198 protein-coding genes, 1 tRNA gene, 1 pseudogene and 1 riboswitch are annotated in these 229,430 nt (G+C 64.9%); of the genes and pseudogenes, 91 read left to right on the forward strand and 109 right to left on the reverse strand.

Annotated elements, in window-relative coordinates; genetic code table 11:
• Window positions 1–222 precede the first annotated feature (222 nt).
• Window positions 223–978, forward strand: a complete 756-nt coding sequence (locus XH96_RS37530; protein WP_194390278.1) for a DUF2865 domain-containing protein — start codon at window positions 223–225, stop codon at window positions 976–978.
• 131 nt (window positions 979–1,109) lie between these two features.
• Here the strand turns inward: XH96_RS37530 and XH96_RS37535 are convergent, their stop codons facing one another.
• The 7 genes from XH96_RS37535 to XH96_RS37565 all read right to left on the reverse strand — a co-directional run bounded on the left by XH96_RS37535 (window position 1,110) and on the right by XH96_RS37565 (window position 8,934).
• The gene (locus XH96_RS37535) at window positions 1,110–1,541 is read right to left on the reverse strand and encodes a hypothetical protein (RefSeq protein ID WP_194390279.1); all 432 of its coding nucleotides are present in this window, start codon (window positions 1,539–1,541) and stop codon (window positions 1,110–1,112) included.
• A 116-nt stretch (window positions 1,542–1,657) separates the two neighbouring features.
• Window positions 1,658–2,356: a ligase-associated DNA damage response endonuclease PdeM gene (pdeM, locus tag XH96_RS37540; RefSeq protein WP_194390280.1), complete on the reverse strand. Its 699-nt coding sequence runs from the start codon at window positions 2,354–2,356 to the stop codon at window positions 1,658–1,660.
• 158 nt (window positions 2,357–2,514) lie between these two features.
• Window positions 2,515–5,103, reverse strand: coding sequence for a ligase-associated DNA damage response DEXH box helicase (locus tag XH96_RS37545; protein WP_194394407.1), 2,589 nt, complete (start codon window positions 5,101–5,103; stop codon window positions 2,515–2,517).
• A 256-nt stretch (window positions 5,104–5,359) separates the two neighbouring features.
• Complete coding sequence (locus XH96_RS37550) at window positions 5,360–5,725, reverse strand: nuclear transport factor 2 family protein (protein ID WP_194390281.1); 366 nt, start codon at window positions 5,723–5,725, stop codon at window positions 5,360–5,362.
• A gap of 154 nt (window positions 5,726–5,879) precedes the next feature.
• Window positions 5,880–6,230, reverse strand: a complete 351-nt coding sequence (locus tag XH96_RS37555) for a RidA family protein (RefSeq protein ID WP_027575148.1) — start codon at window positions 6,228–6,230, stop codon at window positions 5,880–5,882.
• Window positions 6,231–6,354: 124 nt separating this feature from the next.
• Entirely contained in the window at window positions 6,355–7,272 is a 918-nt protein-coding gene (locus XH96_RS37560; protein WP_194390282.1) for a PHB depolymerase family esterase, read from the reverse strand.
• A gap of 3 nt (window positions 7,273–7,275) precedes the next feature.
• Window positions 7,276–8,934: an FAD-binding dehydrogenase gene (locus tag XH96_RS37565; protein WP_194390283.1), complete on the reverse strand. Its 1,659-nt coding sequence runs from the start codon at window positions 8,932–8,934 to the stop codon at window positions 7,276–7,278.
• 266 nt (window positions 8,935–9,200) lie between these two features.
• Here XH96_RS37565 and XH96_RS37570 point away from each other — a divergent pair, with 266 nt between their 5' ends.
• The 5 genes from XH96_RS37570 (at window position 9,201) to XH96_RS37590 (ending at window position 13,657) form a co-directional block, all read left to right on the forward strand.
• A complete protein-coding gene (locus tag XH96_RS37570) occupies window positions 9,201–9,722 on the forward strand; it encodes a hypothetical protein (protein WP_194390284.1) in 522 nt (173 codons plus the stop codon).
• 109 nt (window positions 9,723–9,831) lie between these two features.
• Window positions 9,832–10,026 (forward strand): hypothetical protein, encoded by a 195-nt coding sequence (locus tag XH96_RS37575; protein ID WP_131871839.1) that lies wholly within the window; start codon window positions 9,832–9,834, stop codon window positions 10,024–10,026.
• Window positions 10,027–10,050: 24 nt separating this feature from the next.
• The gene (locus tag XH96_RS37580; RefSeq protein ID WP_194390285.1) at window positions 10,051–10,641 is read left to right on the forward strand and encodes an SCO family protein; all 591 of its coding nucleotides are present in this window, start codon (window positions 10,051–10,053) and stop codon (window positions 10,639–10,641) included.
• A gap of 219 nt (window positions 10,642–10,860) precedes the next feature.
• Window positions 10,861–11,796 (forward strand): transporter substrate-binding domain-containing protein, encoded by a 936-nt coding sequence (locus tag XH96_RS37585; protein ID WP_194390286.1) that lies wholly within the window; start codon window positions 10,861–10,863, stop codon window positions 11,794–11,796.
• Between the two features lie 220 nt (window positions 11,797–12,016).
• Entirely contained in the window at window positions 12,017–13,657 is a 1,641-nt protein-coding gene (locus tag XH96_RS37590; RefSeq protein ID WP_194390287.1) for a lysine--tRNA ligase, read from the forward strand.
• 63 nt (window positions 13,658–13,720) lie between these two features.
• Here the strand turns inward: XH96_RS37590 and XH96_RS37595 are convergent, their stop codons facing one another.
• Together XH96_RS37595 and XH96_RS37600 are read right to left on the reverse strand one after the other, a co-directional pair.
• Window positions 13,721–14,473 (reverse strand): carbonic anhydrase, encoded by a 753-nt coding sequence (locus XH96_RS37595; RefSeq protein ID WP_194390288.1) that lies wholly within the window; start codon window positions 14,471–14,473, stop codon window positions 13,721–13,723.
• Between the two features lie 139 nt (window positions 14,474–14,612).
• Window positions 14,613–15,269 carry a helix-turn-helix transcriptional regulator gene (locus tag XH96_RS37600; protein ID WP_194390289.1) on the reverse strand — a complete coding sequence of 219 codons (657 nt, stop codon included), beginning with the start codon at window positions 15,267–15,269 and terminating at the stop codon, window positions 14,613–14,615.
• 273 nt (window positions 15,270–15,542) lie between these two features.
• Between XH96_RS37600 and XH96_RS37605 the strand changes: the two genes are divergently transcribed.
• Together XH96_RS37605 and XH96_RS37610 are read left to right on the forward strand one after the other, a co-directional pair.
• Window positions 15,543–15,887, forward strand: coding sequence for a DUF952 domain-containing protein (locus XH96_RS37605; RefSeq protein WP_061879635.1), 345 nt, complete (start codon window positions 15,543–15,545; stop codon window positions 15,885–15,887).
• Entirely contained in the window at window positions 15,884–16,981 is a 1,098-nt protein-coding gene (locus XH96_RS37610) for a quinone-dependent dihydroorotate dehydrogenase (protein WP_028181548.1), read from the forward strand. The genes XH96_RS37605 and XH96_RS37610 overlap by 4 nt, the downstream gene beginning before the upstream one ends.
• Window positions 16,982–17,121: 140 nt before the next feature.
• On the opposite strand, the gene XH96_RS37615 is transcribed toward XH96_RS37610, so the two are convergent.
• From XH96_RS37615 to XH96_RS37640, 6 genes are all read right to left on the reverse strand, one after another.
• Window positions 17,122–18,447 carry an MATE family efflux transporter gene (locus tag XH96_RS37615; protein WP_194390290.1) on the reverse strand — a complete coding sequence of 442 codons (1,326 nt, stop codon included), beginning with the start codon at window positions 18,445–18,447 and terminating at the stop codon, window positions 17,122–17,124.
• Between the two features lies 1 nt (window position 18,448).
• Window positions 18,449–19,183 carry an MBL fold metallo-hydrolase gene (locus XH96_RS37620; protein ID WP_194390291.1) on the reverse strand — a complete coding sequence of 245 codons (735 nt, stop codon included), beginning with the start codon at window positions 19,181–19,183 and terminating at the stop codon, window positions 18,449–18,451.
• Window positions 19,184–19,204: 21 nt separating this feature from the next.
• On the reverse strand, window positions 19,205–19,510 hold the full coding sequence (locus tag XH96_RS37625; RefSeq protein ID WP_028181545.1) for a DUF6460 domain-containing protein: 306 nt from the start codon (window positions 19,508–19,510) through the stop codon (window positions 19,205–19,207).
• A gap of 264 nt (window positions 19,511–19,774) precedes the next feature.
• On the reverse strand, window positions 19,775–20,788 hold the full coding sequence (locus XH96_RS37630) for an IS5 family transposase (RefSeq protein WP_194389004.1): 1,014 nt from the start codon (window positions 20,786–20,788) through the stop codon (window positions 19,775–19,777).
• Window positions 20,789–20,999: 211 nt separating this feature from the next.
• Window positions 21,000–22,661, reverse strand: a complete 1,662-nt coding sequence (locus tag XH96_RS37635; RefSeq protein WP_194390292.1) for an ATP-dependent DNA ligase — start codon at window positions 22,659–22,661, stop codon at window positions 21,000–21,002.
• Window positions 22,658–23,695 (reverse strand): ligase-associated DNA damage response exonuclease, encoded by a 1,038-nt coding sequence (locus XH96_RS37640; RefSeq protein WP_194394408.1) that lies wholly within the window; start codon window positions 23,693–23,695, stop codon window positions 22,658–22,660. The genes XH96_RS37635 and XH96_RS37640 overlap by 4 nt, the downstream gene beginning before the upstream one ends.
• A 63-nt stretch (window positions 23,696–23,758) precedes the next feature.
• On the opposite strand from XH96_RS37640, the gene XH96_RS37645 reads away from it, so the two are divergent.
• A complete protein-coding gene (locus tag XH96_RS37645) occupies window positions 23,759–24,685 on the forward strand; it encodes a class I SAM-dependent methyltransferase (RefSeq protein WP_194390293.1) in 927 nt (308 codons plus the stop codon).
• 115 nt (window positions 24,686–24,800) lie between these two features.
• The gene (locus XH96_RS37650) at window positions 24,801–26,030 is read left to right on the forward strand and encodes an ABC transporter substrate-binding protein (protein ID WP_194390294.1); all 1,230 of its coding nucleotides are present in this window, start codon (window positions 24,801–24,803) and stop codon (window positions 26,028–26,030) included.
• Between the two features lie 294 nt (window positions 26,031–26,324).
• Here XH96_RS37650 and XH96_RS37655 read toward each other — a convergent pair whose 3' ends face one another.
• From XH96_RS37655 to XH96_RS37705, 11 genes are all read right to left on the reverse strand, one after another.
• The gene (locus XH96_RS37655) at window positions 26,325–27,338 is read right to left on the reverse strand and encodes an IS5 family transposase (RefSeq protein WP_194389004.1); all 1,014 of its coding nucleotides are present in this window, start codon (window positions 27,336–27,338) and stop codon (window positions 26,325–26,327) included.
• Between the two features lie 118 nt (window positions 27,339–27,456).
• Entirely contained in the window at window positions 27,457–28,314 is an 858-nt protein-coding gene (locus XH96_RS37660) for an amidohydrolase (protein WP_194390295.1), read from the reverse strand.
• Between the two features lie 3 nt (window positions 28,315–28,317).
• Entirely contained in the window at window positions 28,318–29,295 is a 978-nt protein-coding gene (locus XH96_RS37665; protein WP_194394409.1) for an aldo/keto reductase, read from the reverse strand.
• Window positions 29,296–29,401: 106 nt separating this feature from the next.
• Window positions 29,402–30,334, reverse strand: coding sequence for a sugar-binding protein (locus XH96_RS37670; protein WP_194390296.1), 933 nt, complete (start codon window positions 30,332–30,334; stop codon window positions 29,402–29,404).
• 96 nt (window positions 30,335–30,430) lie between these two features.
• Window positions 30,431–31,513: an ABC transporter permease gene (locus tag XH96_RS37675; protein ID WP_194390297.1), complete on the reverse strand. Its 1,083-nt coding sequence runs from the start codon at window positions 31,511–31,513 to the stop codon at window positions 30,431–30,433.
• A complete protein-coding gene (locus tag XH96_RS37680) occupies window positions 31,513–32,271 on the reverse strand; it encodes an ATP-binding cassette domain-containing protein (RefSeq protein ID WP_131871857.1) in 759 nt (252 codons plus the stop codon). The genes XH96_RS37675 and XH96_RS37680 overlap by 1 nt, the downstream gene beginning before the upstream one ends.
• Before the next feature lie 12 nt (window positions 32,272–32,283).
• Entirely contained in the window at window positions 32,284–33,606 is a 1,323-nt protein-coding gene (gene xylA, locus XH96_RS37685) for a xylose isomerase (protein ID WP_194390298.1), read from the reverse strand.
• Window positions 33,603–35,060 (reverse strand): xylulokinase, encoded by a 1,458-nt coding sequence (gene xylB / locus XH96_RS37690; protein WP_194390299.1) that lies wholly within the window; start codon window positions 35,058–35,060, stop codon window positions 33,603–33,605. The genes xylA and xylB overlap by 4 nt, the downstream gene beginning before the upstream one ends.
• An 81-nt stretch (window positions 35,061–35,141) precedes the next feature.
• A complete protein-coding gene (locus tag XH96_RS37695) occupies window positions 35,142–36,185 on the reverse strand; it encodes a LacI family DNA-binding transcriptional regulator (protein WP_194390300.1) in 1,044 nt (347 codons plus the stop codon).
• A gap of 93 nt (window positions 36,186–36,278) precedes the next feature.
• Entirely contained in the window at window positions 36,279–36,752 is a 474-nt protein-coding gene (locus XH96_RS37700) for a GNAT family N-acetyltransferase (RefSeq protein ID WP_194390301.1), read from the reverse strand.
• 24 nt (window positions 36,753–36,776) lie between these two features.
• Window positions 36,777–37,358: a helix-turn-helix domain-containing protein gene (locus XH96_RS37705; protein WP_194390302.1), complete on the reverse strand. Its 582-nt coding sequence runs from the start codon at window positions 37,356–37,358 to the stop codon at window positions 36,777–36,779.
• A 178-nt stretch (window positions 37,359–37,536) separates the two neighbouring features.
• Between XH96_RS37705 and XH96_RS37710 the strand changes: the two genes are divergently transcribed.
• The gene (locus tag XH96_RS37710; protein WP_194390303.1) at window positions 37,537–38,529 is read left to right on the forward strand and encodes an alpha/beta fold hydrolase; all 993 of its coding nucleotides are present in this window, start codon (window positions 37,537–37,539) and stop codon (window positions 38,527–38,529) included.
• 5 nt (window positions 38,530–38,534) lie between these two features.
• Here XH96_RS37710 and XH96_RS37715 read toward each other — a convergent pair.
• Window positions 38,535–38,608 (reverse strand) — tRNA-Gly (locus XH96_RS37715).
• Between the two features lie 172 nt (window positions 38,609–38,780).
• On the opposite strand from XH96_RS37715, the gene XH96_RS37720 reads away from it, so the two are divergent.
• The 4 genes from XH96_RS37720 to XH96_RS37735 all read left to right on the forward strand — a co-directional run bounded on the left by XH96_RS37720 (window position 38,781) and on the right by XH96_RS37735 (window position 41,135).
• Window positions 38,781–39,359 carry a methylated-DNA--[protein]-cysteine S-methyltransferase gene (locus XH96_RS37720; RefSeq protein ID WP_194390304.1) on the forward strand — a complete coding sequence of 193 codons (579 nt, stop codon included), beginning with the start codon at window positions 38,781–38,783 and terminating at the stop codon, window positions 39,357–39,359.
• Window positions 39,360–39,368: 9 nt separating this feature from the next.
• Window positions 39,369–40,208 carry a helix-turn-helix transcriptional regulator gene (locus tag XH96_RS37725; protein WP_194390305.1) on the forward strand — a complete coding sequence of 280 codons (840 nt, stop codon included), beginning with the start codon at window positions 39,369–39,371 and terminating at the stop codon, window positions 40,206–40,208.
• Between the two features lie 54 nt (window positions 40,209–40,262).
• Window positions 40,263–40,622: a VOC family protein gene (locus XH96_RS37730; protein ID WP_194390306.1), complete on the forward strand. Its 360-nt coding sequence runs from the start codon at window positions 40,263–40,265 to the stop codon at window positions 40,620–40,622.
• A gap of 111 nt (window positions 40,623–40,733) precedes the next feature.
• The gene (locus XH96_RS37735) at window positions 40,734–41,135 is read left to right on the forward strand and encodes an SRPBCC family protein (protein WP_194390307.1); all 402 of its coding nucleotides are present in this window, start codon (window positions 40,734–40,736) and stop codon (window positions 41,133–41,135) included.
• A 186-nt stretch (window positions 41,136–41,321) separates the two neighbouring features.
• Here XH96_RS37735 and XH96_RS37740 read toward each other — a convergent pair whose 3' ends face one another.
• A complete protein-coding gene (locus tag XH96_RS37740; RefSeq protein ID WP_194390308.1) occupies window positions 41,322–42,764 on the reverse strand; it encodes an MATE family efflux transporter in 1,443 nt (480 codons plus the stop codon).
• 164 nt (window positions 42,765–42,928) lie between these two features.
• Entirely contained in the window at window positions 42,929–43,981 is a 1,053-nt protein-coding gene (locus XH96_RS37745) for a hypothetical protein (protein ID WP_194390309.1), read from the reverse strand.
• A gap of 281 nt (window positions 43,982–44,262) precedes the next feature.
• Between XH96_RS37745 and XH96_RS37750 the strand changes: the two genes are divergently transcribed.
• A complete protein-coding gene (locus XH96_RS37750) occupies window positions 44,263–45,567 on the forward strand; it encodes a cytochrome-c peroxidase (RefSeq protein WP_194390310.1) in 1,305 nt (434 codons plus the stop codon).
• Window positions 45,568–45,598: 31 nt separating this feature from the next.
• On the opposite strand, the gene XH96_RS37755 is transcribed toward XH96_RS37750, so the two are convergent.
• Complete coding sequence (locus XH96_RS37755; RefSeq protein ID WP_371739925.1) at window positions 45,599–46,735, reverse strand: 2'-deoxycytidine 5'-triphosphate deaminase; 1,137 nt, start codon at window positions 46,733–46,735, stop codon at window positions 45,599–45,601.
• Window positions 46,736–46,814: 79 nt separating this feature from the next.
• A riboswitch (SAM riboswitch) is annotated at window positions 46,815–46,894 on the forward strand.
• 75 nt (window positions 46,895–46,969) lie between these two features.
• Between XH96_RS37755 and XH96_RS37760 the strand changes: the two genes are divergently transcribed.
• Window positions 46,970–48,157 (forward strand): O-succinylhomoserine sulfhydrylase, encoded by a 1,188-nt coding sequence (locus XH96_RS37760; RefSeq protein WP_194390312.1) that lies wholly within the window; start codon window positions 46,970–46,972, stop codon window positions 48,155–48,157.
• 216 nt (window positions 48,158–48,373) lie between these two features.
• Here the strand turns inward: XH96_RS37760 and XH96_RS37765 are convergent, their stop codons facing one another.
• Genes XH96_RS37765 through XH96_RS37775 form a run of 3 tightly spaced genes read right to left on the reverse strand, consistent with a single transcriptional unit; the run spans window position 48,374 to window position 51,408 of the window.
• Window positions 48,374–49,366, reverse strand: a complete 993-nt coding sequence (locus tag XH96_RS37765; protein WP_194390313.1) for an SGNH/GDSL hydrolase family protein — start codon at window positions 49,364–49,366, stop codon at window positions 48,374–48,376.
• Between the two features lie 12 nt (window positions 49,367–49,378).
• Complete coding sequence (locus XH96_RS37770; protein ID WP_194390314.1) at window positions 49,379–50,152, reverse strand: SGNH/GDSL hydrolase family protein; 774 nt, start codon at window positions 50,150–50,152, stop codon at window positions 49,379–49,381.
• Window positions 50,152–51,408: an OpgC domain-containing protein gene (locus XH96_RS37775; RefSeq protein ID WP_028179013.1), complete on the reverse strand. Its 1,257-nt coding sequence runs from the start codon at window positions 51,406–51,408 to the stop codon at window positions 50,152–50,154. The genes XH96_RS37770 and XH96_RS37775 overlap by 1 nt, the downstream gene beginning before the upstream one ends.
• Window positions 51,409–51,605: 197 nt before the next feature.
• Here XH96_RS37775 and apaG point away from each other — a divergent pair, with 197 nt between their 5' ends.
• Window positions 51,606–51,998, forward strand: coding sequence for a Co2+/Mg2+ efflux protein ApaG (apaG, locus tag XH96_RS37780; RefSeq protein ID WP_024337101.1), 393 nt, complete (start codon window positions 51,606–51,608; stop codon window positions 51,996–51,998).
• Between the two features lie 820 nt (window positions 51,999–52,818).
• On the opposite strand, the gene XH96_RS37785 is transcribed toward apaG, so the two are convergent.
• The 4 genes from XH96_RS37785 to XH96_RS37800 form a co-directional block, all read right to left on the reverse strand.
• Window positions 52,819–54,501, reverse strand: a complete 1,683-nt coding sequence (locus XH96_RS37785) for a hypothetical protein (protein WP_194390315.1) — start codon at window positions 54,499–54,501, stop codon at window positions 52,819–52,821.
• Window positions 54,502–54,738: 237 nt separating this feature from the next.
• Complete coding sequence (locus XH96_RS37790) at window positions 54,739–55,740, reverse strand: Hsp33 family molecular chaperone (RefSeq protein WP_246789890.1); 1,002 nt, start codon at window positions 55,738–55,740, stop codon at window positions 54,739–54,741.
• Window positions 55,741–55,912: 172 nt separating this feature from the next.
• Window positions 55,913–56,848, reverse strand: coding sequence for an ornithine carbamoyltransferase (gene argF / locus XH96_RS37795; RefSeq protein WP_194390316.1), 936 nt, complete (start codon window positions 56,846–56,848; stop codon window positions 55,913–55,915).
• The gene (locus XH96_RS37800) at window positions 56,848–58,056 is read right to left on the reverse strand and encodes an aspartate aminotransferase family protein (protein ID WP_194390317.1); all 1,209 of its coding nucleotides are present in this window, start codon (window positions 58,054–58,056) and stop codon (window positions 56,848–56,850) included. Before XH96_RS37800 ends, argF begins: the two co-directional genes overlap by 1 nt.
• A gap of 458 nt (window positions 58,057–58,514) precedes the next feature.
• On the opposite strand from XH96_RS37800, the gene XH96_RS37805 reads away from it, so the two are divergent.
• The gene (locus tag XH96_RS37805; RefSeq protein ID WP_194390318.1) at window positions 58,515–59,027 is read left to right on the forward strand and encodes a GcrA family cell cycle regulator; all 513 of its coding nucleotides are present in this window, start codon (window positions 58,515–58,517) and stop codon (window positions 59,025–59,027) included.
• Window positions 59,028–59,270: 243 nt separating this feature from the next.
• On the opposite strand, the gene phoB is transcribed toward XH96_RS37805, so the two are convergent.
• The 10 genes from phoB to XH96_RS37855 all read right to left on the reverse strand — a co-directional run bounded on the left by phoB (window position 59,271) and on the right by XH96_RS37855 (window position 69,313).
• Window positions 59,271–59,978 carry a phosphate regulon transcriptional regulator PhoB gene (phoB, locus tag XH96_RS37810; protein WP_008143479.1) on the reverse strand — a complete coding sequence of 236 codons (708 nt, stop codon included), beginning with the start codon at window positions 59,976–59,978 and terminating at the stop codon, window positions 59,271–59,273.
• A 32-nt stretch (window positions 59,979–60,010) separates the two neighbouring features.
• Window positions 60,011–60,727, reverse strand: coding sequence for a phosphate signaling complex protein PhoU (phoU, locus tag XH96_RS37815; protein ID WP_194390319.1), 717 nt, complete (start codon window positions 60,725–60,727; stop codon window positions 60,011–60,013).
• 11 nt (window positions 60,728–60,738) lie between these two features.
• The gene (pstB, locus tag XH96_RS37820; protein ID WP_194390320.1) at window positions 60,739–61,560 is read right to left on the reverse strand and encodes a phosphate ABC transporter ATP-binding protein PstB; all 822 of its coding nucleotides are present in this window, start codon (window positions 61,558–61,560) and stop codon (window positions 60,739–60,741) included.
• A complete protein-coding gene (gene pstA, locus XH96_RS37825) occupies window positions 61,557–62,402 on the reverse strand; it encodes a phosphate ABC transporter permease PstA (protein ID WP_194390321.1) in 846 nt (281 codons plus the stop codon). The genes pstB and pstA overlap by 4 nt, the downstream gene beginning before the upstream one ends.
• 4 nt (window positions 62,403–62,406) lie before the next feature.
• On the reverse strand, window positions 62,407–63,396 hold the full coding sequence (gene pstC / locus XH96_RS37830) for a phosphate ABC transporter permease subunit PstC (RefSeq protein ID WP_194394411.1): 990 nt from the start codon (window positions 63,394–63,396) through the stop codon (window positions 62,407–62,409).
• Between the two features lie 178 nt (window positions 63,397–63,574).
• Window positions 63,575–64,588: a phosphate ABC transporter substrate-binding protein PstS gene (gene pstS / locus XH96_RS37835; protein WP_194390322.1), complete on the reverse strand. Its 1,014-nt coding sequence runs from the start codon at window positions 64,586–64,588 to the stop codon at window positions 63,575–63,577.
• A gap of 144 nt (window positions 64,589–64,732) precedes the next feature.
• Window positions 64,733–66,031, reverse strand: coding sequence for an ATP-binding protein (locus XH96_RS37840; RefSeq protein ID WP_194390323.1), 1,299 nt, complete (start codon window positions 66,029–66,031; stop codon window positions 64,733–64,735).
• A 75-nt stretch (window positions 66,032–66,106) separates the two neighbouring features.
• Window positions 66,107–67,162, reverse strand: coding sequence for a lysylphosphatidylglycerol synthase domain-containing protein (locus XH96_RS37845; RefSeq protein WP_028179025.1), 1,056 nt, complete (start codon window positions 67,160–67,162; stop codon window positions 66,107–66,109).
• A gap of 451 nt (window positions 67,163–67,613) precedes the next feature.
• On the reverse strand, window positions 67,614–67,916 hold the full coding sequence (locus XH96_RS37850; protein ID WP_194390324.1) for a hypothetical protein: 303 nt from the start codon (window positions 67,914–67,916) through the stop codon (window positions 67,614–67,616).
• A 2-nt stretch (window positions 67,917–67,918) separates the two neighbouring features.
• A complete protein-coding gene (locus tag XH96_RS37855; protein WP_194390325.1) occupies window positions 67,919–69,313 on the reverse strand; it encodes an OmpA family protein in 1,395 nt (464 codons plus the stop codon).
• Between the two features lie 165 nt (window positions 69,314–69,478).
• On the opposite strand from XH96_RS37855, the gene XH96_RS37860 reads away from it, so the two are divergent.
• Window positions 69,479–70,537: a polysaccharide deacetylase family protein gene (locus XH96_RS37860; RefSeq protein ID WP_194390326.1), complete on the forward strand. Its 1,059-nt coding sequence runs from the start codon at window positions 69,479–69,481 to the stop codon at window positions 70,535–70,537.
• A gap of 112 nt (window positions 70,538–70,649) precedes the next feature.
• On the forward strand, window positions 70,650–71,462 hold the full coding sequence (locus XH96_RS37865; RefSeq protein WP_194390327.1) for an SDR family oxidoreductase: 813 nt from the start codon (window positions 70,650–70,652) through the stop codon (window positions 71,460–71,462).
• Window positions 71,463–71,733: 271 nt separating this feature from the next.
• On the opposite strand, the gene boxB is transcribed toward XH96_RS37865, so the two are convergent.
• The 4 genes from boxB to XH96_RS37885 all read right to left on the reverse strand — a co-directional run bounded on the left by boxB (window position 71,734) and on the right by XH96_RS37885 (window position 77,752).
• A complete protein-coding gene (gene boxB, locus XH96_RS37870) occupies window positions 71,734–73,185 on the reverse strand; it encodes a benzoyl-CoA 2,3-epoxidase subunit BoxB (protein ID WP_194390328.1) in 1,452 nt (483 codons plus the stop codon).
• A gap of 149 nt (window positions 73,186–73,334) precedes the next feature.
• Window positions 73,335–75,023, reverse strand: a complete 1,689-nt coding sequence (gene boxC / locus XH96_RS37875) for a 2,3-epoxybenzoyl-CoA dihydrolase (protein WP_194390329.1) — start codon at window positions 75,021–75,023, stop codon at window positions 73,335–73,337.
• 133 nt (window positions 75,024–75,156) lie between these two features.
• Window positions 75,157–75,975 (reverse strand): alpha/beta fold hydrolase, encoded by an 819-nt coding sequence (locus tag XH96_RS37880; RefSeq protein WP_194390330.1) that lies wholly within the window; start codon window positions 75,973–75,975, stop codon window positions 75,157–75,159.
• Window positions 75,976–76,210: 235 nt separating this feature from the next.
• The gene (locus tag XH96_RS37885) at window positions 76,211–77,752 is read right to left on the reverse strand and encodes a benzoate-CoA ligase family protein (protein ID WP_194390331.1); all 1,542 of its coding nucleotides are present in this window, start codon (window positions 77,750–77,752) and stop codon (window positions 76,211–76,213) included.
• 121 nt (window positions 77,753–77,873) lie between these two features.
• On the opposite strand from XH96_RS37885, the gene XH96_RS37890 reads away from it, so the two are divergent.
• Entirely contained in the window at window positions 77,874–78,782 is a 909-nt protein-coding gene (locus XH96_RS37890; protein ID WP_194390332.1) for a helix-turn-helix transcriptional regulator, read from the forward strand.
• 101 nt (window positions 78,783–78,883) lie between these two features.
• Window positions 78,884–79,279 carry a group II truncated hemoglobin gene (locus tag XH96_RS37895; protein ID WP_194390333.1) on the forward strand — a complete coding sequence of 132 codons (396 nt, stop codon included), beginning with the start codon at window positions 78,884–78,886 and terminating at the stop codon, window positions 79,277–79,279.
• A 165-nt stretch (window positions 79,280–79,444) separates the two neighbouring features.
• Here the strand turns inward: XH96_RS37895 and XH96_RS37900 are convergent, their stop codons facing one another.
• Window positions 79,445–79,777, reverse strand: coding sequence for a PRC-barrel domain-containing protein (locus tag XH96_RS37900; RefSeq protein WP_194390334.1), 333 nt, complete (start codon window positions 79,775–79,777; stop codon window positions 79,445–79,447).
• 236 nt (window positions 79,778–80,013) lie between these two features.
• Here XH96_RS37900 and XH96_RS37905 point away from each other — a divergent pair, with 236 nt between their 5' ends.
• A complete protein-coding gene (locus XH96_RS37905) occupies window positions 80,014–80,847 on the forward strand; it encodes an AraC family transcriptional regulator (protein ID WP_194390335.1) in 834 nt (277 codons plus the stop codon).
• A gap of 142 nt (window positions 80,848–80,989) precedes the next feature.
• Window positions 80,990–81,355, forward strand: a complete 366-nt coding sequence (locus tag XH96_RS37910) for a VOC family protein (protein ID WP_246789891.1) — start codon at window positions 80,990–80,992, stop codon at window positions 81,353–81,355.
• 398 nt (window positions 81,356–81,753) lie between these two features.
• Here the strand turns inward: XH96_RS37910 and ybaL are convergent, their stop codons facing one another.
• Both ybaL and XH96_RS37920 read right to left on the reverse strand, forming a co-directional pair.
• A complete protein-coding gene (gene ybaL, locus XH96_RS37915) occupies window positions 81,754–83,490 on the reverse strand; it encodes a YbaL family putative K(+) efflux transporter (protein ID WP_194390337.1) in 1,737 nt (578 codons plus the stop codon).
• Window positions 83,491–83,552: 62 nt separating this feature from the next.
• A pseudogene (locus XH96_RS37920) lies at window positions 83,553–83,931 on the reverse strand (IclR family transcriptional regulator C-terminal domain-containing protein); the annotation flags it as partial.
• 52 nt (window positions 83,932–83,983) lie between these two features.
• Here XH96_RS37920 and XH96_RS37925 point away from each other — a divergent pair.
• Window positions 83,984–85,342, forward strand: a complete 1,359-nt coding sequence (locus tag XH96_RS37925) for an aromatic ring-hydroxylating dioxygenase subunit alpha (RefSeq protein ID WP_194390338.1) — start codon at window positions 83,984–83,986, stop codon at window positions 85,340–85,342.
• 193 nt (window positions 85,343–85,535) lie between these two features.
• The gene (locus XH96_RS37930; protein WP_194390339.1) at window positions 85,536–86,972 is read left to right on the forward strand and encodes a glutamine synthetase family protein; all 1,437 of its coding nucleotides are present in this window, start codon (window positions 85,536–85,538) and stop codon (window positions 86,970–86,972) included.
• A 443-nt stretch (window positions 86,973–87,415) separates the two neighbouring features.
• Here XH96_RS37930 and XH96_RS37935 read toward each other — a convergent pair whose 3' ends face one another.
• The 7 genes from XH96_RS37935 to XH96_RS37965 all read right to left on the reverse strand — a co-directional run bounded on the left by XH96_RS37935 (window position 87,416) and on the right by XH96_RS37965 (window position 92,743).
• A complete protein-coding gene (locus XH96_RS37935) occupies window positions 87,416–88,129 on the reverse strand; it encodes an ABC transporter ATP-binding protein (protein WP_194390340.1) in 714 nt (237 codons plus the stop codon).
• Window positions 88,122–88,889 (reverse strand): ABC transporter ATP-binding protein, encoded by a 768-nt coding sequence (locus tag XH96_RS37940; protein WP_194390341.1) that lies wholly within the window; start codon window positions 88,887–88,889, stop codon window positions 88,122–88,124. The genes XH96_RS37935 and XH96_RS37940 overlap by 8 nt, the downstream gene beginning before the upstream one ends.
• Window positions 88,882–89,826, reverse strand: a complete 945-nt coding sequence (locus XH96_RS37945) for a branched-chain amino acid ABC transporter permease (RefSeq protein WP_194390342.1) — start codon at window positions 89,824–89,826, stop codon at window positions 88,882–88,884. Before XH96_RS37945 ends, XH96_RS37940 begins: the two co-directional genes overlap by 8 nt.
• The gene (locus tag XH96_RS37950) at window positions 89,823–90,740 is read right to left on the reverse strand and encodes a branched-chain amino acid ABC transporter permease (RefSeq protein ID WP_194390343.1); all 918 of its coding nucleotides are present in this window, start codon (window positions 90,738–90,740) and stop codon (window positions 89,823–89,825) included. Before XH96_RS37950 ends, XH96_RS37945 begins: the two co-directional genes overlap by 4 nt.
• A 313-nt stretch (window positions 90,741–91,053) precedes the next feature.
• Complete coding sequence (locus XH96_RS37955) at window positions 91,054–91,272, reverse strand: hypothetical protein (RefSeq protein ID WP_131874632.1); 219 nt, start codon at window positions 91,270–91,272, stop codon at window positions 91,054–91,056.
• Between the two features lies 1 nt (window position 91,273).
• Entirely contained in the window at window positions 91,274–91,933 is a 660-nt protein-coding gene (locus tag XH96_RS37960) for an acyl-homoserine-lactone synthase (RefSeq protein ID WP_194390344.1), read from the reverse strand.
• A gap of 81 nt (window positions 91,934–92,014) precedes the next feature.
• The gene (locus XH96_RS37965) at window positions 92,015–92,743 is read right to left on the reverse strand and encodes a LuxR family transcriptional regulator (RefSeq protein ID WP_131874630.1); all 729 of its coding nucleotides are present in this window, start codon (window positions 92,741–92,743) and stop codon (window positions 92,015–92,017) included.
• A gap of 164 nt (window positions 92,744–92,907) precedes the next feature.
• Here XH96_RS37965 and XH96_RS37970 point away from each other — a divergent pair, with 164 nt between their 5' ends.
• From XH96_RS37970 to XH96_RS38010, 9 genes are all read left to right on the forward strand, one after another.
• A complete protein-coding gene (locus XH96_RS37970) occupies window positions 92,908–93,087 on the forward strand; it encodes a hypothetical protein (RefSeq protein ID WP_194394427.1) in 180 nt (59 codons plus the stop codon).
• Between the two features lie 701 nt (window positions 93,088–93,788).
• A complete protein-coding gene (locus XH96_RS37975) occupies window positions 93,789–94,727 on the forward strand; it encodes a LysR family transcriptional regulator (RefSeq protein ID WP_194390345.1) in 939 nt (312 codons plus the stop codon).
• Between the two features lie 132 nt (window positions 94,728–94,859).
• Complete coding sequence (locus XH96_RS37980; protein WP_194390346.1) at window positions 94,860–95,738, forward strand: shikimate dehydrogenase; 879 nt, start codon at window positions 94,860–94,862, stop codon at window positions 95,736–95,738.
• A 56-nt stretch (window positions 95,739–95,794) separates the two neighbouring features.
• Window positions 95,795–96,925 (forward strand): ABC transporter substrate-binding protein, encoded by a 1,131-nt coding sequence (locus tag XH96_RS37985; protein ID WP_194390347.1) that lies wholly within the window; start codon window positions 95,795–95,797, stop codon window positions 96,923–96,925.
• A gap of 49 nt (window positions 96,926–96,974) precedes the next feature.
• Entirely contained in the window at window positions 96,975–97,850 is an 876-nt protein-coding gene (locus XH96_RS37990) for a branched-chain amino acid ABC transporter permease (protein ID WP_194390348.1), read from the forward strand.
• On the forward strand, window positions 97,847–98,845 hold the full coding sequence (locus XH96_RS37995; RefSeq protein ID WP_194390349.1) for a branched-chain amino acid ABC transporter permease: 999 nt from the start codon (window positions 97,847–97,849) through the stop codon (window positions 98,843–98,845). Before XH96_RS37990 ends, XH96_RS37995 begins: the two co-directional genes overlap by 4 nt.
• The gene (locus tag XH96_RS38000; RefSeq protein WP_194390350.1) at window positions 98,842–99,585 is read left to right on the forward strand and encodes an ABC transporter ATP-binding protein; all 744 of its coding nucleotides are present in this window, start codon (window positions 98,842–98,844) and stop codon (window positions 99,583–99,585) included. The genes XH96_RS37995 and XH96_RS38000 overlap by 4 nt, the downstream gene beginning before the upstream one ends.
• 116 nt (window positions 99,586–99,701) lie before the next feature.
• Window positions 99,702–100,439: an ABC transporter ATP-binding protein gene (locus tag XH96_RS38005; RefSeq protein WP_194390351.1), complete on the forward strand. Its 738-nt coding sequence runs from the start codon at window positions 99,702–99,704 to the stop codon at window positions 100,437–100,439.
• Window positions 100,436–102,307, forward strand: a complete 1,872-nt coding sequence (locus tag XH96_RS38010) for a bifunctional sugar phosphate isomerase/epimerase/4-hydroxyphenylpyruvate dioxygenase family protein (RefSeq protein ID WP_194390352.1) — start codon at window positions 100,436–100,438, stop codon at window positions 102,305–102,307. Before XH96_RS38005 ends, XH96_RS38010 begins: the two co-directional genes overlap by 4 nt.
• Before the next feature lie 182 nt (window positions 102,308–102,489).
• On the opposite strand, the gene XH96_RS38015 is transcribed toward XH96_RS38010, so the two are convergent.
• Window positions 102,490–103,662, reverse strand: coding sequence for an ABC transporter substrate-binding protein (locus XH96_RS38015; RefSeq protein WP_194390353.1), 1,173 nt, complete (start codon window positions 103,660–103,662; stop codon window positions 102,490–102,492).
• Window positions 103,663–103,981: 319 nt separating this feature from the next.
• On the opposite strand from XH96_RS38015, the gene XH96_RS38020 reads away from it, so the two are divergent.
• Window positions 103,982–105,244 (forward strand): NAD(P)/FAD-dependent oxidoreductase, encoded by a 1,263-nt coding sequence (locus tag XH96_RS38020; RefSeq protein ID WP_194390354.1) that lies wholly within the window; start codon window positions 103,982–103,984, stop codon window positions 105,242–105,244.
• A 320-nt stretch (window positions 105,245–105,564) separates the two neighbouring features.
• Here the strand turns inward: XH96_RS38020 and XH96_RS38025 are convergent, their stop codons facing one another.
• The 3 genes from XH96_RS38025 to XH96_RS38035 all read right to left on the reverse strand — a co-directional run bounded on the left by XH96_RS38025 (window position 105,565) and on the right by XH96_RS38035 (window position 108,380).
• A complete protein-coding gene (locus XH96_RS38025) occupies window positions 105,565–106,776 on the reverse strand; it encodes an ABC transporter substrate-binding protein (protein ID WP_194390355.1) in 1,212 nt (403 codons plus the stop codon).
• Between the two features lie 61 nt (window positions 106,777–106,837).
• Entirely contained in the window at window positions 106,838–107,161 is a 324-nt protein-coding gene (locus XH96_RS38030) for a 2Fe-2S iron-sulfur cluster-binding protein (protein ID WP_194390356.1), read from the reverse strand.
• Window positions 107,162–107,171: 10 nt separating this feature from the next.
• Window positions 107,172–108,380: a cytochrome P450 gene (locus XH96_RS38035; RefSeq protein ID WP_194390357.1), complete on the reverse strand. Its 1,209-nt coding sequence runs from the start codon at window positions 108,378–108,380 to the stop codon at window positions 107,172–107,174.
• Window positions 108,381–108,463: 83 nt separating this feature from the next.
• On the opposite strand from XH96_RS38035, the gene XH96_RS38040 reads away from it, so the two are divergent.
• Complete coding sequence (locus tag XH96_RS38040; protein ID WP_194390358.1) at window positions 108,464–108,970, forward strand: MarR family winged helix-turn-helix transcriptional regulator; 507 nt, start codon at window positions 108,464–108,466, stop codon at window positions 108,968–108,970.
• Window positions 108,971–109,356: 386 nt separating this feature from the next.
• On the opposite strand, the gene XH96_RS38045 is transcribed toward XH96_RS38040, so the two are convergent.
• Window positions 109,357–111,207, reverse strand: coding sequence for a feruloyl-CoA synthase (locus XH96_RS38045; protein WP_194390359.1), 1,851 nt, complete (start codon window positions 111,205–111,207; stop codon window positions 109,357–109,359).
• 150 nt (window positions 111,208–111,357) lie between these two features.
• Between XH96_RS38045 and XH96_RS38050 the strand changes: the two genes are divergently transcribed.
• Window positions 111,358–111,864 (forward strand): MarR family winged helix-turn-helix transcriptional regulator, encoded by a 507-nt coding sequence (locus XH96_RS38050; protein ID WP_194390360.1) that lies wholly within the window; start codon window positions 111,358–111,360, stop codon window positions 111,862–111,864.
• A 195-nt stretch (window positions 111,865–112,059) separates the two neighbouring features.
• Complete coding sequence (gene atzF / locus XH96_RS38055) at window positions 112,060–113,868, forward strand: allophanate hydrolase (protein ID WP_194390361.1); 1,809 nt, start codon at window positions 112,060–112,062, stop codon at window positions 113,866–113,868.
• A gap of 143 nt (window positions 113,869–114,011) precedes the next feature.
• Here atzF and XH96_RS38060 read toward each other — a convergent pair whose 3' ends face one another.
• The 11 genes from XH96_RS38060 to ugpB all read right to left on the reverse strand — a co-directional run bounded on the left by XH96_RS38060 (window position 114,012) and on the right by ugpB (window position 126,400).
• The gene (locus XH96_RS38060; RefSeq protein ID WP_194390362.1) at window positions 114,012–114,734 is read right to left on the reverse strand and encodes a GntR family transcriptional regulator; all 723 of its coding nucleotides are present in this window, start codon (window positions 114,732–114,734) and stop codon (window positions 114,012–114,014) included.
• Window positions 114,731–115,126 carry an oxalurate catabolism protein HpxZ gene (gene hpxZ, locus XH96_RS38065; RefSeq protein WP_194390363.1) on the reverse strand — a complete coding sequence of 132 codons (396 nt, stop codon included), beginning with the start codon at window positions 115,124–115,126 and terminating at the stop codon, window positions 114,731–114,733. Before hpxZ ends, XH96_RS38060 begins: the two co-directional genes overlap by 4 nt.
• A 1-nt stretch (window position 115,127) precedes the next feature.
• Window positions 115,128–116,522: an AtzE family amidohydrolase gene (locus XH96_RS38070; RefSeq protein ID WP_194390364.1), complete on the reverse strand. Its 1,395-nt coding sequence runs from the start codon at window positions 116,520–116,522 to the stop codon at window positions 115,128–115,130.
• A 7-nt stretch (window positions 116,523–116,529) separates the two neighbouring features.
• Window positions 116,530–116,709 (reverse strand): DUF4089 domain-containing protein, encoded by a 180-nt coding sequence (locus XH96_RS38075; protein ID WP_194390365.1) that lies wholly within the window; start codon window positions 116,707–116,709, stop codon window positions 116,530–116,532.
• A 25-nt stretch (window positions 116,710–116,734) separates the two neighbouring features.
• Entirely contained in the window at window positions 116,735–118,480 is a 1,746-nt protein-coding gene (locus XH96_RS38080) for an ABC transporter ATP-binding protein (protein ID WP_194390366.1), read from the reverse strand.
• 94 nt (window positions 118,481–118,574) lie between these two features.
• Entirely contained in the window at window positions 118,575–119,474 is a 900-nt protein-coding gene (locus XH96_RS38085) for an ABC transporter permease (protein ID WP_194390367.1), read from the reverse strand.
• Window positions 119,475–119,483: 9 nt separating this feature from the next.
• Window positions 119,484–120,497 carry an ABC transporter permease gene (locus XH96_RS38090; RefSeq protein ID WP_194390368.1) on the reverse strand — a complete coding sequence of 338 codons (1,014 nt, stop codon included), beginning with the start codon at window positions 120,495–120,497 and terminating at the stop codon, window positions 119,484–119,486.
• A gap of 188 nt (window positions 120,498–120,685) precedes the next feature.
• Window positions 120,686–122,308, reverse strand: a complete 1,623-nt coding sequence (locus XH96_RS38095) for an ABC transporter substrate-binding protein (RefSeq protein WP_194390369.1) — start codon at window positions 122,306–122,308, stop codon at window positions 120,686–120,688.
• Between the two features lie 387 nt (window positions 122,309–122,695).
• Complete coding sequence (locus tag XH96_RS38100; protein ID WP_194390370.1) at window positions 122,696–123,655, reverse strand: phosphotransferase; 960 nt, start codon at window positions 123,653–123,655, stop codon at window positions 122,696–122,698.
• A gap of 197 nt (window positions 123,656–123,852) precedes the next feature.
• Window positions 123,853–124,866, reverse strand: coding sequence for an IS5 family transposase (locus XH96_RS38105; RefSeq protein ID WP_194389004.1), 1,014 nt, complete (start codon window positions 124,864–124,866; stop codon window positions 123,853–123,855).
• Window positions 124,867–125,077: 211 nt separating this feature from the next.
• Entirely contained in the window at window positions 125,078–126,400 is a 1,323-nt protein-coding gene (gene ugpB / locus XH96_RS38110) for a sn-glycerol-3-phosphate ABC transporter substrate-binding protein UgpB (RefSeq protein ID WP_194390371.1), read from the reverse strand.
• Between the two features lie 297 nt (window positions 126,401–126,697).
• On the opposite strand from ugpB, the gene XH96_RS38115 reads away from it, so the two are divergent.
• From XH96_RS38115 to XH96_RS38160, 10 genes are all read left to right on the forward strand, one after another.
• Window positions 126,698–127,693 carry a TRAP transporter substrate-binding protein gene (locus XH96_RS38115; RefSeq protein ID WP_194394412.1) on the forward strand — a complete coding sequence of 332 codons (996 nt, stop codon included), beginning with the start codon at window positions 126,698–126,700 and terminating at the stop codon, window positions 127,691–127,693.
• Window positions 127,694–127,699: 6 nt separating this feature from the next.
• Complete coding sequence (locus XH96_RS38120; protein WP_246789894.1) at window positions 127,700–129,778, forward strand: HAMP domain-containing sensor histidine kinase; 2,079 nt, start codon at window positions 127,700–127,702, stop codon at window positions 129,776–129,778.
• Entirely contained in the window at window positions 129,748–131,493 is a 1,746-nt protein-coding gene (locus XH96_RS38125) for a DUF3369 domain-containing protein (protein WP_194390372.1), read from the forward strand. The genes XH96_RS38120 and XH96_RS38125 overlap by 31 nt, the downstream gene beginning before the upstream one ends.
• A 10-nt stretch (window positions 131,494–131,503) precedes the next feature.
• Complete coding sequence (locus XH96_RS38130) at window positions 131,504–132,238, forward strand: response regulator (protein ID WP_194390373.1); 735 nt, start codon at window positions 131,504–131,506, stop codon at window positions 132,236–132,238.
• 327 nt (window positions 132,239–132,565) lie between these two features.
• Window positions 132,566–133,177 carry a sigma-70 family RNA polymerase sigma factor gene (locus tag XH96_RS38135; protein WP_035674686.1) on the forward strand — a complete coding sequence of 204 codons (612 nt, stop codon included), beginning with the start codon at window positions 132,566–132,568 and terminating at the stop codon, window positions 133,175–133,177.
• A 332-nt stretch (window positions 133,178–133,509) separates the two neighbouring features.
• On the forward strand, window positions 133,510–134,208 hold the full coding sequence (locus XH96_RS38140) for a cytochrome c biogenesis CcdA family protein (protein ID WP_194390374.1): 699 nt from the start codon (window positions 133,510–133,512) through the stop codon (window positions 134,206–134,208).
• Window positions 134,209–134,240: 32 nt separating this feature from the next.
• Window positions 134,241–134,804 carry a thioredoxin family protein gene (locus XH96_RS38145; RefSeq protein ID WP_194390375.1) on the forward strand — a complete coding sequence of 188 codons (564 nt, stop codon included), beginning with the start codon at window positions 134,241–134,243 and terminating at the stop codon, window positions 134,802–134,804.
• 101 nt (window positions 134,805–134,905) lie between these two features.
• Window positions 134,906–135,880: a hypothetical protein gene (locus tag XH96_RS38150; protein WP_194390376.1), complete on the forward strand. Its 975-nt coding sequence runs from the start codon at window positions 134,906–134,908 to the stop codon at window positions 135,878–135,880.
• Window positions 135,881–136,249: 369 nt separating this feature from the next.
• The gene (locus XH96_RS38155; protein ID WP_028181585.1) at window positions 136,250–136,843 is read left to right on the forward strand and encodes a L,D-transpeptidase; all 594 of its coding nucleotides are present in this window, start codon (window positions 136,250–136,252) and stop codon (window positions 136,841–136,843) included.
• Between the two features lie 130 nt (window positions 136,844–136,973).
• Window positions 136,974–138,011: an amino acid ABC transporter substrate-binding protein gene (locus tag XH96_RS38160; protein ID WP_194394414.1), complete on the forward strand. Its 1,038-nt coding sequence runs from the start codon at window positions 136,974–136,976 to the stop codon at window positions 138,009–138,011.
• Window positions 138,012–138,207: 196 nt separating this feature from the next.
• On the opposite strand, the gene XH96_RS38165 is transcribed toward XH96_RS38160, so the two are convergent.
• Both XH96_RS38165 and XH96_RS38170 read right to left on the reverse strand, forming a co-directional pair.
• Window positions 138,208–139,347, reverse strand: a complete 1,140-nt coding sequence (locus tag XH96_RS38165) for an acyl-CoA dehydrogenase family protein (protein WP_194390377.1) — start codon at window positions 139,345–139,347, stop codon at window positions 138,208–138,210.
• Between the two features lie 129 nt (window positions 139,348–139,476).
• Complete coding sequence (locus XH96_RS38170) at window positions 139,477–140,676, reverse strand: acyl-CoA dehydrogenase family protein (RefSeq protein WP_194390378.1); 1,200 nt, start codon at window positions 140,674–140,676, stop codon at window positions 139,477–139,479.
• Window positions 140,677–140,810: 134 nt separating this feature from the next.
• Between XH96_RS38170 and XH96_RS38175 the strand changes: the two genes are divergently transcribed.
• Together XH96_RS38175 and XH96_RS38180 are read left to right on the forward strand one after the other, a co-directional pair.
• Complete coding sequence (locus XH96_RS38175; RefSeq protein WP_194390379.1) at window positions 140,811–141,356, forward strand: carboxymuconolactone decarboxylase family protein; 546 nt, start codon at window positions 140,811–140,813, stop codon at window positions 141,354–141,356.
• A gap of 89 nt (window positions 141,357–141,445) precedes the next feature.
• Complete coding sequence (locus XH96_RS38180; RefSeq protein WP_194390380.1) at window positions 141,446–141,940, forward strand: VOC family protein; 495 nt, start codon at window positions 141,446–141,448, stop codon at window positions 141,938–141,940.
• A 75-nt stretch (window positions 141,941–142,015) separates the two neighbouring features.
• On the opposite strand, the gene XH96_RS38185 is transcribed toward XH96_RS38180, so the two are convergent.
• Together XH96_RS38185 and XH96_RS38190 are read right to left on the reverse strand one after the other, a co-directional pair.
• The gene (locus tag XH96_RS38185; RefSeq protein ID WP_194390381.1) at window positions 142,016–143,260 is read right to left on the reverse strand and encodes an MFS transporter; all 1,245 of its coding nucleotides are present in this window, start codon (window positions 143,258–143,260) and stop codon (window positions 142,016–142,018) included.
• A 207-nt stretch (window positions 143,261–143,467) separates the two neighbouring features.
• The gene (locus tag XH96_RS38190) at window positions 143,468–144,715 is read right to left on the reverse strand and encodes an MFS transporter (RefSeq protein WP_194390382.1); all 1,248 of its coding nucleotides are present in this window, start codon (window positions 144,713–144,715) and stop codon (window positions 143,468–143,470) included.
• Window positions 144,716–144,923: 208 nt separating this feature from the next.
• Between XH96_RS38190 and XH96_RS38195 the strand changes: the two genes are divergently transcribed.
• Window positions 144,924–146,990, forward strand: a complete 2,067-nt coding sequence (locus tag XH96_RS38195) for a prolyl oligopeptidase family protein (RefSeq protein ID WP_194390383.1) — start codon at window positions 144,924–144,926, stop codon at window positions 146,988–146,990.
• Between the two features lie 119 nt (window positions 146,991–147,109).
• Here the strand turns inward: XH96_RS38195 and XH96_RS38200 are convergent, their stop codons facing one another.
• Window positions 147,110–147,784: a DUF938 domain-containing protein gene (locus XH96_RS38200; RefSeq protein WP_194390384.1), complete on the reverse strand. Its 675-nt coding sequence runs from the start codon at window positions 147,782–147,784 to the stop codon at window positions 147,110–147,112.
• A 232-nt stretch (window positions 147,785–148,016) separates the two neighbouring features.
• Between XH96_RS38200 and soxX the strand changes: the two genes are divergently transcribed.
• From soxX to XH96_RS38255, 11 genes are all read left to right on the forward strand, one after another.
• Window positions 148,017–148,367 carry a sulfur oxidation c-type cytochrome SoxX gene (gene soxX / locus XH96_RS38205; RefSeq protein ID WP_194390385.1) on the forward strand — a complete coding sequence of 117 codons (351 nt, stop codon included), beginning with the start codon at window positions 148,017–148,019 and terminating at the stop codon, window positions 148,365–148,367.
• 25 nt (window positions 148,368–148,392) lie between these two features.
• Window positions 148,393–148,884, forward strand: a complete 492-nt coding sequence (gene soxY / locus XH96_RS38210; protein WP_194390386.1) for a thiosulfate oxidation carrier protein SoxY — start codon at window positions 148,393–148,395, stop codon at window positions 148,882–148,884.
• Between the two features lie 15 nt (window positions 148,885–148,899).
• Entirely contained in the window at window positions 148,900–149,211 is a 312-nt protein-coding gene (gene soxZ, locus XH96_RS38215) for a thiosulfate oxidation carrier complex protein SoxZ (protein ID WP_194390387.1), read from the forward strand.
• Complete coding sequence (gene soxA, locus XH96_RS38220) at window positions 149,211–150,074, forward strand: sulfur oxidation c-type cytochrome SoxA (RefSeq protein WP_194390388.1); 864 nt, start codon at window positions 149,211–149,213, stop codon at window positions 150,072–150,074. Before soxZ ends, soxA begins: the two co-directional genes overlap by 1 nt.
• Window positions 150,071–150,376: a hypothetical protein gene (locus XH96_RS38225; RefSeq protein ID WP_194390389.1), complete on the forward strand. Its 306-nt coding sequence runs from the start codon at window positions 150,071–150,073 to the stop codon at window positions 150,374–150,376. Before soxA ends, XH96_RS38225 begins: the two co-directional genes overlap by 4 nt.
• 54 nt (window positions 150,377–150,430) lie before the next feature.
• Window positions 150,431–152,182: a thiosulfohydrolase SoxB gene (gene soxB / locus XH96_RS38230; RefSeq protein ID WP_194390390.1), complete on the forward strand. Its 1,752-nt coding sequence runs from the start codon at window positions 150,431–150,433 to the stop codon at window positions 152,180–152,182.
• The gene (locus XH96_RS38235) at window positions 152,179–152,637 is read left to right on the forward strand and encodes a hypothetical protein (RefSeq protein WP_194390391.1); all 459 of its coding nucleotides are present in this window, start codon (window positions 152,179–152,181) and stop codon (window positions 152,635–152,637) included. The genes soxB and XH96_RS38235 overlap by 4 nt, the downstream gene beginning before the upstream one ends.
• Window positions 152,638–152,958: 321 nt before the next feature.
• Complete coding sequence (locus tag XH96_RS38240; RefSeq protein WP_194390392.1) at window positions 152,959–153,996, forward strand: MBL fold metallo-hydrolase; 1,038 nt, start codon at window positions 152,959–152,961, stop codon at window positions 153,994–153,996.
• A gap of 93 nt (window positions 153,997–154,089) precedes the next feature.
• Window positions 154,090–154,248 (forward strand): hypothetical protein, encoded by a 159-nt coding sequence (locus XH96_RS38245; protein WP_061879759.1) that lies wholly within the window; start codon window positions 154,090–154,092, stop codon window positions 154,246–154,248.
• A gap of 273 nt (window positions 154,249–154,521) precedes the next feature.
• Entirely contained in the window at window positions 154,522–155,733 is a 1,212-nt protein-coding gene (locus XH96_RS38250; protein ID WP_194390393.1) for an MFS transporter, read from the forward strand.
• A 217-nt stretch (window positions 155,734–155,950) separates the two neighbouring features.
• On the forward strand, window positions 155,951–157,666 hold the full coding sequence (locus tag XH96_RS38255; protein WP_194390394.1) for an amidohydrolase family protein: 1,716 nt from the start codon (window positions 155,951–155,953) through the stop codon (window positions 157,664–157,666).
• 235 nt (window positions 157,667–157,901) lie between these two features.
• On the opposite strand, the gene XH96_RS38260 is transcribed toward XH96_RS38255, so the two are convergent.
• Window positions 157,902–159,239, reverse strand: a complete 1,338-nt coding sequence (locus XH96_RS38260) for an MFS transporter (RefSeq protein WP_194390395.1) — start codon at window positions 159,237–159,239, stop codon at window positions 157,902–157,904.
• Window positions 159,240–159,383: 144 nt separating this feature from the next.
• On the opposite strand from XH96_RS38260, the gene XH96_RS38265 reads away from it, so the two are divergent.
• Genes XH96_RS38265 through XH96_RS38280 form a run of 4 tightly spaced genes read left to right on the forward strand, consistent with a single transcriptional unit; the run spans window position 159,384 to window position 163,982 of the window.
• A complete protein-coding gene (locus XH96_RS38265) occupies window positions 159,384–160,037 on the forward strand; it encodes an ABC transporter ATP-binding protein (RefSeq protein ID WP_194390396.1) in 654 nt (217 codons plus the stop codon).
• Window positions 160,034–162,496, forward strand: a complete 2,463-nt coding sequence (locus tag XH96_RS38270; RefSeq protein WP_194390397.1) for an FtsX-like permease family protein — start codon at window positions 160,034–160,036, stop codon at window positions 162,494–162,496. Before XH96_RS38265 ends, XH96_RS38270 begins: the two co-directional genes overlap by 4 nt.
• Window positions 162,486–163,568: a lipocalin-like domain-containing protein gene (locus XH96_RS38275; protein ID WP_194390398.1), complete on the forward strand. Its 1,083-nt coding sequence runs from the start codon at window positions 162,486–162,488 to the stop codon at window positions 163,566–163,568. The genes XH96_RS38270 and XH96_RS38275 overlap by 11 nt, the downstream gene beginning before the upstream one ends.
• Window positions 163,569–163,595: 27 nt before the next feature.
• Window positions 163,596–163,982: an MAPEG family protein gene (locus tag XH96_RS38280; RefSeq protein WP_194390399.1), complete on the forward strand. Its 387-nt coding sequence runs from the start codon at window positions 163,596–163,598 to the stop codon at window positions 163,980–163,982.
• 101 nt (window positions 163,983–164,083) lie between these two features.
• Here XH96_RS38280 and XH96_RS38285 read toward each other — a convergent pair whose 3' ends face one another.
• The 3 genes from XH96_RS38285 to XH96_RS38295 form a co-directional block, all read right to left on the reverse strand.
• On the reverse strand, window positions 164,084–165,274 hold the full coding sequence (locus XH96_RS38285; RefSeq protein WP_194390400.1) for an ABC transporter substrate-binding protein: 1,191 nt from the start codon (window positions 165,272–165,274) through the stop codon (window positions 164,084–164,086).
• A 294-nt stretch (window positions 165,275–165,568) separates the two neighbouring features.
• Window positions 165,569–168,733: an efflux RND transporter permease subunit gene (locus XH96_RS38290; protein WP_194390401.1), complete on the reverse strand. Its 3,165-nt coding sequence runs from the start codon at window positions 168,731–168,733 to the stop codon at window positions 165,569–165,571.
• Window positions 168,730–169,935 (reverse strand): efflux RND transporter periplasmic adaptor subunit, encoded by a 1,206-nt coding sequence (locus XH96_RS38295; protein WP_194390402.1) that lies wholly within the window; start codon window positions 169,933–169,935, stop codon window positions 168,730–168,732. The genes XH96_RS38290 and XH96_RS38295 overlap by 4 nt, the downstream gene beginning before the upstream one ends.
• A 481-nt stretch (window positions 169,936–170,416) precedes the next feature.
• Between XH96_RS38295 and XH96_RS38300 the strand changes: the two genes are divergently transcribed.
• The 7 genes from XH96_RS38300 (at window position 170,417) to XH96_RS38330 (ending at window position 178,806) form a co-directional block, all read left to right on the forward strand.
• The gene (locus tag XH96_RS38300; protein ID WP_194390403.1) at window positions 170,417–171,571 is read left to right on the forward strand and encodes an iron-containing alcohol dehydrogenase; all 1,155 of its coding nucleotides are present in this window, start codon (window positions 170,417–170,419) and stop codon (window positions 171,569–171,571) included.
• An 18-nt stretch (window positions 171,572–171,589) separates the two neighbouring features.
• Complete coding sequence (locus tag XH96_RS38305; protein WP_194390404.1) at window positions 171,590–173,140, forward strand: AMP-binding protein; 1,551 nt, start codon at window positions 171,590–171,592, stop codon at window positions 173,138–173,140.
• A gap of 184 nt (window positions 173,141–173,324) precedes the next feature.
• On the forward strand, window positions 173,325–174,923 hold the full coding sequence (locus tag XH96_RS38310; RefSeq protein ID WP_194390405.1) for an ABC transporter substrate-binding protein: 1,599 nt from the start codon (window positions 173,325–173,327) through the stop codon (window positions 174,921–174,923).
• Window positions 174,924–174,965: 42 nt separating this feature from the next.
• Window positions 174,966–175,913 (forward strand): ABC transporter permease, encoded by a 948-nt coding sequence (locus tag XH96_RS38315; RefSeq protein WP_194390406.1) that lies wholly within the window; start codon window positions 174,966–174,968, stop codon window positions 175,911–175,913.
• 9 nt (window positions 175,914–175,922) lie between these two features.
• The gene (locus XH96_RS38320; protein ID WP_035673039.1) at window positions 175,923–176,816 is read left to right on the forward strand and encodes an ABC transporter permease; all 894 of its coding nucleotides are present in this window, start codon (window positions 175,923–175,925) and stop codon (window positions 176,814–176,816) included.
• Entirely contained in the window at window positions 176,816–177,823 is a 1,008-nt protein-coding gene (locus XH96_RS38325) for an ABC transporter ATP-binding protein (RefSeq protein ID WP_194390407.1), read from the forward strand. Before XH96_RS38320 ends, XH96_RS38325 begins: the two co-directional genes overlap by 1 nt.
• Window positions 177,820–178,806 (forward strand): ABC transporter ATP-binding protein, encoded by a 987-nt coding sequence (locus tag XH96_RS38330; protein ID WP_194390408.1) that lies wholly within the window; start codon window positions 177,820–177,822, stop codon window positions 178,804–178,806. Before XH96_RS38325 ends, XH96_RS38330 begins: the two co-directional genes overlap by 4 nt.
• Here XH96_RS38330 and XH96_RS38335 read toward each other — a convergent pair.
• The 8 genes from XH96_RS38335 to XH96_RS38370 all read right to left on the reverse strand — a co-directional run bounded on the left by XH96_RS38335 (window position 178,778) and on the right by XH96_RS38370 (window position 188,622).
• On the reverse strand, window positions 178,778–179,590 hold the full coding sequence (locus XH96_RS38335) for a hypothetical protein (RefSeq protein ID WP_194390409.1): 813 nt from the start codon (window positions 179,588–179,590) through the stop codon (window positions 178,778–178,780). The genes XH96_RS38330 and XH96_RS38335 overlap by 29 nt on opposite strands.
• A 184-nt stretch (window positions 179,591–179,774) precedes the next feature.
• A complete protein-coding gene (locus XH96_RS38340) occupies window positions 179,775–181,751 on the reverse strand; it encodes an acetyl-CoA carboxylase biotin carboxylase subunit (protein ID WP_194390410.1) in 1,977 nt (658 codons plus the stop codon).
• Window positions 181,748–183,364 carry an acyl-CoA carboxylase subunit beta gene (locus XH96_RS38345; RefSeq protein WP_194390411.1) on the reverse strand — a complete coding sequence of 539 codons (1,617 nt, stop codon included), beginning with the start codon at window positions 183,362–183,364 and terminating at the stop codon, window positions 181,748–181,750. Before XH96_RS38345 ends, XH96_RS38340 begins: the two co-directional genes overlap by 4 nt.
• 100 nt (window positions 183,365–183,464) lie before the next feature.
• Window positions 183,465–184,331, reverse strand: coding sequence for a 3-keto-5-aminohexanoate cleavage protein (locus tag XH96_RS38350; protein WP_194390412.1), 867 nt, complete (start codon window positions 184,329–184,331; stop codon window positions 183,465–183,467).
• A gap of 209 nt (window positions 184,332–184,540) precedes the next feature.
• Window positions 184,541–185,341 (reverse strand): AraC family transcriptional regulator, encoded by an 801-nt coding sequence (locus tag XH96_RS38355; RefSeq protein WP_194390413.1) that lies wholly within the window; start codon window positions 185,339–185,341, stop codon window positions 184,541–184,543.
• Between the two features lie 212 nt (window positions 185,342–185,553).
• Window positions 185,554–186,210 carry a glutathione S-transferase family protein gene (locus XH96_RS38360; protein WP_194390414.1) on the reverse strand — a complete coding sequence of 219 codons (657 nt, stop codon included), beginning with the start codon at window positions 186,208–186,210 and terminating at the stop codon, window positions 185,554–185,556.
• A complete protein-coding gene (locus XH96_RS38365; RefSeq protein WP_194390415.1) occupies window positions 186,210–187,373 on the reverse strand; it encodes an acyl-CoA dehydrogenase family protein in 1,164 nt (387 codons plus the stop codon). The genes XH96_RS38360 and XH96_RS38365 overlap by 1 nt, the downstream gene beginning before the upstream one ends.
• 112 nt (window positions 187,374–187,485) lie before the next feature.
• Window positions 187,486–188,622 (reverse strand): acyl-CoA dehydrogenase family protein, encoded by a 1,137-nt coding sequence (locus XH96_RS38370; protein WP_194390416.1) that lies wholly within the window; start codon window positions 188,620–188,622, stop codon window positions 187,486–187,488.
• 257 nt (window positions 188,623–188,879) lie between these two features.
• Here XH96_RS38370 and XH96_RS38375 point away from each other — a divergent pair, with 257 nt between their 5' ends.
• Window positions 188,880–190,430 (forward strand): long-chain fatty acid--CoA ligase, encoded by a 1,551-nt coding sequence (locus XH96_RS38375; protein WP_194390417.1) that lies wholly within the window; start codon window positions 188,880–188,882, stop codon window positions 190,428–190,430.
• Window positions 190,431–190,505: 75 nt separating this feature from the next.
• Window positions 190,506–191,729 (forward strand): ABC transporter substrate-binding protein, encoded by a 1,224-nt coding sequence (locus XH96_RS38380; protein ID WP_194390418.1) that lies wholly within the window; start codon window positions 190,506–190,508, stop codon window positions 191,727–191,729.
• 380 nt (window positions 191,730–192,109) lie between these two features.
• Here XH96_RS38380 and XH96_RS38385 read toward each other — a convergent pair whose 3' ends face one another.
• Both XH96_RS38385 and XH96_RS38390 read right to left on the reverse strand, forming a co-directional pair.
• A complete protein-coding gene (locus tag XH96_RS38385; RefSeq protein ID WP_194389004.1) occupies window positions 192,110–193,123 on the reverse strand; it encodes an IS5 family transposase in 1,014 nt (337 codons plus the stop codon).
• Between the two features lie 195 nt (window positions 193,124–193,318).
• Window positions 193,319–194,080, reverse strand: a complete 762-nt coding sequence (locus XH96_RS38390) for a helix-turn-helix transcriptional regulator (protein WP_194394415.1) — start codon at window positions 194,078–194,080, stop codon at window positions 193,319–193,321.
• A 186-nt stretch (window positions 194,081–194,266) separates the two neighbouring features.
• On the opposite strand from XH96_RS38390, the gene XH96_RS38395 reads away from it, so the two are divergent.
• The 4 genes from XH96_RS38395 to XH96_RS38410 all read left to right on the forward strand — a co-directional run bounded on the left by XH96_RS38395 (window position 194,267) and on the right by XH96_RS38410 (window position 200,639).
• A complete protein-coding gene (locus tag XH96_RS38395; protein WP_194390419.1) occupies window positions 194,267–196,531 on the forward strand; it encodes a marine proteobacterial sortase target protein in 2,265 nt (754 codons plus the stop codon).
• Window positions 196,532–196,703: 172 nt separating this feature from the next.
• The gene (locus XH96_RS38400) at window positions 196,704–197,273 is read left to right on the forward strand and encodes a class GN sortase (RefSeq protein ID WP_194390420.1); all 570 of its coding nucleotides are present in this window, start codon (window positions 196,704–196,706) and stop codon (window positions 197,271–197,273) included.
• 140 nt (window positions 197,274–197,413) lie between these two features.
• Complete coding sequence (locus XH96_RS38405; RefSeq protein WP_194390421.1) at window positions 197,414–199,630, forward strand: acetate--CoA ligase family protein; 2,217 nt, start codon at window positions 197,414–197,416, stop codon at window positions 199,628–199,630.
• Window positions 199,631–199,820: 190 nt separating this feature from the next.
• A complete protein-coding gene (locus tag XH96_RS38410) occupies window positions 199,821–200,639 on the forward strand; it encodes an MlaD family protein (RefSeq protein ID WP_194390422.1) in 819 nt (272 codons plus the stop codon).
• 275 nt (window positions 200,640–200,914) lie between these two features.
• Here the strand turns inward: XH96_RS38410 and XH96_RS38415 are convergent, their stop codons facing one another.
• The 8 genes from XH96_RS38415 to urtA all read right to left on the reverse strand — a co-directional run bounded on the left by XH96_RS38415 (window position 200,915) and on the right by urtA (window position 208,953).
• A complete protein-coding gene (locus tag XH96_RS38415) occupies window positions 200,915–201,955 on the reverse strand; it encodes an aliphatic amidase (RefSeq protein WP_194390423.1) in 1,041 nt (346 codons plus the stop codon).
• 62 nt (window positions 201,956–202,017) lie between these two features.
• On the reverse strand, window positions 202,018–202,395 hold the full coding sequence (locus tag XH96_RS38420; RefSeq protein ID WP_194390424.1) for a zinc ribbon domain-containing protein: 378 nt from the start codon (window positions 202,393–202,395) through the stop codon (window positions 202,018–202,020).
• A 92-nt stretch (window positions 202,396–202,487) separates the two neighbouring features.
• Window positions 202,488–203,717 (reverse strand): formamidase, encoded by a 1,230-nt coding sequence (gene fmdA, locus XH96_RS38425; protein ID WP_131874441.1) that lies wholly within the window; start codon window positions 203,715–203,717, stop codon window positions 202,488–202,490.
• A gap of 28 nt (window positions 203,718–203,745) precedes the next feature.
• On the reverse strand, window positions 203,746–204,435 hold the full coding sequence (gene urtE / locus XH96_RS38430) for an urea ABC transporter ATP-binding subunit UrtE (protein ID WP_194390425.1): 690 nt from the start codon (window positions 204,433–204,435) through the stop codon (window positions 203,746–203,748).
• Between the two features lie 228 nt (window positions 204,436–204,663).
• Window positions 204,664–205,419, reverse strand: a complete 756-nt coding sequence (gene urtD / locus XH96_RS38435) for an urea ABC transporter ATP-binding protein UrtD (RefSeq protein ID WP_091964397.1) — start codon at window positions 205,417–205,419, stop codon at window positions 204,664–204,666.
• 64 nt (window positions 205,420–205,483) lie between these two features.
• Window positions 205,484–206,623 carry an urea ABC transporter permease subunit UrtC gene (gene urtC, locus XH96_RS38440; RefSeq protein ID WP_194390426.1) on the reverse strand — a complete coding sequence of 380 codons (1,140 nt, stop codon included), beginning with the start codon at window positions 206,621–206,623 and terminating at the stop codon, window positions 205,484–205,486.
• A 17-nt stretch (window positions 206,624–206,640) separates the two neighbouring features.
• Window positions 206,641–207,567 carry an urea ABC transporter permease subunit UrtB gene (gene urtB, locus XH96_RS38445; RefSeq protein ID WP_028180850.1) on the reverse strand — a complete coding sequence of 309 codons (927 nt, stop codon included), beginning with the start codon at window positions 207,565–207,567 and terminating at the stop codon, window positions 206,641–206,643.
• Window positions 207,568–207,693: 126 nt separating this feature from the next.
• A complete protein-coding gene (gene urtA / locus XH96_RS38450) occupies window positions 207,694–208,953 on the reverse strand; it encodes an urea ABC transporter substrate-binding protein (RefSeq protein ID WP_194390427.1) in 1,260 nt (419 codons plus the stop codon).
• Window positions 208,954–209,122: 169 nt separating this feature from the next.
• Here urtA and XH96_RS38455 point away from each other — a divergent pair, with 169 nt between their 5' ends.
• On the forward strand, window positions 209,123–212,494 hold the full coding sequence (locus tag XH96_RS38455; RefSeq protein ID WP_194390428.1) for an ATP-binding protein: 3,372 nt from the start codon (window positions 209,123–209,125) through the stop codon (window positions 212,492–212,494).
• Window positions 212,484–213,404, forward strand: a complete 921-nt coding sequence (locus tag XH96_RS38460; RefSeq protein WP_194390429.1) for a response regulator — start codon at window positions 212,484–212,486, stop codon at window positions 213,402–213,404. The genes XH96_RS38455 and XH96_RS38460 overlap by 11 nt, the downstream gene beginning before the upstream one ends.
• Before the next feature lie 234 nt (window positions 213,405–213,638).
• On the opposite strand, the gene XH96_RS38465 is transcribed toward XH96_RS38460, so the two are convergent.
• Together XH96_RS38465 and XH96_RS38470 are read right to left on the reverse strand one after the other, a co-directional pair.
• A complete protein-coding gene (locus tag XH96_RS38465) occupies window positions 213,639–215,141 on the reverse strand; it encodes an NAD(P)/FAD-dependent oxidoreductase (protein ID WP_194390430.1) in 1,503 nt (500 codons plus the stop codon).
• A gap of 125 nt (window positions 215,142–215,266) precedes the next feature.
• Window positions 215,267–216,025 (reverse strand): trypsin-like serine protease, encoded by a 759-nt coding sequence (locus XH96_RS38470; RefSeq protein ID WP_194390431.1) that lies wholly within the window; start codon window positions 216,023–216,025, stop codon window positions 215,267–215,269.
• 107 nt (window positions 216,026–216,132) lie between these two features.
• Between XH96_RS38470 and XH96_RS38475 the strand changes: the two genes are divergently transcribed.
• Window positions 216,133–216,768, forward strand: coding sequence for an HAD-IA family hydrolase (locus XH96_RS38475; protein WP_194390432.1), 636 nt, complete (start codon window positions 216,133–216,135; stop codon window positions 216,766–216,768).
• A 110-nt stretch (window positions 216,769–216,878) separates the two neighbouring features.
• Here the strand turns inward: XH96_RS38475 and mtnA are convergent, their stop codons facing one another.
• From mtnA to XH96_RS38490, 3 genes are all read right to left on the reverse strand, one after another.
• Complete coding sequence (gene mtnA / locus XH96_RS38480; protein ID WP_194390433.1) at window positions 216,879–217,985, reverse strand: S-methyl-5-thioribose-1-phosphate isomerase; 1,107 nt, start codon at window positions 217,983–217,985, stop codon at window positions 216,879–216,881.
• 18 nt (window positions 217,986–218,003) lie between these two features.
• Window positions 218,004–218,879, reverse strand: a complete 876-nt coding sequence (locus XH96_RS38485; RefSeq protein ID WP_194390434.1) for an S-methyl-5'-thioadenosine phosphorylase — start codon at window positions 218,877–218,879, stop codon at window positions 218,004–218,006.
• Between the two features lie 162 nt (window positions 218,880–219,041).
• Entirely contained in the window at window positions 219,042–219,314 is a 273-nt protein-coding gene (locus XH96_RS38490) for a phosphopantetheine-binding protein (protein WP_194390435.1), read from the reverse strand.
• Between the two features lie 356 nt (window positions 219,315–219,670).
• On the opposite strand from XH96_RS38490, the gene XH96_RS38495 reads away from it, so the two are divergent.
• From XH96_RS38495 to XH96_RS38525, 7 genes are all read left to right on the forward strand, one after another.
• On the forward strand, window positions 219,671–220,888 hold the full coding sequence (locus XH96_RS38495; protein WP_194390436.1) for an acyl-CoA dehydrogenase family protein: 1,218 nt from the start codon (window positions 219,671–219,673) through the stop codon (window positions 220,886–220,888).
• Window positions 220,889–220,944: 56 nt separating this feature from the next.
• Window positions 220,945–221,925, forward strand: coding sequence for an amino acid--[acyl-carrier-protein] ligase (locus tag XH96_RS38500; RefSeq protein WP_194390437.1), 981 nt, complete (start codon window positions 220,945–220,947; stop codon window positions 221,923–221,925).
• Between the two features lie 36 nt (window positions 221,926–221,961).
• A complete protein-coding gene (locus tag XH96_RS38505; protein ID WP_194390438.1) occupies window positions 221,962–222,837 on the forward strand; it encodes an acyl-CoA acyltransferase in 876 nt (291 codons plus the stop codon).
• 246 nt (window positions 222,838–223,083) lie between these two features.
• Window positions 223,084–225,951, forward strand: a complete 2,868-nt coding sequence (locus XH96_RS38510; RefSeq protein ID WP_194390439.1) for a PAS-domain containing protein — start codon at window positions 223,084–223,086, stop codon at window positions 225,949–225,951.
• A 203-nt stretch (window positions 225,952–226,154) separates the two neighbouring features.
• Window positions 226,155–227,132, forward strand: a complete 978-nt coding sequence (locus XH96_RS38515; protein WP_194390440.1) for a tripartite tricarboxylate transporter substrate binding protein — start codon at window positions 226,155–226,157, stop codon at window positions 227,130–227,132.
• Window positions 227,133–227,318: 186 nt separating this feature from the next.
• Window positions 227,319–227,804: a tripartite tricarboxylate transporter TctB family protein gene (locus XH96_RS38520; RefSeq protein ID WP_194390441.1), complete on the forward strand. Its 486-nt coding sequence runs from the start codon at window positions 227,319–227,321 to the stop codon at window positions 227,802–227,804.
• Window positions 227,805–227,808: 4 nt separating this feature from the next.
• Entirely contained in the window at window positions 227,809–229,317 is a 1,509-nt protein-coding gene (locus XH96_RS38525; RefSeq protein WP_194390442.1) for a tripartite tricarboxylate transporter permease, read from the forward strand.
• Window positions 229,318–229,430 lie beyond the last annotated feature (113 nt).

A 229,430-nucleotide genomic window follows, 5' to 3' on the forward strand; every position in this document is an offset into this window, starting at 1 on the left:
GCAGGCCCGAGCGTGCCCCGGGAGCAACGCCGTCCGTGAAAGCTGCGCGCGGCCATAAAGAGATCACCGCCTCGTCTTGAAACCGCCGCCACGCAACCGCTCATTTACCATCGCGCATTACGGTGAATCGTGTGCTGGAGACCTCGACGGTCCTGACCGGTTCCGTAGCGTCGGGTGGAGTGAGCTGTGCGTACAAAGTTGTCCCATACGCAGCGTCGCGCAATGCTCGCAGCCGTCATGGTTGCGGTTCCCATGCTTGCGGCCCCGGCCCCGGTTTCGGCCGAAGGCCTGTTCGACTTCCTGTTCGGCGGAATGCAGCGGCCGCAGCCACAGCAGCCGAACTCCTCCTCCGATCCCTTCACAGGCCAGCAGAATCCGCAATATGTGCCGCCGACACGTTCGGCCGCAGCCGGTGGCTCGGGCCCGGCTTTCTGCGTGCGCAGCTGCGATGGCAAGTATTTCCCGCTGATGCGAGGCATGGTCTCACCAGCGCAGATGTGTCAGGCCTTCTGCCCCGCCACCGCCACAAAGGTCTATTTTGGATCCAGCATCGACGGTGCCTATTCGCAGACCGGCGAGCGCTACGCCGACAGCGAGAACGCGTTCGCCTATCGCAAGGCGCTGCGCGCCGACTGCACCTGCAACGGCCGTGATCCGGTCGGCCTCGCCCCGGTCGATCTTGCGCTGGATTCGTCGCTGAAGGCCGGCGACGTGATTGCCACCACCGATGGTCTCGTCGCCTATACCGGCATCCGCGTCGGCAACGACCAGGCTGCGGACTTCACCCCGGTTGCCTCCTATCCCGGCCTCACCGCCCAGGTCCGCGCGCGCCTCGGCGAGATGAAAGTGGCGCCGGTGCGGGCGGAGACGGTGTCGACCGACGCCGCGCCCCCCGCCGAGATCGTGCGCGAGGTGCTCCCTGACGTGACGGTGCCGAAAACGGCCGCCAAGCCCGCGAAGCGCGCGGGGCTCGATTGATCTCGTGTCCCGGACTGCGGCGCAGCGCGAAAGCGACGCGACGCTGAGTCGGGACCCAGAATGCCGCGAGATGGGCCCCCGGCTCTGCAGCGCATCGCTTGGCGCGCTGCGCTTTGTCCGGGGCACGGCGATCACCTCCCGATAATCACCCCGATCACGTTCGGCGCTGCCAGATATTTCTCCTCGATCGCCGCGCGCGCGGCGGCGCGGTTTTCAGGCGTCAAGAGGCCGCGCTTCTCGGCCAAGATCATCCAGCAAAAGCCCCACCAATCGGTCAGCATGCCCGCTTCGTCGACAAGGTCGTAGCCCTGCTCGGCCGCGAAGATGCGCGCATGGGCCTCGTCCAGCGTGTCGAGAAACGAATGGTCCTCGGTCGAGAACAGATCGTCACTGACGTCGTCGATGGTGTAGCCCCAGATCGACTGGCACACCGCATTGAACTCGCGATCGAACTGGTCGTCATCGACGGCATAGCGCCGGGCCGCCTGGTGCAGCCGTGACAGCGAGCGCGCGAAATCGGCGATCCGGGTAAGGGCACATTGGTCGAAGGCAACGGTGGACATGTAGTCCTCGCAAAGTCGGACAGGCGCTAGATATTGTGTCGGCGATGCACCGAATCACAATGATATATCAGAGACTTGCTAAAGTGTTCTTAATTTGTTCCGAGGCGCAGCCGGTCTCAGTAACAACGCGACGCCGCGATCGCATGGACCCGACGGTCGCCGAGCAGATGGGCGACGAAGCCGTTCCTCGGAAAGATCCTGGCGAAGGCAGCGTCGCGGATGCTGAGGCCGCCGGCATAGGCGCCGAAGGCGGGCATCACGGCACGCAACCCGTCACTGGCGAAACAGCGGCGCTCCATCGAGCGACCGCGCGCGGAGACGCGCGCCTTCGGATGCAGATGGCCGGCGATCTCGCCGCTTGTGCCGGTCGGCTCGTGGCGGAAGGTGATCGGGCCGATCGTGACCTCGTCCGCGACGGTGCCGCCGAGATCGCGCGGCAGCATGGGATCGTGATTGCCTGAGATCCAGATCCAGTCGCGACCGCCCTGGAGCGCCGCGACGGCATTGCGATCGTCGGGCGACAGGCGCTCATGCGCGGTGCGGTCGTGAAAGCTGTCACCGAGCGCGACGACGATTCGCGGATCATGGCGGGCGATCACGGCGGCGAGCCGGCCGAGCGTCGCGAAGGTATCGTAAGGCGGCAGCAGCACGCCGCGCATAGCGAAGCTCGAACCCTTTTCCAGATGCAGGTCGGAGACGACGAGCAGGCGCTGCTCTTCCCAGAACAGCGCGCCGGAGAGATCGGCGAGGAACGACACGCCGGAAACGTCCACAGTCCGTGTCGATGCGATCGATAACGCAGCATTCTCCGTCATGGCCGGGCTTGTCCCGCCTGCGCGGCCGAAGCCACTTCGGCGCGGCGAAGGCCCGGCCATCCACGTTCCTGGCGCCGCAAGAAAGACGTGGATGCCCGGGTCACGCCCGGGCATGACGATGTGGATGGAGTTGCGCCCCGAAAATACATTCTCGCCGTCTACGACATCGCCTCTTTGACGAGTTCGTCGGCGGCTTCCGCCAGGAGCTCGTCTGCAGCTTCGCCATAGACTGACTCGCGGCCGATTTCCAGCATCACGGGAACGGCCAGCGGGGAGACGCGGTCGAGTTCCCGGTGCGTGATGCGGCCGTGGATTCGGGCCAGCATGTCGCCGAGACGGCGCAGGTCGAGCAGGCCGGTAGCGGCATCGGCACGCGCGGCGCGCAGCAGCACGTGGTCGGCCTGGTGCTTGCGCAGCACGTCGTAGACGAGGTCGGTCGAGAACAGCACCTGACGGCGGCTCTTCTCTTCGCCGGTGTGGCGGCGCGCGATCAGGCCGGAGATGATGGCGCAGTTGCGGAACGTGCGCTTCATCAGCGCGGATTCGGCGAGCCAGGCCTCGAGGTCGTCGCCGAGCATGTCGGGGTCGAACAGCGCGTCGAGGTCGATCCGGCCGTCCCGGATCATGAAGGAGAGATCGCCGAGCGCCCAGATCGCCACGGCATATTCGTTGGCGACGAAGCCGAGCGGCCGCGCGCGGGCGCGCTCGAGGCGCCTCGTCAGCAGCATGCCGAGGGTCTGGTGCGCGAGACGCCCCTCGAAGGGATAGCAGACCAGATAATGCTTGTTGGCGCGCGGAAAGCTCTCGACCAGGAGCTCGCGCACCGCCGGCACGCGCGAGACGTCCTTCTGCAGCGACAGCCAGTCGCGCACCTGCTCCGGCAAGCCGCCCCATGCGCGGCCGTCGTCGAGCAGCCGGCGCACGCGCTCGGCGAGATAGGTCGAGAGCGGAAACTTGCCGCCCATATAGGACGGCACCTTCGGGTCCTTGTCATGCGCGCGCGAGACATAGACTTGGTCCTCGACCAGCGCTTCGTAGCGCACCACCTCGCCTGAGAACACGAAGGTATCGCCGGGGCTGAGGCCCTCGATGAAGGCCTCCTCGATCTCGCCGAGCAGCCGGCCACCGCGCGCGATCACCCCGGTCGAGCCGCCTGCCTTTCCCTGGCCGCCGCCGCGCGAGCGCACCAGCCGCACCTTCAGCATGTCGTCCTCGACGATGGTGCCGACATTCATGCGGTAGCTCTGCCGCACCTTTGGATTGGCGACGCGCCAGCGGCCCTCCTTGTCCTGCTTGATGCGGGCGAAGCGCTCATAGGTCTTCAGCGCGTAGCCGCCGGAGGCGACGAAATCGACGACGTCGTCGAAATCCTGCCGCGATAGGTCGGCATAGGGCGCGGCGGTGCGGACCTCGCGGTAGAGATCATCGGAGACGAACGGCTCGCCGCAGGCGCAGCCAAGCACGTGCTGGGCGAGGACGTCGAGGGCGCCCGTGCGCAAGGGCGGCGTGTCCTGCGCGTTCTCGGCAATGGCGTCGATGGCGACGCGGCACTCCAGCACCTCGAAGCGGTTGGCCGGCACCAGCACCGCGCGCGAAGCCTCATCGAGGCGGTGATTGGCGCGGCCGATGCGCTGCATCAGGCGCGAGGAGCCCTTGGGCGCACCGATATTGACGACGAGATCGACATCGCCCCAGTCGACGCCGAGGTCGAGCGAGGAGGTGCAGACCACGCCGCGCAGTCTGCCGGCCGACATGGCATCCTCGACCTTGCGGCGCTGGGCGACGTCGAGCGAACCGTGATGCAGCGCGATGGCAAGGCCGTCGTCGTTCATGCTCCAGAGATTCTGGAACAGCATCTCGGCCTGGCTACGGGTGTTGACGAAGACCAACGTGGTCCTGTTGGCCTTGATCAGCTCGTAGATCTCGGGGAGCGCATGGCGCGCGCTGTGGCCGGCCCAGGGCAGCCGCTCGCGCGTATCGAGCATCTCGACCACGGGCGGTGCGGCACCGCCGGCGACGACGATGTCGGCACCGGCTTCCTTGCCGTCGGGCTGCGGCACCAGGAAGCGCGCGAGCTGATCCGGCTCGGCCACGGTCGCCGACAGGCCGATCGCGCGCATCTGCGGCGCGAGGCGCCAGAGCCGCGCCAGCCCGAGCGAGAGCAGATCGCCGCGCTTGGACGTCACCAGCGCATGCAGCTCGTCGAGCACGATGCGCTTCAGGGAGGAAAACAGGAACGGTGCGTCGTCGGAGGAGAGCAGCAGTGCGAGCTGCTCGGGCGTCGTCAGCAACACGTCCGGCGGATAGCGCCGCTGCCGCTGCCGCCGCGACACCGGCGTGTCGCCGGTGCGGGTCTCGACCTTGATCGGCAGCGCCATCTCCGCGATCGGCCGCTCCAGATTGCGCGCGATGTCGACGGCGAGCGCCTTGAGCGGCGAGATGTAGAGGGTGTGCAGGCCGCCGGCGCGTTGGACGCCGCGGCCGGTGGAGACGAGGTTCTTCTTCGCGCCAGCGTCCCGTTCGACCGACTGCGCCGACAGCTCCACCAGCGTCGGCAGAAACCCGGCGAGCGTCTTGCCGGCGCCGGTCGGAGCGATCAGGAGCGCCGAGCGGTCCTCGCGCGCCTTTTCCAGCAGCGCCAGCTGATGCGCGCGCGGCGACCAGCCGCGGGCTGCGAACCAAGCCTGGAAGCGATCCGGCAGCAGCGCGGCCGGCTCGGCCGATGTTTGGAGGATACGGGGCGGCACGGCATGACAGGTAAGCCGCAGGACCGGATTCGTCGAGGGGGTGGCCCTCCCCGCCTGCGGCAGGGCAATCGTGGATGCGCTGCCCATTTGGGGCACGATAGTCTCCACATCGTCATGGCCGGGCTTGTCCCGGCCATCCACGCCTTGCACACAGCACAAAGAACGTGGCTGCCCGGGACAAGCCCGGGCATGACGACCTCCTGTGAAAGTCCAAATACAATTCCCCATCCGCCTGCGGCGAGAAGGGCACGAGGTCTCACGCCCCGGTCGGCACTTGGTCCAGAAATCCGGTCACGCGGCTGATGCGGCCGTCCTTCAGCACGGCAAAATCGGTCCCTTTGATCGGGCTGTCGGCGCCATCGGGACCAAGTCCCCACGAAAAGCGGATGTGATCGCCATAGCCGTCGGGCTCGCCGATCAGCTTGAATCTGAAATCGGGAAAGCGCTGCTGCACGCCCGCGATCAGCGCCTCGATGCCGTCCCGGCCGTCGCCCTTCATCAAGGGATCGACATAGCTCGCATCCATCGTCCAGCTTTCGCTGAGCAGCTCGCGACGTCGGCCGGCCGTGCGCTCGTTCCAGAGCTCGATGTAGCGGTGGGCGATGGTGGTGGGGTCGGTCATGCTGCTCTCCTTCGATGGTGCCGTGTTCGGCCGACCGTCACTCTCGAAGGTTCACGCGCGCCGATCGATTACCTCGGAGATCATGCGCCCCAAAAAAAGTAGAAGCGCGATGATCTTCTCATCGCGCTTCCGCCGCATCCTGATGCCGCGAAGACTACTTCGCCGCCGTCACCATGATCTCGACGGTGTATTGCGGGGCAGCCAGCTTGGCTTCGACGGTGGCGCGCGCCGGGGTGTTGCCGGGCGACACCCAGGCGTCCCACACCGCGTTCATCTCGCCGAAGGTCTTCATGTCGGTGATGTAGATCGTTGCCGACAGCAGCTTCGACTTGTCGGTGCCGGCCTTGGCGAGGTGGCCGTCGATGGTCGCCAGGATGTCCTGGGTCTGCTTCGTCACGCTTTCGCCGGCCGCCTTGTTCGCGACGACGCCGGCGAGATAGACGGTGTTGCCGTGCACGACGACCTGGCTCATGCGCGGACCGGTTTCAAAACGCTGAATGCTCATTGGGGATCTCCTGGTGGAATGGCGGCCCTGTCTAGCCCAGCACCTCGCGCTCTGCCACCCCGGGCACGCATGCGTGGCCGGGCACGCATGCGGCGGATGCGTCGCCGCTTATGCAAGCGTCGCTTTACGGAAACCGGCTGAAGAACGTCCAGATCGTCTCGGCAGCGTCGATGTCAGCGTTCTGCGGCCCCAGCAGGCCGGCGGCGACCTTCGGGAAGCGGGCATCCGGGGAAAATCCGGGCACGCGATGGCCGCCATGGTTGACACGATAGAGCACGACGTCGTGCCCCCGGGGACAGCGTGAGGAGATCCGCGTGACGGTGGAATGGTCTGCGGGCGCCCTGTCCGGCAAATCAGTCGTCTCGGCGTCGTCGGTCTCGCAGCCATTGAGCCTGCGCCAGAACGCCAGCGTCTCGTCGGTCGACCAGAATCCGTCTGCGGCAAAATAGCTCGTTCCGTGTCCACCGCCGTAGGGGACCAGCAGGTCGGCGGTGCCGTTCATGAGCAGCATCGGGACCGGCCGCGACGGATGGCACGTGACGGCGGCCTCGTCCGTGAGATTCATGATCACACTCGCAGCTGCCGCAAACAAATCGGCACGCGCACAGGCCATGGTCATCGCCATGGCGCCGCCATTGGAGATGCCCGCGACGAAGATGCGCCTTTCATCCGCCGTGCCGTCGGCCACCAGTTTCTCGACGAGCTTTGCGATGAAGGCGACGTCATCGGTCCCCGCCGGCGGTCCACGCAGGGCAGGCCCGGCCTTCGTTCGCGCGTCCGCCCATGCATTGTTGAGCCCGTCCGGAAAGACCACGGCCAGGCCCTCGCGCTTTGCCACCTGCGGCCAGGCCGTCCGCGTGATCATGTCGGCACCGCGCTGGGTCTTGCCATGCAGCACGATCACGAGCGGTGCAGGCCTCTTGGTCGGCAGTTGCGCGGTGTAGGAGCGCTTCACACCGTCGACATCGATCGTAACGGCGGATGCAGATGAAGCTGCCGCCAATGAAGCGGCCAGCGCCGCGACGCGCATCCATCGCAGCATGATCTAATCCACCGCCTTGGCGGCGGCACGGCCCGCATTGCGGCCCGAGAACAGGCAGCCGCCAAGAAAGGTACCCTCCAGCGAGCGGTAGCCATGCATGCCGCCACCGCCGAAGCCGGCGGCCTCGCCGACGGCGTAGAGGCCGGGAATGACGCGACCCTCTTCCCCGAACACTCGGGAGTCGAGATCGGTTTCGAAGCCGCCCAGCGTCTTGCGGGTGAGGATGTTGAGCTTCACCGCGATCAGCGGCCCATGCGCGGGATCCAGGATGCGGTGCGGGGAGGCGGTGCGGATCAACTTGTCGCCGATGTAGCGGCGCGCATTGTGGATGTTCATGACCTGCGCGTCCTTGACGTAGGGATTGGCGATCTCGCGGTCGCGCGCCTCGATCTGCACCTTGATGTGCTCGAGCTTGAGGAGATCGCTGCCGGCGAGCTTGTTCATGGCCGCAACGAGTTCATCGAGCTTGTCGCGGACGATGAAGTCGATACCATGGCTCTTGAACGCCTCCACCGGCGCCGGCGCGCCCTTGTTGGTGGCACGGCGCAAGGTCATGCGCCAGCTCTTGCCGGTCAAGTCGGGGTTCTGCTCCGAGCCCGAGAGCGCAAACTCCTTCTTGATGATGCTCTGGGTCAGGATGAACCAGGAATAATCATATCCCGTGGACATGATGTATTTGAGCTGGCCGAGCGTGTCGGAGCCCGGGAACAGCGGCGCCGGCAGCCGCGTGCCCGTGGCATCGAACCACATTGAGGAGGGGCCGGGCAGGATGCGGATACCGTGGCGCGGCCAGATCGGATTCCAATTCTGGATGCCCTCGACATAGTGCCACATCCGGTCGCGATTGATCAGCCGCGCGCCGGTCGTTTCCGTGATGCCGATCATGCGGCCGTCGACATGCTCGGGCACGCCGGAAATCATGAATTTCGGCGGCTCACCCAACCGCTTCGGCCAGTTCTGCCGCACCAGCTCATGATTGCCGCCGATGCCGCCGGAGGCGACGATCACGGCCTGCGCCTTCAGCGCAAACTCGCCGACGACGTTGCGGGAGGAGCTCTTGCCGCGCTCGATCGTGTCGGGCGCCAGGACGGCGCCGCTGACGCCATCCACGGTGCCATTGGTGATCGAGAGCGCATCGACGCGATGGCGGAACCTGAAGCTCAGCCGGCCGTCCTTGGCAGCCTCGCGCGCACGGCGCTCGAACGGCTCGACGATGCCGGGGCCGGTGCCCCAGGTGACATGGAAGCGCGGCACCGAATTGCCGTGGCCCATCGCGTCATAGCCGCCGCGTTCGGCCCAGCCGACCACGGGGAAGATGCGATGGCCCATCGCGCGCAGCCAGCCCCGCTTCTCGCCGGCCGCGAACGCCACATAGGCCTCGGCCCATTTTCGCGGCCAGAAATCGTCGTCGCGGTCGAAGCCAGCGGTGCCGAGCCAGTCCTGCATGGCCAAGTCGAAGGAGTCCTTGATGCCGAGCCGGCGCTGCTCCGGCGAATCGACCAGGAACAATCCGCCGAACGACCAGAACGCCTGCCCGCCGAGCGATTGCTCGCCTTCCTGGTCCACGACGATCACGCGCTTGCCCGCGTCGGCGATCTCGGTGGCGGCAACGAGGCCCGACAGTCCCGCGCCGACGACGATGACGTCTGTTTCCTCAGCCATGCGTTTCCCCCTCCATGAGTTCCCCCCTGTAGTTGCCCGGGATTGAAGCCAGCGGTTGCAACTGAGATCAAGGGTGTGGCGCGTAAGACCTCATTAACTTGTTCCGCTTTGGGATAGAGACCCGGCCGAGTGCAGCGCGGACGCAACACTGGATTTGAATTTGTTTTGATCGAGCCGGGCTGCCTAGACAAAACCTTGGTTACGACCGACGCTAGCTGTGCATCACCACCTGACACGCAGATTCGAATTCGCTGGGGCGGGGGACAATGAAGTTTCTGACGGGATTGCTTGCGGTGGTTGTCCTGATCGCGGGCATGGGGGCTTCTCACGCGGTGGTTCGGATCGCGGATGACCGCGGCGGTCGGATTGGAACCTACGTCGACAAATACCAGGACCTCAGGCAATCGGGCGAGACGGTCATCATCGACGGCCTCTGCGCCTCCGCCTGCACCATCGTCCTCGGCGCAATCCCGCACGACCGGATCTGCGTGACCTCGCATGCGACGCTCGGCTTCCACGCCGCCTGGGATTTCGGCTCCAACGGCCGCGCCGTCACCAATCCCGAAGCAACCCAGATGCTCTATGCGATGTATCCCTCGCAGGTGAAGCGCTGGATCGGCCAGCGCGGCGGGCTTACCCCACGCATGCTCTTCCTGAGGGGCAAGCAGCTCGAGGCCATGTACAAGCCCTGCTACTTGGACGCGCAGGCCTCGACGGCCAGGCCGTCGCGCCGGTCGCTCCCAAAAACCGAGCAGCTCGAATCCGCTCGGGGTCAGCTCCTTCACTGATATTCGTAGCCTGGCGGGACCCTTTGCGCCGCCGGCGGCGTCTTGCCCGCAGGCGGCGTAAAGCCTATCTGAAAGCCTGGGAACCGGGACCGTCGTCCCGATCGTTGTCATGGCTCAACCACTGCATCCAGCGCATCGGCTATCGGACAATTCGCCCACTGCCGGCCGGATGCCATCCGTGCTGCTGTGGGCTGGCGCGGCAATCGGCAGTCTCGTCATGATCGGCGCACTGGCGCTCTGGTTCCACTATGGCAGCCAGGTGTTCTTCGAAATGATCAGGACCGGCTTTGCCGCCTGCTTCTGACCTGCGACAGGAAGTTTTCCGCCCATGAGTTCCGCTGCCCGTCCGCTGGTGATCGCGACCGCCTTCGCCGCAAGCCTCATTGTCGGGCTCCTGATCATGTTCTGGGCCATGGGCGGGCTGAGCAAGGTGGCGCAGCCGGCCGCGATCGGCGGGCCGTTCCAGCTGACCGACCAGAACGGCAAAGCCGTCACCGACAAGAGCCTCAAGGGCAAGCCGACCCTGATCTTCTTCGGCTACACCCATTGCCCCGACGTCTGCCCGACCTCCCTGTTCGAGATCTCGGAAGTGTTGCGCGTAATGGGCAAGGATGCCGACAAGATCAATGCCGTCTTCATCTCGGTCGATCCCGAGCGTGATACGCCGGCGACGATGAAGGACTATCTGTCGAGCTTCGATCCGCACCTCGAAGGCCTGTCCGGCGATCCCGCCGAGACCGCCAAGGTCATCAGCTCCTACCGCGTCTATGCCAAGAAGGTCCCGACCAAGGACGGCGACTACACCATGGACCACACCGCGCTGATCTATCTGATGGACCGCGATGGCCGCTTCGTCTCGCCGTTCAATTTGAAGCGGACGCCGGAAGAGGCGGCGGCGGATTTGAAGAAGTATCTCTGAGGTCTCGGCCGGGCGCGGCTGCTTCCACATCGTCATGGCCGGGCTTGTCCCGCCTGCGCGGCCGAAGCCGCTTCGGCGAGGCGAAGGCCCAGGCAGGCGGGACAAGCCCGGGCATGACGTCTGAGAGACCTTTACTCAGCCCGCATTCGGCGCTCGCGTTCCGGCCCGGATGGTCTATAAGGCCCTCCGATCCCAACGAAATTCGTTCATCTCCGGCCGATGGCTCCATCGCAACAGGCGAAATCGTCTAAATCTGCCCGTAGCTTGCTATCGGGGCTGGCCGTCGGCGCGTGCCTGCTCATCGGCCTCCCGGCCGCAAATGCCCAGGCGCCGGCCAAGCGGCCCCCGGCGGCCCCTCAGGCCACGCCGCAGGTTGTGCCTCAGGCCGCACCGCAGGCCGTGCCCGGCTTCTGGGATCCCCGGCGGCGCCCCGAACGGCCGGACCTGTCGCGCCTGACCGTGATCCGTTTCCTGACCGAGACCGACTATCCGCCGTTCAACTACACTGGCGCAGACGGCAACCCGGCCGGCTTCAACGTCGATTTCGCCCGTGCGCTGTGCGAGGAGATCAAGGTCACCTGCACCGTGCAAATGCGCCGCTTCGAGACGCTGGTCGACGCGCTCACCTCCAACCGAGGCGATGCCATCATCGCCTCGATGGCGGTGAGCCCGCAGCTGCGCGCCCGCGTCGACTTCACCGATCCCTATTACCGCGTGCCGGCGCGCTTCGTCTCGCGCAAGGACGCAGTGATGCCGGAGATCCGGCCCGAATATCTCGAGGGCAAGAAGGTCGGCGTCATCGCCGGCTCCGCGCATGAGGCGTATCTGAAGGCGATGTTCACCGACGCCGAACTGCATGCCTACCCCAATGACGATGCGATGCGCGCCGCTTTGCGCAGGGGCGAGGTCGATTTCATCTTCGGCGACGCCATCTCGCTGGCGTTCTGGATCAACGGCACGGATTCCGGCGATTGCTGCGCCTTTTCCGGCGGCCCCTTCGTCGAGAGCCGTTTCTTCGGCGAAGGCATCGGCATCGCCGTGCGCAAGGGCAACGACGTGCTGCGCCAGGCCCTGAACTGGGCGATGTTCCGCGTCTGGGAAAAAGGCCGCTATACCGATCTGTGGCTGCGGTATTTCTCCGTGAGCCCATTTTAGTTTCGCCGCTGCTCCCTCCGCCGTCATTGCGAGGCGCCCTTGCGACGAAGCAATCCAGACTGTTTCCGCAGAAAGATTCTGGATTGCTTCGCGGAGCCTGTCATCGAGCCGCGCTTTGCGCGGACCCCGGTGGCTCGCAATGACGGCGCGAGAGGCAACACCGCCCACAAAATTGCATTCTGCCCGGAAATCGCTATTTTCCGCGGCCCGGAGGCCCCTGATGTCCGTTATCAATCTTGCCGCGAACCCGAGCGACCTGCGTGCGCTCGCCGAACAATCCAACGCCTGGCCGTTCGAGCAGGCGAAGGCCATTGTCGCGCGGCTGAAGAAGAGCCCGAAGGACGAGGTGCTGTTCGAGACCGGCTACGGTCCCTCCGGACTGCCGCATATCGGCACGTTCGGCGAGGTCGCGCGCACCTCGATGGTGCGCCATGCCTTCCGCGTGCTGACCGAGGACAAGATCAAGACCCGCCTGCTCGCCTTCTCCGACGATATGGACGGCCTGCGCAAGGTGCCTGACAACGTGCAGAACAGAGCGCCGCTGGAAGCCAATCTCGGCAAGCCGCTGACGCGCGTTCCTGATCCTTTCGGCACGCATGACAGCTTCGGCGCGCACAACAATGCGCGGCTGCGCGCCTTTCTCGACCATTTCGGCTTCGACTACGAATTCGCGAGCTCGACCAACTACTACACGTCGGGCCGCTTCGACGCGACGCTGCTGAAGATGCTCGCCGCCTACGACAAGGTCATGGCGATCATCCTGCCGACGCTGGGTCCCGATCGCCGCGCGACCTATTCGCCGTTCCTTCCGATCAGCAGGACAACCGGTGTCGTGCTGCAGGTACCGATGATCCGCCGCGACGTCGCGGCCGGCACGGTGACCTATGTCGATCCTGATACGAACCAGGAGGTCGAAACGCCCGTCACCGGCGGCAACGTCAAGTGCCAGTGGAAGGCCGACTGGGCGATGCGCTGGGTCGCGCTCGGCGTCGACTACGAGATGGCCGGCAAGGATCTGATCGATTCGGTGAAGCTCTCCGGCGCGATCGCCAGGGCGCTCGGCGCCACGCCGCCCGAAGGCTTCAACTACGAGCTCTTCCTCGACGAGAAGGGCCAGAAGATCTCGAAGTCGAAGGGTAACGGCCTCACCATCGACGAATGGCTGCGCTATGCCTCGCCGGAATCGCTGTCGCTGTTCATGTATCGCGAGCCGAAGGCGGCCAAGCGGCTCTATTTCGACGTCATCCCGCGCAATGTCGACGACTACCAGCAGTTCCTCGACGGCTTTGCCAAGCAGGACGGCAAGCAGCAGCTCGGCAATCCGGTCTGGCACATCCACAACGGCAAGCCGCCGAAGGGTGACATGCCCGTCACCTTCCAGCTGCTCTTGACGCTGGTCTCGTCGTCGAACGCGGAGAATGCCGAGACGCTGTGGGGCTTCATCGGTCGCTATCGTCCCGGCGTGAGCCCGCAGACGCATCCGAAGCTCGACGCGATGGTGGGCTACGCCATCAACTACTATCGCGACTTCGTCGCGCCGACGAAGCAGTTCCGGGTGCCGACAGACAGCGAGCGCGCCGCGCTCCAGGATCTGCGCGATGCGCTGTCGCAGTTGGCGCCGGACGCTTCGGCCGAGGACATCCAGAACGTCGTCTACGAGGTCGGGCGCCGCGAGCCGTTCCTCGATCAGGTCAAGAAGGGCAAGGACGGCCGCCCCGGCGTCACGCTCGACTGGTTCAACATGCTCTACCAGGTTCTGCTCGGCCAAGAGAAAGGCCCGCGCTTCGGCTCCTTCGTCGCCGTGTACGGCGTGCAGAATGCCGTCAACATGATCGACGGCGCGCTGGCGCGGAGCGCGTAAGGCGCGTGCGGCCCGGATGGAGTGCACGCACCATCCGGGGCTACACGGCCCCGGCGTGATGCCTCAGGTCGACCTCAGCACGTAGCGCCGGTTGTCCTTCTGCACCGGGCGCGCGTTCATCGGATAGAGCTTTGCGAACGCCGCGACGTCGGCGCTGGCGACCTGGATCGGGTCGGTCAGCAGCAGCCATTCCACCACTTCCGAGCAGGGCGGTGTCGTCAGCGAGCCGGGATAGCGGAAATAGCCGAGCCGCTGCGGCAGCATGGCGTGAGGATCGATGGCGGCGTCGGCCTTCACGGCAGGCCCTTCCGCCGCCGGCATGGTCTTGACGATCTTGCCGAAGGCTGCGTTCGGCCTGCCCTCGGCCATCAGCACGCCGACCACGGCCAGCCCGCCGGCCTCGTTGCGGTGGACGAAATGCGCCTCCATCGGAAAATTCTTGCCGCCGATCATGTGCTCGCTCGGACGATGGAAGTGCACCTGAAGCAATTTGTACTTGACGTTGCCGAGCATCAAGCTGCTGCCTTCGGCGAAGTTGAGCTGGATCGTGTGCCCGTTGTTGACGATGGTGTCGGCGCTCTTGCCCCAGTTCAGTTTCAGAACGGGCAATTGCGACTTGATCGTCGCCTCGATGTCGATCGGCGACTGTTGCAGGCCGACCGCGCAGGCCTTGTTGGCCGCATCGAGATCGCCCCATTTGGCCGGACCGCCGACGCCCTCATAGCTCCAATGCGTGCCTTCGCCCGCGAAGGCTGGCTTGCAGAGCGGACATAGCGCAAGACCCGCCAGGGCCTTCAATGCGTGACGGCGATTCATCCTTATTCCCCCAAAGACAAACTGGATCGATAATATCGGCTGCAGCCTATGCAAGAGGCGCGGTGAGTCGCAAGGTCGCTCGCTGCGGGCCGCGGCGCGGTGGTGTCACCGCATCTGGCACCATGCCGACGGAAGGCAATCACTGGCTCGCCCACAGGATCCGCGCAATCCACGCCACATCGCTCGCCGCCAGCGCGCGTTCGGCCTGCGTCCCATCGAGCGGCTGAAGCTCCAGCGCCTTTGCAGTGCGGCGCTTCAGCGTCGCGACCGTCACCTCGCCCGCCTTGCTCCTCACCACCACGCGATCGCCTTTGCGGATCTGCGCGCCAGGCGAGACCAGGACGATGTCGCCGTCGCGATAGACGGGCGCAAGCGCATTGCCGGAAATCTCCAGCGCAAAGGTGTGGCCGTCCTCGGTGGCGGGAAGCGCGATCTCGGTCCAGCCCCTGCCGGATGGAAGGCCGGCCTCGTCGAAGGCGCCGCTCATCCCGGCCTGCGCGAAGCCGAGCAGCGGCACCGAGCGCCCGTCGCCCGCGCCGTCATGGTCAATCAATTTCGCAAAGCTGTCGATCGAGGCGCCGGCCGCGGCCAGCGCCTTTGCGATCGATTCGGTCGAAGGCCAGCGCTCGCGCCCGTCGGCGGTGACGCGCTTGGACCTGTTGAAGGTGGTGGGGTCGAGCCCGGCCCGCTTGGCAAGGCCGGACGGTGACAGTCCGGCGCGCGCCGCCAGCCGGTCCAGCGCGGCCCAGATCTGGTCGTGAGTCAGCATCCTCTGCGCTTTGGCCTGTCTGACCATGGAAGGTCCAGCCCGTCGCAACTCAGGAAAACTATCCTCAAATCAACCGGTTTTCCGCTTTTCGCGCAAGAGGTGGCGAAGTGGTACCGGTTCGCGTCACGAAAACGCGTCAAAACAAGAATCCAGAGCCCCGCTCCGATTTCATCGGACCGGAAAAGACTCTAGGTCTTGAGTTCGGAAGGGACGGCCTTTACGGTCGCGCCGGGGTTTTGCGGACCCGCGTGAGACGAAAAAACCCAAAGAACTCAAAGAACAAACAAGGCTGCGAAAGCGGTGGTCAAGATCTACAAAATCTGTCCGGCCTCGGCCTGGCGCGAGGCGGAACGGCAGGGTGTCTACCGGGGCAGCGCGGATGACGCGCGCGACGGATTCATCCATTTCTCGACCGCTGCCCAGGTTCCCGAGACCTTGCGCAAGCACTATTTCGGACAGCGTGCGCTGTTCCTGGTCGAGGTCGACGGCGACGTGCTCGGCAGCGAGCTGCGCTGGGAGCGCTCGCGCAACGACGAGCTGTTTCCACATCTCTATGGCGAGCTCGATGTCGGCGCGGTGATCGCGGTGATCAACCTCAACATACGCTCCGACGGCGGTCACGATGTTCCGGAGCTGCTGCCGTGATCCGCGCGTTCGACGCCTTTTCTCTGCCGGTGCTGCGCTGGCTCGATCCCGAGGATGCGCATCGCCTCGCGATCCAGGGCCTGCGCTTCCTGCCGCCGGCCAAGCCGCGTGCCGATGATCCCAAGCTCGCGGTGCGCGCCTTCGGGCTGAACTTTCCCAATCCGATCGGCATGGCCGCGGGCTTCGACAAGAGCGCCGAGGTTCCGGACGCGCTGCTGCGACTCGGCTTCGGCTTCGTCGAGATCGGCTCGGTGACGCCGAAGCCGCAGGAAGGCAATCCGCGGCCGCGGCTGTTCCGGCTCGAGCGCGACGAGGCGATCATCAACCGGATGGGCTTCAACAATGACGGTGCGGAGGTTGCGTTGCGCCGGCTTGCAGCGCGTGCGCAGCACGGCGGCATCGTCGGCGTCAATGTCGGCGCCAACAAGGATTCGCCGGACCGTGTCGCCGACTACGTCAAGCTGATCGAGACCTTTGCGCCGGTGGCGAGCTATTTCACCGTCAACGTCTCCTCGCCGAACACGCCCGGCCTGCGCAATCTGCAGGAAGGCGCGCTGCTCGACGATCTCCTCGCACACGTGATCGACGCCCGCGAGCGGGTGCGCCAGAAGGCGGGCGACACGCCGGTGCTGCTCAAGATCGCGCCGGATTTGAGCCTTGCCCAGCTCGACGACATCGTGCAGGTCGCGCGTTCGCGCCGGGTCGACGGCATGATCGTGTCGAACACCACGATCGCGCGGCCGAGCACGTTGCGCGAGCAGGTGCGGGCGAAGGAGCAAGGCGGCCTGTCCGGCCGGCCGCTGTTCCGTCTGTCGACGCGCATGGTCGCGGAAACCTATGTGCGCGTCGAGGGTGCGTTCCCGCTGATCGGCGTCGGCGGCGTGGACTCGGGCGGCGCCGCGCTGACGAAAATCCGCGCCGGCGCCAGCCTGATCCAGCTCTATTCGTCGCTGGTCTACAAGGGTCTCGGCCTCGTCGACGAGATCAAGCGCGACCTGACATCGACCCTGCTCCGCACGGGCCGGGATTCGCTCTCCGATATCGTCGGTGCTGATGCGGCGACGCTCACAGCGGAAGACTGGCCGGGGATGTGATGCCCTTCCCGTGCCCCGGACGCAGCGCAGCGCGCTGACTTCGGCGTGTGCGCTGCAGAGCCGGGGCCCATGTGGCGGCGCTCTGGGGCCCGGCTCTGCGCAGCAGCGTTTCACGCTGCAGCGCGTCCGGGACACGAGAGCTACAGCTTCGCGAACGTCGCCCGATACAGCACCGGATAGCGCGCACCCTGCAAGCCGCCGCGGGCGACATAGAACGCGATCAGCGCGCACCACAATCCGGCATTGCCGAACGATTGCAGCGCCAGCCAGACGCCGAAAAAGATCGCGAGCGAAGCCAGCATCAGATTGCGCATCTCGCGCGCCCAGGTCGCACCGACATAGATGCCGTCGAAGCCGAAGGCGAACACGCCGGGGATCGGCGCAAGCACGATGAACGGCAGGAAGTCGCGCGCGGCGCGGCGAACGTCCTCACTGGCCGTCATGACATTGATCAGGTTGGGGCCGAACAGCGCGAACAGCACGGCGACGACCAGCGCGAAGCCGAGGCCCCAGAGCAGCACCAGCCTGGTCGAATCCGCAAATCCCCTGGCGTCGCGCGCGCCAAAGCTGCGGCCGCAGAGCTGCTGGGCTGCGTTGGCGAGGCCGTCGAGGAAGAAGGCGCTGACCAGGAGGAAATTGTTGAGCACGGAGTTCGCCGCCAGCGTGACGTCGCCGGCGCGCGCGCCCTTGGCGGTGAAGAACAGGAACACGGCGATCAGCGCCGCCGTGCGGATCATGATGTCGGAGTTCACCGCCAGCAGACGCATCAGCTTTGCGCGATTGAACAGCGTTGCGCGGGGCACCCTGAAGCCATCGTCCGCATAGCGGCGGCAGACGACCACGCCGAGCGCGAAGCCGATCGTCTCCGAGAGCAGCGCGGCGATCGCCGCACCGGCAATGCCGGTGTCGTAGACGAGCACCAGCAGGATGGTCGCCACCATGTTGATGACGTTGATGACGACCTGGAGCGCGAGGGCGGGATTGGCGCGGGCCTGCCCGACCAGCCAGCCGAGCACGACGTAATTGGCGAAGGCGAATGGCGATGACCAGATCCGGATCATGAAATAGGTTTTCGCCGCACGCGTCACGCCTTCGCTGCCGCCCATCAGGTCGAACAGCACCGAGGTCAGCGGCAGCTGCAGCGCGATCAGGCCGGTGCCGATCAGGCCGGCGACGATGAAGCCGCGCACCAGGATCGCGGTCTGCTCGCGCGTCTCGCCGGCGCCCAGCGCCTGCGCGGTGAAGGCGAGCGTGCTCATGCGCAGGAAGCCGAACAGCCAGAACAGGCAGTCGAAGATGACGGAGGCCATCGCGACGCCGCCGAGCAGCGCGGCATCGTCGAGCCGTCCGATCGCGGTGGTCGAGACCACGCCGATCAGCGGCGTGGTCAGGTTCGCGACCATCGCCGGTCCCGCGATGGAGAACACCTGTCGGGAGCTGATCCTGGGATGAACTGGTGCGTGCATGTCAGAACACGAGCACCATGCCGTCCTCTGCAGCGAGATGCGGCACTTCGCCCAGACGCGACAGCATGTCCTCGCTCATATGGGTGAGGACGAGCCGCTTGGCGCCGATCGCGGGCAGGTGCTGTTCCAAGGTCTTCAGGCTGAGATGGTTCTTGACCACCTTCTCGTACATGTAGGCTTCCGCGATGAAAAGGTCCGCGCCATGCGCCAGCGGAATGAGCGTCTCCGTCCATTCGGTATCGGCGCTGTAGGCGAGCGTGCGGCCCTCGGCCTCGACGCGATAGGCCAGGAAAGGCCCGCCGGATTCGCCGTGCACGACCGGATAGGGTGTCACCGTCACCGCGCCGAAGCTTCGGCCTTGCTCGGGGGCGAGCTCGACCACGTTCAGCTCGAACCGCTGTTGGGTGCTTGAGGAATGCTCGAACAGCGCTTCCATCAACTGGGCAAGCCGCGCCGCGATGCCTTTCGGGCCCGCGATCGTCAACGGCCGCGTCCGCCCCGAGAATTGCGCGTCGAGCAGGACAAACGGTAGACCGCCAAAATGGTCGCCGTGGAAATGCGTGATCAGGATCAGATCGATCTCGTTGCAGTCGATCTCGAGCCGCTTCAGCGCCGGCAGTGCCGACGCGCCGCAATCGATCAGGAAGTTGGCCTCGCGCCCGGAGACGTGGAAGCAGGTGTTGAGCCTGCCGCCGGAGCCGAAAGCATCGCCGCTGCCGACAAAGCGCAATTGCATCGGCAGCGAGCCTTCAAAATCTCACCGGCCGCGCGGCGCGCCGAAGACGCGCGAGAGCAGCCAGATCGGGATGACGATGACGGCGCCGAGCAGGAAGTAGCGCCACAGCCAGTTCACGGCATCGAAGCCGAGATCCCAGAGACGCTGGAACAGGAGACGAATGCTGGTGATGATGTTCCAGGGGTCGAAGCCGATCGCGGCCAGCACGACGCCGACCAGGATCGAGAGCAGAACCAGGCGAAACGCGACCGCCAGCGGGGAGCCGCCGAGAAAGCGGTGCAGGCCGTCGCTGCGGCCGGCCGGCAAATCTCTGACGTCTTGGACCATCGCAAACTCCTCAGGGGATTCGACCTCATTATAGGACACGGCGGGGCACATGGGGAACCCGGAACGAGGCGCCAATCGGGTTACTGGAGTTTAATTCGGGGCAAGCGCGCGGCGCAGACTGGCTGCAACCTCTCCCGCAAGCGAGAGCTTTGCTTAATTGGACGCGGGGGAGTGATTGCCGCTGTTGGGCGTTTTTTGCGTAGCGTTGGACGTCGGCGGCATCGAAGGTTTGCGCTTTCGTGGTCGACTGATTGGGTTGGGCGGTCATGCGGCAACTCCCGCAGGAGACAACGCCACCCATCGTTTGAGATTCATTGCCAGGCAGATCAGGCGCAGATGCGTCTGGTTGCGCGCCCAGCCCAGATAGCGGGCGCGCGCCCAGCGGTAGCTGCCCTTGAGGCGCGCGAAGACCTGCTCGACCGGTGCGCGGCGCTTTCCCACGGCACCGTTGAAGCGCTTCTGCCGCGCGGTCAGCGGATGATGCTTGTTGGGCCGGAACATCAGCCGCGGCTTGATGCCTCGCGCGCGCAGGCCGCTACGGCGCTCGTGCTTGTCATAGGCCTGGTCGGCATAGACCGCCTTCTCATCACCACAGACCAACTCGTCGGCGGGCACCGTATCGTTGACCGCAGCATCGGTCAGCTTGCTGCGGCGGATGATTGCCGAGCCCTGGTCGATGCCAACATGGGCCTTGTAGCCGAAGTATCGTTTGCCGCCCTTCTTGGTCCATCGCGCATCCGGATCGCGCTTGCTGTTGACCAGTTTGCTCGGCGCCCGACCGTCCGGGCCGGGGGGCTGCGGCTCCTCTGGTGGCTTCGGCGGCTTCACCGCCGCCGGGATCAGGCTCGCGTCGATTAGTGTACCCCGCCGCACCACCAGCCCATGCGCATCGATCTGGCGCAGAATCTCACCGAACAGCCTCTCGTCCAGGCCGGCCCGCTGCAAACTGTCGCGGAAGCGCCAGATCGTGGCGTGATCGGGTGTCTCATCGCCGAGCACAAAGCCGCAGAAATCGCGGAATGAGGCGCGGTCATCAAGCGCCTCTTCAAGCTCCGGATCGGACAGCCCGTACCATTGCTGCAGCAACAGCGCCTTGAACATCACCAGCCGCGGATAGGCCGGCGCCCCACGCTCCGGTTCCGGCAGACCGCCTAGCACGCCCCCTACCGCTGCCCAATCGACCAAGTCCCCAATCCGTCTCAGCACCGGATTGCCTTTTCCCCGTCGCGACACCAGCGCGTCCGCAAAGCTCGGTTGTCCAACCTGTCGATAGGCCATTCCCGTCCTCCCTCAGCGGTCTAGGGAATCGCAGATTCGCGAATATGCAAAGCTCTCGCTTGCGGGAGAGGTCGGCGCGCAGCGCCGGGTGAGGGCTCTCGCCTCTGGGGGACTCCCGATGCGGAGACACCCTCTCCCCAACCCTCTCCCGCAAGCGGGAGAGGGGGCGCACTGCGTTCGCAGCGGCGATCGAACCTGACCTCAGAACGCCTCAAACATCAATCTCCGCCGCTTCCGCCTTCAGCATCTTCTCCAGCGTTTCCAGCCGGTCGGCCTCGCGCGGCGGCTTGTCCCAGCGCAAGCGGCTGATGCGGGGAAAGCGCATGGCGACGCCGGACTTGTGTCGCGGCGAACGTTGCAGACCCTCGAACGCGACCTCCAGCACGAGCCCCTTGTCGCCCTCGTGCACGACATGACGCACGGGGCCGAACTTCTCCGTGGTGTTGCGGCGGACGAAGCGGTCGATCTGGAGCAGCTCCTCATCGGTGAAGCCGAAATAGGCTTTGCCGACCGGCACCAGTTCGTCGCCGCCATCGCGCTCGGTCCAGACGCCAAAAGTGTAGTCGGAATAATAGGACGAACGCTTGCCGTGGCCGCGCTGGGCATACATCAGCACGGCATCGATGATGTGCGGGTCGCGCTTCCATTTCCACCATTGGCCCTTCGGCCGCCCGGGCAGATAAGGCGCATCGCGCCGCTTCAGCATCACGCCCTCGACGGCGTCCGCATCCTCGCCGGCACCTGCGCTCGCCGGATCGGCGCGCGCGGCGGTCAGCGCGTCCCAGCTTGTGAAAGGGACCGTGGGCGACAGGTCGATGCGGGGATCGTCGAGCTTCCCAACGAATCTCTCCAGCCGTTCGCGTCGCTCGGCAAAAGGCAGCTCGCGCAGATCGTTCTCGTCGTCGCCAAGCAGATCGTAGGCGCGAAGGTGGATCGGAAACTCCTTGATCAGCTTCGGCGAGACGACCTTGCGGTTGAGGCGCTGCTGCAGGACGTTGAAACTCTGCACGCGGCCCTCGCGCAGGATCAGGAGCTCGCCGTCGATGGCGCCGGGCAGGTGCAGCGACGGCACGAGGTCGGGAAAGCTCCCCGTGATGTCCTCGCCGGTGCGCGAATAGAGCCGCGCCGTGATGTGGCCGCGATCGTCCCGCCCCGCCACCGCCTGCACGCGGATGCCGTCCCACTTCCATTCGGCGATGTAGTCGGCGGGATCGAGCGCGGCGAAATCCGTGTCCTCGATCGCATGCGCCAGCATCACGGGCCGGAACGGCGCGGGATCGCGATTGACGGGCTTTTCGGCGCGTCCCTCCAGCCAGGCGAACAGGTCGAGATAGGGCGGCGAAAGGCCCGGCCAGATCAGCTCGACCTCATGCGGGTCCTTGTCGCCGAGTGCGGCGGCTGCGGTCTTGGCGAGGCGCGCGGAGATGCCGATCCGAAGCGCGCCGGTGACGAGCTTCAGCAGCGCCCAGCGGCCGGTCTCATCCAGCTCGTCAAGCCAGCGCTCGAGCTGCTTCGGCAACTCGGTCTTTCCGAGCGTGCGTAGCGTGGTGACGACTTCGGTGAGGGATGGCGGTGGCGGGTTGTTGTGGGCGGCCAGCGCGGCCTTCGGCCACATCAGCGCCACCGTCTCCGAGAGGTCGCCGACATAATCATAGGAGAGCCCGAACAGCACCGGGTCGGTGCGCGCCGCGATGAGATCGCGGATCAGCGCGGGCTTGGCATGCTTGAAGCTGAGCGCGCCGGTCAGCGCGGCCAGCGCATAGCCCCGGTCAGGATCGCCGACCTCGCGGAAATAGCCGGTGATCAGCCGCAGCTTGTTGTTGCGGCCGGGCTCGTAAGCGAGGCGGTCGAGCAGTTCGGCGAAGCGGTTCATGCTTCGGCCTCGTCCGGAATCGGCGTCTCGCTCTCCTCCTCGTCGCCGTAGCCGACGAGATCGAGCGGCCGCGCTTTCAGGCCTTTGCTCTGGCACCAATGCACCAGCGCATCTTCCTGGCCGTGAGTGACCCAGATCTCGCCCGCGCCGGTCGCGCCGATGGTAGAGGTAAGGCCGTCCCAATCGGCGTGGTCGGAGATCACCAGCGGCAATTCCACGCCGCGCTGCCGCGCCCGGGCGCGCACGCGCATCCACCCTGACGCGAAGGCGGTGACGGGATCGGGAAAACGCCGCGTCCAGAGATCGGAAGTCGCCGAGGGCGGCGCCAGCGTGATGGTGCCGGCAAGGGCCGACTTCTTCACGCCCTTCACCGGCCTCAGCTCGCCGAGCGCGATCCCGCGGCTCTGGTAGTAGTGGGTGATCGTCTCCATGGCGCCATGCAGGTAGACCGGCGCGTCATAGCCGGCCTGCCGCAGCAGCGCGATCACGCGCTGCGCCTTGCCGAGCGAATAGGCGCCGACCAGATGCGCGCGCTCCGGAAACAGCGCAACGGAGGCCAGCAGCTTCTTCACCTCGTCAGCGGCATCGCCATGCCGGAACACCGGCAAGCCAAAAGTAGCCTCGGTGATGAAGACGTCGCAGGGCACCAGCTCGAACCGGGCGCAGGTCGGATCGGCCGCGTCCTTGTAGTCGCCGGAGGCGACGATGCAGGTGTCCTGGCACGTCACCGCGACCTGCGCCGAGCCCAGCACATGGCCGGCCGGGTGAAATCTGACGCGGACGTCGCCGAGCCGGATCTCCTCGCCATAGCGGATGGCTTGCGTCGAGCCGGCAAAGTTCTCGCCGTAGCGCAGCCGCATCATGTCGAGCGTTTCCTGTGTCGCCAGCACCGCGCCATGGCCGGCACGGGCATGGTCGGAATGGCCGTGGGTGATCACGGCGCGCTCGACCGGCCGGACAGGATCGATATGAAAGCCGCCGGGCTTGCAGCACAGGCCGGCAGCAGTTGGCAGCAGGATGTCTTGCGGACGCATGCCTGCTATATAGGTCGCGTCACCACATCTTCGAGTCATCACCGCTTCGTTCCCGGTTCCTCAATGCCACTGCGCCTGTTCCAGTCCTCCGGCGATCTCATGGCCGACCGCCGTTTCGAGTTCGCGCGCGATCTCCAGCTCAAGGGTGATCTGCCCGCGGCCGCGGACCTGCTGGAGCAGTCGATCGAGCTTGCGCCGAACTTCGCCTCCGCCTGGTTCACGCTCGGCGAGATCCGTCGGCAGCTTGGCGATCGCGACAAGGCGATCGCGGCTTTTCGCAAGGCGCTCGACTCCGATCCCGAGGACCGGCACGGCGCCGGCCTGCACCTGATGCGGCTCGGCGACGCAGAGATGGCGGAGATGCCCAAGGCCTATGTACAAACGCTGTTCGATCAATACGCGCCGCGATTCGAGCACACGCTGATCAACGATCTCGGCTATCGCGCCCCGAGCCTGATCTTCAAGGCGGTGCTGGCCGCGCGCGGCGCCGCCAAGAAGCCTGCCTACTTCAAGCGCACGATCGATCTCGGCTGCGGCACCGGGCTTGCGGCCGCCGCCTTCGCCAAGCAGGTCGACCACTTCATCGGCGTCGACCTGTCACCGGGCATGATCAAGGAAGCCCGCGCGAGCAACCTCTATGCCGAGCTCGAGATCGCCGACATGATCGAAGGCTTGCGCACCAAGGCGGACGCGAGCGCAAATCTCGTCGTCGCCGCGGACGCCTTCGTGTATCTCTCCGATCTCGCACCGGTGCTCACCGAAGCCAGGCGCGTGCTCGCGTCGAGCGGCGTGCTTGCCTTCACGCTGGAGACTCATGACGGCGGCGGCATCGTGCTCGGCGAAGGCCTGCGCTATGCCCACTCCGCGGAATATGTCCGCGACGCGATTGCCAAGGCGGGCCTCGAGCTGCTGACACTGGAGCTGGCTTCGCCGCGCATCGAGAACAACGAGCCGGTGCGCGGCCTCGTCGTCGTCGCCGAGAAAACTTGAGTCTAGGCGCTAGCACCGCGCAATATGAGCGTCATTGCGTCGCAAAGTTGCGACTCCCCACTTGCGAGCTGCGCTGCGATGTCAGCACAATGCCCTCGCTAGGGAGAAACAAATAATGACGAAGAATCCATCGCGGCGCGATTTCAGCGCCGGCGCGCTCGCCACCATCGCTGCATCCACCTTGCCTGCGCCTTATGTCTGGGCCGCGGAGAAGAAATACGACGCGGGCGCCAGCGACACCGAGATCAAGATCGGGCAGACCGTGCCGCATTCCGGCCCCGGCTCGCTCTACGGCGTGCTCGGGCGCATCGGCGAAGCCTACTTCCAGATGCTGAACGAGAAGGGCGGCATCAACGGACGCAAGGTCAAGTTCCTCACCATGGACGATGCCTACAGCGCGCCGAAATGCGTCGAGGCGACGCGGCGCCTGGTCGAGCAGGAGGAAGTGCTGGCGCTGTATGGCTCGCTCGGCACCGCGCCGCAGACTGCCGTGCACAAATACCTGAACTCGAAGGGCGTGCCGCAGCTCCTGCTCAACACCGGCGCGTCGAAGTGGAACAACCCGAAAGAGTTCAAATGGACGATGGCGGGGCTGCCGCTCTATCCGACCGAGGCGCGCATCCTGGCCCGGCACGTCGTCAGCGTGAAGCCGAACGCGAAGATCGGCATCCTCTACCAGAACGACGATTTCGGTCGCGACTTCCTGGGTCCGTTCAAGAAGGTGCTGGCCGATGCCGGCGGTACCGCTCAGGTGATCATGGAGCAGACCTACGATCTCACCGAGCCGACCGTCGATTCCCAGCTCATCAACCTCTCGAAATCGGGCGCCGACGTCTTCTACAACATCTCGACCGGCAAGGCGTCGTCGCAGTCGATTCGTAAAGTGGCCGAGCTCGGCTGGAAGCCGCTGCAATTACTGTCGGCGGGGTCGACCGGCCGCTCCATCCTGAGCGCCGCGGGCCTCGAGAACGCCACCGGCATCGTCGCCATCCGCTACAACAAGGAGGTCGGTCTTCCCAAATGGGAGAAGGACCCCGACGTGATGGCGTTCGAGGAGCTGCGCAAGAAGTACACGCCGGCGATCGACCCCGACAACACCATCGCCTTTGCCGGCTACGGCCAGGCCGTGACCATGGGCGAGATCCTGCGCCGCTGCGGCGACGCGCTCACCCGCGCCAACGTGCTGAAGCAGGCATCGACGCTCGCGGGCTTCCACTCGCCCTACTTCCTCGACGGCGTCACCTACAGCTACACGCCCGAGGACTACACGCCGATGAAGACGCTGTTCATCTCCACCTTCACCGGCAAGGACTGGGACATCTCCGACAAGCCGATGTCGGAGTAGGCACGGCGCGGCTCGTTCACCTCTCCCGCTTGCGGGAGAGGCGTAGGCCGCCTCCGGCGGCCGTCGACGCCGAGGCAAAGCCTCGGCTATGGCGAAGCGCCGGGTGAGGGCTTCTCCTCTTGGGGATTGTCGCATTGCGGAAGCACCCTCTCCCCAACCCTCTCCCGCAAGCGAGAGCTTTGCTTAATTGGACGCGGGGGAGTGATTGCCGCTGTTGGGCGTTTTTTGCGTAGCGTTGGACGTCGGCGGCATCGAAGGTTTGCGCTTTCGTGGTCGACTGATTGGGTTGGGCGGTCATGCGGCAACTCCCGCAGGAGACAACGCCACCCATCGTTTGAGATTCATTGCCAGGCAGATCAGGCGCAGATGCGTCTGGTTGCGCGCCCAGCCCAGATAGCGGGCGCGCGCCCAGCGGTAGCTGCCCTTGAGGCGCGCGAAGACCTGCTCGACCGGTGCGCGGCGCTTTCCCACGGCACCGTTGAAGCGCTTCTGCCGCGCGGTCAGCGGATGATGCTTGTTGGGCCGGAACATCAGCCGCGGCTTGATGCCTCGCGCGCGCAGGCCGCTACGGCGCTCGTGCTTGTCATAGGCCTGGTCGGCATAGACCGCCTTCTCATCACCACAGACCAACTCGTCGGCGGGCACCGTATCGTTGACCGCAGCATCGGTCAGCTTGCTGCGGCGGATGATTGCCGAGCCCTGGTCGATGCCAACATGGGCCTTGTAGCCGAAGTATCGTTTGCCGCCCTTCTTGGTCCATCGCGCATCCGGATCGCGCTTGCTGTTGACCAGTTTGCTCGGCGCCCGACCGTCCGGGCCGGGGGGCTGCGGCTCCTCTGGTGGCTTCGGCGGCTTCACCGCCGCCGGGATCAGGCTCGCGTCGATTAGTGTACCCCGCCGCACCACCAGCCCATGCGCATCGATCTGGCGCAGGATCTCACCGAACAGCCTCTCGTCCAGGCCGGCCCGCTGCAAACTGTCGCGGAAGCGCCAGATCGTGGCGTGATCGGGTGTCTCATCGCCGAGCACAAAGCCGCAGAAATCGCGGAATGAGGCGCGGTCATCAAGCGCCTCTTCAAGCTCCGGATCGGACAGCCCGTACCATTGCTGCAGCAACAGCGCCTTGAACATCACCAGCCGCGGATAGGCCGGCGCCCCACGCTCCGGTTCCGGCAGACCGCCTAGCACGCCCCCTACCGCTGCCCAATCGACCAAGTCCCCAATCCGTCTCAGCACCGGATTGCCTTTTCCCCGTCGCGACACCAGCGCGTCCGCAAAGCTCGGTTGTCCAACCTGTCGATAGGCCATTCCCGTCCTCCCTCAGCGGTCTAGGGAATCGCAGATTCGCGAATATGCAAAGCTCTCGCAAGCGGGAGAGGGAGCGCACCTCCGTCTTTGCAGCGATCGAGCCTTCATTTCATCTCGCTCAGGCGCTGACGCGCGATACCAGCCGGTACGCCTGCGCTGCATTCACGCCAAACGCCTTGTCCCGCATACGCGGGCCGAGCCTCGCAAGGCAGACCTCCAGCGCAGTCTTGATCTCGCCGTAACTTCCCGCAAGCAGGCATACCGGCCAGTCCGAGCCGAAGATCAGCCTATCCTCGCCGAAACATTTTGCGGCGTGCTCGACAAACGGAAACAGCCGCTCCGCATCCCAGTCATTCCAGACCGCCTCGGTCGCCAGGCCTGAGATCTTGCACCAGACATTGCCGCAAGCCGCCAGCGCTGCGATGCCATCGGTCCATTCGGCGCTGCCGCCGTCGGCGATCGGCGGCTTGGCAGCGTGGTCCAGCACGAATCGTGCCTGCGGAAAGGCCTGCGCGGTCGCGATCGCGGCCGACAGCTCGCGGGTGCGAACCAGAAGATCGTAGGCGAGATCGCGGGCGAAAACAGCCGTGAGGCCGCGCTGGACATCCTCGCGGAGCAGCCAATCGGGGTCGGCCTCGTCGTGAACCTGGTGGCGAATGCCCACCAGCCTGCCGCCGCCAGACAAAGCGCGCAGGCGGTCGAGCGTTTCGTCAAGCGCACCATCGGTCAGATCGGCCCAGCCGACCACGCCGACGACGAACGGATTTTCGTGCGCGATGTGCAGGAACTCCTCGGTCTCCTCCGGCGCAGAGCGGCATTGCACCAGGATGCTTGCGTCGATGCCGTTGGCCTTCATGAGCGGCGCGAAATCGGCGGGACCGAAGGCGCGGCGGATCGGCGCGAGCTCGTCCGCCTCCATCCAGGGATACTCGGCGCGTGCCGGGTCCCAGAAATGCTGGTGGCCGTCGATGATCATGCCTTACACTCCGTCCGGCAGTGGCGCCCGGACGTCGACGAACTTACTCGCACGCAGCTCCTGCCAGAACTCGGCCGGCACCGCTTTCTCCGACATTGCGATGTTATCGGCCACTTCCGCGGCATTGCGCGCGCCCATCACGGCGACCGTCACCGCCGGATGCGCCATGCAGAACTGGAGCGCGGCGGCTTTCAGCTCGGTGCCGTGCCTGCGGCAGAGCGCGTCGAGCTCGAGCGCGCGCGCGACGAGCGCCGGATCGGCGTCCTGATAGTTGAATTTCGCGCTCGTGTGGGGATCGGCCAGGATGCCGCTGTTGTAGATGCCGCCGAGCAGGATGCCGATATGCTTCGCCTGACAGACCGGAAACAGCACATCCAGCGCGCCCTGATCGAGCAGCGTGTAACGCCCGGCGAGGAGGAAGCAGTCGACCGGCACGGCCTCGGCGAAGCGCGCCAGCATCTCCGACTGGTTCATGCCGGCGCCGATCGCCTTGACCGTGCCGTCCTCGCGCAGGCGCTGCAGCGCGCGGAAGGCACCGCTGACGGCGTCGTCATAATGGTCGTCGGGATCATGCACGAGCAGGACGTCGACGCGGTCGAGCCCAAGGCGCGCCAGGCTCTCCTCGACCGATCGCATCACCCCGTCATGACTGAAATCGAACACCGGCCGCTCGCTCGGCGTGCCCTTGTAGTGCTCGTCCTCGGCGGCAACGCCATCCGGTGCGCGCAGCAGACGGCCGACCTTGGTCGAGATGACGTAGGAGTCGCGCGGCTGCTGCCGCAGGAATGCGCCCAACCGCCGCTCGGCAAGGCCAAAGCCATAGAGCGGCGCGGTGTCGAAGAAGCGGATGCCGGCCGACCAGGCGCGCGCGATCGTCGCCTCCGCATCGGCATCGCTGACGGGAGTGAACAGTCCGCCGAGCGGAGCGGAACCGAGACCGATTGAAGTAACGTCGAGGGAGCCGAGCCGCGAGCGTTTCATTCCCATTTGCCTTCCAGCAGTCTTCTTCCGACAATCCGGATCATCTCTCCCGCTTGCGCAAACCGCAAGCGGGAGAGGCATGTGGGAGCACGGGGCTGGGGCGCTCCTACTTCAACATCTGCGCGACGTTGTCCTTGGTGACGAGATCGAGGCCGGTATAGACGATCTCCGGCACTTTCTCGCCCTTCTTGATCGCGAACAGCGTGTCCATCGCCTTCTCGCCCATCTCGAACGGACGCTGACCGACCAGCGCATTGGCATAGCCGTCGCGCAGCAGCTCGAGCTGCATCTTCAGCGTATCGGCCACGACCAGCGTGAACTTGCCGGAATCGATCTCCTTCTTGTTCCTGGATGCGAAGGCCTTGAAACCCTCGGGAGCAAACATCGGCCAACCGCCGATGGGAACGATGGCGGCGAGGTCGGGCGTTGCGGTGCGCATGTCCGTCATCTGCTGGACCGCGAGCGCGGGATCGTCGTTGCAGAAGGTCGGGGAGCCCGCGACCTCGGTCCATTTCGAGCCCTTCAGCGCCTCGCGCACGCCATCGACGCGCTCGGCGAGGTTCTTGGCACCGGGACCACCCGAGACCATGGCGTATTTGCCGCCATCGGGCCGCATCTTCAGGAGTTGCTTGCCGAGAGCCAGGCCGAACTCCTTGTTGTTGGTGCCGATATAGGCGATGCGCTTGGAGCCCGGCGCATCGGCATCGAAGGTGATGACGGGGATGCCGGCCGCGGTTGCCGCCTCGATCGACTTGGTCATGGCCGCGACGTCGGCAACCGAGATCGCGAGGCCGTCGACCTTCTGGGTGATGAAGTCCTGGATGATCTGGGCTTGCGTCGCCGGCTCATGCTCCACCGGCCCCTTGTAGATGCACTCGATGTTGCCGAGCTCCTTGGCGCGCTTCAGGCAGCCATCGCGCGCGAAGTCGAAGAACGGATTGTTCATCGCCTTGGGCACGATGACGAAGCGGTAGTTCGCGGCAAACGCCGGCGTCGCCATCATCGCAACGGCGATGCCGGCAAGAAGAAGTTTCCTCATGGTCTCCTCCACCCTTGTGTTTGGTGCCCATCCTCTCGAAAGCGCCCGGGAAGCGGACAGGCGGCATTTTCGTTGCCTTCCCGAGATGACGTCACGTCAGGTCATCCGCGAGCGGATACGGTCGACCAGCACGGCCAGGATGATGATCACGCCCACCAGCGTCTGCTGCCAGTAGGAGCTGACCTGCGCCAGCACGAGCCCGTTGCGGATCACTTCCAGCAGCACGCAGCCGACGATGGCCCCGAGCGGGCCGCCAATGCCGCCGGCGAGGTTGGCGCCGCCGATCACGGCCGCCGCGATCACGTTGAGCTCGTAGGATGTCGCCATGTTGGCCGGCGCCGATCCGAGCCAACCGGAGATGATGATGCCCTGGAGCCCCGCGGCGAGCGCGCAGATCACGTAGACCTCGATCTTCACCCGCACCACCGGAATGCCGGTGAGCTCGGCCGCCTTCTCGTTGCCGCCGAGCGCGAAGACGTGGCGGCCGAACGAGGTGTGATGCAGCACCACGGCCATCGCCAGCGCCAGGATCACGAGATAAATGAAAGGCACGGGTACGCCGAGCACATCGCCCGATGTGGCTGCATAGAAATAATCGGCGTCCGGTCCGCCCGGAAAACTGCCACGACCGTTGGAGACGACGTAGCCGAGCCCGCGCACGATCGAGAGCATGCCGAGCGTGGTCACGAAAGGCGACAGCCCGAGCACGGCGATGCAGAAGCCGTTGACGAGCCCGACGACCAGCGCCACGCCGAGGCCGGCGACGATCGAGACCAGCAGGATCAGCCCGGGCACATTGGCGAGCACGGTCTTGCCGTCGGCCGCCATGTGCACGAACAGCGCGCCCGCGGGCGAGCCGGGTGCCGACAGCTCGGTCATCACCATCGACGTGATCATGGCGGAGAAGCACATCATCGAGCCGACCGAGAGGTCGATGCCGCCGGTGATGATCACGAAGGTGACGCCGAGCGTCGCAATGGCGATGAAGGAAAAATTCTTCGCCACGTTCTGCATGTTGCCTTCGGTGAAGAAATAGGGGCTGGCGAAATGCATGATCACCAGCAGCACGGCCAGCGCGAGCAGCACGTAGCCGGTCTGGGAGGCAAAGATACCGCGCTGCCACCATCTGATCTTGCCGACGTTGGAGAACGTGATCGGGGATTCCATGGGCATGGTCATCACGCCGCCTCCTTCGCACCGGTGATGAGAGCGGTGACTTCCTCTGGTGAGGTCTCGTGGATCGGCTTGTCGGCCCGCTTCTCGCCGCGGCGCATGACGATGACTCGGTCGCACACCGCGAACACGTCTGGCATGCGATGCGAGATCAGCATCACGGCGACCCCCTGCTCCTTCAGCCGGTGGATCAGGCCGAGCACCTGCTCGACCTGGCGAACAGAGATGGCGGCGGTCGGCTCGTCCATCATCACGAGCCTGGCGTTGGACAACCGCGTCCGGGCGATCGCGACCGCCTGGCGCTGGCCGCCCGACATCTGCTTGACGAGATCGTCGGGGCGCGTCTCCGAGCGTAGCTCGCCGAACAGCTCCAACGCGCGCGCCGCCATCGCCTTGTGATCGAGCAGGGCGATGGGTCCGAATTTGCGCTTCAGCTCGCGGCCGAGGAAGACGTTGGCTGCCGCCGTGAGATTGTCGGATAGTGCGAGGTCCTGATAGACCACCTCGATTCCGACAGCGCGGGCATCGACCGGGCGGTTGAAGTGGACCGTGCTGCCGGCAAAGCGGATCTCGCCGTGGGTGGGACGGAAATTGCCGGCGATGATCTTGACCAGCGTCGACTTGCCCGCGCCGTTGTCGCCCATCAGGCCGACCACTTCGCCGGGGAAGACCTGCATCTCGACATCGTGCAGCGCGCGGATCGCGCCGAACTCCTTGCCGATGCCGGTCAGCTCGAGGACCGGTGTTGCGTCGGTCTTTGCCATCAATGGTCCTCCTCAGACGTAGCGGTTGACGAGGGATTCCAGGTATTCCTGCCGGCCCGAGCGCGGCTGCGCGTCGAAGCCGGGACTCATGGCACGGTCGGCGAGATCGGCGAGCGAGCGCTGGCCGCCGAGAATGGCGCGCCCCTCGGGGCTGGCCCACCCGTCGTAACGCTTGGCAATCGGCTCGGTGAGGACGGCGGCATCGATCATGTCGGCGGCGGCGAGGAAGGCACGCGCGCAGGCATCCATCGAGCCGACATGGGCATGGATCAGATCGTCGGGGTCAATGGACTGGCGGCGGATCTTGGCGTCGAAATTGAGTCCGCCCGAGGTGAACCCGCCGCGGTTCAGGATCTCGTGGAACACCAGCGCGAGCTCGCCCACGTTCATCGCGAACTGGTCGGTGTCCCAGCCGAGCAGATCGTCGCCGCGGTTGATGTCGAGCGAGCCGAAGACACCGAGCGCCTCGGCGAGCGCGACCTCGTGATGGAAGGAGTGGCCGGCGAGGATGGCGTGGTTCTGCTCGATGTTGAGCTTGACGTCGTTCAGGAGATCGTAGCGCTCGAGGAAGCCGTAGCAGGTGGCGACGTCGAAATCATATTGATGCTTGGTCGGCTCCTTCGGCTTCGGCTCGATCAGGATCGGCCCCTTGAAACCGATCTTGTGCTTGTGCTCGACGACGAGCGAGAGAAAGCGGCCGAGCTGGTCGAGCTCGCGCTTGAGATCGGTGTTCAGCAGCGTCTCGTAGCCCTCGCGGCCGCCCCACAGCACGTAGTTCTCGCCGCGGAGCCGGTGCGTCACCTCCAGCGCGGCGCGGACCTGGCCCGCGGCATAAGTGAAGATATCAGGGTCCGGATTGGTCGCGGCGCCCGCCATATAGCGGCGGTGTGAGAACAGGTTTGCGGTGCCCCAGAGCAGGCGCACTTTTGCGGAAGCCATCTTCTGCTCGAACAGATCGGCGATCGCGTTGAGGTTGGCGACGGATTCCGCGAGCGTGGCGCCTTCCGGCGCCGCATCGACGTCGTGGAAGGTAAAGAACGGCACGTCGAGCAGGCGGAACAGCTCGAAGGCGACGTCAGCCTTGGCGCGTGCCATCGCCATCGCGTCGGTGCCGTGGTGCCAGGGCCGCAGGAACGTCTCACCGCCGAAGGGATCGCCGCCCGGCCAGCAGAAGGAATGCCAATAGCAGACTGCAAAGCGCAGATGATCCTCGAGCCTGCGGCCGTGCACGAGCCGGTCCTTGTCGTACCAACGGAAGGCGGGCGCGCTTGCGGCATCCTTGCCGGCAAAGGCGACGGGTGCGCTTGCATCGAAGAACTTTGCTGACGCGTTCACTTAACGGACTCCTTCAGTGCTGGATAAAGCGCGCGCCATCGCCGATAGGCCTCGTCATAGGCCGAAGCGACGGATGGACGGGGCGTGAAGGTCGCGAGCCGCCGCGGACGGGTGCAGACCTCCGCTGCGTCTTCGTCGGTCGCGGCAAGCCGGGCGAGCCGCGCGGCGCCGAGCGCTGCTCCGACCTCGCCTTCCTCGACGCGGTGAACGGGAATGCCGAGCACGTCGGCGCAGATCTGCGCCCAGAGCGCCGAGCGCGAGCCGCCGCCGACGAGATCGACCTCGGCAATCGGCCCACTCGCCGCGCTCAGCGCCGCCAGATTGTCGCGCGCGGCAAAGGCGACGCCCTCGAGCACGGCCTGGACGATCTGGCTCCGGCCGGTCGCACCGCGCAAGCCGACGAAAGCGCCGCTGGCAGCGGCATCGTTGTGCGGCGTGCGTTCGCCATCGAGATAGGGCAGGAATCTGATCGGGCTTGGTCCGTCGACGCGCTCGCCGAGCGGCGCCAGCAGCGCTGCAGCCGGCGTCTCCATCACGCCCGCGAGCCACGCAAGCGAGGCAGCCGCCGACAGCATTACGCCCATCTGGTGCCAGAGGCCGGGCAGCGCGTGACAGAAGGCATGCACGGCCGATGCCGGCGCCGGGGCAAAACGATCGGTGACGCGGAACAGGACACCCGACGTTCCCAGCGACAGGAAGGCGTCGCCCGGCGCGATGGCACCGAGGCCGATCGCGCTGGCGGCATTGTCGCCGGCACCGCCCGCGACCACGACTTCCTTCTGCATGCCCCAGCGCCGCGCGTAGTCCGGCGCGAGCACGGCGCTCACCTCACTGCCCTCGACCAGGCGTGGCATGTGGTGCAGATCGAGCCCGGTGGCATGCAGCAGCAGGGCCGACCAGCGACGCAGACCGACATCCAGCCACAGCGTGCCGGCCGCGTCCGACATGTCCTCGACCATCTCGCCGGTGAGGCGATAGCGGACATAGGCTTTCGGCAACAGCACCTTTGCCACGCGGTCGAAGATTTCGGGTTCATGCCGCGCGACCCATAGCAATTTCGGGGCGGTGAAGCCGGGCATCGCCAGATTGCCGGTGATCGTGTGCAGCGAGGGACAGCGCCGCTCCAGCGTGGCGCATTCGGCCTGCGAGCGACCGTCATTCCAGAGGATGGCCGGACGCAGCGGCCGGCCGTTCTCGCCGAGCAGCATCGCGCCATGCATCTGACCTGACAGCCCGATGCCACGAACCAGCGCAACCTCGCGCGGCTGGCGCGCGGCGAGATCGTCGATTGCGCCGATGGCCGCATCGACCCAGGCGTCGGGATCCTGCTCGGACCACAGCGGTGCGGGGTGCGACAGCGCAAGCTCGCGCATTCCCGTCGCGACGACCGCGCCGGCTTCGCTCACGAGCACCGCTTTCACACCGGACGTGCCGATGTCGATCCCGAGATACACGCTATCCTCCCTTTTGCCTGCTGTGGTTCGCGATCTTGCGTCGCTTTCCCCGCAACGGGCCGTTCCGAAATCCACCTGCCGCTAAGGCAGATTGTCCCGCATCACGATGTCGATCCGGATCTTCTCCTGTTCGCTCAAGATCGGCTCGCCGCGGGCGAGCGCCAGCAGCACGCGCACGGCCGCTCGCGCTTCATGTCCGGGGTTCTGCGAGATCGCAGCATCCATCATGCCCTGCAGCAGCAATCGGCGCGTCAGCGCCGTGACGTCGTGTCCGACGAACACCACCTGCTTGTCGCGGCCAGCCTCGCTCAGCGCTTTGGCGACGCCTTGCGTGCCGGCACCGACGTTATAAAGACCAACAATGTCGGCATGGCTGCCGAGCAGCCGGCCCAGCAACTGCTCCGAACGGTCGTCCTCGTCGCGTCCTTCCAGCACCGGCAGCACGCTGAGATCGGGAAATTCCGTCGCCATCACCTGGTTGAAGCCGAAGATGCGCTCGGCGTGATCGCGCAGGCCCTGCGAGCCCGCGACGATCGCGACCTTGCCGGACCTTTGGCCGACCAGCCGCCCGACCAGCGCGCCCGCCGTGCGGCCCGCGGCGATGTTGTCGATGCCGACATAATGGTGGCGGCGCGAGGACGGCACGTCCGAGACCAGCGTGACGACCTTGGTGCCGGCGTCGACGAGATCGTTGATGGCGGCGCGCACGCCGGGATGATCCAGCGCCACCACGGCAACCCCGTCGCAATCGCCCGACAATGCCTCCAGCGAGGCCGCAAGCGCGGAGGGGTCGAACACGTCGGTTGCGACCGTCTCGACGCTGAGGCGGCGGGCCGCCAGCCAAACTGCCATCTCGCCGAGATAGGCCTCGATCTGCTGCATGAACGGGTTTGGCCCCGACGGCATCACGAAGGCGAATCGGCGGGCGCGGCCGCGGGCGAGCTCGGCGGCGGCCACATGCGGCTGGAACGAATTGCGCTCGATCGCCGCCTTGACGCGCTGCACCGTGTCCGGCCGCACGCCCGGGCGATTGTGCAGGACGCGGTCCACCGTCGCGAGGCTGACGCCGGCCTCGCGGGCGATGTCCTTCAGCGTCAGGGCGGTCGGGGTGAGCGTCTCGGCCATGGCTGAAGGCTAGCAGAGGTGTTTTGAGGTGCGCAACTCATTTTGAGGCGACCTCGCTGATTTGCGTGCATTGCGAGGGGACGCGCTCCTGAGCTACCGACGCGCCGGCGCCGACAGATCGAGCGTCAGGAACAGGCTGTTGGGGTCCTCGACATAGCCCTCGAACGGGCCGCAGGCGACGAACCCCTGCGCCTGGTAGAGTGCGTGCGCCGGCTTGAAATAGTCCCACGAGCCGGTCTCGAGGCTGAGCCGCCTCATGCCGCGCGCACGGGCTTCCGCGATGATGTGGCGCAGCATCTGGCCGCCATAGCCGCGCCGGCGCGCGGTCTGAAGCGTGTGCATCGACTTGACCTCGCCGTGTTCAGGCGAAAGCGTCTTCAACGCGCCGGTCGCGACCAGCGTCTCGCCGTCCCAGCCGGTCCAGAACGCGAGGTCGCGTGCACGCAGGCCCGCGAGATCGAGCGCATGGGCGCTGCCCGGGGCCGTCTGCGCCCGCGCGGCCGTGACGTGATGATCGAGCAGCGCGACGACGCGCGGATCATGGGTGTCGCCGGTACGGATCTGCATGGTGCCCGTCTCCACGTCCTGCCCTCACATCTTGCCGTAGGACGCGCCGCGCCTGACGATGATGACATAGCGCGCGTCCTGCTTGGTTTCGTTCTCGAAGATCACGGCGCGCATCACGTCGAAATCCAGACAATCGCCCTCGCGCAGCCGCACCGCCTTGGCATCGATATGCACGGCGATCGCGCCCTCCAGCATCAGGAGCTGCTGGGTGAAGGCGTTGCGGCCCCAGGGGCTGTACGGCACCCGCGCGCCGGCCGGCAGGTCGACGACGATGATCTCGATCCCGCTCGCCGCATCCGGCGGCGAGGCGTGCCGGCGGCGATAGCCGCTCTCGGGATCGCGCCAATGCGCCTGGTCCGCAAGCCGCACTAGGCGCTCCGGCGGCTTCTCGGTGAGCGCGACGACATCGCTGAGCGTGACGTCGAGCGCCGCGCAGAGCTTGTTGAGCAGCGCCGCCGTCGCACTGCTCTGCGCCCGCTCCACCCGCCCGATCATGGCCCGGCTGACGCCGGAGCGGCCTGCAAGCTCGTTCAACGTCATACCCGCCTGCGCCCGCAGCGTCTTCAGGCGCCGGCCGATGGCGCGGTCGAGTTTCTGCTGGTCCATGGTTGTCATCCGAACATCGCCCGACACGAGGACCGCATCCATCGGGGAGAGAGTAGCCTAGACTAGCGCGCACTGAGGCAAACGCCGGGAGCGGAAGTCCAATATATTAGAATCTTTGCTGAGCGCGTAGGGCCGATTAGGATGGGCCCAACCACAATAACCAATTGGAGGCGACGATATGGGCGAGCCGACGCAGCGGACGATCAAGGCCAACGGCATCAGCCTCAATGTCGCCGAGCAGGGTGAGGGGCCAATGGTTCTGCTCTGCCACGGCTTTCCAGAAGGCTGGTACTCCTGGCGGCATCAGCTCGAGGCGTTGGCTGCGGCCGGCTACCACGCGGTTGCGCCCGACATGCGTGGATACGGAAAGAGCGACCGGCCCGAAGCAATCGATCAATACACGATCCTCCACATGGTCGGCGACCTCGTCGGCGTGCTCGACGCGTTCGAGGCGAAGGAGGCCGTCATCGTCGGCCATGACTGGGGCGCGACGATCGCTTGGCAGACGGCGCGCCTGCGGCCCGATCGCTTCCGCGCCGCCGCTATCCTCAGCGTGCCCTATCGACCGCGCAGTCCGGTGCGGCCGACGAGCGTCATGCCGCAGACGGCGGATGCGCAGTTCTATCAGCTGTACTTCCAGGAGCCGGGTATCGCCGAAGCGGAGTTCGAACGAGATCCTCGCGCAACGCTCCGTGCCATGCTCTTTGGCGGTTCCGGCGAAGGAGCCGCGGCGATCCGCGCCAATGCCGAACGTCAGGGACGGACCGTTGGCGTCGGCATGGTTTCGCGCAAGGACGGAATGTTGCCGAAGATGCAGGTCCCGCTGCCGTCGTGGCTGAGCGCCGCCGATCTCGACTATTATGGCGCCGAATTTGCGCGCAGCGGGTTTCGCGGGCCACTCAATTACTATCGCAACATCGATCGCAATTGGGAATTGACGGGGGCCTTCGAGGGCGTGAAGGTGGTGGTACCCTCGCTTTTCATGGCAGGCGACCACGACATGGTCATCGCCTTCCCCGGTGCGGCCGATCATCTCGCCAACATGAAACAATGGGTGCCGCATCTCCGCGAGATCACAATGCTGCCCGGCTGCGGACATTGGACGCAGCAGGAGCGGCCGGCGGAGGTGAACGCGGCGATCGTGAAGTTTCTGCGAAGCTTACCGGGCTAAAGTATTGGAGCGGGCGAAGGGAATCGAACCCTCGTATGCAGCTTGGGAAGCTGCCGTTCTACCATTGAACTACGCCCGCTATGCGCGCTTCGCGCCCCTCCTGATTAGCCGAGACGGCGCCTGCCGCCAAGCGGTTTGGCGCGCCCGGCCCGACGGTTGTTAACGTCCTGATAAGATTCCAAGTGCGCCGGATTGTGGCGGTGTTATGATCGCAAGTCTGGGGCGAAACGTGCACTGAGTGGGGCGTGTGCATGGCGGGGCGTGCTTACGCGATATTCGACACGGCGCTGGGGCGCTGTGGCATCATCTGGAGCGGCACCGGCGTGGTCGCCGTGCAATTGCCGGAGGCGCGGGAGATCGACACCCGCCGCCGGATCTTCCAGGTCCATCCCGAGGCGCGGGAGCAGCTTCCGTCCGAGAACGCCGAGTTTGCGATCGAGGGGATCGTGGGTCTGCTGCAAGGCGGCGAGCCGGATTTCTCCGACGTCAGCCTGGACGCCGGCGGGGTGCCCGGCTTCAACCGGCGGGTCTACGAGCACACCTGCACGATCCCGCGCGGCGAAACGCGCACCTACCATGAAATCGCCAAGGCACTGGGCGCGTCCGGCGCCGTGCACTCGGTGGCGCAGGCGCTCGCCAAAAATCCCTACATGCTGATCGTGCCCTGCCACCGGGTGCTGGAGGCCGGCAATTACACCGACCGGCTTTCGCCCTATGCCGGCATGGTCTCCAGGCGGCGGCTGCTGGCGCTCGAAGGTGCCCATCCCGTCGCCAGCAAGACGCTGTTCGAGGTGCTGCTGCCCGTTGCTCCGCCCCGCGCGCCTACCTAGATAGGCCGGATGGATGCGACCACGCTGCTGACGACGCCATCGATGACGGTCTCCGAATTTCGCTGCGATGCGGGACCGGACGATACGCCGTTTCCCGAATGCCGCACCGGCCATTCCATCGCTTATGTCCGCGCAGGGAGCTTCGGCTGCCATTGCCGCGCCGGTTTCTTCGAGTTGGTGGCAGGCTCGATGCTGGTCGGCGCCCCCGGCGAGGAATACACCTGCACGCATGAGCACGTGTCCGGCGACATCTGCCTGTCGTTCTTTCTCAGCGAGGACCTGGTCGAGACTCTCGGCGGGCGGCGTGAGGTCTGGCAGGTCGGCGCGACGCCGCCGCTGCCCGAGCTGATGGTGCTGGGCGAGCTCGCCCAGACGGCAGCAGATGGCAACAGCGACCTCGGACTTGACGAGATCGGCCAGATCCTCGCCGGTCGCTTCATTGACGTCGTCTCGGGCAAGGCGCGCAAGCCAGCCACCCCCACCGCGCGCGACCGCCGCCGCGCGGTCGAGGCCGCGCTGTGGATCGACGACAACTCGCATGCCGAGCTCGACCTCGAACAGGCCGCACGTCAGGCGGGCCTCAGCCCGTTCCATTTCCTCCGGCTGTTCTCGAGCGTGCTCGGCGTCACTCCGCATCAATATCTGGTGCGCTCGCGGCTGCGGCACGCCGCGCGGCTGCTCGCCGACGACGACATCGCGGTCACCGACATCGCCTATGACGTCGGCTTCGGCGATCTCTCCAATTTCGTCCGCACCTTCCACCGCGCTGCCGGCGTATCCCCGACCAAATTCCGCCAGGCCTCGAAGGGACAGCGCAAGATTCTCCAAGAGCAGCTTGCCCTCAACTGACTAGGGTCGTCTCCGGCGCGTGCCCCTCGGCACGCTTCTGCAATGGAGACGAACATGTACGACCACATCGGATTGCGTGTTGCCGACCTCGACGCAGCGACACGCTTCTACACCACAGTGCTGGCGCCGCTCGGCTATGTCCTGTGCTCGAGCGGCGACGGTTATGCCGGCTTCGGGCCGAAGGGCGAGCCGGCGCTGTGGCTGCACCTGAACAAGGGCCGGAAGGCCGACGGCGCCCATATCGCCTTCCGCGCCAAGGATCATGACGCCGTCAAGGCGTTCCATGCCGAAGGGCTGAAGAACGGCGGCCGCGACAATGGCGGCGCCGGGCCGCGCAAGGACTACAGCCCGACCTACTATGCGGCGTTCTTGATCGACCCCGACGGCAACAATGTCGAAGCGGTTTGTACGTGAGTTTGTTGCACCGTCATTCCGGCGCGGTCCGAAGGACCGAACCCGGAATCTCGAGATTCCGGGTTCGCGCTTCGCGCGCCCCGGAATGACTCCATCCGATGAGAAAGAATCATGGCTTCCATCTGCAACGACATTCCCCTCCCCGCCTCCGCACACGATGTCTGGGACGCGGTGCGCGATTTCGGCGCGCTGCACCAGCGGCTGGTGCCGGGCTTCGTCACCGCCTGCACGCTCGACGACGATGCGCGCATCGTCACCTTTGCCAATGGTTCGGTCGCGCGCGAGGTGCTGGTCGATTGCGACGATGCGCGACAGCGCCTCGTCTATGCGATCAGCAACGAGCGGCTGAAGCATTATAGCGCCTCCGTGCAGGTGATCGCCGAGAGCGACGTGCGCTGCCGGCTGGTCTGGATCATCGACGTGCTGCCGAACGATCTCGCGGCCTACATTCAAGGGCAAACGAAAGAAGCCGTCGACGCGATCCACAGGGCATTCCCGCCCGCGGCTGCATGATGTTCAACACAGAGCCGCACCCTCGCCAGCCGTAACCATGCCCAGGAGCATGCCATGAGAGGTGCGGACAAGGTGTTCTGGCAGCTAAAGCATGATCCGGAAAAGTGCGCAGCGGTTCTCCGAAAAATCATGCTTGAACAGCGACCTAAAGCACGATGACGACATTGACCCCAATCGCATCGCGCATCAGTCGGCAGTCGAAAGCGCCGGCCTGATCGCAGCTTTCGCCTTGCGCGGCCCCCAGCGTGTCAGCACCACGCTGGAGCACGACAGCACGCCGAGCACGACCATCGAGCTTGCGGCCAGCCAGAAGAAGCTCTGCGCGCTGGCGTCGTGCGTCGACAGCCACCAGCCGACAGCCGCGATATAGATCAGCCGCGCCGTCTGCGCGAGCACCGGGCCGATCACCTTGGCGGCGCCTTGCGAGGAGAAATACATCGTCGTTGCAAGGCCGAAGAAGGCGTAGAACGGCCCGACGGTCGAGAGATATTGATGGCTCGCCGCGCGCACGGCCACGCTGTCGGTGAACATGTTGACCCAGAGATCCGGGAAGATCGCAACGAGGCACGCAGGCGCGCCGACCGCCACGAAAGCGGCCGCACTGGCGATCCAGGTGATGCGCCGGGCACGTGCGATGCGGCCTGCGCCGATCGCCATCCCGACCATCGGCACACAGGCGATGCCGAATGAGAACGCGATCGAGGTCAGCAAAAACTCGAGCCGCGCGCCGATGCCGTAACCGGCGAGGATCGCGGTGCCGAACTTCGCCAGCATGTGGGTGAAGATCGAGATCGTCAGCACCCCTTGCAGCGGCGAGAAGCAGGCGATGGCGCCGACCTTGAGGATGTCGAAGAACATCGCCCATCGGATGCGCAAGCCGCGCAACCTCGGTACGATCCGCGCGCGACCGGAGAACAGGTACCAGCCCATGATGCAGATGTTCATGGAATAGGCGATCAGCGCGCCGGCCGCGACGCCGCGCATGCCTAACTGCGGCACCGGTCCGAGACCGAGACCCAGCGTGCCGCCGACCACGATCTGCCAGGCCGCGGAGTTGAGGATGAGAAACGACGGCAGCTTCATGTTGCCGGTGCCGCGCAGGACACCCGCCATGGTGTTGAGCAACCAGGGCAGCACGGCGCCGCCGAAAAACACCTGCGTGTAGGCGATCGCATGCGTCAGCACAGCGCCGCGGCCGCCAAGCATTTCGAGCACCCTCGGTCCGAAGATCAGCATGCCCAGCATGAAGACGAGCCCGAAGCTGATGCCGATCAGCATCGCATGCACGGCGAGCGTGCCGGCGCGTTCGCGATCACCGGCGCCGAGCGCACGCGCGATGGCCGAGGCCACCGCACCGCCCATGGCGCCGCCCGACATCGTCATGGTCAGGATCACGGTCGGAAACACCAGCGCCATCGCCGCCAGCGCCTCGACACCGAGCCGGCCGACATAAGAGGTCTCCGCGATCACCACGCAGATGCCGGCCGACAAGCCGATCACGTTCGGCCAGGCGAGAGAGAGCAGCGTGCGCAGAATCGGCCCGTCGGTCAGCGCGCTCTTGACGGAGCGCGGGGGCGGCGGCAACGGGCGCTCTTGCTCATCGACCGGGATCTCGGCGATGTCCGTCATGTCCTCTCCCGGGCAGGGGCGCCATTTGCGGCGCGGCAATGAACAGGTGTGCCAATCAATCTATTCGCGCACAGGGCGCGGCGGGACTTGTTAGCACGGTGCGCGCCGATTCCTCCTGCGTCGGGTGCAGGCGTGCCCTGCGGCAGCGCTCCCCATCGGCGAACTTACCCGATCGTCCAGACCAGCGGCGGACGGCCGGCGACTGCAGAGCGCATCTGCACGCCGATGTGCCGTCCGCACCCCGCGGCGAGCCCCTCGAACAATCCCGCCAGCACCTGCGCACAAGCGGGGTGATGGTCGGCGACGTCGTCCATCAGCTTCCAGCTCTGCTGGCGTATTTCGAACGTACCTTCTGATTGCGTGGTCTCGGCCGCATCATCCTGCGCGGCAAACAACGCGCTCAGGAACGATGCGAACTCTCTCGCTCCGCCGCGGGTCATCGCCAGCGACGGGGCAACCTCGTCGAAATATTGCATGCCGATCAGCTTGCCGGTGAGATGCAGGAGATAGCCGGCATCCTCCGGACCGAACAGCTGCACCATCACGGGCGCGGCGGTGCGGACATATTCCATGGCGTAGTTGCGATAGGCCTTTTCCAGACGCGGCTTCGGCCAGTTCGCGACCGGCAGCGCCGGCGCGGCCTTCGCATCGAACAATGGAGCTTCCAGATGACGAGCGAACACCAGGCGCTGGTCCGGCTCGAGCGGACGGTCGTACTGATGATAATAGCCTTCGAGCCCATCCTGGCCATCGACGCTCTGCTTGGTGCAGACGAAGCCGAGCCTGAGATCACCGAGCGCAACGCCGTTGTTGGCGTGCCAGCCACGCAGCATCGCGCTGGAGACCTCGCCCGGCACGCCGCAGATCGCGGAGCCTCTCCAGATCCAGCGCGGCGGCGGATAGCGAATCCAGGCCTTGCTGTCGCTCTCATACATGTACTCGACATGCACGCCGCCGATCCAGTTGGAGAGATAGTGATATTGCGCCGCCGCGACCGCGGGCGGCAGACCTTTAAGCCCGAGCTTCTCGAGCCCGGGCAGGAAACGTTCCTGCTGCTGGCGGCGGAACAGGCGGAAGACGAATTCCGCGGCATCCGCTGTCCCGCGCCGCGTCACCACGGTGAGGATGAGGCCGGTGAAATAAGCATGATAGAGGTCGGCGACCGCCCGCCAGCGTCTCCATTGCGCTTCCTGCGCGGCTTCTGTTTCGCTCCTCATGCTTGCTCCCGATGGATTTGTTGTGACGGACTGTGTCATTGCGCGAGAGGCGACGCAACCGAGCCAGGCGCGCGGCCGTCATGCCCGACCAGATCGGCGATCCAGAAAAGTTGCCGGATGAGCGACGCCATATCCGGATCCTCCCTCAGATCATCCCGGATATCGCTTCGCTCGTCTACGGCTTGGAGCAATCTCGATACGCTTTCATCGATTCGCTCAGCATGACGTTCAGGACCTTTCGTGTTAGCTTTCTTACTTGTCCCGAGAACAAAGGCTATCGGATGCGCGCTGTATCGCTGGCTGTTCTCCTGCTCCTGTCGCAGATCTTGCCGTTCCTTCCCGCATCGGCGGCGGACGAAGACAGCGCTGTCGGTCCACCGCCAGCGCTGGCGCCGGGGCAACCGCCGCCGCTGCCTCGGCAAGGGCCGCTCGCCGAGCCTCGCTCGCGGGATCAGGTCGGTTTTCCCGCGGCGCTCACAGCGTCAGTGATCCCGCCGGCAACGCCGCTTGCACCTGCGACGGTTGCGTTGGGACAGAAGCTGTTCTTCGACGCCCAGCTCTCGGGCGACGGCACCATCGCCTGTGCCACGTGCCACGATCCGGCACGCGCCTTCACCGACGGCAGGCCGGTGTCGATCGGCATCCATGGGCGCGCCGGCCAACGCAACGCCCCGACCGTGCTGAATGCGCTCTACAACAAGTCGCAGTTCTGGGACGGTCGCGTCGACACGCTGGAGCAGCAGGCGGCGCTGCCGATCACCAACGCTCTCGAGATGGGCTCGGCCAGCATCGGCGATGCCGTATCCAGGATCGCCGGCGACAAGGACTATCAGGCCCGGTTCATGCAGGCCTTCGGCCGCGGCGTCAACGAACAGGACATGTTGCGCGCCATTGCAGCCTATGAACGGACGCTCGCGTCCTTCGATTCGCCCTTCGATCATTTCATCGCTGGAGATGCGAATGCGATCAGCGATTCGGCCAAACGTGGTTGGGAATTGTTCAACAACAAGGCCCGTTGCAATCTTTGCCATGCGCTGACGGATAGAGAGCGCGATCCGACTGTCTTCACCGATCACGATTTTCACAACATCGGCATCGGCATCCTTCGGCATCGCGTCGGTGCGCTGGCGGAGCAGGCCGAGCGCGAGCTGGCGCAGGGACGCGCGCCGGATGTCGACAACGCGGCGATCGCGAACGAAATGTCGGTTCTGGGGCGTTTCCTGATCACCAAGCGGCCGGGCGACATTGCGTCCTTCAAGACGCCCGGCCTGCGAAATATCCTGGTGACCGCGCCCTACTTTCACGACGGATCGATGGAAACGCTGTGGGACGTCATGGATCACTACAACAAGGGCGACGGCGTCGCTGACGCGTGGCTCGATGAGGACATCCAGCCGCTGGCGCTGACGGAGCCCGAGATCGACGACGTGGTTGCGTTGATGGCGGCACTGACCAGTCCGCAATACAAGGACGCCGGCGACAAGGAATATGCGCGACAGCTCGCACTATCCAAGGTGAACCGTCCGCAGCGCGATACGGCACGCGCCTTTGGTCCGAAGCCGCCACGGCCGAAGCCGCCGCTTTGAGCCATGGTTCACGCGCAGCGCTTGCTGACACTTACACCCGAAAATGCTTGCTCAGCTTCAGGCCCTGCGCCTGGTAGTTGGAACCGATGCGCTGGCCGTACATCGCGTCGGGGCGGGCGAGCATCTTTTCATAGACGAGGCGGCCGACGATCTGGCCGTGCTCGAGGATGAACGGCACTTCGCGCGAGCGTACCTCAAGCACGGCGCGCGATCCTAGCCCGCCGGCACCGGCATAGCCGAAGCCGGGATCGAAGAATCCGGCATAGTGCACGCGGAACTCGCCCACCAAGGGATCGAACGGCACCATCTCCGCGGCGTAGTCGGGCGGCACCTGCACGGCTTCCTTGGAGGCGAGGATGTAGAACTCGCCGGGATCGAGGATGAGGCTGCCGTCGGGGCGGGCCGAGATCGGCTCCCAGAAGTCTTCGACCGCGTAGCCGGAGCGGCGATCGACATCGACGACACCGGTGTGCCGCTTGGCGCGATAGCCGACGAAGCCGCTCGCCTTCTCGCCGGAGAGGTCGACGGAGACGGCGACACCGCCGGAGAGGTCGGCATCGTCGATGTCGACGAGGCGCTCGGCGGCATGCAGCGCCTCGAGCTCGTCGGCATTGAGGATGGCATCACCGGTGCGGAAACGCACCTGCGACAGGCGCGAGCCTTCGCGCACCAGCACCGGAAAGGTCTTCGGGCTGATCTCGGCGTAAAGCGGGCCATGATAGCCGGCGCCGATCATGTCGAAGCGGCGGGTGCCGTCGGCGATCACGCGGGTGAAGACGTCGAGCCGGCCGGTCGAGCTCTTGGGGTTGGCTGCCGCGACGATTTCCGGCGGCAGCGCCAGGCTTTCCAGCAGCGGCACGATGTAGACGCAGTTGGTCTCCAGCACCGCGCCGTCGGCGAGGCTGAACTCGTGCAGCTTCAATTCATCGATGCGTTCGGCGACCGTGGCGCCGGGACCGGGCAGGAAGCTCGCGCGGACGCGATAGGCGATATCGCCGAGGCGCAGATCGAGGCTCGCCGGCTGGATCTGGCTTTCGACGAAGTCGTATTCGGGCAGGATGAGCCCCGCTTCCGCCATCGCCGCGATCATGCGGTCGGGCAGGATACCATTGGCGTCGGCGGCGACCGTGAACGTCAACCGGGGGTCCTCATCAGGGCTCTCTTGCATCCCGACATACGGGAAAAACAGCCTTTTACGGCTAACCGATGGACGCCTTGACGGAAAGGGCATTGCGGAATATGAGCATCACTTATCCCGTGGTGATTTGAGCCGGCCGGCTTGCAGCCACGTTAAATAAGTCGCTAAACAGGCCGGGGACCTCTGTGATCCCGGCCAGTGGAGATATCCAGGCCGGTTTTTTTGTGACCGTTTGCGCATCGAACGGTCATGTCGGAGGGTCCTATGTCGAAGTCGCCTGCCAACTACCGTCCCGAAACCCGCCTGGTCCATTCCGGGACCCTGCGCTCGCAATTTGGCGAGACGTCGGAGGCGCTGTTCCTCACCCAAGGCTACGTCTACAACAGCGCCGAGGAGTGCGAGGCGCGGTTCAAGGGCGAGGATCCCGGCTTCATCTATTCACGCTACTCCAACCCCACCATCGCGATGTTCGAGCGCCGCATGATCGAGCTCGAAGGCGCCGAAGCCGCCCGTTCGGCGGCGACCGGCATGGCCGCGGTGACGACCGCGATCCTCGCACCGCTCAAGGCGGGCGATCACGTCGTGGCTTCGCGCGCCCTGTTCGGCTCGTGTCTCTACGTCATCCAGGACTTGTTGCCGCGCTACGGCATCGAGACCACGCTGGTCGACGGGCTCGATCTCGACCAATGGCAGCGCGCGCTGAAGCCCAACACGAAAACGTTCTTCCTGGAGAGCCCGACCAACCCGACCCTCGACGTGCTCGACATCCCCGGGATCGCCGAGATCGCGCACAAGGGTGGCGCGCGGCTCGTGGTCGACAACGTGTTCGCAACCCCGATCTGGCAGAGCCCGCTCGCGCTAGGGGCCGACGTCGTCGTCTATTCCGCGACCAAGCATATCGACGGCCAGGGCCGCTGCCTCGGCGGCATCATCCTGTCGTCGGAAGCCTTCATCGCCGAGCACATCCACAATTTCATGCGCCAGACCGGCCCGTCGATCTCGCCGTTCAATGCCTGGGTCCTGCTCAAGGGCCTGGAGACGCTCGGCGTGCGTGTGCGCGCGCAGACCGAGACCGCGGCGCGCATCGCCGAGGTGCTGGCGAGCCATCCGAAGATCTCGCGGCTGGTCTATCCCGGCCGCGCCGATCATCCGCAGGCAGCTCTGGTGAAGAAGCAGATGCGCGGGGGCTCGACCCTGGTCGGCTTCGAGGTCAAGGGCGGCAAGCAGGCCGCGTTCCGCGTGCTCAACGAATTGAAGCTGGCGAAGATCTCGAACAATCTCGGCGACGCCAAGAGCCTCGTCACGCATCCGGCGACGACGACGCATCAGCGACTGAAGCCGGAGGACCGTGCCGCCCTCGGGATCAGCGAGGGGTTCATTCGCCTCTCCGCGGGGCTCGAACATCCGGACGATCTGATCGAGGATCTGACGGCGGCGCTGGAGAAGGCGTGAGCTTCTCACCCTCCCCTGGAGGGCAGGGCTATCGCATATGAGATGTGGCTATGGGTACCGACTGTCTCCACAGCGTCATGGCCGGGCTTGTCCCGGCCATCCACGCCTTTCCATGCAGCACAAAGAACGTGGATGCCCGGGACAAGCCCGGGCATGACGACCTCTGCAATATTCAAATGCGATAGCCCTGCCCTCCAGGGGAGGGTAAGCGAAGCTCTACATCGGCCGGTACGTCCGCACGTCCGCGGGCACGTTGACCCCGAGCCTGATCTGGCCGACGGAACGGATGATGTCGTCACCTAGCAGCTGAGCGAAGCAGGCATAGCCCCAATCGTTCATATGCAGGCCATCGGCGATTACGAAGCCCTCGACCGGAATGGCCTGCTTCTCATGCCAGTCGCGCATCACCTCGAAGCGCGGAAAGATTCCCACGTGACGGAGCTCGGCGACCTTGCCGAGCAGCTTCACCATCTTGCCTGCGCTCTCGGCGCGCTGGTTGACGGCCGGCGAATATTGCGGATCGACCAGCACGATGTCGGCGCCGCCCGCGGCCTGGATGCGGCTGATGCCGTCCTCCACCATCTTGGCGGTTTCGCCGGGATCGAGATTGCGCAGCACAGCGTTGGTGCCGACCTGCCAGATCACGAGATCCGGATGCATGTCGATCACCTGCGTCTGGAGGCGCTTCATCATCTCGGGGGCGTCCTCGCCGCCGACGCCGGCATTGATGACGCTGATATCGGCGGTCGGATAGTGCCGGCGCAGCTGCGCGGCGAGACGATTGGGGTAATTGAACTCCGGCGAGCTTGCGCCGAACCCTTGAGTCGACGACGAGCCGAACGCGACGATGACGACGGGCAGGCCGGCGACGAGCTTGCCAGCAACGTGCGGCAGCGAGCCCATCGCCTTCGAACCGTCCTTCGGCGGCTGGCAGGGCACACGGTTGAAGATGTCGCTGGCGGATTTGGCGGCCTGCTTCACCTTGTCGATGGCGCGCGCCGTGATGCCGCGCTGCTCGGGCGACGTCGCGGCGACGGTGGTCTGAGAGGGCGAAGTGGAAGCGGGATCAGCCGACTGCGCGGGGGCGGGTGTCGCCTGGGCGGGTGACGTCTGGGCATGCGATTGCGAGGCCGGCGTCAGCAACAACAGCGCTGCGGCTGCAGGCGCAGCCAGCCATGTCGTCAGGCAAAAAGGGCGGAGAGAACTCATTAACGCTAGACCTCAATTTTGCTGCTGGGCCGGCTCGAGACGGGCTGCGTCGAACACGAACTGTGCCAACGCCCGGCCAAGGCAATCATGGACCTGTTTCGCCAGCTCGGGCCCACGGGACGGGCTGAACAGGTCGAACTGACCCTGATCATTCCACTGCCGCATGATCGCGAAACGATCGAACAGCGGAACACCGTGCTCCTGCGCCACCACCCGCATATTATCGAGAAAAGGCTGCGCCGAGATCATGGTTTCAGTGCGTGGACTATACTGCAGATTCATCAAGACAACGTCAGCCCCCGCATTTTGCAACGCAGCAACCCCTTCGGTGACGGCACTGCGAAACTCGTCGGGATCGCTGGCGCGGATAGCGTCCACGGTCCCGGTCTGCCAGATGACCAACGTAGGCGTTTTTGCTTCCATCAGCTTAACGAAAGTGGAGGCGGTCTCCTCCGCCGTTTTCTTGCTCTGTATTTCTACGGAGACATGCACCACCTCCGGCGGCGGCAGCTTCTCCTTGAGGATCGCCTCCATGCGCGCCGGGTACGAGCTGTTCTCCGAAGATGGAATGGTCGTCGAGCGGCTGCCGATGACCAGGATCTCGAGCGGCTTGCCGGCCTTGACGGCAGCGGCGACCTTCGGCAGCGGGCTTTCGCTGGTCAGCAGATAGGCCGGCAATTCGCAGGAAGGGGGCGCGGGGGGAGCCGTGGGCGCAGCATCGCCCGCGCGCGCCACAGGCGCGGCGACGCATAGCAGGATCAGGCTCAGGAGAACCTTCGCCTTCATCAGCCCCCTCCCGCCAGATCGGCGTTGCCGACGGCGTTTTTGGTCTTCGCACCGCTCTTGTCAGCCACGCGCTTGTACCACGAAATGACCCAGGCCACCCCCCACATGATCAGGACTCCGGAGAGACTAATCAAGGCATGCATGGCTGCACCGCCGGAGACTTCGGCCAGGATGAAGTGGCCGGCGAAAGCAAGGAAGACGCCGAGACAGAAGATCTCGAGGGAATGCTGGCCGCACAGGATCAGCGGCCGCAGCCAGGGCGACTTCAGGCCCGGCCAGTCCCGCGGCAGGAAGCGCACCGTGAGCGCAGCCAGCGCCAGGAAATGCGTGAAGCGCAGCACGTCGAGATCGGTCTTGTTGATCGGATACATCCATTGCTCGATCAGCTTCGGCATGAACTGGGAGAGCTGCGGCACATACCAGGTCAGCGTCACGTAGAACGACGCGACGAGATAGGCGATCGCCAGCCACATCGTGACGCGTGACGACAGAATACGCGACATGCGGCGCGCACCTCCGAGCGCGCACCATGCACCGAACACGAACAGCAATTGCCAGGCAAAGGGATTGAAGGCCCAGAAGCCGTTCGGATAGGCCGACAGATAGAGATCGTACTCCCAGGTGACCGCGTAGAGCAGGACCGAAAGGCCGAGGGTGACGTCGGGTCGCCATTTCATCGACCACAGGATCAGGGGCAGCGCCAGCATCAGCACGATGTAGAGCGGCAGCACGTCCATGTTGACGGGACGGAAGCGCAAGAGCAGCGCCTGCACGATGGTGACGTCAGGCTGCTTGAGGAAGTCCATGATGCCCATCTCTTCGGTGTAGAGCGGGTTCTCGAACCTGGTCGCTACATAGGAGATTTCGGCAAGGAAGATCGTGAACAGGAAGACGTGGGCGACGTAGATCTGCCAGACCCGGCGCAGGATGCGCGCGGTGGCGATGACGACGCCGCTCTCCAGCATCGCCCGGCCGTAGACGAAGGCGGCCGTGTAGCCGGAGATGAAGATGAAGATCTCCGTCGCGTCGCTGAAACCGTAATTGCGGATCGTGAACCAGGTCAGCAGACTCGGCGGCAGGTGGTCGATGAAGATCAGCCACAGCGCGAGCCCGCGGAACAGATCGAGCCGGAGCTCGCGCTCGCCGATGGCCGGCAGCGTGATGGCCGGCGCGGCAGCGCGCGGCTTGGTCCCTGCGGGCCTGGCCTCCGCGGTCCCCGCGATCGTCGATCCCGTCACTTGGTCGGCAATGGTCATCGGGGCCTAAGAACCCTTCCGCAAAAACGCGACGTTGAAAGAATGTAGGGGTCCCGCCGTCGTCTCGCAAAGCGGCCCGGATCATATAAGGGAATCTCCCTCTGGGGTGTCCTTCCCTTCGAATTCTGGCGGGACGATGTCGCCAAAGCCGTCTGTGGCGTTTGGTTCCCGGGACGAATTTGGCTATTATAGCAACCATGTACCGCGCCGTGACCCGTCAGATCGAAGTGACCGTCGAGCCGAACTTTGTTCCGGAGCAGTCGTCGGCCGACCGCTCGCGCTATTTCTGGTCCTACACCATCGTCATCACCAATTCGGGCGAGGAGACCGTGCAGCTCAAGACGCGGCACTGGATCATTACCGATGCCTCCGGCCGCCAGCAGGAGGTGAAGGGCGAGGGGGTTGTCGGCGAGCAGCCGATCCTGGCCCCCGGCGAGCGCTTCGAATACACCTCCGGCGTGCCGCTCTCGACCGCCTCGGGCTTCATGACCGGCCGCTACCAGATGGTCAGCGAAACCGGCGAGCGCTTCGAGATCGACGTGCCGACGTTCTCGCTCGACAGTCCCGACAACAAGCGGGTGTTGAATTAGGGGGCGGAGCGCAGGCGCCGTAGGGTGGGCAAAGGCGCATAGCGCCGTGCCCACGATCTCCTTCCATAAGCAACGTGGGCACGCTTGCGCTTTGCCCACCCTACGAGATCGAGATTGTGGTACGCGGCTCAGCTTGCAGACACGCCTTCTCATCCTCGCGGCGCGTTTCGCCCGAGCTTTGCTTCGTCGCTCCACCCTCGTAAATCCAAGAGGGCGCAGGGAAGGCCGGGTGCCGGCTGGCACCCGCGGTCTGCTGCGCGAATGATGCACGCAGAAGAACCGCACATCAGCATGCAGGTGTCGCCGATCACTCGGCCTTCCCTGCGCGATGGCTGGACGGCTTATGCCGTGATCTCCCGGGAGCCGACCATTCCTTCTGGCCTCCCTCACCGTTCGAATTGACGATGCCGTCCACCCGGTTGGGCTCGCGCGCATCTTCGAACAGCTTGACCGTGGCAACGACGGCCAGGACCACACGGTTTTGCCGTACGCACGGCCCGCCATTTCACCCGCAGTATTCCCTGACTCCGTCGACAGAGCCGGAAACTTACAGACGAGACGAAGCCTAGCAGCGCCGTCGTCCGCACGCGGCCACGGGCTCACAGGGACTACCCGCCCTGCCCGCACCTCTCATGCCGACGCTGCCGCGTCCACCGCAACCCCGGCTCGCGAACATGACGACTACAAGTCGCCCCTCTTGGGTGAGCCGGGATGAGCGAGACATACGACAAAATCGAATTTCGGTAAAGTGGAATATTTTCGGCGCAAGGGATTGACGGGCTGGCGAAACACGCACGCGCACCATTTAACGAGCAGAGAGTTAGGGAATGAAGCGGGATAGCGCCTCGATGGCTTCCCTAAGCCTGGCTGCCAAGGCGGCGTAGTCCAAGGTCGCAATTGTGCCAAGAGAACCGATAATGCCAAAGCTCGCGCTATAGAATCCGAGCGACCCAAACAAGACCCGTTTCTTCGTGGTGATCGGCTGCACCCGCTCATTTGGAGATATCTTTAGATCGGGAGCGCCTTTCGGAGACACAGCTGGCGCCGCCGGCTGCGTAGACAGAACCCGCGCCAACTCGGTCATTTTTTCGACAACTATCACGAAGTTATCGGTAACTGCACCTGATCGATGCGCATCCCGCGCAGCTTCAGCTACTTTCTCGAACGGTTCGACCAATTCTTTGCCGGACGCCTTCGCCTCATCGAGACCTATCCGCGCATAAAGAGCCTCTCGTTCCACATCGAGCGGAAAATGTTTAACGAAGAGACCGTGATTTTCATCGAATCGATCGAACGCCGTGCGCTGGCCGGGATCGAGCCATTCATCCTCTGTCAGCGGCGCCCGCACGGCTGCCGCGATAATGTCGGCGTCATCCTTCAACAGGGGAAGAATGGGCTGGACGCCACGCGCCCTTAACTCCTGCTCATAGGACTTCAGGGATGCTCTGAGATGACCAGGCGCATTTCGCGGCAGGTCGCTCAGAATGATCGTGATCAGATTTATCTGACGCAGCGGCAGGGTGATAAGGTCGTCATCAGCAGTTGGCACATCGAAGGACCGATTCGAGATCGCATCAAGCTTGCCTTCGCTGGTCAGCATCGGCTGTGGGCTGGCTACCTCTGCGAGGCGTGCGAGCGTGTCTTTCTCGGGGGCCGCCGCCGGCTTAGTCGCAGCCAAAGCGCCAAGCCGCCGAGTGATCTCGATGTTAACGGCCGCGGCACCGCGTTTCCACGGCAATTCCGCGGGAAGGTCCGTGAAGGCAGCGTGATAATCCTCGCGATCCTCCAGAGCCCCTTGCAGGAAGCCATCATACCAGTCAATCCAGACCGACCAGTGGGCACCGCCGCGGTGCAGATCGCGCATCAATCCTTGCCAAGCTCCCCCGATTCGCGCGGGAGGCAGCCCAGTCCAAAGCGGGGCGGCCAAGATTTGCTGAGCCGGAATAGCGCCTTCGAGAAGCCGTCTTGCGTCGGACCGAAGCTCGTCGCTCATCGCTCGAACGGCAGCGCGGGCTGCGGCGTTGGTAGCGGCATCGGTTGTCTCGGCATCGGCTGCAGCGGCGGCGACAACGGCGATAGCTGCGTCTGCAGCTGAGGCAGCGGCATGAGCTGCCTCAATGCGAATTAAATGAGCAGCATCGGCGGCGCGAGCGACCGCATCAAGAACAACGAGAACGACTCCCCCGGACGTACTAGCAGATTCCGCGCGGGTAAAGGACGCCGCGCGAATAGCAGCCTCGTTAGTTCTTTCACTTGGATAGATTTCGCTATCTGGAAATCTCGCGGCGAACCGCGAGATCGCCGCTGCGCGAAAGAAGGACAAGACAACATCAGCCGAATAATGATAGGAGGACAACAATGGGAGCATGCGCAACGCGGCTCGGCAAGCAATAGTCCCTGACCACTGACGTGGCTTCTGGCGCAACCATCTCGTGAATCCGTCAACATCGGCGGGATCTGGCGGGCCCTCCCCCTCGGATATCAACCCGATATTTTTGGCCACGCCGCGCTCCTCTCACGTGTCGGTTGGGCCAGCATATCCGTGCAGGGTTGCATGGCAAGTGGCATACCAGTTGCCGGCAATAGCGCGCGAAGTTCAAATGGAGCGAAGCGTAATCCAGGAAGTACCCCGAACCGAAAGCACGCGTCCGGACCGCGCTTGCGCCCAGTTACGGACAGGCGCACGCGACGTTGCGAAGGAGCAACGTGCCATGCCCGCCATTTCCTTGAACGCTTACGCCTATTCCGCGCCCGCCTCGTGCGGCGTGAACTGGTACACCGACGAGCAGAACTCGCAGGTGACGACGACCTTGTCGTCCTTGACCATGGCGGCACGATCGTCCGGCGAAAAGCTCTTCAGCATCGAGGCGACCGCATTGCGCGAGCAGGAGCACTGCGCCTTGAGATCCTGCGGATTGAACACGCGCACGCCGCGCTCGTGGAACAGACGGAACAGCAACCGCTCGCCCGAGAGTTCGGGATCGATCAGCTCGACGTCTTCGACGGTCTCGATCAGCGAACGCGCCTCGACCCAGGCGTCATCTTCGGCGACACTGTGCACTTCGACACCTTCAGGCGCATCGCCGGGATGCAGATCGGCCTGCCGGGCGCGCTCCGGCGCCTTCGGCAGAAACTGCATCAGCATGCCCCCGGCCCGCCAGCGATGCTTGCCGCCGTCGCTCGAGCGCCACTCCTCGCCGACCGCAAGTCGCACGCGCGTCGGGATCTGCTCGGAGCGGAGAAAATATTCGTGCGCGGCGTCTTCCAGGCTGCCGCCGTCGAGCGCGACCAGGCCCTGGTAGCGGCTCATATCCGGGCCCTGGTCGATGGTCATGGCGAGATGGCCGCGGCCGAGCAGCGTGCCGGCGTCCTTGGCCTCGCCGAGGCGCTCGGCGTCAAAGCGCGCATAGGCGCGCAGGCGATCCGGCGCCATGTAGTCGACGACCAGGAACGACACCGGACCGTCGGTCTGGGCCTGAAGAATGAAGCGACCTTCGAATTTCAGCGCGGTGCCGAGCAGCGTCGTCAACACGATGGCTTCACCGAGCAGCTTGCCGACGGGTGCGGGATAATCGTGCTTGGTCAGAATATCGTCCAGCGCCGGGCCGAGCCGCACCAGCCGCCCGCGCACATCGAGCGCGTCGACCTCGTAAGGCAGCACGGCGTCGTCGATCGGAACCGCTGATGGTGCGCGAACCGGGCCTTCGGGCCCGGTTTTCATGTCAGGGGATTGGGAAACCATGGCGCGTTATCTGGGGTCGGAGGGCTGAGAATGGAAGGGGGCGCGGGGCGTGTTGCGGGGCGCGGATTGAACCGTATCAAGCCACCTCGAACTCGATGTCGTCCCGGACAAGCGTAAGCGCAGATCCGGGACGACAATTGCTTGTGAGGCCGCAGCCGGGCTTCCAGCGCGCCTACTTCACCGCGTCGAAGCACCAGGCCAGAATGCCCTTCTGCGCATGCAGGCGGTTCTCGGCCTCGTCGAAAACGACCGATTGCGGGCCGTCGATCACGTCATCCGTGACCTCCTCGCCGCGATGGGCCGGCAGGCAGTGCATGAACAGCGCATCGGGCTTGGCCAGCGACATCAGCTTGGCATTGACCTGGTAGGGCTTGAGCACGTTGTGGCGATGCTCGCCCTCCTTGTCGCCCATCGACACCCAGGTGTCGGTGACGACGCAATCGGCGCCGCGCACGGCGGCTTCCGGATCGGTGCCGAGCACGATCGGCGCGCCTGATGTCTTGATCCAGTCGCGCATTGCCTTCTTCGGCGCGAGCTCCGGAGGCGTTGCGACGTTGAGCTGGAATTTGAAGCGCTCGGCGGCATGCGCCCAGGACGCCAGCACGTTGTTGTCGTCGCCGGTCCAGGCCACCGTCTTGCCCTCGATCGGGCCGCGATGCTCCTCATAGGTCATGAGGTCGGCCATCACCTGGCAGGGATGCGACCGCCGCGTCAGGCCGTTGATCACGGGCACGGTCGCATAGGCCGCAAGCTCCAGCAGCGCCTCGTGATTGAGAATGCGAATCATGATGGCATCGACATAGCGCGACAGCACCCGCGCGGTATCGGCGATGGTCTCGCCGCGACCGAGCTGCATCTCGGCGCCGGTGAGCATGATGGGCTCGCCGCCGAGCTGGCGCATGGCCACATCGAACGACACCCGCGTCCGCGTCGAGGGCCGCTCGAAGATCATCGCCAACGTCTTGCCTTCGAGCGGCCTGACTGGCTGGTGCGCCTTCTGCTTCGCCTTCATGGCGGACGAGGCGGCGAGCATGCTCTTGAGCTCCGACAGCGGCAGCTCGTTGATGTCCAAAAAGTGCTTTGGAGCTTTAATCGGCGTCTTGCTCATCAGCTTGCCGCCCGCTTGGTCTGGCTGGACGAGATCGCAGTGCAGGCGCGTTCGAGCCGCCCGACGCTGTCTTCGATCTCCGCCTCGGTAACGATCAAGGGCGGCAGGAAGCGCACGACATTGTCGCCGGCTCCGACGGTGAGCAATTTTTCGGCGCGCAGCGCCGCGACGAGATCGCCCGAGGGCACCACGGCCTTGATGCCGATCAGGAGCCCCTCGCCACGCACCTCGCTGACGACATCGTGATGGCGATCGATCACGGAGGCGAGCTTCTGCTTCAGCAGCAGCGACATTTTCTGCACGTGATCGAAGAAGCCGGGCTTGAGCATGACGTCGAGCACGGCGTTCGCGGCCGAGATGGCGAGCGGATTGCCGCCGAAGGTCGAACCGTGCGAGCCCGGCCCCATGCCGCGCGCAGCGTCCGCGGTGGCGAGCACCGCGCCGATCGGGAAACCGCCACCGAGCGCCTTCGCAAGCGACATCACGTCGGGCACGACGCCGGTGCGCTTGTAGGCAAAGAGTTCGCCGGTGCGGCCCATGCCGGTCTGCACCTCGTCGAAGGCGAGCAATAGGCCGCGCTCGTTGCAGAGCTCGCGCAGCGCCTTCAGGAACGCGGGAGGCGCAGAACGAACGCCGCCCTCGCCCTGGATCGGCTCGATGAGAATGCCGGCGGTGTGCGGGCCGATCGCCTTCTTCACGGCTTCCAGGTCGCCATGCGGCACCTGGTCGAAGCCGTCCATCGGCGGACCGAAGCCCTCGAGATATTTTGCAGAACCGGTGGCGGCCAGCGTCGCCAGCGTGCGGCCATGGAAGGCGCCCTCGAATGTGATCATGCGATAGCGCTCGGGATGCCCCTTGGAGAAGTGATGGTGGCGCACCAGCTTGATCACACCTTCCAACGCCTCGGCGCCGGAATTGCAGAAGAACACGAAGTCGGCAAAACTTTCATTGCACAGACGCGCCGCGAGCTTCTCGCCGTCCGGGCTCTGGAACAGGTTCGACATGTGCCAGAGCTTCGTCGCCTGCTCCTGCAACGCCTTGACCAGCGTGGGGTGCGCATGGCCGAGCGCATTCACCGCCACGCCGGAGGTGAAATCGAGATAGCGATCGCCATTGGTCGCGATCAGCCAGCAGCCTTCTCCGCGCTCGAAACCGAGGTCGGCCCTGGCGAAAACGGGGAGCAAATGCGGCGCGGCGCTGTTGGTCATGACGTCACTTGAATGTTGCGGACGGTGTGACGCGTGCATTGCGCAACGCACCATTGACCGGCCCGGAAAACGAAACGTGCCGCCTTTTAAGGGCGGCACGCGGGACTATCTTATGCCTGGCAAGACGGGTGTCAATGCCGCCCGGAAAGCCCCGCGAAACGCTGAATCCGTAGTCTTGCGGTGCCGATTTTGCGGGATTTTCACCACGGAACATGTGGACGCGAGTCGGCGGACTCTTGCGCGGGAGTCACGCCATATTGTAGCGTTTGGACTGTCAGATACGACATCTCGTGCAGCAGTTCTGATCCCTTAAGTCCTCATGTACCGGCGTAAACGTTCGGGCGTCTTGAGCGCGCCCGGCGAGCCTTAAGGGATTCTGGCGGCACGGGTTTTTCAAGGCTTAGGCAATCGCTGCGAAGGCCCCAGGATGGCAGGCGCGCAGCGAGGGAAAGGGTGCAATGACGGTTTTGACCTGGTCCGATGATCGCGTCGAGCAGCTGAAGAAGCTCTGGGAGGCCGGACTTTCGGCCAGCCAGATCGCGGCTGAGCTCGGCAATGTGACCCGCAATGCCGTGATCGGCAAAGTGCACCGGCTCGGCTTGTCCGGCCGCGCCAAGAGCCCTTCGTCGGCAGCGCCACGGCCGCGCAAGGCACGGCCTGCGCAGCACATGATGCGGGTGACCCGCCCCGTCTCGCGCGGCAACACCGCGCTGGCGCAGGCCTTCGAGGTCGAGGTGGAAGCCGAGCCCGTTACCTACGACAACGTGGTGCCGATGAGCCAGCGGCTGTCGCTGCTGGAATTGAACGAGGCGACCTGCCACTGGCCGGTCGGCGATCCCTCGAGCCCGGATTTCTTCTTCTGCGGCGGGAAGGCGCTCTCCGGCCTGCCCTACTGCGCCCAGCATTCGCGTGTGGCGTATCAACCCGCCGCGGATCGCCGGCGCGCACCGGCGAAGCCGGGCACGCGGTGAATTTGCGGATTTAGCTGACTGCAGCCGTCACACGATGACGGCTCGACTTACTCGGTGTCATCCCCGCGGAGGCGGGGATCCATAACCACAAGGCGCAGTCTGTTGCGCGAGATGGTCACTCCGAGTCTTCGCCAAACAAAGCCCTGTGGTTATGGATCCCGGGCTCGCGCGGCGCGCGCGCCCCGGGATGACGGCCGAGATCGCTGCCGCACTCGCTAAGCCAACACTCGCTAGTTCAGAGCTTTACGTCTGTTCCGCCTTCGCAAACCGATCGTCCAGCGCATAGCCGGCGCCACGGACGGTGCGGATCGGGTCCTGCTCGCGGCCGAGATTGAGCAGCTTGCGCAGGCGGCCGATATGGACGTCGACAGTGCGCTCGTCGATGTAGATGTCACGGCCCCAGACGCTGTCGAGCAGCTGCTCGCGCGAGAACACGCGGCCGGGATGCTCCAGGAAGAACTCCAGCAGACGATATTCGGTCGGGCCGAGATCGATCGGCCGGCCCGAACGCGCCACGCGGCGCTTGTCGCGGTCGAGCTCGATGTCGCCATAGGCGAGCACGGTGGCGAGCCGTTCGGGGCTGGCGCGCCTGAGCAGGCCCTTCACGCGCGCCAGCAGCTCCGGCACCGAGAACGGCTTGACGATGTAGTCGTCGGCACCGGTCGCAAGTCCCCGCACCCGCTCGCTTTCCTCGCCGCGCGCGGTCAGCATGATGATCGGAAGCTGCTTGGTTTCGGGACGGGTACGCAGCCGCCGGCACAGCTCGATGCCCGACAGGCCCGGCAGCATCCAGTCGAGCACGATCAGATCGGGAATGTGCTCCTTGAGGCGGGTGTCGGCATCATCGCCGCGCATCACCGTCTCAACGTCATAGCCGTCGCCTTCGAGGTTGTAGCGAAGAAGCTCGGTGAGAGCTTCCTCGTCCTCAACCACCATAATGCGTGCGCCCATGTTGTCGTCGCTCCTTGGGTATTCGGCACCGTTTAGGTATTCGGCACCGTCGTGGCGAAGGTCGTCATGTCGCCCTTCGGCCGCTTGTCGGTGATCGCCTGGCCCTCGATCATGTAGAACACGGTCTCGGCGATGTTGGTGGCGTGGTCGCCGATCCGCTCGATGTTCTTGGCACAGAACATCAAATGGATGCAGAACGAGATGTTGCGCGGATCCTCCATCATGTAGGTGAGGAGTTCGCGGAACAGCGAGGTGCAGATGGCATCGACTTCCTCGTCGCCCTTCCACACCGCCATCGCTGCCGGCAGATCGTGCGCGGCATAGGCGTCCAGCACCGACTTGACCTGCTGCTGCACGAGGTCGGTCATGTGCTCCAGGCCGCGGAACAGTTTCAGCGGATGAAAATCCGTCTCCAGCGCCGCGACGCGCTTGCCCATGTTCTTGGCGAGATCGCCGATGCGCTCGAGATCGGTCGCGACGCGCATGGCCCCGACGATCTCGCGCAGATCAACGGCCATCGGCTGGCGGCGGGCGATGGTGAGCACGGCGCGCTCCTCGATGCGCTTCTGCAGCGCGTCGAGTTCGGCGTCGGTGGCGACGACGCGCTGACCGAGCGTGACGTCGCGGCGGATCAGCGCGTCGACGGAATCGACGATCATGCGCTCGGCGATGCCGCCCATCTCGGCGACCAGGCGAGTGAGTTCCTGGAGGTCGGTATCGAAAGCCTTTGCGGTATGTTCAGAACCCATGTTCCGTCTCCTCAGCCGAACCGGCCGGTGATGTAATCCTGCGTGCGCCGGTCGCTCGGCGACGTGAAGATCTTGCTGGTGTCGTCGAACTCGATCAACTCGCCGAGATACATGAAGGCGGTCTTGTCGGAGACGCGCGCCGCCTGCTGCATGTTGTGCGTGACGATCGCGATCGTGTAGTTCTCGGACAGTTCCTGGATCAGCTCCTCGACCTTGGCGGTCGAGATCGGGTCGAGCGCCGAGCACGGCTCGTCGAACAGGATCACCTCGGGCCGGACCGCGACGGTGCGGGCAATGCAGAGGCGCTGCTGCTGGCCGCCAGAGAGCGACAGGCCGGAGGCATTGAGCTTGTCCTTGACCTCGTTCCACAGCGCGCCGCCGCGCAGCGCCTTCTCCACGCGATCGTCCATCTCGGACTTCGATATCTTCTCGTAGAGGCGGATGCCGAAGGCGATGTTCTCGTAGATCGTCATCGGGAACGGGGTCGGCTTCTGGAACACCATGCCGACCCGGGCGCGCAGCAGATTGAGGTCGAGCTTGGGGTCGAGGATGTTGGTGTGGTCGAGCAACAGCTGGCCGGTGGCGCGCTGGCCCGGATAGAGGTCGTACATCCGGTTGAAGATGCGCAGCAGGGTCGACTTGCCGCAGCCGGACGGGCCGATGAAGGCCGTGACGCGATTGGTGCCCAGCGCCAGATTGATGTTCTTCAGCGCATGGTGCTCACCGTAGTAGAAATTGAGGTTGCGCGCGGTGACCTTGGCAGGCGCCTCGGGCAGCGGCTGCGAGCCGGGATGAACGGTCGGCGCGCTTACGGAAATAGACATTTCACTCATTTTGCGGTCCTCTCGGCACCAAGGATGCGGGCGCCAATGTTCAGGGCAAGCACAGTCAGGGTGATCAGCAGCGCCCCGCTCCAGGCGAGTTGCTTCCAATAGGCGTAGGGGCTCTGCACGAAGTTGTTGATGGTCACCGGCAGGTTGGCCATCGTCTTGTCCAGGCCGAGGCTGAAGAATTGGTTCGACAGCGCGGTGAACAGCAGCGGCGCGGTCTCGCCCGCGACGCGGGCGGTGGCGAGCAGCACGCCGGTGATGAGGCCTGAGCGCGCCGCACGGTAGGCGATGCGCTTGATCACCAGCGAACGCGGCAGACCGAGTGCGCTGGCGGCTTCACGCAGCGGGTTCGGCACCAGCAGCAGCATGTCCTCCGTGGTGCGCACCACGACCGGGATCACGATCACGGCGAGCGCCAGCGCGCCGGCGATTGCCGAGAAGCCTCGCATCGGCACCACGACCGCACCGTAGATGAACAGGCCGATGATGATCGAGGGCGCCGACAAGAGGATGTCGTTGATGAAGCGGATCACCGAGGTCAGCTTGTCGTTGCGGCCGTACTCGGCGAGATAGGTACCGGCGAACAGGCCGAGCGGCGCGCCAATGCCGACGCCGATCACGGTCATGATCAGCGAGCCGACGATCGCGTTGCGCAGGCCGCCCTCGGTCGATCCGGGCGGCGGCGTGTCTGCGGTGAAGACCTGAAGGTTGAGCCCGGCCAGACCGTTGTAGAGGAGCGTGATCAGGATCAGCGCGAGCCAGGTGACGCCGAAGGCGGCGGCGGCGATGCAGAGCCCGCGGATGATGACGTCCCAGCGGCGGCGGCGTGAATAGATCGGGTTCATGGCTTCACTTCCCGGCCTTGGTTTCCAGACGCATCAGCATCAGCCGCGCGGCTGCGAGCACGAAGAACGTCAGCACAAACAGGAGCAGGCCGAGCAGGATCAGGCCGGACTGGTGCAGGCCGTCGCTCTCGGCGAACTCGGATGCGATCGCCGCCGAGATCGTGGTGCCCGGGGCGAAAATCGATGAAGAGATGCGGAACGAATTGCCGATAATGAAGGTCACGGCCATGGTCTCGCCGAGCGCGCGACCCAGCGCCAGCATGACGCCGCCGATGATGCCGACGCGGGTATAGGGGATCACCACGCTGCGCACGACTTCCCACGTGGTGCAGCCGACGCCGTAGGCGGCTTCCTTCAGCACCGGCGGCACCGTCTTGAACACGTCGACCGAGATCGAGGTGATGAAGGGCAGCACCATGATGGCGAGGATCAGCGCGGCATTGAACAGGCTGAGATAGGACGGGGGACCGGCGAAGATCGCGCCCAGCACAGGAACGCCGTCGAAGATCTTGATCATGAAAGGCTGGAACGTGTTGGCCAGGAACGGGCCCAGCACGAAGAAGCCCCACATGCCGTAGATGATCGAGGGAATGCCGGCGAGCAGCTCGATCGCCATGCCGATCGGGCGGCGCAGCCATTGCGGACAAAGCTCGGTGAGGAAGATCGCAATGCCGAGACCGACGGGAATGGCGATCAGCATCGCGATGAAGGAGGTGACGAGCGTGCCGTACATCGGCCCGAGCGCGCCGAGCACGGGCGGATCGGCGGAAGGGGCCCAGCGCTGCGTCCACAGGAACGACAGGCCGTATTCCTTGATCGCCGGGAAGGCGCCCACGATCAGCGAAATGATGATGCCGCCGAGAATGAGCAGCACCGAGATCGCGGAAAGCCGCGTGATCCAGTAGAAGGTGACGTCACCGAGCTTGAACGCGCCCAAGGCCTTGGCGCGATCATACGGTCCGGCATCGTCGATTACATCGCTCTGAACGGCCATCTCTGCCACGCCGATCCCCTGTTTTGCCTTACGCCATCTGCATGCCGCCAAAGGCGGTCGTTTTCGACGGTTTGCCCGCGTCGTTCCCGGTGGTCTCAAGGACCCGGAATCCTGGGATTCCGGGCCGCTCTTTCACTCGCGCCCGCCGAGGCGGAGCGCGAGTTTCAGTACGCTGCAATCAGCTCTTGATCTCGGCAGCCCACGTCTTCTCGATCTGCTTCACGACCGTGTCGGGCATCGGGATGTAGTCGAGCTCCTCTGCCATCTTGTCGCCCTTCTCGAACGCCCACTTGAAGAACTTGATGGCTTCCTGGGACGCCGCCTTGTCGGTCGCATCCTTGTGCATCAAGATGAAGGTCGCGCCGGTAATCGGCCACGACGTTTCGCCGGGCTGGTCGGTCAGGATCACATAGTAGTTCTTGGAGCCGGCCCAGTCGGCGTTGGCGGCTGCAGCCTGGAAGGCCGCAACGGTCGGCTGCACGGTCTTGCCAGACTTGTTGATCAGGGCACCGTAGGTCAGCTTGTTTTGCTTGGCATAGGCATACTCGACATAGCCGATCGAGTTCTTGGTCTGGCTGACATTGCCAGCGACGCCTTCATTGCCTTTGGCGCCAACACCCGTCGGCCACTCGACAGCGGTACCGGCACCGACCTTCGTCTTCCACTCGGCATTGGTCTTGGAAAGGAAATCGGTCCAGATGAACGTGGTGCCGGAGCCGTCCGACCGACGCACGACGGTGATGGCGTCCGAGGGGAGCTTCACTTTGGGATTGAGCTTGGCGATCGCCGGGTCATTCCAGGTCTTGACCTTGCCCAGATAGATGTCGCCCAGCAACTCACCAGAAAACACCAGCTCGCCCGACTTGATCCCTTCGAGATTGACGACCGGCACCAAGGCACCCATCGCCTGCGGCCACTGGATCATTCCGTCCTTTTCAAGCTGCTCGGGCTTGAGGGGCATATCGCTCGCGCCGAAGGTCACGGTCTTGGCCTGGATCTGCTTGATGCCGCCGCCCGAACCGATCGACTGGTAGTTCAAACCGTTGCCGGTCTCCTTTTTGTAGGCGTCAGCCCACTTGGAATAGAGCGGGAACGGGAACGTCGCGCCGGCGCCGGTGATGTCGGCCGCAAAGGCTGCCGTCGTCGATGCGGCGACCAAGCCAGCAACGACCATAGTTTTGAGGAAATTCATGCTGGTCTCCATACAGGGGAGCGAAGCGCCATCCGCGCCCGATCGCGCTCCCCGTGCCGCCCGTTTAGGAGCGGTCGGCTGTGCTTTTACGAAGGTTTCATGACAGCTGGATGACACAACCAAGCAATTGAATTCGCTTGATTTTTAGGCCGCAGCCGAAATCTTCGCCTGGGGAAAACACGCCGTGAAAGTCGCGCCCTGCCTGGGCACGCTCTCGATCAGAAGCCGGCCGCGATGACGGTTAAGAATATGTTTCACCAGCGATAATCCGAGCCCGGTTCCGCCTTGCGAGCGGCTGTCGCCGACGTCCACCCGGTAGAAGCGCTCGGTCAGCCGCGGCAGGTGCTCGGGCGCGATGCCGGGCCCGAAATCGCGGACCAGGACCCGGATTTCCTGAGTTCCATCCGTGGCGACGCCTGATGTCAGCGACACGATGACGCGTCCGCCGGAGGCGCCGTATTTGAGCGCGTTCTCGATCAGGTTCTCGAACAGGCGGAGCAGTTCCTCGCGGTCCCCCGCGATCATCACCGGCGGCTCCGGCAGATCGATCTCCACCTCGACCTGGCGCTCGCGCGCCAGTGGCTCGAGACCGTCGGCGACCTGGCGGATGATCGGTATGAGGTCGACCAGGGTGTCGGGCCGGACATGGGCCGACAGCTCGACCCGCGACAGCGACAAGAGATCGTCGATCAGGCGCGCCATCCGCGTGGCCTGGTTGTGCATGATACCGAGGAAGCGCTCGCGCGCCTTGGGATCGTCTTTGGCCTGACCCTGGAGGGTGTCGATGAAGCCCGACAGCGCGGCCAGCGGCGTGCGCAGCTCGTGGCTGGCATTGGCGACGAAGTCGGCGCGCATCTCCTCGACCCGGCGTAGCGGGGTCTGGTCGTGGAAGGTCATCAGCATGCATTTATCGGCGCCGCCGAAGCTGGTCGGCACCGGCACCGGCGTGATCATGAGCTCCATCCAGCGATCGACCGGAACATGGTCGAGATAGGTCGCGCGCCGCGGCTCGGTGGTGGCGATCGCCTCGCGCAGCGCCGTGATGATCTCCGGCGAGCGCAGCGCGAACTGGGCGAGTTCGTTCTTGCGCAGCGCCGGCGCGAGCTGGGCGGCCGCGGCGTTGAGATGGATGACGCGGCCGGCGCGGTCGAGCAGCACCGCCGGATCCGGCATGCCGGCGACCACCGCAGCCACCGCCGCGCTCTCGACCGGGTTGATCCGCCTGACATCATCGCGTGAGGCGGCGGGATCGTGCAGCCGCCACGGGATCAGGGCAGCCACCGCGATGCAGAGGAACACAATCGCGGCGTGCAGCACGGACAATTCGCCGAGCGAGACCACGACGGAGAGGGCCAGCGCCGCGGCGATCAGGATGACGGTCGAGTGCCGCAGCCGGTCGGACCAGGGCTGGGCGGGGGGAGAAGATGGGGCGTCGATCGCCATCGGGGCGGGCTTCTCCTGGGGGACTTGTCCTAAGGACCTTGTCTTAAGGGCCTTGTCTTAAGGACCTGGCACCGGTCAGGCGCCGCTGTCGCTACGCTCTCGCACATAGGCGGCTTCACGCGCCGGGCCGGGGTCCAGCTTGAGCGCCGCCTGGTGCAAGCGCTTCGATCGCGCGCCGATGATAACTTCGCGAAGCGTCAGCAAGATTACAGATAGGACGAAGGGAGACAGATAATAGAGGACGCGGAACAGCAGCATGCCGCCCAGAAGCTCCTCCCGGTCCATCTGCCAGAGGCCGACCAGCATGGCGGCGTCGAACACGCCGAGCCCCCCCGGGGAATGGCTGGCAAAGCCGAGCAGGGTGGCCGAGACGAAGATCACCGCAACCACGACGAACCCGACATGGGGCTCGTCCGGCACCAGGACATACATCGCCAACGCGCAGAAACCGAGATCGACGATGCCGATCGCGATCTGAAGCAGCGTCAGCGGGCCGCCCGGCAGCACCACGGTCCAGGGGCCGCGGCCGACCACCCGCGGCTGGGTCCAGACCCAGACCACGTAGCCGATCAGCGCCACGATGATCATCAGCGCCAGCGTCCGGTTCAGCCAGGGCGGAAGCTGGTCGATCGAGGCGGCGGCCTCCGGGTGATAGGCGATGCCGAGACCGAGCACGGCGGCATTGCCCAGCCAGAAAGTCAGGCCGGCGAGAAAGCAGATTTTTGCGACGTCGATCGCGTTCAGCCCATAAGCCGAATAGATGCGGTAGCGCACCGCACCGCCGGTGAAGACGCTTGCTCCGACATTGTGGCCGATGGAATAGCTGGTGAAGGCCGCAAGCGCGTTGATGCGATAGGGCACATGGGCATGGCCGATCGCGCGCGTGGCGAAGAGGTCGTAGAAGGTGAGGGTGAAATAGCCCGCAGCGACGAACAGCGCCGCCATCGCAATCTGACTCGGCTCGGTGCTCTTGATCGCCTCGAGGACCTCGTTGAAATCGATGCCTCGCAGCATGTGGTAGAGCACATAGCAAGCGATACCGATGACCGCGATGCTGATCACAACTCCAAGCTTATGCAGGACCTGCTTCTGGCGCAGAAACGACATCGCCCTGCGTATGGCTTCCAGCATCTAGACCTCGAACAACGCTTCGGCGGCCAGGGTGGCCGGCGGACAGGCGGACGACGCGCAGGCACCCAGCGAACCCTCGCCTTCGGCTCCGGCAACGCGCATGCCCCCTACCCCTCCACTAGCGCGTTTTCGGGCGGAGTGGAATTCGCCAATCCGAACAAAAACACGTGCCTTCAATATTTTAGGCAGGGTTACGGCTCCTGATGCACGATTTGGCGCTTTCGGCGGCAAGGCTTGACGCGAATCTCCATGGCAATCCTGCGCAGACGCCATGAAGTTTTGATGATTTCGGCCGCACAATGTTCCGTCACGCCTTAAGCCGACATCAATCTATGGGGCAGGCCTGACTGTTGAAAGAGGAGGATCGAAGCGTCCAGTTGACGCGTTCTCAGGCGCCGGAAGGCCGCGGCGGACGCACCTCCCGTCCCTTCAGTGAGGGTGCGCAGCAACATCACAGAGCGGCTGGTGGCGCGGTGCGCGAGACCACGCGGTCGCGCAGCCACGCACCGATGGTGCAGCCGACGAGGTAGCAGGCGAACATGATCAGGCCGAGATCGAGCCAGTAGCCGAAGCGGCCGGGGACCACATGGGCGAGCGAGGCCGCGACCAGCGCGGCGGCGAGCGCGGCGAGCCAGCGCGCCGTCACCTTCGAGGTGCCCTTGCCGCGCTGGACCACCGAGATCCAGCCCATGCAGAAGCCCAGCAGCAGCGAGCCGATCAGCCAGCCCAGATGGAACGAGACGAGATAGGGCATCGTCACCTCACCAGAAATTCGATGCGGCGGTTCTGGGCCTTGCCTTCATCGGTGTCGTTACCGGCGAGCGGCTGCGTGCTGCCGTGGCCAATCGCGGTGAAGCGGCTGGCGGGCAGGCCCGCCTTGACCAGATAGTCGATCACCGCCTGCGCGCGCTTTTCCGAGAGAGCCTGGTTGAAGGAATCCTCGCCGTCGGCGTCGGTATGCCCGGCGATCTCGATATTGGTAGTGGGGCAGCGCAGCGCCGTCTCGATGAGACGATCGAGGATGCCGGCGGAGTCGGGATCGATGTCCGCACGCCTGGTCGCGAAACGGATCTTGCCCTTGGTCAGAAGCTCCGAGAACAATTGCTGGCACACAGTGCCGTCGACCGGGCCTGCCGCAGGCTTTACCGTGATCTCCGGCTTGTATTGCCAGTTTTTCGGGAAGTCCTTGCCGAGCCCTGCGCGGATGTCATTGGCAGCGCCTTCGTAGAGCGCATCGCCCGACAGCTTCACCTCGCGGTCGGAGACGACAAGCGTGCCGGTCGACAGCCGCGACAGCGCGCCGAGCGCTGGGATCACGGCCGTGCTGAAGGAGCCGGGCGCCCCGATGCTGGCCTTGAGGTTGTCGACGACCTTCTCGGTAAAGAACTTTCGCGCGGCGCTGGTGGCGATCGCCGCATGGACATTGTTGTCGGGAACATAGCCGGTCAGCGTCACGGTCGCGGCCACCGGATCCTTGTAGGCCTGGAAGATGTAGGGCGGCGCCTTGATCTCGTTGGCGGCGATCGAAAAACCCTCGGGCAGGTTCTTCAGCGCGGCCGCGATCGCCTCGCGGCCGCCGAGCTCGCGCGCCATGCCCGACAGATTGACCTTGGTGTCGGTTATCGTGATCTTGCCGTCCTTGAGCTTGCCGATCTGATCCAGCAACAGCATCGCGGCAGCCTCGAAGCGCGGCGGCGCACCGCGGGCCAGCCCCATCTGGTCGGCCACCTCGACGCCGCCGACCTCCTTGCGGGCGGCCTCGGTCAGCCGGGCCTTCATCGACGGCAGGGGCGCGGAGCCCGACAGAGTCACCCGCACCACGTCGCGCTCGGCGGTCCAGACGAAGGGCTTGGCTTCGGGAACAAGGCGGGTCCGATCGTCGACCAGACGGACGCCGGGGACGGTCTCGACCGCCATCACGGCGTCGCGGCGACCCTCTTCGGAGAAGGCATCTGCGGCCAGGCCGACGTCGCGGCCATCAACCACGATCCGTGTCTTGTCCAGAACGGTATCCTTGAGCGCCGCCGAGCTGCGCGCCGACAGATCGGCCTCGACCGGTAAGGTGTTATTCCAGGCCGCAAATCCCCACATGACGGCCAGGGGGATCAGCCCTGGCCACCATTTGCTGGCCCACCTGAAAAGCTTCTGCATTCGACGACCCGAACTCTGGAAACGGAGACAAAACAAACCCTTGGCAGGCTGTCAAACCGGAAATGCTGCCGATCCAAGGACCCCGCGTGGACAATCGGAATAACTTTTTCTTCAAGGGTTCTTCCATAAGTTGAGGACGGAATGCCAGAGTCCCCCCAGCCGTTCATGAAACAACTGCGTAACAACGTCATCCGCGCCGGGCTGGGAGCACTCTATTTCAGCGGAGCGCACCACCTGTTGCGTCCACTTTTGTCGGGCGTCGGCGCCATCTTCATGCTGCACCATGTGCGGCCGGCGCGAGAGGCCGCGTTCCAGCCGAACCGGCATCTCGAAGTCACGCCCGAATTCCTGCGGGCGACGCTGTGCCATTTGCGCTCGCGCGACATCGACATCGTCAGCATGGACGAGCTGCATGAGCGGCTGGTGCAGGGCCGGTTCGACCGCCGCTTCGCCGCCTTCACCCTCGACGACGGCTATCGCGACAATCTGGATTATGCTTTGCCGGTGCTGCGCGAATTTGACGCGCCTTTGGCGGTCTATGTCGCGAGCGATTTTGCCGAGGGCACCGGACGATTGTGGTGGACGGCGCTGGAGGCCGTGATCGCCAAGGCCGAGCAGGTCGACGTCAGGATCGGCAACTCCGCGCTGCGGCTCGATGCGACGACGCCTGCCGCCAAGCAGGCGGCGTTCGATCGCCTGCACGACTGGCTGCGCGCGCTGCCGGGCGAGCACGACCTCAAGCGCGAGATCGAAGCGCTCTGCACGACGTACGACGTCGACATGGAAGCGCTGTGCCGCAGCCTGTGCCTGTCCTGGGCCGAGGTGAAGACATTTGCCGCCGATCCGCTGGTCACGATCGGCGCGCATAGCGTCAGCCATTGCAACCTCGCCAAGCAGGCGGAAGACATCGCTGCGCAGGAGATGGCCGCCAGCCGCGCGCGGATCGAGCGGGTGCTGGAGCGCCCCGTGTTGCATCTCGCCTATCCCTATGGCGATCGCGAGGCCGCGGCCGAGCGCGAGTTCGCCCTTGCCGCATCCGCCGGCTTCAAGACCGCGGTGACGACACGGCCCGGCATGCTGTTCGCGGAGAATGCCGGCCACATGACCGCGCTGCCCCGCGTCTCGCTCAATGGCAACTACCAGGACGCGCGCATCCTGCCGGTGCTGACCTCGGGCGCCGCGACCGCGATGTGGAACGGTTTTCGCCGGATCGCCGCGGCGTAGCGGCTCCAAGCTGCGCTGCGGTGCCGGACAGGCGCGCTGATGCGGAACGACAGCGCAGATTGACTCCCTAGCCCTCCCCGCTCACAACCAGCGCCAACCAAGGGGAGGCACCATGTTCAACAATCTGTTCTCGCTCAAAGGCCGTATCGCGCTGGTGACCGGCGGCTCGCGCGGCATCGGCAAGATGATCGCGGCGGGATTTCTCAGCGCTGGCGCGGCGAAGGTCTACATCACCGCGCGCAAGGCCGGACCGTGCGAAGCCACCGCGAAAGAGCTCACCGCGCAATATGGCGGCGAATGCATCGCCCTGCCGATCGACATGTCCACGGTCGCCGGCTGCGAGCTGCTGGCGAGCGAATTCAAGAAGCGCGAATCCAGGCTGGACATCCTCGTCAACAATGCGGGCGCGGCCTGGGGCGCGGAGTTCGACGAGTTTCCGGAGAGCGGCTGGGACAAGGTGATGAATCTGAATGTGAAGTCGCCGTTCTTCCTCACCAAGGCGCTGGCGCCCACGCTGCGCGCATCGGCAAGCGCGGAACGGCCGGCGAAGGTGATCAACATCGCCTCGATCGACGGCATCTTCGTCAATCCGGCCGAGACCTATTCCTATGCCGCAAGCAAGGCCGGGCTGATCCATCTGACGCGGCGCATGGCGGTGAAGCTCATCCCCGACCACATCGTGGTCACAGCGATCGCGCCGGGTCCGTTCCAGTCCGACATGAACCGCGCCGCCCGCGACCACGCCGACGAAGTGGCGACGCGTGTCCCCGTGGGCCGCATCGGCACCGACGAGGACATGGCGGGCGCTGCGATCTATCTCGCCTCGCGCGCGGGCGACTACGTGGTTGGCGCGACCATCGCGGTCGATGGCGGCATCGTCTACGCCAACCCGGGCATCAAGGGCAGCGGGTGGGACAGCGATTGATCCGGCGGCCTCCCGTCACACGCCATGGGGCTCAAAGCCAAAACGACGAAAACAACCCCATGCACAGTAGGAAGCCCGTTGATCGACAAGGGGTTTTTCTGGCCGCGCGGAAACGACCGTTGCGGCTGCGATGATATTGACACGTCGGGCAAAACACGGCCGAGCCGGAGCCGGATTACCGCGACCTCCCGGCTCAATCACGACCGTCGCTGGAATACTGGATCGCCCGGTCAAAGCCGGGCGATGACACTGAGTGTGTAGCTGGCAGCCGTTACGACTCGATCTTCACGTACTCGAAATCGCCGGGCTTGTTGTCGATGCCGACCTTGGGCGGCGAGATCCAGGATGCGTACTTGCCGGTTTCGGTGACGGGCTGCATCAGGGAGGTGATGAAGTCGCCGTCGCTCGCCGAGGGCAGCCATTCGTCCTTGCGCCTGGCCCAGGTGGCGTCGTCGATCAGGATGCCGTCGGGCGTCGCATGCACATCCTTGAACTCGCCGATGTGGCGGTGGAAGGCGACGTTGGGCAGCGTCAGCTTGAAATCATAGCCCGCGGTCGAGATCACCTTGTTCCAGCGCAGCATGCCCTTGACGCAATCCTGGCTGTAATCGTCGCGCAGGCGCATGTTGAGCGCGGTCAGCGCCGGCTCGTCGACCAGCTTGATCTCGCCGTTGATCAGCTTGAGCACCGGATAGGTGGAGTTCTTGAGCTGGTGGTCGTCCTCGATCTGGGTCTCGTGATAGCGGCCCTTGATGCCGGCGTTGAAGGCGTTGGCCGCGTTGGTCGAGACCTCCGAGCCGAACAGGTCGAGCGACAGCGTGTAGTGCAGGTTGAGCTTCTTCTGGATGGTCGGCAGGTCGATCACCCCGAGCGCACGCACCTTGGCGATGTCGGTGGGATCGGTGATGCCGGCCGCGCGCATCGCATCGCAGGTGCGCTGCACGACGCGGGTGATGCCGGTCTCGCCGACGAACATGTGGTGCGCTTCCTCGGTGAGCATGAAGCGGCAGGTGCGCGACAGCGGATCGAAGCCGGACTGCGCCAGCGAGTGCAGCTGCATCTTGCCGTCGCGGTCGGTGAAATAGGTGAACATGAAGAAGGACAGCCAGTCCGGCGTCGCCTCGTTGAAGGCGCCCAGCATGCGCGGTGCGTCGGCATCGCCGGAGCGGCGGCGCAGCAAATCGTCCGCCTCTTCGCGGCCGTCGCGGCCGAAATATTTCTGCAGCAGGTAGACCATCGCCCAGAGATGACGGCCTTCCTCGACATTGACCTGGAACAGGTTGCGCATGTCGTAGAGCGAGGGCGCGGTCTTGCCGAGATGGCGCTGCTGCTCGACCGAGGCCGGTTCGGTGTCGCCCTGGATCACGATCAGGCGGCGCAGCATGGCGCGATGCTCGCCCGGGACTTCCTGCCACGCCGGCTCGCCGTAGTGCTCACCGAACGGCACGACGCGGTTCTCTTCCTGCGGCGCAAGGAGGATGCCCCAGCGATATTCGGGCATGCGGACGTAATCGAACTTGGCCCAGCCGCGCGGATCGACCGAGTACGCGGTGCGCAAATAGACCAGCGACTCCTGGAAACCTTCCGGCCCCATGTCGCTCCACCAGTCCATATAGCCGGGATGCCAGCCCTCAAGCGCTTTCAGCACCTGGCGGTCTTCGGCGAGGTTGACGTTGTTCGGAATCTTGGTCGAGTAGTCGACGTTCATGATGTTCATGTTCATGGCCGTGCTCCTTGATCGGTCTCGTGTCCCGGATGCGGTGCGGCGCGAAGTGCTGCACTGCTGAGCCGGGACCTATTGTCTGGTCCGTCTGGGTCCCGGTTCTGCGTCGCATCGCTTCGCGCTGCGCCGCGCCCGGGACACGAAAATCATCACACCCGCGTCATATCGAATTTCGGCTTCTGGCCGCTGCCGTAGCGGCGCAGCGCGCCTTCCTCGCCGACCGCGTTCGGGCGCTGGAAGATCCAGTTCTGCCAGGCGGTGAGGCGGGCGAAGATCTTTGATTCCATCGTCTCGGGGCCGACGAAGCGCAGGCTCGCTTCCATGCCGGTGAGGCTGTCCGGCGAGAAGCTGGCGCGCTCCTCCAGGAACACGCGGACCTCGTCGTCCCAGTCGATGTCATCAAGTGCGAAGGTGACGAGGCCGAGCTCTTCCGCCTGCTCCGCGTCAAGCGCGGTGCCGAGCGTGGCTTCCGCGCGCTCCACGTCGGACGGATCGGCCTGGAAGCGCGATTGCAGCCGCGTCAGGCCATGGCTCATCGGATACGGACCGAAATTCATGGCGGACAGCTCGATCGACGGCGGCGGGCGGTTGTCGCCCTGACGCGTGCCGATCAGCATGTAGGAGCGGTCGGCGGCAAACACGAGCTCGGCGAGCGTGCCGGCAAAGCAGGAGCCGGGCTCGACCAGCGTCACCAGCGTGCGCGAGGTGACGTCGATGCGCTTGAGCACGCGCTTCCAGTAATGCCTGATCTCGTTGACCAGCCAGTGCGCCTTGTTGGCTTCGAGGAAAGCATCGCAGGCGAGCACATGGGCGCGCTCGCCATGACTCTTGAACACCAGCATGGCGATCTCGAGCTCGTTGATGCGCAAGTGAAGGATGGCATCATCGAGCTCGCGCGCGACCTGGAGCGGCCAGAACGAGGCGCCTTGCGCCATCATGCCGTCGATATCGGCCGGTGGTGCGGCCTCCGGCGCCTTGATCGAGATGGTGGCGATCCGCGCCGCGCGATCGATGTCGACGGTGACGAAGCCGTAGCGGATGCTGGTGTCGTCGATCACGCGCTTGAGCGGCGTCAGCGCGATGCCCTTGCCGCTCCCGGTGCGTTTCGAGGCCGCGGCGAATTCCCTGGCGCGCTCGGCAATCTTGGCTTCCAACTTGGAATTCGGCGCGATCTCGTCGACGAGGCGCCACTGCACCGCCCGCTTGCCCTTCACGCCTTCCTCGATGGTGCAGAAGAAATCGGCGTGGTCGCGGCGTACCTTTCGCTTGTCGACCACGCGCGTGAGGCCGCCGGTGCCGGGCAGCACCGCGAGCAGCGGCACTTCGGGCAGCGCAACTGCGGACGAGCCGTCATCGGCGAGGATGATGTGATCGGTCGCAAGCGCGAGTTCATAGCCGCCGCCGGCGGCCGAGCCGTTCACCACGGTGATGAAGCGCTGGCCGGAATTCTCCGAAGAGTCTTCCATGCCGTTGCGGGTCTCGTTGGTGAATTTGCAGAAATTGACCTTGTGGGCATGGGTCGAGCCCGCCAGCATGCGGATATTGGCGCCGGCACAGAACACGCGGTTCTTGCCCGAGCGCATCACCACGACCTTGACCTCGGGATGCTCGAAGCGCAGGCGCTGGAGCGCATCAGCGAGCTCGATGTCGACGCCGAGATCGTAGGAGTTGAGCTTGAGCAGGTAGCCCTCGAACAGGCCGCCGTTCTCGTCGACGTCCATGGTCAGCGTCGCAACGTCGCCCTCGACCGCGAGCTTCCAGTGCTTGTAGCGGGACGGTTCGGTCTGGAAATCGATGAATGTCGCGCCGCCTGCGAGGCGCCGATCTTCCCCGGCCATGGGTCATCCCTGAGCTTGATTATGGGTTCTTGGCTTGATCGTTAGATGCACAATAATGCATATTTTCGGATACGTCTAGCCCTCAATATCCATAGCATGCACTTTGTTTCATGCTACCCACTCTCAGCCGCCATCACGCGGCGCGTCCTTGCAGACCCTGATCGTCGCGCAGGGCTGCCCTGGCGAACTGCTCGATCGCCTCGAGCGTCGGCCCGGGCGCTTCACGATGCGGAGAATGTCCCGCGCCTGGAATGATCTTCGGATCGACCGGGCAGTAGCATTCTTCCTGCGCGATCTCGACCTGACGCAAGGTGCCATATTGGTCGTCGGCGCCTTGCAGGACCATGATGGGGACGCGGACATAGGCCAGGTATTCCGAGATGTCCCAATCGCGGAACTTCGGATCGAGCCAGGCGCCGTTCCAGCCGTAGAAGGCGTTGTCGACGTCCTTGTGCCAGCGCGCCAGCTTTGTCCTGAGGTCCGTGGTCTCGAACGTCGTCTTGATCGCGGCGATGGATTTGATCGAGATGTCCTCGACGATGAAATGCGGCGCAATCAGCACGAGGCCGTTGAGACGATGATCCTGATGCGCCCCGGCATAGATGGTCGCGATCGAGGCGCCGTCGGAATGGCCGAGCAGGAGACCACGCTTGAAGCCGATCATGTCGAGCAGCTTCGGCAGCACGTCCAGCGCCTCGCGCTGCATGTAGTCGAGCGGCCGCGGCAGCGCGACCGGGCTGGACTGGCCGTAGCCCGCGCGCGAATAGATGAAGATGCCGGCGCCGGTCGCCTGCTGCAGCTTTTCCGGAAAGTCGCCCCAGAGGCCGATAGAGCCGAGGCCTTCGTGCAGCATGACGATGGTGGGGGCGTCTGGGACTGGCGGCGCGAGCCATTTGTATTCGAGGCTGGCGGTGCCGATGCTGAGGAAACCGGTGGGGGTGAGGTTGGTCATGGTCGAATTCCCATTCCTGGCCAATGCCGAGATGCCCACCCTCCCCTGGAGGGGGAGGGTCGATTCACAGCGAGCGCAGCGAGATGTGAAGCGGGGTGGGGTGACAGTCTCTCCACAGAGGCAACGCCCGTGTGGAGAGATCACCCCACCCCGTCACGCATCTCGCTACGCTCGATCGCGTGCCGACCCTCCCCCTCCAGGGGAGGGTAAGCAGGCGAGTCCACCGCCTGCACCATCAATGCGCGCCCTCCCGCAGCTTGAACCGCTGGATCTTGCCTGTCGCCGTCTTCGGCAGCGACTCGACCACGTCGATCCAGCGCGGATATTTCCACGGGCCGATCTTCTGCTTGACGTGCTCCTTCAGCGCCTCCTGCAGGTTCGTCGTCGTCGCGCCCGGCCGCAGCACGACGAAGGCCTTCGGCTTCAACAGCCCTTCCGGATCGGCCTCGGGCACGACGGCGGCTTCCAGCACGGCGGGATGCGTGATCAGCGCGCTCTCGACCTCGAACGGTGAGACCCAGATGCCGGAGACCTTGAACATGTCGTCGGCGCGGCCGCAGAAGGTGTAGCGGCCATCCGCGTCCCGGACATATTTGTCGCCGGTGCGGGTCCATGGCCCCTCGAACGTGCGGCGACTCTTGTGGCGCTGATTCCAGTAGCCTTCGCCGGCGGAGGGCGCATCGACCAGGAGCTCGCCGACCTCGCCGTCGGCCACGTCCTGGCCGGCCTCGTTGACGAGCCGCACCGCATAGCCGGGCACCGGTTTTCCGGAGGAGCCGTATTTGATGTCGCCCGGCGCGTTCGACAGGAAGATGTGCAAGAGCTCGGTCGAGCCGACCCCGTCGAGAATGTCGACACCGAAGCGCGCCTTCCAGCTGTTGCCGACCGATTCCGGCAGCGCCTCGCCGGCCGAGGTGCAGATGCGTAACGCCTTGCCGCCGCGCTCGCTCTTCATCGTCTCATCGTTGAGCATCGCCGCGAACAAGGTCGGCACGCCATAGAAGATCGAGGGGTTGTAGCGGTTCATCAGGTCGAACATGCGGGCCGGCGTCGGACGCTCGCTGTTGAGGATGACGCTGGCGCCGACCGACATCGGGAAGGTCAGCGCGTTGCCGAGGCCATAGGCGAAGAACAGTTTTGCCGCGGAAAGGCACACGTCGCTCTCGCGAATGCCGAGCACCTGCTTCGCATAAGTGTCCGCCGTCGCCTGCAGATTGGAATGGATGTGGCGCACGCCCTTGGGCATGCCCGTCGACCCCGACGAATAGAGCCAGAACGCCGGCTCGTCCGGATGCGTCGCGGCGGTGGTGAACCGGTCGCTCTCGCCTGAGAGCTCCTCGGCGAGCTGCTTGTGGCCGTTCTGCTTGGCACCGGAGACGACGACATGCTCGAGATCCGGCATGCGGCCGACGACGTCCCTGATGACGGGATAGAGCGCTTCGGATACGAACAGCACGCGCGCGCGGCAGTCGGCGAGGATGTAGGCGTACTGGTCCGCGGTCAGCAGCGTGTTCAGCGGCACCGGCACGATGCCGGCGCGGATCGCGCCCAGGAACACGATCGGGAAATCGACCGTATCCAGCATGATCATCGCGACGCGCTCCTCGCGGCGGACGCCGAGCCGGCGCAGCATGTTGGCGGCGCGCCGGGTCTGTTGCTGGAGCTCGCCATAGCTGAGCCGCGAGACGGTGTCGTCGAAGGCGAGCTTGTCGCCGCGGCCCTCCTCGACGTTACGGTCGAGCAGCCAGGTCACCGCGTTGTAGGATCCCTCGCTCACGAACATCTCCCCCGAATTTAGAATTATAATTCATAGAAAGACACCGCTGCGGCTTGCTGTCAATGCCAGCAGGCACTATGTTTCATTAAAGCGCGCCGCAGGACCCCTGTAAAGAAGACTCATGACCGAAAGTCCCGACGCCGAATCCCAATTTCTCGAACAGCTCGGCCAGCGTGTGCGGACCATGCGCGCGCTGCGCGGCATGTCGCGCAAGGTGCTCGCCAAGGTCTCGGGGATCTCGGAGCGCTACATCGCGCAGCTCGAAAGCGGCAAGGGCAATGTCTCGATCGTGCTGCTGCGCCGCGTCTCCGACGCGATGGGCGCGCACCTCGAGGACCTGCTGCCCTCGCCCGATCCGACGCCGGACTGGCAGATGTTTCGCGACCTCCTGCGCAAGGCGACGCCGGCGCAGATTGCCCAGGCCAAGGATCTGCTCTCCGGCGGCAGCGCAACCGCGCCCCGGCGCGCACCGTTCTGCGGCATCGCGCTGATCGGCCTGCGCGGCGCCGGCAAGTCGACACTTGGGCGGATGCTGGCGAAGAAGATTGGCTGGAGCTTCGTCGAGCTGAACAAGGAAGTCGAGCAGCAGAACGGCCTCTCGGTCGCCGAGATCATCGCGCTGTACGGCCAGGAAGGCTTTCGCCGCATGGAGCAGGCGGCGCTGCAGCAGCTGCTCGCGCGCAACGAGCTGATGGTGCTGGCAACCGGCGGCGGCATCGTCTCCGAGCCCCTGACCTTCGACCAGGTCCTGGCCTCGTTCTACACGATCTGGCTGAAGGCCGAGCCCGAGGAGCACATGGCGCGCGTCCGCCGCCAGGGCGACCTGCGCCCGATGGCGGACGACCGCTCCGCCATGGCGGAGCTGCGCAACATCCTGCTCAGCCGCGAGCCGCTGTATTCGCGCGCGACGGCGGTGGTGGATACGGCTGGGCTTTCGGTCGATGCAGCAGCTGCGCGGCTGATCGATGCGGTGCGACCGGTGCTGCAGAACGAAGCCCGCAGCTTCGGGCTGCGCAGCGTGGCGCTGTAGGCAGGTTGGACCTCGCCAGAGCTGCACACTCCGCCGTCGTCCCGGACAAGCGCGCCACGATGTCACTACATGCGACCCCGAGAGACAGCTTGGAACAACCAATGACCTCCACCGACGTCACCACCTCCATGTTCGAGCGGATCGGCGGCAGCGCCACGATCGATCGTCTGGTCGATCGTTTCTACGATCGCATGGATAAGCTGCCGGAGGCGAAGGTCATCCGCGCCATGCATGCGGACGATCTCGGCCTGATCAGGGACGTCTTGAAGCGCTATCTCACCGAATGGACGGGCGGCCCGAAGCTCTATTCTCCCGAGAAGGGCCATCCGCGGCTGCGCCAGCGCCATATCGGCTTCGCCATCGGCGATGCCGAGCGCGACGCGTGGATGCTCTGCATGCGCGGCGCGCTGGAAGAGACGGTGACGGACAGCGCCGCGCGGCAGGATTTCGACACGGCGCTATCCGGTCTTGCCGATTGGATGCGCAACCGGAACTGATCGGGACCGCATTGCCGACATTTGGTCCGCCTACGGAAGTTGCGACGCCGCTACAGCGTGACGAGATGGGGCATGATTGCTGCAACGACGGAGATGCACTCCCTCTCTCGTTTGCGGGAGAGGTGAACGAGCCGCAGCGATCGATTCAACCTAAAGCCGTCCGCTTTAGATCGACCAGTAATGCCGATGCGGGTACGGCCGCGAGCGGTCGCCCCAGTCGAACGCGTCGCCATCGAATTCGCATGGGCCGCTGCTGAGCTCGTCCAGCGTCAGCTCGATCTGGAAAGCCTGCCGTCCTGGATCGTATTTCAGCGCGCTCCACTGGAGCGGATAATGGTGACGCGTACCGAGCAGCCCGCCGGTCTTGATCACGGCATAGGCGACCGTTCCGCTCGTCTTGTCCAGCATCAGTCGCTCGATCGTGCCGAGCCTTGTGCCGTCGCGTCCGTAGACGGCGACATGCTCCACGCGATCACTGGGAACCATGGTGTGGTTCATGGTGTCCTCCCTGTTCTCTTGTGCTTGCGACAAATATAGCACCGTTTTCGAGGCGGCGGGAGCAGCTACAGAAGCTGCGATCGCACCGCCTCCGCGCCTTCCCGCAACAACGGCAGGAAGCGGTTGATCGGTTCCGCGCCGGCACGCGAGCGCATGGACATGCTGCGGAAGCGACCCTGTCTCTTGGTGCGATCCCGTCGTCCGGCTAAGCTGCGCATGACAACGGAGGCTTCGCCATGGACGCAAGCACCGCGCCGGAAGTCATCAGACGGCCTGTTCCCGCGCATATGGCGCACATCGTCTCGTCGATCTCCTGCTACCGCGAGCGCGGGCTCGGCCTGAGCAATTTTCGGCACGCCGCGCCGTTGGCCCTGCCGTTGCTCATCAGTCTTGGAAGCCCCTTCCGCATCGCGCTCGGACGCGACCCTGACCGGTCGGATACCCAGCCGAGCTTTGCGGCCGGCTTGTTTCCCGGACCGGTGCAGATCGAATCCGATGGCCGCGCCATCTGCATCCAGATCGACTTCACGCCGCTCGGCGCCTATCGCTTCTATGGCGGCGCCGTGCCTGACCTCACGGCGCGCATGGTCGATATCGGGGATCTGCTCGGCCGCGACGGCCGAGAACTCGGCGAGAGGGTGGCGGAAGCAGAGGGATGGAAGCAACGCTTTGAGATCATCGAGACCTTCGTGCTCGATCGTACGGTGAACGAACCCTCTCCCGCGATCGCCGCGGCGATCGGCCGGCTCTGGCGCAGCGCCGGCGCGGCGCGCATATCCGAGATTGCAACCGACATCGGCTGGAGCCGCAAGCATCTGTCGCGTCGGTTTCAAAACGAGATCGGCGTTTCACCGAAGACCCTGGCGCGGATGCTGCGCTTCCACCGCGCCTGCGAACTGGCGCGCAGCGGGAGTGCATGCGGGTGGGCCGGCATCGCGCTCGAAGCAGGGTTTGCCGACCAGGCGCATCTTGCCCGAGAGTTCCGGGAATTCAGCGGCGAAAAGCCGACCAATTGGGCCGCGCGGCTGGCGCACACGGATCCCCGTCTGATGCGGGAAGCCGGCGGATAAGCCAGGTCCCATTTCTTCAAGCCGCGGGACACCGGCTGATCTAGGGTGAGCGCCCAACCCACGGGAGAACGTCATGCCAGACTCAATCGGGAACGAAGCGCCGCGCCTGTATCACACACTACGCTGCAGGGACACCGAGGCGATGATCGCCTGGCTGACGGACGTCCTTGGCTTCACCGAACGCGTGATCTACAGGCGCGAGAACATCATTGCGCATGCTGAATTGTCGTTCGGGACATCCATCCTGATGGTCGGGGCAGACCGCCCCGATGCCTATGGGAAAAGGGTGGGAGACCTCGACGGACACAGAACCGATTCGGTGTATCTGGCCGTTGACGATCCCGACGCGCTCTACGCAAAGGTGAAGGCCTCCGGAGCCCGGATCGAGATGGAATTGCACGACACCGATTACGGCAGCCGGGACTTTTCAGCGCGGGATCCCGAAGGAGGTTTGTGGAGTTTCGGCACCTACTGGCCCAAGGTCGGCGAAGACCCGCTGCCTGGCTGATCGCAAGCCACGCGAGATGCGCAAGGCTGACATCCAGGCACTCTGTCGAGCCGCGACTTGGAGAGCGAGGCGCCGGAAGCGGTAGAGCACGGCGCTGCAACCCGACGCGCGAAAGCGCCATCCGGGAGTTCTCGCCAATACCTCCCGGGCCAGGATCTTCCCGGGATCGCTTCGCCTGTCCAGGCTACGACATCCCCACGGGCTGCCCAGCCCGATCGTTGCATGCATCAAACATCGACCGATCCAAGGCCTCGGCGGCAAAGCCCGCGACATAAATCAGGGCCATGATTGCTGCCGAGATCGCCACCGTTTCCGCATGTGCGAACCCCCACCGCAACAGCCGCTGCAACAGGGTCGGCGAAGGGAACCGATAGATTCGCCCGGCAGGCGTAATTAGGTCAAACGACCGAACCGACCGCGAGCGTACGGGAACCTTGCTGGGCAGCATCCGGAACTCTCCTTTCCAGCTCCTCGATCATGCCGCGCGCGATTTCCCGCTCGCCCATGATCACGACATCCGCCCCCAGCCCTTTCAAATGATCGACCTCGGCATCCGCATGCGCCCGCGCGATGATGCGGATATCGGGGTTGGCTGCTCGCGCCTGCTGCGCGATCTGTCCCGCCTCGAACGCTTCGGGAATCGCGATCACCAGATGCTTCGCCCGCGACGGATTGGTCGCACCCAGGATTTCAGGCTGCGCGGCGTTGCCCATGATGGTTTCGATGCCGCCCTGCTTCAGCTTCTCGAGCGCGCGCTCCCCGAATTCGGCGACGAGGAAAGGCAGTTGCCGCTGCTTCAAGGCATCACCAACCAGCGCACCGACGCGGCCATAGCCGATCACGATCGTATGGTCGGTGAGATCCGTGGTGCGGATCGGCTCCGGCACGGCGGTCGCAGCCTGCGGCGAGTCCCGCCGCGGATCGAGCAGCGGCGCGAGCCAGGTGACGGCCGCGAACATCAGCGGATTGAGCATGATGGATAGGATCGCGCCGGCCATGATCAGATCGCGGCCCTCCTTGGGCAAGATCTGCGAGGCGACGCCGAGCTCGGCCAGGATGAAGGAGAACTCGCCGATTTGCGACAGGCTCGCCGAGATCGTCAGCGCGGTCGCGACCGGATGCCGGAACAGGATCACGATCAGGAATGCAGCGGCCGATTTGCCGAGCATGATGATCGCGAGCGTCGCCAGCAGGGGCCAGGGCTCGCGGATCACGCTCAGCGGATCGAACATCATGCCGACCGAGACGAAGAACAGCACGGCGAAGGCATCGCGCAGGGGCAGCGATTCCTGCGCGGCGCGCGCGCTGAGCGGCGATTCCCGCAGCATCATGCCGGCAAAGAAGGCGCCCAGCGCCAGCGAGACGTCGAACAGCTTTGAGGCCCCGAACGCGATGCACAGCGCAATCGCGAGCACGCCGAGACGGAACAATTCGCGCGAGCCTGTGTGCGCGATGTAGTGCAGGATCCAGGGGATGAGCCGGCGTCCGACCACCAGCATCAAGCCGATGAACACGACGATCTTGACTACCGTCAGCGTCATGACTCCAGCAAGTCCGAGGCCCAGTTGCGCAGCCAGCGGATCGAAGGCGGGCTTGCCATCGGAGCCACCCTGAAGGCTTGCGATGGCCGGAAACAGCACCAGCACGAGCACCATCGCGAGGTCCTCGACGATGAGCCAGCCGACGGCGATGCGGCCGCGATCGGTCTCCATCAGGCGCCGCTCCTGCAGCGCGCGAAGGAGGACGACGGTACTCGCCACCGACAAGGCCAATCCGAACACGAGACCGGCGCTGACGCTCCAGCCCATCAGGAATGCAAGGCCGAGCCCCATCAGCGTCGCAACCGCGATCTGCACCACGGCGCCGGGCACGGCGATGTTGCGGACGCTGAGCAGATCCTGAAGCGAGAAATGCAGGCCGACGCCGAACATCAGCAGGATGATGCCGAGTTCCGAGAGCTCGGTGGCAAGCGCCTGGTCGGCGACGAAGCCCGGCGTGAACGGGCCGACCGCGACACCCGCGAGGAGATAACCGACCAGCGGCGGCACGCGGAACCGCTGCGCAAGCGTTCCAAGTACGAAGGCTAATCCAAGTCCAACGACGATGGTGGCGATGAGAGGCGTGTCATGCGGCATTTTTGCCTTTTGACACAGCATGCGCGGGTGCGCACCGCGACCTGTGCGCGCGGGCAGCCGGCTCACAGCAATTGCGAGCGCACGGCCTCCGCGCCATCGCGCAGCAGCGGCAGAAAACGATCGATCAATTCCGGTGCCGGGACGCGATCGACATGGCCACCCATGTTGATGGCGGCGACGATCACATTGTCGTAACGGCGCACCGGAACCGAGATCGAGCGGAAGTGCGGCTCGGCCTCCCGATCGACCAGCGAATAGCCTTGCGCGCGGTCGGGGCTGATGCGCGCGAGCAACGCCTTCGGATCCATCATTCGTCTGCGGCGTCAGCGCCTCGCGCGTCATCGCGTTCAGCCGCGCGGCGATGAACACGACGTCGTCGCCGTCGAGCACGGCAAGCGAGGAGATCTCCTGTGCTGCCGCTTCAAGAAATGTCATAATTGGTCCATTCGTTCAATAGGCGAACAAACGCTACTCCCACAAGGATGCACGCGCCATGATGAGCCAGGAGCAGAACGACCTGATCACCCGCACCGGTCCGAAGGACCCCTGCGGCAAGCTGATGCGGAGCTATTGGCAGCCGGCGGCGCTGGTGGACGAGCTCGAGGGAGCGCGGCCAATCCGTCCCGTCAGACTGCTCGGCGAGAATCTGGTCCTGTTCCGCGACGAGGCTGGACGTTACGGCCTGATCGACCGCCACTGCTCGCATCGCGGCGCCGACCTCGCCTTCGGCCGATTGGAGCATGGTGGCCTGCGCTGCGCCTTCCACGGCTGGCTGTTCGACGCCACCGGCCAATGCATCGAGACGCCGGCCGAGCCAAAGGATTCGAAGCTCTGCCAGAATATCCGCCAGCGCTCCTATCCAGTGGTCGAGAAGAGCGGCATCCTGTGGGCCTATCTCGGCGAAGGTGAACCGCCGGCATTTCCGGAGATCGACTGTTTCGTCGCGCCCGGCACGCACACCTTCGCGTTCAAGGGCCACATGGCCTGCAACTGGCTGCAAGCCCTGGAGGTCGGCATCGATCCGGCGCACGCGTCCTACCTGCACCGCTTCTTCGAGGACGAGGACACGTCCACGGCGTACGGCAAGCAATTCCGCGGTGTCTCCGCCGGCTCCGATCTGCCGATGACGAAAATCCTGCGCGAATACGACCGTCCGATCATCAATGTCGAGCACACCGAATATGGCCTCAGGTTGATCGCGCTGCGCGAGATCGACGCGGAGCGGACACATGTGCGCGTCACCAACCAGCTCTTCCCGCACGGCTTCGTCATCCCCATGAGCACGGAGATGACGATCACGCAGTGGCACGTGCCGGTCGACGACGAGAACTGCTATTGGTACGCGATCTTCACCAGCTACACGAACCCGGTTGACAAGCAGAAGATGCGCGACCAGCGGCTCGAGCTCTATGAGCTGCCGGACTACAAATCGCGCAAGAACCGCAGCAACGATTACGGTTTCGATGCGCACGAGCAGCAGACCGCGACCTATACCGGAATGGGCAACGACATCAACGTCCACGACCAGTGGGCGGTCGAATCGATGGGCGCGATCCAGGACCGCACCAGGGAGCATCTCGGACAGAGCGACAAGGCGATCGTGCAATACCGCCGCCTGCTGCGGCAGGAGATCGAGAAGGTCTCCGGCGGCGAGAAGCCGATGCTGTTCCTCGACGAGGCCAATGCACGCAGCATCCAGGGGCCGGCGACGATGGATGGCATCGGGCCGACGCGGGGCTGGGAGACCTATTGGATGGAAGTCGACGTCAAGCGCCGCCGCGGCGCGCCCTGGACGGCGCCTGTGCCGAAGGAGATCGCTGATAACGTGCACCGGCTGACGGCGGCGGAGTGACGATGCGGTTCACCACCGGCGAGTCGCGACGGCGGCTCCACAATCCCCGCTGTCATGCTCCGCGAAAGCGGGGCATCCAGTACGCCGCGGCCTCTCGAGGATACGTCACCCTCTCTGGAATACTGGATCGTCCGCCTTCGCGGACGATGACAGCGTGGGCTATGCTCGCACCGAGTATCAAGGAGGGATAACAGTGACATTCGTCGCGCGTCATGCGCTGTGGTCGGACGAGCAGAAGGACGCTGCAGCGCGCATGCGCCGCATCGTCGAGGAGAGGAACCTCGAGGTCATCCGCCTCGCCTTCCCCGACCAGCACGGCATCTTGCGCGGCAAGACGATCGTCGCCGCCGAGGCGATCGCCTCGCTGGAGAGCGGCTGCTCCATCACCACGACCATGCTCGCCAAGGACAGCTCGCACCGCACGGTATTCCCCGTGTTCACGGCAGGCGGCGGCTTCGGCATGAAGGAGATGGAGGGCGCCGCCGACGTGCTGATGGTCGCCGACCCCGCCACGTTTCGCGTCTTGCCGTGGACCCCGGCGACTGGCTGGGTGCTGTGCGATCTCTATTTCAACGATGGCCGCCCGGTGCCGTTCGCGACGCGGGGGCTTTACAAGCGCGTGATCGATGAGCTCGGCGCACGCGGTTACGATTTCGTCGCAGGGCTGGAAGTGGAATTCCACATCTTCAAGCTCGACGACCCGCATATGCGGGCAGAGGATGCCGGCCAGCCCGGCACGCCGCCCTCGGTGAGCCTGCTCAGCCACGGCTATCAATATCTCACCGAGCAGCGCTTCGATCAGATGGAGCCGGTGCTGGAGATCTTGCGACGTGACGTCGTGGCGCTCGGGCTTCCCTTGCGGTCGGTCGAGGTCGAGTTCGGGCCGAGCCAGTGCGAGTTCACCTTCGCGCCGAAGAAGGGCCTGGAGTCCGCCGACAACATGGTACTGTTTCGCAGCGCCGTGAAGCAGATCGCGCGCCGCCACGGCTATCACGCCACCTTCATGTGCCGGCCGAAACTGCCGAACGTGTTCGCGAGCGGCTGGCACCTGCATCAGTCGGTCGTCTCGCGCGCGAGCGGCGACAATTTGTTCATGGCAAAGGACGGCGGCGAACCGCTCAGCGCATTCGGCCGCGCCTACCTCGCTGGCCTGCTCGATCACGCCCGCGCATCGACGGTGTTCACCACCCCGACCATCAACGGCTACAAGCGCTACCGCTCCTATTCGCTCGCGCCAGACCGCGCAATCTGGGGCCGCGACAATCGCGGCGTGATGATCCGCGTGCTGGGCGGGCCCAATGATGCCGCAACGCGCCTGGAGAACCGCATCGGCGAGCCCGCCGCCAATCCCTATCTCTACATGGCCTCGCAGATTCTCTCAGGCCTCGACGGCGTCGACCGCAAGCTCGACGCCGGCCCCTCGGCGGACACGCCCTACGAGACCAAAGCGCCGCTATTGCCGAAATCGCTGCGCGATGCGGTCGCCGCGCTGAAGGACGATCCCTTCTTCCGTGAGAAGCTCGGGGCCGAATTCGTGGACTACTACACCCACATCAAGAACGCCGAGATCGATCGCTTCCTGTCCGAGGTGACGGACTGGGAGCATCGCGAGTATTTCGAGATGTTTTGAGCCAGTCCGGCCTAATCCGGCACCGATGGCTAACTTCAGCCAGCTCGAACCGGTGCGTTGCTTCACGCTCCCGTGAGGCGACTTCTTCCGGAATGTTCCGACGACATGGCGCCACTCCGGACGAAGCCATTTCCTCATTCCGCGAAAAACGCCGGAAAGACACGCGGCCTATACCTGCATATGTGATCAACAGCGGAGTTCGGTCATGTGGGATCAATTTTTCAGCCTGATCTATCGCTTGTCCTGTCGGACCACCCTGATCGAGATCGGCGCGCATCGCCTCGCACGTTAGCCGGGCGCCGCGTGCGCTATCCACCGAGGCACAGGTGATCCGCGAGCTGCATCGGCATCGAATTCATTGGTGAGAGATCACATCCATCTCTTCCGTCATTGCGAGCCAACGGACCCGTTGGCTCGCAATGACGGCGCTGCTGGAGCAGGGCTCAAATTCCCAGATATTTGTGCTGCAGATCCGGCTCGGCCACGAGTTCGTCGGACGTGCCGCTCCACACCGTCCTGCCGCGCTCGATGATGTAGTGGCGGTCGCAGATGCGGGCGAGATGGTCGACGTTCTTGTCGACGACCAGGATCGACTGTCCCCGGCTCTTGAGCAGCGACAGGCAGTTCCAGATCTCCTCGCGGATCAGCGGCGCAAGGCCCTCGGTTGCTTCGTCCAGAATGAGAAGCTTCGGGTTGGTCATCAATGCGCGGCCAATCGCGAGCATCTGCTGCTCGCCGCCGGAGAGCTGGTTGCCCATGTTGGAGGCGCGCTCGGCGAGGCGCGGAAACATCACGTAGATCGCAGCCAGCGTCCACGGATTGCTGCTGCCGAAGCGGTCCGCGGCCGCGGCCACCAGGTTTTCGCGCACGGTGAGGTTCGGGAAGATCTGCCGTCCCTCGGGGACGAGGCCGACGCCGAGCTTTGCGATCCTGTAGGACGGAAGCTGCCGCACCTCGGCGCCGGCAAAACGGATCGCGCCGGCGCGCGCCGGCGTCAGGCCCATGATGGAGCGGATGGTGGTGGTCTTGCCCATGCCGTTGCGGCCCATCAGCGAGACCATCTCGCCCGGCTTGATCGACAGCGACAACCCGAACAGCACCTGGGACAGGCCGTAGCAGGTCTCGATGCCGTCGACCTCCAGCAGCGTATCAGCCATGATGCGTCACCACGTGCTGATCGCCGAGATAGGCGCGCTTGACGTCCTCGTTGGCCCGGATCGAGGCGGGATCGCCGGAGGCGATGACGCGGCCATAGACCAGCACCGAGATGCGGTCGGCCAGCGCGAACACCGCGGGCATGTCGTGCTCGACCAGCACGATGGAGACTTCCTTGCGCAGCTCCTGCAGCAGCTTCACCATGCCCTGGGATTCGGTGACGCCGAGGCCCGCCATCGGCTCGTCGAGCAGCAGCAATTTCGGCTTGCTCGCGAGCGCGACCGCAAGCTCGATCTGGCGCCGCTCGCCGTGGCTGAGCTTCGATACCAGCACATCGGCCCGATGGGCGAGACCGACGCGGTCGAGCGCGGCATGTGCGGCATCGCGCAAGCCCCTCTCCTTGCGCGCATTGGCGAAGAAGCGGAACGAAGTTCCGGCATGCGCCTGCGCCGCCAGCGCGACGTTGTCGGCGGCGGTGAAGTCGAGCAGCAGCGAGGTGATCTGGAACGAACGCGCGAGCCCGAGCGCACAGCGGCGATAGGCCGGCAGATCGGTGATGTCGCGGCCACCGAGCAAAACGCTACCGGAATGCGGGGAGAGATGTCCGGTGAGCTGACTGATCAGCGTGGTCTTGCCGGCGCCGTTCGGGCCGATGATGGCGTGCAGCTCGCCTTCCGCGACGTCGAGCGAGACGTGATCCGTCGCGATGATGCCGCCGAAGCGACGCACCAGCTTTTCGACGCGGAGCAAGGGTTCAGCCACGGCCAGCCCTCCCCAGCGCGCCCATGATGCCGCCGCGCCCGAACAGGACGATCAGCAGCAGCAGCGGACCCATGATCAGCGCCCAATATTCGGTGATCTGCGACAGGAACTCTTCCAGCAGCAGGAACACCACCGCGCCCATGACCGGGCCGAACAGCGTGCCCATGCCGCCGAGGATCACCATCACCATGAGGTCGCCGGAACGCGTCCAGTACATCACGGCCGGGCTGACGAAATCGGTGTTGTTGGCGAGCAGCGCACCGGCAAGGCCGCACATGGTGCCGGAGATGACGAAGCAGACCAGCTGGTAGCGCTTGGCGGGGAAGCCGATCGCCTGCATGCGCTGCTCGTTGGAACGCAGGCCCTGCACGACGAGGCCGAAGCGCGAATTGACGATGCGCCAGATCACGAAGATGACGCCGAACAGGCAGGCAAGGCAGAGATAGTAGAACTGCACGCGATTGCCGAGATCGATCAGGCCGGAGAAGTCGCTGCGCTTGTAGATGGTGAGGCCGTCATCGCCGCCGTACCGCGCCAGCCCCGAGGCGACGTAATAGGCCATCTGGGCGAAGGCAAGCGTGATCATGATGAAATAGACGCCGCGCGTGCGAAGCGAGAGCGCGCCGATCACGAGCGCGTAAATGGCGGAGGCGGCGAGCGCGACCGGAAACTGGATGAAGCCGCTTCCCACGCCCTCCTGAGCGAGCATGCCGACCGCGTAACCGCCGATGCCGAGATAGGCGGCGTGACCAAAGCTCATCATGCCGCCAAAACCCATGATCAGGTTGAGGCTCGCAGCCGCCAGCGCCAGGATGATGATGCGGGTGAACAGCGTCAGGATGAAGATGTTGCCGGAGAGCTGCGAATAGAGCGGCAGCAGCACGAGGCCCGCCAGCAAAAGGGCCGTGACGGCCTTGCTCACCGTGAAAGCCTTCATCGACGATTGGCCGGAAACAGCCCCTCCGGCCGCACCACCAGCACGATCGCCATCAGGAGGTAGATCAGCATGGACGACAGCGCCGGCGCGGCGGTGGACGCAGCGGCGCCGCTCAGCACCTGCCGCAACAGGTTCGGCAGGAAGGCACGGCCGAGCGTGTCGATCATGCCGACGAAGATCGCGGCGAGGAACGCGCCGCGGATCGAGCCGATGCCGCCGATCACGATGATGACGAAGGCGAGGATCAGGATGTTCTCGCCCATGCCGATCTGCACGGTCAGGATCGGCGCCTGCATCAGGCCGGCAAGGCCCGCGAGCGCGGCTCCCAAACCGAACACCAGCGTATAGAGCAGCTTGATGTTGATGCCGAGCGCACCGATCATCTCGCGATTGGAGGCGCCGGCCCGGATCAGCATGCCGATGCGGGTGCGCATCACGCCGAGATAGAGCAGCAGCGCGACCAGCAAGGCCACCACGATGATGGCGAGGCGATAGGCCGGATAGTGAATGCCGGGCAGGATCGGCACCGGCACGGTGAGCCAGGCCGGCAGCGGCAGCGCAAGGCCGGCCGGGCCCCAGATCAGCCGCACGGCTTCGTTGAAGAACAGGATCAGGCCGAAGGTTGCGAGCACGTGGTCGAGATGGTCGCGGCCGTAGAGATGCCGCAGCGCCGTCACCTCCAGCACGATACCGAGCACGAGCGTGGCCCCGAGCGCCATCAGCGCGCCAAGCAGGAAGCTGCCGGTCCAGGCGACGAAGGTCGCGGCGAAATAGGCTCCCATCATATAGAGCGAGCCGTGCGCGAGGTTGACGAGATCCATGATCCCGAACACCAGCGTCAGGCCGGCGGCGAGCAGGAACAGCAGCAGGCCAAACTGCAATCCGTTCAGGAACTGTTCGACGACAAGCAGCATCAAGACTCTTTCAGGCGCACGCAGCGTCGCGCCGATGTTCGAGCAATGTCGCCATCAGTGAAAGAGCTCCCCCTGCCTCTTCAAGGCCGAAAAATGGGTAATGGCAGTATCGTTCCGAGGCAAGAGCGATTCGACATCAAACATGCACTTTGTTGCATGCCGATGCATGCGATCGAGATCGAGATCGACCCTTGCAATCGACCCTTGCAAGAAGGCTGCCGCGCAGGCTGGGGCAACCTGCCGCACCCAAGCGATCACCCTCTCGCCGGCGAACGGACGAGAGGGTGCAAACTTGTCGGAGTGCAGGGGAAGTCTAGTGCGACGTCATCTGCCGGGGTAGATCATCGGGTTCGGCGAGCCCGCTGTTGGCCGTCGTGGCTTCGAGCGCTGCCATCCGGAACAGATAGGCGAGCGTCGCCAACCCGGCGTCTTCGGCCATCTCCGCCAGTTCGAGCGCCATATCGGACATGTAGCCGAGATTTTCGTCCTTCGTTTGCGCCATGATCTGGCTGTCCCGCATCATGTTCGACATCTCAGGCGCTCTTTCGTTGCGCGGCAGCGAAGCCGCAGAGGTTGGCACGGGCGACGGCATCCAGTCGCGGGCCGTCTTGCTGCACGACGGAAGCCATGCCGATCCGATCATGCAGGGCATCGAGAGTCTCGCGGCGAATGTCGATGGTCGCCGCCATGGTCCATGCGTCCTCCACCAGGGCCGGCAGGCCGAGCGGCGTGACGACGAACCCGGCCTCGTGGAAGCGCGGCAGCCACCACGTCTCCATGATCGCGCTGACCCGCGCGATTCCCTGATCGAGGCAGAACTCCTGCACCGCCGCCATCAGTTGCAGGTTGAGTGCGCCGTCGCGGCGATCGCGCACGACGAAGTAGCGCGACCATTCCCAGACCAGCGGATCGGCCGGGCAGCCGCGGACCGCCGCCAGATGCGGGAACACCTCGCTCATCATCGAAGGCTTGGTGGTCGGGTAGAGCCGATGACCGCCGACGACGCGGCGCTCTTCCAGCGCCAGCAGATAGACGGTGTCCTCGTCATCATAGGAATCGATCTCGCGGCCATCCGGCCTGCGCAGCGTCTCCCAGCGCCGCTCCTCGACGAAAATGTCGTGACGCAGCCGGAAATGCTGCTCGATCACGTCTTCATAAAGGTGGCGATTTACCGCGGAAATTGCGTGAATCATGAAACCCCCATTCATCCTCAATGGAGGCAGACTCCGCGAAAAGACGCCGATCCGATATTGGGAAATTTCCCAGTGAAGCGCCTAGGGAGCGATGATCTTGTTGCGAATCGCCAGCGCCACCGCATGCGTACGGTTGACGGCACCGAGCTTGCGCGCGGCGGTTGCAAGATGCTCTTCGGCGGTACGCTGCGTGATGTGCAGGATCTCACCGATCTCCCAGGCCGATTTCCCCTGCGAAGCCCAGGCGATCGCCTCGCGCTCGCGCGGAGTGAGGCGCGTCGACGGATGCGGCACCGGCTCGAGCAGACGCCGGATGTGATCGAAGCCATACATGGCCATCAGGTGCAGCGCCGGCTTGCTGCGGGGATTGAGGTCGAGATGGACACCGCCGAGCGACACCGCGGCCTCATAGCCGGTCAGCCCGTGGATCGGCACGATGAAACCGCGCGACATGCGAAACTCGCTGGCGCGATTCATCACCTCGGCTGCGTTCGGCTCGAGCTCAGCGTCATAGGGGGCTTCCGACCACTCGAACGGATTGACCGACTGCCGGCAGAGCCGCACCACGGGATCATAGCGGTCGTAATTGTTCTCGGTGTAGAGGCTGAACCATCCCGCCGGCCAGCGCTTGGCAAGCACCATCTGTGCAAACCGCTGGTCGGGATTCGGCAATCCCGTCACGATGATGGTTTCGAAGCCGAAGCGACCAAAGGCCGCTTCGAGCGCATTCATGGCTTCGGGAACCTTGCGGTAGGCCTGCAGGCCTTCGATGAAGTCGAGCGCCTCCCGGCCATAGTCTACGGCGGACATCGGTGCGTTTCCTGACCCTCGCCACTTCCGTATAGCACGTATCCGCGAGCTGCCTCAAATGGCCGTGGCCGTAGTTTCCCGGTGCCGATCTGCTCTGAAGATTTAAACTACTTGTGGCAGAATTTACGCCGCGATACACCTGAAATGTCTGAAGCGGGAAACCAATGATGGAAGACGAGGACATCGCCCTCAACAGCGTGCTCGGCCTGGAATTGAACCGCGTGTTTTTTGCCGTCCGCGAAACGGCGAACAAGCAGAAGATCATCGAGTTCGCGCGCAAGGTGCTGCAAAGCGAGCACGCGGAGGCGGCCGAGAACGCATCGCCCGAGGGCCCGGCGAGCTAGCCATCGCAGTTGCAGCAAACGACGCCGATGCAACACATCGCGCGGCGACGCAGCCCTTCCGTTTGAACGCGCTGGTTTTGGTCGAAACACTCTGACCGCGAAGTTACTCCAACATCATCAGCCACGAGTCAGCTGCGCTCTTGCCCTCCCCCTCCAGACAGGGCGATCGCATATGGTGTGTCGAATGCAGCGGCATCGGCAGTGGGCTCCCTCCTCCGCTTGCGGACAGGGGTATCGCATATGAGATGTGGCTATGGGCTCCGACTGTCTCCACAGCGTCATGGCCGGGCTTGTCCCGGCCATCCACGCCTTTCCACGTAGCGCAAAGAACGTGGATGCCCGGGACAAGCCCGGGCATGACGACCTCTGCAAAATTCATATGCGATTGCCCTGCGCTTGCGGGGGAGGGTTGGGGAGAGGGTGTCTCCGCGCTGGGATTATTGAGATTAACTGAGGACGCCCTGTGCGGCGAGAGCCCTCACCCGCCGCGCTCTGCGAGCGCGTCGGCCTCTCCCGCAAGCGGGAGAGGCGGAGCAAGCCTGCAGACAGTCCCCTGCAATTCATACGCGATAGCCCTGCCCCTCCAGGAGAGGGTGAGCCTTCTCTCCGATCGCACACACTTGCCGCTGGATGACATCACGGCTCTCGTGAGATGATCGCCGCCACGATCGTGTTTCGGATGCCAAGGACATTTCAAGGCCATGATGACGCTACGCCAGGTTGAAGTGATCCGTGCCGTGATGGTGACGGGCACCATCGGCGGTGCGGCGAAGCTGCTCAACGTGTCGGCGCCGGGGATCAGCCGTCTGGTCAAATACACCGAACGCTCGCTCGGCATCCGCTTCTTCCAGCGCCAGAACGGGCGCTACTTCCCGACGCCGGAAGCCGAGAACATCTTCGAGCAGATCAACGGGGTCTACAAGAAGGTCGACGATCTCTCCGAGATCATCTCCAAGATCGGCCGCGGCGGCCTGTCGGAGCTGCGCATCGGCTCGGTGCCCAGCATCTCGCAGGTGATGGTGCCGCGCGCGATCGAGCGCGTCCGCCGCCGCTATCCCGATCTCGGCATCGACATCAACATCCTCAAGCTCGAGGAAGCCATCGACTATCTCCTGCTCGGCCGCGGCGAGTGCGTCGCGATGAGCTACCGGCTGGAGCATTCCGGGCTCGACTTCATGCCGCTTGCCTCGGGCGAGCTCTATTGCATCGTGCCGCCGGGTCACGAGCTCGCCGGCCGCAAGCAGGTCTCGGCCGCCGAGATCACCCGCTATCCGCTGATCGGCATCGACCCGAACGATCCCTATGGGCGGATCATGGCCGAGATCTTTGCGCGCAACCGGCTCGACTACAACATCACCATCCGCGCGCGCTTCGGCACCACGGTCTGCGCGCTGGTGAAGGCGGGGCTCGGCATCGCCATCATCGACCAGTTCACGGTGGCCCATGGCGGCTATCCGGGGATCGAGCTGTTGAAGATCACCGAGCCGACACGGTTCGACACCTATGTCGCGGTGAAGCGCGGTGCGCCGCTGTCGCTGCATGCCGAGTATTTCATCGAGTCCCTGCGCACCGAGATGCGCGCGGTCGAGCCGTCCCGCGGCAACGGCAAGACCGTTCCGGCCCGGGGCCGGAAGAAATAACATGATGTTAGGTTTGCCGGATAAAAGGGTAATTGTGTTAGGCGGAGGAAAGGCTATCGTCGCAGCTGGAATTGCGCGGTTTTCCCCGCTAATGGCCGGGACCGGACGCTCCCAACGAGACGATGGCGAACCATGTCGAAGCGCGGATACGCCGCCAGCAAGAAGCTTCTCACCGGCCTGATCGGCGCGCCGATCGCGCATTCCGCGTCCCCCGCCATGCATGAGCGCGCCGCCGAGGCGCTTGGCCTGCGCGGTCACTACCAGCTCATCGAGGTCGCCGGCGCCGACGCGGCCGGGCTCCGCATGATGCTCGAAGGCGTGCGGCGGCTCGGCTTCGCCGGCGTCAATGTCACCTACCCCTACAAGGAGGCCGTGGTCCCGCTGCTCGACGCGCTGGCGCCGGGCGCAGCCAGCATGGGCGCGGTCAACACCGTCGTGGTCAGGGATGGCCGGCTGACCGGCCACAACACCGACACCACGGGTTTCGCCCGGGCGGTGGCGCCACTGCTTGCCCCGTCCGGCAATGCCGTCGCGGTGATTGGCGCCGGCGGCGTTGGCAAGGCCATCGCATTCGCGCTGGCGAGCCTGAAAGTCGCCGACATCCGCATTTTCGACAGCGAGCCGGCGCGCGCTGAGAAACTCGCTGGGCTGCTCGCCGGGCAAGGCGGCGCGAGGGTGGCTGGAAGCGTCGAGGACGCGCTCGTTGGCGCGACCGGCCTCGTCAACGGCACGCCAGTCGGCATGCTGCCGAGCCGTGACACGCCGGTACCGGCGGCGCTGCTCGGGGCGGACCTGTGGGTGGCCGACGCCGTCTATTCGCCGCTGATCACGCCGCTGCTTGCCGCAGCGCGAGAGAAAGGCGCCCGGATCATGACCGGGCGCGAGCTCGCGATCTACCAGGCCGCGGACGCCTTCGAACTGTTCACCGGCCTTGCCCCATCGACCGAGATCATGGGAGAGGCTTTTGATGCCGTGATGGCTGCGCGCAGCGCCGCCTATCAGGCAGCTTGAGGCAAAGCGGCCGGACACAAGGCCGCTTGCAAGATTCGAAACGGGAGGAGAGGACGATGAAATCAACGCTATTGGTGGGTGCAGTGCTCACCATCATGACCGCAACCAGCGCCCACGCCCAGGCGATCAAGCTCGCCGACGTCGCCGAGCTGTCCGGCGGCGGCGCCACCGTCGGCACCAACTGGAAGAACGGCATTGACCTCGCGATCGAGGAGATCAACGCCAAGGGCGGCGTGCTCGGCCGCAAGCTGGAGGTCACCCACGCCGACTCGCAGTCCAACCCCGGCGTCGCCCGCGCGCAGGTGCAGAAGGCGCTCGACGCTGAGCCCTATGTGCTGCTCGGGCCCGGCTATTCCGGCTCGGTGAAGGTCACCGCGCCGCTCGCCGCCGAGGCCGGCATCGCGCAGATCATGGGTGGCGAGGCCGCCGAGCTGACGCAACAAGGCAACAAGTACCTGTTCCGCACCTCGTTCGGCCAGCAATCCTCGATGCCGAAGGTCGCGAAATACATCCACGACGAGATGAAGGCGAAGTCGGTGGCCGTGGTCTGGGTCAACAACGATTTCGGCCGCGGCGGCCGCGACGTCGTCATCAAGGAGCTCGACCGGCTCGGCTCGAAGGTGGTCGCCGATCTCTCGACCGAGGCGGGCCAGGCCGATTTCGCGGCCGACGTCGGCAAGATCAAGGCCGCCAACCCGGACGCCGTGTTCGTGTATCTCAACGAAGAAGAGAGCGCGCGTATCCTCAAGGAGCTGAAGCGGCAGGGCGTCACTGTGCCGCTGATGGGCGAGACCACGCTGATCGGCCAGAAGGTGATCGAGCTCGCCGGCGATGCCGCCAACGGCGCCCGCGGCCATGTCGGCCTCACCACGGATGCCCCGGTCGATTTGATCAAGGCGTTCCGCGAGAAGTTCTCCAAGAAGTACAATTACGTGCCGGACCACAACGGCCTGAAGGGCTATCTCGCCGTCTATATGGTGAAGGCCACCACCGAGAAGATGGGCAAGGTCGACCCCAAGAAGTTCGCCGACACCCTGCACGGCCTGACCATCAAGGCCGCGGACGAGCCGGGCATCCTGATGGACGTCACCTTCAGCGATACCGGCGACATCGACCGTCAGAGCTTTCTGGTCGAGGTCGTGGAAGGCAAGCAGGTCGTGAAGCAGGTGCTGCCGAAGGTGAAGTGAGATCTCCCCTCTCCCCGCTTGCGGGGAGAGGGAGAGGAAAGAGGGGACAATGTCCAACCTGTTCGATCTTCTGGTCGCGGGACTTGCCACTGGCGCGATCTACGCGCTGGTCGCGGTCGGCTTCACGCTGCTGTGGCAGACCTCGCAGACCATCAATTTCGCCCAAGGCGAGTTCGTGATGCTGCCGGCGTTCCTGATGCTGGCGGCGATGCATGTGGGCGCGCCATTCTGGCTCGCCATCATCCTCGGGATCCTGCTCTCGATGATCCTGCTCGGCCTCGCCTTCAAGCTGCTTCTGGTCGACCCGATGATGCGCCATGGCGTGCTGCCGCTGGCGATTGCGACGATGGCGCTCGCGATCGGCATCAAGGAGGCCGTCAAGCAGTTCTATAGCGCGGAAGCCTCGCCCTTCCCCTCGATCGTGCCGACCGGCGACGTCTCCATCCTCGGCCACGCCGTCTCGCTGCAGAGCATCGGCGTGCTCGTCGTTGCCATCCTCGCCGTGCTTGGACTGACGACGCTGCTCAACCGCACCTCGCTCGGGCACCAGATGCAGGCTGCGGCGCAGAACCCGACCGTGGCGCGCATCATCGGCGTCCCGGTCGAGCGCATGATCCTGCTGACCTTCCTGATCAACGCGTTCCTGGTGGCGCTGGCTTCGCTCCTGATCACGCCGATTTACCTCGCCAAATTCTCCTCCGGCGAGGTCCTGGGCCAGGCCGCCTTCATCGCAGCGATCGTCGGCGGCTTCAACCAGGTGCGCGGCGCGATCGTAGGCGGCCTGCTGATCGGCGTGCTCGACAACCTCGCGGCCGCCTACGTCTCGACCCAGTATCGCGCCGCCGTGCCGATGCTCTTCCTGATCGTCGTCATCCTGTTCCGGCCGCAGGGCTTGCTTGGCCGTGCCGAGGAGCGCACCGTATGAGCGGCTTCGCCAGACCCCTGAAGATCGCGCTCGGTCTTGCCGTCATCGCCGGCCTGATCATCGTCCCCATGAACTTCAACCGCTACGGCCTGTTCATCCTCAGCCAGTGGGCGGTGATGAGCATCGCCGCGATGGGCCTCAATCTCACGCTCGGCTATGCCGGCCAGGTCTCGCTGGCGCAGGGCGCCTTCGTCGGCATCGGCGCTTATGCGGCGGCGATCATGACGACGCACGGCTGGCCGCTGCCGGCGGCGATCGTGGTCGCGATCGTCCTGAGCTTCGCGGTCGGCTGGGTGCTCGGCTATCCCGCGCTACGCGTGCAGCACCACTACCTCGCCTTCGTCACGCTCGCCTTCTCGACCTTGGCCTTCCTGGTCTTCCGCAACGAGAGCTGGCTCACCGGCGGCATCTACGGCATCTCCAACATCCCGCGTCCGCACGTCTTCGGGCTGGCGACCAACAAGCCGCTGCCGTTCTATTATGTGTGTCTCGCCTCGCTTGCGATCGTGTCGCTCGCGATGTGGTGGCTGATCCGCTCGCCGTGGGGCCGCGCCTTCATGGCACTGCGCGAGAATCCGCTGCGCGCGCAATCGCTCGGCATCGACACACGGCGCTACACGCTGATGGCGTTCGCGATCGGCTCGGCACTCGGCGGCGTCGCCGGCGCGCTCTATGCGCCGCTGACGCAATATATCGACCCTGTTCCGTTCAACCTCTCGCTCTCGCTCGACCTGCTGATGATGGTGATCGTCGGTGGCGCCGGCTTCTATTTCGGCCCGTTCCTCGGCGCCATGATCGCGGTGCTGCTGCCGGAATGGCTGCGCTTCACCGAAGGCTATTACCTGATGCTCTACGCCGTCGCGGTGATGCTGCTGCTGATCTGGTCGCCGACCGGCATTCTCGGAATCCTCGATCGATATCTCGCCGAACGCCGCACCAAGGCGGCCTCCGCACTGCGCGCCGTCGCGAAATCCCGCCTGGAGACGGCGCAATGAATGCGGTCCTCGAAGTCACCGATATCAAGAAGAACTTCGGCGGCATCAGCGCCGTCGGCGGCGTCTCGTTCGACGTGCGCGAGGGCGAGATCCTCGGCCTGATCGGCCCGAACGGCTGCGGCAAGTCGACCCTGTTCAACTGCATCCTCGGCCAGCTCACCCCGAGCGGCGGCGAAGTGAGGCTTGACGGTCGGGTCGTCACCGGCCTGCGTCCGTCCGAGCTCAACAGGCTCGGGGTCAGCCGCACCTTCCAGCTGCTGCAGGTGTTCCCAAAGCTCTCGGTGCGCGAGAACCTGATCCTCGCCGGACAGGAGCACCAGGGCAACATGGCCTCGCGCCTGGTCGGCCGCTCCGATGCCGGGCTGACCGACGCCGCCAGCCAGATGATCGGCTTCTTCAAGCTCGATCATCTCGCCGACGAGCCGGCCGGCGGACTCTCCTATGGCCAGCAGAAGCTGCTTGATGCCGCCATGGCCTTCATGGGCGGACCACGCCTGGTGCTGCTCGACGAGCCCGCCGGCGGCGTCAACCCGTCGATGCTGGCTGACCTGAAGGACCGGCTGGTCGCGATCAATCGCGAGAAGAACGCCACCTTCGTCGTGATCGAGCACAACATGGAGTTCGTGATGTCGCTGTGCTCGCGCGTGATGGTGATGGCGGAAGGCAAGGTGCTGGCGATGGGACGGCCGGACGAGGTCCGCAAGAACCCCGCCGTGATCGACGCCTATCTTGGGCATTAAAGCGCGATGGAGATTAGAATGAACAGTCATCGCGCTTTAGCCTTCTTGTTGTTTGAGCATGATCTTGTCGGAAAACCGCAGCGCACTTTTCCGGATCATGCTGTAGGGAGCGAGCCATGAGCGACCCGATCCTCTCGGTTCACAATCTCGTCGGCGGCTACGGCAAGATGACGATCCTGAACGGCACCACCTTCGCCGTGCCGCCGGCGACCATCACCACCATCATCGGCCCGAACGGCGCCGGCAAATCCACCGTGTTCAAGGCGATCTTCGGCCTGCTCAGGCTGCGCGAGGGCAAGATCAACTTCGCGGGTCGCGATGTCACGAATTGGAGCCAGCGCGCGCTGCTCAACGCCGGCATCTGCTACGTGCCGCAGGGACGCAACATCTTTCCCGAGCTGTTGGTGCGCCACAATATCGAGCTCGGCGGCGTCGCCGCCGACAAGGGCCTCGACCTGCCCAGGCGGATCGAGGCCGCGCTCGACCTCTTCCCGGCGCTGCGTCGCAAGTCTACGCAGCAGGCCTCGACGCTGTCGGGCGGCGAGCAGAAGCAGCTCGAGATTGCCCGCTCGCTGCTGCTCGAGCCGAGGCTCGTGCTGGTCGACGAGCCCTCGATCGGCCTGTCGCCGCTGATGGTGCAGCAGACCTTCGACATCCTGAAATCCCTGCGCGACCGCGGCGTGACCATCCTGATGATCGAGCAGAACGCACGCTCGGCGCTGGAGATCTCCGACATCGGCATCGTGCTCGAGCTCGGCCAGACCCGCATGGTCGACGACGCCAGGCGTATCCTGAACGATCCCCGCATCGGCCAGCTCTTCCTCGGCGGCGTCATGGAGGAAAGTGCGGCATGAACAAGCGCTCGATCGCCACCGTTTCGCTCTCCGGCGCCCTCGATGAGAAGCTCCGCGCCATCGCGTCCGCGGGCTTCGACGCGGTCGAGATTTTCGAGAACGATCTGCTGTCGTTCGGCGCAGGCCCGCGCGACATCGCAAAGCTCTGCCGCGATCTCAATGTCGAGATCTGCGCGTTCCAGCCGTTCCGCGATTTCGAAGGCATGCCGGAGCCCCAGCGCGCGCGCAACTTCGGCCGCGCGGAGCGGAAGTTCGATCTGATGCAGGAGCTCGGCACCGACCTGCTGTTGATCTGTTCCAACGTGTCGCCCGCCTCGCTCGGCGGCATCGACCGCGCCGCGGACGATTTTCGCGAGCTTGGCGAGCGCGCCGCCAGGCGCGGCTTGCGCGTCGGCTACGAAGCGCTGGCCTGGGGCCGCCATGTCAACGACTATCGCGACGCCTGGGAGATCGTGCGCCGCGCCGATCATCCCGCGATCGGCGTCATCCTCGACAGCTTTCACGCCCTGGCGCCGGGCTTTCCGACCCGCGCGATCGCTTCGATCCCCGGCGACAAGATCTTTCTGGTGCAGCTTGCGGACGCGCCGAAGCTCGAGCTCGACATTCTCTCCTGGAGCCGGCATTTCCGCTCCTTCCCCGGCCAGGGCGACCTGCCGGTCGCCGGGTTCATGGCCGCGATTGCGGCGACCGGCTACGCCGGGCCGCTGTCGCTGGAGATCTTCAACGACCAGTTCCGCGCCGGCTCGGCGGCGCAGACTGCGATTGACGGGCTGCGCTCGCTGATCCTGCTGGAGGACCAGCTCGCACCGGACTGGCCGAAGCTTGCCGCCGAGCCGCTGGCACCGAAAGCCAGAAGTCGCGGCACCGGCTTCATCGAGTTCGCCGTCAACGAGACCAAGGCGAGCGAACTCGGCCGCCTGTTTTCGCAGCTCGGTTTCCGCAAGACCGGCCGGCACCGCAGCAAGGCGGTCGAGCGCTGGTCGCAGGGCAAGGTCGAGCTCGTCATCAATTGCGAGACCGACGGCTTTGCCCATTCGCACTACGTCACCCATGGTCCCGGCGTCTGCGCGATTGCGCTCGATGTCGACAATGCCGGCCTCGCCATGCAACGCGCCGAGACGCTGAAGGCGCGGACCTTCTACCAGCCAGTCGGGCCGGGCGAGCTGGAAATTCCCGCGATCCACGGCGTCGGCGGCAGCCTGCTCTATTTCCTGGATCAGGCCGGCAAGAACTGGGACACCGATTTCGAACCCGTCACGAGCGACGCAGGCACGGACGCGCTGCTCGCCGTCGACCACATCGCGCAGTCGATGCCCTATGACGAGATGCTGTCCTGGCTGTTGTTCTACACCGGCATCCTCGATCTGAAGCGGCTGCCGCAGATGGAGATCGTCGATCCCAGAGGCCTCGTGCAGAGCCAGGCCATCATCAACGGCGACGAAAGCCTGCGTTTCGTGCTCAACGGCTCCTCCGCCAACCGGACGCTGCCGGCGCGCTTCATCTCCGAGTTCTTCGGCTCGGGCGTGCAGCACATCGCGTTCGCATGCCGGGATATCTTTGCGACCGTTGCCGCGATGCGCAAGCGTGGTGCGGACTTCCTGGATATCCCCGAGAACTACTACGACGATATCGAAGCCAAGTACGACCTCGCTCCCGAACTGATGGCGCAGCTGCGCGCCAACCACATCCTCTACGACCGCGAGGGCGACGGCGAATTCTTCCAGGTCTACACCCACATCTTCGACGAGCGGTTCTTCTTCGAGATCGTCGAGCGCAGGAATTACCAGGGTTTTGGTGCGGCCAACGCCGGCATCAGGCTCGCGGCGCAAGCCCGCGAAGTGCGCCCCGCCAGCATGCCAAGGGTGTAGACCTCTTCCCCTCTCCCCTTGTGGGAGAGGGTGGCTCGCCGCACAGCGGCGAGACGGGTGAGGGGTATCTTTCAGCGAACTCGATGGAAATCGCTTCGCGGAGAGATACCCCTCATCCGGCGCTTTGCGCCACCTTCTCCCACAAGGGGAGAAGGGGCAGCGTCGCTCTTGGCTGGTTCACCTCACTTCATCTTGCACTTGTCGTGGAAGCGATCCTGGTCGTTCTCGACGATGGTGGCGACGGTCTTCAGGGCGAGCTGGCCTTCGGAATCCTTGACCACGTCCTGCAGGTAGAAGTTCTGGATCGGAATATGGTTGTTGCCGTACTTGAACGCGCCGCGCACCGATTTGAAGTTCACCTTCTCCATCTCGGCCTTCATCTCGTCCTTCTTGGAGGTGTCGCCCTTCACGGCGACGACGGCGCTGTTGATCAGGTTCGCGGCGTCATAGGACTGCGCGCCATAGAAGGTCGGGCGCAGGCCGGGGTACTTCTTGCGGTAGTCGGCGACGAAGCGCTTGTTCTGCTCGTTGGGAAGGTCGTTGACCCATTGCTGCGCGCCGGGCACCCCGAGCGCGTTCTCCTTCTGGAGCGGCAGCGAGAGCTCGTCGATGGTGAAGGCAGTGTAGAGCGGCATCGTGCTCTTCAGCCCGGCCTGCGCATATTGATTGAGGAATTGCACGCCGGCGGCACCTGGATAGAACACGAAGATCGACTCCGCGCCGGAAGCACGCGCCTTGGAGAGCTCGGCCGAGAAGTCGAGCTGGCTCGGCCACACCGTGTATTCCTCACCCACGACCTGACCCTTGAAGGTGCTCTTGACGCCGGCCAGCATGTCCTTGCCGGCGGCGTAGTTGGGGCCGATCAGGAACACCGACTTGACGCCCTTCTGATTCATATAGGTGCCGACCGCCTGCGGGGTCTGGTCGTTCTGCCAGGAGGTCGAGAACACGTAGGGCGAACAGAGCTCACCGGCCAGCTGCGACGGGCCGGCATTGGCCGAGATCAGGAAGGTCTGCGAATCCACCGCGGTCTTCAGCGAGGCCAGCAGCACGTTCGACCAGATATAGCCGACGATGAAGTCGACCTTGTCGGACTGCACCAGCTTCTCGGTCTTCTGCTTGCCGACGTCGGGCTTCTGCCCGTCATCCTCGTAGATCACCTCGACCGGCTTGCCGCCCATCTTGCGGCCGAGGTGATCGAGCGCGAGCTCGAAGGAATTGCGCATGTCGTTGCCGATCACGGCGGTCGGGCCGCTGAACGTCGAGACGAAGCCGATCTTGATGGTGTCGCCGGCGAATGCCTGATTTGCCAGCACCAGCGCCGCTGCGCCCGCCAGCCAAAATGCCGTCCTCATAACCACTCCCTCCATATTATCTTTATCGGTCCCGGAAACGGGGTGATCGCCGCTCCAAGCCTGTTTCTATTGAACGCAAAATCCGTCGTGCCGCCAATGGCTCGGCACCCGTCCTGCACCATATTTCGCCTCAATCGGCGATGGCAAGAAATATAGTTCTACTCACTTCGGTCAAGGCCGGCCGGTCCGGGAACCGCGGCGCTTTTTCGCGCCAGATCGATACATCAGGCCTATGCGGCGATTGATGACCGCTATTGGACCGCGGCGCCCAATCCGCACTTAAATGAAGGTGAGCAGCAGCGAGATTCGAGGGTGTATCATGGCCGCAAATCCCCATCGCGTCGTCATCGTCGGCGCCGGCTTCGGCGGGCTGGAAGCGACCTACCGGCTTGCGGGCGCGCCGGTCGAGATCACGCTGATCGACCGCCGCAATCATCATCTGTTCCAGCCGCTGCTCTACCAGGTCGCGACCGCCTCGCTCGCAACCAGCGAGATCGCCTGGCCGATCCGCCATCTCATGCGCGATCGCCGCGAGGTGACGACGCTGTTTGCCACCGTGAGCGGCGTCGACACGGCACGTCGCTGCGTGCTGATCGACGACGGCAGCGAGGTGCCCTACGACACGCTGGTGCTCGCCACCGGTGCGCGGCACGCCTATTTCGGCCATGACGAATGGGAGCAGTTCGCGCCCGGCCTGAAGACCTTGGAGGATGCGACCACGCTGCGCCGGCACATCCTGGTGGCGTTCGAACGCGCCGAGCGCGAGACCGATCCGGAGAAGCGCGCGGCGCGGCTGACCTTCGTCATCGTCGGGGCCGGTCCGACCGGCGTCGAGCTCGCCGGCACCATCGCCGAGATGGCGCATCACACCCTGCCCGGCGATTTCCGCAACATCGACACGCACAAGGCGCGCGTGGTGCTGATCGAGGCGGGCCCGCGCGTGCTTGCAGGATTTCCCGACGACCTCTCGGCCTATGCCCAGGCCTCATTGGAAAAGATCGGCGTCGAGGTCGTGCTCGGCCAGGCCGTCACCGAGATCAATCGCGAGGGCGTCGTGTTCGGCGGCAAGCTGCTCGAGGCGAAGACCCGAATCTGGGCCGCCGGCGTGCGCGCTTCGCCCGCGGCCGAATGGCTGGGCGCTCCCAGCGACCGCGCCGGGCGCGTGCAGGTCGAAGCCGACCTCACCATTCCCGGCCATCCCGAGATCTTTGCGATCGGCGACACCGTCAGCATCAACGCCTGGAACGGCAAGCCGGTGCCCGGCATCGCGCCGGCCGCCAAGCAGCAGGGCCGCCACGTCGCCGAGACCATCAAGGCACGCCTGCGCGGCGCTGCGACCGGCACGTTCCGCTACAAGCATGCCGGCAGCCTCGCCCAGATCGGCAAGCGCCTGGCGGTGATCGATTTCGGCCGCATCAAGCTGCGCGGCGCCATCGCATGGTGGATCTGGGGCATCGCCCACATCTACTTCCTGATCGGCCTGCGCCACCGCCTCAGCGTCGCGCTCAGCTGGCTCTGGATCTACGCGCGAGACCAGCGCGCGGCGAGGTTGATCACGCAGGGAAGCAGCAAGGTGGTGTAGGGGCTCTTCGCTTACCCTCCCCGCAGGCGAGGGAGGGCAATCGCATATGATGTGCAGAGTGCAGCGGCATCGGCAGTGGGCTCCCTCCCCCGCTTGCGGGGGAGGGTTGGGGAGAGGGTGTCTCCGCGCTGGGATTATTGAGATTAACCGAGGACGTCCCTGTGCGGCGAGAGCCCTCACCCGCCGCGCTCTGCGAGCGCGTCGGCCTCTCCCGCAAGCGGGAGAGGCGGAGCAAGCCTGCAGACAGTCCCCGTGCAATTCACATGCGATTGCCCTGCCCTCCAGGGGAGGGTGAAGAAAGATCGCGCTCCTAGCTACATTCACTTCACCAGCTCACATCCGCCTTCTGCCAGCGGGCGGAACGCCTGGTCCGCCGGAATCGTCGAGACCAGCTTGTAGTAATCATATGGATATTTCGACTCCTCCGGCTTCTTCACCTCGAACAGGTACATGGGGTGCACGACGCGGCCGTCCTGGCGGATCGTGGTATCGCCGAACAGCTTGTCCTTGCCTTTGAACTTCTTCATCTCGGGCACGACGTTCCTGCCATTATCGCTGCCGGTTGCCGCGACCGCATTGAGATAGGCGAGCGTGGAGGCGTAGACACCGGCCTGATTGCCGCTCGGCATCTTGCCGTTCATGCCGGGCCGGGCGGCAAAGCGTTTTGCGAACGCGCGGGTGTCCTCGTTCATGTCCCAATAGAAGGCTTCCATGAGCTGGAGCCCCTGGGCGACCTTGATGCCCATGCCGTGGATGTCGTTGATGAAGAGCAGGAAGGCGACGAGCTTCTGGCCGCTCTGCTGGATACCGAACTCGGCGGCCTGCTTCACGGCGTTGATGGTGTCGCCGCCGGCATTGGCGAGCCCGATCACCTGCGCCTTGGAGCTCTGCGCCTGCAACAGGAAGGACGCGAAGTCGGAAGTGCCGAGCGGATGCTTCGAGGAGCCGAGCATCTTGCCTCCGTGTCCTTCGATGTATTTCTGCGCCTCCGCCTCGATGCCCTTGCCGAGCGCATAGTCCACCGTGAGGAAATACCAGTCCTTGCCGCCGCGCGACATCATCGCGGCCGCCGTGGTGTTGCCGGTTGCCCAGGCGTCATTGACCCATTGGATGGTGTTGGGCGAGCAGGCCTTGCCGGTGAGATCCGAGCTTGCGGTCGAGGATGCCAGGAACGTCATGCGGCTGTCGCGCAGCAGGGCATTGATGGAGAGGCCGACCGCCGAGTTCGGCACGTCGACGATGGCATCGACGCCTTCGACGTCGAGCCATTTGCGGGCGATGGCGTTGCCGACATCGGCCTTGTTCTGGTGATCGGCATAGACGATCTCGACCTTGATGCCCTTGCCGCCGCCGTTGAAATCCTCCGCTGCCATGCGCGCGGCCTCGACCGAGCCCATGCCGTTGGTGTCCTGGAAGATGCCGGAGATGTCGTTGAGCACGCCGACCCGCACGACATTGTCCGATATCTGGGCGCTTGCGGCGCCGGTTGCCAGGCTCGCCGCCAGCGCGAGCGTCCACTTCAGACGTTTCATTATTCCCTCCCCTGTTGGATCGATTGCCGCGCCGGTCGGTGCCGGCGCGTTTGAGAAAAAATCAGACCTGCCGTTCGGGCAGCCTCAGCACGAGCCCATCGAGTGCGGGCGTGATCTTGATCTGGCAGGACAGCCGGCTGCTCGGCAGTCGCTCGCTCGCGGTACCATCGAGCAGCGCATCCTCGTCATCCGCCATGTCCGGCAGGCGCGCGAGCCAGCTGTCATCGACGTAGACGTGGCAGGTTGCACACATGGCGTTGCCGCCACATTCGGCCAGGATGCCGTCGAGGCCGTGGCGGGTCGCGGCCTGCATGGCACTCTCGCCGTCGCCGGTCTCGACGCGGTCGGACTTGCCGTCGGGATGGATGAAGGTAATGGCGGGCATGAGCTCCTCGTCAGACCGGGGTGATGGTGACAGGCAGGCTGTCGAGCCCGCGCAGCGTGTTGTTGAAGCGGCGCTTCGGCTCGCCGGTGATCTCGATCTTGGCGATGCGCCGGGCCAGCGCCGTCAGCATCACCTCGCCTTCGAGGCGGGCGACGAGCTGGCCGACGCACATGTGGATGCCGGAACCGAAGCCGACGTGGCCGGAGGTGCGGCGGGTGATGTCGTAGCTGCTCGGCTTGTCCCAGCGACGGGGATCGCGATTGGCGGCGGCCAGGAACATCAGCACTTTCTCGCCCTCGCCGATCCGCACGCCGGAGAGCTCGACATCGCGCGTGGTGGTGCGGAAGAAGGTCTGCACCGGACTTTCGAAGCGCACGGCTTCCTCGAAGGCGCCGCGTGCGAGGGTGAGGTCCTCGCGCAGGCGCTGCCATTGATCCGGGAACCGGGCGAGGCAATAGACCGCGGCCCCGATGCCGTTCACGGTGGTGTCGAGGCCGGCCGACAGCAGCGAGCGGACCAGGAGCGGCGCTTCGGTCGCGGTGATGGCGCCTTCGTCGACCTGCGCATGAATGCAGGCCCCAAAGCCGCCGGGCGCCAGGTTCTCGCGCTGGCACTGCTCGGCGACATAGGCCTGGTGCGGTGCCGAGCGTTCGATCGCCTCCTGGCGCAACTGGTTGGGTGGACCGAAGGCGTTGAACACCACGCCGGCATAGGGAATCAGATGCTCCCGCCCCTCCGGCTTCAGGCCGAGCGCATCCGGAAAGATCGAGAGCGGATAGGCTTCCGCAAGATCCGTGATCGCATCGAAGCTGCGTTTCTCCAGCAGCGCATCGACCCGCGCCTCGGCCGCTGCGGCAAAGCGATCGCGGACCTGCTTCATCACGGTGGGCGACAGCACCTTTGAGAGCACCGCGCGGGTGCGGGTATGCGCCGGCGGATCGGCCTCGAGGATCAGGCTCGGCGGCCGCCACGGCGTCTCCTTCTTGAAGTCGGACAGCCCGACGCCGCGGCTCGAGCAGAAGGTCGCTGGATCGTTCAGCACGGCGTGGACCTCGGCATAGCGCGCCACGCCGTAGACGTTCCACTTGTCGAGATAGACCACGGGGCCGGCTTCCCGCAGCAGCTCATGCGCGGGATAGGGGTCGGCAAAAAACGTCATATCGAAGGGATCGACGTCGAGATGCGGAATGCCTGATCCAGCGGGGCCGGATGCGGTCATGGAAGACCTCCCTCATTTTGATCTTGTGAAAGGGGGGCGCATGCCCTTAGGTCAGCGGGCCCGCCGCGAGTCAGAAACCCGACATGCCGCCGTCTTCGACCAGAGTCCGCCAGAAGCCCGCGCCCATGGATGTGGGACCGACGCTCGATCTCGACCGTTACGTCCCGGCGTTCATCACCTTCATCGCCAACAAGCTTTCGAACAGCGCGACCGCGTTCTATCAGAAGCAGTTCGGCGTCAACGTCACGGAATGGCGGATCATGTCGCTGCTGGCGATCGAACCCGGCATTCCGGCCTCGCGAATCTGCCACGTCATCGGCTTCGACAAGGGGCCGGTGAGCCGGACACTGGCAGGACTGGAGAAACGCGGGCTGGTGTCGATCCGCACCGACCCGAACGACGGCCGTACGCATTCGATCTCGCTGACGGCGAGGGGCCGCGCCACCCATGACAAGGTGATCGTCGCTGCGTTCGAACGTGAGCGGCGGCTGCTGTCCTGCCTCAGCAAGGACGAGCGCGAGGTGCTGATCGACCTGCTGCGCCGGCTGCACGAAAATCTCGGCGCGGTCACCGGCGGCACCGGGGCCTGACCGGCCGCGCGTCAGGCGGCACCCTCCGACAGTTCCAGGCATGCGCCGGCGTTTGCCGGCGGCAGCATTCGTGCCGAGCATCGTTTCCTCCAAAATCGGACGCGGCAGTTTCCCCGCCGTCATCGCTTCCTGGAACGGTTCGCACAAATTAGTTGCTTAGGCAACAAAAGAATCGACAGGATATTGCGACAGGATGCTGGCGTATTTGCCGAGCCGTCTCACCTTGCTTCCTTCTCCCCTTGTGGGAGAAGGTGGCGCGAAGCGCCGGATGAGGGGTTCTCTCCGCGACTACAACTGGCGATGTGGGCGCGGAGAGAACCCCTCACCCGTCTCTCCGCTACGCGGCGAGCCACCCTCCCACAAGGGGAGAGGGGAAGACAGGTCGGTTACAACCCGATCCACTTCCGCGACGCATCGTCATTCAACCGCGCCACCGCATCGGCACGCCGTGTCAGCACGGCGCGCTGGTTGATGTAGCCCTTGTCGGTGATCTCGCCGCCGTCGACCGATGGCGGCTCGGCGAGCAGCAGCGCGCGTGTGGCGTGGCCGGAGGAGTTTCCGCTCTGCTGTTTCAGCCTTGCCAGCCCCTGCGCCACCGCGCTCCTGACCTTGTCATGCGCCAGCACGTCGGCCACGTCCGCCGTCTCGGGCAGCCCCGCGTGCCCGCGGCAGGCTGCGATATTGGGAAACACCAGGAAGCGCACCTCGTCGCCGCCATGGCCGGTGACGACGATGTCCTGCGCGAGCGGCGCCAGCGCGGCGATGCCGGCGACTCGCAGCGTGCCGACGCTGACCCAGGTGCCGGAATTGAGCTTGAAGTCCTCGGCAACGCGACCGTCGAAGAACAGGCCGCGCTCAGGCCGCTCGGCGTCAGCAAGCTTCACGGCGTCGCCGATCAGATAGAAGCCCTCCTCGTCGAACGCCTGCCTGGTCAGCTCGGGCGCCTTCCAGTAGCCAGGCGTGACGTTGGGCCCGCGGACCCGCACCTCCAGCTTGTCGCCGGAGGTGACGAGTTTCAGCTCGGTGCCGGGAATGGGCACACCGATGTTTCCGGAGCGTTCGGCGAGGAAATGACAATCGGTGGCGAGCGGTGAGGTTTCGGTCGAGCCCCAGGCCGAGACCATCGGCAACGCACGGCCGACGGTCTCGATGGAAAGCTGCTCCAGGGCATCCCAGAGATTCTGCGGCAGCGCGGCGCCGGCATAGAAGGCGAATTTCACCTCGCCGAAGAAGCGGCGGCGCAGTTCCTCGTCGCTGCGCAGCGCCGCGATCAGCATGTCGAAGCCGCGCGGCACGTTGAAATAGACCGTCGGCGTCACGCTTCTGAGATTGGCGAGCGACGTCGTGAACAGGCCGGGGGCAGGCTTGCCGCCGTCGATATAGAGCGAGCCGCCATTGCGCAGCACGAGGTTGAAATTGTGGTTGGCGCCGAAGGTGTGACTCCAGGGCAGCCAGTCGAGGATGACGAGATTGCCGCGGCTCTCTTCGAGAAAAGTCCAGGTCTGCGCCTTGGCTTGCTGACTGGAGGTCAGCATACGCTGGGTGTTGATGACCGCCTTGGGCGTGCCGGTCGAGCCTGACGTAAACAGGAGTTTCGCGACCGTATCCGGCGTGAGCGCGGCAAAGGCCCTTGCGACGTCGGGCGTCTCGGGCGTTGCCGCAACGGTGCGGAAGGCGAGTGCGCCATCGTCATCGGCATTGCCGCTGATGATCTGCGCCTGGTGCAGCGGCTCAATAGCTGTCAGCGCTGCCGCGAATGGCTTGGTCGCGGAGACGTAGATCGCGCCCGGCTCGAGCAGCGCGATCATGCTCTTGAGCTTGTCGAAGTCCCTCGACATCAGCGAATAGGCGGGCGAGATCGCGGCCGAGGGCACGCCCACATGCTGGGCGGCAAGCGCGAGCAGCGCGTGGTCGATGCTGTTGTCGAAAAGAATCGCGAGCGGGCGCTCTGCGCAAAGACCCTGCCCCAGAATCCAGGATGCGGCGGCGCGCACCTTCCGCAGTGCCTGGGCATAGGTGACGGTGGTCCAGGGCGCTTCGACAGTGCCGCGTTCGGCCAGGAAGATCGCATCCGGCGTTTGCCTCGCCCATTGCTCCAACCAGTCGCCGACGCAACGCGCGCCGTCGCGCAACGGATCGGGCGATCGCAGCACGATGCTGCCGTCGGCGCGTTGCTCCGCGATCGTCCTTGGTGTTGCGAACAGGCCTGCAACGTCACCATCTGGGGCGACTGTCATGTGTTTCCTCCTCCGCCCGGATGTGGGATCGGCCGCAGCCTCGTCCGGGCCGCTTTGGCCATAATGTTGGGCACGGCAATTGTTGTCGTCAACAACAATCTTTCTCTCGGATCCGCGAGGCGCTAGGGTTGCGCGACAGGAGAGATCGACGTGACAGCCAGCGCAGCCCGGGCCGACGGCCGCCCCTCCCCACGCAAGCGCGCCGGGAACGGCGCCGCATCTCGCGACGTCACCGACGATGTCGGCCTCGACGCACTGGCCGGCCATGCCGGCTATGCGGTGCGGCGCTTCCAGATCTGGATCTTTCAGGACTTCATCAAGACGCTCGGCGAGGTCGACATCCGGCCGACGCAATATTCGGTGCTGACGGTGGTCGGCGCCAATCCGGGCCTGTCGCAGATGGCGGTGGCCAAGCGCCTCGGCATCGAGCGCGCCCGGCTGGTGCACCTGCTCGACAGCCTCGAACAGCGCAAGCTGGTGAAGCGGATCAAGTCCAGGAAGGACCGGCGCTCCCATGCCTTGCACCTCACGGCGCAGGGCGAGACCGCGCTGGCGAAGTTCAAGCGGCTCGCGGCTGAGCACGAGCGGCACGTCGAGGCGAAGATCGGCAGGGCGAACAGGGCGCACCTGCTCCGGATCCTCGCCGGCTTCACCTGACCCCGATCTGCCCATGATTTGGGCATATGCACGTCGCGGGTCGCCGGCGCGCGCGCTCACGCCCCTGCCGAAATATCTCCCAACCTACTGATCGTACGATAGTATCCCGGGCAATCGTCCTGCCCGGATAATGTACACAATGGCACATCGCTTGCTTCACTCCGGGTGAGGACATGTTGCCGGAGTTTTGTCGCCATGGGGGCTGAGCAGCCTGAAACGATCGCCGCGATTGTGGCCGCGCACCGCGCGGGCCGGCTTTCGCCGGCGCAGACGGTCGTGCGGGCCTATCAGCGCATCCGCGACCACAATGACCCCGCCGTGTTCATCAGCCTGCGCGACGAGAAGGACGCGATCGCGGAGGCCGAGAAGCTTGCCGCCCGCGCGGATGCCGCCAGTCTGCCGCTCTATGGTGTGCCGGTCGCGGTGAAGGACAATATCGACGCGCTGGGCTTTCCGACCACGGCCGCCTGCCCGGCCTTCTCCTACACGCCGGCGCACGATTCGACCGCCGTGGAGCGCCTGCGCGCCGCCGGCGCCATCATCATCGGCAAGACCAATCTCGACCAGTTCGCGACCGGCCTCGTCGGCGTCCGTTCGCCCTACGGCATCCCCAAGAACTCGATCCGCGAGGATCTCATTCCCGGCGGCTCGAGCTCGGGCTCAGCGGTCGCCGTCGGCGCCGGGCTCGTGCCGCTGTCGCTCGGGACCGACACCGCCGGCTCCGGCCGCGTGCCGGCGATGCTCAACAACATCGTCGGACTGAAGCCGAGCCTCGGCATGATCTCGACGGCAGGCCTCGTGCCGGCCTGCCGCACGCTCGACTGCATCTCGGTGTTCGCACTGACGGTGGACGACGCCGCCCTCGCGCTGTCGGTGATTGCGGGACCGGACCAGGCCGATCCGTTCTCGCGCGACCGGCCGCTTGGCGCGATCACGCCGTTGCCGGAAAACTTGCGCCTGGGCGTGCCGCGCAACGGGCAACTGATCTTCTTCGGCGACAAGAAAGCGGAAGCCGCTTACGGCGATGCACTGAAGCGATGGACTGCGCTTGGCGCCACATTGGTCGAGTTCGACCTCGAGCCGTTCTACGAGACGGCGCGCCTGCTCTATGAGGGTCCCTGGGTCGCCGAGCGTTATCTCGTGATCAAGGACCTGCTCGCCTCCGCGCCCGACACGATCCATCCCGTGACGCGCGAGATCACCGCCGCCGGCGCGCGGCTGACCGCGGCGGAAACCTTCTCGGCGCTCTATCGCCTGCAAGGGCTGCGCAAGACCGCCGAGCGGACGTTCGCCAATATTGACGCGCTGGTGCTGCCGACGGCACCGACGGCCTACACGACCGCACAGGTGCTCGCCAACCCGATCGAGCTCAACAGCCGTCTCGGCACCTACACCAATTTCGTCAACCTGCTCGACCTCTGCGGCCTCGCCTTACCCGCATCGATGCGCAGCGACGGCATTCCGTTCGGCATCACACTGCTCGCACCCGCAGGCCGCGATGCGCTGCTCGCCAGCATCGGCCGCGTCTTCCATGCGGATACCCAGCTGAGCCTCGGCGCAAAGGGCACGGCGCAAGCGCCGCTCGCGGCGCTTGCCACCAGTAGCAACGACGAAATTCCGATCGCGGTGGTCGGCGCGCACCTCTCCGGCATGGCGCTGAACGGCGAATTGACGGCGTTGAACGGAAAGCTGATCGAGGCGACGAAGACTGCGCCCGACTACAAGCTCTATGCGCTGAAGACCACGCCGCCGAAGCCGGGCCTGCTGCGCGTCGCAGCCGGCAAGGGCGCGTCGATCGAGCTGGAAATCTGGTCACTGTCGCCGTCCGCCTTCGGCAAGTTCGTCGACGCGATTCCCGCGCCGATGGCGATCGGCACGATCAGGCTTGCGGATGGCCGCAGCATGAAGGGTTTTCTCGTCGAGCCGGAAGTGCTGGGCGAGGCGCACGACATCACGGCGTATGGGGGATGGCGCGCCTTCATGAAGGAAGCCGCGACAGCGTAGGTCTCGTAGGGTGGGCAAAGCGACTTGTCCGCCGTAGCTCGAAGAGCGAAGGCGGAAGCGTGCCCACCATTCCGTCCATCATGAAGAAGATCGTGGGCACGGCGCTTTGCGCCTTTGCCCACCCTACGGCACCACGTGTGCGGCTACACCGACACCGCGTAGATCTCGTACTCCCCGCGCACCAATTCGATATGCGCGCGCATCGCCGCTGCCGCACCCTGCTTGTCGCCGCGCATGATGGCGACGACGACGCGGTCGTGCTCGGCTTGCGACTTGGCGAGGCGGCCGAGATTGCGGAACTGGGCGCGTCGAAACGGCTGCACCCGGACGCGGGTGGCGAGCGTGATCTCGGCGATGTAGCCGTTCTGCGAACCGGCGTAGATCGCGTTGTGGAAGCGCTCGTTGACCTCGTGGAAGCGCTCGGGATTGCCGGTGTAGCTCAGCACCCGCAGCTCCTCGTGGATGGCCTCCAGGCCGTGACGCTCGGCCGCCGACATGCGTTCGGCGGCAAGGCCCGCGCACAACGCCTCGAGCTCCGCCATCGCCTCGAACATGCCTTTCAGCCGCTCGACGGATGGCCGCGCCACCACCGCCCCGCGATGGGGCTGCGCCTCGACCAGCCCGCTCGCAACCAGCTGGCGCAGCGCCTCGCGGACCGGGGTGCGCGAGACGTTGAAGCGCCGCGCGATGTCGGTCTCGTCCAGCGGCGCGCCCGGCGCCAGCATCCCGCGCACGATCTCGTCGGCAAGTTGAAGACGCAGTTCCTCGGCGCGCGTGACCTTCTGCACCGATGGCAGTGCCCGGTCGACGCGGGGCACCACCGGCTCGGCCGGCAATGTTCCCCGCGGAAGATCATCAAGCGTCATACGGTCTCTTTCGGCTCGTCGATGATGCTGACATGAGCCGCGACGACGCGCCAGCCCTCCGGGAAGCGAATCCACGTCTGCATCTGCCGGCCGACCTTGCCGGGCGCCGTGTCGCGATAGAACAAGGTGGAGGCCACGGCCGTATCGCGGCCGTAGCTGGTGATCACCGTCCTTGCGGTGCGCCGGTTCAACCCGACCGGCGAGCGTGCGGCGCGGAAGCCGGAGATCGCCTCATAGCCGTAGAGGTTCTCGCCGATGCCGTAGCGCAGCGTACGGGGATCGTTGCGAAAGAGCTCGCCGAGCGCGGCGACGTCGTTGCTGACGAGGGCCTGCTCATAGCGCTCGAACGCGGCTTTGACTTCCGCGATCACCTCGGGGAGATCGATCTCCATCTCAAAATCCTCTTGGCGCGGGCGCCGCGACGACGCCCATCTTCTCCAATGCGTGCGCGACGCGCAGCGCGATGTCCTCGCGCCAGGGCGCACAGATGATCTGCACGCCGATCGGCAGCGGCTCGAGTGGCACGGGCACGGCCACGACCGGCAGGCCGATGAACGAGATCGGCTGGGTGTGGATGCCGATATTGGCGCGCACCGGCAGCTCGACGCCGTCGAGGTTGAAATTCACCTGGCCGAGTTTCGGCGCGGTGCAGGGCGTCGCCGGCGCCAGCAGCACGTCGACCGATCTGAATATCTCGGCAAGCTGCGCGCGATACCAGCGGCGGAATTTCTGCGCGCGATCGACCAGCGGGGCCGGCACCATGGCGCCCGCGATCAGCCGGTCGCGTACGGCCGGATCGAAGTCGTTCGGGCGCTTACGCAGGCGATCGAGGTGCAGCGAGGCGCCTTCGGTGGTGGTGATGACATAGGCCGCGGCACGGGCGCGCGAGGCTTCAGGCACGTCGATGACTTTCGTCGCACCAAGCGCCTTGGCAACGCGGCTGACGGCTTCGACCGCTTCCGGAAACACGTTCTTCTGGAAGTGACCGCCGGCAACGGCGATGCGTAGATCCGAGACCGGATTGGCGAGCAGCGGCAGCGTCGGTTCCAGCCCACGCGTGGTGCAGGCGGCATCGTCCGCATCCGGCCCCTGCATCACGTCATAGGCGAGCGCGAGGTCGGCGACGGAGCGCGCGAACGGACCGAGATGATCGAGGCTCGCCACGAACGGGAATGACCGCGCCCGCGACAACCGGCCATAGGTCGGCTTCAGGCCAAAGATGCCGCAGAACGACGACGGCACGCGGATCGAGCCGTTGGTGTCCGAGCCGAGCGCAATCGGAACCAGCGCGCCGCCGACGGCGCTGCCCGAGCCGCCCGACGAGCCGCCGCTCATCCGCGTGGTGTCGTGCGGATTGCGCGAGGGGCCGTCGTGGACGTTCTCGCCGGTGAAGTCGTAGGCGTATTCGCCCATGTTGAGCGCGCCGACGAGGACCGCCCCGGCCGCTTCCATCCGCTCGATCAGCGCCGCATCGCGCTTGGCGGGCGCGAGGTCGCGGTTGATCTTCGAGCCCGCGCGCGTCGAAAGGCCCGCGACGTCGAACAGGTTCTTCACCGCGAACGGCACGCCGGCGAGCGCGCCGGCTTTCTTTCCCGCCGCGATATCGGCGTCGATCGCGCGGGCTTTCGCGCGGGCACGCTCGGCGGTGACGTCGGTAAAGGCGTTGAGGACGGTGTCGTGCTGCTTGATGCGCGCGAGCGCGGCTTCGGTGGCATCGAGCGCGGACATCTTGCCGCCCGCAACCGCACTCGCGATCTCGGAGGCCATCATCTCTGGCTTGGTGGTCATGGCGGCATCAGGCCGTAAAGACGGGCGCCGGCTCGGTCTCGTCCGGCAGCGCGAATTCGTCGACGAGACGGGCGAGCCGCAGCGAGACCTCGAGGTTGGCGCGCACCGCGGGCCTCCAGGCCTCCTCGAGCGGCAGCGCCAGCGCCTTCGATACGGCGTCGATATAGTCGTCCAGGGGTTCGGCCATCACGCTCTCAACAATCAGTGCGCTCTTAGTGTGTCTGCAACGGCGGATGCGGGATCGCCGTCAGCAGCTCCTTGGTGTAGTCGTCCTGCGGATCGCTCAAGACCTTCTCGGAAGAGCCTTCCTCGACGATTCGACCCGTCCGCATCACAATGACACGATCGCACAACAAGCGCACCACATTCAAATCATGCGAGACGAACAGATAGCTCATACCTAGCCGCGCCTTGAGGTCCTGCAGCAGATTGAGCACCACGGCCTGCACCGAGACGTCCAGCGCCGCCGTCGGCTCGTCCAGGATGACCAGCTTCGGATGCAGGGCAATGGCCCGGGCGATGCCGACGCGGGCCTTCTGACCGCCGGACAATTGGTGCGGGAAGCGGTCGAGCAGGTTGTGCGGCAGGCCGACCATGGTGGCCAGTTCCTCGCAGCGGGCGCGGAGCGCGTCGCGCCCCCTGATGTCACCCAATTGCATGATCGGGTCGGCGATGGCGCGCACGGCGGTGAAGCGGGGGTTGAGGCTGTCGGTCGGATCCTGGAACACCATCTGGATACGGCTGCGCTGCGGCAACCGGGCGAAGGCGGCAGGAGCGATGCCGGAGATGTCCTCGCCGTCGAACTGGATCAGTCCGGAGGTCTGGTCGAGGAGACGCATCACCATCATCGACGTGGTCGATTTGCCGCAGCCGGATTCCCCGACGAGGCCGACGCTCTCGCCATGGCCGATCGAGAAGCTGATGCCGTCGACGGCGCGGAACACGTCCGGCTCGACCAGCGGCTTGCGGCCGAACAGCTTTCCGAGCACGGCGGTGGCGCCCTGGCGGGGATACTCCTTGATGAGCTTGTCGACGAGGAGGAGGGGCGCCTTCTCGCTCTCCCCGCTTGCGGGGTGAGAGGAGGGCTCCGCGAGCACGATGCTTGGAGAGTCCCCCTCGCCCGCCGCGGGTTCATCTTCCGGCAGCAGATCGCGCAGGTTCACGCCGAGCCGCGGCGTCGCGCGCATCAGCTTCTTGGTGTAGGGGTGCTGCGGATTGGCGAAGATGTCGGCGGCTTTCGCGGTCTCGACCACGCGGCCCTTCTCCATCACGACGACGCGGTCGCAATAGGCGGCGGCCAGGCCAAGGTCGTGCGTGATCAGGATGGTCGACATCGCGCGGCGCCTGGTCAGCTCGACGATCAGGTCCATCACCGCCTTCTGCGTGGTGACGTCGAGGCCGGTGGTCGGCTCGTCCGCGATCAGGAGCTGCGGATTGCAGGCGAGCGCGAGCGCGATCACGACGCGCTGGCACATGCCGCCCGAGAGCTCGAACGGATAGGCGTGGTAGCGCTCGCGCGGGCGGGCGATCTTGACCTGTTCCAGCGCCTCGATCGCCTTCTCGCCGTGATCGGCCACCTGGGCCTGCTGCACATGGGTGCGCAGCACGTCCTCGATCTGGTCGCCGACTTTGCGGATCGGGTTCAGCGCGGCGCGCGGGTTCTGGAAGATCATCGAGACTTCGCGGCCGCGCAGGTCGCGCATCTGGTCTTCGGTCGCGGCCTTGACGTCGATGCCGGAGAACATCACCGAGCCCTCCGCGATCCGTCCTGCGCGGTCGAGGATGCGCATCACCGCATAGGAGGTCACCGACTTACCGGAGCCGGACTCGCCGACGATGGCGAGCGTCTCGCCCTTGGCGACGGAGATGTTGACGTGCTGCACCGCCTTGACGATGCCGCGGCGGGTGGTGAATTCGACCGTGAGATCCTGGACGTCGAGCAGGGGCTGGGCGGTCATGCGGGCCTCCCGTCAGTCAAAAGTTCGAAAACAACCCCATGCACAGTAGAATGGCGACTGAAATCATTGGGGAATTTTTGACGACCGTCTGCCATCACGTCCTCCGCTGGGGATCGACGATGTCGCGCAGGCCGTCGCCGAGGAGGTTGAAGCAGAACACGGCGATCATCAGCGCAAGGCCAGGGAACAGCGCGATCCACCATTCGCCCGAGACCATGAAGCCCGCGCCTTCCGCGACCATGATGCCCCATTCAGCGGTCGGCGGACGCACGCCGAGGCCGATGAAGGACAGGCCGGCGGCGTTGAGGATGGCGTAGCCCATGGTCAGCGACATCTGCACGATCATGATCGGCATGATGTTGGGCAGGATGTGCACCAGCAGGATGCGGAACTCGCCGTTGCCCGACAGGCGCGCGGCCTGCACGAAGCCGGCGTTGCGGCGGACATTGGCCTCGGCGCGCGCGACGCGGGCATAGAGCGGGAAGTTCACGATCGCGGTGGCCAGGATGATGTTCTGCACGGTGTTGCCGAGCGCGGCGACGATGCCCATGGCCAGCACGAACAGCGGGAACGCCATGATGGTGTCGGCGATGCGGCCGACGATGCGATCGGTCCAGCCGCCGAAGTAGCCGGCGGCGATGCCTGCGAGCCCGCCCATCAGGAACACCAGCGCGACCGAGGCGACCGCGATGAAGACGTCGAGGCGCGTGGCAACGATCACGCGGCTGAAGATGTCACGGCCGAGCTGGTCGGTGCCGAACCAGTGCGCGGCGGACGGAGGCTTCAAGGCTGCAGCGGTGTCGGAGGCGAGCGGGTCGTAGGGAACCACGTAGGGACCGAAGATCGCGGCAATCAGGATCAGGATCAGCAGCGCGAAGGCGAATCCCGTGACCTTGTTCTCGCTGAGGACATAGCGGGTCTGTTCGAGGATCGCGACCAGTCCGGACGTGCGCGCGGGACCGACGGGTTCAACAGCAGGCGCAACGGAGCTCATGTGGTCCCCCTAGCCTTCAAGTCTGACGCGCGGATCGATCACGCCGTAGAGAATGTCGATGATCAGATTGAGCAGCACGTACATGACCGCCATGGTCAGCACGAAGCCTTGCACCGGTGCGAAGTCCGACGAGATCAGCGCTTCCACCGCATAGGAGCCGATGCCGGGCCAGGCGAACACTTTCTCCACCAGTACGTTGGCCCCCAACAGGAACGAGAACACCATGCTCAGCGTGGTGATGACAGGCAGCATCGCATTGCGGAAGGCGTAGGTGACGATCACGGTTGCGGGCGACAGGCCGCTGGCGCGCGCGGTGCGGACGAATTCCGATGCCAGCACCGCCAGCATGGAGGCGCGGGTCATGCGCGCGATCGGAGCCAGCGAGAAGATCGCAAGCGTGGTCGCAGGCAATATGAGCTGGCTCAGCGCCGAGCGGAATGCCTCGACGTCGCGCGCGAGCAAGGTGTCGATCAGGTAGAAGCCCGTCACTGTCGGCGGGGCGCTGTAGAACACGTCGAGACGGCCGAGCGGCGCGGGCGACCAGCCGAGCCGGAAGTAGAACACATAGACCAGCACGAGGCCGGTGAAGAACACCGGCAGCGACACGCCGGCCGTCGTCGTCACCCGGCAGAGATGGTCGATCCAGGAGCCCGGCCGCGTGGCCGCCAGCACACCGAGCGGAATGGCGATCACGACCGAGACGATGAGGCCGAGCAGCGTCAGCTCGGCGGAAGCCGGCAGGCGGTTGCGTATCTCGGCGGCGACGGGCTGGCCGGTGGTGAGCGAGTTGCCGAAATCGCCATGGGCGAGATCGTTGGTGTAGCGGAAGAACTGCTCGATCAGCGGCTTGTCGAGCCCGAGCTTCTTGCGGATCTGCTCGACGGCTTCTTTCGTGGCGGCAGGGCCGGCGAAATACGCCGCGGGGTCGCCCGGCAGTGCGCGCGTCAGCAGGAAGGTGACGATGACGACGCCGATCAGCGAGGGAACCGCGAACATCAGGCGCTTGCCGATCATGGTCAGCATGGGATGCTCCTGCGCGTGTTGCGCACGCTGCTCGCCACGCACTCCGCCGCGTTCCCTCCCCCCTTGTGGGGGAGGGTTAGGGAGGGGGGTAGCTCCGCGATGGGTCGGAGTTCGTGGCCACCCCTCTCCCCAACCCTCCCCCACAAGGGGGGAGGGAGCCCGAAGAGCGTGCTCACCTCACCCATGACTCACCCCTTCGCCATCGCACGATAATCGAGCCTGCGGTGGAACCAGTATTGGTAGCCGCTGATGTTCTTCTGCATCGCGACGTTAACGAAGGGCTGGTACAGCGGGATGCGCGGCACGTCGGTGTAGGCGAGATCGACGAAGCCCTTCACGTCCTTGTCGTAGGTCGCCGTGTCGCCGGTCGAAGCGGCCGTGCGCGCGCCGTCGATCAGCTTGTCCATCTCCGCCGACTTGTAGCTCATGGTGTTGAAGACGGAATTGTTGCCGTGATAGCACCAGTAGAAGAAGTATTCGGGATAATCGAGCCAGCCCGAGAACACGTTGGTGAAGAGCGGCATCTCCTTCTTGTTCAACTCGGTGCGCCAGTTGGCGCCGGGCACCTTGTTGATGGTGGTCTTGATGCCGAGCTGGGCGAGGCTCTCCTGCACCAGGATGCAGAGTGGCTCGTTGACGCCGGCGAAGTTGAGGTCGAACGAGATCGTGGTCTCGAAGCCGTTGGCGTAGCCGGCCTCGGCCAGCAGCGCCTTCGCCTTCTCCATGTCGGTATTGTACTTGTGCGGCTGCGGCCAGGCGACTTCGGTCGGCTTGTCCTTGGGCGCGCCGAACATGGGATTGCCAAGGCCGAACAGCACGGCGTCCATGATCTTCTGGTACGGCATCGCATAGGCCATGGCCTGCCGCACCTTCGGATTGTCGAAGGGCGGCTTGGTCACGTTCATGCCGATATACTGGATGCCGTTGGAGAACGGCAGCGACACCACGTTGAGCTTGCCGCTCGCCTTCATCTCCTGGAAATCCTTGAACGGCAGCTCATAGGAGATGTCGGCGTCGCCGCGCTCGAGCAGCGCACGGCGGTTGCCGGCCTGTGGTACCATGCGCCAGATCACGCGCTTGATCTTCGGCAGGGGACCGCCGACCCAGTCGTCGTTGCGCTCCATCACCACTTCGGTGCCGGCGGTCCATTTCACCACCTTGTAGGCGCCGGAGCCCGCGGTCTGCTGCTTGGTGTATTCGAGACCCCAGGGATCCTTCTCGCTGGCGTTCTTCTTCACCAGCTCGGAATTGACGATGCAGGGCACGATGACGGCAAGATCGGGGATCGTGAGCCTGTCCTTCTTCAGGAAGTCGACGCGCACCGTGTGATCGTCGATCACGACGAACTGCTCCGGCTTGGTGAGCGAGCCCGCGCTCATCTGGAAGGTCGGGAAGCCGCCGACGCTGACGGCGCGGTCCAGCGACCACTTCACGTCCTTGGCGGTAACAGGCGCGCCGTCGTGAAATTTGGCGTTCTTCTTCAGCTTGAAGGTGACCGACATGTCGTCGATCTTGAAGTCCTCGGCGAGCTCGCCCTTGAACTTGTCGCGATCGTAATAGGGCACGCCACCGGGGCCGCTCTTCATCTCGTGACTGATCAGGCGGTCGTAGCAATTCCAGGACACCTCGTAGCCGGGCACGTTGGTGCCGACGCCGTGGATGTCGAGATTGTTGGGGCCGCCCTCCGAGACGATCAGCAGCGTCTCCGAGCGGGCATCGGCCTTGGCGGAGGAGATCACGGACGGCATGGCCGGAAGCGCCGCTCCGGCGGCCAACCCGGAAACGGATTTGAGGAAATCGCGGCGTTTCATGAAATGGCTCCAACACAACGTTTTGGTTGGAACTGACTTCGCAAGGTTCGTGCCAGAGCTTAACGAGGTCTTACCCGCGGATTAACATGCTGATTCCACTCATGTTCTGCCATTTTTCGGCGGAAGTTGGAGAGAGCGATCACGCCTCGTATTGCATACAAAGAGAGGCAATTGCTTAAAGTATAGGCTATAAAATAGAGGAGCCCATTCGGAGGGCGATGACGAATATCCTTCAAGCTACGGCGTAACGGTACGATCCCCGCCGTCATTCCGGGGCGATTGCGCAGCATCGAGCCCGGGAATCCATCAGGCCACAGCACGCGCGGAACAATGGATTCCGGGCCCCGCCGCTCCGCGGCGCCCCGGAATGACGGGGGAGGCCGGGCGTCACCCCGCCCAGACCAGCTCCTGCAGCTCAACCAGATCGTCCGCCCTCTCCTGCCAGCCCGCGATGCAGATGTGGCTGTTGAGGTCGCTGGCGCGGTGCAGCAGCATCAAGGCCATCAAGCGGCGCTTGAGCGCGAAATCGAGCTTCGTATAGCCGAAGCCTTCGAGCAGGCTCTTCACCCTGCCCGGCCGTCCCGCCGCCATGAAGGCGCTGGGGCCGAGCAGATCGTAGTCCCGCCATCCGGTGAGGACATCGCCGAAGTCGAACAGGCCTTTGAGCGACCATTGGCCGTCATCGCAGGCAAGCAGGAAGTTCTCCGGAATGTATTCGCCGATCAGGATCACCGGCGGCGCATCCATCGGAATCAGCTGAGCCGCATCGCACAGGAGATCGTCGAGGCCGGCGCGGAATTTCGGCGCAAGGCCGAGACGTTCGTGCCGGGCCTTGCAGCCCTGCATCTGCCGACGCATGAAGTCGTCCCAGCGCGGCTCGATCTGCGCGAGCGCGCCGAGCGGGGCGCGCTGCACGGACGCGATGGTCTCGCCGATCTGGCGCAGCACGCGCTCCTTCTGGTCTTCCGGCAAGGACGGCCAGACCTCCGAGCCGAGCGTGCCGGCAAGGCGGGTGATGACGAGATAGGGCCAGCCGTCGCGCACGCCTTCGGCGGCGATCTCGGGAATCGGCAGGTGAAGACGACCGGCAAGCTGCATCAGCGAGGCGCGCTCGGAGATAAACTGCGCGCGCAAGAGCGGCGGGAAGATTTTCAGGATCAGCGCTTCACCCAGGCCGACCACGAGGTTGGTGCCAGTCGCAAACACGTGCGGGGCGCTGATATCGAGACCGTGGCTACGCGCGATGTCGAGCGCGATGGGGAGCCATTGTGAGGGAGCTGAGCGAAAGGCGCGGAGGCTTGCGGCGTCGGTGACGTGAGGGAGTTGTTGCGACGGTGTGGCTGTCATCTGCGTATCAAAAGCAGGATTGGCTTTGGCCGACTCGGTGCAAGCCCGGAGTTCGGTGCACCTCTCCCGCTCGCGAGAGCTTTGCTTAATTGGACGCGGGGGAGTGATTGCCGCTGTTGGGCGTTTTTTTGCGTAGCGTTGGACGTCGGCGGCATCGAAGGTTTGCGCTTTCGTGGTCGACTGATTGGGTTGGGCGGTCATGCGGCAACTCCCGCAGGAGACAACGCCACCCATCGTTTGAGATTCATTGCCAGGCAGATCAGGCGCAGATGCGTCTGGTTGCGCGCCCAGCCCAGATAGCGGGCGCGCGCCCAGCGGTAGCTGCCCTTGAGGCGCGCGAAGACCTGCTCGACCGGTGCGCGGCGCTTTCCCACGGCACCGTTGAAGCGCTTCTGCCGCGCGGTCAGCGGATGATGCTTGTTGGGCCGGAACATCAGTCGCGGCTTGATGCCTCGCGCGCGCAGGCCGCTACGGCGCTCGTGCTTGTCATAGGCCTGGTCGGCATAGACCGCCTTCTCATCACCACAGACCAACTCGTCGGCGGGCACCGTATCGTTGACCGCAGCATCGGTCAGCTTGCTGCGGCGGATGATTGCCGAGCCCTGGTCGATGCCAACATGGGCCTTGTAGCCGAAGTATCGTTTGCCGCCCTTCTTGGTCCATCGCGCATCCGGATCGCGCTTGCTGTTGACCAGTTTGCTCGGCGCCCGACCGTCCGGGCCGGGGGGCTGCGGCTCCTCTGGTGGCTTCGGCGGCTTCACCGCCGCCGGGATCAGGCTCGCGTCGATTAGTGTACCCCGCCGCACCACCAGCCCATGCGCATCGATCTGGCGCAGAATCTCACCGAACAGCCTCTCGTCCAGGCCGGCCCGCTGCAAACTGTCGCGGAAGCGCCAGATCGTGGCGTGATCGGGTGTCTCATCGCCGAGCACAAAGCCGCAGAAATCGCGGAATGAGGCGCGGTCATCAAGCGCCTCTTCAAGCTCCGGATCGGACAGCCCGTACCATTGCTGCAGCAACAGCGCCTTGAACATCACCAGCCGCGGATAGGCCGGCGCCCCACGCTCCGGTTCCGGCAGACCGCCTAGCACGCCCCCTACCGCTGCCCAATCGACCAAGTCCCCAATCCGTCTCAGCACCGGATTGCCTTTTCCCCGTCGCGACACCAGCGCGTCCGCAAAGCTCGGTTGTCCAACCTGTCGATAGGCCATTCCCGTCCTCCCTCAGCGGTCTAGGGAATCGCAGATTCGCGAATATGCAAAGCTCTCGCTCGCGGGAGAGGTCGGCACGTAGTGCCGGGTGAGGGTTTTCTCCTCTTGGGGATTGTCCCATTGCGGAGACACCCTCTCCCCAACCCTCCCCCGCAGGTGGGGGAGGGAGCGCACCGTGCTCGCGGCGACAGCCAGGCTCATTCGCAACCCGCTACCGATCCGGGCTTGCGCGCTCGAACTGGCGGAGCAGCTTGTTGCCGCGCTCGACGGCGGAATCCAGTGCGGCTTGCGCGCTCTTCTGGCCGGCAAAGGCCTGCTCCAGCTCGTCCTCGATGGCGCCGCGGATCAGGATGAAGGAGCCGAGCCGGATGCCCTTGGAGTTCTCCGTCGGCGGATGCAGCGTGATCTGCTCGAACGAGATCGCCGAGCCCGGATTGCGCTCGTAGAAGCCCTGCGATCGCGTCAGCTCGAAGGCGGCGCGGGTCACAGGCAGATAGCCGGTGTTCTGGTGCCAGGCGGCCTGCACGGCGGGTTGCGACAGATAGGCAAAGAACCGCGCCACGCCCTTGTATTCCTGGCGGGGACGGTCGCGCAGCACCCAAAGCGTGGCGCCGCCGATGATCGAGTTCTGCGGCGCGTCCTTCACGTCCGGCCAGTACGGCATCATGCCGTAGCCGATCTCGAACTTCGAATTCGCCTTGATGTCGGCACGCGTCGCCGAGGAGCCAATGAAGATGCCGCATTCGCCCTTCTGGAAGCGCGGCTCGGCTGATTGCCCGCGGCCGCTGTAGTCGAACAGCCCGGTCTTCTGCCACTCCGCGAGCTGGGCAATGTGCTTGACGAGAAGCGGATTGTTGATGGTCAATTCGGCATCAAGCCCGGCAAAGCCGTTCGCCCGTGTCGCCAGGGCCAGATTGTGGAAGGCGGAGAAATTCTCGACATGGATCCAGGACGGCCAGGACGTGGTGAAGCCGCAGGCCGCGCCGCGGTCGCGCAGGCGCTTTGCGGCCGCCCCCAATTCCGGCCAGGTCTTCGGCGCCGCCTCCGGATCGAGGCCCGCCTCACGGAACATGCTCTTGTTGTAATAGAGGATCGGGGTCGAGGAATTGAACGGGAAGGACAGCAGATTGCCGGCCGCATCGGTGTAGTAGCCGGAGACCGCGGGCAGGTAATTGCCCAGCGAGAACGGCTCGCCCTGGTCCCGCATCAGGCTGAACACCGGATAGATCGCGCCCTTGGCCGCAGTCATGGTCGCGGTGGCGACCTCGTTGACCTGGACGATCGCCGGCTGGCTGCGCGAGCGGAAGGCGAAGATCGCGGCCGTCACCGTCTCGGTGTAGTTGCCCTTGTAAGCGGGCACGATCCGGTAGTCGGACTGCGAGGCGTTGAAGTCGGAGGCGAGCTTGTCGAGCTGCCGGCCGAGCTCGCCGGACATGGCGTGCCACAGCGCGATGTCGGTGGCGGCACGCACAGGCGCGGCCAATGAGAGCGCCGCAAGGGCGGCGACGAGCTGCAAAAGGCGCAGTGCTGACATCACGGTGGCTCTTCCCTTGCCGCACGCCGGAAGGCGGCTGCCTTGCTTAAGGCGCGGCATTGGCGGTTTCAACCGGGAATGAGCGCCGGCCGCGCCGCACAATTCGGCCCTGCTGAACCGGCGGGATGGCCTTCCCCTTACCATCTGCCAGAGCCCCATTCCGATCGGAACGGGTCTCCCGATTCTCAATTTGACGCGTTTTCTTTACGCGAACCGGTATCCACTTCGCCTGAAAACGCTTTAGATTGCATTGAACCTTTTCCTTCCGCCATAGACTCCACCACCGAGGGGTTGAGTGTGCCAGTGCTGAACCGTGCCGAATCTTCGCGGACCGGGGTGATCTTCGTCGCGCTTCTGCTTGCCGTCTGGACGACGGGCGCGGTTGCGCGCGAATTTCGCGCCGCCGACACTCAGGCCGAGAACTACCCGACCGTCCAGGCGCTGCGCTACATGGGCGCCCTGATCGCCGAGCGCAGCGGCGGCCGGCACGAGATCAAGGTGTTCCACTCCCGTCAGCTCGGCGAGGAAAAGGAGACCATCGAGCAAACCCGGGCCGGCGCGATCGACCTCAACCGGACCAACGTGGCGCTGATCGGCAATTTCGTCCCGGCGATGAACGTGCTCGCGATGCCGTTCCTGTTCCGGTCCATCGAGCACATGCAGAACGTGCTGGACGGGCCGATCGGCAGCGAGATCTTGAACAGTTTCGAGCCCTACGGCTTCGTTGGACTCTGCTTCTACGATTCGGGCGCGCGGTCGATCTACAATGGCGTCCGCCCGGTCCGAAGCGTCGCAGATCTCCGGGGATTGCGGATCCGGGTGCAGCAGTCGGAGTTGATGAACCAGATGATGCGCGCGCTCGGCGCCGAACCGGTGGAGCTGCCCTACGGGCAGGTGCTCACCGGGCTTGCCAACCACCTGATCGACGGCGCCGAGAACAACTGGCCATCCTTCGTGACGACGGACCATTACAAGCATGCCGGCCACTACACGCTCACCGAGCACACGATGAGCCCGGAGGTTCTGGTGATCTCGCTGAAGGCCTGGCAGAGTCTGTCGCCGGACGACCGGATCATCTTCAGGGAGGCCGCGCAGCGCTCGAGCCGCTTCATGCGCGAGAAGTGGCGCGACCTCGAGGAGCAGTCGCAGCGCAAGGCGCAGGACGCGGGCGTGACCATCATCAAGGACATCGACCGCAAGCCGTTCGAGGAGGCGATGGCCGCAATCTACGCCAAGGCCGGACGCGATCCTGCGGCGGCCGCGCTGATCGAACGCATTCGCAAGGTGGAGTGAGGCCTTTTGGCTGCACTTGGACATAGCGAACACGCGGACAGGCCGCCCGGCCCGATCGGGCAGCTGCGCGCGCGGCTCGTCGGCGTGCTGCGGGCGGTGCCGATCCGCTGGCGCATCCTGTCAATCGCCGCGCTGAACTCCGCCGTGGTCGTGGTGCTGGTGGCGATGATCTGGAACGGCGCGCAGGTGCTGGGCTCGGCCTGGCACGACGTGCGCCAGGTGCGCGAGTCCGACCGGATCCTGGCCCTGCTCGAAAGCGAGACCGGACGCCTGCAGAACCTGATCCACCGCTATATCAACCAGCCGAGCCCGGACCTGTTCGCCGAGATCCTCCTGCTGCGCGAGGCGGTGCTGGGCACGCTGACCAACCGCGCCGCCAAGGACCCGATGCTGTCGGGCTCGGTCGAGGAGCTGGAGCGCACCACCGATCGCTTCCTCAACGGCTTCGGCGAGCTGCGCAGCGTGCAGGCGACGATCGCCAAGACCTATGAGGAGCAGGTGCAGGGCCCGGCCAGGGACATGGCCGGCCTCTACTCCATCATCGAGGGCGCCACCGGCCATCGCGACGCGCTGATCTGGCCCTCGCTCGGCAAGTCCCGCGAGGCCTTCACCGCGATGCTGGTGGCGGCCAATTCCTACTACCTGTCGCAGTCATCGGGCGCCGCCGACGACGCGCGCCGCAACACCGAGACGATCGAGAAGACCATCCCGGTCATGATCGATCTCGCCGACAACGACCTCCAGAAGATGGCCCTGCGGCGGCTTGCGGCCCGCACGATGGCGCTGCGCGAGGGCTTTGCCAAGCTCTCCGAGCAGCTCGCGAGCCGCACCGAGCTGCTCCGCAGCACCATCGACGCCAGCCAGGCCGAGGCGATCGGCGCCATCGACGACCTCTCGAGCAAGATGCGCCAACGCGAGCAGAAGGCGCAGGAGACCTTCGACCGCACGCTCGCCGACATTTCCCGCCGGGTGCTGTCCATCGCGGTCATCTTCCTCGGCATCATCCTCAGCGCCGGCGTGCTGATCGCACTGTCGATCCGCCTGCCGCTGCAGCAGATCATGGCGGCGATGCGCGCGATCACGCTCGGCGACCTCGATCGCGAGGTGCAGGGCACCAAGGCGCGCGACGAGGTCGGCGCCATGGCGCGCGCGGTGGAGGTGTTCCGCGAGAACGCGATCGCCAAGCGCGAGACCGAGGACGAGCTGCGCGCGTCCAAGGAGAAGGCCGAGAGCGCGCTGCTCGAGCTAAATGCCGCGCAGCAGAATTTGATCGATGCCGAACGGCTGGCGGCGCTCGGCGGCCTGGTTGCCGGCGTCGCGCACGAGGTCAACAACCCGATCGGCATCAGCCTCACGGTGGCCTCCAGCCTGGCCCGGCGCACCGAGATCTTCGAGGCCCAGCTCAAGGGCGACGGCGGCCTGCGCCGGTCGCAGCTGGAGGAATTCGTGCAATCCTCACGCGACGCCTCGCAGCAGCTCGTCGCCAACCTCCAGCGCGCCGGCGAGCTGATCCAGTCTTTCAAGCAGGTTGCGGTGGATCGCTTGCACACCGAGCGGCGGCAATTCTCGCTCAGCGAAGCCACCGAGCAGATCATCGCCAGCCTGCGTCCGGTGCTGAAGCGGTCGCCGATCACGCTTCAGGTCGACGTGCCCGAGGGACTGCTGCTCGACGGCTATCCCGGCTCCTACGGCCAGATCCTGACCAACCTGTTCCTCAACGCCGCCAACCACGCCTTCGCCGACGGGCGCGCCGGCACGATCGCGATCGCGGCGCGGCCGCGCGGGACCGACGACATCGAGATCAGCTTCGCCGACGACGGGGCCGGCATGACCCCCGACGTGCAGCGCCAGGCCTTTGACCCTTTCTTTACCACCCGGCGCAATGAAGGCGGCACGGGACTTGGCCTCCATATCGTCTATAACCTCGTCACCCAGCAGCTCGGCGGCCGCATGGTGCTGGAATCCAAGCTGGGACAAGGCACCACTTTTCGCATTATCATACCCCGGGTCGCCAAGGGCGGCACGCAAAGCACTGAAAGTGACGGGACTTCTCAATGGCCGAACAGGACGATGTCCTCCACCTGATCGACGATACCGGTACCACGTCGGAGGATAGCAACGCCCGGAAGTGGAAGATCGCGGTCATCGACGACGATCCGGCCGTGCATGACGGCACCCGTTTCGCGCTGTCCGACTACAGCCTCAACGGCCAGAGCCTGGAGATCCTCTCGGCCTATTCCGCAGCGGAAGGCCGCAAGCTGATGGCCGAGCACGGCGATATCGCCGCCGTGCTGCTCGACGTCATCATGGAGACCGACGTCGCCGGCCTCGAACTGGTCGAGTTCATCCGCAACGAGATCAGGAACGAGACCGTGCGCATCATCCTGCGCACCGGCCAGCCCGGCCAGGCGCCGGAGCGGCGCGTGATCGTGCAGTACGACATCAACGACTACAAGGCCAAGACCGAGCTCACCGCCGACAAGCTGTTCACCTCCCTGACCGCGGCGCTGCGCTCCTATCAGCAGCTCGAGCGCATGGTGCAGACGCGGCGCGGGCTGGAGATCATCATCGACGCCGCCTCGACGCTGTACGACTTCAAGTCGATGCAGCGGCTCGCCGAAGGCGTGCTGACCCAGCTCGCCTCGCTGCTCAATGTCGATTGCGCCGGCATCCTGGTCCTGCGCGACAATGGCGGCGTCGACCCCGAGCTCTCGGTGCTCGCCGGCAGCGGCTGCTACAGCCGCTTCATCGGCACCACCACGTCGAAGGCGCTCGATCCCGACCTGCGCGAGATGGTCGAGGCCGCGTTCCAGCGCCGCAAGAACGAATTCGCCGACCACCGCAGCGTGATCTATCTGCGCACCGGAAGCGGCCGCGAGGTCGTGGTGCTGCTCCAGGCCGAGCGCGAGCTGTCGGAGACCGACCGCTCGCTGGTCGAGATCTTCTCCTCCAGGCTCTCGATCGCCTTCGACAACGTGATCCTCTACCAGCAGCTGCAGGACGCCAACACCCAGCTCGAGGACCGCGTCGCCCAGCGCACCCGCGCGCTGATGCAGGCCAACCGCCGGCTCTCGGCGCAATGGCTGCGGCTGCAGCGCGCCAACGGCTTCAAGAACGAGATTCTGGGCACCGTCGCGCACGACCTGAAGAATCCGCTCGGGGTCATCCTCGGCCGCACCGAGATGCTGAAGGAGCTGATCTCGACCGGCGCCTCGGAAGGCGGCGTGGTCGCCCAGGTCGACCACATTCGCGACGCCACCAAGCGCCTGACCACGATGGTCGATCACCTGATCTCGGATGCGATGGCCGATGCCTTCGACATCACCATCCGCCGCGAGCCGGTCGACGTCGCCGCGCTGGCCAAGGAGGTTGCCGACGCCAACCAGCCGCTCGCCGTCAACAAGCAGCAGGCGATCAGCGTCACCGCGCCGCCCAACATCGTCACCATGTGCGACACCGACCGCATCCGCGAGGCGATCGACAATCTCATCAGCAACGCCATCAAATACTCTCCGATCGGCGGCAAGATCGACGTGGCCGTCACCCATGAGGGCCGCGACACCATCGTCCGCGTCAGCGACGAGGGCGCCGGCCTGTCGCCGGAGGATCTCGGCCGCCTGTTCGGCCGGTTCCAGCGGCTGTCGGCAAAGCCGACTGCCGGAGAGAGCTCGACGGGGCTTGGGCTCTCCATCGTCAAGCGTATCATCGACATGCATGGCGGCGAGGTCACCGCCAACAGCGACGGCCCCGGCAAGGGATCGACCTTCACCATCACCCTCCCCGCGACTGAAACGCCGTGATGCAAAGCCCATGACCCAAAGCCAGCACATCATGATCGTCGACGACGAGGCCCCGGCCCGGGAGATGGTCGGCGATTACCTCAAGATGCACGGCTTCACCGTGACGCTGTGCGACGGCGGCAAGAGCCTGCGCGCCGCGATCCAGGGCGGCATGCCCGACCTCGTCGTGCTCGATCTCAACATGCCCGAGGAAGACGGGCTCTCGATCATTCGCGACCTCAAGAGCCGCATCAACGTGCCGGTGATCATGCTCACGGCGACCGCGAGCCCGATCGATCGCGTCGTCGGACTCGAGCTCGGCGCCGACGATTACGTGGCCAAGCCCTGCGAGCTGCGCGAACTGATGGCGCGCATCCGCTCGGTGCTGCGGCGGAGCGTGCCGGCCAAGGCCGCAGTGCCCGAGGCGGCGGCGAAATCGGACAAGGAGCGGCTGGTGCGCTTCGGCACCAAATGGCTCGATCTCGAAGCGCAGGCGTTGCGCGACGACGAGGGCAACGAGCATCCGCTGACGGCCTCCGAGTTCGGGCTCCTCAAGGTGTTCGCGGCCAATCCGAAACGCGTGCTGTCGCGCGAGCGCCTGCTGGAATTGGCCAATGCGCGCGATGCCGAGGCCTTCGACCGCGCAGTCGATCTCCGCATCATGCGTATCCGCCGCAAGATCGAGCCCGACCCGGCCAAGCCGGCCGTGATCCGCACCATCCGCGGCGGCGGCTATCTGTTTTCGCCGGCCGGCGAGAAGGCGTAGGCAGCCTCATACTCCGTTGTCGTCCCGGGGTACGCGCAGCGCGAGCCCGGGACGACAGCCCTGGGTGTCGCGCGACCGAACGCAATCCCCCGAAATACGTTCCCGGCGCCTCCATCCGCCCTCAAATCTCCACTCCCGTATTTCCCGTACATTGAAATTCCACGTCTTTTTTCTCCGATTGTTTCGTCGCGGCCGCTGCGACGAAACAATTTGGCGGCGCACGAAACCATTTTCGCCTTTTCGTGCAGACATCCCGAAACGTTGGCTGATTAACACTTCGATCCAAGGAAACGCCGCTCGGTTGCGGCGCTACGGGGAGCCAAGTCAATGCCGAACGTCATCGCCATCAACGCCCAAGCCAGCCAGAGCATCATCGCCGCTCAGGCGACCTCGGACGACATGCTCCTCGAGAGCATTGCCGACGGCAACCGGACGGCCATGCACATTCTCTATTGCCGGCACAATGTGCGGGTGTACCGCTTCATCCTGCGCATCGTGCGCGATGCCACGACTGCGGAAGACCTGGTCAGCCAGGTGTTTCTGGATGTGTGGCGGACCGCCGGCCAATTCCAGGGCCGCTCGCAGGTCTCGACCTGGCTGCTCTCGATCGCCCGCTTCAAGGCGCTGACCGCGATGCGCCAGCGCCGCTTCGAGGACATCGACCAGGAAGATGTGCGCCAGATTGCTGACGGTGCCGACACGCCGGAGACTTCGCTCGACCGCAGCGACACCAGCGCCATCCTGCGCGCCTGCGTGCAGAAGCTGTCGCCGGCGCATCGGGAGATCATCAACCTCGTCTACTATCACGAGAAATCGGTGGAGGAGGTCGGGCAGATCATCGGCATTCCCCAGAGCACGGTGAAGACCCGGATGTTCTATGCCCGCAAGCAACTGGCCGATTTGCTTAAGGGTGCCGGCGTCGATCGTTTCGCCGCCTAACTCCAATCAATTCAAAGGGATAGGACCGCAGCTCAGGCCCTGTCCCCGGACACGGAAGTGTTACCGCCGACGAAACAATTGAAACAAAGCGCAACATCAGGCGGAAAAACTTCCCTCCTATAAAGCCCACATACGGTTTTCGTTAAACCTCCCAAGACCTCCAGCGACCCGGACGATGCCCCCGTCCGGGTCGTTTTGTATTTGGGGGTGAAGCGGCCTTGAGAGGGCCATGACGGCCTCCGCGACTGCCGCGCCGTCACGACCCCGTGACGTCGCGTAACGGGCGACGCGCCAGGCGCGAACTGCCTTCGTGACCCCATCCACGAGGGCCAATGCTCGACCTCCTCTTCGCCGTCCTTGCCGGCTTCCTCACCATTGCCGCGCCCTGCACGCTGCCGATGCTGCCGATCCTGCTCGGCGCCTCGATCGGGCGCGCGGGGCACCTGCGGCCGGCGATGATCGCGCTCGGCTTCGTCGTCTCGTTCTCCGCAGTCGCGCTGCTGCTCGGCGCGATCACGCGGGTGTTCGATTTCGACCCGAACGTGCTGCGCGAAGCCGCATCGATCCTGCTGCTCGGTTTCGGCCTGTTGATGCTGTGGCCGGCGCCGTTCGAGTGGCTGTCGGCACGACTCAATGGCTGGCTCGATCTCGGCAGTTCGAGCGGCGCGCAGCGCGAGGGCGCGCTCGGCGGGCTCGTGCTCGGCACCACGCTGGGCCTAGTCTGGACGCCCTGCGCCGGCCCGGTGCTCGGCTCGATCCTGACGCTGGTGGCGACCTCGAAGGAGGCTGCCTGGGCAGGTGCGCTGCTGGTCGCCTACGCCATCGGTGCGGCGATCCCGATGCTCGCAATCGCCTATGGCGGACAGGCCGCGACCACGCACGTGCGCAGCCTCGCCCGCATCTCGCCGCGGCTGCAACAGGGCTTTGGCGTCGTCGTCATCGGCTTCGCGATCGCGGCGTATTTCCAATACGACACGCTGATCGTGGCGTGGCTCACCAGCTTCTATCCCGCCGGCCAGATCGGCCTCTAACCATCGAATATTTCACCCCGGAGGACGCTTTCATGACTCTCAAACTGCTCGCCGTTTCCACCGCACTGATCGGCTTCACCGTCACCGGCGCCGCCATCCCCGGCATCTGCGACGAGGTCTCCCGCGCAAGCCCCGTCCGCGTCGCCGCCGCAAACCAACAGAGCGCGCCCGACTTCACCGGCATCAGCAACTGGTTCAACTCGAAACCGCTGAGCATCGCCGACCTCCGCGGCAAGATCGTGCTGGTCGACTTCTGGACCTATGGCTGCGTCAACTGCGTCAACACGCTGCCGCACGTCACCAACCTCTATGCCAAATACAAGGACAAGGGCCTCGTCGTGGTCGGCGTGCACACGCCGGAATTCCCGTTCGAGCGGTCGGGCGCCAATGTGCAGGCCGCGCTGAAGCGCCACGGCATCACCTACCCGGTGGCGCAGGACAACGATTCCAAGACCTGGAACGCCTACCGCAACCAGTATTGGCCGGCGCAGTACATCATCGACCAGACGGGAAAAATCGTGTTCCAGCACGCCGGCGAAGGCAGCTATGACCAGATCGACCGCACGGTGGCAAGGCTGCTGAACGTCGACAGTTGATGCCGCAGGCGATCACGCCGCGGGTATCAGTTGCCGCCCTTGCTGCTTGACTCCACGGAGCCGTCCGTGGAGTTTCGCACGCGACGTAATCAGCCACCACGATGGACGACACGACCAGCCATAGCGACATCCGCCTTCGTGAAGGCGCCTCGATCGCCCAGCGGCTGGTGATGTCCGGCTTTGCGGCCGCGGTTGCGCTGTGCTTCACGCCGGGCCTGTTCACGCGCGACATCCTGGAAATCATGATCTCCGTGGTCGCGCTGCTCGTGGGGGCGGGCTTCGTCGTCGGCATCATGATGGCGCCGGCGGTGGTGTGGATCATCACGCCGAGCGAGATCCTGATCGGGCAGCAGCGTCCGTTCGGAAAACTCCGCACGCGGGTCGTGCCCAAGGACGACATCAGGGAATTGCAGGTTCCCGGCAACAAGAGGGTGAAAGCCCGTTTCCAGCTGGCCTTCACGCTGGCCTCGGGGGAACGCCTGACGTCCCCGCCGATCTCGGACGTCACGCATGTGCATGACACCGTGACCCGGATCGCCACGCAATTCGGCGTTCCCAATGTCGAGGCACCTCGCAATCCGCTCGATGCCAGCAATCCCGAGATGCATCTCGGCGAACCGATCGAGCCGTTTCCGGCGCGGGAAATCTACATCGTTGCACTGATCGCGGTCGCCGTGAGCGCCGTTCCCTATGCCTACAAGCTCTGGCGCGGCCTGCCGCCGGGCCCGATCGACATCGCGCTGTTGCCCGCAGGCGCGATCGCGGCGTTCGTCGTCTATAGATACGCCAACCTCGTCACCGGTGCCTTCTGGATCATCCGCCAGAGCGATATCCGCGTCGAGCGCCTGTGGGGCGACGGCAGCTTGCGCGCCGACCATATCGAGGGGCGCGACGTGAAGACGATCACTATCGAGCGCCGCGGCCGCTCCGAGGACGAGCACTGCATCGTCGTGATCCGGCTGCACTCAGGGCGGCGATTTCGCAGCCCCCGTATCGGGTCGCGAGTCGAGGCGCGCGCCGTGGCCACGGAGATCGTGCGGCGGCTCGGGATTGCGGCGGAGAGCAACAAGATCTAGCTGGCATTCAGCGCCATCTGTCGAAGCTTGATGTTTCGGCGAACTCGGTCTGAGCCTATCCCGCTTGCTTGCGGGAGAGGTCGCGCCGAAGGCGCGGGTGAGGGTTCTCTCCTCCGGGGGAGTCTCCCTGGAGGAGAAACCCTCTCCCCAGCCCTCCCCCGCAAGCGGGGGAGGGAGCGCACCACCGGTGCGGCAGCAATCTAGGCTTTTCGCGCCATCCCCTGTTCGTGGCATTGCGAAGGGCCCGTCAAAAAGCCAAAGTATTCTCGTGACATACCAGGGCGGCGCGCCATCAACTTGCCACGAACTTGCCCCTCAGGTTTGATGGTTCATGATTGATTTGCGCTGTGGCAGCGGGGAGAGCTTTACATGACGGATTTTCGTCGCCTGACCGGGATGTTTGTCGCTGCGATCGGCCTGATTCTGTCCGCGCCGCAGGCCTTCGCCCAGCAGCCGGATCGCGGTGACGAGCCGGGCCTGATCGCGGATGACGGCTACCAGCTCGATCCGGAATGGCAGAAGCAGGTGGTCTACTTCCGCACCACCGAGCCGCCGGGAACGATCATCGTCTCGACCGCAGAACGGCACCTCTATCTGGTGCAGCCCGGCGGGCGCGCGATCCGCTATGGCATCGGCGTCGGCCGCGACGGTTTCCAGTGGCAAGGACTGGTGACCATCACCAACAAGAAGGAATGGCCGGACTGGACGCCGCCGCCGGAGATGATCCAGCGCCAGCCCTATCTGCCGCGCTTCATGGCCGGCGGCCCCGGCAATCCGTTGGGGGCCCGCGCCATGTATCTCGGCACCACCGTCTACCGCATCCACGGCACCAACCGCCCCGACACGATCGGCACCAAGGTGTCGTCCGGCTGCTTCCGCCTCGTCAACAATGACGTTGCCGATCTCTATGATCGCGTTCCTGTTGGCACCAAGGTGGTCATCCGGCAGAAGCCCGAGCTTTAGAGCTTATGGTTCGAGCATGATCTTTTCGGACGGCCGCTTCGCGCTTCGCGCTCACGCGGCCCTCCGGATCCGGATCATGCTCTCCGTCCTCGCCTGATTCCTTTTCCCGGTTTTTCGAGAGAACAACATGATGCGCACTTTTCGTGGCGGCCTGCTGATCGGGCTTGCCGTCGCCGTGCTGGTCGCCGTCCTGGCCATCATCTATGAATTCTACGACACCCGCACCTTGAAGCGCACCGTTCGCCGCGGCGAAGTGCTGTGCGGCGTCAACAAGGGCCTGCCGGGCTTCTCGATTCCCGACGACAAGGGCAACTGGACCGGCTTCGATGTCGACTTCTGCCGTGCGGTGGCCGCCGCGATCTTCAACGACCCGGGCAAGGCGAAATTCGTTCCGCTCGACGCCAATGAGCGTTTCAAGGAGCTGCAGAGCCGCAAGGTGGACATCCTCTCGCGCAACACGACCTGGAGCATGGCGCGCGAGCTCGACTACGACCTCTACTTCCCGGCCGTGGCCTATTACGACGGCGTCGGCTTCATGGTGCCGCGCACGCGCAACAAGGAGACCTCGCTGGACCTGACCGACAGCAAGGTCTGCGTGCAGAGCGGAACCACGACGACACTCAACGTCGCCGACTACTTCCGCGTCAACAACATGAAGTATGAAGAGGTGAAGTTCGACAAGCTCGACGACGTCGTGAAGGCCTACGACACCGGCAAGTGCGACACGCTCTCGGCCGACGTCTCCCAGCTCTATGCGCTGCGGCTGAACCTGTCGAAACCCGGCGACCACATGATCCTGCCGGACATGATCTCCAAGGAGCCGCTCGCCCCCGTCGTGCGTCAGCGCGACGACGACTGGATGATGATCGTGAAATGGACGCTGTATGCCATGATCAACGCCGAAGAGCTGGGCGTCACCTCGGAGAACATCGACGAGGCCCTGAAGTCGAAGAAGCCGGAAGTGATGCGCCTCGTCGGCACCGAAGGCCGTTACGGCGAGCAGCTCGGCCTCACCAAGGACTGGGCCGCCCGCATCATCCGCCACGTCGGCAATTACGGCGAGATGTACGACCGAAACATCGGCGAGAAGTCCAAGCTGAAGATCCCACGCGGCATGAACCAGCTGTGGAACGCAGGCGGTGTGCAGTACGCACCGCCGATGCGGTAAGGCGGTCTATCCGCCGTCGCCGTCAGCTTGGGGCCACCGCTGTCCACACTCTCAACTGTCATCGCCCGCGAAAGCGGGCGATCCAGTATTCCAGAGACAGCCAACGCATGCGGAGAGGCCGCGGCGTACTGGGTCGCCCGGTCGAGCCGGGCGACGACACCGAGGGTGAGGTGCGCCCTCGCGCCTCAGCCCCGCCTTAGTACCCTCGCGCTCTTGCGAGCTGCTCGGTGTGGTAGTTGGCATCGCCGAACAGTTCCTCGCACACCCGCGCGCGCTTCATGAAGAAGCCGATGTCGAACTGGTCGGTCATGCCCATGCCGCCATGCATCTGCACGCCTTCCTGCACCGCGCGGGTGGCGGTGGTGCCGGCGCGGGCCTTTGCGACTGCGACGGCTGAGGCGGCCTTGGCAACGTCGCCATCCAGCGCCTGCAGCGCCTTCATCACCGCGGCGCGGGTGATCTCGATGTCGACATAGAGCTCGGCGGCGCGGTGCTGGAGGGCCTGGAATTCGCCGATCAGCTTGCCGAACTGCTTGCGGCTCTTCAGGTACTCGACGGTGCGGCCAAACACCTCCTCGCTGAGACCGACCATTTCGGCGGCAACCGCGCCGCGGCCGATATCGAGCACACCGTCGAGCAGAGTTGCGCCCTGATCGACCTCGCCGAGCACGCTGTCGGCATTGACCTCGACATTGGCGAATTCGATCCGCGCTGCATTGTGCGCATCGACCATGATGGTGCGCTCGATCGCGACACCCTTCGCCGCGGGGTTCACCAGGAACAGCGTCAACCCCTCGCGCTCACCGGCGGCGCCCGTCGTGCGCGCGGCGACGATCAGCAGATCGGCGACGTGACCGTCGACCACGAGCGCCTTGGCACCGCTGAGCTTGAACCCGTTGCCGGCGCGCACGGCCTGCAAGCCGGTGTGGAGCGGACGGTGCTTGGCGCCCTCGTCGATTGCGAGCGTTGCGAGCAGCGACCCGCCTGCGATCTTCGGCAGATATTCCGATCTCTGCGCGGAATTGCCGCCGCGGTTCAGCGCCGAGGCCGCGACCACGCTGGTGGCGAGGAAGGGCGATGGCATCAGGGTGCGGCCGATCTCCTCCATGACGACGCCAGCCTCGACATGGCCGAGGCCACTGCCGCCGAACTCTTCCGGCACCAGAAGACCGGCAAAACCCATCTCGGCAAAGGAATGCCAGAGCTCCTTGGAGAAGCCGGTGCGATCCTTGCTGTCGCGCAAGTGACGCAGGTGCGACACCGGCGCCTTGTCGCTGATCAGCCCGCGCGCACTGTCGCGGAGCATCGATTGTTCTTCGGTGAGGACGAGGGCCATGTGCTTAAGTCTCTGGTATTGCGTGAAATGCATATTGTTGCTGTCATTCCGGGGCGATGCGCAGCATCGAACCCGGAATCTCGAGGTTCCGGGTTCGGTCCTTTCGGACCGCCCCGGAACGACGGCGAGTTACGCCCCCGGCAGATCCAGGATGCGCTTGGCGACGATGCCGAGCATGACCTCGGACGTGCCGCCCTCGATCGAGTTGGCCTTGGTGCGCAGCCAGGCGCGCGGGCGCGCGCCCTGCCTGGAGCGCTCGCTCTCCCATTCCAGCGCATCGACGCCGCCGGCCGACATCAGGATCTCGTGGCGGCGCTTGTTGAGCTCGGTGCCGTAATATTTCATCGCCGACGAGAACGCCGGATGCGCCTGCCCGGCCTTGGCGAGATCGACCGCACGCTCGGCGCAGGCAGCTAGCGCGGCTTCATCGACGTCGAAGCGCGCGATCTGGCCGCGCAGCATGGCATCGTCCAGCCTGCCTTGCCCATCGGTGCCGACGGAGTCCGCCGCGATCTGGCCGAGCGGCCGGCCGACGCCGCGCTCGCCCATCCCTGAGATCATCGCGCGCTCGTGCTGGAGCAGATATTTCGCGACGTCCCAGCCGCGGTTGATGGTGCCGACCACGTTCGACTTCGGCACGCGGACATTGTCGAAGAAGGTCTCGCAGAACGGCGAATAACCCGAGATCAAAAGGATCGGCTTGGTCGAGACGCCCTTCGAGGTCATGTCGAACAGGATGAAGCTGATGCCGTCATGTTTCTTCGCAGTGGGATCGGTGCGCACCAGGCAGAAGATCCAGTCGGCGTAATTGGCATAGGACGTCCAGATCTTCTGGCCGTTGATGATGAAGTCGTCGCCGTCGCTCTCGGCGCGGGTCTGGAGCGAGGCGAGATCGGAGCCGGCGTTCGGCTCGGAATAGCCCTGGCACCAGCGGATCTCGCCCGCCGCGATCTTCGGCAGATGCTCCTTCTTCTGGGCGTCGTTGCCGTATTTCAAGAGCGCCGGCCCGAGCATCCAGATGCCGAAGCTCGACAGCGGCGGGCGCGCGCCGATCCGCGCCATCTCGGCGCGCAGCACCTTGTGCTCGGCCGCGCTCAGGCCGCCGCCGCCATACTCCTTCGGCCAGTCAGGGACGGTCCAGCCCTTGTCGCGCATGCGCTCGAACCAGATGCGCTGCGGCTCGGACGAGAATTTTGCGTTGCGCCCGCCCCAGAACACGTCGGCATCCGACGTCGCGGGTTTGCGCATTTCCGGCGGGCAATTGGCTTCGAGCCAGATGCGTGTCTCGTTGCGGAATATTTCGAGATCGGCGGTCTCAGTGTCGCTCATGGTCGTTTCCATCAATCAAAAAGACTTGTTGGGCACGACTCTGGGCCAAGCCCCCGCGGAATTCAACCACTTCCGCAGGCGCAGTCGGCTATAGTCGCGGCAAGACGGTGCTTGAAAACAAAGAGGAAACGACAATGCGCCTGAAGCTCCTTTCGCCTGGCGAAATGAACGAGAGCCAGCGGCAGACCTATGACGAATCGATTGCCGGCAAGCGCGGCAAGCCGCCGGCGCCGATGATGGCCTGGCTGAACAGTCCGGAGATGGCGCGTCACGCGACGCGGCTCGGCGAAGTCATGCGCTTCGACACGATCTTCCCGGCCAAGCTTTCGGAGATCGCGATCCTGGTGACGGCGCGGCACTGGACCGCGCATTACGAATGGTATGCGCACAAGCGCCTCGCGCTCGCGGGTGGCATGAAGCCCGAGATCATCGACGCGATCCGCGACCGCCGCACGCCCGAGTTCGACGACCCCAAGGGGAAGATGATCTACGATCTCGCGAAGTCGCTGCACGAGGGCCACGGCGTCGAGAAGGGGCTGTACGACGAGGCGGTGAAGCTGCTCGGCGAGCGCGGCGTCGTCGAGGTGATCGGGCTGTGCGGCTATTACACGCTGGTGTCGATGACGCTCAACACGTTCGCGTTCGGCCTGCCCGAGGGCGAGGTGTCGGAGCTGGCTTAGCTTCTTATCTAGAAACGATGGGTTTCGAGATGAGCAATGGCGCTGTCCCGAGCCCCGCCCTATCTGGAGATCAGCTACGGAGCATTCCCATGTCGCAAACCCCCGCCGTCGCCGCCGGCACCAGGATCGGCCACGTCCACCTCAAGGTCGCCGATCTCGATCGCGCGCTCGGCTTTTATTGCGGCGTGCTCGGCTTCGAGCTGATGCAGCGCATGGGCTCGGGCGCCGCCTTCATCTCGGCCGGCGGCTATCATCACCACATCGGGCTCAACACCTGGGAAAGCAAGGGCGGCTCGCCGCCGCCGCCTGATGCGACGGGGCTGTTTCACACCGCGATCCTCTACCCGACGCGCCCCGCGCTTGCGGATGCGCTGCATCGGGTGCTCACGGCCGGCATTGCGCTGGATGGTGCCAGCGATCACGGCGTCAGCGAGGCGCTGTATCTGCGCGATCCAGACCAGAACGGCGTCGAGCTGTATTGGGACAGGCCCAGGGAGCAATGGCCGTTCGGACCGGATGGGAAGCTGGCGATGTTCACCAAGCGGCTGGATGTGGAGGCGTTGCTGAAACAGCGGGAAGCGTGATCGTAGGGTGGGCAAAGCATAGCGTGCCCACCGTTTCTTGCGGCACGCGTGGAGAGTCCGATGGTGGGCACGGCGCTATGCGCCTTTGCCCACCCTGCGAGATTCCTTCCCCCGCACCATGATCAGCGCCGCGGCCACCACCTCCAGCGCGATGCAGAGATAGAACGGCAGCGCGTAGCCGCCGGAGAGATCGCGCAAGGCCCCGACGACGCCAGGGCCGAACGCGTAGGTCACCTGGTTGATCGCCGTGTTCAAGCTGATCAGCACGCCGAACGCGGCGCTGTCGAACTCCTGCTGCACGATCAGCGACGGCAGCGTGATGAGGTTGCCGACCGAGAAGCCGAACACCGCGCAAGCCGCAATCAGCACATAGTCATCGTGCAGATTGATGACGACGAGAAGCGCCGCCGCCTGGCTGAGGAACGACAGCGCGGAGGCGAGGCGCTGATCGAGGCGGTCGATCACCAGCGAGAACAGCACGCGGCCGACCACGGCCATCGCCGTCAGCACCGCGACGGCGACGGCGGCGCGCTCGCGACCGATCACGGGATCGAGGAACGAAATCAGGTGCACGATGAAGCCCACCTGGGCGAACAGCACCAGGGCGAAGGCAATCGTCACCGTGAGGAAGCCGACGTCACGCAGCGCCCATGCGCGGATCTGCGTCGAGGATTGCGGTTTGGCCTTCGCCGTCGCGTGCCAGCCGTGACGATCGGGCGGATGGCCGACGAGAAGCAGGATGACCGGCAGCAGCAGCACCAGCATGGCGCCGGCGGCGGCATACATCGCGCCGGCGAAGCCGACATGGCCGATCAGCGTCACCAGCAGCGGCACGCCGACGATGCCGCCGAAGCTTGCGCCGTTCAGTGCCAGGCTGATCGCCATGCCGCGCTTGTGGTCGAACCACAGGCTGATCGTGTTGGTGATCATGGCGAGACTGGTGCCGGCCCAGCCGAAGGCGAGCACGGCGTTCGCGAGATAGAGCTGCCAGGGCTCGCGCACCGCGCCGATGGCGACCGCGGCCGCCGCCATCGCCAGCGTGCCGGCAATCAGGCAGATACGCGGGCCGTATTTCCGCACGGCTTCGCCGACGAAAACCACCAGCAGCGCCCCGAACAGATAGAAGAACGTCGTCCCAGCGGAGATCAGCGTCGTCGGCCAGCCCCGCGCGCGCTGGAGCTCGGCGACATAGACGCTCTGGCCGTAGAAGCCGAGACCCCAGCCGAAGGTGGCGAGCAGAAAGCAGACCGCGACGATGCGCCAGCCTTCGTAGCGGAGGGAGGATTCGTCGATTGTGGGCTGTTGAAAGTTGTCGAGCATGCCGCCTACTCCGTCATGCCCGGGCATAGCCGTCTGAAGGACCGCGTCGCTTCCGCTCGCCCATGCCCGGGCATCCACGTTCTTCGATCCGCGCCTGAGACGTGGATGGCCGGGACAAGCCCGGTCATGACGACATTTAACTAACCCTCACCAGAAAATCACTTCGGCCTGGATCGAAGTATCAACGCTGCTGACAGCCTCCCGCCATCAGACAGCGTCCGGAAACTCGCCCATGGCCGCGTCCAGCCGCGCTTTGCGGCGGCGCGCCCAGGAGACCAGCGAGAGCACGGCAAGGCCCAGCACGACAGGCGGGAACACCACCAGGTTCACCGCCGACCAGCCATAATTGGCGAGCAGCTGGCCGGAGGAGAACGAGCCGATCGCCATCATGCCGAACACCAGGAAATCGTTGAAGGCCTGCACCTTGTTGCGCTCCTGCGGCCGGTGCGTCTCCAGCACCAGCGCGGAGGCGCCGATGAAGGAGAAATTCCAGCCGACGCCGAGCACCACCAGCGTGGCCCAGAAATGCATGGCGGTGAGGCCGGAGAGGCCGATGCCGGCGGCGCCGGCTTCCAGCAGCAGGCCGGCGGCCACGATTCTGGGCGCACCGAAGCGGGCGATCAGCGTACCCGTGAAGAAGCTCGGTCCGTACATCGCGACGATGTGCCACTGCAGGCCGAAATTGGAATCGGACACGCTGAGGCCGCACAGCTTCATGGCGAGCGGCGCCGAGGTCATCACCAGATTCATCATGGGATAGGCGATCACGCCGCACAGCGCCGCCGCGATGAAGCGCGGCTGGGTCACGATGGCGAGCAGCGGCCGGCCGCCGTGCAGATCGGCCGGCGCGGGCTTCGGCATGGCGACGCCGGCGACGATGCCCATGGCGACCAGCGCGACCGCGGCCTGCACCAGGAAGCTGAAGGCGAACAGATAGGGCTGCCAGACATCCATGGTCCATTGCACGAGCTGCGGACCAAGCACGCCGGCGAACACGCCGCCCGCCATCACCCAGGACACCGCCTTGGGCCGATAGGCCGCGCTGGCGCCGTCGGCGGCGGCGAAGCGATAGGACTGCGCCACGGCGCCATAGAGGCCGCCAAGGAAGGTCGCGACACAGAACAGTGCGAACGAGCCGTGAAGGATCGCGAACGAGCCGAGCAGGCCGGTGAGCGTGCCAAGGCCCGTGCCGATGACGAAGGCCACGCGGCGACCGAAGCGGCGCGAGATCGCGCCGGTCGGCAGCGTGCCCGCGGCGAGTCCCACCACATACATCGAGATCGGCACGGTCGCGAACGACATGTCGGGCGCGAGCGTGGCGCCGACGATCGCGCCGGTGGCGAAGATGACGGCCGAGTTGGCGCCGGTCAGCGCCTGCGCCGCGGCAAGGCGCACCACATTGGCACGCACGCGGGCGTCGTCGGCGATCTCGTTGACTGCAGTCACGTCCAGCATCGGCATTTCCGCCCCAAGGGGACTTTCAAGGGCTCACGAGGGCTCTGTTGATTCCCGGCACTATGGAGGGGCGGGGGAAGGTGAACAACCGGCGCAAACGGGCGCAGGCCATGCCTCTGACGCAATCGAACGAATGATAACGGATCGCGCCCTTGACGGCTTGCGCTCGATCAAATCCTATCCGCCGCGAGTTTTTGGAGTTTCGCTCATGTCCCTCGACGACAGGCCCACGCTCAGCGCTCCCGACGACGATCCCTGGCTGTGGCTGGAGGAGATCGAGGGCACGCAGGCGCTCGATTTCGTGGAGCGGCAGAACAGCCTGACGCTCGCCGCGTTCGGCGGAGCGGCTTTCGCGCGCGACCGCGATACCCTCGCGGCGATCTACGACCGGCCGGACAACATTCCCTATGTCAGCCGGCGCGGCAACGACCTTCACAACCTCTGGAAGGACGCCAGCAACCCGCGCGGCCTGTGGCGGCGCACGACACTGACGGAATTTCGCAAGGCCGATCCGGCATGGGAGACCATGCTGGATATCGACCGGCTCGCTGCAAGCGAAGGCGAGGACTGGCTGCTCGGCGGGATCGCCACGATGCCGGGCAGCTCGCGCGCCATTCTGAGCCTGTCACGCGGCGGCAGCGACGCCGTCACGCTTCGCGAGTTCGACCTCGCCACGAAGAGCTTCGTGGCGGACGGCTTCACGCTGCCGGAGGCCAAGGGCAGCGTCGACTGGCTCGATGCCGACACGCTGCTGCTGTCGAGCGCGCACGGTGAGGGCATGGCGACGAGCTCGGGATATGCGCGGACGGTTCGCCTGTGGCGGCGCGGCCAGCCTGTCGATCAGGCGGAGGTGATCATCGAGACCGCGGCCGATCACATGACGATCTATGGCAGCGCCGACGACACCGGCGCGGCGCCGCGGGTGTGGATCGTCGACCAGATCGACTTCTTCAATCACGCGATCCGGCTGCGCGATGCGGCGGGCACGACGACGAAGCTCGATCTGCCGACCGGGATCTGGATGCAGGCGCATGGCGACTGGTTCGCGATGAAGCTGCGCAAGGACTGGGCGGTCGAGGGGCAGACCTATGCCACCGACACCGTGCTCGGCATCTCGCTCTCCGCCTTCCTCGCAGGCAGCCGCGATTTTGTCGTCCTGTTCGAGCCCGCACCGCGGCGCGCGCTGCAAGGGTTGTTCTGGGCTGCCGGAAAGCTGGTGCTCTCGATCCTCGACGAGCTCAAGCCGCGCTTCGAGATCTGCACGCCATCCGCTACCAGCTGGAGCCGTGAGACACTTGGCGGCCTGCCGGGAATCGGCGTCGTCGACGTCTGGCCGCTCGATCGCCATCCCACCGAAAGCAATGGCGACCTGCTCGCCAATGTGCAGGATCCGCTGACGCCGCCCTCGCTGCTGCTGATCGAGCGCGGTCTCGCAAGCCCGATCGTGCTGAAGCAGGCGCCGAAGACGTTCACCGCCGACGGCCTTGTCGTGACGCAGCACGAGGCGATCTCTGTTGACGGCGAGCGAATTCCCTATGTGCAGACCGGGCCCGCCGGGGAAACCGGCGATGCGCCGGTCTATATGAGTGCCTATGGCGGCTTCGGACTTGCCGTGAAGCCGTACTACAATGCCTCGCTCGGCAAGCTGTGGCTGGAGCGCGGCGGCACGACAGTGCAGGCAAACTTGCGTGGCGGCGGCGAGTTCGGCACGCGCTGGCACGATGCCGGACGGCTGGCCGGCAAGAAGCTGTCGCACGACGATTTCGCGGCAGTGGCCGCTGACCTCGTCCGCCGCGGCGTGACGCAGCCGAAGCGCATCGCGGCGCAGGGCGGATCGAACGGCGGCATCCTCATCACCAACATGCTGGTGCGCTACCCCGAGCGCTTCGGCGCTCTGTTCTGCACCATCCCGCTGATCGACATGCGCCGCTACACGAAGCTGCTCGCGGGCGCGAGCTGGATCGCCGAATATGGCGACCCCGACAAGCCCGACGAGTGGGAGTGGCTGAAGACCTACTCCGCCTATCACAACGTGAAGATCGGGCAGGCCTATCCGCCGATCCTGATCGCGACCACGCGGCGCGACGACCGCGTTCATCCGGGCCATGCGCGCAAGATGGCCGCAAAACTCCAGGCGATGGGCTTTGAAGCCTGGTTCTACGAGCCGGCCGCCGGCGGCCACGGCTACGGCAAGGACAACAAGGAGCGCGCCGGCTTCGAGGTGCTCGGCTTCCGGTTCTTGAAGGAGAGGATCGGGTGGAAGGACGAAGGTTAGCGTGGGTGCGGCGCTGACGTCTCCACATCGTCATGGCCGGGCTTGACCCGGCCATCCACGCCTTGCCTTGTCGCTCGAAGAACGTGGATGCCCGGGACAAGCCCGGGCATGACGACCTCCTAGCCTCTCGCAAACACCAGCGTCAGATTGTTCGCGGGCATCTCGATCGTATCGACGAGGCCAAGGCCTACCGCCTTTGCGAGCTTTTCGACATCGCTGATATCGCGTACGCCCCAATCGGGATTGCCCTCGCGCAAGGAGGTGTCGAACACCGCATTGCTGAGCGCGGTGTGCTTGCCGTCGCGCTTGAAGGGGCCGTAGAGGAACAGCTTGCCGTCGGCGCGCAGATAGCGACCGGCGCCGGCGAACAGGCCTTCGGCCACGGCCCAGGGCGCGATGTGAATGACATTGGCGCAGAACACGGCCGCAAGGCTTGTCGGCCCCTGCCCGCTCTTCATCTCCGGACACCAGTCGGGATCGGTGAGATCGATCCGCAAGGGCGAGCGGATGTTCGGCAGGCCCGCATGCACGCGCCAGGCTTCGATGCTCCTGAGATGGCGCTGGTTGAGGTCGCTCGGCCACCAGATCAGGTCGGGCGCGTGGCGGGCGAAATGAACCACGTGCTGGCCGGTTCCGCTGCCGAGTTCCACCACGTTGCCGGTGCAGCCCGCGAGATACTTTTCCAGCGCCGCCCAGATCGGTTCGTGATTGCGATGAAAGGCCGGCGCATCGAGCCGGCCATCCGGCTCGACCCGTCCGCCATCCCTGCCAAATTCGACGACATATTCAGCCAAGTGACGTCCCCAATAATGTAAAGCAGAAAACACGTTTCAGGGTCAAAACGGCCCCGAGAATAATTTGCTAATTCCAGCCGGTCCGATGAACGAACTATCTCATCGGTTGCAATGTGCGCGGGATATTAACTCCATTTTGCCGCGTGCATAGTGTTGATTGTCAGGCGATGCCCTTTGTGCTTTTGAACAGTTCCGCAAACGACATCATCGACATACCGCTCCGGACGATGCCTTGACCGTCTTTCCTTGCAAGCCCGCCCTGCTGGTTGCGCTGGCCCTTGTCGCCGGCGCGGCCCCGGCGCGGGCGCAGTCCACCATGGCCGCAGGCCAGAATCTCGCTTTCGACCGCGGCAAGGGCAATTGCCTGACCTGCCACGTCATCAAAGGCGGCGACCTGCCGGGAACGATCGGGCCGGAGTTGAAGGACATCAAGGCAAAGTACCCCGATCGCAACGAGCTGTTCGCCATCATCTTCGACGAGACCAAGCGCAATCCGCAGACCATGATGCCGCCGTTCGGCCGGAACCGGATTTTGACCGAACAGGAGATCAACGCGATCGTTGATTTCCTGCAGACCCTGTAACGGCCGGCTGCCCAGGAGACTTGAGATGACCACGACCATCGGCGCTCATCCGACGCGGCGCCTGATCCTTCAGGGCGCGGCCTCCGTCGCGCTGCTCGGCCTCGGCAATCTGCCGTTCGGCGCCGCTCCCGCGCGCGCCGCGGCCAACGACAAATATCCGGAAGAGGCGTTCAAGCAGAAGAACGAGGCCGACGCGATCAAGGCCCTCTATGGCAGGACCGCGGAGCCGTCCGACAAGGTCAAGCTCGACGCGCCGGAGATCGCCGAGAACGGCGGCGTGGTGCCGATCTCTGTGACGACGTCACTCGACAAGGTCACCTCGATCTCGTTCTTCGTGGCCGAGAACCCGAACGCGCTCGCGGCAAGCTACAGAATTCCCGAAGGCACGATCCCTGCCGTCGCCAACCGGCTGAAGATGGCCAAGACCACCAAATTGACCGCGATCGTGGAAGCCGACGGCAAGCTCTACAGCGCGACCAAAGAGGTCAAGGTCACCGTCGGCGGCTGCGGCGGTTAAGCGAGGCATTTCGACATGGCATCCAGCATTCGCGTGCGCGCAACGTCCAACGGCGACATCACCGAGGTGCAGACGCTGATCCAGCACCCCATGGACACCGGCCTCGTCAAGGATTCCAAGGGCGAGCCGATTCCGGCGCACTTCATCCAGGAGCTGAAGTTCGAATGTAACGGCAAGGAGGTCTTCGTCGCCAATTGGGGCACTGCGGTCTCCAAGGACCCCTACGTCAAGTTCAGCTTCAGGGGCGCCAAGAAGGGCGACGAGCTCAAGATCTCCTGGACCGACAACAAGGGTGCGTCGGATACGACGACCGCGAAGATCGCGTGATGAAACAGCGCGCCACTGTTCTGCTCGGCTCAGCCTTCGTCGCACTCGCGGCGCTCGCTTTCGCCGCAACGCGCGTCATCGCAGCGGACAAGGTCGATCCCGTCGCCGATGCCAAGGCGTTCCAGAATTTCTTCTTCCAGAAGTTTCCGAACGTGAAGCACGAGGATTTCGTCAACGGTCCTTACTCCATGAACGAGGACATGAAGCGGCAGTGGCAGGAGAAGGAGGAATTCCCGCCTTACGAGTTCGCGCTCGATGCCGGCAAGGAGATGTTCTCGACCCCTTTCAAGAACGGCAAGACCTACGCCGACTGCTTCCCGAACGGCGGCATCGGCATCCGACAGAACTATCCCTATTTCGACGAGAAGGAAGGCAAGGTCGTCACGCTGGAGCTCGCACTCAACCGCTGCCGCGAGGCCAATGGCGAAGCGCCCTATTCCTACGTCAAGGACGAGATGGCCTCGCTCACCGCCTACATGGCCTATACCTCGCGCGGCAGGCCGATGGACATCAAGATTCCCGACGATCCCCGTGCGCTGGCGGCGTACGAGAACGGCAAGCGCTATTTCTACACCCGGCGCGGCCAGATGAATTTCTCCTGCGCCAGCTGCCATGTGCAGAGTCCGGGTGAGCGCATCCGCGCCGAGACTTTGGCACCGGCGCTCGGCATCCTCAACGCGATGCCGATCTACCGCTCCGAATGGAGCGGCATGGGCACCACCAGCCGCCGCTTCGTCACCTGCAACAGCCAGACCCGCGCGGTTCCGCTGGAGCCGCAATCGGACGAATATCGCGACGTCGAATATTTCCTGTCCTACGTCGCCAATGGCCTGCCGATCTCGGGACCGGGAGCACGGCCATGAAGCGGTCACTTGCTCTCGCCATGCTGCTGGTCTTGAGCCTTGCGCCATCCGCGCGCGCGGCGAACGAGGCGGACTACAAGGCGGCCTATGCCGCCGCCGAAGCCGCCTCCAAGGAGGCAGCCGGCATGCGCAATCAATGGACCGTGACCGTATCTGCGCTGGCGGCAGCGAGGAAGGCTGCCGACGGCGGCGATTTCGACCGTGCGGTTGCCGCAGCCAGGGAGGCCGAGGCGCTGGCGAAGGCATCGATCTTCCAGGCCACGTCCGAAAAAGAAGCCTGGAAGGCGATGGAAATCCGCTAGACTGCGCCTGAGTGGAATAGTCCGACGATCACGAGAGGCGCGGAGAATTCTTGGATGGCGATCCGCCGCCGCGATTTCCTGAGAAGTGCAGGCCTTGCCGCCGCGGCGCTCGGCCTGCCGCGGCTGGCCCGCGGCACCGAGACCGCTGGCATCTACGACCTCGAGCGGTTCGGCAATGCGCGGATCCTGCACATCACCGACACGCACGCGCAGCTCAATCCGGTCTATTTCCGCGAGCCCAGCGTCAATATCGGCGTCGGTGAGATGGCGGGACGGCCGCCGCATCTGGTCGGCCGCGCCTTCCTGGAGCGGTTCGGCATCCGGCCCGACAGCGCCGATGCCTATGCCTTCACCTGCTTCGAGTTCGAGAAGTCCGCTAGCCGCTTCGGCAAGCTCGGCGGCTTTGCCCATCTGAAGACGCTGGTCGACCGCTTGCGTGCCGATGTCGGCGAGAGGCGCTCACTTCTCGTCGACGGTGGCGATCTCTGGCAGGGCACCGGGCTTGCCAACGTCATGCAGGGCCGCGACATGGTCGAGGTCGCCAATCTGCTCGGCATCGAGGCGATGACCGGGCATTGGGAATTCACCTATGGCGAGCAGGCGCTGCGCGACAATCTCGAGCGCTTCAAGGGCGAGTTCCTGGCGCAGAACGTGTTCCTGACCGAGGAAGCCGCGTTCAACGACGCCCCCGCCTTCGACAAGGCCACCGGCCGCGTGTTCAAGCCGTCTGTCATCAAGGAGATCGGCAGCCACCGGGTCGCGATCATCGGCCAGGCCTTCCCTTACGTGCCGATCGCGCACCCCAAGCGGTTCACACCGGACTGGAGCTTCGGCATCCGCGAGGAGGAGTTGCAGAAGCATGTCGATGCCCTGCGAGGCACCGACAAGGTCGACGCCGTCGTCCTGCTGTCGCACAACGGCATGGATGTGGACCTCAAGCTCGCAAGCCGGGTCACCGGCATCGACGTCATCCTCGGCGGCCACACCCACGATGCCGTACCGCAGCCGATTGCCGTGAAGAATGCCAGCGGCACGACGCTCGTCACCAATGCCGGCTCCAACGGGAAATTCCTGGCCGTGCTCGATCTTGCACTCGACAAGGGCAAGGTCAGCGACATCCACTATCATCTGCTGCCGGTCTATTCCGAGTTGCTGAAGCCCGACCCTGCCATGGCCGAGCTGATCGGCCGGCTGCGCGCGCCGCACGTGAGCGACTGGTCGGAGAAGATCGCAACGCCGGATCGCCTGCTCTACCGCCGCGACAATTTCTCCGGGCCCGTCGACGAATTGATCTGCACCGCGCTGCGTGCCGAGTTCGACGCCGAGATCGCGCTGTCTCCGGGCTTCCGCTGGGGCGTCACCGCGCTGCCCGGCCAGGCGCTGACCATGGAGGATCTGCTCGCGGAAACCGCGATCACCTATCCCGAGACCTATGTGCAGGACATGACGGGAGCCCAGATCAAGGACGTGCTGGAAGACGTCTGCGACAATCTCTTCAACGCCGATCCCTATTACCAGCAGGGCGGCGACATGGTGCGCGTCGGCGGGCTCAGCTACACCTGCACGCCGACAGCCGCGATCGGCAGCCGCATCTCGGAGCTGAGGCTTGGCAGCGGCAAGACGCTCAGCGCCAGACACCGCTACAAGGTCGCGGGCTGGGCCTCGGTCAACGGCCAGCAGGGCGCACCGGTGTGGGACGTCGTCGGCAAATATCTGCGCTCGGGCCGGATGTTGCCGGAGCGGCTCGGCTCCGGCGTGACGCTGAAGGGAGTCGAGGGCAATCCAGGCATTGCAGGACAGGGATGATGCGATCGCAGCTCTTGGCCGCGATGATGCTGGCACTGCTCGTCTGGACGGTGGCCCCGCCCGCTCTGGCACAGCAGGTGCCGCTCCAGGACAAGCCGTTCGCCGAGCACAGGATCGTGCTGCAGCTCTCCGATGGCGATGCGAAGAAGCAGGCGCTGGTGCTGAGCGTCGCCAATAACCTGCTGAAGGCCTACGATCCCGACAAGGTCGCGATCGAAGTGGTGGTGTTCGGCCCCGGCATCGACCTGCTTCTTGCCGGCAGCGAGCGCCGCAAGCAGGTCGAGAGCCTGATCGCGCAAGGCGTTCGCTTCGACATCTGCCTCAACACCGTCGATACGATCGAGCGGGAAACCGGCAAGCGGCCGGAGTTCATCCCCGCTGCAACGCCGGTGCAGGTCGGGGTTGGGCAGATCCTGTTCCTGGCGGAGAACGGGTACACATTGGTGCGGCCGTAGGGGGGCCGTCCCGAGTTGTGGCACTCTGTTTCCCCACTCTCGGTGTCATTCCCCGCCACCGGGTCTCGCCTTCGGCGAGCCCGATGACAGGCTCCAGCGGGGAATCCAGTACGCCGCGGCTTCTCCGTATCCCACGATGCCTCTGGAATACTGGATCGCCCGCCTGCGCGGGCGATGACAGCGGTGGGTGGGAAACGGCGCGCCCCTAACTCCGCAATAAGAATCTTCTAAATTTTCCTGTCTACACAGTGAATTGCTTCTCTTTCCGGCCCGCAATGTAGTAGAATCTCCAAAATTGGTTCCACTGCCGGACTTCCCGCCATGATCTTCCGCCAGCTCTTCGACAGCGTTTCGGGCACCTATAGCTATCTCCTGGCCAGCCGCGCCGGCGGCGAGGCGCTCATCCTGGATCCCGTGCTGGAAAAGGTCGACCGCTACTGCCAATTGCTGCGCGAGCTCGACCTCAAGCTGGTGAAGGCGGTGGATACCCATCTGCATGCCGACCACGTCACCGGCCTCGGCGAACTGCGCGACCGCACCCATTGCATGACCGTGATGGGCGACCAGACCAAGGCCGACGTGGTGGCGATGCGTGTGGCCGACGGCGACAAGGTGACGATCGAGGGCTTGTCGCTCGACGTGATGTACACGCCGGGTCACACCGACGATTCCTATTCCTATCTGATGGGAGACCGCGTCTTCACCGGCGACACGCTCCTGATTCGCGGCACCGGCCGCACCGATTTCCAGAACGGATCCTCGCGCGCCCAGTATGATTCGATCTTCAACCGCCTGCTCAAGCTGCCGGACGAGACGATGGTGTTCCCGGCGCATGACTACAAGGGCGACACCGTCTCCACCATCGGCGAGGAGAAGCGGTACAATCCGCGGCTCCAGGTGCGCTCGGTGGACGAATATATCGAGTTGATGGCGAACCTGAAGCTGCCCAATCCGAAGATGATGGACGTGGCGGTGCCCGCCAACATGCATGTCGGCCTGCATCAGGAGGAGCTGGAAAAGGAAGGCCGCGCGCTCAGCGCCGTCGAGGCGATCCGCACGCTCGGCCGGCCTGACATCCTGCTGGTCGACCTGCGCGAGACCAACGAGCGGCTGAAGCACGGCACGCTCGAAGGCGCGCTGCACACGCCCTATCCCTCCGTCGAGGAGAGCCTCAGGCCCGGCGGCATGCTGCGCGAGGTCGCGGCCGCCACCGGCCGCCGCGTGGTGTTCTTCTGCGCCTTCGGCGAACGCTCGGCGATGGCGGTTGCGGCCGCGAAGGAAGCGGGACTTCTCAACACCGCCCATATCGCCGGCGGCATCGATGCCTGGAAGAAGGCGGGCGGGCCGGTGCTGCACTGAGGGCTTCGTCGCGAGCCTTGAGTTGGGCCAGGAACCGCACATATTGGGCGGATAGATTCATTCGGATGCAGCATCACCCATCCGGGATCAGCCATGGCCAAGACCGTAAAACCGAGCGAACCGCCGAAGCAGGCGCAAGACAAGGCAAAGAAGCCCTCGCCCCGGCGCGAGATTGACGACGACGATTACGAAGACGGTGACATCGCAACGCCGAAGCGTGATCGATATGGCCCGGATGACGAGCCGTTGTGAGTAGCCCCGAACTCCGTTGTCGTCCCTGCGCACGCAGGGACCCATAACCACAGGCAGGAGTTTGGCGGCGGATCGCTGTCCGGTACTGCGACCTGCCACAATCGAGATATCACGCGGTATGGGTCCCTGCGTGCGCAGGGACGACGGCGTGGAGGCACACCCGATGCCCCTCACTTCCCCCGCCCGCGCTAGCTGCCATGCGCCTGCGTTCATGGACAAATAACTGCCCTCCCCGATAGTTTGCGCGTCCATCGGGAGTGAAACGGAACTGCAATGGTCGACGTTCTCGCCGCACCGCAGCAAGGCAAGGCGGACAACGCGCTGCGCACGCTGACCGGAATCTCGATCGCGCATTGGGTCAGCCATTTCCATCTGCTGGTCCTGCCGATGCTGTTTCCGTTCCTGAGGGAAAAGCTCGGCGTCGGCTATGTCGAGCTCGGCTTCGCGCTTACCACGCTTGCCGTCGTATCGGGTCTGACGCAGGCGCCGATCGGCTATCTCGTCGACCATTTTGGCGCGCGCAAAATCCTGCTGGTCGGGCTGACGCTCGGCGGGCTCGCGCTGATCCTGCTCGGCCTGCACCTCAGCTACGCCTCGCTGATCGCCTGCGCCGTGCTGCTTGGCCTCGCCAACAGCGTCTATCATCCCGCCGATTACGCGATCCTGGCCGAGCACATGGACGAAGCGCGGATGGGGCGCGCCTTCTCGGTCCACACCTTTGCCGGCTATCTCGGCGGTGCGGTGACGCCGGCGATCGTTGCCGCGCTGGTCACCCTGTCCGGCGGCGTCGGTGCGCTGATCGCGTCTGGCGCGGTCGCGATCCTGGTGGCCTTGCTGCTGATCGCCATGGGTATTCCCGAGGCCGGCGCGCACAAGAAGAAGCCGGGTGGCGAAAGCGCGCCGAAGCAGGCGGTGATCACGCCAGCGCTGATCACGTTGACCGCGCTGTTCATGCTGCTCAGCCTGTCGGTCGCAGGTATCAACAATTTCGGCGTGGTCGCGCTGATGAGCGGGTATGGTGCCTCTTATTCGATCGCCAACGTCGCATTGACCGCATTCCTCGCCGCCAGCGCCGCGGGCGTGCTCGCGGGCGGCTTCCTCGCCGACCACACCGAGCGTCACGGCTATGTCGCGGCGGCCTGCTTTGCGGCGAACGCGGCAATCGTGCTGCTGATCGCGCTGGTGACGCTGCCGGGCTGGGCGCTGACCGTCACGATGGCGACCGCGGGATTCCTCTCCGGCGTGATCGCGCCCTCGCGCGACATGCTGGTGCGCAATGCGGCGCCCGCCGGCGCTGCGGGGCGCGCCTTCGGCATCGTCTCCACCGGTTTCAATCTCGGCGGCATCGTCTCACCGCTGCTGTTCGGCTGGATCATGGATCAAAGCGCGCCGCATTGGGTGTTCGGCGCGTCCGTGATCTTCATGCTCGCGACGGTGGTGCTGTCGCCGTTCACGGAACGGAAGCGGCAAGGTGCTGCAAATTGAGCAGTCGGTATAGCCCCGAATTCAACTGTCGTCCCGGCCTAGTGCGCAATTGCGCACGGGGGGCCGGGACCCATAACCCCAGGGAGCGATTGTCACGCGAAGCTGGTAACTCCGAGTCTTCGTAACACCTCTCCCTGTGGTCCCGGATCTGCGCGCGCTTTTGGCGCGCTTGTCCGGGACGAAGAGAACAAACAACAACGAAACGGGAAGAAACACCATGAGCACCCCTGATCTCGTGATCCGCGGCGGCACCGTCGCGGACGGCAGCGGCGGCGAACTGTTCGAGGCTGATGTCGCCATCACCGGCGGCAAGATCAGCGCGGTCGGGAAGGTCGCAGGCGCAGGCCGCGAAGAGATCGACGCGCGCGGCAAGCTGGTGACACCGGGCTTCGTCGACGTGCACACCCATTACGACGGGCAGGTCACCTGGAGCCAGGACATCACGCCGTCCTCACAGAACGGCGTCACCACGGCGATCATGGGCAATTGCGGCGTCGGCTTTGCGCCGTGCAAGCCTGATGACCAAACCCGCCTGATCCAGCTCATGGAAGGCGTCGAGGATATTCCGGAGCCGGTGCTGAGCGCCGGCATTCCCTGGGCCTGGGAGAGCTTTCCGGACTACATGGACTGGCTCTCCAGGCGCGATTTCGACATCGATGTCGGCGCGCAACTGCCGCATGCGGCGCTGCGCGTCTACGTCATGGGCGAGCGCGGCGCGCGCCGAGACCCCTCGACCGCGGAGGACAATGCGGCGATGGCAAAGCTCGCGGGTGAGGCGGTTCGCTCGGGCGCGCTCGGCTTCTCGACCTCGCGCACACTCAATCACCGCACCTCGACCGGCGACTTCACACCGACGCTGAAAGCAGGCGAGGACGAGCTCACCGCGATTGCCGGCGCGATGCACCGGCAGGGCCGCAGCGTGCTGCAATTCGTGCTCGACCTCTCCACCCTCCACGAAGACCTGCCGATGATGCTGCGGGTCGCAGACTCGACGAAATGCCCGATCTCGTTCTCGATCACGCAGAACGACAAGGCGCCGCAGCGCTGGCGCCAGACGCTGGACGAGATCAATGCGGCGGCACGGCGCGGCCTCTCCATCACCGCGCAGATCGCGGCGCGCCCTGTCGGGCTCCTGCTCGGGCTCGAGCTATCGCGCAACCCTTTCCAGACCCATCCGAGCTACAGGGCGATCGCCCATCTGCCGCTGCAGGAGCGGCTGGCGCGGCTGCATCAGCCTGATGTGCGCAAGGCAATCCTGAGCGAGACGGCGACCGCGACCGACGATCCGCTGTTCTTCCGCCCCGACTACGACAAGATGTTCCTGCTCGGCGATCCCCCCGACTACGAGCAGCCGCCGGAGAACGCGCTGGGACCGCAGGCGCGCAGGCAAGGGCGTCGGCCGGAAGAGCTCGCCTATGACGCCATGCTGTCGGACGAGGGCCGCGGCATGCTCTACGTGCCATTCCTCAACTATTCCGACGGCAATCTCGATGCGACGCGCGAGATGCTGCTCGACCCGCAATCGGTGCCGGGCCTGTCCGACGGCGGCGCGCATTGCGGCATCATCTGCGATGCGAGTTTCCCGACCTATCTGCTGACGCACTGGACGCGTGACCGCAAGCGCGGCGAGAAGCTCACGATCCCGTTCGTGGTCGCGGCGCAGTCGCGCAAGACCGCGCTCTCGGTTGGTCTCACCGACCGCGGACTTATTGCTCCGGGCTATAAAGCTGACGTCAACGTGATCGACTACGACCGCCTGCATCTGCATCCACCGAAGGTGCATTACGATCTGCCCGTCGGCGGACGGAGGTTGTTGCAGGATGTCGACGGCTACGACGCGACCATTGTGTCGGGCGCGGTGACGCGGCGACAGGGCGAGGCGACGGGACGCCGGCCGGGGAGGCTGATTCGTGGTGCGCAGGGGGTGAATTAGGCGACCTCCATGTGTGAGACGCAAAAGCGTCTCACACATCCTCGCTGTCATCCCCGCGAAAGCGGGGATTTATAACCGCAGGGAGACGTGTGGTGCGAAGCTGCTAGCTCCGAGCCTTCGCCAAACCACTCCCTGTGATTATCGCGACGAGCGCAAGCGCTCGCGCGGGGGTTCCGGATCTGCGCTTACGCTTGTCCGGGACGACAGTTGTGGTTGAGGCGCCTGACCGCCTCCCTTACCCCGGCGACACCGCGCCATTCAGCGCAGCCGCCTGCGGAGCGGCGCCGCGCGTCAGCCTGGCCCTCTCCGTATTCGGCCAGAGCAGGAGCAGGCCGAGCAGGCCGGAGCCGACCATGATCACGGCGTTGATGGTGAAGCCGGTCATGTAGCCGTCGAGCGTGCTGCCGGCACGCTGGATCGTGGCGCCCATCACGGCCGGCGCGATGATGCCGGCGAGCGTGTAGAGCGCGCCGTAGATCGCGAGAACCGCGCCGCGCTGCGACGTCGGCGTGAATTCGCCGAGCATGGGCGGGCAGACGACGTAGATCGCCCCGCACAGGCCCGAGCCGACCACAAGCAGCGCGATCTGAAGGCCCGCGCCCTGGACATGCGGCATCATCGCCAGGATCAGCCCGCCGATCACCAGCGGCACCGAGCCGAGAACGCCGCGCGCCGCACGGGTGTTGTAGCCGCGCGCCATCATCACCTGCGAGATCCAGCCGGTCAGCATGACGATGGTGGCGCCGAACACCCAGGGCAGGATCGAGATGAAGCCGGCCTGGCTCTGTGAGAAGCCGAGCCCCTTGACGATGAACGGCGTGAACCAGGTCAGGCCGAGCGACAGCGCCCAATAGGCGCCGAAGGTTGCGGCGACGCAGCCGATGAAGGTGCGCGAGGTGAGAAGCTGCAGGTAAGGGATCTTCGGCTCGGCCGCAGCCGAGACATGCGTGTCCTCCAGTGGTCCTTCCTTGCCGAGCGCGAGCCAGGCCGCAACCCAGATCAAGCCGACGATTCCGAGCGCGCCGAAGGCATAGTGCCAGGAATGGTTGACGATGATCCAGTTCAGCGCCGGCACCGCGAGGATGACGCCGAAGGCCGAACCCTGCGACAGGATCGCGGTCGGCAGCGTGCGTTTCTCGTCGGGGAACCATTTGTAGATGGCGTGCGCGGCGACCGAGAAGGCCGGGCCTTCGCCGGCGCCCAGCACGATGCGGCAGATCAGGAGCGTGGTGAAGGAGACGGTGCCGACCATCGGAAATTGCGCCAGCGCCCAGATGACGGCCAGAGCAAGCAGCACCCAGCGCGTCGGCACCTTGTTGACGATGAAGCCGACCACGATGGCGGAGATCGAGAACAGGAAGAAGAACGAGGACCCGAGCAGGCCGAACTGCTCGGCGCTGAGCTTCATGTCGGTCATGATCGGCACGCCGGCAAGACCGACGACGATCTTGTCCGCGAAGTTCACCACCATGAAGAGAAAGAGAAGAAATGTAATGGTCCAGGCGCCCTTCGGCGTTGCCTTGGATTCCCCTGCCGTCCTGCCCGCCGCCGACGGCGTTCCCTGAGCGCTCATGAATCTCCCCGTATGTCTTTTTGGCACTTTTTTGATTTGGCCATCTTGGAAACTAACAACGGCTTCAGGACCAACGCAACCCGGCATTTCCGCAGCAAGTGTGCTACGCAGCAATTGTGTCAATTCCGTCCGGCGCCATTCATCGTGCTGAGCATCCGAAATCTGTCCAAGACGTTCTCCTCGGCCGGCGAGCCGGTCCATGTGCTGCGCGGCGTCGATCTCGACCTCAGGCACGGCGAGCGCGTCGCGCTGACCGGCGAGTCCGGCAGCGGCAAGAGCACATTGCTGCATCTGATCGCGGGGCTCGATGCGGCCGACGGCGGCACGATCCAGCTGGAGGAGATCGAGGTCACCAAGCTGTCGGATGCGGGACGCGCCAGCTTGCGGCGGGATCGCATCGGGCTGGTCTTCCAGCAATTCAACCTGATCCCGAGCCTCTCGGTCGCGGACAATCTCGCCTTCCAGGCGCGGATCGCCGGCAGGCATGACGGGGCCTGGATCAAGGAGCTTGTCGAGCGGCTCGGACTCGGCGGCCTGCTCAAGCGTTATCCAGAGCAAATATCAGGCGGCCAGCAACAACGGGTCGCGATCGGCCGGGCCCTGGCGACAAAGCCCTCGCTGCTGCTCGCGGACGAGCCGACCGGCAATCTGGACGAGACCACCGCCGAGGACGTGCTGGCGCTGACGCGCGACCTGGTCGCGCGCACCGGCTGCGGCTTTTTGATGGTGACGCACAGCCTGCATCTGGCTGCGACGCTCGACCGTCACCTCACCCTGCATGCGGGGCGCATCGCATGAGGCGCGCGTTGTGGATCCTCGCCGTGCTGCTCAGCCACTGGCGGCGCCACAAGATGCAGTTTGCCACGCTGCTGATCGGACTGGTCGCGGCGACCGCGCTGTGGAGCGGCGTGCAGGCGATCAACCAGCAGGCCCGCAATGCCTATGACCGTGCCGCGGCAACATTCGGCGGCGCGCGCACGGCGATGCTGGTGGCGCCAAAGGCGGCGACGTTTTCCCAGGAGCTGTTCGTCAAGCTCCGGCGCGCGGGCTGGCCGGTCTCGCCGGTGCTGGAGGGGCGGGTCCAGATCAACGGCCGCTCGGTGCGGCTGCTCGGCATCGAGCCGGTGACGCTGCCGGCCGATGTCGGCAACGCGCCGCGGCTCGGCGCCTCGGATCTGAGCAGCTTCGTCGCGCCGCCGGGCCAGACGCTGGTGGCGCGGGAGACGCTGGCCGACTTGCATGAGGCGGAAGGCGCGGCGCCGGCGATCAGCAATGGCGCAAAGCTGCCGCCGCTGCGCGTGCTGCCGCAGCTCGTGCCCGATGTGCTCGTGGTCGATATCGGCGTGGCACAGCGCCTCCTCAACAAGCCGGATCAGGTGTCCCGGCTCCTGATCGGCAAGGCGAAGGGCAAGCCGGCGCCGCTGGCCAGCGTCGTCGGCGAGCAATTGCAGCGGGTCGAGCCGGATGCCGAGACGGAGCTGGAGCATCTCACCGACAGTTTCCATCTCAATCTCACCGCGTTCGGCCTGCTGTCGTTCTTCGTCGGCCTGTTCATCGTCAACTCGGCCGTCGGCCTCGCCTTCGAGCAGCGGCTGCCGATGCTGCGGACCTTGCGCGCCTGCGGCGCCTCGGCGCGGCTGGTCAACACGGTGCTGGTGATCGAGCTGGTGGCGCTGGCGCTGATCGCCGGGCTGATCGGGCTCGCTTGCGGCTATTTCATCGCGGCTGCCCTGCTGCCCGACGTCGCCGCATCGCTGCGCGGGCTCTATGGCGCGCAGATTCCGGGGCAACTCAGCCTGCGAGGCGAATGGTGGCTCGCCGGCATCGGCATCAGCGTGGCGGGCGCGCTGGTGGCGGCCGCAACGAGCCTGATCAAGGCGGTCAGGATGCCGGTGCTGGCAACCGCCCAGCCCCGCGCCTGGCAGCAACGGCAACGCCGCTGGCTGGTTCTGCAGAGCTGTGCGGCCTGCGCCGTGTTCGCGGTCGCCCTGTTGCTGCTCCACTACGGGCAATCGCTGATCGCGGGCTTTGGCGTGCTGGCGGCCCTGATGCTGGGTGCGGCGCTGATCCTGCCGGCCTTCCTCGACATCATCCTGCACGCCGGCCAGCGCGTCGCGCGTGGCCCGCTTGCGCTGTGGTTCTGGGCGGACAGCCGGCAACAGCTTTCCGGATTGTCGCTCGCGCTGATGGCGCTGCTGCTCGCGCTCGCTGTCAATGTCGGCGTTTCAACCATGGTGGAGACCTTCAGCCGCACCTTCATCGGCTGGCTCGACGGGCGGCTCGCCGCCGACGTCTACATCAGCGCGTCCGACAATGCGCAGGGCGTTGCGATCCGCAGCTGGCTGAAGGAGCGCAGCGACGTCCAGGCGATCCTCTCGGGCGGACGTGCGGAAGCGCAGATTCAAGGCCAGCCGGTCGAGCTGCTCGGCCTGCCCGATCATGCGCTCTATCGCGAGCGCTGGCCGCTGCTGCAAGCCGCGCCCCGCGCCTGGACCCGTCTGGTGCCGGGCAATGCCGCCTTCATCAGCGAGCAGTTGAGCCGCCGGCTGAACGTGCGCCTCGGTGACGTGATCGAAGTGCCGGCGCCGGGCGGCACCTGGGAGCTCGACATCGTCGGCATCTATGCCGATTACGGCAATCCCAGGGGGCAGCTGGCCGTGAACGTCGCGGCGCTGATCCGGCAGTTTCCGCAGACGCCGCAGACGCGGATGGGCCTGATCGTTGCCAAGGAAAATATCCCCGGCCTGATCGCGGCCTTGCAGAAGCAGTTTGCGCTCGACGATCGCAGCGTCGCCGACCAGGCGACAGTGAAGGCGGAATCGATCCGCATCTTCAACCGCACCTTCGCCGTGACCTCCGCGCTGAACGCCTTCACGCTCGGCGTCGCCGGCATCGCGCTTCTCACAAGCCTGCTGACGCTGGCGAACTCCCGCCTGCCGCAGCTCGCCCCGCTGTGGGCGATCGGCGTCACGCGGCCGCGCCTTGCCGCGATCGAGCTGACCAAGACGCTCTCGGTCGCACTGTTCACGTCCCTGCTGGCGGTGCCGCTCGGCCTCTTGGTGGCGTGGTGCCTGATTGCGATCGTAAATGTGAAGGCATTCGGCTGGCGGCTGCCGTTCCACGTGTTTCCACTGCAATTGGTCGAGCTGGTCGTGGTCGCACTGCTTGCTTCGCTGGTGGCCGCCTTGCTGCCGGTGCTGCGGCTGGCGCGGATGCAGCCGGCGACTCTCGTCAAGGTGTTTGCCAATGAGCGCTGACCGGATCTCGCGGCGCGCCTTCGCCGCCGGCATCGCCGCGCTCGCTCTCGCGCGGCGCGCCGGCGCGCAGGGCTATGCCGGGCTCGGCGAGACCGCCGACGGCTTTGCCAAGGTCACGCCGGGAAAGACATTCACCTTTCCCGCCGATCACGGGCCGCATCCGGACTTTCGCATCGAGTGGTGGTATCTCACGGCAAACCTGGTCGATGGCAGCGGCGCGGCTTGCGGCCTGCAATGGACGCTGTTCCGCCAGGCCGCGCAGCCGGGTCCACAAGGCGAAGGCTGGGCCAATCAGCAGGTGTGGATGGCGCATGCCGCGGTGACACGGGCCGACACGCACCGCTTCAACGAAACGTTTTCGCGCGGCGGCGTCGGGCAGGCCGGCGTGACGGCCAAGCCGTTCGATGCCTGGATCGACGACTGGGAGATGAAGGGCCTAGAGCGCACCGGCGATCGCACACTGGCACCGCTGACACTGAAGGCGTCCGGCACCGATTTCAGCTACGCATTGACTCTCGAGGCCGATCGTCCGGTGGTCCTGCAGGGCGATGGCGGCTACAGCCGCAAGTCCGAGCGCGGGCAGGCGTCCTACTATTACAGCCAGCCGTTCTACCGCGCGCGCGGCACGCTCACCATCGACGACAGGCCGGTCGACGTGTCGGGCCAGGCCTGGATGGACAGGGAATGGAGCAGCCAGCCGCTCGATGCCGACCAGACCGGCTGGGACTGGCTCTCGCTGCATCTCGCGTCCGGCGACAAGCTGATGCTGTACCGGCTGCGGCAGAAGGACGGCAACGATTATCCATTCGGCAACTGGATCAGCGCCACAGGCGGGACGCAGATGATCGCAGGAGGCGACATCCAGATGATGCCAAGCGCCACCGCGGATGTTGCGGGACGCAAGCTGCCGGTGGAATGGCAGATCGCGATCCCTTCGCGATCATTCTCGATTGCTTGCAGGCCGCTCAATTCCAAGGCCTGGATGGGGACCGGCTTCTCCTATTGGGAAGGGCCGATCAGCTTTGCCGGCTCGCATGACGGCGTTGGCTATCTCGAGCTGACAGGGTATTGAGGCGCGACCTCTTCGAAGGGACTAGCGATGTATCATCTCACCGCCCTCGTCACGCTGCTGGCGATCGCGTTTTATTTCTTCACCTGCATCAACGTGTCGCGCTCGCGCACCGCGACCGGCGTCAAGGTGCCCGCGATGTCGGGCCATCCGGATTTCGAACGGGCCTTCCGCATCCAGATGAACACGCTGGAATGGATGCCGATCTTCCTGCCGGCGCTGTGGCTGTTCGCGATCTACATCAGCGACGCCATCGCGGCGGGCATCGGCGTGGTCTGGATTATCGGCCGTATCGTCTATTTCGTCGGCTATTCGAAGGCGGCGGCCAAGCGCGGCACCGGTTTTGCAATCCAGGCGCTCGCCGCAATGGCGCTGTGGGTCGGGGCGATGGGTGCTGTGGTGTTGCGGTTGGTGTGAGGGCCGAGCTGCGGACACAAACTCGGTATCGTCCCGGATCGGCGCGCGCTTGAAGCGCGCTTGTCCGGGACGACAGCGGAATGTGTGGCACCGGCTTTGCCCTACTTCGTCAGCGGGCAGCCGCTTTCCTTGGCGGTGAAGAAGGCCTTGTCGCCGGGGACGGTGGCGAGCAGCTTGTAATAATCCCACGGCTTCTTCGACTCCGAGGGCTTCTTGACCTCGAACAGATACATGTCGTGGACCATGCGGCCGTTCTCGAGCACCTTGCCGCCTTGCGCGAAGTCGTCGTCGACCGGCAGCTCCTTCAGCTTCTTGGCGACGGCATCCGGATCCTTGGTGCCGGCGGCCTTGACGGCCTTCAGGTAGCTCAGCGTCGCCGAATAGGTGCCGGCATGGATCATGCTCGGCATCCGGCCGGTGCGCTTGAGGAAGCGTTCGCCGAGATTGCGCGTCTTGTCGTTGAGGTCCCAGTAATAGCCCTCGGTGAGCACCAGGCCCTGCGCGGCCTGGAGACCGAGGCCGTTGACTTCGGCGAGCGTCATCAAGAGGCCCGCGAGCTTCTGGCCGCCGGAGACGATGCCGAACTCGGACGCCTGCTTGATCGAGTTGGTGGTGTCGAGGCCGGCATTGGCGAGGCCCACGATCTTCGCCTTCGAACTCTGCGCCTGGAGCAGGAAGGAGGAGAAGTCCGAGGAGTTGAGCGGCACACGAACCGAGCCGACTACCTTGCCGCCATTGGCCGTGACGATCTCGCTGGTGTCCTTCTCCAGCGCATAGCCGAAGGCGTAATCCGCGGTCAGAAAGAACCAGGTGTCGCCGCCGGCCTTGGTCAGTGCGCCGCCGGTGCCGACGCCGAGCGCATGGGTGTCGTAGGCCCAGTGGAAGCCGTATGGCTGGCAGGCGTCGCCGGTGAGGCGCGAGGTTGCGGCGCCGACGACGATATCGATCTTCTTCTTTTCCTTGGAAAGCTCGTGGATCGCGAGCGCGACCGAGGAGGTCGTCAGCTCCGTGATCATGTCGACGTTCTCGACGTCGTACCAGCGCCGCGCGATCGAGCTGGCGAGATCCGGCTTGTTCTGGTGGTCGGCGGTGATGAGCTCGATCTTCTGGCCGAGTACCTCGCCGCCGAAATCCTCGATCGCCATCCTGGCCGCTTCGACCGACCATTTGCCGCCGTAGTCGGCATAGACGCCGGACTGATCGTTGAGGATGCCGATCTTGACGCCTTGCGCGGAGGCCGGCGCGGCGAACAATACGGCCGAGGTTGCGGCAACTAAAAATGCTGATTTCATTCGTTAAGCTCCCAGTAGTTTTCTGTTTTGAAATCGCGCGGATACTAGTGAAGAACCCCGCGCGTGCCCATCCGTTTCACGTTGGTCGTTAGTATGGGGTGCGCCAAGCTAACGGTGTCGTCCCGGACAAGCGGGCCTTAAGCACGCGCAGATCCGGGGATCCATATCCACAGGGAGAGGTTTGACGAAGACTCGGAGTTGCCAGCGTCGCCCCAAACTCCTCCCTGTGGTTATGGGTCCCCGCGTTCGCGGGGACGACACCGAAGGTGCGGACACGCCGGCGGCCACAATGAATCAGGCCACCACCTCCGGCTTCTTGTCCCGCCGTCCCTCCGCGAGGTTCCGCACCACCACGTAGAAGATCGGCGTGAACAGAAGCCCGAACAGGGTGACGCCGATCATGCCGAAGAACACGGCAACGCCCACGGCCTGCCGCATCTCCGAGCCGGAGCCGCTGGAGATCACCAGCGGCAGCACGCCGAGGATGAAGGCGAAGGACGTCATCAGGATCGGCCGCAGGCGCAGGCGGCAGGCCTCGATCACGGCCTCGAGCCGCGGCTTGCCCTCGTTCTCGATGTCGCGCGCGAACTCGACGATCAGGATCGCGTTCTTCGCCGCCAGCCCCACCAGCACGACAAAGCCGATCTGGGTGAGGATATTGACGTCCTGGCCCATGATGCGCACGCCGATGGTGGCAGCGAGCAGGCACATCGGCACGATCAGGATCACCGCGAACGGAAGCGTCCAGCTGCCATATTGCGCGGCGAGCACGAGATAGACGAAGAGCACGCAGATCGGGAACACGTAGAGGCCGGCGTTGCCGCCAGTGATCTGCTGGTAGGACAGGTCCGTCCACTCGAAGGTGAAGCCGCTCGGCAGCGTGTCGTCCGCGAGCTGCTTGATGGTGTTCAGCGCGGTGGTCGAGCTTACGCCCGGTGCCGGTTCACCCTGAAGTTCCGACGCCGCGTAGAGATTGTAGCGTGCCACGCGATCGGGGCCGGAGACGTCCTTGAACTCGACCACACTGCCGAGCATCACCATGTCGCCATTGGCGTTGCGCGTCCGCAGTCGCGCGAGATCGCTGGGCTCTTTCCGGAACGGGAAGTCCGCCTGCGCGGTGACGTGGTAGGTGCGCCCGAACAGGTTGAAGTCGTTGACATAGGTCGATCCGAAATAGGTCTGGATCGTATCGTTGATGTTGGAGATGGGTACGCCCAGCTTCTGCGCCTTGGTCCGGTCGATGTCGACGAAGAGCTGCGGCGTGTTGGCCGAGAACGGCGAGAATACCGTCGGAGCGAGCAGCAAGGGCGATTTGCGCGCCGCGGCGACGAGCTCGTCGGTGGCCGCGGCGAGCAACTCAGGCCCGCGACCCTGTCGATCCTGGATGCGGATGGTGAAGCCGCCGCCGGTGCCGATGCCGGGCACGGCCGGCGGCGGAATCACGATGATGAAGGCGCCCTGGATCGCAGCCAGGCGCTTGCGCAGCTCGACCGTGATGGCGTTGGCAGACAATCCCTTCTTCATCCGCGCCTCAGGCTCGTCGAACACCGGAAACAGCGCGGCCGCGTTGCCGGCCTGCGTGCGCGTAGCGCCGGAGAAGCCGGCGAAAGCGGCAACACGGATGATGCCCGGCGTATCCAGCGAGATGCGCTCGATCTCGCGGACAACCTCGGTGGTACGCGCCAGCGAAGCGGCGCCCGGCAATTGCACCGATATGATGACATAGCCGCGATCCTGCGCGGGGATGAAGCCCTGCGGGGTGGTCACGATCAGCCAGCCGGCGCTGCCGATCAGAACGACGTAGATCAGAAGCATCACGACGGAGTGGCGGATCACGAAATTGGCGAGGCCCGCATAGCCATGCGCCAGACGGTCGAACACGCGGTTGAACACGCCGGTGAAGGCGTTCCAGCCGCGCGCGATGACATTCCAGGCGGCCGGCGGACGCTTCTCTTCGTGCGGCGTGAGGATCTGCGAGGCCAGCGCGGGAGACAGCGTCAGCGAGCAGAAGCAGGAGATCGCGGTCGCAACGGCAATGGTGACGGCGAACTGCTGGAAGAACTGCCCGGAAATGCCGCCGAGGAACGCGGTCGGGACGAACACCGCACACAGCACCAGGGCGATCGAGACCAGCGCGCCGCCGACCTCTTCCATCGTCTTCAGCGCCGCATCGCGACGACTGAGGCCGTGCTCGAGATGGCGCTCGACGTTCTCGACCACGACGATGGCATCATCGACCACGATGCCGACGGCGAGGACGAGTCCGAACAGGGTCAGATTGTTGATCGAGAATCCAAGCGCCGCCATCACCGCGAAGGTGCCGACCAGCGAGACCGGGATCGCGATGATCGGAATGATCGCGGGCCGCCATCCTTGCAGGAATACCAGCACCACGACGACCACTAGCAGCATGGCTTCGTAGATTGTCTTGATCAGCTCGTGGACGGACTGGGCGATGAACTCGGTCGGATTATAGCCGATGTTGTAGTCGAGACCTTTCGGAAAGCTCTCCTTGAGCTTCGTCATGGTGTCGGAGATGCTCTTTGCCGTCGCGAGCGCGTTCGATCCGGGCCGCTGGGTGACCAGCATGGCGACGGCCGATTTGCGCAGCAGGAAGCTGTTGGTGGAATAAGCGAGTGCGCCGAGCTCGATCCGGGCGACGTCGCGCAGCCGTACCGTGCGGCCGTCGGAACCGGCCTTGATCAGGATGTCCTCGAACTGCTTCTGGTCCTTCAAACGTCCGGTAAAGGTGAGATTTGGCTGAAAGGCCCGGTCCGCGATCGGCGGCTCGGCAATCTGGCCGCCCGCGATCTGCACGTTCTGGGCGCGGATCGCTGCCAATACCTCGGCCGAGGTCAGGCCGAGATTGGCGATTCGATCAGGGTCGAGCCACAGCCGCATCGAATAGTCGCGCGCACCGAAAATCTGGATGTCGCCGACGCCGTCGATGCGCAACAGCTGGTCGCGGACCTGGAGCAGCGCGTAGTTGGATATGTAGAGCTGGTCGAAGGTGTCGTCCGGCGACAGCATGAACACGACCATCAGGATGTCGGGCGAGTTCTTGCGGGTGACGACGCCGTTGCGCTGCACCTCGTCCGGCAGTTGCGGCTGTGCAATCGCAACGCGGTTCTGCACCAGCACCTGGGCCTTGTCGAGATCGGTGCCGAGCTTGAAGGTGACGGTGATCGTCAACTGTCCGTTTGAGGTCGCCTGGCTGTAGAGATACAGCATGTCCTCGACGCCGTTGATCTGCTGCTCTATGGGAGCCGCGACCGTGTCGGACACGGTCTGCGCCGAGGCGCCGGGATATTGCGTGGTGACGACCACGGTGGGCGGCACCACTTGCGGATATTCGGACACCGGCAGCGTGGTGTAGGCGAGCGCGCCGACGATCAGCAGCACGATCGACAGCACCATCGCCAGAATGGGCTGGTTGATGGAGAGGCGGCCGAGGTTCATGACTTGCCACCGGCCGGGGTCTGTGCGGTCTGCGGGGCGACCTTGGCACCGACGCGGGCGCGCTGGATGCCGTTGACGATGACGCGATCGTCCGGCTTCAGCCCTTCACGGATCACGCGCAGGCCCTCGTCGAGCGGCCCTAGCGCGACAGGGCGCGCCTCGACCGTGTCATCAGGTTTCACCACGAAAACGATCTTGCGGGACTGGTCGGTCGCAACAGCGGCGTCCGGAATCAGCAGCGCCTCATAGGGCGCGCTGGCGATCAGGCGGACGCGGCCGAACTGGCCGGGCAGGATCGACAGATCAGTGTTCTTGACCACGGCGCGGCTGCGTAACGTTCCCGTGGAGACGTCGAGGCGGTTGTCGAGGAAGTTGATGCTGCCCTCATGCGATGGCTTGGTCTCGCCGGCGAGAGACACCTGCACCGGGTTTGCCGTGTCGCGCGAGCTCGGGCGACGGCCTTCGAACCACAGCTTGCTGTATTTGATGAATGTCGCCTCATCCATGTCGAAATAGATGTAGATCGGATCGAGCGTCACGATGGAGGTCAGCAATGTCGACGTTCCGTTGTCGCTGCCCTGCACGAGATTGCCGGGGCTGACGAGATGGCGGCTGACACGGCCGGTCAGCGGCGCCGTGACATGCGTGAACTCGATGTTGAGCTTGGCGGCCTTGAGCGCTCCTTCCGCCTGCATCTCGGCCGCGTGCGCGGCCTGCAAGGCCTGGCGGCGCTGATCGACGACTTGCTCGGAGACGGCGCTGGTCTGCACCAGGCTGAGGCCGCGGTCGAGCTCGCGCTTGGCAAGCTCCACCCGGGCACGCGCGTCAGAGAGCTGCCCTTCCGCCTGCGTCGCCACGGCCTCGAACGGGCGCGGATCGATCACGTAGAGCAGATCGCCCTGACGCACGATGGCGCCGTCCTGGAACTCGACCGAGTTGACGAAGCCGCCGACGCGCGGCCGCACCTGCACCTCCTCCACCGCCTCGAAGCGGCCGGTGAACTCATCCCAATCGGTGACGGTGCGCTTGACCGGCTGAGCCACTGTCACCGGCGCCGGCGGTGGAGCAGCAGCCTGTGAGGCCGGCTGCCCGCAACCGGCGAGCGCGAATGAAGCGGCGAGGAGGCCCGCTATTGCGTAATGCCGCAACTGAACGAAATCGTGCTTTTTGACAAATCGCCCGCTTCCGTCAGGTCCAGTCATCCCAGGTCCTCGCTCAAAAAACCGCGGAGAAAGCAAGGTATTCGCCATCGCGCGGGCCCTACAGAATGGGCAGCAACAATGAACACTTCAAGACCAATGCGCGTGCAAGGGCCGCACGCGCCCTGGCCGGATGGCGGGTTGACAGGTCAATCAGCCGGCCTCGCGCGCGATGATTGGCGGGCGGAGTGCGAATGAACTGATTCGCGGGGCTCATGAATGGATCGCATGATCCACCCTCCCCTGGAGAGGGAGGGTCGCAACGCATGGAGCGCAGCGGAATGCGATGCGGGGCAGGGTGTTCTCGCCACACGAAAAGTGCCCGTGTGGAGAGAACACCCCACCCCGCTCGCGCTTCGCGCGATCGACCCTCCCCCTCCAGGGGAGGGTAAGACGAAAGCCAGCGTCTTCGCGCATGACGGGGACAGCAGGCTCGGCTAGGTTACCCCTACAATAACAAGACGAATAGTCCGGGAGGACAGGCGTGCACCAGGGACGTGTCGTTTTCGGCGCGATCGAGGAGGTCGTGTTCGGCCATCCTGCAGCCGGCGCCATCGTCGCGCAGATGGACCGGCTGGGAACGCGCCGCGCATTCCTGATGGTTTCGGGCACGCTGAACCGGCAGACCGACGAAATTGCGAAGATCACGCAGGCGCTCGGCGAGCGCTGTGCCGGCCTGTTCGACGCCATGCCGGCGCATACGCCGCGTGAGGCGGTGATCGCGGCGACAAAGGCGGCGCGCGAGGCGAACGCCGACCTCATCGTCACCGTGGGCGGCGGCTCGATCACCGACGGCGCCAAGGCGGTGCAGCTCTGCCTCGCCAACGACATCGGTGATATCGAAGGAATCGAGCGCATCCGCGTGCACAAGGGTGTCGCGCCCGAGATGAACGCGCCGACCGTGCGGCAGATCAGCGTGCCGACCACCATCGCCGGCGGCGAGTTCAGCGCGACCGCCGGCGTCACCGAGCGCAGCAAGCATGTGAAGCAGATGCTGCGGCATCCGCTCATCGTGCCGCGCGCGACCATCCTCGATCCCGCCATCACCGTGCACACCCCGGAATGGCTGTTCCTGTCCACCGGCATCCGCGCCGTCGATCATTGCGTCGAAGCGATCTGCTCGCGCGAGACGCATCCCTATGCCGACGCGCAATCGGTGAAGGGGCTTGCCATGCTCGCCGACGCGCTGCCGCGGGTGAAGGCCGATCCTGCCGACCTCGATGCACGGATGGACGCGCAGATCGGGACCTGGCTGTCGATGGGCGCGCTCGCAGCCGGCGTGCCGATGGGCGCGAGCCATGGCATCGGTTACGTGCTGGGCGCGGCCTTCGACGTACCGCATGGCTACACCTCGTGCATTATGCTGCCGGCGGTGATGCGATGGAATGCGCGCGACAACGCCGAGCGCCAGATGATCGTCGCGGCCGCCATGGGCTATCCCGGCCACGCCGCCGCCGATGTGCTCGATGCCTTCATCCGCTCGCTCGGCATGCCGCGCAGCCTCGCTGACGTGCGGGTGTCACCGCAGCATTTCGACGCCATCGCCGAGCAGGCGATGCGTACGAACTGGATTCCACGCAACCCACGCAAGATCGATGGCCCCGCCGACGTGCGCGAAATCCTGCTTCTTGCCGCCTGATCGAAAGCCGGAGGATCGATGTATACTGGTACGCATGCCCGCCTGCGCCCGCTCCAGCCCGCCTTCATCATGGCGGCGACGGGCGAGACCGTCACCTATCGCGAGCTCGAGGCACGCAGCAATCGGCTGGCGCATCTGTTCCGCAGGCACGGCTTGAGACGGCTCGATCACTACTCGATCTTCATGGAGAACAATTCGCGTTACCTGGAAGCCTGCGGCGCGGGTGAACGCGCCGGGCTCTACTACACCTGCATCAACTCCTTCCTGACGCCGGGGGAGCTCGCCTATCTCCTCGTCAACAGCCAGTCGAAGATCCTGATCACATCGGTGGCCAAGCTCGACATCGCGCGCGAGGCGATCAAGGCTTGCCCCGACGTCAAGCTCTGCATCGTCGCCGACGGCCCGGGCGAGAGCGAACGTATCGTCGGGCTGGCGGAGGTGACTGCCGAGCTGCCCAGGACGCCGATCGCCGACGAGTGGCTCGGTACCGCCATGCTCTATTCGTCCGGCACGACGGGACGGCCGAAGGGCATCTTGCGGCCCCTTCCGGAGGAGCCGCCGAGGCACAATCTGCCGCTGTTCGATTTTCTGACGAAGCTTTGGCACTACCGGGAAGGCATGGTCTATCTGTCGCCCGCACCGCTCTATCACTCCGCCCCGCAGGCTGCCGTGAACCTCACGATCCGCATGGGCGGCACCGTGATCATCATGGAGAGTTTCGATCCCGAGCGTTACCTTCAGCTCGTCGAGCAATGGGGCATCACCCACACCCAGCTGGTGCCGACGATGTTCTCGCGCATGCTGAAGCTGCCGGAGGAGGTGCGTGGCCGCTACGACCTTTCCTCGCTGGAGATCGCGATCCACGCCGCCGCGCCCTGTCCGGCCCTGGTCAAGGACGACATGATCAAATGGTGGGGACCGATCATCCACGAATATTACGGCGCGACCGAAGGCCTCGGCTTCACCGCCTGCAACAGCGAGGAATGGCTCGCCCATCGCGGCACGGTCGGCAAGGTGCTGCTCGGCGATCTCCACATCCTGGATGAGAACATGCGGGAATGCCCGATCGGCACACCGGGCCAGGTCTGGTTCAAGACGGCAACGCCGTTCGAATATTTCAACGATCCGGAGAAGACCAAAGAGGCACGCTCGGCCGACGGCAGCATGAGCACGGTCGGCGACGTCGGCTATGTCGACGCCGACCGATTCCTGTACCTGACCGACCGCGCGACCTTCATGATCATCTCCGGCGGGGTGAACATCTATCCGCAGGAATGCGAGAACCTGCTCATCACCCATCCGAAGGTTGCCGATGCGGCCGTTTTCGGCGTGCCCAATGCCGATCTCGGCGAGGAGGTGAAGGCGGTGGTGCAGCCGATGCCCGGCGTGGTGCCGGGGCCGGCCCTCGCCGAAGAACTGATCGCGTTCTGCGCCAAATCGCTGTCGCGGCAGAAGGTGCCGCGCTCGGTCGATTTCGAGAAGGAGTTGCCGCGGCTGCCGACGGGAAAGCTATACAAGCGGCTGCTGCGCGATCGCTACTGGGGCAACAAGGCGTCGCGGATCGTGTGAGGGCGCAACATCTGCGCGCGAGCCCTTCGCACCTGCACTCTCGCATGATGAGAGATAAACCCCGTGGCCATCCGTCATCCGAAGTGTCGAGAGCGCAGCTAGCCTTACGGGTTGCCTCGCTGCACGCGCCTCGCTATCGTCGGACAAACAGGCCGCAAAAGGCCGTTGTCCAGGGAGGATGAGCATGCGGAGCGTGTGGGCGCTCGCCGCAATGGCGGCGCTATCTGTGCTGACGGCCTCAACCGCCACGCTCGCCGGCGAGCCCAAGCAGGGCGGCATCCTGCGGATGTATCACCGCGACAGTCCCGGCAATGCTTCGATCCACGAAGGTGCGACCTACTCCCTCAACGTTCCCTTCATGCCGGTGTTCAACAACCTCGTCATCTACAAGCAGGACGTGGCTCAGAACAGCATGGACAGCATCGTCCCCGAGCTCGCCGAGAGCTGGGCCTGGGTGAACGACAACAAGACGCTGACTTTCAAGCTGCGCCAGGGCGTGAAATGGCACGACGGCAAGCCGTTCACCTCGGCCGACGTCAAATGCACCTTCGACATGCTGATGGGCAAGGCGCAGCAGAAGTTCCGGCAGAACCCGCGCAAGTCCTGGTACGATCAGGTCGTCGACATCTCGACCAACGGCGATTCCGAGGTCTCCTTCAATCTGAAACGGCCGCAGCCCTCGCTGCTGGCACTGCTCGCCTCGGGCTACACGCCGGTCTATCCCTGCCACGTCTCGCCGGCGGAGATGCGCACCCATCCGATCGGCACCGGCCCGTTCAAGTTCGTCGAGTTCAAGGCCAATGAATCCATCAAGCTGACCCGCAATCCCGACTATTGGCGCAAGGGCCGGCCTTATCTCGAGGGCATCGAGCTCACGATCATCCCGAACCGCTCGACCGCGATCCTCGCCTTCGTGGCCGGCAAGTTCGACATGACGTTCCCGACGGAGGTGACGATCCCGCTGGTGAAGGACGTCAAGCAGCAGGCGCCGAACGCGATCTGCGAAATCGCGCCGACGAATGTATCGACCAACATCATCGTCAACTCATCCTCGCCGCCGTTCGACAATGTCGACATCCGCCGCGCCATGGCGATGGCGCTCGACCGCAAGGCTTTCATCTCGATCATGTTCGAAGGCCAGGGCGACATCGGCGGCACCATGCTGCCGCCGCCGAACGGTCTGTGGGGCATGCCGAAGGAGATGCTGGAGACCATTCCGGGCTATGGCCCCGACGTGAAGGCCAACCGCGAGGAGGCGAAGAAGCTGATGCAGAAGGCCGGCTACGGGCCGGACAAGCATCTCGCCGTGAAGGTCTCCACGCGCAACATCCCGATCTATCGCGACCCCGCGGTGATCCTGATCGACCAGCTGAAGAACATCTATATCGACGGCGAGCTCGACGTCGTCGAGACCGCGAACTGGTTCCCGAAGGTCGCGCGCAAGGACTACATGATCGGACTCAATCTGACCGGCAACGCGGTGGATGACCCCGACCAGTCGTTCTACGAGAACTATTCCTGCGGCTCGGAGCGCAACTACACCAATTACTGCAACAAGGAGATCGAAAAGCTGTTCGACGTGCAGTCGCAGGAGACCAATGTCGAGAAGCGCAGGAAGCTGGTCTGGGACATCGACAAGAAGTTGCAGGAGGACGTCGCACGGCCCATCATCTTCCACAGCCGAATGGGCAGCTGCTGGCAGCCCTACGTGAAGGGCATCACCATCATGACGAACAGCTCCTACAACGGCTATCGCTACGAGGACGTGTGGCTGGACAAGTAGCGCAGGCCGCGGACGGCTGACGGGCTCGACGGGAGGCGGTGGATGTTTGCCTATCTGGTGCGGCGCCTGTTCCTGATGCTCGTGACCCTGTTCGGGATCTCGATCGTCATCTTCTTCCTGCTGCGGATCGTTCCCGGCAACATCGTCGACATCCTGTTCGCGGCCGCCGGCTATGTCGATCCGGCCGACAAGGCCAATCTGGAGAAGGAACTCGGCATCGACCGGCCGCTGATCGTGCAATATTGGCACTGGATCAGCGGGTTCCTGCGCGGCGATCTCGGCTATTCCTATGTCTCGGAAAAGCCGGCGCTGCAGGAGATCCTGCCGCGGATCCCGATCACGGCGCGGCTCGCCGGCCTCGCGCTCTTGTTCTCGGCATCGATCGGCATTCCGCTCGGCGTCATCAGCGCGGTGAAGCAGGGAACAAAGCTCGACTATGCGCTCCGCGTCGTCAGCCTCAGCGGATTGTCGCTGCCCTCGTTCTGGCTCGGACTTTTGATCCTCACCGCATCGGTGGCGATGTTCGGCCAGATGCCGATCTTCAATCCGAATCCGCAGACCTGGCTCGAAGCGTTCGCGACCTATGCCGTGCCGGCGGCCGCCGTCGGCTTCCGCAGCGCCGCGCTGACCATGCGCATCACCCGCTCCTCGATGCTGGAGGTGCTGCGGCAGGACTATATCCGCACCGCCCGCGCCAAGGGCGCCTCCGAAGCGGCGGTGAACTATCACCACGCGCTGAAGAACGCGATCTTGCCCGTCATCACCGTGATCGGCATCGAGGCGGCGTTCCTGATCGGCGGCCTGATCGTCACCGAGACGGTGTTCAACATTCCCGGCGTCGCGCGCTTCCTGGTCGAGGCGATCCGCTGGCGCGACTATCCGATCGTGCAGAATCTCGTGATGTTCATCGCGGTCGTGGTGGTGTTCGCGAATTTCACCGTCGACATGCTCTACGCGGTATTCGACCCGCGCATCAGATACACGGACTAGGAGACCGGCTTGGCTGCGATCGACTTCGACGTTGAACTGAGGCGGGCCGGCGCATATGCGACCGGCGGCTGGCGGCGTGTGCTGTTCATGGCGCAGCGGCATGTGCTGGGCGCGGCCGGCCTCGTCATCATAACGGTGTTCGTGCTGACCGCGATCTTCGCCGACTTCATCGCGCGCTACGATCCGCTGACGGTCGACTCCGCCCGCGCGCTGGCCCGCCCGAGCCTCGCGCACTGGATGGGCACCGATTCCTTCGGCCGCGACGTGTTCAGCCGCATCATCCACGGCGCGCGGATCTCGCTCGCGGTCGGGCTCGGTTCGACCGCGCTCGGCGGCACGATCGGCGTCATCGTCGGCCTCACCTGCGGCTATCTCTCGGGCTGGGTCGATCTCGTCTTCCAGCGCGTCTCCGACGTTCTCCAGGCGCTGCCACTGCTGGTGCTGGCCCTGGTGATGACGGCGGCGCTCGGGCCTTCGCTGCCCAATGTGATCATCGCCATCGCCATCCCCCTGATCCCGACGGTCGCGCGCGTCATCCGCGCCAATACGCTGGCGCTGCGCGAGCAGCCCTTCGTCGAAGCCGCCAAGTCGATCGGCATGAGCGAGATGCGGATCGCGCTGCGCCACGTGCTGCCGAACACGCTGGCGCCGCTGATCGTGCTGGCGACCGCGCAGCTCGGCTCGACCATCCTCACCGAAGCCTCGTTGTCCTTCCTCGGCCTCGGTATTCCCGAGCCTTATCCGTCATGGGGGCGCATGCTGTCGGAATCCGCCGCCGAATATGTCCGCACCGCGCCGTGGCTCGTGATCTTCCCGGGCATCGCGATCAGCCTCGCCGTGTTCGGCGCCAACCTGTTCGGCGACGCCCTGCGCGACATCCTGGATCCGAGGCAGCGCGGCTGATGGCGGACAAATCCGATCTCGTGCTCGACGTCAAGAACCTGAAGACGGTGTTCTTCACCAATTCCGGCCTGTTCAAGGCCGTCGACGATCTCTCGTTCAATGTCAGACGCGGCGAGACGCTGGCGATCGTCGGCGAATCCGGCTGCGGCAAGAGCGTCACTGCGCTGTCCTTGATGCGGCTCGTGCCCGATCCGCCCGGTCGCATCGTCGGTGGTTCCGTCACGCTCGAAGGCACCGAGCTGCTGTCGCTGGACGAAGCGCAGATGCGCGCGGTCAGGGGCAACCGCATCTCCATGATCTTCCAGGAGCCGATGACCTCGCTCAATCCGGTGATGCGGATCGGCGACCAGATCGTCGAGGCGGTGCGGTTGCATCGGAGCATCACGTCGAAGGAGGCGCAGAATATCGCGATCGAGATGCTGCGCCTGGTGCGCATTCCCGAGCCGGCACGACGCGCGCGGGAATATCCGCATCAGCTGTCCGGCGGCATGCGCCAGCGCGCGATGATCGCGATGGCGCTTGCCTGCCGGCCGGCGCTGCTGATCGCGGACGAGCCGACCACCGCGCTCGACGTCACCATCCAGGCGCAGATCCTGGCGCTGATCCTCGACCTTCAGAAGGAGCTCGGCACCGGCCTCGTGCTGATCACGCACGATCTCGGCGTCGTCGCGCAGACGGCGCAGCGCGTGATCGTGATGTATGCAGGGCGAAAGGTCGAGGAGGCCAGCGTCGAGTCGCTGTTCGCCTCGCCAATGCATCCCTATACGCGCGGGTTGATGGCCTCGATCCCGGCCGTCCCGGCCTCCGGTGTCCCGGCGCAGGCGCGGCTGAACGAGATCCCCGGCACGGTGCCCTCGCTGGTTGGGCTGCCGAAGGGCTGCGCCTTCGCGCCGCGCTGCAAGCTCGCCATCAAGCGCTGCGAGGCCGAGTATCCGCCGCTGGCCGACTGGGGTGGCGGCCATCTCGCTGCCTGCTGGCGCGCGGAAGACGCCGCGGAGGTGGCATGACCGAAGCGCTGCTCGAGGTCACCGACCTCAAGAAGCACTACCCGGTACGCGCCGGCGTGTTGCGCCGGCAAGTCGGCACCGTGCATGCGGTCGACGGCGTATCGTTCGCGGTCGGGACCGGCGAGACGCTCGGCCTCGTCGGCGAATCCGGCTGCGGCAAGTCCACGGTGGCGCGGAGCGTGCTGCGGCTGGTCGAGCCGACCTCAGGCCAGATCCGGCTCGACGGCGAGGACATCACCCATCTGTCGAAGACGGCGCTGCGCCCGCACCGGCGTTCGATGCAGATCGTGTTCCAGGACCCGTTCGCCTCACTCAATCCGCGCATGACGGCGGGCGACATCGTCGGCGAACCCATCGCCGTGCATGGCCTTGCAAGCGGCAAGACGCTGGAGGCGCGCGCCGCACAGCTGTTCGAACAGGTGGGCCTGCGGCCCGACCAGATGCGCAACTTCCCGCATCAGTTCTCCGGCGGCCAGCGCCAGCGCATCTGCATTGCGCGGGCCCTGGCGCTGGGGCCGCGCCTGATCGTCTGCGACGAGCCGGTCTCGGCGCTCGACGTCTCGATCCAGGCGCAGGTGATCAACCTCCTGATCGACCTGCAGCGCCAGCACGGCTTCTCCTACCTCTTCATCGCTCACGACCTCGCCGTGGTCGCCCATATCAGCCACCGCGTCGCGGTGATGTATCTCGGCCGCATCGTCGAGATCGCCGAGAAGGACGAGCTGTTCCGCAACCCCCGTCATCCCTACACGCAGGCCCTGCTCGCGTCGGTGCCCATCGCCAACCCGCTCGCGAAGAAGCTCGCGCCACTCGTCGACGGCGACGTGCCGAGCCCGGTCAATCCGCCTTCAGGCTGTGCGTTTCACACGCGCTGCCGGTTCGCGATGGAACGCTGCAAGACCGAGCGGCCGGCTCTGGTGGACGCTGGAGACGGGCACCAGGTGGCGTGCTTGCTCAATGAGGGGACGGGGCGCGGCCGGTAGGCCGCAACGCCCGGATCACCGGCCAAGCCGCCAACGCCGCGGCCAGATGCTTGAACGTGTGGCCCGAGACGATGTGCCCGGTCGCTTCGAACACTGTCGCGTCACCGAGTTCGAAGAGTTTCGCCAGCACATAGAAGAAGATCACGCCGCCGAGCGGCACGCCGAGCGCACCCGGCAGGGGTCGTGTGAACGCCAGTCCCACGGCGAGAGCCATGCCGCCGAACTGCACGACCGCCCATGGCGTGAGATTCTCGTGTGCCACCCAGGCCGCGAGCAGGCCCGCAACCATCATCAGCACCAGCACCGCTTCGCCTGCGCGCACGCTGATTCGCTCGCTGGCCGCGATGCCAAGAAAGCCCGCGAACGCCACCGCCATGCCGACGCGGTCGGCCACGAGCCGCTGCGGCATGTCGGGGTCCAGATGGTAGAAGCCTGAGCTCAGGCAGGTGAGGATCAGTCCGATGAAGAGCCAGCCTGCACCCACGGGCGCATCATTGCGGGCGCGCAGCCGCTCCGTGCCCCAGACACCCATCGCAAGGAAGGCGAGATTGCTCAGCACGTCGCCGGCATTGGGCACACCCAGCCAGGGGCGGGTGTCAACGAAATGCGGGATGTGCCAGGCGGCGGCAGGCAGCGCAGGTGCGAGCAGCACCACCAGCGCAAGGACGAGCAGCGTGCCAACGAGGCATTTTTCGCGGACCGTTGGTACGGCGAACGGCAGCCGGCTGGACACTGAGGGGAGCGCGGCATCCGTCTCTCGGGCGGGATCAGTTGCGCGCGGCATGCGAGCCTCCATGCAAATTGAACAATGTTCACATTTGTCGCACGAAAATGAACACCGTTCAATCCGAATTGTGCGACAGCACGATTCACGACCTATCGTATTGAAATTTTTGGTATTTTGTTGATCATCAGGCGACAGGCACGGCGCTAGACGCCGTTGCCCACCCGATACTGCATTCGCGACGCTACCCCGCCGCGATCTCCGCCACGATCCTGCCTGTCGTCACCTGCTCGCCTTCGGCAACGTCGATCGCCGCGACGACGCCGTCGAGGCCGGCCTTGTGGACGTGCTCCATCTTCATCGCTTCCAGCGTCAGCACCGGCTGGCCCGCGCTGACGCGGTCGCCCGGCTTGACCAGGACGGCGACAACGCGGCCGTTCATGGCGGCGCGGACCTTGCCGTCACCGCCGTTGCTTGCTGCAGCCTTCGGCGCCGCCAGCGTGAGATCGATCGCCGCAAGCGGGATGCCGCGATGCTGGAGGTAGAGCCTGTCGGCAGCGCGCAGGAATTTGGCGCTGTCCATCACGCCGTCATGGCGAAAACGAATCGCACCGGCATCGAGCTGCTCGATCTCGAACCTGTCCTGACGGCCATCGGTGGCGACGGTGTAGCTGCCATCGCGCTCGCGCGTGACTTCCAGCTCGTGGACGTGGCCGGCGATCTCGAGTTTCGCTGGAAGCGGGAACGTTGCCGACAGACTCCGACCACTCTGCCAGGCAGGCGCGCGCGGATTTGTGACGTAGAGCAGCAAGCCCGCCAACGCCGTATCGAATGCAGCACCCCTGCGCGGCGCCAGCAGCTCGTTACGATGCGCACTGATGAAGGCTGTCGTCGCCTCCCCCTTGGCAAAGCCGGAGTGACGCAGGCAGGACATCAGGAACGCCTGGTTCGTGGTCACGCCAAACGCCGTGAGCTGCTCGAGGCCGACGATCAGCCGTCCCCTCGCCTCCTCCCGACTCGCACCATGGCTGATGATCTTGGCGATCATGGAATCGTAGAACGGCGGGATTTCGGAGCCCGACTGCAGCGCGTGCTCGACGCGGATGCCGTCGGGCACCTGCCAACGTGCCATGCGGCCGGACTGCGGCATGAAATCCTGCGCGGCATCCTCCGAGCACAGCCGCACCTCGATGGCATGGCCTTCGAAGCGGATGTCCTGCTGCTTCACCGGCAGCGGCTCGCCACGCGCGACGCGCAGCTGCAACTCGACGAGATCGAGCCCGGTGACCGCCTCGGTCACGGGATGCTCCACCTGGAGACGCGTGTTCATCTCCATGAAGTAGAACTCGCCACGTTCGTCGAGCAGGAACTCCAGCGTCCCCGCGCCTTCGTAGCGCAGCGCCTTTACCGCGGCGACCGCGACCTCTCCCATCCTCGCGCGCAACTCGGGCGTGACTGCGGGCGACGGCGCCTCCTCGATCAGCTTCTGGTGCCGCCGCTGCACCGAGCAGTCGCGCTCGCCGAGATGGATGGCGTTGCCGTGGCTGTCGCCGAACACCTGGATCTCGATATGGCGCGGGTTCTGGATCGCGCGTTCCAGGATGACGGTGGGGTCGCCGAACGCGGCCTTCGCCTCGGAACGCGCACTGCGCAGCGCATCGGGAAACGAGGCCGCGTCGGAGACCAGCCGCATGCCGCGGCCGCCGCCTCCCGCGACCGCCTTGATCATCACGGGAAAGCCGATCTTTCTGGCTTCCGCGAGCATGACCTCATCGCCCTGGTCTGCGCCCTGATAGCCGGGCACGATGGGGACGCCGGCCTTCTTCATGATCTCCTTGGCGCCGGCCTTGTTGCCCATTGCCTCGATCGCCTGCGGCGACGGGCCGATGAAGACGAGACCGGCCTCCTTGCAGGCGCGGGCGAACTCCTCGTTCTCGGCGAGGAAGCCGTAACCGGGATGGACGGCATCCGCGCCGCTCGCCTTCGCGGCTCCGATGATCGCGGGAATGCTGAGATAGGATTGCGCCGGAAGCGCTTCGCCGATGCGCACGGCCTGATCGGCCCGGCGCACGTGGAGCGCATCGCGATCGGCATCCGAATAGACCGCGACGACGCTCAAGCCCAAGCGCCGCGCGCTCCGCATCACGCGCAATGCGATCTCGCCGCGATTGGCGATCAGGACCTTGAGGAACGGCCGGTGCTGCACTGATCCGTTCCTCATGGCCGGGCCACCGAAAACTGCATGCGCTGGGGTGTGCGCGCATCGCCCTCGCGGCAGATCGCAAGCACTTCGGACAGCACGGCGCGGGTGTCGCGCGGGTCGATCACGCCGTCGTCGAGCACGCGTGCACTGGTGGAGAACACATCCATCTGGCCGTCGAACACAGCGACGATCTGCGCCTTCATGGCGTCCAGCTTGTCCTTCTCGATCGGTTTGCCGCGGCGTGCTGCAGCGGCTTCAGTCACGATCGCCATGGTCTCGGCCGCCTGCTCGCCGCCCATCACGGCAGTCTTGGCATTGGGCCAGGAGAAGCAGAAGCGCGGATGGAAGCCGCGCCCGCACATGCCGTAATTGCCGGCACCGAACGAGGCGCCGCAATAGATGGTGATCTGCGGCACCGTCGCCGACGTCACCGCCTGGATCATCTTGGAGCCGTGCTTGATCATGCCGGCTTCCTCATAGGCCTTGCCGACCATATAGCCGGTGGTGTTGTTCAGGTAGAGCAGCGGTGTGCGGGTCTGGCAGCAGGCCTGGATGAAATGCGTCGCCTTGTTGGCGCCGGCGGGATCGAGCGGGCCATTGTTGGTGATGATGCCGATGGCCTGCCCTTCGATGCGGGCGTGGCCGCAGACCGTGGCAGGCCCATAATTCGGCGCCATCTCGGTGAAATCGGAATCGTCGATGATGCGCGCGATCACCTGCTTCATGTCCACGGGGCGCTTGTGGTCCATCGGCATGATACCGAGCAGTTCGTCCTGGTCGTAGCGCGGCGGCTTGAATTCCGGCGTCGCCCTGCCCGGCCGCTCCCATTCCAGCGCGGCCATGATCTCGCGGGCGATGCGCAGGGCATCGCGGTCGTCCTCGGCGAGATAGTCGCCGAGACCGGATACCTGTGTGTGCATCTCGGCGCCGCCGAGCTCTTCTTCGGTCGCAACCTCACCGGTCGCGGCCTTCAGCAGCGGCGGTCCGGCGAGGAACGCACGGGTGCGGCCACGGACCATGACGATGTAGTCGGAAAGACCGGTCTGATAGGCGCCGCCCGCGGTGGACGAGCCATGCGTGACGGTGACAACCGGCAGGCCGGCCGCGGAAAGGCGCGCCAGATTGCGAAAGATGTTGCCGCCGCGGACAAAATCCTCGACGCGGTAGCGCAGCAGGTTTGCGCCGGCGCTTTCGACGAGCTGCACGTAGGGCAGCTTGTTCTCCAGCGCGAGCTCCTGCACCCGCAGCGTCTTGTCGAGACCGTAAGGTTGCAGCGCGCCGGCATCGATGCCGGCGTCGTTGGCGCTGACCATGCAGCGGATGCCCGAGACGAAGCCGATGCCGGCGATGACGCCGCCGCCGGGCACGCTCTTGTTCGGATCGGGCACGTCGAACATGTAGCCCGCGAGCGTCGACAGCTCGACGAAGGGCGCACCGGGATCGAGCACCAGCGCGACGCGCTCGCGCGGCAGCAATTGTCCGCGCTTGTGGAAGCGATCCTTGGCCGCGGCCGACGCCGCCCGTGTGCGCTCTTCCAGCGCGCGCATGCGGTCGATCAGCGCGAGCATGCCGTCCCGGTTGGCGTGGTAGCCGGCGCTACCGGGGGAGATGGTGTTTTCGAGAATGGACATGACAGACCTTGATCGTCATTCCGGGGCACGCGAAGCGTGAACCCGGAATCTCGAGGTTCCGGGTTCGATGCTACGCATCGCCCCGGAACGACGGGAATGCTCAGCGATTCGTCCCAAAGATCTTCCGCGCCTCGGCCGGGCTCGCGATCTCGCGGCCGGCACGCCGTGCACAGGCGGCGACGGCTTCGATCAACTGGCCGTTCGAGGTCACCTTCGTGCCGTCGGCGAGATAGAAAGTGTCCTCCAGCCCCGTGCGGAGATGACCGCCGAGCTCGGCGCAGCGCTGGTGCAGCGGCCAGATCTCCTCGCGGCCGATCGCGGTGACCTGCCAGTTCGCCTCGGGGCGCTTCAGCTTGATCAGGATCGGCAGCAGCTCGGGATCAGCAGGCATGCCGGAGGCGACACCCATCACGAAATTGTACTCGAGCGGGCCGTTGTACATGCCGACCTGGCGATACATGCCGACGCAGCGGACGATGCCGACATCGAAGCACTCGAACTCGGGGATGGTGCCGACCGCGTTCATGACGTCGAGATAGTCCTTCACCTTCTCGACCGCATTGTCGAACATCATCGGCGGCCACGCCCAGGTGTTGTCGGCCTTCACTTTGAGGTAGTTCAGCGAGCCGGCGTTGCAGGCGGCGATCTCCGGCCTGGTCTCGCGGATGCAGTCGAGCGCGCCTGAGTAGTTCGGCCCCGACACGCCCGAAGTGTGGTTGATGATCACGGCAGGGCACGCTTCGCGGATCGCCTGCTGGATCTCCTTGCTGACAGCGACCTCCCAGGACGGCAGGTGCCCCTTGTTCGGCGCCTGCTGGCGCAGATGGATGTGCATGATGGACGCGCCGGCGTCGAACGCAGCCTTGGCCTCGCGCGCCATCTGCTCAGGCGTCACAGGCACGTTGTGCTGCTTCGGGTCGGTGAGCACGCCGTTCAGCGCGCAGGTGATGACGGCCTTGTCGCTCATGCCACTAATGTCTCGCACGTTGAGAATTCAACGCTTGCGATCATGTGACGCGCGACATGCGGCTTCTTGCGCGGAGAAGCTGGGAAAGGACGAGCTTTGGTAGGGTGGGCAAAGCGAATCGTGCCCACCATCCTTGTCAATTTCCGAGAGCTGGTGGGCACGGCGCAAGAGCGCCTTTGCCCACCCTACGAGAGCTCCGAGAGCGGTGCCTAACCCGCCTCTGCCAACCGCACCGTCTCGGTGCTGCGATAGATCGCCAAGTCCCGCGAGCCGACGAAGATCGCACGCGGTTTCAATCCGTAGAAGCGGCGGATCGAGTGACTGAAATGCGTCGAGTCGGGATAGCCGATGTCCTGCGCGAGATGGGCGAGGTTGAGGTCCTGGTTGGCGAAGTGCAGCAGATGCCGCGCACGCTTCCAGGCACGGAAGGAGCGGAAGGAGATGCCGGTCTCCTCCTTGAACAGATGCAGGAAGCGCGATGCCGAGAGGCCCGCCTCCGCCGCACACGTATCCGCCGTCACCGGCTCGCCGGAGAAACGCCCGATGCGGGCGACCGCACGCATCACACGCGGATCGAGCACGCGGCGCGGCAGCGCCTCGCCAAAGCACATCTCGTCGAACTCGGCGGTGGTGATGTCGCCATAGCGGCGCTGGCGCAGCAGCGCGTAGGCGGCGAGGATCTTGCGGGCATAGGCCGCCTTGTCCGGACCGCACAGCCGCTCGGCCAAAGCCTCGATCACGCCATCCGGCATGCTCTCCGGCTCCAGCGTCACGCTGATGACGGTGCGATAGTCACTGGCGATGGTGTGCCGCTGGTTCGGCAGGGTCACGACCAACTCGTCCGAGGTCTGGACGTCGTCGATCGTCAGATGCAGGCTGCCCTTCACCGCGACATAGACATGGCAGCTACCGGGGGTGCGCTTGCGGGGCCGGCCGAGCAGGCCGGCATAGAATACCCGCTCGGGCGTGATCAGCATCAGATGGTCGGATTCGCGACCTTTATCTTCCATTGGGGTCCTCCTCGCGCGGCTCTCTGGCCGCTGCGGACGGAGGTCACCTTAGCGGAAATTTGGGCGCTGTCACGATAGGATAGCGCTGTCATGAAAACAGGCGCCATCGTTCCGAGTCGGTCGGCAGGACCGAGCCGGGAACCTCGATATTCTCAGGTGCGCAATGGCGCACCGGAGCTCGATGCTGCGCACCGCCCCGGAATGACGGAAACTTACGCCCTCACCCTCGCTGCAACATTCTGCTCGGCACCAGCCTTCTGTTCCGCAGCAACTGCGCGCTTGAAACCGTCGCGCTGCTGCAGGCGAGCCCAATAGGCTGCGACATTTGGCCCAAAATCCTTGGCGAGGCCAATGTTGCTCGCCAGGCGAAGCGCGTAGCCGATCACGATGTCAGCGGCGGTGAAGCGGCCGGCGCACAATGTTTCGGCATTCGCCGTCGCTGCCTCGACGGCGCGCAGTCTCCCCAAGAACCATTTTGCGTAGTCGCCGGCAACCTGCGGGTTGCGGCGCTCCTCCGGCTCGAGCTGGGTGTATCGGAGCACCAGCGTCTGTGGGAAGGTTAACGTGGCGTCGCTGAAGTACATCCAGTTCAGGAAGGCGCCATAGGCGGGATCCTCCGGTCCGACCATCAGCGGCGTCGGTCCGTATTTGATGCCGAGATAATGGCAGATGCCGGAGGATTCGGTCATCTTCGTTTCGCCGTCGACCATGAAGGGAATCGTGCCCAGCGGATTGAGCGCGAGATATTCCTTGGCGAAGACGCGCGGCGGGAACGGCAGCATCTTCAGCTCATAGGGCAGCCCCATCTCCTCCAGCATCCAGAGCGGGCGAAACGAGCGCGCGGCGTCGCAGTGATAGAGCGTGATCATCAGGCACTCCCTTTGCTGCCGGGCAGCGTACCCATCATCTTGCACAGGACCATCAGCATGACCTCGTCGGCGCCGCCGCCGATCGAGGTCAGGCGGCTGTCGCGATAGGCGCGGCTGACCGGCGTCTCGTTGGTAAAGCCCATTCCGCCCCAATATTGCAAGCAGGCGTCGGTGAGCTCGCGGCCGAGGCGGCCGGCCTTCAGCTTGGCCATGGTCGCAAGCCTCGTCACGTCTTCGCCCGCCACCAGCTGCTCGGCGGCACGATAGATCAGCGCGCGCAGCAGCTCGACCTCGGTCTGCATCTCCGCGAGCTTGAAGTGCACGACCTGGTTGTCGAGGATGCTCTGGCCAAAGGCTTTGCGATTGCGAGTGTACTCGATGGTCTGGTTGATGATGTATTCGTGCGACTTGAGGCAGGCGGCCGCGCCCCACAGCCGCTCCTCCTGGAACTGGATCATCTGGTAGGTGAAGCCCTTGCCCTCCTCGCCGATCCGGTTGCGCTTGGGCACGCGGACATTGTCGAAGAAGATCTGCGCGGTGTCGGAGGAACGCATGCCCATCTTGTCGAGCTTGCGCGCGACCGTGACGCCCTTGCTCTTCATGGGCACGCAGATCAGCGACTTGTTGCGGTGAACGGGCCCGTCGCCGGTGTTGGCGAGCAGGCAGATCCAGTCGGCCTGGGTGCCGTTGGTGATCCACATCTTGCCGCCGTTGATGACGTAGTCGTCGCCGTCGGAGCGCGCCTGGGTCTTGATCGAGGCGACGTCCGAGCCCGCGCCGGGCTCGGAGACGCCGATGCAGGCGACGTAATCTCCGGTAATCGAGGGCGCCAGAAATTCACGACGGACCTCGTCCGAGCCGAATCGCGCCAGCGCGGGCGTCGCCATGTCCGTCTGCACCCCGATCGCCATCGGCACGCCGCCGCAGGTGATGGCCCCTAACTCCTCTGCCATCATCAGCGCGTAGGAGTAGTCGAGGCCCGAGCCGCCGAACTCGACCGGCTTGTTCAGGCCGAGGAAGCCGAGATTGCCCATCTTCTTGAACAGCTCGTGCGCCGGGAAGATGTCGGCCTTCTCCCATTCATCGACGTGAGGATTGATCTCGTTCGCGATGAATTTCTGCAGGCTGCGGCGGATGTCGTCGTGGTCGGCGGTGAATAGCATTTTGCTCCTGTCATTCCGGGGCGGCGCGAAGCGCCGAACCCGGAATCTCGATATCATCGGACTCATCTCTGGGTCCCGGGTTCGCGCTGCGCACGCCCCGGGACGACGGTTATCACAACCCCATCTGCCTCGACGCCAGATCCTTCATGATCTCCTCTGTGCCGCCGCCGATGGCATTGACCTTGACCTCGCGGTAGATGCGCTCGGCCTTGATGCCGCGCATGAAGCCGGCGCCGCCGAATATCTGCACGGCCTCCGAGGCGCAGAAGGCCATGGTCTGCGTCGCCTGGTTCTTCATCATGCAGATTTCCGCGACGGGGCTTTCGCCCTGCTCGAGCCGCCAGGCCAGCATCTCCAGCATCGCTTGCGAAGCCGCAACTTTCTGCGCCATGTCGACGATCTTGTGCCTGATGACCTGGTGCTGGGCGAGCGGCTTGCCGAAGGTCTTGCGCTCTTTCGCATAGGCAACCGCCTCGTCGAGACAGACTCGCGCGAAGGCGGTGCAGCTTGCCGCCATGCCCATGCGCTCGCTGTTGAAGTTCTGCATGATGATCTTGAACCCCTGGCCCTCCGCGCCGATCAGGTTCTCGGCCGGGACTCGGCATTGGTCGAAATGCAGCGTCGCGGTGTCGGAGGCCCACCAGCCCATCTTCTTCAGCTTCGTCCGCGACAGGCCGGGCGTATCGCCTTCGATCAGGAGCAGGCTGACGCCGCCGGCGCCCACGCCACCGGTGCGCACCGCAACAGTCAGATAGTCCGCACGCATGCCTGAGGTGATGAAGGTCTTCTCGCCGCTCACGACGTAGTGATCGCCGTCGCGCCGGGCCCGGGTGCTCAGGTTCGCGACATCGGAGCCGCCGCCAGGCTCCGTGATCGCGAGCGCGGAGATCTTCTCGCCGGACAGCACTTGCGGCAGCACGCGGGCCTTCACCTCGGGCCGAGCCGCGCGCGCAATCGGCGGCGAGCCGATGGTGTGGCTCATCAGGCTGGCACTGACACCGCCGGCGCCGGCGCGCGCCAGCTCCTGGCTGGCGACGATCTTCATGAACTGGTCGGCGGTGATCCCGCCATATTCCTCGGGGAAACCGAGCCCCAGGAGGCCGATCCCGGCCGCCTTGCGATAGAGCGCGCGCGGGAATTCACCGGCCTCGTCCCACTCATGGGCGAACGGGGTGATCTCCTTCTCGACGAAACGGCGCATGACGTCGCGAAAGGTGTCGTGCTCGGCGGTATAGAACGGGCTCTTCATTTATCTCGCCCTGTTGGCGGATTCGCTCGTCCACCATGGCTGGAACATTTGCCATTCACTTGCGCGGAGTGGCTGGCCATGGGAGTCGCTGCACCGCAGCCTATGGCCTAGCAACTCCACGCAAGACGATTTTCGTCCCGTACAGGCTAACTCTGGCTCAAAAAAACGTTGCTGCACAGACTCCGGCTAGCGCCACACCGGGCATGCTGCACGGGCAGCAAGAGGGAGGGCGGCACCGACCGCCGAGGGAGGAATTCTTGGCCGTTCGCTACTACGACTGGATTGCCCATCATGGCCGCCGCACGCCGAACAAGGTTGCGGTGATCGACCTCGCAAGCGAGCGCCGCTTCAGCTACTTGCAGCTCGACGCCCGCGTCTCGCGCCTTGCCTCCTTCCTGCGTCACACGCTGAAGGTCTCGCGCGGCGACCGCGTCGCCGTGCTGGCGCTGAACACGACCGATACGCTGGAGGTGCAGTTCGCCTGCGGCCGACTGGGTGCCATCTTCGTTCCGCTGAACACACGCCTCACCGTTCCCGAGCTCCAGTTCATCACCGCCGATTGTGCGCCGAAGGTGATGATCCACGATGCCGACCTCGCCGAGACGGCGCTCGCCGTCGCAAAGCTCTGCAACGTTGCGACCAGCCTGCTGCTCGGCCCCGGCGGCACCTATGAAGCCGGTATCGCCGCCGCGAAGCCGCTCGACCGAGCCGAAGACGTCACGCTCGATGACGTCTCCACCGTCATGTACACCTCGGGCACGACGGGGCATCCGAAGGGCGCGACCATCACGCATGGCATGACCTTCTGGAACTGCGTCAATCTCGGCGGCCCCGCCTGCATCGGGCCGGCCTCGGTGCTGCTCACCGTGCTGCCGCTGTTCCACACCGGCGGGCTCAATTGCTACACCAATCCGGTGCTGCACGCCGGCGGCACGGTGATGATCATGCGCGCCTTCGATCCCGGCACGGCGCTCGGCCTGATCAACGATCCCGCGCAGGGCATCAACGTGTTCTTCGGCGTGCCCGCGATCTACCAGTTCATGGCACAGCACCCGGCCTTCGCCGCGACCGACCTCAGCCGGCTGATCGTCGGCGGTGTCGGCGGCGCGCCGATGCCGGTGCCGCTGCTGAAAGTGTGGGAGGCGCGCGGCGTCGCACTTCAGCAGGGCTACGGCATGACCGAGACCTCGCCGGCCGTGCTGGTGCTCGACCGCGAGGATGCCGCGCGCAAGGCCGGCTCCGCCGGCAAGCCGGTGCTGCACACGGAAGTGCGCATCGTGCGTCCGGACGGCAGCGATGCCGATATCGGCGAACTCGGCGAGCTCTGGGTCAGAGGCCCCAACATCACGCCCGGCTACTGGAACCGGCCGGAGGCGAACAAGACGTCCTTCACCGACGGCTGGCTTCACACCGGCGATGCGACCCGCATCGACGAGGAAGGCTTCTACTATATCGTCGACCGCTGGAAGGACATGTACATTTCCGGCGGCGAGAACGTCTATCCGGCCGAGGTCGAGAACGTCCTGCACCAGCTCACGGCCATCGCGGAGGCCGCCGTGATCGGCATCCCTGATGCTCAATGGGGCGAGGTCGGCCTTGCCATCGTCGCGGTCAAGCCCGGCCAGAAACTGACGGAGACCGAGGTCTTCGCCCATTGCGCGGCCAATCTGGCGCGTTTCAAATGCCCGCGCCAAATCCGCTTCGTCGAGGCGCTGCCGCGCAACGCCACCGGCAAGATCCACAAGCCGACCCTGCGCAAGGAGTTCTCGGTGGCTTCCGAAGTGGACAAGAAGGTCGCCAATGCCTGACCAAAGCGCCCCTCGCGGGCGCTTTTCCTTTTTTGAAGTGCCTGCCCTACCAACAAGAAACTCCAGGGAATTTCCATGAAGAACAAGAAAATCGCGTTACTCGCCGCAGCAGCAGCCCTGACCTTGCTTTCGGTTCAAGGCGCTTACGCGCAAAAGAAATACGACACGGGTGCCAGCGACACCGAGATCAAGATCGGCAATGTCGAGGCCTATTCGGGTCCCGCCTCCGCCTACGGCATCATCGGCAAGACCGAGGAAGCCTATTTCAAGATGATCAACGACCAGGGCGGCATCAACGGCCGCAAGATCAACTGGATCTCATATGACGACGGCTACTCGCCGCCCAAGACCGTGGAGCAGGTCCGCAAGCTGATCGAGAGCGACGAGGTGTTCCTCGTCTTCAACGCGCTGGGCACGCCGACCCAGACCGCCGTGCAGAAATATCACAACGCCAAGAAGGTCCCTCAGCTCTTCCTCGCAACCGGCGCCAGCAAATGGAACGATCCCAAGGGTTTTCCCTGGACCATGGGCTTCCAGCCGAGCTACCGGGTCGAGGCGCGGATCTTCGCGAAATATATCCTGCAGGCGAAGCCCGACGCGAAGGTCGCGATCTTCTATGCCAATGACGATTTCGGCAAGGACTACGTCGCCGGCATCAAGGAGATCTTCGGCGACAAGGCCTCCTCGCTGATCGTGGCGGAAGAGAGCTACGAGACCACCGAGCCTTCGATCGATTCCCACATCGTCAAGCTGAAAGGAACCGGCGCCAACGTCTTCGTCAACATCTCGACGCCGAAATTCGCGGCGCAGGCGATCAAGAAGATCGCGGAGCTCGAATGGAAGCCGATGCACGTAATGACCGACGTGTCGATCTCGATCGGCGCGGTGATGAAGCCGGCCGGGCTCGATGCGTCGGAAGGGGTACTGTCCGCGAGCTATCTGAAGGACGCATCGGACCCGCAATGGAAGGACGACGAAGGCATGAAGAAGTTTCTCGCCTTCATCGACAAATACATGCCGGGCGCCAACGTCTCCGACACCAACATCGTCTACGGCTATGCCGCCGCGCAGACCCTGGTTCAGACCTTGAAGCATTGTGGCGACAACCTGACGCGCGAGAACGTGATGAAGCAGGCCGCAAGCCTGAAGGATTTTGCCCCCGACACGCTGATCCCCGGCATCAAGATCAACACCGGCGCCAACGACTTCGCGCCGATCGAGCAGCTCAAGATGATCCGCTTCAAGGCTGGTCAGTGGGAGCTTTTCGGCGACATCATCAGCGCCGAGACCGGAGGCTAGAGCGTTTTCGAGCGAAGTGGACACCGGTTCGCGTCAAGAAAACGCGTCAAAACAAGAATCTAGAGCCCCGTTCCGATTCCATCGGAACGGAAAAGGCTCTAGAGCGGAATGGCTTTAGGTTGAATCGATTGCCACGGGCTCGGTGCAACCTCTCCCGCTTGCGGGAGAGGTCGGCGCGAAGCGCCGGGTGAGGGCTCTCTCCTCTTGGGGATTGTCCCATTGCGGAAGCCCCCTCTCCCCAACCCTCTCCCGCAAGCGAGAGCTTTGCTTAATTGGACGCGGGGGAGTGATTGCCGCTGTTGGGCGTTTTTTTGCGTAGCGTTGGACGTCGGCGGCATCGAAGGTTTGCGCTTTCGTGGTCGACTGATTGGGTTGGGCGGTCATGCGGCAACTCCCGCAGGAGACAACGCCACCCATCGTTTGAGATTCATTGCCAGGCAGATCAGGCGCAGATGCGTCTGGTTGCGCGCCCAGCCCAGATAGCGGGCGCGCGCCCAGCGGTAGCTGCCCTTGAGGCGCGCGAAGACCTGCTCGACCGGTGCGCGGCGCTTTCCCACGGCACCGTTGAAGCGCTTCTGCCGCGCGGTCAGCGGATGATGCTTGTTGGGCCGGAACATCAGTCGCGGCTTGATGCCTCGCGCGCGCAGGCCGCTACGGCGCTCGTGCTTGTCATAGGCCTGGTCGGCATAGACCGCCTTCTCATCACCACAGACCAACTCGTCGGCGGGCACCGTATCGTTGACCGCAGCATCGGTCAGCTTGCTGCGGCGGATGATTGCCGAGCCCTGGTCGATGCCAACATGGGCCTTGTAGCCGAAGTATCGTTTGCCGCCCTTCTTGGTCCATCGCGCATCCGGATCGCGCTTGCTGTTGACCAGTTTGCTCGGCGCCCGACCGTCCGGGCCGGGGGGCTGCGGCTCCTCTGGTGGCTTCGGCGGCTTCACCGCCGCCGGGATCAGGCTCGCGTCGATTAGTGTACCCCGCCGCACCACCAGCCCATGCGCATCGATCTGGCGCAGAATCTCACCGAACAGCCTCTCGTCCAGGCCGGCCCGCTGCAAACTGTCGCGGAAGCGCCAGATCGTGGCGTGATCGGGTGTCTCATCGCCGAGCACAAAGCCGCAGAAATCGCGGAATGAGGCGCGGTCATCAAGCGCCTCTTCAAGCTCCGGATCGGACAGCCCGTACCATTGCTGCAGCAACAGCGCCTTGAACATCACCAGCCGCGGATAGGCCGGCGCCCCACGCTCCGGTTCCGGCAGACCGCCTAGCACGCCCCCTACCGCTGCCCAATCGACCAAGTCCCCAATCCGTCTCAGCACCGGATTGCCTTTTCCCCGTCGCGACACCAGCGCGTCCGCAAAGCTCGGTTGTCCAACCTGTCGATAGGCCATTCCCGTCCTCCCTCAGCGGTCTAGGGAATCGCAGATTCGCGAATATGCAAAGCTCTCGCAAGCGGGAGAGGGAGCGCACCTCCATCGTTGCGCGGGCAAGTCTCATTTCATCGCGCTTTAGTCCGGACCGGTTGAATATTCCCCGGCGGATTGCCGGCCGAAAGGCCGCTATCTTCTTGTGTACGAGCGACGAGGCTATGCCGGCAGGAAGAGCGCAAAAGGCTCCTCCACCGTGCGACGCAGGTGCTTCCGGTACAGCTCATAGTTGGCATCGCCGACGGCGACCCGTCCCAACGACGGCTTCGCGATATTCCTGATCGGCACATAGGCGATGGGCGCGGCGATCGGCGTGAGCTGGGAGCCGGGGCCGGCGCGGAGCGTCGAGATGATGCCGTACATCTCGCCGGCAACGGTCGGCCGCGACACCGTGATCACGCGATGCTGGCCGTGCTTGATGATGACGAGGTAGATGAAGCCGGACTGATGGGGAACGGCGACCTCGCCGGTGTGCTCGTAGGCGGCGTCTGTCCGATCGCCCTCGCGGAAGACCAGTGAAGAGACTTTCGGCTCCCAGGCGATCTCGGTGCGATAGGCGAAGATCGCATCCTTGTCGCCGAACGACGGCCGCAGGGTGATGTAGACGTCCTCGAGCCAGGTCACGGCGCGATGCGCATAGGAGCCGAGGCTGTCGGGCGCGACGTCGTTCGCCGCCGGAGGCGTCACCACGATGGCACTTTTGCGCAAGGAGACGCCCAGCGCCTGCTCCAGCCGGACCGTCGTCGCCAGCGTGAACGGCCGGCGGCCGCCGAGCACTTTCTCCAGCGTCGACAGGCTGAGCTTGGCCTGCTCGGCCAGCGCCTGCCGGGAGATCCGGCGTCTGGCCAGCTCTTCGCGAATGGTCTCCGCGATCTCGCGGCTCTGCTCGTCCGAAAGCTGCTTGTCGGCCTGCATTTGCATCATCAACCCTGCCCTGGGAGCGCCATTCTAGCAGGGCGGACAAACCAGCACAAAACCGCACATGGCCGCCCGGCGACGGCCTGCTCGCGCCGGCCGCGGCGGAACATTGCAGATCATTCTGCTCGCGAAATCAGCCTCTCCAGGCCGATCCTGAGGGCCAGCAAACAGCCAACGGGAGCAGGCCAAATGGAAACCTACGACGCAGCCGACAGTGACGAACACCCCCTGCTGGGCCGGCTGATCAAGCTCGGATTATTCCTCCTCGCGCAGGGCGTCGCGGTGATGCTGGTGGCCTTCGTGGCCCTGCTGGTGAGCTTCGGGACGGGCTGGTCGGCAACAGCCGAGCAGGCCAGCCTCCTCCAACCTGGCGAGGCACGGTCGGGCAGCCTGCTCCTGAAGGACGACGGCGCCACCACCGAGGCGATCCGTCTCGGCACCGACATCGACATCACCGTGTCGGGTCCGACGCTGCGCGCCCGCGTCACGCAACTGTTCCGCAATCCAACCAAGGACTGGGTCGCGGCCACCTATGTCTATCCGCTCGCGGCCAATGGTGCCGTCGACACGCTGAAGATGGTGGTTGGCGACCACGTCATCGTCGGCGACATCAAGGAGCGGCAGCAAGCCCGCGTGATCTACGAGCAGGCGCGAAGCGCCGGGCAGAAGGCGGCGCTCACCGAGCAGGAGCGCCCCAACATCTTTACCAATTCGGTCGCCAATATCGGTCCCGGCGAGACCGTGCTGGTGCAGATCGAGTATCAGGAGCCGGTGCATCAAGCCGGCGACGAATATTCGCTCCGCGTGCCGCTGGTGGTCGCGCCGCGCTACAATCCGGCGCCGATCGTGCAGAGCGTCGACTTCCGCAAGGACGGCTCGGGGTGGGGCGCAGCGACGTCTGATCCGGTTCCGGATCGCGACCGCATCTCGCCGCCTGTGCTGGATCCCGCCAGACATGCGCCGGTCAACCCGACCAACATCATAGTGCGTCTGAAGGCCGGCTTTGCGCTCGGCGAGGTCAGGAGCCACCACCATAACGTCAAGGTCGAGAGTCCTGACAACACGACGCGTATCGTCACGCTCGCTGATGGCGCCGTCCCCGCCGATCGCGATTTCGAGCTGACCTGGAAGCCGGCCGCCTGGATGGCGCCGTCCGTCGGACTGTTCCGCGAGCATGTCGGCGATTCCGATTACCTGCTCGCCTTCGTCACTCCGCCCGCCGTCGAGCAGGCAACGCAGAAGCCGCTGCCCCGCGAGGTGGTGTTCGTGATCGACAATTCCGGATCGATGGGCGGCACCTCCATCGTTCAGGCCAAGGCGAGCCTGCTCTATGCCCTCGGCCGGCTCCAGCTGAATGACCGCTTCAACGTGATCCGTTTCGACGACACCATGGACGTGCTGTTTCCGGCTTCGGTGCCGGCGGATGCCGCGCATGTCGGCGAGGCGACCTCATTCGTCAGCGCCTTGCAGGCGCGCGGCGGCACCGAGATGGTGCCGGCGATGCGCGCTGCGCTCGCCGACAAGATCAGCGACAGCAGCATGGTCCGCCAGGTCGTGTTCCTGACCGATGGCGCGATCGGCAACGAGCAGCAATTGTTCGAGACGATCACGGCCATGCGCGGCCGTTCGCGCGTGTTCATGGTCGGCATCGGCTCGGCGCCCAACACCCACCTGATGACGCGCGCCGCCGAGCTCGGCCGCGGCGCCTTCACCCATATCGGCTCCGTCGAGCAGGTCGAGGAGCGCATGCGCGGCCTGTTCGCCAAGCTGGAGAATCCGGCGGTGACCGGCCTCACCGCGCGATTCTCGGACGCCAAGGCCGACATCACCCCGGCGATCATTCCGGACGTCTATCGTGACGAGCCGCTGGTGCTGGCGGCCAGGCTCGACAAGCTTGCGGGCTCACTTGAAATCAAGGGACGCGTCGGCGATCGCCCGTGGTCGGTGACGCTGCCGCTGCAAAGCGCCGCTGAAGGCAAGGGCCTGTCAAAGCTCTGGGCCAAGCGCAAGATCGGCGATGCCGAAGTGGCGCGCACCATGCGCGAGATGACGCCCGAAGAATCCGACAAGGCGATCCTGGCGCTGGCGCTCGACCATCAGATCGTCACGCGGCTGACCAGCCTCGTTGCGGTCGACAGGACGCCGAGCCGGCCCGAAGGCGAGCCGCTCAGGCTCAGCGACTTGCCGATCAATCTGCCCGCCGGCTGGGATTTCGAGAAGGTGTTCGGCGAACGCCCGCACCTGACGCCGACACAGCTGCGCGAACGCCATGCCGACGCGCACAACCAACCGTCAGCGAGGCAACCGAAACCCGCGGCACCCGACACGATCCGCCTACCAAAGACTGCCACCTCGGCCGAACTGAATATGATCGCAGGCCTGATCCTGATCGTGCTCGCCCTGATCCTGTTCGTGTTCAACCGGCGTCGGCGCTTGCTCACCGACGCCGCTTGAGAGAGGAGCCCCCAACTCCTCTGTCAGCGCGCGCGGCTGCCCGTCCCCTACAAACGGCCGCGCGCGCCTTTTTCTTTGAAGGTCATTGCGAGCGTAGCGAAGCAATCCAGCCTGCCTCCGCGGAAAGTCTCTGGATTGCTTCGCTTCGCTCGCAATGACGGGTGTGGAGACAATGCACCGCCTCATCTCCCCTCTGGTCTTGGTACTCGTCGGCCTCTTCCTGTTCGGAGACGGCGCCTACATCCACGCCAAGGCATGGCTCGCGCAGGTGCTGCTGGAGCGGGCGTTCGACCGAAGCATTGCGACGGGACAGGCAGTGAAGCCATGGTCGTGGGCCGACACATGGCCGGTCGCGCGGATCGAGGTCAAGCGGATCGGTGCCAGCGCCATCGTGCTGGAAGGCGCGAGCGGACAGGCGCTCGCTTTTGGCCCCGGCCATATCCACCAAACGGCTGATGCGGGTGAACGCGGGATTGCGGTCTATGCCGCCCATCGCGACACTCATTTCCGCTTCCTGCGGAATGTCATCATTGGTGACATCATCGATGTCACAGGTCGCGACGGTCGACATTTCAGCTATCGCGCGGATTCCTCGGCCGTGGTCCGTTTCGATGCATCGGGCATCGACGCCACGACACAGGGCTTCGAGCTTGTTCTCGCGACCTGCTGGCCATTCGACGCCGTCACCTCCGGCCCCGAGCGCTATGTCCTGCATGCAACATTGGTTGGAGCCGACAGGTAGATCACTCACCGAGCTGACGACACGCGCCAGCGTCGCTCATTCCACCGTACGGCATACCACCCCCAAGGTTGCCACTCCGAAGGACTCGCCATAGAACGGGGTGGCACTCGACCAAGAAGAACAACAGGTGAGATCACGGCATGGAAGCCCAGGTGTCTGCTGCGTCCGCGTTCCATCCATGGTCTCCACCGTCCGATGCCAGCGACATCGTCAGGGGCATCCACGCCATGCTGCACCCGCGCAACATCGTGCTGGTGGGCGCAACCGACAAGCCCGGCAATTATGCCGAGCGCATCTGGAACAATCTGGTCAAATACGGTTTCGAGGGCGGTCTCTATCCGGTCAACGCCAAGCGCGACGCCATCTGGGGCGTCCCCTGCTACAAGGATTTTGCGAGCCTTCCCGAGAAGCCCGATCACGTCCTGGTGCTGGTGCCGGCGCGCTTCGCTGTGCAAGTGATCCGGGACGCCGCCGCGGCCGGCGCGCGTTCGGCCACCATCGTCACCTCGGGATTCAGCGAGTTGCAGGATGACGAAAGCCAGAAGCTCGCCGCCGAACTGCAGGCGGCCGTGCGCGAGACGGGCCTTGCCGTCACCGGCCCGAACTGCCTCGGTAATCTCAGCGCCGGCGAAAAGCTCTTCACCAACATCGACGATCGAATCGTCACCATGGAACAGGGCGCGGTGGCGATTGCCGGGCAATCGGGCGCGATCGTCATGGCGATCCGCCAGGCGCTGGAGGATCGCGGCGTCGGGGTCGGCTACATGGTGACGACAGGCAACGAGGCCGGGCTCGAGACGCCCGACCTGATGCGCTATTTCGCAGAGGATCCGAGCATCAAGGTGATCGTCGTCTACCTCGAAGGCGTGCGCAATACCAAGGCCTTTCGCGACGCCTGCAAGGCGGCGCGCGCCGCGAGCAAACCCGTGATCGCGCTCAAGCTCGGTGCATCCGAGGGCGGCCGCGCCGCGGCGATGGCGCATACCGGCGCGCTCGCGGGCTCGATCGAGACGTTCGACGCCCTCGCAACGCGTGAAGGCGTCATCCGGGTCGGCGGGCTCGACGAGCTGATCGAAACCACCGAATGCTTCGTGCACGCTGCCGTGCCCAAAGGCGGCCGGCTTGCCGCCGTCACGCTCTCCGGCGGCAAGCGCGGCATGCTGATCGACGCATTCTATGCCGCAGGCCTGAATTTCGCGCCGCTGAGCCCGCATGTCAGCTCGGAGCTGGCGAAGATGCTAGGTCCCGGCTCGATCGTCGGCAATCCGCTCGACGCCGGCTTTGCCGCGGTCGTCGACCCCTCCGTCTATATGAGGTCGATCAAGCTGATGATCGACGACCCCGATATCGACATCGTCATCGTCGATGCCGAACTGCCGAAGACGCCGCACGAGCTGCGCGAGCGCAACTTGCGCATCGTCAACGAGATGGCAGGCCAGGCCGGCAAGCCGGTGATCTATATCAGTGCGATGTCGATCGGCTTCACCGAGTACACCAAGGACTTGCGCAAGTCGCTGCCGCATCTTGCGGTCATGCAGGGCATGGACCGTGCGGTGACCGCGATCAGGTCGCTGCTCGACTACGCGAAGCTGCGCAAGGAGGTGCCCGACATCGTCTCGAGCTCGAAGCCCGCCGCGCGCGCCGTGCTGGAGAAGACGTTGAAATCGGCGACTGGCGCCGCACTCGACGAGGTCGCCTCGAAGAAGCTCCTCAAGGCTTACGGCATTCCGATCTCGAAGGAGGCGATCGCACAGACGGCGGCTGAAGCGGTGAAAATTGCGAAGCAGATCGGATTCCCGGTCGTGGCAAAGGTCGTCAGCGCCGAGATCCTGCACAAGTCCGACATTGGCGGCGTGGTGCTGAATCTCAACAGCGCGGCCGAGGTGAAGAAGGCCTTCGCCGACATCACCGCGCGGGTCAGGAAGCTGAAGGGCAAGCCGAAGCTCGACGGCATCCTGATCGCGCAGCAGGTCAAGGCCGAGCTCGAACTCGTGGTCGGCGCCTCGCTCGATGCCGAGATGGGGCCTGTCGTGCTGTTCGGCACCGGCGGCGTCGACATCGAGCTGATGAAGGACGTCGCCCTCGCCGGCGCGCCGCTGGACGAGGCCGAGGCACGGCTCCTGATCGGCCGCACCAAGGCCGGCATCAAGATGCGAGGCTATCGCGGCAGGCCGGCCTTGCACGAGGCCTCGGCGGTGAAGGCGCTGGTCGGCCTCTCCAACCTGATCGCGGATGCCGGTGACCGGATCGCCTCGATCGACATCAACCCGTTCCTGATCAACACCAGGACGGGCGTGGCCGTCGATGCCCTGATCGTGCTGAACAATGCTGCGGCAAGGCGCGCGGCTGGACATTGAAGTGCGGCAGGGTGGATCAGCGCAGCGTGATCCCAGACCGATCCATCCACACGCGAGGCGTCGGCAGTTTGCGTTTCCGCCTTGGCGGCTGCGGCGGGCGAGTCGTTAACCCGCCCGCTCTAATTTGACGGCCAAAGCTCCATCCAGGCTCCTTCCAACTTCACCGCTTTGGCCGTAGAATCGTCCCTGCATGGCGCGCGCGAGCAATCTTGTGATCGGAACGGCAACGCTGGCGGCGATCGCCGTGGCGTTCGGCGGCCTGCTCGGCGTGCAGAAATGGCGCACCATCCAGAGCCGCAGCCAGTTGCGCGTGGTATTCGAGGGTGGTTCCGCCAGCGGCCTGCGCCGCGGTGGCCCGGTCAATTTCGACGGCGTGCCCGCCGGCCAGATCCTGTCGATCAAGCTCGATAGCCCCCGCAGGATCGTGGCGCTGGTGATGCTCGACAACACCGCACCGATCCGCAAGGACACCGTGGCAGGCATCGAGTTCCAAGGCCTCACCGGCGTTGCCGCGATCTCGCTGATCGGCGGCGCGCCCTCCGCGCCGCCGGTGCCGCTGGACACGGACGGCATTCCCGTGCTGACGGCCGATCTCAGCGACGCCGAATCCATCGTCGAAACGCTGCACAGCGTCGACCGCACGATCGTGAACAACGCGCCGGCGATCAAGGATGGCCTGCGCACGTTCGAGGGCCACACTGCCGACCTCAGAGCCAAAGGCGCGGAAATCGATTCGGTCATGAGCAAGGTCGACAGCGCCTTTGCCGGATTCGACAAGGCGGTCGCAAAGATCGAGGGCGTGGTGCCGGGCTTCGTCGACGGCAAGGCCGACGAGCTCCTGGAGAAGATCCAGGGATTGCACGAGCTTGCCGACACCATGAAGAAGAAGTCGGCGACCTACCTCGAAGACATCCGCCGCTCGCTGCTCGACGTCAGCGAGACCGCCAACAAGATGAGCGGGACACCTGCGCCCCCGCGTCCGCCGCGCAGGCCCGAGCAGAAGCGGTAGTGCTCTTTCATACCCTCCCCAGCAAGCGCAGGGCGATCGCATTTGGGAGTTTTTCCCTGCGGCCATCCTTCGAGACGCCCGCTTTGGGCGGGCTCCTCAGGATGAGGGCGGAGTGCGCGGCAGCAGTTTCAACGAGCGCCGATGCTGATTAGCCTCATCCTGAGGAGGCGCGTAAGCGCCGTCTCGAAGGACGAGGCGTGCGCGCAGACCGCCGCCACAAGTCATATGCGATAGCCCTGCCCGGAGGGAGAGGGTAACGCGGCATCCGCGACGGTTCAGTAATTGCTGGCCGCCGCCCCGTTCGGAATGCCGTCGATCGGGCATTCGTCCGTGCCCGGGGTCGAGCGGGTCATCGCTTCCACCATGTCGCGCGTGCCTTCGGGGTCCTTGATCCAGTTCTTGTAGAAATCATACGGGCACGCCGCGACGCCGCGCGGGCTGTCGCCGGAATTGATCATGCCGGTGTAGCCGCGGTGGACCAGCTTGTAGAGATGGTTCTGAGACTGGCCGTTGCGGCGTGCATCGCGGATCAGATGTTTCGAGAGCTGGGCGTACTGGATGCCGTAATCCTCCTCGCCGCACTCGCCGAGGGTGCGGCCGTCGAAGCCGATGATCGCGGAATGGCCGAAATAGGAATAGACGCCGTCGAAGCCGGCGGCATTGGCGACGGCGACATAGACGTTGTTGGCCCACGCCATGGCCTTGGAGATCATGACCTGCTGCTCCTTGGCCGGATACATGTAGCCCTGGCAACGCACGATCAGCTCGGCGCCCTTCATGGCGCAGTCGCGCCAGATCTCCGGATAGTTGCCGTCGTCGCAGATGATCAGGCTGACCTTGAGCCCTTTCGGCCCCTCGGACACATAGGTGCAATTGCCGGGATACCAGCCCTCGATCGGCACCCAGGGCATGATCTTGCGGTACTTCTGCACGATCTCGCCCTTGTCGTTCATCAGGATCAAGGTGTTGTAGGGCGCCTTGTGGGGATGCTCCTCGTGGCGCTCGCCGGTCAGCGAGAACACGCCCCACACCTTGGCCTTGCGGCAGGCCTCGGCGAAGATCGCGGTTTCCTCGCCCGGCACCATGGATGCCGTTTCGTACATCTCCTTGGAGTCGTACATGATGCCTTGCGTGGAATATTCCGGGAAGATCACGAGGTCCATGCCGGGCAGGCCGAGCTTCATGCCAACGATCATGTCGGCGATCTTGCGGGCATTGTCGAGCACCTCGGCCTTGGTATGCAGCCGGGGCATCTTATAATTGACCACTGCAACGCCGACCGTGTCGTTGCTGCTGGAAATATCGCCGTGAAGCATGTTGAGCGCTCCTGTACTTGACTCGTTGTTCTGGGTCGCCGCCGATCAGGCGGTCGCGCGGGTTAGTGGCTGATCATCCAGGGCCGCGCCGTCGGAAAGCCCTTGGCGCCGCTCCTGGTCTTGGTCATCAGACGCGCCGGCTTTTTCCCGTCCGTCGCACTCTTGTCCTTCACGGTCTTGCCCGAGGAGCAGCAGCCGCAGCCGGGGCCATGCGAGGCCTTGTACTGTGCGAGCGTCTGCGGCGCATGCGTGCTGCGCTCGTTGACCGCGTGCGCCTTGCGCTTGTCGGACGGCATGCAGAAGAAGTTCGGCGCGGTCAGGATGACGCGGGGCGCCAGCGTCTCGCAGTGCGGGCAGCTTTGCGGATCGTCGCACTCCGCCATCGGGCGAAGGTCCTTGAACGGACCGCAGTCGTCACAAAGATATTCGTAGACCGGCATTGCATCATCCCCACGCTGTAGCTCGTTCAACACACCTGGCGGCGGATGCGGGGCGGCAAATACACGCCGTCCCGCATTCCGTCGTGCAGGGATTACTTGTCCGGTGAGATCGGCATCTGGATATCGCCGGTGATGTGCTTGATGGGCCCTGCCGCCGATGGCATCACGTCGAAGTCGAAGATCTCGGTCGGCAGCCACAGCGTGGCGCATGCGTTGGGCACGTCGACCACGCCGGAGATGTGGCCCTGGCACGGCGCGGTGCCGAGGATCGAATAGGCCTGGGCGCCGGAGTAGCCGAACTTCTTCAGATATTCGATGGCGTTGAGGCAGGCCTGGCGATAGGCGATGTGGACGTCGAGATAGTGCTGCTTGCCGGCCTCATCCACCGAGATGCCTTCGAAGATCAGATAATCCTTGTAGTTCGGCGTGATCGGCGACGGCTTGAAGATCGGGTTCTTGATGCCGTATTTCGACATGCCGTCCTTGATCACCTCGACCTTGAGGTGCAACCAGCCGGCCATTTCGATGGCGCCGCAGAAGGTGATCTCGCCGTCGCCCTGGCTGAAGTGCAGGTCGCCCATCGAGAGACCGGCGCCGGGGACATAGACCGGGAAGTAGATCTTCGAGCCGCGCGAGAGATCCTTGATGTCGCAATTGCCGCCATGCTCGCGCGGCGGCACGGTGCGCGCGCCTTCTGCGCCGATCTTGGCTTTCACATCGCCCTTGGCGCGGCCACCATGGGCGGTCGGCGCGAAAGGCGGATTGGCAAGGCCGGGCACGCGGGTCGGATTGGTCGAGATCAGCTCGGCCTCGCGCTTGTTCCACATGTCCAGCATCTTCGGATCGGGCAGACAGCCGATCAGGCCGGGATGGATCAGGCCGGCGAAGTTGACGCCGGGCACGTGACGGGACGAGGTGTAGAGGCCCTTGATGTCCCAGATCGACTTCTGCGCCAGCGGGAAGTGATCGGTGAGGAAGCCGCCGCCATTCTGCTTGGAAAAGAAGCCGTTGAAGCCCCACAGGCTCTCCTTGAGCGGCCCCACGTCGAGCAGGTCGACGACGAGGAGATCACCGGGCTCGGCGCCCTTGACGCCGATCGGGCCGGAGAGGAAGTGCACGATCGACAGGTCGATGTCGCGCACGTCGTCGGCGGAATCGTTGTTCTTGATGAAGCCGCCGGTCCAGTCATAGGTCTCGATGATGAAGTCGTCGCCGGGATTGACCCAGGCCACGATCGGGATGTCGGGGTGCCAGCGGTTGTGCACCATGTCATTTTCATAGGCCGATTTGGTGAGATCGACCTTGATCAGTGTCTCTGGCATCGAGAGGCTCCCCTTTTACTACGGTTGGTTAGACGGACAGATATTTCGAGACCTGCGCGGCATCGACGGCATCGCGCCGATCGTCGCGGACGATCTCGCCGTTCTCGATCACCAGCACGCGGTCGGCGATGTCGAGCGCAAAGCTCAGGACCTGCTCGGAGACGACGATAGAGAGGCCTTTCTCATCGCGGATACGCTTGAGGGTGCGCGCCATCTCCTTGATGATCGACGGCTGGATGCCTTCGGTCGGCTCGTCCAGCAGCAGCACTTTCGGCTTGGTCGCGAGCGCACGCGCGATCGCGAGCTGCTGCTGCTGGCCGCCGGAGAGATTGCCGCCGCGGCGATCCTTCATCTCGAGCAAGACCGGAAACAATTCGTAGATGTCGCCGGGCACCTCGGAGCCGCCGGAGACGACGAGCCCGGTCTCGATGTTCTCCTTCACCGTCATGGTGGAGAAGATCATGCGGCCCTGCGGCACATAGGCGATCCCCTTGGCGACGCGCTCGTAGCTCTTGAGGCTGCCGAGCTCGGTGCCGTCCATCGTCACCGAGCCGCTTTTGGCCGGCAGGATCCCCATCAGCGACTTCATCAGCGTGGTCTTGCCCATGCCGTTGCGGCCCATGATCGCGACGATCTCGTTGGGCGCGACCTTGACGTTGAGGCCGTGCAGCACCTCGCTCTGCCCGTAGGCGACGTGGAGATCGGAAATTGCCAGCATCGATTGCTCCTAAGCTCGGCATGCCTTCCTTCTCCCCTTGTGGGAGAAGGAGGTGCGGACGAAGTCCGCGACGGATGAGGGGTATGCATCGGCGGATGTGAGAGGCAGTTGGATGCGCGGAGAGATACCCGTCACCCGGATCGCATCTGACGATACGATCCGACCTCTCCCACAAGGAGAGAGGTGCACCGTCCGAGTTGCAGCTGGCTCACTCGATTTCGCCATGTCTCAATGGCCCAGATAGACTTCGATGACCTTGGGATCGTTCTTCACCTTCTCCATCGTCCCCTCCGAGAGGATCTGGCCCTGGTGGAGCACGGTGACCTTGTGCGCGATGTCCTCGACGAACTTCATGTCGTGCTCGATCACCAGCACCGAGCGGTTCTTGATGATGCGGTTGAGCAGCTCGGCGGTCTTGGCGCGCTCCGACACGCTCATGCCGGCGACGGGCTCATCCAGCATCAGCAGGTCCGGGTCCTGGATCAGCAACATGCCAATCTCGAGCCACTGCTTCTGGCCGTGGCTGAGCTCGTCGGCATAGGTGTTAAGCTTGTCCTTGAGGAAGATCATCTCCGCGACCTCCTCCACCCGGTCCTTCACCAGCTGGTCGCGCTGAAAGGTCAGCGAGCCGAACACGGTGCGACCGCGGGGAAACGAGATCTCGAGGTTCTCGAACACGGTGAGATCCTCGAACACCGACGGCGTCTGGAACTTGCGCCCGACGCCGGTCTGAACGATCTCGTTCTCCTTCATCTTCGTGAGCTCCTTGCCACGAAACTGGATCGAGCCCGAGGTCGCCTTGGTCTTGCCGCAGATCAAGTCGAGCACCGTGGTCTTGCCCGCGCCGTTGGGACCGATGATGACGCGGATCTCGTTCTCCTCGACATAGAAGGAGAGATCGTTGACTGCCTTGAACCCATCGAACGAGACGGTCAGTCCGGAGACCGCAAGCAGGAATTCCTTCGGCTGATGACCGACGAGCATGATCTACCTCCTCACTGCCAGCGCGGCATCGGCATCGTGATGACCGACGAGCATGATGGTCTCCTCATTCTGCCGGTGCGCCGTCGGCGACCGAGTTGCCGTTCCAGCCCGACTTCGGCTTGCGCGCAAACAGGCGATCGATGCGCGGCTGCACGTAGTCGGCCCACAGCCCGGACAGGCCGTTCGGGAAGGCAAGCACGACCGCGATGAACAGCGCGCCGAGGCCGAACAGCCAGAGCTGCGGGAAAGATTCCGACAGGCTGGTCTTGGCGAAGTTCACCAGGATGGCGCCCCAGATCGCGCCGAAGATCGACGTCCGCCCGCCGACGGCGGTGTAGATCACCATCTCGATCGACGGCACGATGCCGACGAAGGACGGCGACATGAAACCGACATTGAGCGCGAACATGGCGCCGCCGATCGCGGCGAAGACCGCGGCCATGCAGAAGGCAAAGATCTTGAAGTTGGCGACGCTGTAGCCGGAGAAGCGGACGCGGTCTTCCTGCTCGCGCATCGCGACCAGGATGCGGCCGAGCTTGGTCAGGCGGATGAATTGTGCGATGCCGATGCAGGCGAACAGCAGCACCACCTCGACGAAGTACAGGATGACCTTGGCGTGGTCGGGCCGGATGTCCCAACCCTTGAGCGTGCGCAAATCGGTCATGCCGTTGATGCCCCCGGTGTAGCCCTGCTGCCCGACGATCAGGATGGTCAGGATGGCGGCGACCGCCTGGGTGATGATCGCGAAGTAGGTGCCGCCGACGCGGCGCTTGAACATCGCAGTGCCGATGATCAGGGCGAAGAGACCGGGAACCAGGATGATGGCCAGGATGGTGAAGGTCAGGCTGTGAAACGGTTGCCAGAACAACGGCAGCGACGTGATCTGATTCCAATCCATGAAATCAGGAATACCGGGCGTCGACTGGATCTTCGTGTTTTCGACGCTCGAGGCCTCGAGCTTGAGGAACATCGCCATGCAGTAGCCGCCGAGGCCGAAGAACACGCCCTGCCCCAGGCTCAGAATGCCGCCATAGCCCCAGCACAGCACGAGGCCGAGCGCAACGAAGGCGTAGGTCAGGTATTTCGCGACGAGATTGAGGCGGAACACATCCAGCGACAGCGGCAGGATCACGAACAACACGGCGGCCAGGACGATGAAGCCCGTGAGTTCGGATCGATTGAAGAAGCGTGAGTTGATGATCATGACTTGCCTGCTTCTCGTTATTTGCGGACTTTGAGGGCGAACAGACCCTGCGGCCGCAGCATCAGGATGCCGACGACAGCGAGCAGCGTGAGCACCTTGGCCATCGAGCCCGACATGAAGAACTCGAGGGTCGATTGCGTCTGCGAGATCGAGAAGGCCGAGGCGATGGTGCCGAGCAGGCTGGCGGCGCCGCCGAACACGACGACCAGGAAGGTATCGACGATGTAGAGCTGACCGGAGGTCGGCCCGGTCGATCCGATCATGGTGAAGGCGCTTCCGGCGACGCCCGCGATGCCGCAGCCGAGGCCGAAGGTGTAGCGATCGACCTTTTCGGTGTTGATGCCGACCGCGCCGGCCATGATGCGATTCTGCACCACCGCACGCACCTGGCGGCCCCAGCGCGACAGGTAGAGAACATAGGCGACGGAGACGGTGATCAGCACCGTGAGACCCATCACGAAGACGCCGTTGATCGGGACTTCGATGCTATCGGTCACGTGCAGCGAGCCGAGCATCCATTGCGGCAGCTCGACGCCGACCTCGCGCGCGCCGAACACGGAGCGATAGGCCTGCTGGAGCATCAGGCTGAGGCCCCAGGTGGCAAGCAGCGTGTCGAGCGGGCGCTTGTAGAGATGCCGTATCAGCACCCACTCCACCAGCATGCCCAGCGCGCCGGATGCGATGAAGGCCAGGATCATCGCGAGGAAGAAGTAGCCGCCGAACAGGCTCGGCATGTAGGCCTGGAAGACGTTCGAGGTCATCCAGGTGACGTAGGCCCCGAGGATCATGAACTCGCCATGGGCCATGTTGATGACGCCCATCTGGCCGAAGATGATGGCAAGCCCGAGGGCCATGAGGACATAGACGGAGAACAGGATCAGGCCGGCAAAACCCTGCATGACGAAGATCGAGCCAAGGTCGCCAATCGAATAATCGCCGAACATCTATGTCCTCCGTCGAGATGGGATCCCGCGTCGCGAGCAGGTTCGCGACGCGGGGGCTTGAGGCATGGACTTGCGATCCACGCCAGGGAGCGGCTTGGTGTCGGGAGAATGCGCGACGGATGCCGCTTACTGGTAACCCTTCGGGAACGGATCGGGCTCGACGAGATCGGCGGTCTCGTAGATCAGCTCGAACTGGCCATCCAGCTTGGCGCGACCCACCCGGGTCTTCGACCAGAGATGATGGTTCTCGTGGATGCGGACGTAACCTTCCGGGGCCCCCTTGAACTCGACACCGGGCGACGCCGCCGCGATCTTGTCGACATCGAAGGAGCCAGCCTTCTCGACCGTCAACTTCCACAGCCACGGCCCGAGATAGGCAGCCTGGGTGACGTCTCCGATCACGGTCTTCTCGCCCCACATCTTCTTGAAGGCGGGCACGAAGGCCTTGTTGTTGGGATTGTCGAGCGACTGGAAGTACTTCATGCAGGCGTACGCACCCGCAATGTTCTCGCCACCGATGCCGTCGATTTCGTCCTCGGTGACCGAGATCGTCAGCAGCGGCTGCTTGGCGAGGTCGATGCCGGCGGCCTTGAGCTGCTTGTAGAAGGCGACGTTGGAGCCACCGACGACGTCGGTGAAGATCACGTCGGGCTTGGTGAGCTTGATCTTGTTGATGACCGAGTTGAACTGAGTGCTGCCGAGCGCATAGTACTCCTCGCCGACGACCTTGCCCTTCAGGACGTTCTCGACGTGCTTGCGCGCGATCTTGTTCGAGGTGCGCGGCCAGATGTAGTCGGAGCCGATGAAGAAGAAGGTCTTCGCGCCCTTCTCCTTGGCGATCCAGTTCAGGCCGGCGAGAATCTGCTGGGTCGCCTCCTGGCCGGTGTAGATCACGTTCTTGGACTGCTCGAGGCCTTCGTAGAAGGTCGGGTAATAGAGCATGCCGTTATACTGCTCGACGACCGGCAGCACCGCCTTGCGCGAGGCCGAGGTCCAGCAGCCCATGATGGCCGCGACCTTGTCGTTGACCAGCAGCTTCTTGGCCTTTTCGGCGAAGGTCGGCCAATCGGAGGCGCCGTCTTCCTGGATGAACTTGATCTTGCGGCCGAGGACGCCGCCGGCCGCGTTGATCTGCTCGATCGCGAGCTTTTCGGCCTCGATCGAGCCGGTCTCGGAGATCGCCATGGTGCCGGTCGCCGAGTGCAGGATGCCGACCGTGACCTCGGTGTCGGTGACCGCAAGACCCGTGGTGTTGACCGCCGAGGTCGCCGGGGCCTGCGCAAAGGACGCCCGCGGCAGCATCGTGATAGCCGGCACGGCCGCCATCCCCATCAACAATTTGCGCCGAAGCGGCGACAATAGGCCCTTGTTTGCTTCGTCTGACATGAGCACCCCACTTTTGTTCGAGAACGCGCTATTGGTGGCCGTGAGGATGGCTCGAATTTATGCAGCGCAAGCATACGCAAGATCGCGTATACTGCACCGCAAAATGCCGACGTAGGCTTCTGGTACGGAATTTGCGAGGGGTCCGGGTCCGTATCGGGAGTGGGGTTCAGTGGCAGGGCGGCAGCGAATAGACCGCGTCAGGCGCCAGTACAACCAATGGGTCGCCAACCAGACTCTGGAAGACTACGCCCTGCGCTTCACCGCCAAGAGCGCACGCCGCTGGTCCGCCGCCCGCGTCGCCAACACGGCGCTTGGCGCGATCTCGTTCCTGGCAATGGAGGCGATCGGCGGCACCATCACGCTGAACTATGGCGTCACCAATGCGACTGCCGCCATCCTCGTGGTCTCGATCATCATCTTCTGCTGCGGGGTGCCCATTGCGTATTATGCGGCCAAGTGCGGCATCGACATCGACCTGCTGACGCGGGGAGCCGGCTTCGGTTACATCGGCTCGACGGTCACCTCGCTGATCTACGCTTCCTTCACCTTCATCTTCTTTGCGATCGAAGCCGTGATCCTCGCGTCCGCGCTCGAAATGTGCTTCGGGATTCCGCGGCCGGTCGGCTATCTCATCAGCGCCGTCGTCATCATCCCACTGGTGGCCTACGGCATCACGCTGATCAGCCGCTTCCAATTGTGGACGCAGCCCTTATGGGTGATCCTTCACATCATTCCGTTCGCGGCGATCGCCTGGCACAACCCACACTCCTTCACGGAGTGGCGCAAGTTCTCGGGCGAGCACGGCGACCTCAACGGACATTTCGATCTGTTGCTGTTCGGCGTTGCGGCCTCGGTGGTGTTTTCCCTGGTGGCGCAGATCGGCGAGCAGGTCGACTTCCTGCGCTTTCTCCCCCGCGACCGCCGCGCCTCGAGGGTTTCCTGGTGGATTGCGCTGATGAGCGCAGGACCGGGCTGGATCGTGCTCGGCGCGCTGAAGCTCCTGGCCGGCTCGTTTCTCGCCTTCTTTGCGCTCAGCCACGGCGTGCCGCCCGAGGAGGCCGCCGAGCCGGCGCATATGTATCTCGAAGCGTTCCGCTATGTGCTGTCGCAGCCCGAGCTCGCACTGGCGTTGACCGGCACCTTCGTGATCCTGTCGCAGGTCAAGATCAACGTCACCAACGCCTATGCCGGCTCGATCGCCTGGTCGAACTTCTTCTCGCGTTTGACCCACAGCCATCCCGGGCGCGTGGTCTGGCTGGTCTTCAACGTCATCGTGGCACTGCTGTTGATGGAGATCGGCGTCTACAAGGCTCTGGAGCAGACGCTGGCGCTCTATTCGAACGTCGCAATCGCCTGGGTCGGCGCGCTGGTCGCTGATCTCGTCGTCAACAAGCCGCTTGGATTGCGACCGCAGCAGATCGAATTCAAGCGCGCGCATCTCTACGACATCAATCCTGTCGGCGTCGGCGCGATGACGATCGCAACCATCGTCTCCATCAGCGCCTTTTACGGCCTGTTCGGACCTACCGCGAAGGCGCTGTCGGCCTTCATAGCACTCGCCGTGGCCTTCCTCGCCGCGCCGTTGATTGCCTGGGCCACGGACGGCAAGTACTACATCGCACGCAAGCCGAAGCGGAGCTGGCAGAACCTCGAGGCGATCCAGTGCTGTATCTGCGAGCACGCGTTCGAGCCGGAGGACATGGCCTCCTGCCCCGCCTACGCCGGCCCGATCTGCTCGCTGTGCTGTTCACTGGACGCGCGCTGCCACGATCTCTGCAAGCCGCACGCTCGAATTCAGGCGCAGGTTTCGGAGACGCTGGGCAAGCTGATGCCGCAACCGATCTACGCCCGGATCAACTCGCAGCTCGGCCACTATATCGGCGTGTTCGTGGTCTCCGCCGGCCTGGTCGCCCTGGTGCTGGGACTGATCTATCTGCAGACGTCGGCGAGCGTCCATGGCGAGAACGAGCTCGTCTCGGACGTGCTGTGGAAGGTGTTCTTCTCGCTCAGCATCATCATCGGCGTGGTTGCCTGGCTGTTCGTGCTGGCGCAGCAGAGCCGCCGCGCCGCCGAGGCCGAGACGCGGCGGCAGACCACGCTGCTGATCCAGGAGATCGACGCGCACAAGCGCACCGATGCCGAGCTCCAACGTGCCAAGGAGGTCGCCGAATCCGCCAATTTGGCCAAGAGCCGCTACGTGGTGGGCCTGAGCCATGAGCTGCGCTCGCCGCTGAACGCGATCAGCGGCTATGCCCAGCTGCTCGAGCAGGATACGACACTGGGCCCGAAGCCGCGCGACCAGGTCCGCGTCGTCCGCCGCAGCGCCGACCACCTGTCCGGCCTGATCGACGGCATTCTGGACATCTCCAAGATCGAGGCGGGGCGGCTGTATCTGTCGCGCGACGAGGTGCGCCTCGGCGAATTTCTCGAGCAGCTCGTCGGCATGTTCCGCCTTCAGGCCGCGGCCAAAGGCGTCGATTTCGTGTTCAGGCGGCCGGCGTCGCTGCCACTCGTGGTCTATGCGGACGAGAAGCGGCTGCGTCAGGTGCTGATCAACTTGCTCTCGAACGCCATCAAATTCACCCAGTCAGGCAGCGTGCAGTTCGTCGTGCACTATCGCAGCCCCGTCGCCGAGTTCGAGGTGATGGACACCGGCCCGGGCATCCGGGGCGACGATCTCGAACGCATCTTCGCGCCTTTCGAGCGCGGTGCGCTTGGCGTCTCGCAGCCGCAGACCGGGACCGGCCTCGGCCTCACCATCAGCCGCCTGCTCGCCGGCGTGATGGGCGGCGATATCAAGGTCGTGAGCACGGTCGGCACCGGCTCAACGTTCAAGGTCAAGATTCTGCTCTCGGAGGTCACCAATCCGCAACGCATCGCGCCGGTCGAGGCCCCGGTCTCCGGCTATCACGGCGCGCGCAAGACGATCCTCGTCACCGACGACGACCCCGTGCACCGCGATCTCCTGCGCGAGGTGCTGACCCCGCTCGGTTTCATCCTGCTCAGCGCGCCGGACGGCGCCGGCTGCCTCGCGCTGGCACAGCATTGCCGGCCCGATCTGTTCCTGCTCGACATCTCGATGCCTGCCATGGACGGCTGGACCGTCGCCGAGGCCTTGCGCGCGAGCGGCCATCACCAGGCGCGCATCCTCATGGTGTCGGCAAGCGCGTTGGAGGCGCACGGCGCTCCGCTGGCGCAACCCTTCCACGACGGCTATCTGATGAAGCCGATCGACATCCCGCGGCTCCTGGAAACGATCCGCCAGCTGCTCAAGATCGAATGGCAATACGGCTCGGACGAGATCGCGGTACCGTTCTGGCGTCCCGAGACCGGATCGAAGCCGCCGGTGCGGCACATCGAGGCGCTGATCGGGCTCGGCCAGATCGGCTACGTCAGGGGTATCCAGTTGAAGCTGGACGAGATCGGCAGCGAACATCCTGAGCATGCCGACTTCGTCGCGCAGATGCGGTCGCTGGTCGATCGCTTCGATCTCGACCAGTACATGGCCACATTGAAGACGTTGCACGCGTATGAACATTGAGTCGAAGAAGCGCGACGTCGCGCTCGTTGTCGATGACTCTCCGGAGACGCTGCGGCTGCTCACCGACGCGCTCGACGGCGCCGGCATGACGGTCATGGTGGCGCTCGACGGCGCCGCGGCGATGCGCATCATCGAGCAGATCACGCCCGACATCATTCTGCTCGATGCCGTGATGCCCGGCATCGACGGCTTCGAGACCTGCCGCCGGCTCAAGCGCGATGCCGGTCTCGCCAACGTGCCCGTGATCTTCATGACGGGCCTTGCCGAGACCGAGCACATCGTGCGCGGGCTTGAAGCTGGCGGCGTCGACTACGTGACCAAACCGATCGTGATCGAGGAAATGCTGGCGCGCATCCGCGTCCATCTCGGCAATGCCCGGCTGACCCAGAGCGCGCGCACCGCGCTCGACGTCTCCGGCCGGTTCCTGTTCGCGGTCAACCGCCAGGGCAACGTGCTGTGGGCGACGCCGCAGGCGCAGAAACTGCTGTCCGACCATCACGGCGCGCAGGCCGACGATTTCGCCCTGCCGCCAGCGCTGCTGCAATGGCTGGAGCAGGCCAGGGCCAAGGGCAGCTCGAAGTCGCAAGGAGCTTCCTTGCCCGACAATCCGCAACTTCGGCTCTTCTACATGGGTGAGACCGCGCCGAACGAATTCCTGCTGCGGCTCTCCAGGGAATCCGGCACCGCTCTGCCACCCGAATTCACCAGCGAGCTCGGCCTCACCACGCGCGAGGGAGAGGTTCTGGCCTGGCTCAGCAAGGGCAAGACCAACCGCGACATCGCGCAGATTCTGGGCCTCAGCCCGCGCACGGTCGACAAGCATCTCGAGCAGATCTACGCCAAGCTCGGCGTGGAGAACCGGACGGCCGCGGCGGCCATTGCGGCGAATGCGACGAGGCGGAATTCGTAGCGGCGGTGCGAATGAGTTGGAGCGCCGCTAGCCCAGCCAACAGTGTCGTCCCGGACAAGCGAAGCGGCGCGCAGATCCGGGACCCATAGCCACAGGGAGATATTTGGCGAAGACTCGGAGTGGCCAGCTCACTCTATAACCATCGCCTGAGAGCATGGGTCCCGGGCTCGCTTCGCGCCCCGGGACGACAGCGGAGTGTGTGGCGATCGCTAACCGCCCCTTACGTCGGGATCTTCAATTGTAAACGAACGCCTTGTCGTCCAGGTCCGTCTTCGGGATCTCGTCCTTCTCGGTCCAGTAATCCTGGCTATGCTGCCATTCCGGCTTGTCGCCGCGCTTGGGCAAGAGGTCCATGTTGCGCATCATGTAGCCGGGATTGAAGTTCTCCGGATCGATCCAGGGCAGGATCGGCATGTTGTGGTCCTCGGGACGCAGCTTGACCTCGACCTTCCTGGCACCTTTCGCCTTCATGTGTCCGAGCAGCCTGCAGACGAAATCGGCGACGAGGTCGACGCGTAGCGTCCAGCTGGCGCGGAAGTAGCCGAACACCCAGACCATGTTGGGCACGCCCGTGAACATCATGCCGCGATAGGTGACGGTGTCGCCAAAAGCGAGCGGCTTGCCGTCGATCTCGAACGCGATGTCGCCGAGCGCGGCGAGGTTGAACCCGGTCGCGGTGACGATGATGTCGGCCTCGAGCACCTTGCCCGATTTGAGCTGGATGCCGTTCTCGACGAAGCATTCGATCTCGTCGGTCACGACCGAGGCCTTGCCGCTGGCGATGCCCTTGAACAAATCGGCATCCGGCACGAAGGCGATGCGCTGCCGCCACGGCCGGTATTTCGGCGTGAAGTGGGTCTCGACGTCGTAGTCCGGGCCGAGCACGGCGCTGATCTGGCCGATCAGCTCCTTCTTGACCTGCTCGGGCTTGGACACGCAGAGCTTCGTGAACGCATCCTGCTCGAACAGGATCTTGCGCCGCACGATCTCATGGATCCAGGCTTCGTCGACCTGAAGCCGGCGCAATTCTTCCGCGATCTCGATGGCGTTGCGGCCCAGGCGGAAGTAAGTCGGCGAGCGCTGCAGCATGGTGACATGCGCGCATTGGTCCGCGATGTTCGGCACCAGCGTTGCCGCCGTCGCGCCCGAGCCGATCACGACCACCTTCTTGTTGGTAAGGTCGATATCATCGGGCCAGGTCTGGGGATGGACGATGCGGCCCTTGAAGCGGTCCATGCCCTTCCATTGTGGCGTGTAGCCTTCCGAATGGCGATAATAGCCCTGGCACATCCAGAGGAAGTTGGCGGTGAAGATCTTCGGCTCGCCGGTGTCGGTCGTCACCGCCTCGATGGTCCAGAGATTCTGCTCGCTCGACCAGCTCGCCGAATTGATCTTGTGCTTGTAGCGGATGTGCCGCGCGATATCGTTGTCGTCGATCACCTCTTTCATATAGGCGAGGATTTCCTCGGCGGTCGCGATCGGCGGGCCGACCCACGGCTTGAAGCTGTAGCCAAAGGTATGGAGATCGCTGTCGGAGCGAATGCCGGGATAGCGATGTGTGCTCCAGGTGCCGCCGAATGTTTCCTGCGTCTCCAGGATGACGTAGCTCGTGCCCGGAAGCTGCTTCTGGATGTGATAGGCGCTGCCGATGCCGGAGATGCCGGCGCCGACGATCAGCACGTCGAAATGTTCAGAAGCCTGTTTGGCCGTGGCGTGACTGCGAACAGCGACATTCATTGTTGTTTCTATGCCTTGCTTGTTTTTGTGGCCGCCCTTGACCGGACGGCGCGTTTCCTCCGCGCCGGGCAGTTTCGCCCGCCGCGCTTCCGCTACAAAATGACATAGATCAAGTCGCGGTCAAATCACAGCGCCGCACCCCAGCTCCGCGCGGTCTGCAAAATCCAGTCGCGATAGAGCGTGAGCGGCGTGACGCCGGTCAATCCGCCGCAACCGGCGGCGCCGTTCGGCCCTGTCGACCAGCTGATGATCCCGACGAGCACGGGACCATTCGGCCTGTCCTCGAACACGGGGCCGCCGGAATCGCCGGTGCAGGCGCCAATTCCGTCGCGAACACCGTTGGTTACGGGATCAACCAGACGAATCTGGAGCGTGCCGGGCTGCCCGGTCGCAACGAGGCCGGCTACGCGCGTCGTGCCGCCGCTCTTGCCGTCACCGCGCACGGTGACGCCGATGCCGGCAATGACGAAGCGGCTGCCGACCTGAATTGGAATCGTCGGCGTGCCGACCGTCACCGTGGATTTTCCCTTGAGTGGAATATCCAGCTGCAGCAGCGCCACGTCGGCGGTGGCACGGTGCGCCTGCATGGCCTGCATGTTGAAATTCGGATGGATCGCAACGGCGCGGACGTTCAGCAATTGCGGCTGGCCGTCGGCGCCGCGATCGACGATCTTGTAGTCGGCGCCGGGCTGCACGCAATGGGCGACCGTCAACACCAGCCTCGGGGCGATCAGGCTGCCGGTGCAGAAATTGCCGCGCGAACCGACGATGGTGACGACGGCGCGCGCGACACCATCGGCCTGCGGCGTGCCGCCGCCGACGATGGCGTGGGCAGGCGTGGCGAGCAGCAGCGCTGCTGCGATGAACATGGCGAGCTTCTTCATGGGAACACGCTTTGGCGACAGCATCAGTGAAGGAGGGAGGCTTCGGACTGGCTCTTGCCGATACCGCATGCTAGCCCTCTTGGAAAGGAATTGACGAGGACAGGACATTGACGATCGAGGCTGTGATCTTTGATTTTGGCGGCGTGCTGACGAGCTCACCATTCGAGGCGTTCACGCGGTTCGAGACCGAGCGCGGCCTGCCCATCGACATCATCCGGCGCACCAATGCCGCCAACCACCTGGAGAACGCCTGGGCCAAGTTCGAGCGGGCCGAGGTGGACATCGACACCTTCGACGAATTGTTCGCCGCCGAATCGCTCGCGCTCGGCGCAGAGGTGCGCGGCCGCGACGTGCTGCCGCTGCTGCAGGGCGACCTCCGCCCTGAAATGGTCGAGGCGCTGAAGCGCATCAAAGCGCAATTCAAGACCGGCTGCATCACTAACAACCTCCCGGCCAATGCGATCGGCAGCCTGACGGGACGCTCGCTTTACATCGCCGAAGTCATGGTGCTGTTCGATCACGTCATCGAATCCGCCAAGATCGGACTGCGCAAGCCCGACCCGCGCATCTACCGGATGATGGTCGAGACGCTGAAGGTCGATCCGCAGAAGTGCGTCTATCTCGACGATCTCGGCGTCAATCTGAAGCCCGCGCGTCAGATGGGCATGACGACGATCAAGGTCACAGGCGGTGCCCAGGCGATTGCGGAACTCGAGGCGGCGACGGGATTGAAGCTGAGCTAGCGCGCGTCATACTCCGTCATTGCGAGCACAGCGAAGCGTGCTCGCCAAAGCTCGCGGCGGAATGAAGTGGTGGGCACGGCGCAAGTGCGCCTTTGCCTACCCTACGAGAGCTACTTCGCCGCAGCGGCGATCCGTTCGGGGAATGCAGACGCCAGCGAGTCACGATCCGCCTTCAGCACGCCGCGTTCGGTGATGAGGCCGGTGACAAGCCGCGCCGGCGTCACGTCAAACGCGTAGTTCGCGACCGGCGAGTTCTCCGGCACGATACGAACCGTCTCCAGCCTTCCGTCGGCGGTGCGGCCGGTCATGTCGGTGACCTCCGTGCCGCTGCGCTGCTCGATCGGGATGTCGCGGATGCCGTCATGGACGGCGAAATCGATCGTCGGCGACGGCAGCGCGACGTAGAACGGCACGCCGTTGTCATGCGCGGCAAGCGCCTTCAGATAGGTGCCGATCTTGTTGCAGACGTCGCCATTGGCGGCGACGCGGTCGGTGCCGACGATGGCGAGATCGACCATGCCGTGCTGCATCAGGTGCCCGCCGGTATTGTCCGGGATCACGGTGTGCGGCACGCCGTGATGGCCGAGCTCCCAGGCCGTCAGCGAGGCGCCCTGGTTGCGCGGGCGTGTCTCGTCGACCCAGACATGGATCTTGAGGCCGCGCTCATGCGCGAGATAGATCGGCGCCGTCGCCGTGCCCCAATCGACGGTGGCGAGCCAGCCGGCGTTGCAATGGGTCAGCACGTTGACCGCCTGCCCCGGCTTCTTGGCCGCGATCGCCTCGATCAGCTTCAGACCGTTGCCGGCAATGCCGCGATTGATCTCGACGTCCTGCTCGACGATCTCGTCGGCACGCGCATAGGCGGCTTCCGCCCTTTCAAGGGGGTCGATCGGCGCGAGCGTCGCGCGCATCTCGTCCAGGGCCCATTTCAGATTGATCGCGGTCGGCCGCGCCACGACGAGCGTGTCATAGGCGCGCTTCAGGCCTGCATCCGAGGCATCCTCGCGCATCGCGAGCGCCATTCCATAGGCGGCCGTCGCGCCGATCAGCGGCGCACCGCGCACCAGCATGTCGCGGATCGCGACGGCAGCGTCCTTACAGGAGGTCAGGCGCGCGATGACGAACTCGTGCGGCAACCTGCGCTGATCGATCGCGCCGACCGACCAGCCATCGCGCTCGCGCCAGATGCTGCGGAAATGCTTGCCGTCGACCTTCATGGCATTCTGCCTTTCACATCACGCCCGCAGGATGCGCCCGGCCACCGCATCGAGCTTCTTCAGAAGCTCCGGATCGCGCGCCTCGGGCGCCGTGATCAGCGCCGTGTCGAGCGCACGGTCCGAACCGATCGGGCATGGCTCGTGCTCGCGCGGAAATTCCTTGGCCAGCCGCGCCACCAAGGCCTTGGCCTTATCGGCGTTGGACGTCAGCACGCGGATGATGTCCTGGACGGTGACGGCGTCGTGATCGGGATGCCAGCAGTCGAAATCAGTCACCATCGCGACGGTGGCGTAGCAGATCTCCGCCTCGCGCGCGAGCTTCGCCTCGGGCATGTTGGTCATGCCGATCACGGAATAACCTGATGTCTTGTAGGTCATGCTTTCTGCGTAAGTGGAGAATTGCGGCCCCTCCATGCAGACATAAGTGCCGCCGCGCGCGACCGCGATGCCCTCGGCTTCGGCCGCCGCCGCGAGATGGATGCGCAGCCGCGGCGAGACCGGATGCGCCATCGACACATGCGCGACGCAGCCGCGGCCGAAGAACGAGCTCTCTCGCTTGTAGGTACGGTCGACGAACTGGTCGACAAGAACGAAAGTCCCGGGCGGCAGTTCCTCCCTGAAGGAGCCGCAGGCCGAGAGCGAGATCAGGTCGGTGACGCCGGCCCGCTTCAGCACGTCGATATTGGCGCGATAATTGATGTCGGAGGGGGAGAGCCGGTGGCCCTTGTCATGCCGCGGCAGGAACACGATCGGCAGGCCGGCGATGGAGCCGCGCCGCAAGGGTGCAGACGGCTCGCCCCAGGGGCTCTTGATCACCTCTTCGCGCGCACCCTCGAGGCCCGGGAGGTCATAGATGCCCGAGCCGCCGATGATACCCAATACCGCCTGCGTCATGCCTGCTCCAACCTGTCCGCCATGTGTGACATGGTTAAGCTATGCCAGCTTTGCGGCGGTTTTGAAACGGGGCTGGAGGGGCGATGCCGATGGTGTGAGGGGCCAATGGCCGCACACTCGGTGTCGTCCCTGCGAACGCAGGGACGACACCTGTGGTCTTGACTAGGCCGCGGTCGCCGGCTGCAGCTGGGTCGCGATCATCCGCTCCAGCGTCTCGACGGACTGGAAATTCTCCGGCGTGATCTCGGACTGCGGAATGGTGAAATCGAACTCGGCTTCGACGCCGAGCATCAGATTGACCATGTCCATCGACGTCAGGCCGACATCAACGAGCTTGGCGGAAGACGTGACGTCTGCGATGAGTAAATTCTGTTCGAGGATGCCCTTCACCAGCTTGATGATGCGATTGCGCACGTCGGTATTGAAGGCCTGCATCGGCAAATTCCCATCTGTCTAACGAGGTCGGACCGGACTGCCGGCTACGATGGGCACGGCTTGCCGGTCCTGCAATGGGCGTCACCAATACTTCGCGTTTCTTAGTAAACGATGACTCAGATTGTCCGGAATTCAGGCATCTTCCAGAGTCCTAACGCGATGCTGGGAAATCCGGTGATGCAAACAACCGGCCCTTAACTGTTCGTCCGGAATTGGGCTTTGTTTACCCTCTATTTCATCGACGAATTTGAATTAAATCCGTAGCCTCGTCTCACAAGCAAAGATGGCCGGAGGATCACCGGCGGCATCGCGAATGATGCCGGCGATCCCGAACGGCAAAACGGAGGCGGACGAGCATGAACGTGCGTGAAGCGGTCCTTACTGTCGATGAGATGCAGACGAGCTTCCTCGAGCAGGGCCCCTCCCTGATCGAGCGCGCCGCCCGGACCGCCGCCGCTGCTGCGGCCGACGCAGACGGGGTCGACCGCGACGCCCGTTTCCCGCACAAGGCGTTCGAGGTCGCACGCGAGCAGAAGCTGCTCGGCGTGATGGTTCCGGTCGAGTTCGGCGGCTTCGGCGCTTCGATCCATGACGTCACCGACATCTGCTACACGCTCGGACGCGCCTGCGCGTCCACCGCGATGATCTACGCGATGCACCAGACCAAGGTCGCCTGCATCATCAGGCACGGCCATGGCATTCCCTGGATGGAGACCATGATGCGCCGGGTCGCCCGCGACCAATGGCTGCTCGCCTCCTCCACCACTGAGGGCCAGAACGGCGGCAACATCCGCGCCAGCGCCGCCGCGGTCGATCATGCCGGCGACACCGTCTCGCTGACGCGCGACGCCACCGTGATCTCGTACGGCGCCGAAGCCGATGGCCTCGTCACCATCGCCCGCCGCGCCACCGATGCCGTCGCCTCCGACCAGGTGCTGCTGGCGCTCGCCAAGGACGATTATTCGCTGAAGCGGACGCTGGGCTGGGAAACGCTCGGCATGCGCGGCACCTGCTCGACCGGATTCGAGCTGAAGGTCGACTGCCCCGCAGACCGCGTGTTCCCTGAAGCCTACGACAAGATCCACGCCCAGACCATGACGCCGTTCGCGCATCTGTGCTGGTCGTCGGTCTGGGCCGGCATTGCCGCTGCGGCCGTGACCCGCGCGCAGGCCTTCATCCGCAAGGCGGCGCGCTCCTCGGGTGGACAAATGCCGCCGGCCGCGGCGCATTTCACCGCCGCCAAGATGTCGCTGGCCAAACTCCGCGCGCTGATCGCCGCCAACATCGATGCTTTTGCCGTCGCCGAGCATGACGAGCGTGCGCTGAGCTCGCTCGACTTCCAGTCCTCCATCACGCTGCTGAAGGTGCAGGCCTCCGAGCTCGCGGTCGAGACCGTGATGCATGCGATGCGCACCGCGGGTCTTTCCGGCTACCGCAACGACGGCGAGTTCACCATGGGCCGCCATCTGCGCGACGTGCTGTCGTCGCCGATCATGATCAACAACGACCGCATCTTGGCCAACGCTGCGACGTCGACGCTGATGAGCGGAGTGCCGGCGAGCCTCCGCGACTGAAATGCCTCGGCGGCTGAATCAACAAGAACAATTTTGAGATAGCAGGACATCGAACCATGAACATTGCCGTCCTCCCCGACTCGCCCGCCACCGCGCCGCAGATGATTGATCCGCTCGATCATCTCGCCGACAAGCTGTTTCACCGCATGGGCGCCGACGGCGTCTACGCCCGCACCGCGCTCTATGAGGGCATCGTCGAGAAGCTTGCCGCGCTGATCACCAGCCATCGCGAGACCGGCACCGAAGTGATGCGCTTCCCGCCGGTGATGAGCCGCGCCCAGCTGGAGAAATCCGGCTATCTCAAGAGCTTTCCGAACCTGCTCGGCTGCGTCTGCGGCCTGCACGGCACCGAGCGCGAGATCAATGCCGCGGTGAGCCGCTTCGACGCCGGCGGCGACTGGACGACCTCGCTGTCCCCCGCCGATCTCGTGCTGTCACCCGCCGCCTGCTATCCGGTCTACCCGATCGCGGCGAGCCGTGGCCAATTGCCGAAGGGCGGCCTGCGCTTCGACGTCGCGGCGGATTGCTTCCGCCGCGAGCCGTCGAAGCATCTCGACCGGCTGCAATCGTTCCGGATGCGCGAATATGTCTGCATCGGCAGTCCCGAGGACGTCGCCGATTTCCGCGAGCGCTGGATGGTGCGCGCGCAGGCGATCGCCCGCGATCTCGGCCTCACCTTCCGCGTCGACTACGCCAGCGATCCTTTCTTCGGCCGGGTCGGCCAGATGAAGGCGGTGAGCCAGAAGCAGCAGCAGCTCAAGTTCGAGCTCCTTATCCCGCTGCGCTCGGAAGAGCAGCCGACCGCCTGCATGAGCTTCAATTATCACCGCGAGCATTTCGGCACGACCTGGGGAATCCAGGACGCCAACGGCGAGCCGGCCCATACCGGCTGCGTTGCCTTCGGCATGGACCGTCTGGCCGTCGCCATGTTCCACACCCACGGCACGGATCTTTCCGCCTGGCCGGCGAAGGTGCGGGACGTCCTGGGCTTGCAGCCGCATGTCGCGGCCGAGGCTCATGGCGAAGGCTGGCGCTAAGGTAAGAGGTCGACCATTTCCACGGGCAAGACGAGCGTGATCCATACCAAGGTCCGATGCCGCGAGATCACCGAGTCCGACGTCGAGAGGATCGCGGACCTGCTGACGCGCGGCTTCGTGGGACGTTCGCGCGAATACTGGGTTGAGGGCCTGCGCCGGCAGGCCTTCCGGCCCGTGCCGGAGGGCTATCCGCGCTTCGGCTACATGCTCGACGACGGCGGCACGCCGGTCGGCGTGCTGCTCTTGATCTACACGGCGCGCAAGGACGGCGAAGAGACCGCCATCCGATGCAACCTGTCGAGCTGGTATGTCGACCCGGCCTACCGCAACTACGCCCCGCTACTGACCAAGATCGCCCAGCGGCACAAGGACGTCACGTATTTCAACATCAGCCCGGCGCCGTGGACCTGGCCGATCATCGAGACGCAGGGCTTTCGCGCCTATTGCCGCGGCATATTCTTCTCGGTCCCTGCGCTGTCGCGCGCGCCGCGCTGGAGCGCGATCGAGGTCATCCCGCCACACGCCAAAGAGATCAAGGGGCTCTCCGACACCGAGGCCGAGCTCCTGACGCGGCATGCGCGCTACAATTGCCTCAGCCTCGTCTGCCGCACGCCGAAGGGAACGTTCCCCTTCATCCTGCAACCGGTTCGCATCCGCCGCGGCTTTATCGCACCGCCCGCGATGAAGCTGATCTATTGCCGAAGTGCCGAGGAGTATGCCGAATGCGCCGGCCGCATCGGCCGGTTGCTGCTGCGGCTCGGCAAGATCTCGGTGGCCGTCGATTCCAATGGCCCGATTCCCGGCCTCGTCGGTCTCTATACCGAACGGCGCGGCCGCAAATACTTCAAGGGCCCGCACCGGCCGCAGCTCGGCGATCTGACGGATACGGAGCTTGTGCTGTACGGGCCTTAGGGCAGCGCTCGGCCCTGTAGCCCGCATGAGCGCAGCGACATGCGGGAACGGTCGCCCCGAATCTCGCTCCGCGCATCCGGCTACAGGCTATCGCCTTGTCGGCTGGCCATTTGCGCACGCTCTCACCATCGCCGGTCACCCTCCGTAAACTACAGCGCTTAAGGGAATTTTCCGGCCTCATCGCTACCCTCGGCGGCTGAATTAGGTTGCATCAAGTCTATTGCCTGCCGAGGTCCCGCCGAGCCCATGATGTCGACCCGCGACAACGAGCCTGGTGCACGCCGCGAGCAGGGCCCGGACGCCCTGGTCGTCCTGAGCCAGCTTGCGCTCGACCACATGGAGCAGGGCGTCTGCGTCTACGACGTCGACAACCGGATCGTGCTGGTGAACCAGCGCTATCTCACGCTGTTCGACATGTCGGCCGAGATCGTGCGGGTCGGCACGAGCTACCGAGAGGTGCTCGCGCACAGCGCGAGGCGCGGCAACTTTCCGCAAGACGAGCTCGACGCGTTGTATTCGGCGCGGATCGCGCAGATCGCCGCCGGCAAGCCGTTCCGGACCGAGCAGCGGCTTGCGAGCGGCCTCGTCATGTCGCTCGATCTGAAGCCACTCCCCGGCGGCGGCTGGATGACGATCTGCGACGATGTCAGCCGCCTCGCCCGGCTCGAAGCGGAATTGCGCTTGCAGACCGAGCGCAGCCAGCACGCCCTCGCCAACATGTCGCACGGCCTCATCATGTACGACGTCGACAGCCGCGTCGTCGTCTGCAACGAACGGTTCCTGAAGCTCTACGACCTCGATCCCGAGATCGTGAAGCCGGGCGTTCCGCATTGCACGGTGATCGAGCACTGGATGTCGCGCGGCAACCTGCCGGGCATGTCGAACGACGAATTTTACGAAAGCCGGCTGGAAGATGTGCGCCGCAGGAAGGCGAAGACCCTGCTGGTGATGCGTTACGACGGACGGATGGTCCAGGCGGTCTCCCGCTTCCTGCCCGACGGCGGCTGGGTGACGGTGCACGAGGACGTCACGGAGCGGCTGCAATACGAGGAAACGCTGAGGCAGCAGAACTTCATCCTCGATGCGGCGCTGGAGAACATGGCGCACGGCCTCGCCTTCTACGACAGCGACATGCGGCTTCGGGTCTGCAACGCCACCTACCGCAAGATCTACCGGCTGTCGCCGGAGGAGACCAGGCCCGGCACGCATCTCGCCGAGCTGATCGAACGTTCGATGGCGAAAGGTGCATTCTCCTCCGAATACAGTCCGCAACAGCTCCTCGAAGCCGCCTGCACGAGCATTGCGAAGCGCGATTCCTCGCCAATGCGCCGGCGCATGGCGAACGACACCGTGGTGTCGGTGCGCTACTGCGCACTCGCCGAGGGCGGCTTCGTCGCCACCTATGAGGACATCACCGAGCGCGAGCACGCGGTCGAGGAGCTGAGCGAGCAATATCGGCGCTTCGACGCTGCACTGAACAACATGAGCCAGGGCCTATGCATGCTCGATTCGAGCCTGCGCGTGATCGTCTGCAACCGCCGTTATCTCGAGATGTACGGACTGTCGCCGGAGATCGTGAAGCCCGGCGTCTCGATGCGAGAGATTATGGAGTACGGCTGCGAGCTCGGCATCCATCCGAACATGACCGGCGCCAGGCTCTATGCCGACTATGTCGAGAGGTTGCGCGAGGGCGAGCACACGTTGCACCGGCACCTGAGCGACGGCCGCATCATCAAGCTCAATCACAAGCGGATGGAGCACGGCGGCTGGGTCGTCACCTACGAAGACGTCACCGAGCGTCACAAGGCCCAGGCCCGGGTGGCGCATATGGCGCAGCACGATTCGCTCACCGACCTGCCCAACCGCACGCTGTTCCGCGAGAAGATGGGCGAGGGGCTGAACCAGGTCGCGATCGCCGGCGGCGCCATGGCCGTGCTGTGCTTCGACCTCGACAACTTCAAGACCGTCAACGATCGTCTCGGCCATGCCGCGGGCGACCGATTGCTGCGCTGGGTCGCAGCGCGCCTGAAGGAGAATGTCGGCGAGCACGATACCGTCGCGCGCCTCGGCGGCGACGAGTTCGCCATCCTCCAGCGCGGACCGCAGCCGCAATCGGCCGAGGAGCTCGCCCGCCGCCTCGTCGACATCATCGGTCATCCGCCGCCATTGGAGAGCCAGTCGATCCATGTCGGCGTCTCCGTCGGCATCGCGATCGCACCCGACCATGGGCTCGATGCCGACGAGCTGATGAAATGCGCCGACCTCGCGCTGTACCAAGCCAAGGCCAGGGGGCGCGGAGCCTTTCAGCTGTTCGAGCCCGAGATGGAGGAAGAGGCGCGCAGCCGGCACGCGTTGGAGCAGGATCTGGCCGGTGCGCTCGAACGACATGAATTCCACCTGGTGTTTCAACCGCAGATGCGGCTCGACTCCTGCGAGCTCACCGGCTTCGAGGCACTGCTGCGCTGGAAACATCCCTCGCGCGGCTTCGTCTCTCCGGCCGAGTTCATTCCGATTGCGGAGGAGAACGGGCTGATCGTACCGATCGGCGAATGGGTGCTGCGCACGGCCTGCGCGGCCGCCACGTCCTGGCCCGATGTCACCGTTGCGGTGAACCTGTCGCCGGTGCAATTCCGCTCCCGCGGACTGGTGGCGATGGTCACAAGCGCGCTTGCAGAAGCTGGCCTGCCGCCGCAACGGCTCGAGCTAGAGGTCACGGAGACGGCGCTGCTCGATGACAGCGAGGCGACGATCGAGATCCTGCACCAGCTCCGCACGTTAGGGGTGCGCGTCAGCCTCGACGATTTCGGCGTCGGCTATTCCTCGCTGAGCTATTTGCGCAAGTTTCCCTTCGACCGCATCAAGATCGACCGCTCCTTCGTCGGCACGCTCGGCGAAAGCCCGGAGAGCGTTGCCATCGTCCGAACGATCGCAAGCCTCGGCTCCGTGCTCGGCGTCGAGACCACGGCGGAGGGGGTGGAGACCGAGGAACAGCTCGATTTCGTTCGCGAATGCGGCTGCACTGCCGTGCAGGGCTATTATTTCGGCAAGCCCTGTCTCGCATCGGAGGTCGGCCGCACCATCGAGAGGCTGAACATGGTCCGGCGCGTGGCCTGACGGCTTCTCCCCCTCAAATTCCGCCTCTCGGCACGCGGCCGAACGACGAATTGTCGCATGTGCCGGTTCTGCCGGCATGGCCCAATCGATGGCCGCGCGCGGTCCGCGCAATGCGCTTTTCTTCTCCCTCGATTTCAGGAACAATCGCCTCACAAGAACAAGAGGCGGCGACCCAAAGGGGCCGCTGCGAGGGAGGCGTTTCGATGTCGGGATACGTGCTGAAGACGATCGCATTTGCCGCGGCGTACGCTGTCATGGGCGCATTGTTCCCCACTGCCGCCAGTGCGCAGGACTATCCGAGCAAGCCGATCACGTTGATCGTGCCATGGCCGGCCGGCGGATCGACCGATATCTCGATGCGCGCGATTGCCGACAGCGCCTCGAAGATCCTGGGTCAGCCGATCGTGATCGACAACAAGGCCGGCGGTGGCGGCACGGTGGGACCGGCGACCATGGCCGCGGCCGCGAAGCCTGACGGCTATACCATCTCGCAGATCCCGATCACGGTGTTCCGCCTGCCGCTGATGCAGGAGGTATCGTGGGATCCGGCGAAGGACTTCAGCTACATCGTCCATCTCACCGGCTACACTTTCGGCGTCACGACCAGTGCGGAGTCGCAGTTCAAGAGCTGGAAGGACGTAGTGGAGTTCGCAAAGGCCAACCCGGGCAAGGTGACCTACGCCACGCCGGGCGCCGGCACCTCGCTGCATATCGGCATGGAGCAGATCGCTGCGATGTCCGGCATCAAGCTGACCCAGGTCCCTTTCAAGGGCGGCGCAGAGACCAACGCGGCCGTGCTGGGACAGCACACCATGCTTCAAGCCGATTCGACGGGATGGCGGCCGCTGGTGGACGCCGGCAAGCTGCGGCTCCTGATGGTGTGGACCGGCGCACGCTCGCCGAACTATCCCGATGTGCCGACGCTGAAGGAGCTCGGCTATCCCATGGTGTACGATTCCCCGTTCGGCATAGCCGGCCCGAAGGGCATGGATCCCAAGATCGTCGCCAAGCTGCACGATGCCTTCAAGAAGGCGATCGACGACCCGGCAGTCGTGGCGACGCTCGCCAAATACGACATGGTTCCGAACTACAAGAACACCGAGGACTACAAGAAGTTCGTCGTCGAGGTCACGGCCTCCGAGCGCAAGGTGATCGAGACGCTCGGGCTTGCGAAGAAGTAGAGCTGAGCTACTTACGCGTCCCGGACGCGGTGCAGCGCTTCTTCAGCGCTGCACCGCAAAGCCGGGCCCCACCTTTTTCCTAACTTCATGGGCCCCCGGCTCGGCAGCGCATCACCATAGCGCGTTGAAGACGCGCGTGAACGCACTTACGGTGCTGCGCCGCGTCCGGGGCACGAGAGGGAATCGATGAGCAACCAAACGAACGTCAAGCTCCGCCTCAGCAATTCTGAGCTCTGGGGCGGACTGATCGGGCTCGCGCTTGGCGGCTTCGTGATCTGGTCGGGCTTGAAGCTCAGGCTCGGCACCATCAACGATCCCGGTTCGGGCTACGTGCTGTTCTATACAGGCATCCTGATGTGCGTGTTCGCAGGCGCCATCATCGTCTCGGCGGTCACCGAGGGCGGTCCGACACTGGCCTCGCGCTGGGAGAATGTGCGCTGGAGCAAGCCGCTTCTCGTCATCGCCTGCCTCACTGCATTCTCGTTCGCGCTGGAGCCGCTGGGATTCCTGTTGTCGTCGATTCCGCTGATGCTGCTGCTGTTGCGGCTGATCGATCCGGTGCGCTGGACGTTGGCGGTCCCGATCGCCGTGCTGGTGCCATCTGGCATGTGGTGGGTGCTCAAGCGGCTGCTGTTGATCCAGTTGCCCTCAGGCCTGTTCGGGATCGGTTGATCGCATGGATACGCTCGTCAATGTGGCCCATGGATTCGGCGTCGCGCTGCTGCCGATCAACCTGCTCTACTGCTTCATCGGCGTCTTCATCGGCACGCTGGTCGGCGTGCTGCCGGGCATCGGGCCGATCTCGGCAATGTCGCTGCTGCTGCCCGTGACGCTGTCGGGGACACCGGAATCCGGCATCATCATGATGGCCGGCATCTATTACGGCTCGATGTATGGCGGCTCGACCACCTCGATCCTGGTCAACATCCCCGGCGAGGCGGCCTCCGTCGTCACCTGCATCGACGGTCACCAGATGGCGAAGCAGGGCCGTGCGGGCCCCGCCCTCGGCATCTCCGCTTTCGGCTCCTTCGCCGCGGGCACGTTTGCGCTGATCGCCCTGATGCTGGTGGCGCCGAAGCTTGCCAGCATTGCCATCGCCTTCGGCCCGGCCGAGTATTTCAGCCTGATGGCGCTCGGCCTCGTCGTGCTCACCTTCCTCACCCAGGGATCGATGCCGAAGGCACTGCTGATGGCGTGCATCGGTGTCGTGCTCGGGCTGGTCGGGCTCGACAGCATCACCGCGCAGCCGCGGCTGACCTTCGGCCGCATGGAATTGATCGACGGCATCGGCCTCGTGCCCGTCGTGATGGGCCTGTTCGGCGTCGCCGAAGTGCTGCTCAACACCGAGCAGGCCATCAAGCGCGACATCATCAACACCAGGATCACCCATCTCCTGCCCAGCAAGGAGGACTGGAAGGCCAGCGCAGGTCCGGTCGGCCGCGGCACGATCCTCGGCTTCTTCCTCGGCATCCTGCCGGGCGGCGGCGCGGTGGTCGCGTCCTTCGCCTCCTATGCGCTGGAGAAGCGGCTGTCGAAGACGCCCGAGCGTTTCGGGCAAGGCGCGATCGAAGGCGTCGCGGGACCGGAATCGGCGAACAATGCCGCGGCGGGCGGGGCCTTCATTCCGCTGATGACGCTCGGCATCCCGCCGAATGTGGTGATGGCGCTGCTGCTCGGGGCCTTCGTCATTCACGGGCTGCAGCCGGGACCGTTGCTGATCACGCAGAACCCCGGCCTGTTCTGGGGCATCGTCGCCAGCATGTATATCGGCAACGTCATGCTGCTAATCCTGAACCTGCCGATGATCGGCATGTGGGTGCAGCTGCTCAAGCTGCCCTACAACATCCTGTTTCCCCTGATCATCCTGTTCACGATCCTCGGCGTCTATTGCTCGAGCAACAACGTGTTCGACGTCCATGTGATGATCGCGTTCGGGATCATCGGCTATTTCATGCGCAAGCTCGGCTATGAGCCGGCGCCGCTCGTGCTCGCCTTCGTGCTGGGGCCGATGATGGAGAATAATCTGCGCAAGTCGCTGATCCTGTCGCAAGGCGATCTTTGGACCTTCGTGCAGCGGCCGATCTCGGGGGTGTGCCTGACGCTGGCGCTCGTGCTGCTGATCGCGCCGCTGCTGCCGTCGCTGCGCAAGAAGCGCGAGCTGGTGGCGCTGGATGAAGGGGCGTGAGGAGATCTCGTAGAGACTGGTAGGGTGGGCAAAGCAAAGCGTGCCCACCATTTCTTTCTCCGATCGCGGCGAGAATGGTGGGCACGGCGCAAGCGCGCCTTTGCCCACCCTAC

Origin of the sequence: Bradyrhizobium sp. CCBAU 51765 (assembly GCF_015291725.1) — a bacterium.
GTDB classification, from domain to species: Bacteria; Pseudomonadota; Alphaproteobacteria; order Rhizobiales; family Xanthobacteraceae; genus Bradyrhizobium; species Bradyrhizobium liaoningense.

Excerpts from the sequence above, each read along its gene's own strand:
- XH96_RS37530 (WP_194390278.1), top strand. The coding sequence starts at position 223 with ATGCTCGCAGCCGTCATGGTTGCGGTTCCCATGCTTGCGGCCCCGGCC.
- XH96_RS37535 (WP_194390279.1), bottom strand. The coding sequence starts at position 1,541 with ATGTCCACCGTTGCCTTCGACCAATGTGCCCTTACCCGGATCGCCGAT.
- pdeM (WP_194390280.1), bottom strand. The coding sequence starts at position 2,356 with ATGACGGAGAATGCTGCGTTATCGATCGCATCGACACGGACTGTGGAC.
- XH96_RS37550 (WP_194390281.1), bottom strand. The coding sequence starts at position 5,725 with ATGACCGACCCCACCACCATCGCCCACCGCTACATCGAGCTCTGGAAC.
- XH96_RS37555 (WP_027575148.1), bottom strand. The coding sequence starts at position 6,230 with ATGAGCATTCAGCGTTTTGAAACCGGTCCGCGCATGAGCCAGGTCGTC.
- XH96_RS37560 (WP_194390282.1), bottom strand. The coding sequence starts at position 7,272 with ATGCTGCGATGGATGCGCGTCGCGGCGCTGGCCGCTTCATTGGCGGCA.
- XH96_RS37565 (WP_194390283.1), bottom strand. The coding sequence starts at position 8,934 with ATGGCTGAGGAAACAGACGTCATCGTCGTCGGCGCGGGACTGTCGGGC.
- XH96_RS37570 (WP_194390284.1), top strand. The coding sequence starts at position 9,201 with ATGAAGTTTCTGACGGGATTGCTTGCGGTGGTTGTCCTGATCGCGGGC.
- XH96_RS37575 (WP_131871839.1), top strand. The coding sequence starts at position 9,832 with ATGGCTCAACCACTGCATCCAGCGCATCGGCTATCGGACAATTCGCCC.
- XH96_RS37580 (WP_194390285.1), top strand. The coding sequence starts at position 10,051 with ATGAGTTCCGCTGCCCGTCCGCTGGTGATCGCGACCGCCTTCGCCGCA.
- XH96_RS37585 (WP_194390286.1), top strand. The coding sequence starts at position 10,861 with ATGGCTCCATCGCAACAGGCGAAATCGTCTAAATCTGCCCGTAGCTTG.
- XH96_RS37590 (WP_194390287.1), top strand. The coding sequence starts at position 12,017 with ATGTCCGTTATCAATCTTGCCGCGAACCCGAGCGACCTGCGTGCGCTC.
- XH96_RS37595 (WP_194390288.1), bottom strand. The coding sequence starts at position 14,473 with ATGAATCGCCGTCACGCATTGAAGGCCCTGGCGGGTCTTGCGCTATGT.
- XH96_RS37600 (WP_194390289.1), bottom strand. The coding sequence starts at position 15,269 with ATGGTCAGACAGGCCAAAGCGCAGAGGATGCTGACTCACGACCAGATC.
- XH96_RS37615 (WP_194390290.1), bottom strand. The coding sequence starts at position 18,447 with ATGCACGCACCAGTTCATCCCAGGATCAGCTCCCGACAGGTGTTCTCC.
- XH96_RS37620 (WP_194390291.1), bottom strand. The coding sequence starts at position 19,183 with ATGCAATTGCGCTTTGTCGGCAGCGGCGATGCTTTCGGCTCCGGCGGC.
- XH96_RS37625 (WP_028181545.1), bottom strand. The coding sequence starts at position 19,510 with ATGGTCCAAGACGTCAGAGATTTGCCGGCCGGCCGCAGCGACGGCCTG.
- XH96_RS37630 (WP_194389004.1), bottom strand. The coding sequence starts at position 20,788 with ATGGCCTATCGACAGGTTGGACAACCGAGCTTTGCGGACGCGCTGGTG.
- XH96_RS37635 (WP_194390292.1), bottom strand. The coding sequence starts at position 22,661 with ATGAACCGCTTCGCCGAACTGCTCGACCGCCTCGCTTACGAGCCCGGC.
- XH96_RS37640 (WP_194394408.1), bottom strand. The coding sequence starts at position 23,695 with ATGCGTCCGCAAGACATCCTGCTGCCAACTGCTGCCGGCCTGTGCTGC.
- XH96_RS37645 (WP_194390293.1), top strand. The coding sequence starts at position 23,759 with ATGCCACTGCGCCTGTTCCAGTCCTCCGGCGATCTCATGGCCGACCGC.
- XH96_RS37650 (WP_194390294.1), top strand. The coding sequence starts at position 24,801 with ATGACGAAGAATCCATCGCGGCGCGATTTCAGCGCCGGCGCGCTCGCC.
- XH96_RS37655 (WP_194389004.1), bottom strand. The coding sequence starts at position 27,338 with ATGGCCTATCGACAGGTTGGACAACCGAGCTTTGCGGACGCGCTGGTG.
- XH96_RS37660 (WP_194390295.1), bottom strand. The coding sequence starts at position 28,314 with ATGATCATCGACGGCCACCAGCATTTCTGGGACCCGGCACGCGCCGAG.
- XH96_RS37665 (WP_194394409.1), bottom strand. The coding sequence starts at position 29,295 with ATGAAACGCTCGCGGCTCGGCTCCCTCGACGTTACTTCAATCGGTCTC.
- XH96_RS37670 (WP_194390296.1), bottom strand. The coding sequence starts at position 30,334 with ATGAGGAAACTTCTTCTTGCCGGCATCGCCGTTGCGATGATGGCGACG.
- XH96_RS37675 (WP_194390297.1), bottom strand. The coding sequence starts at position 31,513 with ATGACCATGCCCATGGAATCCCCGATCACGTTCTCCAACGTCGGCAAG.
- XH96_RS37680 (WP_131871857.1), bottom strand. The coding sequence starts at position 32,271 with ATGGCAAAGACCGACGCAACACCGGTCCTCGAGCTGACCGGCATCGGC.
- XH96_RS37695 (WP_194390300.1), bottom strand. The coding sequence starts at position 36,185 with ATGGCCGAGACGCTCACCCCGACCGCCCTGACGCTGAAGGACATCGCC.
- XH96_RS37700 (WP_194390301.1), bottom strand. The coding sequence starts at position 36,752 with ATGCAGATCCGTACCGGCGACACCCATGATCCGCGCGTCGTCGCGCTG.
- XH96_RS37705 (WP_194390302.1), bottom strand. The coding sequence starts at position 37,358 with ATGGACCAGCAGAAACTCGACCGCGCCATCGGCCGGCGCCTGAAGACG.
- XH96_RS37710 (WP_194390303.1), top strand. The coding sequence starts at position 37,537 with ATGGGCGAGCCGACGCAGCGGACGATCAAGGCCAACGGCATCAGCCTC.
- XH96_RS37720 (WP_194390304.1), top strand. The coding sequence starts at position 38,781 with ATGGCGGGGCGTGCTTACGCGATATTCGACACGGCGCTGGGGCGCTGT.
- XH96_RS37725 (WP_194390305.1), top strand. The coding sequence starts at position 39,369 with ATGGATGCGACCACGCTGCTGACGACGCCATCGATGACGGTCTCCGAA.
- XH96_RS37730 (WP_194390306.1), top strand. The coding sequence starts at position 40,263 with ATGTACGACCACATCGGATTGCGTGTTGCCGACCTCGACGCAGCGACA.
- XH96_RS37735 (WP_194390307.1), top strand. The coding sequence starts at position 40,734 with ATGGCTTCCATCTGCAACGACATTCCCCTCCCCGCCTCCGCACACGAT.
- XH96_RS37740 (WP_194390308.1), bottom strand. The coding sequence starts at position 42,764 with ATGACGGACATCGCCGAGATCCCGGTCGATGAGCAAGAGCGCCCGTTG.
- XH96_RS37745 (WP_194390309.1), bottom strand. The coding sequence starts at position 43,981 with ATGAGGAGCGAAACAGAAGCCGCGCAGGAAGCGCAATGGAGACGCTGG.
- XH96_RS37750 (WP_194390310.1), top strand. The coding sequence starts at position 44,263 with ATGCGCGCTGTATCGCTGGCTGTTCTCCTGCTCCTGTCGCAGATCTTG.
- XH96_RS37755 (WP_371739925.1), bottom strand. The coding sequence starts at position 46,735 with ATGCAAGAGAGCCCTGATGAGGACCCCCGGTTGACGTTCACGGTCGCC.
- XH96_RS37760 (WP_194390312.1), top strand. The coding sequence starts at position 46,970 with ATGTCGAAGTCGCCTGCCAACTACCGTCCCGAAACCCGCCTGGTCCAT.
- XH96_RS37765 (WP_194390313.1), bottom strand. The coding sequence starts at position 49,366 with ATGAGTTCTCTCCGCCCTTTTTGCCTGACGACATGGCTGGCTGCGCCT.
- XH96_RS37770 (WP_194390314.1), bottom strand. The coding sequence starts at position 50,152 with ATGAAGGCGAAGGTTCTCCTGAGCCTGATCCTGCTATGCGTCGCCGCG.
- XH96_RS37775 (WP_028179013.1), bottom strand. The coding sequence starts at position 51,408 with ATGACCATTGCCGACCAAGTGACGGGATCGACGATCGCGGGGACCGCG.
- apaG (WP_024337101.1), top strand. The coding sequence starts at position 51,606 with ATGTACCGCGCCGTGACCCGTCAGATCGAAGTGACCGTCGAGCCGAAC.
- XH96_RS37790 (WP_246789890.1), bottom strand. The coding sequence starts at position 55,740 with ATGGTTTCCCAATCCCCTGACATGAAAACCGGGCCCGAAGGCCCGGTT.
- argF (WP_194390316.1), bottom strand. The coding sequence starts at position 56,848 with ATGAGCAAGACGCCGATTAAAGCTCCAAAGCACTTTTTGGACATCAAC.
- XH96_RS37800 (WP_194390317.1), bottom strand. The coding sequence starts at position 58,056 with ATGACCAACAGCGCCGCGCCGCATTTGCTCCCCGTTTTCGCCAGGGCC.
- XH96_RS37805 (WP_194390318.1), top strand. The coding sequence starts at position 58,515 with ATGACGGTTTTGACCTGGTCCGATGATCGCGTCGAGCAGCTGAAGAAG.
- phoB (WP_008143479.1), bottom strand. The coding sequence starts at position 59,978 with ATGGGCGCACGCATTATGGTGGTTGAGGACGAGGAAGCTCTCACCGAG.
- phoU (WP_194390319.1), bottom strand. The coding sequence starts at position 60,727 with ATGGGTTCTGAACATACCGCAAAGGCTTTCGATACCGACCTCCAGGAA.
- pstB (WP_194390320.1), bottom strand. The coding sequence starts at position 61,560 with ATGAGTGAAATGTCTATTTCCGTAAGCGCGCCGACCGTTCATCCCGGC.
- pstA (WP_194390321.1), bottom strand. The coding sequence starts at position 62,402 with ATGAACCCGATCTATTCACGCCGCCGCCGCTGGGACGTCATCATCCGC.
- pstC (WP_194394411.1), bottom strand. The coding sequence starts at position 63,396 with ATGGCCGTTCAGAGCGATGTAATCGACGATGCCGGACCGTATGATCGC.
- pstS (WP_194390322.1), bottom strand. The coding sequence starts at position 64,588 with ATGAATTTCCTCAAAACTATGGTCGTTGCTGGCTTGGTCGCCGCATCG.
- XH96_RS37840 (WP_194390323.1), bottom strand. The coding sequence starts at position 66,031 with ATGGCGATCGACGCCCCATCTTCTCCCCCCGCCCAGCCCTGGTCCGAC.
- XH96_RS37845 (WP_028179025.1), bottom strand. The coding sequence starts at position 67,162 with ATGCTGGAAGCCATACGCAGGGCGATGTCGTTTCTGCGCCAGAAGCAG.
- XH96_RS37850 (WP_194390324.1), bottom strand. The coding sequence starts at position 67,916 with ATGCCCTATCTCGTCTCGTTCCATCTGGGCTGGCTGATCGGCTCGCTG.
- XH96_RS37855 (WP_194390325.1), bottom strand. The coding sequence starts at position 69,313 with ATGCAGAAGCTTTTCAGGTGGGCCAGCAAATGGTGGCCAGGGCTGATC.
- XH96_RS37860 (WP_194390326.1), top strand. The coding sequence starts at position 69,479 with ATGAAACAACTGCGTAACAACGTCATCCGCGCCGGGCTGGGAGCACTC.
- XH96_RS37865 (WP_194390327.1), top strand. The coding sequence starts at position 70,650 with ATGTTCAACAATCTGTTCTCGCTCAAAGGCCGTATCGCGCTGGTGACC.
- boxB (WP_194390328.1), bottom strand. The coding sequence starts at position 73,185 with ATGAACATGAACATCATGAACGTCGACTACTCGACCAAGATTCCGAAC.
- boxC (WP_194390329.1), bottom strand. The coding sequence starts at position 75,023 with ATGGCCGGGGAAGATCGGCGCCTCGCAGGCGGCGCGACATTCATCGAT.
- XH96_RS37880 (WP_194390330.1), bottom strand. The coding sequence starts at position 75,975 with ATGACCAACCTCACCCCCACCGGTTTCCTCAGCATCGGCACCGCCAGC.
- XH96_RS37890 (WP_194390332.1), top strand. The coding sequence starts at position 77,874 with ATGACCGAAAGTCCCGACGCCGAATCCCAATTTCTCGAACAGCTCGGC.
- XH96_RS37895 (WP_194390333.1), top strand. The coding sequence starts at position 78,884 with ATGACCTCCACCGACGTCACCACCTCCATGTTCGAGCGGATCGGCGGC.
- XH96_RS37900 (WP_194390334.1), bottom strand. The coding sequence starts at position 79,777 with ATGAACCACACCATGGTTCCCAGTGATCGCGTGGAGCATGTCGCCGTC.
- XH96_RS37905 (WP_194390335.1), top strand. The coding sequence starts at position 80,014 with ATGGACGCAAGCACCGCGCCGGAAGTCATCAGACGGCCTGTTCCCGCG.
- XH96_RS37910 (WP_246789891.1), top strand. The coding sequence starts at position 80,990 with ATGATCGCCTGGCTGACGGACGTCCTTGGCTTCACCGAACGCGTGATC.
- ybaL (WP_194390337.1), bottom strand. The coding sequence starts at position 83,490 with ATGCCGCATGACACGCCTCTCATCGCCACCATCGTCGTTGGACTTGGA.
- XH96_RS37925 (WP_194390338.1), top strand. The coding sequence starts at position 83,984 with ATGATGAGCCAGGAGCAGAACGACCTGATCACCCGCACCGGTCCGAAG.
- XH96_RS37935 (WP_194390340.1), bottom strand. The coding sequence starts at position 88,129 with ATGGCTGATACGCTGCTGGAGGTCGACGGCATCGAGACCTGCTACGGC.
- XH96_RS37945 (WP_194390342.1), bottom strand. The coding sequence starts at position 89,826 with ATGAAGGCTTTCACGGTGAGCAAGGCCGTCACGGCCCTTTTGCTGGCG.
- XH96_RS37950 (WP_194390343.1), bottom strand. The coding sequence starts at position 90,740 with ATGCTGCTTGTCGTCGAACAGTTCCTGAACGGATTGCAGTTTGGCCTG.
- XH96_RS37955 (WP_131874632.1), bottom strand. The coding sequence starts at position 91,272 with ATGTCGAACATGATGCGGGACAGCCAGATCATGGCGCAAACGAAGGAC.
- XH96_RS37960 (WP_194390344.1), bottom strand. The coding sequence starts at position 91,933 with ATGATTCACGCAATTTCCGCGGTAAATCGCCACCTTTATGAAGACGTG.
- XH96_RS37965 (WP_131874630.1), bottom strand. The coding sequence starts at position 92,743 with ATGTCCGCCGTAGACTATGGCCGGGAGGCGCTCGACTTCATCGAAGGC.
- XH96_RS37970 (WP_194394427.1), top strand. The coding sequence starts at position 92,908 with ATGATGGAAGACGAGGACATCGCCCTCAACAGCGTGCTCGGCCTGGAA.
- XH96_RS37975 (WP_194390345.1), top strand. The coding sequence starts at position 93,789 with ATGATGACGCTACGCCAGGTTGAAGTGATCCGTGCCGTGATGGTGACG.
- XH96_RS37980 (WP_194390346.1), top strand. The coding sequence starts at position 94,860 with ATGTCGAAGCGCGGATACGCCGCCAGCAAGAAGCTTCTCACCGGCCTG.
- XH96_RS37985 (WP_194390347.1), top strand. The coding sequence starts at position 95,795 with ATGAAATCAACGCTATTGGTGGGTGCAGTGCTCACCATCATGACCGCA.
- XH96_RS37990 (WP_194390348.1), top strand. The coding sequence starts at position 96,975 with ATGTCCAACCTGTTCGATCTTCTGGTCGCGGGACTTGCCACTGGCGCG.
- XH96_RS37995 (WP_194390349.1), top strand. The coding sequence starts at position 97,847 with ATGAGCGGCTTCGCCAGACCCCTGAAGATCGCGCTCGGTCTTGCCGTC.
- XH96_RS38000 (WP_194390350.1), top strand. The coding sequence starts at position 98,842 with ATGAATGCGGTCCTCGAAGTCACCGATATCAAGAAGAACTTCGGCGGC.
- XH96_RS38005 (WP_194390351.1), top strand. The coding sequence starts at position 99,702 with ATGAGCGACCCGATCCTCTCGGTTCACAATCTCGTCGGCGGCTACGGC.
- XH96_RS38010 (WP_194390352.1), top strand. The coding sequence starts at position 100,436 with ATGAACAAGCGCTCGATCGCCACCGTTTCGCTCTCCGGCGCCCTCGAT.
- XH96_RS38015 (WP_194390353.1), bottom strand. The coding sequence starts at position 103,662 with ATGAGGACGGCATTTTGGCTGGCGGGCGCAGCGGCGCTGGTGCTGGCA.
- XH96_RS38020 (WP_194390354.1), top strand. The coding sequence starts at position 103,982 with ATGGCCGCAAATCCCCATCGCGTCGTCATCGTCGGCGCCGGCTTCGGC.
- XH96_RS38025 (WP_194390355.1), bottom strand. The coding sequence starts at position 106,776 with ATGAAACGTCTGAAGTGGACGCTCGCGCTGGCGGCGAGCCTGGCAACC.
- XH96_RS38030 (WP_194390356.1), bottom strand. The coding sequence starts at position 107,161 with ATGCCCGCCATTACCTTCATCCATCCCGACGGCAAGTCCGACCGCGTC.
- XH96_RS38035 (WP_194390357.1), bottom strand. The coding sequence starts at position 108,380 with ATGACCGCATCCGGCCCCGCTGGATCAGGCATTCCGCATCTCGACGTC.
- XH96_RS38040 (WP_194390358.1), top strand. The coding sequence starts at position 108,464 with ATGCCGCCGTCTTCGACCAGAGTCCGCCAGAAGCCCGCGCCCATGGAT.
- XH96_RS38045 (WP_194390359.1), bottom strand. The coding sequence starts at position 111,207 with ATGACAGTCGCCCCAGATGGTGACGTTGCAGGCCTGTTCGCAACACCA.
- atzF (WP_194390361.1), top strand. The coding sequence starts at position 112,060 with ATGGGGGCTGAGCAGCCTGAAACGATCGCCGCGATTGTGGCCGCGCAC.
- XH96_RS38060 (WP_194390362.1), bottom strand. The coding sequence starts at position 114,734 with ATGACGCTTGATGATCTTCCGCGGGGAACATTGCCGGCCGAGCCGGTG.
- hpxZ (WP_194390363.1), bottom strand. The coding sequence starts at position 115,126 with ATGGAGATCGATCTCCCCGAGGTGATCGCGGAAGTCAAAGCCGCGTTC.
- XH96_RS38070 (WP_194390364.1), bottom strand. The coding sequence starts at position 116,522 with ATGACCACCAAGCCAGAGATGATGGCCTCCGAGATCGCGAGTGCGGTT.
- XH96_RS38075 (WP_194390365.1), bottom strand. The coding sequence starts at position 116,709 with ATGGCCGAACCCCTGGACGACTATATCGACGCCGTATCGAAGGCGCTG.
- XH96_RS38080 (WP_194390366.1), bottom strand. The coding sequence starts at position 118,480 with ATGACCGCCCAGCCCCTGCTCGACGTCCAGGATCTCACGGTCGAATTC.
- XH96_RS38085 (WP_194390367.1), bottom strand. The coding sequence starts at position 119,474 with ATGAGCTCCGTTGCGCCTGCTGTTGAACCCGTCGGTCCCGCGCGCACG.
- XH96_RS38090 (WP_194390368.1), bottom strand. The coding sequence starts at position 120,497 with ATGCTGACCATGATCGGCAAGCGCCTGATGTTCGCGGTTCCCTCGCTG.
- XH96_RS38095 (WP_194390369.1), bottom strand. The coding sequence starts at position 122,308 with ATGAAACGCCGCGATTTCCTCAAATCCGTTTCCGGGTTGGCCGCCGGA.
- XH96_RS38100 (WP_194390370.1), bottom strand. The coding sequence starts at position 123,655 with ATGACAGCCACACCGTCGCAACAACTCCCTCACGTCACCGACGCCGCA.
- XH96_RS38105 (WP_194389004.1), bottom strand. The coding sequence starts at position 124,866 with ATGGCCTATCGACAGGTTGGACAACCGAGCTTTGCGGACGCGCTGGTG.
- ugpB (WP_194390371.1), bottom strand. The coding sequence starts at position 126,400 with ATGTCAGCACTGCGCCTTTTGCAGCTCGTCGCCGCCCTTGCGGCGCTC.
- XH96_RS38125 (WP_194390372.1), top strand. The coding sequence starts at position 129,748 with ATGGCCGAACAGGACGATGTCCTCCACCTGATCGACGATACCGGTACC.
- XH96_RS38130 (WP_194390373.1), top strand. The coding sequence starts at position 131,504 with ATGACCCAAAGCCAGCACATCATGATCGTCGACGACGAGGCCCCGGCC.
- XH96_RS38135 (WP_035674686.1), top strand. The coding sequence starts at position 132,566 with ATGCCGAACGTCATCGCCATCAACGCCCAAGCCAGCCAGAGCATCATC.
- XH96_RS38140 (WP_194390374.1), top strand. The coding sequence starts at position 133,510 with ATGCTCGACCTCCTCTTCGCCGTCCTTGCCGGCTTCCTCACCATTGCC.
- XH96_RS38145 (WP_194390375.1), top strand. The coding sequence starts at position 134,241 with ATGACTCTCAAACTGCTCGCCGTTTCCACCGCACTGATCGGCTTCACC.
- XH96_RS38150 (WP_194390376.1), top strand. The coding sequence starts at position 134,906 with ATGGACGACACGACCAGCCATAGCGACATCCGCCTTCGTGAAGGCGCC.
- XH96_RS38155 (WP_028181585.1), top strand. The coding sequence starts at position 136,250 with ATGACGGATTTTCGTCGCCTGACCGGGATGTTTGTCGCTGCGATCGGC.
- XH96_RS38160 (WP_194394414.1), top strand. The coding sequence starts at position 136,974 with ATGCGCACTTTTCGTGGCGGCCTGCTGATCGGGCTTGCCGTCGCCGTG.
- XH96_RS38165 (WP_194390377.1), bottom strand. The coding sequence starts at position 139,347 with ATGGCCCTCGTCCTCACCGAAGAACAATCGATGCTCCGCGACAGTGCG.
- XH96_RS38170 (WP_194390378.1), bottom strand. The coding sequence starts at position 140,676 with ATGAGCGACACTGAGACCGCCGATCTCGAAATATTCCGCAACGAGACA.
- XH96_RS38175 (WP_194390379.1), top strand. The coding sequence starts at position 140,811 with ATGCGCCTGAAGCTCCTTTCGCCTGGCGAAATGAACGAGAGCCAGCGG.
- XH96_RS38180 (WP_194390380.1), top strand. The coding sequence starts at position 141,446 with ATGTCGCAAACCCCCGCCGTCGCCGCCGGCACCAGGATCGGCCACGTC.
- XH96_RS38185 (WP_194390381.1), bottom strand. The coding sequence starts at position 143,260 with ATGCTCGACAACTTTCAACAGCCCACAATCGACGAATCCTCCCTCCGC.
- XH96_RS38190 (WP_194390382.1), bottom strand. The coding sequence starts at position 144,715 with ATGCTGGACGTGACTGCAGTCAACGAGATCGCCGACGACGCCCGCGTG.
- XH96_RS38195 (WP_194390383.1), top strand. The coding sequence starts at position 144,924 with ATGTCCCTCGACGACAGGCCCACGCTCAGCGCTCCCGACGACGATCCC.
- soxY (WP_194390386.1), top strand. The coding sequence starts at position 148,393 with ATGACCACGACCATCGGCGCTCATCCGACGCGGCGCCTGATCCTTCAG.
- soxZ (WP_194390387.1), top strand. The coding sequence starts at position 148,900 with ATGGCATCCAGCATTCGCGTGCGCGCAACGTCCAACGGCGACATCACC.
- soxA (WP_194390388.1), top strand. The coding sequence starts at position 149,211 with ATGAAACAGCGCGCCACTGTTCTGCTCGGCTCAGCCTTCGTCGCACTC.
- XH96_RS38225 (WP_194390389.1), top strand. The coding sequence starts at position 150,071 with ATGAAGCGGTCACTTGCTCTCGCCATGCTGCTGGTCTTGAGCCTTGCG.
- soxB (WP_194390390.1), top strand. The coding sequence starts at position 150,431 with ATGGCGATCCGCCGCCGCGATTTCCTGAGAAGTGCAGGCCTTGCCGCC.
- XH96_RS38235 (WP_194390391.1), top strand. The coding sequence starts at position 152,179 with ATGATGCGATCGCAGCTCTTGGCCGCGATGATGCTGGCACTGCTCGTC.
- XH96_RS38240 (WP_194390392.1), top strand. The coding sequence starts at position 152,959 with ATGATCTTCCGCCAGCTCTTCGACAGCGTTTCGGGCACCTATAGCTAT.
- XH96_RS38245 (WP_061879759.1), top strand. The coding sequence starts at position 154,090 with ATGGCCAAGACCGTAAAACCGAGCGAACCGCCGAAGCAGGCGCAAGAC.
- XH96_RS38250 (WP_194390393.1), top strand. The coding sequence starts at position 154,522 with ATGGTCGACGTTCTCGCCGCACCGCAGCAAGGCAAGGCGGACAACGCG.
- XH96_RS38255 (WP_194390394.1), top strand. The coding sequence starts at position 155,951 with ATGAGCACCCCTGATCTCGTGATCCGCGGCGGCACCGTCGCGGACGGC.
- XH96_RS38260 (WP_194390395.1), bottom strand. The coding sequence starts at position 159,239 with ATGAGCGCTCAGGGAACGCCGTCGGCGGCGGGCAGGACGGCAGGGGAA.
- XH96_RS38270 (WP_194390397.1), top strand. The coding sequence starts at position 160,034 with ATGAGGCGCGCGTTGTGGATCCTCGCCGTGCTGCTCAGCCACTGGCGG.
- XH96_RS38275 (WP_194390398.1), top strand. The coding sequence starts at position 162,486 with ATGAGCGCTGACCGGATCTCGCGGCGCGCCTTCGCCGCCGGCATCGCC.
- XH96_RS38280 (WP_194390399.1), top strand. The coding sequence starts at position 163,596 with ATGTATCATCTCACCGCCCTCGTCACGCTGCTGGCGATCGCGTTTTAT.
- XH96_RS38285 (WP_194390400.1), bottom strand. The coding sequence starts at position 165,274 with ATGAAATCAGCATTTTTAGTTGCCGCAACCTCGGCCGTATTGTTCGCC.
- XH96_RS38290 (WP_194390401.1), bottom strand. The coding sequence starts at position 168,733 with ATGAACCTCGGCCGCCTCTCCATCAACCAGCCCATTCTGGCGATGGTG.
- XH96_RS38295 (WP_194390402.1), bottom strand. The coding sequence starts at position 169,935 with ATGACTGGACCTGACGGAAGCGGGCGATTTGTCAAAAAGCACGATTTC.
- XH96_RS38305 (WP_194390404.1), top strand. The coding sequence starts at position 171,590 with ATGTATACTGGTACGCATGCCCGCCTGCGCCCGCTCCAGCCCGCCTTC.
- XH96_RS38310 (WP_194390405.1), top strand. The coding sequence starts at position 173,325 with ATGCGGAGCGTGTGGGCGCTCGCCGCAATGGCGGCGCTATCTGTGCTG.
- XH96_RS38315 (WP_194390406.1), top strand. The coding sequence starts at position 174,966 with ATGTTTGCCTATCTGGTGCGGCGCCTGTTCCTGATGCTCGTGACCCTG.
- XH96_RS38325 (WP_194390407.1), top strand. The coding sequence starts at position 176,816 with ATGGCGGACAAATCCGATCTCGTGCTCGACGTCAAGAACCTGAAGACG.
- XH96_RS38330 (WP_194390408.1), top strand. The coding sequence starts at position 177,820 with ATGACCGAAGCGCTGCTCGAGGTCACCGACCTCAAGAAGCACTACCCG.
- XH96_RS38335 (WP_194390409.1), bottom strand. The coding sequence starts at position 179,590 with ATGCCGCGCGCAACTGATCCCGCCCGAGAGACGGATGCCGCGCTCCCC.
- XH96_RS38340 (WP_194390410.1), bottom strand. The coding sequence starts at position 181,751 with ATGAGGAACGGATCAGTGCAGCACCGGCCGTTCCTCAAGGTCCTGATC.
- XH96_RS38345 (WP_194390411.1), bottom strand. The coding sequence starts at position 183,364 with ATGTCCATTCTCGAAAACACCATCTCCCCCGGTAGCGCCGGCTACCAC.
- XH96_RS38350 (WP_194390412.1), bottom strand. The coding sequence starts at position 184,331 with ATGAGCGACAAGGCCGTCATCACCTGCGCGCTGAACGGCGTGCTCACC.
- XH96_RS38355 (WP_194390413.1), bottom strand. The coding sequence starts at position 185,341 with ATGGAAGATAAAGGTCGCGAATCCGACCATCTGATGCTGATCACGCCC.
- XH96_RS38360 (WP_194390414.1), bottom strand. The coding sequence starts at position 186,210 with ATGATCACGCTCTATCACTGCGACGCCGCGCGCTCGTTTCGCCCGCTC.
- XH96_RS38365 (WP_194390415.1), bottom strand. The coding sequence starts at position 187,373 with ATGCTATTCACCGCCGACCACGACGACATCCGCCGCAGCCTGCAGAAA.
- XH96_RS38370 (WP_194390416.1), bottom strand. The coding sequence starts at position 188,622 with ATGAAGAGCCCGTTCTATACCGCCGAGCACGACACCTTTCGCGACGTC.
- XH96_RS38380 (WP_194390418.1), top strand. The coding sequence starts at position 190,506 with ATGAAGAACAAGAAAATCGCGTTACTCGCCGCAGCAGCAGCCCTGACC.
- XH96_RS38385 (WP_194389004.1), bottom strand. The coding sequence starts at position 193,123 with ATGGCCTATCGACAGGTTGGACAACCGAGCTTTGCGGACGCGCTGGTG.
- XH96_RS38390 (WP_194394415.1), bottom strand. The coding sequence starts at position 194,080 with ATGCAAATGCAGGCCGACAAGCAGCTTTCGGACGAGCAGAGCCGCGAG.
- XH96_RS38395 (WP_194390419.1), top strand. The coding sequence starts at position 194,267 with ATGGAAACCTACGACGCAGCCGACAGTGACGAACACCCCCTGCTGGGC.
- XH96_RS38400 (WP_194390420.1), top strand. The coding sequence starts at position 196,704 with ATGCACCGCCTCATCTCCCCTCTGGTCTTGGTACTCGTCGGCCTCTTC.
- XH96_RS38405 (WP_194390421.1), top strand. The coding sequence starts at position 197,414 with ATGGAAGCCCAGGTGTCTGCTGCGTCCGCGTTCCATCCATGGTCTCCA.
- XH96_RS38410 (WP_194390422.1), top strand. The coding sequence starts at position 199,821 with ATGGCGCGCGCGAGCAATCTTGTGATCGGAACGGCAACGCTGGCGGCG.
- XH96_RS38415 (WP_194390423.1), bottom strand. The coding sequence starts at position 201,955 with ATGCTTCACGGCGATATTTCCAGCAGCAACGACACGGTCGGCGTTGCA.
- XH96_RS38420 (WP_194390424.1), bottom strand. The coding sequence starts at position 202,395 with ATGCCGGTCTACGAATATCTTTGTGACGACTGCGGTCCGTTCAAGGAC.
- fmdA (WP_131874441.1), bottom strand. The coding sequence starts at position 203,717 with ATGCCAGAGACACTGATCAAGGTCGATCTCACCAAATCGGCCTATGAA.
- urtE (WP_194390425.1), bottom strand. The coding sequence starts at position 204,435 with ATGCTGGCAATTTCCGATCTCCACGTCGCCTACGGGCAGAGCGAGGTG.
- urtD (WP_091964397.1), bottom strand. The coding sequence starts at position 205,419 with ATGCTCGTCGGTCATCAGCCGAAGGAATTCCTGCTTGCGGTCTCCGGA.
- urtC (WP_194390426.1), bottom strand. The coding sequence starts at position 206,623 with ATGATCATCAACTCACGCTTCTTCAATCGATCCGAACTCACGGGCTTC.
- urtB (WP_028180850.1), bottom strand. The coding sequence starts at position 207,567 with ATGTTCGGCGATTATTCGATTGGCGACCTTGGCTCGATCTTCGTCATG.
- urtA (WP_194390427.1), bottom strand. The coding sequence starts at position 208,953 with ATGTCAGACGAAGCAAACAAGGGCCTATTGTCGCCGCTTCGGCGCAAA.
- XH96_RS38460 (WP_194390429.1), top strand. The coding sequence starts at position 212,484 with ATGAACATTGAGTCGAAGAAGCGCGACGTCGCGCTCGTTGTCGATGAC.
- XH96_RS38465 (WP_194390430.1), bottom strand. The coding sequence starts at position 215,141 with ATGAATGTCGCTGTTCGCAGTCACGCCACGGCCAAACAGGCTTCTGAA.
- XH96_RS38470 (WP_194390431.1), bottom strand. The coding sequence starts at position 216,025 with ATGAAGAAGCTCGCCATGTTCATCGCAGCAGCGCTGCTGCTCGCCACG.
- mtnA (WP_194390433.1), bottom strand. The coding sequence starts at position 217,985 with ATGAAGGTCGACGGCAAGCATTTCCGCAGCATCTGGCGCGAGCGCGAT.
- XH96_RS38485 (WP_194390434.1), bottom strand. The coding sequence starts at position 218,879 with ATGACGCAGGCGGTATTGGGTATCATCGGCGGCTCGGGCATCTATGAC.
- XH96_RS38490 (WP_194390435.1), bottom strand. The coding sequence starts at position 219,314 with ATGCAGGCCTTCAATACCGACGTGCGCAATCGCATCATCAAGCTGGTG.
- XH96_RS38495 (WP_194390436.1), top strand. The coding sequence starts at position 219,671 with ATGAACGTGCGTGAAGCGGTCCTTACTGTCGATGAGATGCAGACGAGC.
- XH96_RS38500 (WP_194390437.1), top strand. The coding sequence starts at position 220,945 with ATGAACATTGCCGTCCTCCCCGACTCGCCCGCCACCGCGCCGCAGATG.
- XH96_RS38510 (WP_194390439.1), top strand. The coding sequence starts at position 223,084 with ATGATGTCGACCCGCGACAACGAGCCTGGTGCACGCCGCGAGCAGGGC.
- XH96_RS38515 (WP_194390440.1), top strand. The coding sequence starts at position 226,155 with ATGTCGGGATACGTGCTGAAGACGATCGCATTTGCCGCGGCGTACGCT.
- XH96_RS38520 (WP_194390441.1), top strand. The coding sequence starts at position 227,319 with ATGAGCAACCAAACGAACGTCAAGCTCCGCCTCAGCAATTCTGAGCTC.
- XH96_RS38525 (WP_194390442.1), top strand. The coding sequence starts at position 227,809 with ATGGATACGCTCGTCAATGTGGCCCATGGATTCGGCGTCGCGCTGCTG.